Origin of the sequence: Photobacterium piscicola, from assembly GCF_046058925.1 — a bacterium.
In the GTDB taxonomy this organism is placed as follows: Bacteria; Pseudomonadota; Gammaproteobacteria; order Enterobacterales; family Vibrionaceae; genus Photobacterium; species Photobacterium piscicola.
In genome coordinates this window covers 2,768,229-2,998,914 of record NZ_CP175534.1, presented here as the reverse complement: position 1 = coordinate 2,998,914, position 230,686 = coordinate 2,768,229, and the positions used below count along the sequence as shown (strand labels likewise).

The window sequence follows — 230,686 nt, the reverse complement described above, 5'->3', positions numbered from 1 at the left end:
TACTTGCTCACTAACAACAGCACCATCCCAAACATTTTCAATTAATTCATCTCGTGTGAAGACAATACCTTGATGCTGGGCTAAAAAAGCTAATAGCTTAGTTATTCTAGGTTCGAGAATATAATTTTTTCCTGATTTATATAAACAATTTTCTGTTGTAATTAATAACCAGTTATTAATTTTATAATTTACCCAAGCCATTTGGTTTTAATTCTATTAATTATTATGATGAGATTAATTCTATATTATTTGCTTTTATATATAGATGGAATTTTTTATTCTAGCGTTAACTGTAATTTCATATTTCATTTATAACTGTAAATTTTAAATAATTATTCAAATTCCGATATTTTGTGAGGTTGATCACGTTTTTTATTCTGTGGTTATTTATTTTAAAGAAAGCCAGTAATTGAATTATAAATATGATTTTTTTAAATAAATATTCGATTACCTACATTTTTTTATAAAACGATTAATAGAAGAAGGTAATATCATGTTAGACACTGAAGTTGATGAAAACAGGCTGATTGCTGAACGTCGCGCAAAACTTGATCATATTCGTAAATCAAGCAAAGCTAATGGTCACCCTAATACTTTTCGTCGCTTGAAATTAGCCCGTGATTTGATCTGTGAGTATGAAAATAAATCAAAGGAAGATTTAATTAATACCACTTATACAACAGCGGTTGCTGGCCGTATTATGGCTAAACGAGGCCCATTCCTTGTATTACAAGATGTCTCTGGACGAATTCAAGTTTATGCTGATAAGCAAGTCCAAGAACAATTAAAAGAACAATATCATGGACTAGATATTGGCGATATTATTGGCGTGAAAGGCCAGTTACACCGTTCAGATCGCGGTGAACTTTATGTCAATATGGATCAGTATGAATTACAGACTAAAGCATTACGTCCATTGCCTGAAAAATACCATGGCTTAACGGATCAAGAACAACGTTACCGTCAACGCTATGTTGATTTGATCATTAATGAAGAATCACGCAATACCATGATTATGCGTTCAAAAGTGGTTGCTGCGATTCGTCAATTCATGATTAAACAACAATTTATGGAAGTTGAAACACCCATGATGCACCCGATTGCTGGCGGTGCATCTGCTCGACCTTTTGTGACTCACCATAATGCGTTAGATATAGATATGTACCTTCGTATCGCGCCTGAGCTTTACTTGAAACGTTTAGTTGTTGGCGGTTTTGAACGTGTGTTTGAAATTAACCGTAATTTCCGTAATGAAGGCCTATCACCTCGTCATAATCCAGAATTTACCATGATGGAATTTTATATGGCGTATTCTGATTACAATGACTTAATTGATTTTACAGAAAGCTTATTAAGTACTATTGCAAAAGATCTTTGTGGCAATACTGCATTACCTTATGGTGAGCATGTTATTGAGTTTAATGGACCTTATACTCGAATGACGATGCTTGCTGCGATTCAACATTACACTCAAGATAATGCACGTATTCAAGCATTAACTTATGATGATGTTAAGAATCGTGAACTAATGGCAGATATCGCACGAGAAGTTGGTTTAACCGTTGAACCATTTTGGACTTGTGGTCAGTTATTAGAAGAAATCTTTGGTGAAACGGCTGAACCTCAGTTAATTCAACCGACTTTTATTACTGGCTACCCAGCTGACATTTCCCCATTAGCACGTCGCAGTAATGAAGATTCATTCCTAACTGATCGGTTTGAGTTTTTTGTTGGTGGTCGTGAAGTTGCGAATGGCTTCTCTGAACTTAATGATGCACAAGACCAAGATGCACGTTTTAAAGCCCAGATGGATGCTAAAGACGCTGGTGATGATGAAGCAATGCAGTATGACGAAGATTATATTCGAGCACTAGAATTTGGCTTACCGCCAACAGCAGGTGAAGGGATTGGTATTGATCGCTTAGTGATGTTATTTACTAACGCACATACGATTCGTGATGTGATTTTATTCCCATCAATGCGTCCTAATAACAATAATTAATGAATGAATAAAAGCAGTTACCACTGCTTTTATTTGATTATAAAAAAAGCCTCAAGATGAGGCTTTTTTCTTATGCTATTTTTCTATTAGTGACCATCGTGGCTATTGATACGGTGTTTGGTAACAAAACCAACCAATACACACATAACAAATACAGCAGCATAAAGCGCATTCGCGGTAACTAAAGCCGCATGTGTGCCATAGTTTTTAACGATAGGGCTTGTTACAACGAAAGTTAGCATTGTACCAACCGTGCCGCATAGCAGAATAAAGTTAACCAATTTTGGTGAGGATACTTTAGTTTGCTGTGAGCCTAAGGTAATAATAGTGGTGTAAATCGCACTACTGATAAAGCCAAGCGCTGAAATAATGTAGATAAGATTATGTGGATCTGTATCTTTATTAAATAGGTACATGAGTACTGTCGCTAAACCTGATAAAACGACAACAAAATAATGAAGGTCGAACTTTTTCAGTAATACACTGAAAATCCACATACCAATCATGTAAGCACCCCAGAAGTAACTTACCAATTGGCTTGCGCTACTAATAGATAGGCCTAGCTTTTGAGTTGCGTATTCAGGAATCCAAGAAATAAAGCCGAGTTGGCCTAAGATGTAACATAAAGCGGCAATCGCTAGAAATATTACAGCCACACCCCATTTTTCTTTAGGTTCATTTGTTGCAGCTTCTTGAGGTGCATCTTTACCTAGTACTGGGAATGTAGACATCAATGTTAGGATAAAAATAGCAAGGTAGATAATACCGATTGCAGCATATACCCAGTACCATTGCATGTGGTGTGCGAGTACGGCTGCTGAAATTACAGGGAAAATCATACCAGCCATACTGAAAAATGAATCAGTAAACAGTAAGCGAGAACCGCGTTCTTTGCCGTCGTAAATATGAGTGATTAAGTAAGTACCAATAGACATGGTAATACCACTGACAACACCTAATACGAACATACAGCCAGAGAAGATAGCAAGATTATGGCCAAAAATAAGACCAAGAATTGCTAACAGCATGAGAATGAAACCAAAAATGAGCTGGCGTTTAAGCGGCACAATTTCCATTAACCATACGTTAAGGAAGATAGAGATTAAAATACCGGTATTAAGAAAAGTGAACGTGTTGCTCATGCTCGATATTGGTAAATCAAAATATTTGGCAATATCTCCCATAACGATACCGGTGACGATAATCAGAGATCCAGTAAGGGCATAGGATAAGAAGCTTATCCACGTCAGAAGGATGCGATTCTGGTTTGTCATAGAAAATCCTGTATAACTTTCAATTATAATTAAAGAGGCAAACGGAATGCCAATTAATGAAAGGGCTGAATCCTAACATAAGGACTAGCTTTGTTTGTGACACATGTCACCATTATATGACATAAGGGGATTTATCATACCTATAAGATATGAATAATCAGTATTTATAAGTCGAGTTTTTATTACTGATTGTTTTTATTGTTGTTCTTGTTGTGTGAATTTAAGTTTTTTTAACAATTTATTGCTGTTATTTATGTCTTGTTATTCTTAGTTGGTAAATATTTTGACATTTTTGTTCTGTTTATACTATATGGCTATCTTTTAGTATAAATAGGTAATCTTTTACCGCTCTACTAGCTGCATAAAAAAGCCTGTTAATGATGGCTTTTAGACCGTATTTGGAAAATTTGATTATAGTATGTACGAGGTCGCATTTTTTTTTATTTTTTTGAAAATTAACGCTTGCCAATGTGATCGAAGTCTCTATAATGCGACCTCACTGACACGGAGTAAGCCATTGGCTAGCAACGAAATCAGTGTTGTTCTTTAACAATTTGACCATGCAATCTGTGTGGGCACTCGTTGAATAGTTAAGTCGAAAGATTTATCAATGAACTGAGTGACCAATACAAATAACCCAATCTATTTATAGAGAAGATTATTTGGCACAGTCAATTCATTATCGTTCTGTTGGAACGATAATAGCTTTAAAATTACTAAGGTAGTTTTGAAGTCAGTATTCATTGAGCCGTCTCGAAAGAGGCAACAAAACTTTAATTGAAGAGTTTGATCATGGCTCAGATTGAACGCTGGCGGCAGGCCTAACACATGCAAGTCGAGCGGTAACAGAAAGAAAGCTTGCTTTCTTTGCTGACGAGCGGCGGACGGGTGAGTAATGCCTGGGAATATACCCTGATGTGGGGGATAACTATTGGAAACGATAGCTAATACCGCATAATCTCTTATCTTTTACGAGATGGGAGCAAAGAGGGGGACCTTCGGGCCTCTCGCGTCAGGATTAGCCCAGGTGGGATTAGCTAGTTGGTGGGGTAATGGCTCACCAAGGCGACGATCCCTAGCTGGTCTGAGAGGATGATCAGCCACACTGGAACTGAGACACGGTCCAGACTCCTACGGGAGGCAGCAGTGGGGAATATTGCACAATGGGGGAAACCCTGATGCAGCCATGCCGCGTGTATGAAGAAGGCCTTCGGGTTGTAAAGTACTTTCAGTTGTGAGGAAGGCAGTTAAGTTAATAGCTTAGCTGTTTGACGTTAGCAACAGAAGAAGCACCGGCTAACTCCGTGCCAGCAGCCGCGGTAATACGGAGGGTGCGAGCGTTAATCGGAATTACTGGGCGTAAAGCGCATGCAGGCGGTCTGTTAAGCAAGATGTGAAAGCCCGGGGCTCAACCTCGGAACAGCATTTTGAACTGGCAGACTAGAGTCTTGTAGAGGGGGGTAGAATTTCAGGTGTAGCGGTGAAATGCGTAGAGATCTGAAGGAATACCGGTGGCGAAGGCGGCCCCCTGGACAAAGACTGACGCTCAGATGCGAAAGCGTGGGGAGCAAACAGGATTAGATACCCTGGTAGTCCACGCCGTAAACGATGTCTACTTGAAGGTTGTGGCCTTGAGCCGTGGCTTTCGGAGCTAACGCGTTAAGTAGACCGCCTGGGGAGTACGGTCGCAAGATTAAAACTCAAATGAATTGACGGGGGCCCGCACAAGCGGTGGAGCATGTGGTTTAATTCGATGCAACGCGAAGAACCTTACCTACTCTTGACATCCAGAGAATTCGCTAGAGATAGCTTAGTGCCTTCGGGAACTCTGAGACAGGTGCTGCATGGCTGTCGTCAGCTCGTGTTGTGAAATGTTGGGTTAAGTCCCGCAACGAGCGCAACCCTTATCCTTGTTTGCCAGCACATAATGGTGGGAACTCCAGGGAGACTGCCGGTGATAAACCGGAGGAAGGTGGGGACGACGTCAAGTCATCATGGCCCTTACGAGTAGGGCTACACACGTGCTACAATGGCGTATACAGAGGGCTGCAAGCTAGCGATAGTGAGCGAATCCCACAAAGTACGTCGTAGTCCGGATTGGAGTCTGCAACTCGACTCCATGAAGTCGGAATCGCTAGTAATCGTGAATCAGAATGTCACGGTGAATACGTTCCCGGGCCTTGTACACACCGCCCGTCACACCATGGGAGTGGGCTGCACCAGAAGTAGATAGCTTAACCTTCGGGAGGGCGTTTACCACGGTGTGGTTCATGACTGGGGTGAAGTCGTAACAAGGTAGCCCTAGGGGAACCTGGGGCTGGATCACCTCCTTACCTAAAGACTTATACTGTTTTATGCAGTGTCCACACAGATTGCTTGGTCGAAATGTAAAAGAGCCGACGTAAGTTGCCCAACAACTTACGTTATGAACATTGTCCCGTTCGTCTAGAGGCCTAGGACACCGCCCTTTCACGGCGGTAACAGGGGTTCGACTCCCCTACGGGACGCCACTTCTCTTTGAAGTGCAAATTGGGTCGTTAGCTCAGTTGGTAGAGCAGTTGACTTTTAATCAATTGGTCGCAGGTTCGAATCCTGCACGACCCACCATCTTCTCCTCGAAGATGTAAAAAATCGGAGGGCGATTAGCTCAGTTGGGAGAGCACCTCCCTTACAAGGAGGGGGTCACTGGTTCGAGCCCGGTATCGCCCACCACTTCTCTTTTAGAGAACTTCTCCTAAAGAAGTAAAACTTTAAGGGGCTATAGCTCAGCTGGGAGAGCGCTTCGCTGGCAGCGAAGAGGTCTGCGGTTCGATCCCGCATAGCTCCACCACTTTATAAATGCATTCGTAAGAGTGTGATTACAAAGTGGTTATCTAATGATAATTGCATGCTCTTTAACAATCTGGAAAGCTGACTAGTAAATTTAATCGAAAGATTAATTTTAAAATGTTTTTATTCTCTGAATAAAAACGAGTTCTCAAAACAACACACATTCAAGTGTCTTGATTTTGTTTTTGCTTTTTAAAGTGAAGACAAATAAATGAGTCCGGCGAAAAACCAATGTTTAATATTTTCTTGATCGGATTATTAAACACAAACCTTGGTTGTTTGAACATACAAGACCTCTTGGGGTTGTATGGTTAAGTGACTAAGCGTACACGGTGGATGCCTTGGCAGTCAGAGGCGATGAAGGACGTATTAACTTGCGATAAGCCCAGATTAGGCAGTAAAAGCCTCTTGAGTCTGGGATTTCCGAATGGGGAAACCCACTTGCATAAGCAAGTATCATTAACTGAATACATAGGTTAATGAGGCAAACCGGGGGAACTGAAACATCTAAGTACCCCGAGGAAGAGAAATCAACCGAGATTCCGGTAGTAGCGGCGAGCGAAACCGGATTAGCCCTTAAGCTAGTTCTGCGTTAGGTGAAGGTTCTGGAAAGTTCCGCGATACAGGGTGATAGCCCCGTAACCAAAAATGCAGTCTTAGTGAAATCGAGTAGGACGGGACACGTGATATCCTGTTTGAACATGGGGGGACCATCCTCCAAGGCTAAATACTCCTGACTGACCGATAGTGAACCAGTACCGTGAGGGAAAGGCGAAAAGAACCCCTGTGAGGGGAGTGAAATAGAACCTGAAACCGTGTACGTACAAGCAGTAGGAGCATACTTGTTATGTGACTGCGTACCTTTTGTATAATGGGTCAGCGACTTAATTTTAGTAGCAAGGTTAACCGTTTAGGGGAGCCGTAGGGAAACCGAGTCTTAACTGGGCGTCATAGTTGCTAGGATTAGACCCGAAACCGAGTGATCTAGCCATGGGCAGGTTGAAGGTGAGGTAACACTTACTGGAGGACCGAACCGACTAATGTTGAAAAATTAGCGGATGACTTGTGGCTAGGGGTGAAAGGCCAATCAAACTCGGAGATAGCTGGTTCTCCCCGAAAGCTATTTAGGTAGCGCCTCGGACGAATACTACTGGGGGTAGAGCACTGTTAAGGCTAGGGGGGCATCCCGACTTACCAACCCTTTGCAAACTCCGAATACCAGTAAGTACTATCCGGGAGACACACGGCGGGTGCTAACGTCCGTCGTGAAGAGGGAAACAACCCAGACCGCCAGCTAAGGTCCCAAAGTTATAGCTAAGTGGGAAACGATGTGGGAAGGCTCAGACAGCCAGGATGTTGGCTTAGAAGCAGCCATCATTTAAAGAAAGCGTAATAGCTCACTGGTCGAGTCGGCCTGCGCGGAAGATTTAACGGGGCTAAGCTATACACCGAAGCTGCGGCAATATGAACTTGTTCATATTGGGTAGGGGAGCGTTCTGTAAGCCGTTGAAGGTGCATTGTAAAGTGTGCTGGAGGTATCAGAAGTGCGAATGCTGACATGAGTAACGATAAAGGGAGTGAAAAACTCCCTCGCCGGAAGATCAAGGGTTCCTGTCCAACGTTAATCGGGGCAGGGTAAGTCGACCCCTAAGGCGAGGCCGAAAGGCGTAGTCGATGGGAAACGGGTTAATATTCTCGTACTTCTTATAATTGCGATGGAGGGACGGAGAAGGCTAGGTGAGCCTGGCGACGGTTGTCCAGGTCCAAGTATGTAGGCTGATGAATTAGGCAAATCCGGTTCATCTTAAGGCTGAGATACGATGTCGAGCTACTACGGTAGTGAAGTCATTGATGCCATGCTTCCGGGAAAAGCTTCTAAGCTTCAGATTATAAGAAATCGTACCCCAAACCGACACAGGTGATCAGGTAGAGAATACCAAGGCGCTTGAGAGAACTCGGGTGAAGGAACTAGGCAAAATGGTACCGTAACTTCGGGAGAAGGTACGCTCCTAGCGGTGATGAGACTTGCTCTCTAAGCTGCCGGGAGTCGCAGATACCAGGTGGCTGCAACTGTTTATTAAAAACACAGCACTGTGCAAAATCGAAAGATGACGTATACGGTGTGACGCCTGCCCGGTGCCGGAAGGTTAATTGATGGGGTTAGGTGCTCTTTTTATTAAGAGCGTCGAAGCTCTTGATCGAAGCCCCGGTAAACGGCGGCCGTAACTATAACGGTCCTAAGGTAGCGAAATTCCTTGTCGGGTAAGTTCCGACCTGCACGAATGGCGTAATGATGGCCACGCTGTCTCCACCCGAGACTCAGTGAAATTGAAATCGCAGTGAAGATGCTGTGTACCCGCGGCTAGACGGAAAGACCCCGTGAACCTTTACTATAGCTTGGCACTGAACATTGACCCTACATGTGTAGGATAGGTGGGAGACGTTGAAGCAACCGCGCCAGTGGTTGTGGAGTCAATCTTGAAATACCACCCTTGTATGCTTGATGTTCTAACGTCGACCCCTTATCGGGGTTACGGACAGTGCCTGGTGGGTAGTTTGACTGGGGCGGTCTCCTCCCAAAGAGTAACGGAGGAGCACGAAGGTGGGCTAATCACGGTCGGACATCGTGAGGTTAGTGCAATGGCATAAGCCCGCTTGACTGCGAGAATGACAATTCGAGCAGGTGCGAAAGCAGGTCATAGTGATCCGGTGGTTCTGAATGGAAGGGCCATCGCTCAACGGATAAAAGGTACTCCGGGGATAACAGGCTGATACCGCCCAAGAGTTCATATCGACGGCGGTGTTTGGCACCTCGATGTCGGCTCATCACATCCTGGGGCTGAAGTCGGTCCCAAGGGTATGGCTGTTCGCCATTTAAAGTGGTACGCGAGCTGGGTTTAGAACGTCGTGAGACAGTTCGGTCCCTATCTGCCGTGGGCGTTGGATGATTGAGAGGGGCTGCTCCTAGTACGAGAGGACCGGAGTGGACGAACCGCTGGTGTTCGGGTTGTATCGCCAGATGCATTGCCCGGTAGCTAAGTTCGGAATCGATAACCGCTGAAAGCATCTAAGCGGGAAGCGAGCCTCAAGATGAGTCATCCCTAGACCTTTAAGGTCTCTAAAGGGTTGTTGAAGACTACAACGTTGATAGGTCAGGTGTGTAAGTGCTGCGAGGCATTGAGCTAACTGATACTAATTGCCCGTGAGGCTTAACCATACAACACCCAAGGGGTTTTTCTTCTCTAAAGAGAAGAGACGGACTCTACAAACGCTTGAATGCGTGTTGAGAACAACTAGTCAGATTTTTCCCAGATTGCTATTTATTGCCATAAGGCGATAAATAAACTAGAATTTGCTTGGCGACCATAGCGTTATGGACCCACCTGATCCCATGCCGAACTCAGTAGTGAAACGTAATAGCGCCGATGGTAGTGTGGGGTCTCCCCATGTGAGAGTAGGACATCGCCAGGCTCAAATTTATATTATTGTTATTAATTTAACAGTAATAGACACAGAATTTACTTAGCAACCATAGCGCAGCGGTACCACCTGATCCCATGCCGAACTCAGAAGTGAAACGTTGTAGCGCCGATGGTAGTGTGGGGTCTCCCCATGTGAGAGTAGGACATTGCTAAGTTTCAAATTGCTTAAATGCTGAATAGACACTGCGGAGTGGTAGTTCAGTTGGTTAGAATACCGGCCTGTCACGCCGGGGGTCGCGGGTTCGAGTCCCGTCCACTCCGCCATTATTGAAGAAACCTGAATCGAAAGATTCAGGTTTTTTTTCGCCTGTATAAAAGTAAGATGATGCTGAATAGACACTGCGGAGTGGTAGTTCAGTTGGTTAGGCTCTTTATTAGGAAGCTTAGCGGCCAGTCATGTCGGGGGTGCGCTGATTTTCGGAATGGCAAGTCCCGTCCACTTCACATTATTGAAGAAACCTGAATCGAAAGATTCAGGTTTTTTTTCGCCTGTATAAAAGTAAGATGATGCTGAATAGACACTGCGGAGTGGTAGTTCAGTTGGTTAGGCTCTTTATTAGGAAGCTTAGCGGCCAGTCATGTCGGGGGTGCGCTGATTTTCGGAATGGCAAGTCCCGTCCACTTCACATTATTGAAGAAACCTGAATCGAAAGATTCAGGTTTTTTTTCGCCTGTATAAAAGTAAGATGATGCTGAATAGACACTGCGGAGTGGTAGTTCAGTTGGTTAGGCTCTTTATTAGGAAGCTTAGCGGCCAGTCATGTCGGGGGTGCGCTGATTTTCGGAATGGCAAGTCCCGTCCACTTCACATTATTGAAGAAACCTGAATCGAAAGATTCAGGTTTTTTTTCGCCTGTATAAAAGTAAGATGATGCTGAATAGACACTGCGGAGTGGTAGTTCAGTTGGTTAGGCTCTTTATTAGGAAGCTTAGCGGCCAGTCATGTCGGGGGTGCGCTGATTTTCGGAATGGCAAGTCCCGTCCACTTCACATTATTGAAGAAACCTGAATCGAAAGATTCAGGTTTTTTTTCGCCTGTATAAAAGTAAGATGATGCTGAATAGACACTGCGGAGTGGTAGTTCAGTTGGTTAGGCTCTTTATTAGGAAGCTTAGCGGCCAGTCATGTCGGGGGTGCGCTGATTTTCGGAATGGCAAGTCCCGTCCACTTCACATTATTGAAGAAACCTGAATCGAAAGATTCAGGTTTTTTTTCGCCTGTATAAAAGTAAGATGATGCTGAATAGACACTGCGGAGTGGTAGTTCAGTTGGTTAGGCTCTTTATTGGGAAGCTTAGCGGCCAGTCATGTCGGGGGCGCGCTGATTTTCGGAATGGCAAGTCCCGTCCACTTCACATTATTGAAGAAACCTGAATCGAAAGATTCAGGTTTTTTTTCGTCTGTAGAAAACTACTTCAATTCATAGAGGCCAGTGTGAAAGATTTCATGTTGCTGTTGGTCACTAATATCTCGGCGACGTGCACGATAACGTGAAACAAAATAAGTAATAACGACAGAGAAAAGGGCATAAGCGATAAGGAATGTTAGTGGTGAATGGATTATTTTGGCAGAAAAGACCCAAATAACACCTGTAACTGTAATAGCGAGTTTCGTCAATGCGGCAACAACTAAAAAACTCATCGCATATTGTGGTCGACGAATAGCTTGGTAAGCAATTAAATAGCTACAACTGACAGCAACAATCGCCAGTGTAAACCCAACTGAGAATGAATGAAAATGTTCGCTAAATAACATGGCGAGCGCGATCATAGTGACAGCAATGATGGCCTTTTTCATAACAACTCCTTACCTTACGCAGAAAGTTTTATTTGTTGAGATAAGCATGGACCTTAATTAGCTAATTGTATGTGATGTGATGCGTTTTTTGATTAATTGATAATATCAATAGTGTGGTTTGTGACCAATGATTGATTATTGTTAATTGGAGGCTTTCAACGTTGTAACAAAGAAAAGGGTAGTCAAAAGACTACCCTGTGGCAAAGATCATAACAACTGATCTGCACAATGTAACAGCTATAAGGCGTGTTACTAGGACTTAGCAATGAAAATAACTAACTGTTATACCGCAAGAAATTGTTTAAATTGCAGTAAAACTGCTTCTGCTTGAGTTTGATCTTCCATTTCTACAAATAAACGCAGTAAAGGCTCTGTGCCAGAGAAACGCGCTATCGCCCAGCCACCATTTTTAAAGTAAACCTTGGCACCATCGGCGTAACTGACTTTTTCGATTTCGTAATCAAATTCAGGCAGTGATTTTTCAATATAAATTTTATTATAAAGACGTTCACGCTCTGCGGCTTTAAAAGTACAGTCACCCTCGGCAGTATAGGCATAACCAAAACGGCCATAAATTTCATCTAATAGCTCAGATAATTTTTTACCGGTTGAGCTGATCATTTCAACTAATAGGCTCGATGCGAAAATGCCATCTTTACCCTTGATATGGCCACGAATAGTGAGACCACCAGAGCTTTCACCGCCAAGTAATGAGTCATCGGCTTCCATTTGAGAACTGATATGCTTAAAGCCAACCGGTACTTCAAAGGATTTTTCGCCATAAGCCGCAGCGACTTTATCAAGAAGGTGAGTGGTTGCGATATTACGTACTACAGAGCCTTTCCAGCCTTTGTATTCAAGTAGGTAGTAATACAGCAGTAATAGCACTTCATTAGGATGAATAAAGTTACCTTTTTCATCAATGATACCTAAACGGTCGGCATCGCCATCAGTACCGATACCAATATCATAACCTTCTTGAGCCACTAAATGTTTAAGGCGGTAAAGCGTTGCCGCACTTGGTGATGGCATTAGGCCGCCAAAGCCTGGATTTTCACCATCGTTGATAACATCAACATCACAACGACCGGTGATCAATACGGTTTGTAAGGCATTTTTTGCCACACCAAACATAGGGTCAATAAGAACGCGTAGGTTAGCTTTTTTAATTGCGTCTAAATCAAGTAAAGAAATGACCGAGTCAACGAACTCGTTCATTGGATTGATGATTTCAATTAATTGATCACGTTGAGCTTGTTCGAAATCGACATGTTTAATATCGGCTACGGTTAATACTGAAATTTGTTGTTCAATTTTTTGAGTAATAATTTCATCAGCATCTCGACCGCCTTCGATAAAGACTTTAATGCCGTTATAGTCCGCAGGGTTATGCGAGGCAGTAATACAAGCAGAGTAAGTTGCACCTGTTTGTTTGGCTTTAAACATAACAATGGGTGTTGGTACAAAGCGGTTGATAAAGCTACATTTGATATTGTTTCCTGCTAATACTTCAGCAAACCATGTCGCGGCTTTATCTGATAAAAAGCGACGGTCATAGCCGATAATAAAACCATTTTCTGTTACTGATTCTGTGATCATGATGTTAGCAATAGCTTGTGCTACTAAACGTACATTAGCTTGAGTGAACTCTTCGCCAATAAAGGCACGCCAACCACCGGTTCCAAATTGAATCATGGAGGAACTCCTATTTCTCTCGCAAAATAAAATAGGGGAGTAAATCCACTCCCCGAAAAGTGATTAGCCCATTACGACCGTAACAGTATTCACAGAACCTTCAGCTTGGGGCGCTATTGCACCTTCGACTGACTGACCGTTAAGCGTGATAGATTTAATCCCCTTGCTTACATGATCTGGGTTAGTAACATTAATTGTGTATGTTGCCCCTCGCCACTCACGCGTTACTTCAAATCCTGGCCATTCAGTTGGAATACATGGATTAATAGTTAAACCATCAAAGCCTGTTTGAATACCTAGAATAAAGTTAGTCACGGCAAAGTAAGCCCAACCAGACGTACCTGTTAACCATGGATGGTTGGCACGACCATGATCTTGGTGATCGCGGCCCATGATAAATTGCACGTAAGAATAAGGTTCAGCTAGGCGTGTTTCAATCATGTCGTTTTGGTTGTATGGGTTAAGTGCATCATAGAACTTCATTGCACGGTCGCCACGGCCTAGTTTTGCTTCTGCTACCCATGCCCAAGGGTTTGGATGTGAGAAGATAGCGCCATTTTCTTTAACGCCTTGGTATACACGGGTTACAAAACCAATGTCGTCGTTAGGGGTTGAGAATGAGGGTGCATTGAGGTGTAAGCCAAACTCTGAGTAAAGGTTTTCATCAACCGCGTCCATTGCTTGCTCACCACGATCTTGTGATGCCATACCTGATAGAACAGCAAGAGTATTTGACTCAAGGTGAATACGACCTTCAGTTTGTTGCGCGGTGCCTATCTTGTCACCATTTTTGGTTAAACCACGAATGTACCAACCACCTTCGTCATCCCATAAATGGGTTTCACAGGCTTCACGAACATTGGCAGCCATTTCAGTGTATTTTTCAATATCGGCTGTTTTACCTTGGTACTTAGCCAGTTGAATAAATTCTTGTAGTGCCCAGAAGTGAAGGAACGAGACCATTGCTGATTCACCGCCACCTAAGTTTAGGCAGTCATTCCAATCGGCGCGTAGACCTTTACAGATACCGGTTTGGCCAACATATTCAGCAGAGAAATTAAGCGCCGCTTTCATGTGATCATAAACAGTTGCATTACCACCATCAGCGTATGGGATCACTTCATCAAGGAAGCTTTCTTCGCCAGTTTCTGTCACGTACTTACAGATAGTAGGGACTAACCATAGGTGGTCATCTGAACACGTATCATCAATACCGTGGATCTTATCGGCATCACTTGGGGTTGGAACAACTGTTGGCGATTTTGATGGCTTAACATCGGCCATTTCTGGATCGAACCAATCAGGATCAAACAGGTGTAACCCGTAACCCGCTTTAACTTGACCACGAAGCAGATCAACTAAGCGCTTACGTGTCATTGCTGGGTTTGAATGTGGTACTGAGATCGCATCTTGAGCTGTATCACGGTAACCAAGACCTGTACGCCCGCCCACTTCGATAAACGAAGCAAAACGTGACCATACAACACACGTTTCTGCTTGGTATAGCGTCCAAGTGTTGATCATGGTGTCTAAGCCTTCGTTTGGCGACGTGACTTTAAATTTATTACAACGGCTTTCCCAATGGTGTTTGATTTCTGCAAATGCAGCATCAACGGCAGCGCTATCTTGGTATTTTTGACGTAGACGTTGGCCTTCGTTTTTACCAATACCTAGAATGTAGTTAAAGCGCACTTCTTCACCCGGTTGAAGGGTGAATTGTTTGTGTAGAGAACCACAATGGTTGTAACAGGTTTGCACGTGATTAGAACAACGGCCTTTTTCAACCGCAATTGGGTTTGATTCATCACGGTATGCACCGATAAAAGTATCACGCTGACCATCATAGCTATCAGGGGCAAAGCTTGATGCTAGGTAGTAGTAACCTTCTTTTTCTTTGGTGTTGTAATATAAGTCGTACTCAATCACGCCATCTTCATAAGATGTACCTGCAGAGTAAAGACTCATCTGATGGTTTTGGTTGTCAGATTGAATGTGGCTAAATGAAAATTCAACAAAAGAGAATGCGCTAATTGTACGCACTTCATCCGTGGTGTTTTTTAGTACTACATCCCAAATTTCAGCATCTTCACCAATCGGCACAAATAATGTCTTTTGTGCAGCAATACCGTTGTACTCACATGCAAATTTTGAGTATGACAAGCCGTGACGCACTTCATATTTCGCTTCATCAAGACTTTTTGCTACTGGCTGCCATGAAATAGACCAGTAATCACCTGTTGCATCATCACGTAGGTAAACATAGTGTCCTGGGCGATCAAATGTCGCGTTAGGATGGAACTTGGTCACACGATTGTATTCTGGTGACTTATAGAAAGAGTAACCACCCGCATTTTGTGAAATCACTGTGCAGAACTTTTCAGTACCAAGATAGTTGGTCCATGGTGCTGGGACATCAGGTCGAGTGATAACGTACTCTCTGTTGTCGTTGTCAAAATAACCGTATTTCATTATTTCTAATCCTTAAAATATTCACTTTACTGTGTGCGTGGTTATTCACAGTGGCGGTAATTAATGCCCGCCTTGTCTAGATAGTTAAGTTGACCTTTTAAGCGAGCTTTAAAGTCATCCCAGTTACGATGTTGTGGTGTGCTCCAGCAGATCTCCGATACCGCTAGTAAGCGCGGATAAATCATATATTCAAATCGGCTTTGGTTATTTATTAATTCTGACCAAAGTGCCGTTTGAATGCCTAAAATGTGCTGTCGCTCAGAATTTTCCGAAGCGATCATGCTAAGTGGGTGATAATTGTAAACTTTATCTAAGGTTAACTTGCCAGCCCAATCGACACCTGCTTCATCTGCAGAGTAACCTTGAGCAAGGTCGAGGTAGGTAGATTGCGCAGGTTGCATTACTACATCAAACCCATTTTTGACGCATTCAAGCCCTGCTTCTTCGCTAAGCCAAGAAAAAATCACGGTGTTTTTACTGACTTTATTGCCATGGGTGGCTTCTTCCCAACCCATCATTCGTTTGCCCTTATCACGTAATACTTGCTCAGCAAAACGTAATATATGGCCTTGAAGTTCCATTGGATCGTGGTAGTTGTTGTCTGCCATTAATTGTTGGCAAGCCACACTGTCAGACCACACACCTTTTGGTACTTCATCTGCGCCAATATGTACAAATGGAGCAGGGAATAGAGCACAAATTTCATCCAATACTGTTTGAATAAAGGTGTAAGTTCCGGCTAATGCTGGTGATAAAACATTGTCAGGGTAGTTTTGAATGCTGCGATATACCGAATGATCATCGGGATCTTTTAATAGTTCAGGCAAGGATAAAATGGCGGCGCGGCAGTGACCTGGCATATCAATTTCAGGAATAATAGTGATACCGCGATCGCTGGCGTAAGCAATAACATCACGAATGTCTTGCTTGGTATAGAAACCACCATAACGTTGATCAATATGACTAAATTGTGGCACGATAACTTCATTTGGACCACGCCAGGCACCAATTTCAGTTAATTGAGGGTAGGCATCAATTTCAATGCGCCAACCTTCATCATCGGTTAGATGCCAATGGAAAGTATTAAATTTATAGCGTGCTAGATGATCTAATAGATGTTTAATACGATCGACGGGGTGAAAATGACGTCCACAGTCAAGCATCATGCCGCGGTAGCCATAATGTGGTTGATCGGTAATTTCTACCATTGGTACGCAATAAGTCGCATTAGCCGCATGACTAGGACTATTAGGTAATAATTGTAATAACGTTGAGGTCGCATGCACAAACCCTGTTGCAGAGCTGGCTTGAATCCAAATATTATCGCTTTCAATCAATAACTGATAACCGTGTTCGATAATGTCATTGCTAACGTGATAATGAATATTCCCCTGAGGGTGAATTGGCATTGTTTCATTAAAATGTTTTTTACATTCAGCACTTAACCAATTGATAGCCCCTTGCGCTAAAGCTGGTGGCGTTTCAATTGCAGTTGTTTGATTAAAAACAAATTCACCGTGAAGACGAGTTAACTGGTTCGGTTGTGGAATTAATGCAATATCACAACCGACGTTAGGTAATGGGGTACAGTAACGCTCGATCGACTCTTGATCTAAATTAATTGCGGTGGTGTAAACTTTTAATGGCGCAATCTGATGTTGGTCATTACCCAAAGCAATAAAGGCTTCACGAATACCATCATCATGAAGATTAAATGGCATGGTTCTCATGGTAAATTCAGTGTAAAAGTGCCCATTAGCCTCTAACGGCGGTAATTGTGATAGGCAACTGTAGCTACCCATTTGGCTAATCGTTCCCACCGAGACTGAAGCGGGATCAATGCAGCGGCTTATAAAAAAATACAGTGACCATCCGTGCAATGCCTGATCGGTTAAGTTATGTAAACTTAACGCATAGCGGCAATAGCCTTTGGCTTTTTCTATTACTGTAAAATCAAGACGATAAGTCATTTATGTTTCCTTAACGTACAAATAGGTTGTGATTGCCGCGCGCCATTGCAATAGCACCATCCATGGCATCACCCTGAGGTGTTGCTAGACGATGTTGCATTGGTGGTGTTAGCCATGCTTGAATACGTTCACCAATCCCCCCCATTAGGCAAATGTTGTGTGCACCACGTAATATCAATGCTTGCATCCACATTTCAATATCAGCGGCTGTCTGTTGCAGTAATGAGATAGCAAGTGGATCGTTGCGTTCGGCAAATGTAAAAATAGCCGGTGAGAATTGACCATAATCACAAGGCCGAGCGGTTTTTGACCAACTAACAATGGCATCAATATCATGATCGAAATGGGTTAATACATGATGAGCCAGTTCTGTTTTCGGCACGATACCATCGACACTGAGTAGCACTTGCTGAATTAAGTGCAGCCCCATCACTGCGCCACTGCCTTGGTCTGAAATAGGAAATTCACGTCCGCCGACAACATGTTGCTTACCGTTAAGTAGTAAAATGCCGCAAGAGCCTGTTCCTGAAATTAAAATCGCACCATCTTTACCGCCCCAAGCACCTAAACAAGCACCATAAGCATCAGTATTTAATGTGATTGCACCATAAGGGTGAGGTTGTTGCATAAAAGCATGCCATGCTTGTTGTTGTTCTGCGCCAGCAAGTGCTAATCCAACCGTCATTGCAGAATAGTCAGCTGAGGTTAATTGTGCTTGTTGGGCCGCAAGAGTAATGGCTTGTTGAATTGATGCCATGGCAATGTCACTACCAAGCAAAATATTAGCGCTACCCGTTTGGGCTTCACCTAAAATAGTGCCATCTAAATCACAAATACGAGCGCGACAAGACGTGCCACCACCATCAATACCCACGAGATAACGATAAGGGAAATTAGCCATGGTGACGTTCCTTAAATTGCAGCGCAGTGGCTAATAAATACCAACCACCATGAGGGATCCATTGCTCTCCCCAACGCCAGTTTTGCAACATGTCATCTTTTTGTGCTGCTGGATTAAAGGCAATATCTTGTTCATTTTCAAAGCCGGATGTGATGCCATTACACACTCCGCCTTTAGCATTGCTAAAACCAAGTTGTGGAAGGTAATCAGGGTTATTGTGACCATGGCCGTCTAACATGCACATATCAAAAGGATTTAAGCCTAAAATCCAATTCATTAACTGTTGGCCATAGTCCATTAGATGCTGTTTTAATTTAGGATCGGTGAGGTGATCTTGTGCCATATAAGCCATGCTCGCGAGTGAGGCAATGCGGGCATTTTCACCTTGCCACCAATAACCTGATTCATTGTTATGAGCGACAAAGAATGCTGTTTGCTTATTACCATTAACAGCTTTGGTATATTGGCGTGGATAACCAAATGGATTATTAACTTCAGTCGTTAACGTTAATTCAAAATTAAGCGTATTCACCAGAACTGGATGTAACTGTTGCTGCTGTTTTGTTTCTGGCTCTGCGGCTAAATATTGCATTAAGGCAATCGCGGGTAAGCCTGCTTCTGCCGCATGGAAATAAGGGCGGCTACCATCTGCGGTTGCTGACCAATAATCGTTAATATTGGCATCAGACATTTGACGATTGCTTAAGCGCTGCGCCCAATCACGCATTTCCGTTAAGTAACGGCTTTGTAATGTCGTACGATAAAGTTCAACCGCGGCTAATAATGCGCAGTATTCATCAATGATATTTTCAGTACCATCGTTGAGGTAGTTAATATTGTGTTGTTTTAAGTGCCAATAGCCACGTTCTGCTGCTTGCAGATATGACTCACTCTGCACGTTGTCGTTATGAGGAATACGACTGCAAGATGGTAAGGTTGTTATACGAGCAGCGGCAGCTAAAGCGGCAATAGCAATACCACCACCTTGACGAAAACCTGCTTGATAGTCATCAGTTTTGATGCCATCTTGGGTTGCATAGGCGCAGATATCACGTTGTGCTGGCGACTTGCTCCATTTATCAAACACCGTCATGTAAAAGAAGCCGTCATCGCTTTGCATACGTATTAAAAAGTCTGCGCCAAATAACGCTTCTTCTAATAAACGTACCCGAGTGAAATCAGCAATATCAGCTTGATCTTCTGCAATTTCATAAGCTTTGAGCATGTTCCAAACAATCATCGGTGTCTGCTGAGGATTGAGATAATTAGCGTAAGAAAGGTGACTTAAATATTTACTGACATCACCTGACGCATCATACCAACCACCACGAACATCAACGAGAGTCTCGCTATTGAGTAATTGCGCTTGGCTGTCGGCATGATCATAAATGCCGCTACAACGTTGTGATTTGAAATAGTGTAGAACATCACTGAAAGTACGTTGCATTAATAGGCCTTCAGCAATGCTGAAAACAGGTGTTTCAATATTGGCGTAACGAATACGGTAATCACCTGCTTTTTGGCAAGCAGAAAAATCAATTTGGTAAATATTGCCCGTATGCCATTGTGCGGTGGTGCCACATGCAGTTAATGGCAGCTGCATAATAGTTTGGTTAGTATGATTGCACACTAATTCGGCTTGGCCTGACAGTGTTTGTGATGTTGTTTGTAGTAATGCTTGCTTTGTATTAAAGCACTCATAACCAAGGTGATTAATTAACAGCTGCATAGGGCCTCCAATGTCGCTAATAAGTGATGGCTCCTTATGGGAACCATCACTGAACGGCTGGTGCGACAAATAACATGGATATAAAAATAAAAGTGTTATTAGTGCTTAGTTTTGTGACGTTGCTTAGTTTTCGTATAGATAACAACGAACAAAGTGGTTATCAGATAATTGAGTAACTTCTGGTAATTTCTCACGACATTTATCTGTCGCTTGCATACAACGACCCGCAAATGGACAACCAAAGCTTTCAGGTGTCCATAGTGGAATTTCACCTTTGTTACCTTTCAACTTGGTATGAATCGATTTACTTGGATCGGGTACTGCTGAAACTAATAATTGGGTATATGGGTGTTGTGGATTATGGATAATTTGTTCAGTATCGCCCCACTCAACCATGTGACCAACGTACATAACCGCAAGATCTTCAGCGATATAACGTGCTGTTGCGATATCGTGCGTGATGTAAAGTAGTGCCATTTCACGCTCAAATTTCATCTCTTCCATCAGGTTAAGAACACCAGCACGGATTGAAACATCAAGCATTGAAGTTGGTTCATCGGCTAGTACCACCTCAGCGCCAACGGCAATGTTGCGGGCTAAGTTGACACGTTGACGTTGGCCGCCTGAAAGCTGGTGCGGGAATTTTGCCGCGGTGGCTTTTGGTGGAATAAGACCCACTTGCTCAAGAAGGTTGTATACCGTTTCTTCAAGTTCTTTTTTATTACCCGATGGCACTTTGTTATGGATCAGTAATGGACGTGCTATATGGTGAAAAATAGTATGAGTAGGGTTTAATGATCCAAACGGATCTTGCCATACCATTTGTACCCCTTGACGGTATTTCATTACATCATCACGGCTGGTGATGGTTTGAATATCACGCCCGTAATATTCAATGTGGCCGCCACTTGGGGCATACATTTTAGCGATCATTTTAGCGGTAGTTGATTTACCTGAGCCAGATTCGCCAACCACGGCTAAGCCACGGCTTTTGTACATTTTGAAAGATACGTCGTTAATTGCACGCATCTTTGATTTTTTAAGTGAGTTACTGTTTACCGAAAAATCTTTAATTAGATTTTTACCTTCGACAATCGGTGTTCCAACAGGCTTGCTCATAGTGTCTCCTAAATACTGCCTATAAATGCGATGTGTTGCTGCTAGTTACCTGTATTGGTAAATAGGTGGCAGTTTGATAAACGTCCTGGTTCAATCTGGCTTAACTGAGTTGGCGTACTGAAACACGCTGGGTGGGTTTTTCCACAGCGAGCTTGAAAGCGACAACCTTGTGGTATTTCAAGTAAATTCAATGGATTACCTGGAATGCCTGTTAAACGTGTTTTAGGGCCTGTTAATGGCGGGAATGAACTTCCCAAGCCTTCGGTGTATGGGTGGTACGGTGTTTCAAGAATTTGTTTTGATGGTGCAACTTCAATTAATTCCCCTGAGTACATGATGCCGATACGATCAGAGAACTCGACCATCAGTGATAAATCATGAGTAATAAATAAAATTGAAAAGCCAAATTCTTCTTTTAATGCATAAATTTTTTGTAGAATTTCACGTTGAACCACTACATCAAGTGCGGTTGTTGGCTCATCCATGATGATCATTTTTGGATTTAGCGCCAGTGCAATTGCGATAACTAAACGTTGACGCATACCGCCTGAAAACTGGTGTGGATAATCACGTAAACGACTTGGGTGAATATCAACAATCTCTAATAATCCTTCAGCACGGCGAATCGCTTGCTTACGGTTCATGGTGGTGTGACGCATGATCACATCACAAAATTGCTCTTCCATGGTTAATACAGGGTTCAAGGCATTCATCGCACTTTGGAATACCATTGACATTTCGCTCCAACGGAAGGCTGACATTGCCATATCCGTTTTCTTTAAAATATCACCATGACCGTCAAAGATTACCTCACCACCGGTAATGAATGCTGGTGGCTTATGTAGACGCATAAGTGAAAATGCAACGGTTGATTTACCACAGCCTGACTCACCGGCTAGACCAAAAACTTCACCCTTACCAATATCAAAGCTAACATTATTAACTGCACGGACATCGCCAGCATCAGTAATATAATCAACACATAAATTACGAATTGAGATTTGTGGATCGGTCATTATTTAGTCCCGCCTTCTAGTGCTGGTTGAGGGATAGCTTCAACCGGTTGTGCTTGTTTTGCTGTTTCTTTTGCCAGGTTTTTCCAACGACGCATGCCTTTATGTGAACGTAACTGTGGGTTCGCAATTTCATCGACTGCGAAGTTCAACATAGCAAGGCCAATCGCGATAAATATCAGTGCGATACAAGGTGCTAATACTTCCCACCAAGCGCCGACTAACATTGAAGATGATGTTTGAACGTTGTACAACATTACGCCCCAACTAATGCCATTTGGATCGCCTAGGCCTAAGAATGAGAGAGTTGCTTCTACGTTAATCGCATACATCACCGAACCGATAAAGCTCGCACCAACGATAGATATAAGGTTAGGAAGAATCTCAACGAAAATGATACGCGGAGACGATTCACCTAATACTTCAGCGGCTTTTACAAATTCTTTTTCTCTAATTGATAGGGTTTGTGCGCGTACGACACGTGCGCCCCATGCCCAAGAGGTGACCGCAATTACAATGGCAATGGTTAATGGTCCTGCTTGGCCAACAAACGCGGCGATAACAAATAAAATCGGCAGTTGTGGCATTACCAACATGATATTCATACATGCGGTGAGGAATTCATCGACTCGCCCACCAAAGTAACCTGCTGAAATACCGATAATTGTTGCTAGGAAGCACACTAATAGACCAGCACCAAAGCCAACAGCTAATGATGTACGTGCGCCATAAACAAGTTGAGACCAGATGTCACGACCCATACGAGAAGTACCGAGTACGTGATCAGCATCTTTTGACATTAATAACGTACGTTTGTTGGTTGCCAAGTTTTTAGCGATCCAACCTTCTGGATTATCTTGCGCAGCTTTGACAACAAAAGCAGGGTATTCATGAGGATTACCGGTTCTTTTGTCTGGTGAATATTGGGTAATAAAAGGTGCAAATAGCGCTGTTAGAATGAAAATGATAATAATGCCAAGACCAAACATTGCTTTCGGGTTGCTAGAGAGTAATTTAAATAAGCCTTTCATGATTACTTGCCTCCTTTACGTAGACGAGGGTCTAGCGCAACGATTAGGATGTCGGCCATAAAGTTAAAGAACAACATAAACATAGTCATAATAAGTAGCTGACCTTGCAGTACTTGGTAATCACGCGCATGGATTGCGTTTAGCATCACCGTACCCAGACCTGGATAGTTGAAAATCATTTCGATAATTAACTGACCACCGATAGCCATACCTAACGCCATTGATAGCGCGGTAACACTTGGTAGCATTGCATTTCGTGCTGCGTAGTTGAATACCACACGGTTTTCACTCAGGCCTTTTCCTTTTGCCATGGTGATGTAGTCTTCATTTAGCAAGTTAATCATGTTGTTTCGCATGCCAATTAGGAAACCGCCAATTTGAATAATAGTGGCACAGAAAAGAGGTAGGGCGGCATGGTAGAGCACATCTTTATAGAATGCGAAGCTGCTCCAATCCGGGGTTAAACCTGCGGTATATGCGTTACCTGTAGGGAACCACTGTAAGCCGATTGCAAAGGTAAACATCACCAGCATCGCGATGACAACGGGTGGAACGGCTTGCACAACTAACATGCCTGGAGAGATGAAAGTATCGTAGCTGCTGCCACGTTTCCATGCTGCAAAAATACCAAATACAGAACCAACACAGAATGAAATAATTACTGCAGAACCGGCTAGAAATAGTGACCAACCAATTGCACCACCGAGTAAGTCATTTACTGATAATGGGTAAAATTTAATTGAAGTGCCAAGGTTCCAAGTAAATACGTTCGCTAAATACGAAAAGTATTGTTCATAAAGAGGACCATCAACAAAGCCTAGTAGCTTCTTCATGGCTTCAATTCGCTCAGGGGTTACCTGTGCAGTTGCGTTTGCGAACATCATGGTAACTGGGTCACCTGGCATCGCACGCGGAAGAATAAAGTTTAGCGTTGCCGCGAAAATTAACGCGATAAAATAAAACGATAAACGACGTAAAAAGAATCCCATAACTCACACCTTACACATCCAGCTTGCCTTCCTGAGCTGAATTCAGGACGTAAAACCCCCTGACGAAAACGCCATACCTTTGATTGCAAAAAGGATTAGAGGGAAGAGGCGGTGCACAAGGCGTGCACCGCAAATTTAAGCAGATATTACGCTTTTGGTTTTAGGTCTAGAACTTGAAGTAGACGCTCTTGAACACCAGCCCATACCATTGGACGACCTTTAGGGTTCTTCTCATTCCACCAACCAGTGAAGCGAGCTTCATTGTATTGGAAGTTGTTAGCACCAGAGATTACTGGGATTGTTACTTGGTTCTCAGCAATGATTTTCTGAATGCTATGAGCAATCTTGATTTGCTCACCCTTATCAGCCGTTTTGTAGAAGCTGTCTAGTAGCGAATCTAACTGTGCATTCTTGAAGTAATGCATAGCGAAACGTGGCATACCGTCACCTTTCTGTAGACGTGAGTTGTACGCACTGTCCCAGTATAGGTGTGGATCTGCACCGTGGAAGTAGTTAGTAAATGCTACATCGTAAGTGCCTTTCAGCATTGATTCATTGTAAACCGCGAAGTCAGGAGTACGTGCTTTCGCATTGATACCCGCTTCTTGAAGCTGTTCAACACCTAGTTGTACAGTGTTGTTGAAGTCAGTCCAGCCGTTTGGTGATTGAACTTCAAGCTCAATTTTCTCACCTTTTGGTGACTCAACAAATCCATCACCATCAAGGTCTTTAAAGCCAGCTTTAGCTAGAAGATCTTTAGCGCCTTTGATGTTGTATGTGTTGAAAGCTTTGTACTCATTATGTACAGCTTCGTCAGACCATGATTTGAAGCTATCACCTAGACCTGAAGCGTAATCGTTTGGTGTACCAGCACCGTAGAACGCGATGTCGATGATAGTTTGACGGTCAATTGCCATAGAGAACGCACGACGGAAGTCAACATTGTTGATTGCTTCGTTGTTACCTGCTTTTGGCGATTTGTAGTTCAACATGAATGACATTGTGCCAGCAGCAGGGTACCAGTATTTGTGGTTTGGATTTGCTGCAGCATAAGTGCTGTCGATATCAGGAATGAATGATGACGTCCAATCTAGCTCAGAGTTGATGATCTTAGTTAGTAGTTGGTCGTTGTTTGCAATTTGAGGAACACGTAAACAATCAACTTCTAGGTTCGCGTTATCCCAGTAGTTAGGGTTACGACATTGAACATAAAGCTGAGGAGTAAATGTGTCGATCTCAGTAAATGGGCCAGTACCTACAGGGTTTTCGTTAGTGAACGTTGTAGGGTTCTTAACTTTGCTCCAGATGTGCTTAGGAACAACAGGTACTTTTGAAATTTCAAATGGAACGTTTGAGTTTGCAGCAGTTAGTTCAAAGATAACTTTGTTACCGTCTTGCTTAACTGATTTAACCCACTTGTTGATACCGATTTGATCTAGCTCTGGCTTGTTTTTTACTAAGTCAAAAGAGTAAACAACATCACCAGCAGTGAATGCTTTACCATCAGACCATTTTACGCCATCACGAATTTCAAATGTTACCTTCATTAGGTCGTCAGACATGTAGTAGTCTTTCGCCAAACGCATAACAGGCTCGTTACCTTGCATTTGGTTAAAGATTACCAATGGCTCATAAACGAACTCAGTTGTTGTGCGAAGGTTTGTTGCTAAAAACGGGTTAAAGTTACGCACCATTGTAGGGTAGAAATCAGGTACGATTGTTAGCTGGCTTTTTTCTGATGCAGTAGCAACGGGTGCTGTAAAAGCGGTTGCTGCAGCAACAACTGCAAGTGCTAACTTAGTTTTGTTTATATTGGCAAGCATAGCTGTTCCTTACTCTTAGCTCTGTTTCACTAATGGAAATAAAAATTAGCTCCGTCATTGGAGCGCTGTAAACCTACTTCATTGGAACCTGAGTAACGCTGAACCATTGAATGGCCTTGTAGGCTCTCAGTGGCTTCAATATTGGCTGTATTGGTTAAATCGTCAATGTGGTCGCCCGTCAAAAACGTCAAAAAAACAATTGTTGCCGTCAAAAGTGTTAATTTCATTGTTTTACGTGATTGAGCAGTTAGTAAATAGCGTGCTTAGTATCACATATGAAAGTCGTTGTTACATTTGTAGTGTTAGTGCTCACTACTTTATTTATTCTTTTAAAATAGGGAGATTTAATTTTTATTTTACGTGATGTGATGTAACGCATATGGTTTTTTTTGCTTATTTTTATACGGAAATTTTTGGCTGTTAGTTTGTTGTGATTCGGTTCTCATAAACTAAAAGAATTTATTTTTAGCGCCGAAGAATGGCGTTTTTTGATGAATATGATTTAATTTTGACCATTAATGATAGTGTGACCTTGATCATTTATAGGCATTCAAACGGGATTATTTCAAAGATTAAAAAAGTGATAGTGGCACACCAAAGACATGAATAGTGGTGTCAACAAAGGGGGGAGTTTGAATCATATCATCGTGCTATTGAGCCGTCTGAGAATGGTCGTTGATATAATATAGATAATAAAAAAGGCTCTGAGAGAGCCTTTTTGGACGCTATTATGACGGTAATTAGGGTTAGTTATGACTAATGATATGATGTAACTTATCCCGCATAATGACGAGTTCTTGGCGATAGGTATTAGATTGTGGACAACGTTCTAATACAAAATCAATGGTATTAATGACAGTTCGCCAACGGGGTGTTTTTGGTAACGTTTCAAGTTGAAGATATTTATCTAAGGTACGCGTTTGAAGCGTACTATGGTCTAAATAAACACGCCATAAACCACTTTCTTCAGCTAATTCAAATTTACTTTTACGTGATTCTTGTTCCCAAAACACCAAGGTTGCTTTCATGGCATCGACTAATAATTGACGAATTATTTCAGCTTTATTATGATCACCATCCCCTAATTTGTCGGCTAAACGGGTAAATTCTCCTCCTAACTCTCGCAGTTGTTGAAGGTTATTTTTATCGCCATTAAAGGCAAATTCAGACAACACATCAATAGCATTTTCAAGTAGGTTGATACGATGATCAGCCGATGGTCCTTGGCTATCAAAGACAAACATTTGTTTAAGCCCTGACTCAATCGGTAAATTGATAACATCGGTCATTAATTGTTGTTTGTGGTCACCAATGTAATAGCTAAGTTGACCATTAAAATGATGATTATCCGTGACAGCTGCTGGCAATGGGGTCGCTAGAATATCGTCAATGGTATAGCGCTCTAATAGCTCTGGCGTGCGTTTAAATAGTTTGCCCGCAGCACTGTTGGCATAACGGATTCGACCTTCGTGCTGAACACAAATGATCGCCTCATTGGTTGAATCTAGTAGCCCAAGTAAACGACTTTGGGTTTCTATCAGTCCAATTTCGACTTGTTCACGACGATGAATTTCCTGTTCTAGTGCTTGGTTTTTCTGGCGCTCAATTTCGGTTTTTCCTGCTTGTAAATAAGCCCTAATTCTCGCTATAAGTTCTTCTTTATTAAATGGTTTGGTTAAATAATCATTGGCTCCACATTCAAAGCCTTTGAGGCGATCTTGTACTTGCCCCAGGGCTGACAACATAATGATGGGCAGCGCTAACATGGAATGTGTTTTACGTAATTTATTACACACTTCATAGCCACTCATTTCAGGCATCATAATATCAAGTAGCACTAAATCGGGCTGCTGTTCAGTGATCAATGCTAACGCTTGAGGGCCACTTTCCGCCGTTTGAACTCGATAACCAGCAAGACGTAAGAAATTGGTTAGTATTTGTAAATTAACCGGTTCATCATCGACAACTAGCAACAATTCGCCATCTGGATTTTCTGGTAAATCAGACGCATCATAATTTGCCATATTGAGTAATGGCGCTTTGAAATGATTTTTATTGGGATTCGCCGCCATTGCTGCAATTTGATTGGCATTGGCTAAATTGAGAGTGAAACTGAACGTTGTTCCTACCATTGGTTGGCTACTGACATACAAGCGTCCACCCATTAGTTCGATCAATTGGCGACTGATCGATAGCCCAAGCCCAGCCCCTTGACGGTAATTAGCTGATCCGGTATTGGCTTGTATAAGCGGTTCAAAAATATGCTCGAGTTGTTCGCTGGGAATACCTTGTCCAGTATCAACTACTTGAATCCGTAATTGATGTTCTAATATTGTAGCCGATAAAATAATTTTACCTTCAGAGGTGTATTTAATCGCATTGCCCACTAAGTTATATAGCACTTGTTCTAAACGTTGTTCGTCCGCATCAACCAGAGGTAGATCCGTTGGAATTTGATTAATAATTCGAATCGGTTTATTGCCTAATAAATGGCTCGATAATTCCAGTACTAATCGAATAGCTACAGACATATCAACCGCTTGGTGGTTAATATCAAGATCGCCATAACGCATCTTATGGTAATCAAGCAGATCATCAACCAGTGTGGTTAAACGTTGACCGCTATTAATGATCATTTCTAATTGGCGGCGTTGTGATTGATGTAATGCGCCATTGGCTCCCGCTAATAACGATTCAGCAATCCCCACCATGCCATGCAGTGGTGTGCGTAATTCATGCGAGGTGGTTGCAAGGAATTCGTCTTTCATTTTATCCGCAGTTTGGAGTTCATTATTTTGTTGACGAATAATGGTTAGGTTATGTTCTAACTCTTTATTTTGCTGGCGAATAAGCCCAATTTTCTCGCGAATAGAGCGTTGCATACGGGCAAAGCTGATCGCTAATCGTCCAATTTCATCATGACGTTCAGTACCATCAATTTTTTGCTCTAAATCACCACCAGAGGCTTTTTCTGCCGCCCACGTTAAGCGTAATAATGGTGCGGTAATCGAGTTTGACAGCCAATGTGAGGAAATGATGACTAAAATAATGGCGGTAACCATGGCTGCGACAAAGATTTTTTCTAATTCAAAGATTCGCGCAAAGGCTTCTTTTTCAGGAAGCTCAACCACTAGTGCCCAATGGTGATCTAATATATTTAGCGGCGAAAATGCGCCTAATACAGGAATATTATCGTAATTAATAAAGCTACCAATACCTGATTTACCAGCAAGTGCTTGATCGATGCTTTGGCTTTGTAATTGTATTGGTAATTTCGGCTGAGTTTCAAAGCGTAATTTATGATCAGTGCCGACTAATAGGGTTTGAATATGCTTAGTATTGTCTTTAATCAGTTCAGTTATCTTTTGGTTACTTAGCTCCATAAAGACATAACTATGTAGGTAGCCTTGTTGGATAATTGGTGCTGCAAACCAAGCCGTTGTTTCATTACTGTGGCTATTAGCACTAAAGTCGGTAAAGACTACCGGGACTTGCTCTGGGTTATTAGGGCTTTGCTGGGTTTTTTCTTTAATGGCTTTAAAGGTTTGCTGTAAGGCGCTATGAGAGGTTTTTTTTGCTAATAGATTAACCCCAAAAAGGTTGTGGTTTTTAACTGAATAAACGACATCACCAGAGATATCAACCAGCATAATATCTTTAAAATCTGAACGTTTAAGATACTCATTATAAACGGCATTATAGCGTTTAAACATTAAACGATAGCGTTCATGTCCAAGGTAGCCACTATTGGCGGTTTGATCACTTTTAGTGGTAAGGGTTGAATTGAAATAATGAGCGCGACCTTGTGCATCAAGTTGTGAATCAATATTGCCAAGTTGATGGAATGCACCCACTAAACCGTAAAATCGTCCACCACTATTATTTGATAATTCAGAGCGAGCAAAGCTTTTTACTTCAGACTCTTTAGCGGCAAAGAAACTCTGTAATTGTTTTTGTTTATTATCACGCAACGAAGCCAGATGGCTGATGCTTTGCTCGGCTAAATCTTTAGTGTGAGAATTTAGAAAGTAAAGAGCTGACAATATCAATGGGGTGATACTGAGCACTAAAAATGCCAGCATAAGTGTGTGCTGAAGACGTTTGAAGCGTTTAGTATTCTGCATTCCGGTGCCTGAATAAGATGGTGGAATTTACGGTTTTAACGACAAAAATAGTCACGTTAAAATGAACATCAAGATTTTAACGATTGTCCTTTATCGTTTTAACTCAACGTGATGAATTGTCGTGTTTATACTATGTTTTTATTATGGATCAAGTAACTAGAAATAGAATCGTGTCAAAAAGCACAAAATTAACGAAATTAACGTCATAAAAAAGGGCAGTATTGACTGCCCTTTATAAAATTCAAAAATGAAGTGTAAAGTTGTGATATGTTATTTTTTTGCCGTATAGACATTGAATTTATTAGTGTGAGAGCTGATCTCACACTGGCCAAGAGTGGCTTCAATCAAAGGTGGATATTGCAGAAAACAGTTCGCCACAATCACTAATTCCCCGCCATTATTTAGGTAACTCGGCGCTTGATTAATGAAGGTTTCGGTTGCGGTATAAAATGTTTTTAAACCAGCATGGAACGGCGGGTTACTGATTAAATATTGGTAAGGACCAGTAATGTTTTTATAAACATCAGTGGCTATAAAATTAGCGGTTAGTTGATTAACCTTGAAAGTTTCTTTCGCTGACTCAATGGCTAAAGCACTAATATCACACAGATCTAGGTTAATTTGAGGATACTTGGCTTTCATTACTGCACCAATAACACCCGCACCACAACCAAAATCAAGTACTTTACCGTTAAGCGCGGGTAAGTTATTGAGTAGAAGTTCTGAACCTTTATCAAATTCACCATGGCTAAAGACGCCAGGTAAAGAGCGCACGGTAAGGCTAACACCAGCAATATTAATTGGGTAACTACGGAACCATTTATTGATGTCAAAAGCTGGGGCTGGGTTATCACAGCGTCCCCAGTAGAAGCTACAACGGCGGGCTGAATCATATTTAGTTAATGGGCCATATTGCGCAAACATTTTTTCTGCACTTCTGACACCACAACGGTTTTCACCGACGATACAAATTTCAATGCCTGCTGCAAACTTACTCAGTAGCATTGATAATAAATAATCCGCTTCTGCTTTTGCTTTGGGCCAATAAAGCAGAATCATATCAATATCGAGTTCAGCGTTAAGTTCTGCACCAAAATGACAATTAATCGCTTGATGGTGTTCAATGTCACCTAGGTAACCATAATTGGTGGTAAAGACTGTTACCGATTGAGCTGTTGTAAGCAATTCTGAGGCAAAAGTATCATTTAATTCACCAGCAATAAGGACTTTGCGGTTTTCAAAAAATTCAGATTGACGAGCAACCACTTGGCTCGCGGCGGAATAAGACATTTAACTGGCCTCAAAATAGACATCATGGTTCAGGAGCGCGGATTGTTCCATAAATAGTGGCAGATGGAAAGTCACTGCTAGAGAGAATAAGTATAATCATAGGCTGCCGTTATTATTGTTAATAATACCGACAGCCTATGAGGGATTATTGATGGTTAATTATCATCTTGTTGTTGAAGGAATGACTGGAATTCAACTTCATACATTTTAAACAACACTAAAGTTACGCCAAAAATAATTGGACCGTAGATCATACCAATTAAGCCAAATAATTGAATACCGCCAATGATTGAAAAGAAAATCAATAAGGTGTTCATACTTGAGCTGCCTTGCATTAATAACGGACGCACGATGTTATCGATAGAGCCGACAACAATGACGCCCCAAGCTGCAAGGAACAATGACCATTCCCAATCACCGATTAACAGTAAATACAGTGATGCTGGAATCCAGATTAAAGCGGTACCAACCACGGGAATTAATGAGGCAAAGGCCATCATAGAACCCCAGAATAAGCCTTGGAAGCCACATAGCCACATTGCAAAACCACCGGCAACACCTTGTGCTAACGCGGTTAAAAATGATCCGAGTACGGCAGATTTGGCCACTTGTTCAACTTCTTCCATGATAGTGTCTTCTTGGCTGCGAGACAGTGGAATCACGTGACGGATTGCGGCAATCATCTTGTCGTTATCACGTAGAAGGAAGAAAAGTACAAACAGCATCATCATAAAATTCACTAAGATACTGGTCGCATCGCCGAGAATACGCGCACTGATATTCAGCGCTTGAGAACCGACTTGAGATGCAGTAGTCGCGATTTTCTGAATGATGACTTGGGGGTCAAAATCATGGAATGGTGAGTATTTATCAATTAAAGCCAGTGTTTTTTGGGCCATAGGATGAGCAAAGAGTTCTTTTGGCCCTCCGGTTGTTAGCCAAGTGTAGCTTTCTTTTGACACAGTGGTGCCTTGATGCACGATCGATGAAAACACCACTAATAGAGGAATAACGATAATGACCGTCATAATAAAACATGACAGCATTGCCGCTGTATTTTCACGCGTCGGCATTTTGGCAAGTAAACGCTTATGCATAGGTGTGAATAATAAAGAGATGATAAACGCTAATACAATCGGACCAAGGTAGGGCTCGATTAATTTATAACTTGCGTAAGAAGCGACAAAGAGTGCCACTATTAGCATCCAGTGACGAGGTTCTACCTTTAATGGGTGAGGCACGATATGTATCCTTTTAAAATCGACCGATAAAAGCTATTTTCACTGTAATTGATAAAGATTATCATTATAATCATCACCATTATTTGATGATTATAGCTCTTATCAAGGAGATAGCTTATGGGATGTTGTAATTGTGGTTGTGATGACAAAAAAAAGCGTAAGCCACCATTAGTGCTAATTATTTTAGTACTTGTTGCTGGGCTTGCCGTTTATTTTTGGCAATAGATAGTTACTGATATTCATCATAAAAAAAGGCCACCATTCGTGACCTTTCTTTTCATAATAGCACTAATAAAATAATGTTTTTAATAACATTAGCTCATTTATTTTAAAACAATGCTATTTTGCTTCAGCAGCCAGAGTGGCAAACGCAAAATCTGCCGCTTCTAATGTTGCATCAATTTCTTTGGTATTGTGTGCGAGTGAGGTAAAACATGCTTCATAGGCTGAAGGTGCAAGGTACACGCCTTTATCAAGCATTAAATTAAAGAAGCGCTTGAAGCGTTCAATATCACACTTGGTCACATCGTCATAGCAAGTCACAGTATCTTGATCGATAAAGAAGAAACCAAACATTGCACCCACTTGGTTTACCGCCAGTGGAATACCGTGTTTATCAGCTAAAGCTTTAAAGCCTGTTGCTAAACGCTGAGTGGTTTTCGCTAAGCGTTTTTCATTACCATCTTCTGTTAGTACCGTTAAACAAGCATGACCTGCCGCCATGGCTACAGGGTTACCTGATAATGTTCCTGCTTGATATACAGGGCCAGTTGGCGCGACAAATTCCATTACATCACGACGCCCACCAAAGGCACCCACAGGCATACCACCTCCAATAATTTTACCCAGTGTTGTGATATCAGGTTTGATGTTGTAATACCCTTGCGCACCACCTTGTGAAACACGGAAACCCGTCATGACTTCATCAAGGATCAGTAGCGCGCCAAATTCATCACAAATTTCACGAAGGCCTTCAAGGAAGCCTGGTACGGGCGGAATGCAATTCATGTTGCCAGCAACGGGCTCAACAATAATACAAGCGATCTGATCTGGTTGAGCCATGAATGCTTCACGAACTGAATTCAAATCGTTGTAAGTTGCAGTTAACGTATGTTTAGCAAAGTCAGCGGGAACACCAGGAGAGCTTGGTTGCCCAAGAGTTAATGCACCTGAGCCTGCTTTTACTAATAGGCAATCAGCATGGCCGTGGTAACAGCCTTCAAATTTCAGAATTTTGTCACGACCAGTAAAACCACGAGCAAGACGAATTGCACTCATGGTCGCCTCAGTGCCTGAACTTACCATACGTACCATTTCCATTGACGGTACGAGTTCTGATACTAACTCAGCCATGGTGATTTCCATTGCTGTTGGTGCGCCAAAGCTTAAGCCTTGTTGCGCTGCGTTAATTACAGCATCACGAATAGCGGCATGGTTATGTCCTAAAATCATTGGACCCCATGAACCAACATAATCGATATAAGCATTACCATCGGCATCAAAAATATACGCGCCATCGGCACGCTCAATAAATAGTGGTGTGCCACCAACACCAGCAAAAGCACGGACTGGTGAGTTGACACCCCCAGGGATTTTTTGTTGTGCTTTAGCAAATAAATCAGCTGACTTGTTCGTTTTGCTCATGTGAAATCCTATAAAAAAGTAAGGCGGTGATTCAATCCACAGAATTATCTGTCCTAATCAACCATAGGCAAGAGAAGTGTGGGGAGTGAAACTGCCTTATTGTACCTAAAGTGTTGCTGAATATAGAGTCATTTTACTGTTTTAAATGAAGCCAAATTTAAAATAAAACCCGTTGATTCTGAGAAACAAGTCACAGTTGCAAAGCTATTTTTCAACATTAGCAGTGTAAATCATAACCACATTCGATTAGGCTATAGTATTAATTCTATCTTCATCCTCTCGCTGTAATGGCGTTATCTTTATATAATACGGCTCTCTAATGACTGAAAAATCGCGCGGTCTTCATATGCCCTTCCACCTGCAACCGAGTGGTTTGGTTAGGCGTTTTTTGACCCAAGATAAAACACCTATTTCTGTTCTATTCCTTTCGGCTTTAGTCGGAACGCTTGCTGGCTTAGCCGGTACACTATTTGAAATTGGTGTGCGATGGGTGAGTGAACAACGAACAGTTTGGCTGCGTGATGAAATTACCAGTGTGCTGCCATTGTGGTTAGCGGCATTTCTTGTCAGCGGTATTTTAGCCTTTATTGGTTATTTCCTTGTATGTCGTTTTGCCCCTGAAGCTGGCGGTTCTGGTATTCCAGAAATTGAAGGCGCGATGGATGAAATGCGTCCTGTACGCTGGTGGCGAGTTATTCCGGTTAAGTTCTTTGGTGGTTTAGGTGCATTAGGCTCAGGTATGGTGCTAGGACGTGAAGGTCCGACTGTACAAATGGGCGGTAATATCGGTCGTATGATTTCAGATATTTTCCGTTTAAAAGATAAAGAAGGCCGTCACTCATTACTTGCTGCTGGTGCTGCTGGTGGTTTAGCTGCGGCATTTAATGCGCCTATGGCGGGCATTATGTTTGTTATTGAGGAGATGCGACCTCAATTTCGTTACAGTTTAATTTCAGTTAAATGTGTAATGATTTCAGCGATGATGTCGACGATCGTATTTCGCTTTATTTCAGGCCAAAGCGCGGTTATTACTATGCCGCAATATGATGCACCCGCGCTGACTTCATTATGGTTATTCTTAGTTCTAGGGCTACTCTTTGGTGGCTTTGGTGTCGTTTTTAACCGTTTAATTATTTTTACATTAGATTGGTTTGTCACTATTCACCATAATAATCGTACCCGTTATTTAATTACGGGAGGCTTATTAGGTGGTTGTTTCGGCTTATTGTTACTTTACTTCCCTGAGCTAACTGGCGGTGGTGTTTTCCTTATTCCTCCTGCGACTAATGGCGACTATAGTTTAAATATGCTATTGCTGTTGTTCTTTGCTCGTGTTGTAACAACACTGTTATGTTTTGGATCCGGTGCTCCTGGTGGTATTTTTGCACCAATGCTGGCATTGGGGACTTTATTTGGTACGTTTTTTGGCACCGTAGCCCTCGACCTTTATCCTCATTTAGGCATTGCACCGGGTTTATTTGCTATCGCAGGTATGGGGGCGTTATTTGCAGCAACTGTGCGCGCGCCTATTACTGGTATTTTATTGGTGATTGAAATGACCAATAACTACCACCTTATTTTACCCTTAGTGGTAACTACACTGGGTGCAACTATGATGGCTCAAATGTTAGGTGGTCAGCCGATTTACTCCCAATTGTTGCATCGTACGATTAAAAAAGAAAAATTAGGCCACGATTCACCACATGATGCTCCAGTTGAGACGGCTAATACTTGAACACAATAGTCAGGTATTAGATAATCACCTTTAATTAATGGAAGTGTTTGAGAGGTTTTGTAATGAGCGATGTTAATTTGCCGCTGACTTTTTCTGATGTGGCTGCGAATAAAGTAAAAACGCTTATCGCTGAAGAAGAAAATCCAGAATTAAAACTACGTGTATATATTACAGGTGGTGGTTGTAGTGGGTTTCAATATGGCTTTACATTTGATGAAAAAGTCAATGATGGTGATATGACTATTGAAAACAATGGTGTAACATTAGTTGTTGATCCAATGAGCTTACAGTATTTAGTGGGTGGTGTTGTTGATTACACTGAAGGCTTAGAAGGTTCGCGCTTCTTTGTGAATAACCCTAATGCCACCACAACATGTGGCTGTGGTGCGTCATTTAGCGTGTAATACTGTGATCTGTTTGTATTATAAAGAAAGCCGTCTATCTGACGGCTTTTTTTTTGAATATGGATAGCTATTACAGCCATTAATTAGCTTTGTGGTAATAAAATACCGTTGTTTGCTAATAAGTGACTGTAGCTTTTTACCTGTTCTAGTTTGTCACCTGCTTGCTGCTTAAACACGGTTTGTGTTGAGCCTGAAAGTGAATGCGCTTGGGGCAAATCAACAGTGCGTGGATTTTGATGCTGACCGTTAACTAAGAATTCATAATGCAAATGCGGGCCCGTCACTCGTCCTGTTCCGCCTAAGGTACCAATAGTTTGTCCTTGTTTAATGCGCTGGCCATTTTTCACCATGCGTTTCGTCATGTGCAAATATTTGGTGACATAGTTGCCATTATGACGAATAAAGACATAGTTACCATTAAATTGGTTATAACTTGATTCGATAACAACACCATCACCCGCTGCCCAAATAGGGGTGCCAATCGGAGCTATATAGTCGGTGCCACGGTGGGCTTTTACTTGTTTGGTTACCGGATGTAGCCGACGCGGATTAAAGTTAGAGCTGACGTAACGGAAGTTGATCGGTGAGCGAAGAAAAGCCTTTCGCATCGCCTGACCATCTTTATCATAATATTTACCGTTATCATGGCGGACTGCCGTAAATGTTTGTCCCATATTGGTAAATGTGGCAGCTAAAATATTGCCGTGATCTATCGGGTTGCCATCAAGGTAATGTTGTTCAAACAACACCTCAAATTTATCCCCCGCACGAATATCAAGTGCAAAGTCGATATCCCAACCGAACAGCGCTGCTATTTCCATGATTTGATTGGCTGTTAATCCTGCTTTATCTGCGGCACTCCAGAAACTAGAGTCAATGGTTGCTTGCGCGTAATTGGTTTGAGTTTCTATCTGTTGTTTCGTTATTGTGGCAGTAAAGTCATTGTTATCACGATTACGTTTGATGATTAAGGTTTCAAGGTTGGTTAATGGTTGGTGTAATTCCATTAATTTACCCGCATCATCAAAACCAAAATTCAATTTATCCCCAGGGCGCAGTGACGTCAGTTTTTTGGTTTTACTGTTGGTTGTAACAATTTGATGTAATAGAGCGCTGTCTAAACCAACACTATCAAATGCGATAGCTAAACTTTCACCATTTTCGACGATATGGTTTTTCCATACTAACGCTGAGTGTGGTAGGTGTTTAGCCGTAGTCGTTGATGATGGCGATAAAGCGAGCGGATAGTGCTGACCTAATTGATATTTAAATTCAGTTTTAGCGGGTGGCTCTGCATAAATTTCAGGAGCCACAATAAGCGCAATAACCGCACTACTGATTATCCCTATCAGTATTTTATTTATTCTTGGCATACGAGGTAATGAGCTTCCATTCATGATGGTACTAGATAAAAAATAAATAATATTAAGTGTAACGGCTTTCAATATCAGGTGCTATTGAAGACCAAATATTCAATATTGTTTTTATAAAATTTGTCGAAGTAACCCAAAATGGTTACTTTTACAACAAGCTACAATGAACCTTTATCTTGCTGCAAAACATATTCTTATCTACTGAGAGTTAATTTTTCTAAATTAGTTCATTTTTGTAAGCTTAATTTTTAGCTTTGATCGTTAGAGTCTCTGTTAAATTCGGTCTATCATCACAAATTCAAATTCTTTTTTCTGACATAGACTGGCCATGGAATCGATTCAACATATTATTACTGAACTCACGCCATTGCTGCAGCAATATGGCTATTATATTTTAGCGCTGGCAATTGCGGTTGAAGGGATGGGGATTCCCGCACCAGGACAGTCATTATTGGTTGTGGCAAGTTTATTAGCGGCATCAGGAAAAATGTCATTACCCGCGGTATTGATGGTTGGCTGGAGCGCCAGCTTTATTGGTAATAGCATTGGTTATTTTATTGGGCGTCAATTTGGACACGTTGTCACTCGAAAACAATGGATTAAGCCTAAAACATTAACCAAATTACATGGTTTTATCGATCGCTATGGTATGTTAGGGCTGATCATTAGCCGTTTTGTGGAAGGTATTAAGCAATTTATGTGTATTGGCTGTGGTATTGCAGCAATGCCCGCTAAATTGTTCTTTACGGGTAACTTTCTTGCTGTGACCGTGTGGTTACTTGTGTTTGGTGTTGCGCCTACTTATTTACGTGACGAAGTCGCACCTATTTTGGCGTTTTATCATAAATATCAAACTCAATGTTGGATTGTTGCTGCGGTTATCGTTATTGCTATTGTCTGGCTGGTTTACCGTCGTTTTCAACGTAGTCGAGTTGTTATTGAAGAATAGTTGTTATCTCAATATCATGACTATTAAGCAATAACGCTATGTTTAATAAATGATAAACAAAAGATATAAAAAAACCGCCATGTTACATAGTGGCGGTTTTTTATTATCAGTGGTGTCATTACGTTAGGTTAATTACGCAGAGCAAAAGTGGGTAAAGAAAGATTCCAACGAATAGCGGCTAAGCGAATCGAAAGGGTGGTAATAATACCCATAATGGCAGCCATCGACGGTAGGACTCCCAGTGATAAACTAAGGGTATGAATGGTACCGCCAATAATACAAGCAGTAGCATAAACTTCCGTTCTGAAAATCATCGGCACTTCACGACCTAAAACATCTCGAATAACGCCACCGCCACATCCAGTGATCACACCCATAATAACCGCGACTAGTGGTGATGCACCATAACGTAATGACTTTTCAACACCAATAGCAACGAATACCGCAAGGCCGATAGCATCGGCAACAGGTAGAAAATACCATGGCATTCGACGTGGGCGTTGAGATGCGATCATGGTGATGATACAGGTGATAAAAATCACCCATAAATAGTTGGTGTCATGAATCCAAAAAACAGGGGTTGCCCCTAATGCCATATCTCGAATAGTGCCACCACCAATGGCTGTTACACTTGCAAGTACCACGACGCCAAAAGGATCCATACGTAGTCGTCCTGCCATAAGTACACCTGATGCAGCAAAAATGGCAGTGCCAAACATATCGAGAAAATAAATGAGCATCTCTGTACCTACAAGAATAATGAAGTTGAGTTAAGCGGCAGAGATTGTACGAATAAATTCGTCAGTAACAACCATAATGAAATGCTTTGTGAGATTATTCACAGGGTTTATCGCAATAGTGTGATTAGTGATCGCCTCGTACTTGATCGAATAAGGTACAGACTTGTTTTATGGCAAGTAACGTTCGTGGTGTGGGTCTATTTAGCCAGTTAGTGTTTAGTTGATAAATGTGTTGTTGCTTAAATGCAACCAGTTGATGTTGCCATTGTGCCCATAATTGTTGAGTGTCAGCGATTGGTTGAGCACTAAATATCACTTGAGGCTGACGAACAATCACTTGCTCTTGGTTAACTTGCGGGTAGGCCACACTGCTATTTGCAAAAATATTGTCGCCACCACAAAATTGAAAAATTTGACTTGGCCAGCCACTATCGGCAACGGTCATTAATGGCGTTGAACCTAATTGATAAAAATAGCGTACTTTAGGTTTATTGTGATTGGTTAGTTGCAGTTGTTGTAATTGATGTCTAAATTCAGCGGCAGCTTGCTGTGCAATCTGTGGTGAATCGGCATATTGCCCCAGTCGTTCTAATGTCTTGGGAATATCGGCCAATGTTTTTGGGTTTGAATAGAGTATTTTAATCCCAAGTTGTTCTAAACGTGCTAATTCTCGGCTTGGATTTCCTCCTTGCCAAGCTAAAATTAAATCAGGTTTTAGCGCTAAAATACGCTCCATTTTAAGACCGCGATAATTTGCTACACGTTCTAATTTTTCTGCTGCGGGAGGGTAGTCACTGTAAGCACTGACTGCTATAAGCTTGTTTCCTAATCCAGCCGCATAAGCCATTTCAGTGGTATGCGGTGATAAGCTAATAATCCGTTGGGTTTGTTGCGCTAACGTGGCTGCAATACTTGGCGTAATGGTGCTGATAATCAACATAAATAGACATAAGATGCGCACTATAAAATTCCACCAAAAAAGTATAATAATAAGCTTTCAAGTACGACCCATACATAAAGTCGCTGAGTGATGAGTTGTTGTATTTGTGCAATGTGTAGCGCGGCGGGTGTAATTCTACCACCAAGGCGAGGTCGTTCCATTTTGACATTATTGTAAATTGCTGGACCGCCGAGAGATAAGGCGAGCTTATAACCGATAACCACTAATAACCAACCGGGACCGGGTAAGTGCCAGTTTTCACCTTGCTGCCGTAATCCTTTTATTGCCACACGGCCATTACGCCCCGTACTTAATAATAAAGCAAATAAGCGCAGCGGTAGAATATCAAGTATTGCTGCAATACGTATTGCTGGATATCCAAATACCGCATACTGAGTACGTGTCGGTGACCATGCTCGTGCAAGACCAATGGCTAATCGATATAAAATAGCAGCAATGCCACCACCGATCGCATACCAAAACAAAACTCCAACCACATGCCTGCCATAGCTTAAAATGATGGTTTCAGCGCCAGCTTTGCCTAAACCAAGCAGGGATAATACAGTGGTATTTCGATTAAGATAAGGGGCGAGCAATTGACGACATTGAGCTTTATCGTTGTGACCATAAGCATAATTAAATTGATGGCTAAGTTGGCTGGTATGCTGCCAATCAAGGGCAAGCCATAATAATGTTAATTGAAATAAAGTGGGATACCACACTAATTGGCTGGTCGCGAATAATAACACCACTACAGTAAGCCACATTAATGCCCAAGCTAAATAACCCGCTAATAATCGCTGAGCGTAATTATCATGAGGATGGTTGACCCGTGCTGCTATTAATAGGGCTAAACGGTGCCAGATACGCAATGGGTGCATAGGATAGGGGATGGGTAATAACCAATGTAATACTAATGCTCCCCACAAAGCGAGCAGGGAGCTATTGGTTGTCAATGAGGCGATAAATGCCGAAGTTGTCATCAGTAGTTATCATCTCATTGATGTTATTAGTTTAACAATTCAACCATTTTAGCAACCATTACGGAAGAACTCTGTGCTGCAAGTGGCAGGAACTCATCAAAGCTCATTGGTGATTCTTTGTCGGCAACATCAGAAATTGCGCGTACAACCACAAACGGCACCTTAAATTGGTGACAAGCTTGCGCAATGGCAGCGGCTTCCATTTCAACTGCAACTACAGTTGGGAAATGAGTACGAATAAAGTTTTGCTTGTCAGCTGAACATACAAAAGCATCGCCAGTACAAATTAAACCACGAACCGCGTGTGGTGGTTGTGGCAAAGCTGCTAGTGCTTGTTCTGCAACAGACATTAATTTTTCATCAGATAGGAAAGCGGCAGGTTGTTGTGCCATTTGACCAATTTCGTAACCAAATGCAGTTACATCAGCATCGTGGTAACGTACTTCTGTTGAAATAACTACGTCACCCACGTTCAAGCTTGATTCGAAACCGCCAGCAGAACCAGTATTAATCACTACATCAGGCTTAAAGGTGTCAAGTAAAACAGCCGTACCTATTGCTGCAGATACTTTACCAATACCTGATTGCAGTAACGCCACATCTGCACCGTTAAGTTTGCCTGTGTAGATAGTACAACCTGCTGTATTATGGATTTCACAGTCAGTAAGTTGATCTTTAAGGATGGCAACTTCTTGTTCCATCGCGCCAATAATGCCGATTTTCATGAATGGTATCTCTTTTTGATGGGGTGCACTTGCCGTGCTGATATGGCTAAGATTGTAGCATGAGCCATAATCATTATTCCAAAACTCTCGCCAAAACTCGGCTAATCACAGAAAGACCCCACCGTTGTAAATACAACTGTGGGGTTAATTACGCGTATTTATGGGGCGATCGGTTATAGATTTAAATAATCGAGAATACCATCAGCGGCTTTTCGGCCTTCATCAATGGCGGTGACCACCAAATCAGAACCACGTACAGCGTCACCGCCAGCAAAGATTTTAGGATTGGTAGTTTGGAAAGCAAACTCAGTGTTAGCGGCTTTAATTCGACCCCATTGATCGAGCTCGACATCATAAGGCGAGAGCCAAGGCATGGCGTGTGGTTGAAAACCAAATGCCATAATCACCGCATCAGCCGCTAAGACATGTTCACTGTCGGCAACGGGTTCAGGGTGTCGACGACCCGCAGCATCAGCGTCACCTAAGGCGGTTTTTACGACTTTAACGCCAACCACGTTACCTGAACTATCGACCTCAATGCCTAATGGTTGCAGGTTAAACATAAAATTAACCCCTTCTTCGCGTGCATTTTTCACTTCACGTTTAGAACCGGGCATATTGGCTTCATCACGACGGTAGGCACAGATAACATTGTTAGCCCCTTGGCGAATTGAAGTTCGAACACAATCCATTGCGGTATCACCACCACCAAGGACGACAACTCGCTTGCCTTGCATATCAATAAAAGGCTGTGATTGGTTAAGTTCCATTACTTTGTAAGTATTAGAGACTAAGAATGGCAGTGCGTCGTAAACACCATTAGCATCTTCATTTTCAAGCCCAGCACGCATATTTTTATAGGTGCCGACCCCTAAGAAAACCGCATCATAATCAGCGAGTAGGGTGTCAATGCTGATATCTTTACCGACTTCAGTATTAAGTTGGAAATCAACCCCCATTTCAGTAAAGACACGACGGCGATTGACCATAATATCTTTTTCTAATTTGAACGAAGGAATACCAAACGTCAGTAAGCCGCCAATTTCAGGGTAGCGATCAAATACCACTGGTTTTACGCCGTTACGTACTAGAACATCAGCACATGATAATCCTGCAGGACCTGCACCAATGATGGCGACTTTTTTATCTGTTAGTTCAACGCCTGACATATCGGGTTTCCACCCCATTTCAAACGCTTTATCAGTAATGTATTTTTCAACATTACCAATTGTGACTGCACCAAAATCGTCATTAAGGGTACATGCCCCTTCACATAAGCGATCTTGAGGACAAACGCGACCGCAGACTTCTGGCAGGGTATTGGTTTGATGTGATAACTCTACCGCTTCAATAATTCGGCCTTCATTAGCAAGCTTTAACCATTGTGGAATGTAGTTATGTACGGGACATTTCCACTCACAATAAGGGTTACCACAATCGAGGCAACGGTCTGCTTGTGCTCCCGCTTGCTGCTCGGTAAAGGGCTCATAAATTTCGACAAACTCGATTTTTCGAATTTGAATCGCTTTTTTAGGTGGGTCGATACGCTCGACATCAATAAATTGGTAAACATTCTGGCTCATTTGGTTTCCCTCCCTTATTGTGCCTGAAGACGTAGTTCAGATTCTGAACGACTTTGATGACCTAACAGCGTATTGATATCCGCTGACTTTGGCTTTGCAAGGTAGAATTTTGGAATCCATTGGTCAAAGTTAGCCAAAATTTCATGCGCACGAGTTGAGCCTGTTTCTTGCAGGTGACGATCAATTAATCCGCGTAAATGTTCTTGATGGATTTTGAGTTGCTCAAGTGCGACTGCTTCAATTAACTCAGGGTTTACGCGTCCTGCAAAATCACCATCTTCATCTAAGATATACGCAAAGCCACCCGTCATTCCGGCGCCGAAATTGACGCCAGTCTTACCTAAAATAGCGATAATTCCGCCAGTCATATATTCACAAGCGTTATCACCAGCCCCTTCTACTACCGCTATCGTCCCTGAGTTACGGACCGCAAAACGTTCTCCTGCTTTACCTGCTGCAAATAATTTGCCACCTGTAGCGCCATATAGGCAAGTGTTGCCAATAATGGTGGCATCATTGGATTTAAATGACGAGCCAAGTGGCGGACGAATAGCTATTTTGCCTCCGGCCATACCTTTACCAACGTAGTCGTTAGCGTCACCGGTTAAATTAAGGTTTACACCGCCAGCATTCCAAACGCCAAAAGATTGCCCTGCAGTACCGACAAAATTGAGTGTAATCGGTGCTGATGCCATGCCTTGATTACCATAGCGATGAGCTATTTCACCGGATAAGCGCGCGCCAATTGATCGATCTGTATTACAAATTGGGAAGTGATAATTACCGCCGCTGCGCGTTTCTATTGCACTTAGCGTATGATCCAATAATTGTTGGCTTAACTGCGCATCATCAAATGGGGTATTGGCTTCACTACAATATAAGGTTTTACCTGCTTGTGGTGTCGGTGCGACCAATAGTGGACTTAAATCCAGTTTTGATTGTTTAGCGGTAAAACCATCCAGTTGTTGCAATAAATCAGTGCGACCGATTAAATCGGTTAATTGTTTGATTCCAAGTTGGGCTAATAATTGTCGAACTTCTTCGCCAACACCAATAAAGTAATTCATTACCTGTTCTGGTAAGCCTTTAAAGAAATCACGACGCAGTTTTTCATCTTGTGTCGCCACACCTGTTGCGCAGTTGTTTAGATGACAAATACGCAGGTATTTACACCCAAGCGCGACCATTGGCGCGGTACCAAAACCAAAGCTTTCTGCGCCTAAAATCGTTGCTTTAACCACATCGAGCCCTGTTTTTAAGCCGCCATCCACTTGCAGACGGATCTTATGTCGTAAACCGTTAGTGACTAATGCTTGTTGGGTTTCAGCCAGACCCAGCTCCCACGGGCTACCTGCATATTTGACTGACGTCAGTGGACTTGCGCCCGTACCACCGTCATAACCTGAGATCGTGATTAAATCGGCATAAGCTTTGGCAACACCTGTCGCGATAGTGCCAACGCCGGGTTCTGATACCAGTTTGACAGACACCAACGCTTTGGGATTGACCTGCTTGAGATCGAAAATTAGTTGCGCCAGATCTTCAATCGAATAAATATCGTGATGTGGAGGTGGGGAAATTAAGGTCACGCCAGGTACGGCAAAGCGTAACTTGGCAATTTCAGTGGTAACTTTATGCCCCGGAAGTTGACCGCCTTCACCGGGTTTTGCCCCTTGCGCGACTTTAATTTGGATCACATCGGCATTGACTAAATAATGCGGAGTGACGCCAAAGCGACCAGACGCCACTTGCTTAATACGTGAGTTACGCTCAGTACCAAAACGACGTGGATCTTCACCACCTTCACCTGAGTTAGAACAACCGCCTAACCTGTTCATTGCAATTGCTAATGCTTCGTGTGCCTCTGGGCTTAGGGCGCCAATCGACATCGCTGCTGAGTCAAAGCGCTTATACAATTCCGTTGCGGCTTCTACGTTCTCAATCGCAATTGGATTATGGTTATCCGTTAAGGCCAATAAGTCACGAATAGCGGCTACAGGGCGATGATTTACTTGCTCTGCAAAAGCGAGATAATCTTGATAATCGCCAGATTTAACCGCTTTTTGTAAAGTTGAAACGACATCCGGGTTATAAGCGTGGAACTCGCCACCGTGAACATATTTAAGTAAGCCGCCGTGATCAATCGGTTTGCGTTTTAGCCATGCTGTACGCGCAAGGTTGTGCAGATCTTGTTGAATATCACTAAAATCAGCGCCAGCAATACGGCTTGAAACCCCTTTGAAACACAACTCAATAATGTCATCACCTAAGCCAATAGCTTCAAATAACATTGAACAACGGTAAGAGGAAATGGTTGAGATACCCATTTTGGACATGATCTTAAACAGGCCTTTATCGATACCATTACGGTAGTTGATCATCACCTCGCGATAAGGCTTGTTAATGACATTGCTATCGACCATTTTTGCCAATGATTCATAGGCAAGGTAGGGGTAAACCGCCGTAGCACCAAAACCAAACAACACCGCAAATTGATGCGGATCGCGTGCGGTAGCGGTTTCAACCACAATATTGGTATCACAACGTAAATTGTTATCGACTAATCGGCGTTGAACGGCACCTACCGCCATTGCGGCTGGAATCGGCAGAGTCTCTTTGCTGATGCTGCGATCGGATAACACAATCAGTACCGCCCCTTGTTCAACTAACTGCTGCGCTTTATCACATAAGCTAATAATCGCTTGCTCAAGATCGGTTTGTTGTGGATCAAAATTAATATCGAGCTGATTGCTGGCGTAGTATTGCTGATCAAGTTCTAGTAATTGTTTTAAATCAGAATACAGCAACACTGGTGACTTAAATGCCACTCGTTGAGCATGACTGTCGGTTTCACAGAACACATTAATTTCACGACCAATACAGCTCGCAAGCGACATTACATGCTTTTCACGTAAAGGATCGATCGGTGGGTTAGTGACTTGCGCAAACATTTGACGGAAATAGTCGGTGATAGGACGCTGCTGTGACGACAATACTGCCATTGGTGCATCATCTCCCATTGAGCCTGTGGCTTCTTGACCATTTTCACCAATAACTCGCAGTACTTGATCGAGCTCTTCTCGGCTGACATTAAATTGTTTGTGGTGAGTATTAAGCTGATTATCATCCAAACTACGTTGGCTTATATGGCTATCATCTAACTGCTCAATGGGCACTAAATGTTGAACATGAGTATCCATCCATTGCTTATACGGATGGCGGCTCATCAGTTCGTTATCAATATCTTGTGAATGCCAGATTTTGGCAAATTTAGTATCGATAACCAATAGTTCACCGGGGCCAACGCGGCCTTTTTCTGCCACTTCATCTGGGGTGTAATCCCAAATGCCGACTTCAGAAGCGATGGTGATCAGTTTATCTTTGGTGATCACATAACGCGCAGGGCGAAGGCCATTACGATCAAGGTTACACGCCGCGTAACGTCCGTCTGACATTACAATTCCAGCGGGACCATCCCATGGTTCCATATGCTTGGAGTTAAAATCATAAAAAGCACGTAATGCGGGATCCATATCTGGGTGGTTTTGCCATGCTGGTGGCACGAGCATTCGCATCGCACGGAAGAGATCCATCCCGCCGGCTAAAAACAGCTCCAGCATATTATCAAGGCTGGATGAATCAGATCCGGTTTCATTAACAAATGGCGCCGCTGTTTTTAAATCGGGCAGCAGTGGCGAGCTAAATTTATAAGCGCGTGCACGTGCCCATTGGCGGTTACCGGTAATGGTATTAATTTCACCATTATGGGCTAAGTAACGGAATGGTTGTGCTAATGGCCATCGCGGTTGAGTATTGGTTGAGAAACGCTGGTGGAATAAGCAGATCGAGGACTCTAATCGAATATCGCCTAAATCTTGATAAAATTTAGGCAGATCAGCGGGCATAAATAACCCTTTGTAGACCGTGACTTGGGTTGAGAGGCTACAAATATAGAACTCTTTATCATCGGTAATACGTTTTTCAATTCGACGCCGAGCAATATAAAGCCGACGTTCAATGTCCCGTGGTTTCCATCCCGCAGGGGCATTGATAAACACTTGTTCAATGGTTGGCAATGATTGTTGTGCTATTGGCCCGAGGACAGTTGAGTTAATCGGTACTTCACGCCAACCCGCAATGGATAAGGTTTCGGTGATTAACTCTTCGTTGATAATTTCACGTGCATGTTGAGCAAGGATAGGATCTTGACTGAGGAATATCATTCCTACCGCAAATTCACGCGATAGATTCCACTGCTTTTCTGCGGCAATAATACGATAAAAATTATCAGGCTTTTTAATTAATAAGCCACAGCCATCGCCAGTTTTTCCATCCGCGGCAATTCCTCCTCGGTGAGTCATACGATCGAGGGCAGATATTGCGGTACGAACAAGTTTATGGCTAGTTTCGCCTTCAATGTGGGCGATAAGACCGAAGCCACAGTTATCTTTTTCTAGTGATGGGTTATACAGTGACATTGCAATTCTCCCTTGCTCCTGTTTGCTGTAAACAGTTTTACTGCAAAATGAAAATCAATCTTGATTACTCATTTTGCCTCCTACGATATTTCAAACTAACGATAATTTACAAAAAGGTCAAATATTGCTAACAAATGACATTTATAACTATTAACTGGTTTTTATTAATCTTAACTATCTGAAATAAAGTTATATTCATTACAGCTGTAAGTTTTTTTGAGTAATAATTAAGGGTTAATAATTGTATTTTTAGATTAAAAAAGCATTAATCTTGGTGGGTGGTGTGATGATATGTTATAAAATTGTATAAGGAGATAATCTTCTGAGCTGTAACCAATAAAAAGCCAGCGTTAATGCGCTGGCTTTAAATTTTTTAGTTGAATCAAACAATAATAAGTTTACGAAAGCATCAATGAATTCGCTTTCGCTTCAAGATGGGAGTTACCCATTAAGTAGCTATCAATCACACGAGCTGATTCTCGACCTTCATTGATGCATCGCACTACTAATGATTGTCCGGTTCGCATATCACCTGCGGCAAATACGCCAGTTTGACTGGTAGCGAAATTCTGAGTGGCAACATTACCGTGATCATCAAGTTTAATATCCAACTGTGCTAATACGCCTGTTGGCTCTGGGTGTAAAAACCCCATCGCTAAAAATGCCATATCACAGGCTATGATGCGTTCGGTTCCGGCTATCTCTTCAAAGTTCGGTCTTTCACCAGGCTTGGCGTCTTGCCATGCAATATCAGCGATCCGTAGCCCTTTGACATTACCGTTACCATCATCAATAAATTCTTTGGTCAGAATATTCCAATAGCGATCACAGCCTTCTTCATGTGAGGTCGAGGTTTTCATGATCATTGGGTATGACGGCCACGGTTGATTGGCTGGGCGTTGCTCTGGTGGTAATGGCATGATTTCGACTTGAGTGATACTTGCCGCGCCATGGCGGTTGGAAGTACCGACACAATCTGAACCAGTATCGCCACCACCAATGACAACGACATGCTTGTTTTGTGCATGTACTTCAGCTGTCTTGAGATCCATATCGTTTGCACGGCGGTTATTTTGGGCTAAAAAGTCCATCGCAAAATGGACGCCATTAAGCTCACGCCCCGGAATAGGTAAATTACGCGGGACAGTTGAACCACCAGTTAGCAAAATAACATCAAATTCTTGGCGTAACTGTTGGGCGTTAATATCGACCCCAATATGAGCATTGACTTCAAATTTCACACCAGCTTGCGCCATCAGGTCAATTTTACGATCAATAATATCCATCCCAAGTTTAAAGTCAGGAATCCCAAATCGCAGTAAGCCTCCCACTTTTTCATCGCGCTCAAACACGGTCACAGTATGACCTGCACTGTTAAGTTGTTCTGCGGCGGATAACCCCGCAGGACCCGAACCGATAATAGCAATGGTTTTTCCTGTACGTGAACGTGGCGTTTTAGGTTTGGCATAACCGTTACGATAAGCAGTTTCAACAATGGTTTTTTCAATATTACAGATGGTGATTGGATCTTGATTTATGCCAAGCACACAACCACTTTCACAAGGGGCTGGGCAGACGCGTCCCGTAAATTCAGGGAAGTTGTTGGTTGAACTTAAAATGTTCCATGCTTCTTCCCAGCTATCACGATAAACCGCATCATTAAATTCAGGAATAATATTACCAATCGGGCATGCGTTATGGCAAAAAGGTACGCCACAATCCATACAACGTGATGATTGTTCTTGAATTTTGTCACCAAATTCATCGTTAAGGACAAATTCTTTATTATTCTGAATACGAACACTTGGATCTAACTTATTTGGCAGTTCACGGCCAAATTCTAAAAATCCCGTAGGCTTACCCATTGATGGCCTCCAACGTTTCCTTGTTGTGAGCGGCAGCTTGACGCTGTTGTAATACGACTTTGTAATCCCTTGGCATGACTTTTATCATCTGCTTGAGGTTAGCCTCAAGATTAGATAAGAACAGTTCTGCAACCGTACTACCGGTGAATTCAATATGTTTAGCTAACATCTCAAGTAAAACAGCTTTATCGTCAGCTTCGATTGGATCAATATCAACCAGTTCAGCATTGAGTTTGGTTTCAAAATCACCAAATTGATCCCATACATAAGCGACACCGCCACTCATGCCCGCAGCAAAGTTACGGCCTGTTTGACCTAAAATAACGGCAACACCACCGGTCATGTATTCACAGCCATGATCGCCAATGCCTTCGACGACCACTTTCGCGCCTGAGTTTCGAACACAGAAACGTTCACCTGCAAGGCCACGAATGTAAGATTCGCCAGAGGTTGCACCGTAGAAACACACGTTACCAACCACAATATTATCTTCAGCAATAATATCGGATTGACGATCAGGGTAGAGAACGAGTGTACCGCCAGAAAGGCCTTTCCCCCAATAATCATTGGCATCGCCTTCGACGGTAAAGTGGACCCCTTTAGCAAGGAAAGCCCCAAAACTTTGCCCCGCAGAGCCGTTAAATTTGACCGTCATCGGCAGTGGTAAACCGTGGTCTTTATAGACTTTTGATATTTCATTAGACAGCATAGTGCCAACACTACGATCGGTATTGATGATCGGCAGTTGTGCGGTAACCGCTTCACCTGTAGTCAGTGCCGGTTGTGCTAATCGAATCAAGGTTCTATCAAGTACGTTTTCTAAACCATGATCTTGCTGGCGTTGGTTATAAATACCATCTTCAGCTCGTGGCGGTTGAATGTGCAGTACCGGACTAAGATCGAGGTTTTTGTATTTCCAGTGGCCGATATCATCACGCAATTTAAGCTTCTGCGCTTGGCCAACCATTTCATCAATGGTGCGGAAACCGAGTTCAGCCATTACTTCACGTAAGCCTTGAGCCATGTATTGGAAGAAGGTTACTACATCTTCGACGCGGCCATCAAAACGCTCACGTAAGGTTTTATTTTGAGTCGCAATCCCCACTGGGCAGGTGTTTTTATGACACTTACGCATCATGATACAACCTTCAACCACCAGTGCTGCGGTTGCTACGCCCCATTCTTCAGCACCGAGTAAAGTCGCAATTGCAAGGTCACGTGGAGTTTTCATTTGCCCATCAGACTGCACCACTATTCGGTTACGTAAACCATTTTTAAGCAGTGTTTGATGGGTTTCAGCTAAGCCAAGTTCCCATGGTAAACCCGTGTGACGAATCGATGAAATAGGGGATGCACCGGTACCACCGTCAAAGCCTGCAATTAACACTACATCAGCTTTGGCTTTGGCTACGCCTGAAGCAATGGTTCCAACACCAGCTTCTGAAACCAACTTGACGTTAACACGACCGTCACGGTTAGCATTTTTCAAATCATAGATTAGCTGAGCTAAATCTTCGATTGAGTAAATATCGTGGTGAGGTGGTGGTGAAATAAGGCCGACCCCAGGGGTTGAGTGACGGGTTGCACCAATCCAATCATCGACTTTATCGCCCGGCAGTTGTCCGCCTTCACCCGGTTTTGCACCCTGTGCCATTTTAATTTGCAGTTCAGCGGCATTGGTGAGGTAGTATGAGGTCACTCCAAAACGACCAGACGCTACTTGCTTAATCGCTGAACGCTCCCAATCACCATTGTCTTTTTTATCAAATCGAATCGGATCTTCACCGCCTTCGCCTGAGTTAGATTTTGCGCCAATGCGGTTCATTGCGACCGCTAAGGTTGAGTGCGCTTCATAAGATATCGAACCAAAGCTCATGGCTCCCGTTGCAAAGCGTTTAAGAATATTATCAAGTGACTCAACCTCATCCAGTGCAATTGAAGCGGCTGGATTGTTGACAAAATCTAGCTGGCTACGCAATGTCGCAGCATTGTCACCTTGTTCATCAACAGCTTTGGCATACAACTTAAATTGGTCATAATCTTTGTTGCGGGTTGATTGTTGCAATAATGAAATCGTTTCAGGATTAAACAGGTGTTTTTCACCGCGTTGTTTCCACTGATAGACACCGCCTACATCAAGGATTTGTACTGGAATTTCACGGGTTGGATAACCAACACGGTGACGTACTAATACCTCTTGGGCAATATCATCAATTGTTAATCCTTGAATACGGGTAACAGTACCGGTGAAGTATTTATCAACCACTGATTTGCTAATACCCAGGGCTTCAAAAATTTGCGCGCCATGGTAAGACTGCAGCGTTGAAATTCCCATTTTAGAGAAGATTTTTAGCAGTCCACCGTTAACCCCTTTACGGTAGTTATCAAATAACGTATCAGTTGGCAGTTCTGGGTCAAGTTTTCGTTTATGTTGTAAATCGACCAGTGTTTCCGTGACCAAATAAGGGTTAATGGCATTAGCACCATAACCAATAAGGGTCGCAAAATGGTGGGTTTCACGGGCATCACCCGTTTCAACTACAATGTCACATTTAGCACGTAAGCCTTTGCGGATTAGGTGATGGTGAACCGCACCCACAGCTAACATCGCGGGGATGGCTGCATGGTTAGAGTTAACTGCGCGGTCGGTTAAAATAATAATTGAGTAACCATCAACCACCGCATCTTCAGAGTATTGACAGATACGTTTTAATGCACGATCAAGTTTGCCTTGTTCGCCGCTGGCTCTGAACACGATATCCAAGGTTTTAGATTGCAGGTGTTCATTATCGATGGCGCGAATTTTTTCTAATTCAGCATTAGATAATACCGGTGATTCGAGCTCAACTTTATGACAATGCTCAGAGGTTTCCGTCAGTAAATTTTGATCTTTACCAAGATAGGTATTGAGTGACATCACCATTCGTTCACGAATAGGATCAATCGGTGGATTGGTTACTTGCGCAAATAACTGCTTAAAGTAATTAGATAAATGTTGTGATTGGTGGGATAGCACCGCTAGTGGCCAATCAGCACCCATCGCGCCTAGTGGTTCATAACCAGCATTAGCGAGTGGCACAATAATATCGTTAACTTCTTCAGAGCTAACACCAAAGGCTTGTTGATGATGCAGTAACCGCTCAGGGGTTGGCTGGTGGTACATGTTGTCAGCATCAGGTAGTGTTTTTAGTGTTAGTAAATTATCTTTGATCCATTGCTCATATGGCTGTGAGGTCGCGATGCTATCTTTAACTTCTTCATCTGAAATAATACGACCTTGTTCAAGATCGGCAACGAAGATACGCCCAGGTTGTAAGCGGCCACGGAACTGCACATTTTCGGGGGCAATTTTTACTACCCCTGATTCTGATGCCATGATCAGAAAATCATCTTTAGTGACGGTATAGCGTGATGGTCGTAACCCGTTGCGATCTAATGTAGCACCGACTTGTACACCGTCAGTAAAACAGACAGATGCAGGGCCATCCCACGGCTCCATAATATTGGCGTGATACTGATAAAAAGCGCGCCGCTTAGGATCCATGCTGGTGTTTTCTTGCCATGCTTCAGGGATTAACATCATCAGAGCATGCGGTAAACTTCGCCCTGAAAGCACTAATAACTCAAGCGCCATATCAAAATTGGATGAATCTGAACTACCTTCCTGACAAATTGGCAGTAGCATACTAATTTCTTGGTGGCTGAATAAATCAGATTCAAGAATGGCTTCACGGGCCTTCATCCAGTTAAGATTGCCGCGCACGGTATTGATTTCACCGTTGTGGGCAATATAACGGAAAGGTTGCGCTAATCGCCAGCGAGGAAAAGTGTTAGTTGAAAAACGGGAATGCACTAACGCTAAGGCGGTGACCATTGCTGGATTGTGTAAATCAAGGAAGTATTGCGGTACTTGGGCTGTCGTTAACTGGCCTTTATAGACTAAGGTTTTATATGACAGTGAGTTGATGTAGAAGTCATCACCAATATTGGACACGCTTTCTAAACATACACGTACAGTGTAATTACGTAATACGTAAAGCTTACGTTCTAATACGGCGGGATCTAAATTAGCACCACCGGTAATAAAAACATGTTCAAATTGAGGTTCCGTGCTGAGTGGATCCTCACCGATCATTGAATTATCGACCGGAAGTACTCGATAACCAATAATTTCCAGATCGAGACGTTTAGCATTGCGCTCAAGAATATCACGACATTGTTGACGTTTATGTTCGTCTTTGGGAAATAACGCTACGCCTACACCATATTGTGCAAAAGCAGGTAATTTAATTCCCAGCTTAACCGTTTCTTCTAATAAAAATTCATGGGGTTTTTGCAATAAGATGCCAGCACCATCGCCACTGCTAGGATCGCAGCCTTGACCACCACGGTGCTCCATACGCGCGAGCATATCGAGAGCTTGAGTGACGATCTGGTGAGATTTACGGTTTTTAAGGTGGGCAACAAAGCCGATACCACAGGCATCGTGCTCTAATTCAGGCACATAAAGTCCCTGACTGTTAAGCTCTTGAGCTGTCATAGATACATCCTTTCAGTTACATCAAGCCATATTCCTAAGGCTTGGTTATCCCTAATTTATTTACACAATCAATTTGCATTGAGATGGACTCCTGTCCTGCATCCTTGATGTGTGTTTGTAGTGATGACACCGCATCATTCACAAACTTAATTCTGTTGTATTACGATTATGAATAACAAAACGCGTTATTCTTGCCAAAATAGCCATATAAACCACACTAAAACAGCATGATTTTAGTGTTTTTTTTGTTTATAAATTGCACACAAGTGTAACCATCCTACAATTTTGATACATTAATTACCAATAAAAATTAACATAATTAACGCATAAATTAAGCATTTAAACTGCCTATTATGTGGCGTAAATAAGTCGGTCAAAAGTAACAAAGAACCGACATAGAGCGGTGCTTTTTTGTTTTAGCACAATTTACATCATGGTGATTGATGATATGTTGCGGCTCTTTTGTTTCTTGGTCTGCGTTGACGTAGATTATTCATTGTTTTAAACGCTAGGTAATACCATGCAATTGCATCAACTCGTCAATACTTTCGGGCAAGACCTTCAACATCGTTATGGTGAAAAAGTTCATAAACTGACGTTACACGGTGGTTTTAGTTGCCCTAACCGTGACGGTACTATTGGCCGCGGTGGCTGCACATTTTGTAATGTTGCGTCATTTGCTGACGAAAAAAATCAGTTCGTACCTATTCAACAACAACTTACGGCACGTGCTGGTGAGGTGCATCGTGCGAAGCGTTATTTTGCGTACTTTCAGGCTTATACCAGTACCTATGCTGAAGTTCAAAGTTTGAAAAAGATGTATGAACAGGCATTAATATCGGCTGATATTGTAGGTTTATGTGTGGGTACTCGTCCTGATTGTGTGCCTGATACGGTGTTAGAGTTACTGGCTGGCTATGTAGAACAAGGCTATGAGATTTGGCTTGAGTTGGGTTTACAAACCGCAAATGATAAAACCCTTAAGCGTATTAACCGTGGTCATGATTTTGCTTGTTATGCAGCGATTACTCAACGTGCTCGTGCGCTTGGTATTAAAGTGTGCACCCATTTAATTGTTGGGCTACCCGGAGATACTAAGGCCGATAATTTGATGACCCTAAACAAAGTCGTGGCGGTTGGTGTTGATGGGATTAAATTACATCCGTTGCACATCGTGGAAGGCAGTAAGATGGGACAAGCTTTTAAAGCGGGTCGATTGCAGCCGATTAGTCTTGAACATTATACTGATATTGCTAGCGAGATGATTCGTCTAACGCCTGCAAAAGTGGTTTATCATCGCGTTGCTGCAAGTGCTCGTCGACCAACATTACTGGCACCGATGTGGTGTGAGAATCGCTGGCTAGCCATGACTGATATTGGACGTATTCTTGATAAACAAGGTGCTCAAGGGAGCGCTATCGATGATCCTTTTGTTTATCAATTACCAGCATTACATAATAATGTTTAAATGGAGCCTACGTTAAGTAGGCTTTTTTGTGCGCCACAATAAAACTTTACAGCTTTCGTTTAGGTGCTAGTGGCGAGAGCGATTATTATAAATAGTAGTATTCGCCATGGTGGCGAGGTTGTTTTTCTATTGGTATTCATTGATGAAACAAGTCAAAATTTTAGCCCAGTTTTATGTTGATCTTCTCGTTAAGCTTGGCATTTTCCGTTTTAGTTTATTATTAGCTGCAGCGTTAGTGGCATTAGCATTAGTGGTACAATTTAGTGTGACGCTATTGCTGCAAGGCACTATGCGTGAAGTCGAAATTATACGTTCCGTTACCTTTGGTTTATTTATTACCCCTTGGGCGGTGTATTTTTTATCGGTGGTGGTTGATCAATTAGAAGATTCTCGTCAACGATTATCGCAATTAGTCACCAAGTTAGAGCAAATGCGCGCACGTGACATGGAGTTAAACCAACAATTACAGGCGAATATCTCACAGTTAAACTCTGAAATTGAAGAGCGTGAAAAAGCAGAAGAAGCGCGTGAAGAGGCAATGCAAGACTTAGAAAATGAAGTCTATCAACGTGAAAATGCCCAATTAGCAGTGGCTGAAAAAAGTGCATTATTGAAATCGTTTTTAGATGCATCGCCCGATTTAATTTACTACCGCAATGAGCAAAATCAGTTCTCAGGCTGTAATCGTGCTATGGCTGAATTGGTCGGCAAAAGTGAAAAAGAATTAGTGGGATTAACACCATGGGATGTTTACCCTGCTGAAGTTGCTAAACGTATTCTTAAAACTGACCAAGAATTGTTTGATGATAATACTGCCATGACTGACGAGCAGTGGTTGGATTATCCGAATGGTAGAAAAGCGTTATTTGAATTACGCAAAGTGCCTCTTTATGATCGTAATGGAAAACGTTTAGGCTTGATGGGGTTTGGGCGTGATATTACTGAACGTAAAAAATATGAGAATGCTCAAGAAAAAGCCAGCAGTGATAAAACCGCATTTATTTCGACTATCAGCCATGAATTACGCACCCCACTTAATGGCATTGTCGGATTAAGCCGAATGTTATTAGAAACTAAACTTACAGATGAACAACGTGGTTATTTAAGAACGGTACATGTTAGTGCGATCACTCTGGGTAATATTTTTAATGACATTATCGATTTAGATAAATCAGATCGTCGACGTCTAGAGCTACTACCACAACCATTAGACTTTTATGAGTTTATTGATGAGATTGGTAACATCTCACAATTAATGGCAGAACAAAAAGGACTACGATTTGATTTAGAGTGCCTTACTCAATTACCTAAAAATATAAAAGTAGACAGTACACGCTTGCGGCAAGTGCTGTGGAATTTAATTGGTAACGCCACTAAATTTACTAAACAAGGTGGAGTGGTGTTGTCTGTAAGTAGTGAAATTCATGAGCACGACGCCAATATTATTTTTGAAGTTGAAGACAGTGGCATTGGTATTCCAAAAGCCGAAATAGATAATATTTTTGCGATGTATTATCAAGTTCAACAAGGGGATGATAATTTACATGCGGTTGGAACAGGTATTGGGTTAGCTGTGTCACGGCAATTAATTCAATTAATGGGCGGGGATATTTACGTTGATTCTGAACTGGGTGCGGGTAGTACTTTTACCGTTAAGATTAAAGTGCCATTAATTGAAACCGTAGTAGAAGAGCATGTGGTTAATGAAGTACGCCCTGAAATGACAGGGTTAAGTATTTTCATGGTAGAAGATATTGAGCTGAATATTGTGGTAGCGAAATCATTACTTGAACGGCTAGGGCATGAAGTGACGGTAGCAATGCGTGGTGATCAAGCATTAGCAATGTTTAAGCCTGAAGATTATGATTTAGTGCTATTGGATATTCAACTACCTGATATGACAGGATTTGATATTGCACAGAAGTTACGTCAACAATATCAATATTTGCCTGCGTTAGTCGCATTAACGGCTAACGTTGTTAATGATAAAACTGAGTATCTAGCAAAAGGTATGGATGAGGTACTTAATAAACCGTTAAGTGTTAAAGCGATTACTCATGTTATTGAAAATCTTGTTTTAAGTTGTAGCCATGAAATAGAAGAGAATGACGATAGCCTTGATAGTAGTAATAGTGCTCAAACTAATATGATAGACACGTTATTAGATTTAGAGATGCTAACCTCATACGTTGAAATTGTCGGTACCGAGCCGGTATATACCAGTATTGCGATGTTTGAAAAAATGATGCCTGACTATTTGGCTATCTTAGATTCAAATATGATCGCAAAAGATCAAGATGGTATTAAATTTGAAGCACACAAGATCAAAGGTGCTGCGGGCTCTATAGGTCTTAAACATATTCAGCAAGTGGCGCAGATGGCGCAATCACCTGAGTTACCTGCGTGGTGGGAAAATATTAATGACTGGGTGGATGAAATTAAATACAGCTATCAAGATGATATAAATGTATTGAAAACATGGCTAAAGCAGCAGTAATTAAGAATAAAAAAGGCACCTTCTAGGTGCCTTTTTATTTGATTACTGGTTTAGAAAAGAGATTACTCTTCGCCTAGATCACCACAAAAACGGTAACCTTCACCGTGAATAGTTGCGATGATCTCTGGTGTATCTGCAACTGATTCAAAGTGCTTACGAATGCGACGAATCGTTACATCAACAGTACGATCATGTGGCTTAAGTTCGCGACCAGTCATTTTCTTTAATAAATCAGCACGTGTTTGAATCTTACCTGGGTTCTCACAGAAGTGCAGTAGAGCACGGAACTCAGAACGTGGTAATTTAAATTGCTCGCCACTTGGGCTTACTAAAGAACGGCTGTTAATTTCCAATGACCAACCATTAAACTCGTAACGCTCAACCAATTTTTTATCTTCAGTTGGAAGACCTTGGTTCATCGCACGAGTTAATAGGTTACGAGCACGAATAGTTAATTCACGTGGGTTGAAAGGTTTTGTGATGTAATCATCAGCACCAATTTCAAGGCCTAAAATTTTATCAACTTCGTTATCACGACCGGTTAAGAACATCAGTGCCATATCACCTTGTTCGCGAAGTTCACGAGCAAGTAGAAGGCCGTTCTTTCCTGGAAGATTAATATCCATGATAACTAGATGCACAGGGTTTTCAGAAAGCATCTGGTGCATTTCTGCGCCGTCATTTGCTTCGAATACAGTATAACCCTCTGCTTCAAAAATACTTTTCAGGGTGTTACGTGTTACGTGCTCGTCTTCTACAATCAGAATGTGAGGGGTTTGCATTTTGGCGGTACCTAATATCAGAAACTAAATCTGGTTAATCACAGAATAGTTAAATTCTATAAAAAAAATTCACATATAGGCAAAATGTTTAAATAAACACTTTATTGTTACAACCTATGTGGTACACCATCCTTTCATTCAACATGCATTAGATGTTGAAATCCCCCATAAAGCTTGGGGTGCTGGCTACAATCTCCCTGATAATGCGACAATTGTATTCACTTAACAGCTCGCTAACAATGTGGAGAGCTTATTTGATGTCGATTATTTATATGTTTGTTGATTTATATCAATCAGCGAGAAGAACATTTGTTATATTTCGAGTTTAGTTAACTTTTATATCGGGGTAGATAAAAAGTGTCATGATAGTAATCATAATATACAAAACCCAATACCATTGACTAATATTTAATCTTAATGATAATAAAAAATACAACATATAGTTCATCTTTCTCTAAATATTGTAACAGTATCAGTTAGGGTTGGCACTCATTAAGGTTGATGGATTTTAGTAAAAAAGATCTCATAAATTAATATTGTGGTCATTGTTACGAAATACGGTCAATTTTGCCTGTTTTGTTTATTTAATAGTGATAGGAAAAGGCTAATGAAGGATTTATTACCAGATTTATGTGATTGCTATGCGCAAGATATTCGTTTTTTGCCGTTAATGTTACGTGATTATGGCTGTCATACCCCGTTTTGGGGGCAAATAGTGACCCTACGCTGTTTTGAGGATAACAGTTTAGTGCGTAATTTATTATCAACCGATGGCCGAGGTAAGGTGCTATTTATTGATGGCCATGGCAGTTGTCGACGTGCATTGCTGGGAGATCAGCTGGCGTTATTAGCGATAGAAAATAATTGGCAAGGGATTATTGTTCATGGTGCGATTCGAGATGTTGCAACCTTGGCACAATTGTCATTAGGTGTGAAAGCGTTAGCGGCATGCCCTATTAAAACGGATAAACGGCAGATGGGAGAACATAATGTCGTGCTCAGTATTGCGGATACGCTAATTTATCCTAATGATTATATTTATGCAGATTTAAATGGCATTATTTTGAGTAGTACTGCGTTAGATGTGAGTGCATTAAAAACTGAATCCTAAGCCGAGCTCAATTATTTTTTCAAGCTCAGCATAATCAACCGTAGCCCGTACATTTACTTTTTGTGAGACGTCGTATTGGCTACTCAGCTCTAATCCTAATGAGGTTTGGTTATTAATGGTGTCTGATGTAATGGCACTATTAATACTTATTCGTGGTGATACAGAATATTTAACACCAGAGGTTAATCCACTTGTTGCGGGTTGACGATCGGTACTGGTGGTTAGATGGGTGCTAACATAAAGCTGAGTGTTATCCGTTACTGAATAAGCGTAGCCACTGTCTATCTGCCATATATCAAAACGTTGCTGACGTGATTGTGACGATAAAAACCATCCTGATGTGAGTTTTTTACCCCCATTATAAGTTAGGTTGGTGTCTATCGATGTTGCCGCTTGTGCTGTGACGGGCATGGCTAAAAAAATAAGTACTCCCACAATACTTATATAATATTTGATCATGCTCACTCCTATCACACCGACATTATTTTAAATAGTAGGCCATATTACGAAGAGAGTAAGTGTTATAAGTGATAAATACTCATCAAGTGGCGTATTCATGATCATCGCCACAACTTAGTCGTAATCTCTCCGTTATTACACTCACTGACGACGGTTATTTTTTGGATATTTGAATATGTAGCCGATGACGGGCATGATAAGGAAAAACATCAGGATATAGTTCTTGATTAATATTGTTCTGCAAGTGCTGCCAATAACTGGCTTCAAACAGATCTTGATGTAATTCATTAAACAAATTTTTTACTTTAGGATTGATCAGTAAAAAGGTTCGAAACTCTTCTGGAAAAACATCATTAATCCCAACGCTATACCAAGGTTCGGCGGCCATTTCATCTTCGGGGTAACGCGCTGCCGGAATCTTTCTAAAATTCATTTCACTCATATAAGTAATTTCATCATAGTCATAAAACACCACTCGCTTATGACGCGTTACGCCAAAATTTTTAAATAACATATCTCCAGGGAAAATATTAGCGGCGGCGAGTTGTTTAATCGCATTTCCATATTCATTAACGGCGTGGCGTAAGTCAGCATCATTTGCTGTTTCAATATAAATATTAAATGGAATCATTCGCCGTTCCATATACAGGTGTTCAATTATGATCTCATCATCGGTGAGGGTCACGATAGAAGGGGCGATAGTGAGTAGCTCTTGAATGAGTTCATCGCTGAATCGGTGACGTGGAAAGCTAAAATGACGATATTCTTGTGTATCGGCCATTCTACCGACACGATCATGTTCTTTGACTAATTGATATTTTTGTTTAACAACGTGAGGGCTAATGTCTTTTTGTGGAGCGAATTTATCTTTAATTATTTTAAAAACAAAATCATAAGACGGTAATGTAAACACAGACATTACCATGCCTTTTATTCCAGGAGCGATAATAAATTGGTCGTCAGAGTGTGCTAAATGATCTAAGAATTGGCGATAAAATTCTGTTTTCCCATGTTTTTGGCACCCAATGGCAGTATAAAGCTCAGCCAAATTTTTATTGGGTAACAGTTGAGCTAAAAAGCGCACTAAGGCTGCGGGGGCTGGGCTATAAACCATGAAATAAGAACGAGCAAAACCAAAGATAACGCTAACATCATTGACGTTACAGATACCCGCATCTAATAACAATTGACCATTATGATTGAGTATTGGCAGTACTAAAGGCCGTGATTCACCATTTGAAAAAGTCAGTTTACCGACCAGATAAGCGGCTTTATTACGGTAAAAAGGCTCACGAATTTGTTCTAAGGTTAGGTGTTGATCAAGCCGCTCACCTAACTCAGCTTCTAAGTGGGTCACCAGCAATTGAATATCACGTTGTTTATCATTCCAATCAAGCGTAAAAGGCTGATCATCAAGCATTCTTTCGATCATTACCGCAACGGTTGTTTGAACTCGATAATGACGGGTTAATGAGCTGGGATAGGTAGGTATACGGTGTTGTTGTGAGCTATGAACAAAGATATTATCGCGGTTGATATTACGATGCTTGAAAATACGGCAATACACCGAATTAAAAAAACTTTCGGCAATATCATAACGTGGATAATCAACCAATAAATTCTGATAAGCCTGTTTCACGGCAGTCAGACATATTTGATTTGCGTATTGTCCTCCAAGCATGATCTGAATCTGATTGGTAACTAATTCCACATGATGATCATAAAAACTAATACGGGTTTTTAATGCTTGGTGCACTAGCGTCCATTGCTGGTGTTCAAATCGTTGTTGCGCCTCGGCAGTGACGTCAAGAAAGCGGCCAAACATGGCATCTGAGCCTTGTAAAATAGTATGTGCGATCAGTGACTCCATGGCTGCACTCATCAGTTTATCCTTAATGATGACAATTTTATTCTTTGCTATTTACTATGCAATGCTCTGTAGCTGACTGCAAATATTATTGTTGTTTTTTTGAGCGGTGAAGTGCGTCGTATTGCAGATGTGTACGACGTATGTATTCTGTAATAATTGTAAAAACTTTATTGACTCTATATTACATTCCATGTAATCGTAAGGTAACAGCGTGTAAACAGAAATGACAATTATGACAAATGTACCCCGTATCGTTATCACCACCACCATGATTATTACCATTAACACTACTGGTGTTGATGCGGGCTGATATGCGCAAAATTACAATAAGCCCGCAACTCATTAAGAGCTGCGGGCTTTTTTTTTAAATTTAAATTCATCAGTGTTGAGTAATATTTATCGAGAGATAAATAGTTCAGGATAGTCACTCGGGAGTAGGGAATGCGAGTATTTAAATTTGGCGGATCGTCACTAGCAGATGCAGAACGATTTTTAAGAGCGGCAGATATTATTGCCAGCAATGCCAAGCAAGGCGAAGTTGCGGTGGTGTTATCAGCGCCAGGTAAGGTTACCAACAATTTAGTTGCGGTGATTGAGAGTGCGGTAACAACCGGTGCTGCAGCTCAGCAAATAGCAACATTAGAAACGGTATTTAATGATCTTTTTCATGGTTTAAAAGCACGTGAACCAAAGTTAGATCATCAGACATTAGAGAGCAAATTAGCCACCACGATTGAACAACTACAACAGTATGTTCACGGTATTCGGTTATTAGGATTATGCCCAGATAATGTGTATGCCAAAGTGATCAGTAAAGGTGAGCGGCTATCAATTGTAACCATGAAGTTGCTATTGGAAGCCAAAGGTCAGGCGGCAAGTTTGATTGATCCCGTGCAGTATCTCCATGCCGAAGGTGACTATCTTGAAGCTCATGTTGATATCGAGGTATCAACACAGCACTTCCAAAATAATCCATTACCCGCAGACCACGTTTGTATCATGCCAGGTTTTACTGCCGGTAACGCTCAAGGTGAATTAGTCACTTTAGGCCGTAATGGTTCTGATTATTCAGCCGCCGTTTTAGCTGCTTGTTTGCGCGCGGATTGTTGTGAAATTTGGACAGATGTTGATGGGGTTTATAGTTGTGATCCACGTTTAGTACCAGATGCTCGCCTGCTTAAATCATTAAGTTATCAAGAAGCGATGGAGTTATCTTATTTTGGGGCATCAGTATTGCATCCCAAAACCATTGCTCCGATTGCGCAATTTCAAATCCCATGTTTAATTAAAAACAGTTTTAATCCACAAGGGGCTGGCACGCTTATTGGTCAAGATACGGGTGAAGATAAGCTTGATATTAAAGGTATTACAACCTTAAAAGATTTGACCATGGTTAACGTTTCCGGTCCGGGAATGAAAGGCATGGTTGGTATGGCTGCGCGTGTCTTTGGTGCGATATCAACCGCCGGCGTCTCGGTGGTGTTGATCACGCAATCTTCATCTGAATACAGCATTAGTTTTTGTATTGAAACTCAGGATAAGACGGTAGCTAGAAAAGCATTAATTGCTAGCTTTGAGCTTGAATTAAAAGAAGGTTTATTAGAGCCAGTTGAGTTTAGTGATGATTTATCAATTGTGACGTTGGTTGGTGACGGTATGCGAACCTCACATGGTGTTGCATCGCGTTTCTTTACGGCGTTAGCAGAAGTCGATGTCAACATTGTAGCGATTGCACAAGGGTCATCTGAACGTGCTATCTCTGCGGTTATTCCTCAAAATAAAGTATCAGAAGCGGTTAAAGCGTGTCATGAGAATTTATTTAATAGCCAACATACGTTAGATGTGTTTGTTGTTGGTGTTGGTGGCGTTGGTGGTGAATTAATTGATCAAATTCACCGTCAGCAACAAAAATTAGCGCAAAAAGGGATTGTGATCCGTGTCTGTGGCATGGCGAACAGTAAAGGGTTACTGCTTAACAGTAATGGCTTTATGCTAGATAGCTGGCGTGATCTGATGGGGGCGGTTAATGAACCATTGCAATTACAACGTATGGTTGAGTTAGTCCGTCATAACCATATTATCAACCCCGTGATTGTTGATTGTACGTCAGATCAAACTATTGCCGAGCAATATACCGATTATCTTGCGGCAGGTTTCCACGTTATTACCCCTAATAAGAAAGCCAATACTGCTAGCATGGCGTATTACCAACAATTGCGCCAAGCTGCGCGAGTTGGTCATCGTAAATTCATGTATGACACTACTGTTGGTGCTGGCTTACCTGTGATTGAAAATTTACAAAACTTGCTGGCTGCAGGTGATGAATTAGTACGTTTCTCGGGTATCTTATCTGGCTCTTTATCTTACATCTTCGGTAAGTTAGATGATGGCATGAGTTTCAGTGAAGCGACCACAGTTGCACGTAATAATGGCTTTACTGAGCCTGATGCTCGTGATGATCTCTCTGGTATGGATGTTGCGCGTAAGTTACTGATTTTGGCTCGTGAAGCTGGGTTAGAATTAGAACTTGAAGATGTGGTGGTAGAACAAGCATTACCGCCAGGTTTTGATGCTTCGGGTTCTGTTGATGACTTTATGGCTCGTTTGCCTCAAGCCGATGTCTATTTCTCTGAGCTGGCTGCGACCGCAGCAAAAGAAGACAAAGTATTACGTTATGTGGGTGAGATTGATCATGGTAAGTGTAACGTTAAGATTGTTGCCGTAAACCCTGATGATCCGATGTTTAAAATCAAAGACGGTGAAAATGCATTGGCGTTTTATAGCCGTTACTACCAACCGATTCCTCTCGTCTTACGTGGTTATGGTGCCGGTACGGAAGTGACTGCGGCAGGTGTCTTTGCCGATCTAATGCGTACCTTAGGTTGGAAGCGAGGTATATAACATGAGTGTCGTTGTTTATGCGCCAGCCTCGATTGGCAATGTCAGTGTCGGTTTTGATGTGTTAGGTGCTGCGGTTTCTCCTATTGATGGTTCTTTATTAGGAGATCGAGTTGAAGTCGCGGCAGGAACATCGGCATTTAGTCTGCAATGTGTCGGCGCTTTTGTGGATAAGTTACCGCCGCAAGCACAAGACAATATTGTGTATCGTTGTTGGCAAGTGTTTGCACGTGAATTGGATCATAAAGGTATTCCATTATTGCCTGTGGCTGTCACATTAGAAAAGAATATGCCAATTGGTTCTGGTTTAGGTTCAAGTGCGTGTTCTATTGTGGCCGCGCTTGAGGCGCTAAACCAATTCCATCAGCAACCATTAACCAGTAATGAATTATTGACGTTAATGGGGGAAATGGAAGGGGAGGTTTCAGGGAGTACCCATTACGATAATGTTGCGCCTTGCTTCTTAGGTGGATTGCAATTTATGGTCCAAGAAATGGGGATTATTAGTCAAGCGGTGCCTTGTTTTGATGATTGGTATTGGGTTATGGCATATCCTGGTATTAAAGTGCCAACAGCTGAAGCGCGTGCCATTTTACCCGCTCAATATCGACGTCAGGATGTGATTGCTCATGGACGTTATTTGGGCGGGTTTATTCATGCTTGCCACTCACGACAACCTTTGTTAGCCGCTAAAATGATCCATGATGTTGTGGCTGAGCCTTATCGTGAAAAATTATTACCACGTTTTCATCAAGCTCGACAATATGCGTTAGAAGCGGGGGCGATTGCGAGTGGTATTTCAGGTTCTGGACCAACGATGTTTAGTATCTGTACCAAGCTTGAGGTTGCACAGCGGTTAGCTAATTGGCTAGCCGATAATTATGTTCAAAATGATCAAGGATTTGTGCATGTTTGTCAGCTGGATAAACAAGGTGCAAAAGTTACAGGGAGTGAGTTATAACCATGAAGTTGTATAATCTTAAAGATCACCAACAACAAGTGTCATTTGGTCAGGCAGTGCGCCAAGGTTTAGGTCGTCAACAAGGCTTATTTTTTCCAGCACAATTACCACAACTGGGTGATATTGATGCTTTGCTCGCAATGGACTTTGTGAGTCGTAGTAGTAAGATTTTATCAGCATTTATTGGTGATGAGCTGAGTCGTGAGATTGTGACTCAAATGGTTGATAGTGCTTTTCAGTTTCCAGCACCTATCAATAAAGTAAAAGACGGCGTGTATGCATTAGAGCTGTTTCATGGTCCGACATTAGCATTTAAAGACTTTGGTGGCCGTTTTATGGCGCAATCTTTAGCTGCGGTAACTGATAGTGACGGTAACATTACCATTTTAACGGCAACATCAGGAGATACAGGTGCCGCGGTTGCTCATGCTTTTTATGGTATGGATAATATTCAAGTGGTGATTTTGTACCCCAAAGGCAAAATTAGCCCACTACAAGAAAAATTGTTTTGTACCTTAGGTGAAAACATTACTACTGTTGCGGTTAATGGCACCTTTGATGATTGTCAGGCATTAGTTAAACAAGCTTTTGATGACGCAGAGTTACGGGCTGATATTGGTCTAAACTCAGCAAACTCGATTAATATCAGTCGCCTAATGGCGCAAATTTGTTATTACTTTGAGGCTGTATCACAATTATCAAAAGCAGAGCGTGAACAACTCGTAATTTCAGTTCCAAGTGGTAATTTTGGTAATTTAACCGCAGGTCTATTAGCGAAATCGCTAGGTTTACCGGTTAAACGCTTTATTGCTGCCACGAATGTAAATGATACGGTTCCACGTTATTTACAAACGGGGGAGTGGACGCCAAAGACGACCATTGCCACGATTTCAAATGCGATGGATGTTAGCCAACCTAATAATTGGCCGCGTATTGAAGAGTTATGTCAGCTTAAAGGGTGGGGATTAAATGAGCTTGGGTATGGCGTCGTTGATGACCAACAAACCGCGGTGACATTAAAACAAATGTATGCCGATGGCTATTTATGTGAGCCACACGGTGCAATTGCTTATCATGTTTTAGATCAACAATTAGCCGAGGGTGAAACAGGCATATTCTTGTGTACTGCGCATCCAGCTAAATTTAAAGATGTGGTTGATAACATTCTTAGTACTGATTTACCATTACCTGCACCGCTCGCAAAACATAATGCATTGCCGTTATTATCATTAGAAGCCGCTAATGATTTTGCTACAATTAAGACAATTTTATACTCGGTTCAACCCGTTTTATAATGTGATATCAAAACATCATGATACAAAAAAGGAGCCAGTGGCTCCTTTTTTTATTACAGCATCTTGCTCAAATCAAGACACTCACACTAGGCTATAAATTATAGGCTGCTAGTGAAAGTACGAGCGATAACGTCTTGCTGTTGTTCAGTTGTTAGTGAGTTGAAACGTACAGCGTAACCTGATACACGGATAGTTAGCTGTGGGTATTTTTCTGGGTGTGCAGCAGCATCTAGTAGTGTTTCACGCTTAAGAACGTTAACGTTTAGGTGTTGACCACCTTCGATTTTAGCTGGCGCTTCGATAGCTAGTTCACGGTACTCAATGTCACCAAGATCTGCTTGTGCGATAATTTGGTCAGCATCGTAGCTACCAGGTGCACAAACACAACGCGCTTCATTAGACTCGCTATCTAGGATCCAGATTGAGTTTAGTAGATCATCGTTTGCTGCTTTAGTAATTTGAATACCAGTAATCATAACTTTTCTCCAAGAAAATTGTTGTTAATTTATTCGTTTTTGTATTGAGCTACCTATTATATAACCTTCAACGCACATTTGTGTATTGATGTAGATCAAATTACAACGAAAAACCTTAAATATAATAAGGCTGTTTTATTGAGCTAGGTCAATCTAACTGCATTTTACTGGCGAATCAACTAAAAATATCAAATTTAAAAAATAAGTTGAATGTTATTTTGTTGTAAAATAACGACATTTTATGATGTTACTATATGCTTATGGTGAATAGATTGTCATATCTTGTGGGTTTTTATGTTAAATATCACGACCGCTATTAGTGTTGTTAATATGTTGTTTGGCGGTTATTTGTAGGAGTTATTATGAAACTGATTGGGGCTCATGTGTCGGCAGCTGGTGGTGTGTACAATGCCCCTTCAAATGCTGCGGCTATTGGTGCAAATGCTTTCGCATTGTTTACTAAGAATCAACGTCAATGGTTGTCTAAGCCGTTAGAGGCTGATGCTATTCTGGCGTTTAAGACAAAATGTCAGCAGTTAAATTTTGATGCGACTGCTATTTTACCGCACGATTCTTACTTGATTAATTTAGGTTCACCGGATACTGAGAAGTTACAAAAATCACGGTTAGCTTTCATTGATGAGATGCAACGTTGTCAGCAATTAGGATTACATTTATTGAATTTTCACCCAGGCAGTCATCTTAAAAAAATATCAGAATCAGCCTGTTTAGCCCTCATTGCTGAATCGATTAATTTAGCTCATCAGCAAGTTGATGATGTAGTTGCGGTGATCGAAAATACGGCAGGACAAGGCTCGAACTTAGGTTGGCGTTTTGAACATTTGGCTGAGATTATTGCTCAAGTGGAGGATAAATCTCGTGTAGGAGTTTGTATTGATACTTGCCATACCTTTGCGGCTGGATATGATTTACGGACGATGGAAGCGACAGCAGCGACGTTTGCTGAATTTGATCAAGTGGTTGGGATGCAATATTTGCGAGCAATGCATTTAAATGATTCTAAAGGAGATTTAGGGAGTCATTTGGATCGTCATCATAGCCTAGGTGAAGGGATGATTGGATGGGATTGCTTTCGATTCTTAATGCAAGATAACCGCTTTAATAATATACCTTTGATATTAGAAACCATTAATCCTGATATCTGGCACCATGAAATTACGACTTTACGCAGTTTTGAATAAGAGAGTTAACCTATGACGGCAAGCTGGCAAACATTTATCGAGCAGCAACAACAATTACCGTATTTTAATGATATCGAACAAGCAGTTGCTACGGCTCGTGCTGAGGGTAAGACTGTTTTTCCTCCTCAAGATGATGTGTTTAATGCTTTTTTCAGTACGCCATTAATGGCAACGAAAGTCGTGATTTTAGGTCAAGATCCTTATCATGGTCCTGAACAAGCACATGGGTTGAGTTTTTCGGTATTACCTGGAGTAAAAACGCCACCATCATTGGTTAATATGTACAAGGAATTAGCGACGGATATCAATGGATTTACTATTCCTGAGCATGGTTATTTACAACCATGGGCTGAGCAGGGGGTACTGTTACTTAATACCGTCTTAACCGTTGAACAAGGTAATGCGCACTCTCACGCTAAAATTGGTTGGGAAACGTTTACTGATCGCGCTATTGAATACATTAATGATAATACCGAAGGGGTGATTTTTTTATTGTGGGGCGCACATGCTCAGAAAAAAGGTAAAAAAATTGATCTTGAACGACATCACGTTTTAACGTCAGCACATCCTTCACCATTATCTGCTTATCGTGGTTTTTTCGGCTGTAAGCATTTTTCAGAGGCTAATAATTTATTGTCGATGATGAGCAAATCACCGATTAATTGGCAATTATAAGTCGCGGCACAAGGTATCGCTTTTAGGAATAAAAAAGGCCAGCGTTTATGCTGGCCGTTTTAATAATATTTTTAGAAATCAAAATCATCACTATTGAAACTACCACACATATCCATGTCTTGTAGTTCTCTGCGTAGTCTTTGACGGTCTTTCAATGCTTCAATTTCACGCCACTTTCGTTTTTCTGGTTTAGCACGAGAGCGACGAGAAACAGTATCGATTGTCATCATGTCATCAAATGCAAAGCTATCCATAAAGCACCTATCCCTACTTTTCGCTTGGTGTAAGCGATTTGAGTATTTATTACCATAGAATGGCTAATAATAAAATTGAACTGTTTCTCATTTGTTATTAAAATATGAAACTTTTGTGTGTCAAGTATCACAATTGTTGAGTGAGTGATTAAAAAAGAGACCATTATTGGTGTTAAATAGGATTTTTATAGTTTTAATTATTAGTCTGTAGTTAAACCGACTAATTATCTAAATCAAATCCATTTTTAGAGGGTAATAATCAGTAAATGTTTTTAGTTGTAAGTTTTATAACTCACTGTAAAAATGCTGATAATTAAATAATTATTATTTTAATAATGGTTTTGCACCTTATCTCTGATTTTATGCTTTAAAGTTGGCAGGGTTAAAAAGAATACCTGTAACGTATTATTGCCATGTTGGCGCTGTTTTTTATTGGGTTAATAACGGTAGTGAAAAGGACGTTGTATCATTAGTTATCGATTTTTAAGGCGTGAAATGTGACTAGTCAAATTAACTTTATCAACGATTTGCTATGGGGATCGGTGTTGATATATTTGCTGATTGGTATTGGCATTTATTTTACTTATCGCCTCAACTTTATTCAATTTCGTCACTTTAAACATATGTTTTCTGTAATGAAAAATAGTCGAAAGTCAGACTCGTCGGGTATTTCATCTTTTCAAGCTTTGTGTACCAGTTTGGCGGCAAGAGTTGGCTCTGGCAATATGGCTGGGGTTGCTGTTGCCTTGACCTTAGGTGGCCCCGGTGCCATTTTTTGGATGTGGCTAATTGCGATGTTAGGTATGGCGACTGCTTTTGCAGAAAGTGCATTAGCGCAATTGTACAAAACCCGTGATGATGATGGTAATTATCGTGGTGGCCCTGCCTATTATATGGAACGTGGTTTAGGTATGCGGTGGATGGGGGTTATCTTTTCTATCTGTTTGATCATTGCCTTTGGCTTAGTTTTTAATGCGGTGCAAGCCAATTCAATCAGTCAAGCCACGCATGTCGCTTTTGGGTGGCAACCACAATATGTTGGCCTTGGCCTTGTGGTATTAACTGGCATTATTATTTTTGGTGGTCTGCGTACAATTGCACGTACAGCTGAAATTTTAGTACCGACGATGGCATTGTGTTACCTCGTATTGGCATTATTTATTATGCTGAGTAATATCGAACAGTTACCGCATATTTTGATGTTGATTTTTCGCAGCGCGTTTGGTTTTGAAGAAGCAGCCTCTGGTGCGTTAGGTTACACCATTGCACAAGGAATGATTAATGGCTTAAAACGTGGATTATTTTCAAATGAAGCAGGTATGGGCTCAGCCCCAAACGCTGCTGCATCAGCAACACCTTATCCTCCGCACCCTGCATCACAAGGTTATGTACAGATGTTAGGGGTGTTTATGGACACCATTGTTATCTGCTCTGCCACGGTGGCGATTATTTTAATGTCAGGTGAATATGAGCCACATAGCAGTATTACAGGCATTGAATTAACCCAAAAAGCCATCAGTTCCCAAGTGGGGGATTGGGGCGGGATTTTTATTGCGGTGGCTATATTCTTCTTTTCTTTTACATCACTGGTTGCCAATTATTCCTATGCTGAAACGAATTTGATATTTCTAGAGCATAATCACAAGGTGGGCTTAAATGTCTTTCGAGTGGTCGTGTTATGTATGGTGATGTTTGGAGCAATGGCTGACTTACCTACCGTTTGGGCGATGGCTGATATCTCTATGGGCATGATGGCAATGATTAACTTAGCCGCGATAGTGTTACTGTCGGGGACGGTGATTAAGTTAGCTCAAGATTATAACAAGCAGTTGTCGCTAGGAAAAATACCCACATTTAATCGTCAAGATTACCCCGAATTACATGCTCAACTTGAAGCGGGAATTTGGGATGAATCGGCACCCGTTGTCGTAAAATCAACGCGACATTAATGTTGTATACCTATTAATGAAATAGTAATAATCACGGCAGTTATACGTGGTTTTTACTATTGATGGTGGTAGTCTAAATACGTCAGACTTTAAAGGAAAAAGCCTTATGTTAATCGTGGTATCACCCGCAAAAACGTTAGATTACACCTCGCCATTAGCAACAACAACTTATACGTTACCTGAATTAACCGTTGATTCAGCTGAATTGATTGATGTTTGCCGAGAGCTGACACCGATGGATATTGCTAGCTTGATGAAAGTCAGTGATAAAATTGCCGGACTAAATGCAGCTCGTTTTGCTGAGTGGCAGCCAACGTTTACCGTGGATAATGCTCGCCAAGCGATTTTGGCATTTAAAGGTGATGTCTACACGGGCTTAGCCGCTGAAACTATGACTGAAGCACAGTTTGCCTATACACAGCAGCATTTACGAATGTTATCTGGGCTTTATGGTGTGTTGCGACCACTTGATTTAATGCAGCCATACCGTTTAGAAATGGGCACCCGTCTAGTGAACCAACGTGGCACTAATTTGTATCAATTCTGGGGCGATATTATTACCGATAAGCTTAATGTAGCTGTTGCTGAACAAGGCGATAATATTGTGGTTAATCTAGCATCTAATGAATACTTTAAAGCGGTTAAGCCTAAAAAACTCAATGCTCAATTAATTACCCCTATTTTTAAAGACTGTAAAAATGGCACCTATAAAGTCATTAGTTTCTATGCCAAAAGAGCCCGTGGAATGATGGCTCGCTATATTTTAGATAATCAATTAACGTCTATTGCTCAGTTACAACAGTTTGATAGTGCAGGCTATTATTTTGTTGCAGCGGAATCAACATCCACTGAATTAGTGTTTAAGCGTGAACAGCAATAATTAATGTAGCGGTAATTATTTTATGCTAAAAAAAGGCCAACGCATTAGCGTTGGCCTTTTTATTTGTCTGTTTTGTAAAAGAGAAAATTATGACTTAGCTTGGCTTTTTTTAGCTGCTTGTTTGATTTTCTTTTTCGCTTTCGCTTCTTTTACTTTCTTATCAACTTTTTTCTTTTTCTTGGCGGTATTAGGTTTCTTCGTTTGTGGACGTAGACCATGAATAAAGCGCTCTTGCACTTCTTCTTTCATGTAACGGCTAATACGTTCGATCATGCCTTGGTCATGTGCTTCAACCAATGCAATAGCAGTACCTTTTTTGCCTGCACGAGCAGTACGACCAATACGGTGTACGTAGACTTCAGCAGTACGTGGTAGGTCAAAGTTAATAACATGGCTTACATCGGGTAAATCAATACCGCGCGCAGCAACGTCGGTAGCAATGAGTACGTTCACTACACCATCACGAAAACGAGTGATCATGTTAGTACGTGCAGCTTGTGCCATTTCACCTTGAATCCAGTTACAAGGAATGCCCATTGCGTCTAATTGACTACGAAGGATACCTAAGCGCTCACGTGTTTTTACAAAGATGATGGTACGTTCAGCTTGATCTTTAATGATGTTTTCTAACAGAGCAAGTTTGTGCTCCATACTATCGCAACGAAGATACATCTGTTGAATCTTTTTACGTTCGCGACGAGATGGATCAGCGTTAACTTCAAGTGGTTCATTTAGAATAGTTTCTGAGAACTCACGTACGCCTTTACCTTCTAAGGTTGCTGAGAATAATAAACTCTGACGACGCCAGCGACATTCATGGTTGATGCGCTCAACAATTTTGCCAAAGCCCATGTCTAACATACGGTCAGCTTCATCAAGAATCAGACATTCAATTGCGCGGCAATCAAATTTCTCAGACTCAATGTATTCCATTAAACGGCCAGGTGTTGCTACGACGATATCTTGCGTTTTACCAAGTAGCTCAGCATGCTCATCGTAAGAAATACCACCGGTAATAGTGAATACTTTTAAGTTAGTGTACTTAGACAGTGCTTTTGCATGTTCAGCAACTTGAATCGCTAACTCACGCGTTGGCGTTAAGATTAATACACGAGCAGGCCCCGGCTTTTTGCGTGGAAAATCCTGCAAGTGCTGAATCATTGGAAGCAGAAACGCAGCTGTTTTTCCGGTCCCTGTTGGTGCAGAAGCCATGACATCTTTACCGTCAAGGGCATGAGGGATAGCCTGCGCTTGAACTACGGTTGGGCGGCTATAGCCGATCTCGTCAATCGCTCGTAATAGCTCGCTATCTAACTCTAATTCGGAAAAGTCTTTCACCAGTTATCTCTCCCAAGACAAATGCTAAATATGCTCTCGTCACTGTGCTTATGCCGTGTAACCAGAACATGGGTATTTATATTAAGGGGCGGCATTATAGCCACTCTTGGCGTAAGTAACACCGATTAAAACATAAAAACTTCAGTTAATGATCAATATTCGTTATTGCTTGATTATATTTTATACGTTAACCGATTACATTTTTAAGTAAAAATCTTTAGTAAGTTTAATAAAATCAGTGGAATAGGTGTTATCGGTATGAATGCAAAGTTGTTGTTGCTCAGTAATGACGCAATTTTTAGTTAATTCGATTAATGTGCGCATTATTGGTTTATGCATGGTTGTGCGAACATCGCAACGACGCTGGCAGTATAACCCATAAGCGGATGCTTGGTTGATCAGTTGTTGACCTTCATAGGCGGGTAGAATAATGCTAGCACTACCATCTGTTGTTAATAAATAGCGAAGGGTTTCTAGTAATTGTTGATGACTAAAGCTGTCGGTATGACGTGCTGTGGCGCGATGTTGCTGGTGTGCTTGTTGACCTGCATTAAAATAGGGTGGGTTACAAATAATACTATCAATAGATGCAGGGGCAATATGCTGACACCAATGGGTAATGTTATTTTCAATACATTGTAAGCGTGATGACCATGGCGACGCGGAAAAATTTGCCGTTGCTGCCATTGCCGCGCTGGAATCTAATTCAATGGCAGTGATTGTTGTTGCTTGGGTGCGCTGTGCCGCCATTAGTGCTAATAAGCCACTACCTGTACCGATATCAACAATATGCCCTTGCTGCGGTAAACCTGCCCATGCACCTAATAAAACGCCATCAGTACTAATAGGCATGCCGCAACCATGATCATTGATGGTGAATTGTTTGAAGTTAAAGCTGCGACTCATTGTTTATTCCCTTGGTTTTTGGATAGTTACCATGTTGATAAAACACACAAAAGCATATAAAGCGAAGGTTATATAATCAAACTATAATTAATGACGTTGATTTTGTTAAAATTCTGTTTTTATATCGATATTTAAGTGTTATGTGTTTTTTATAAGTATGGTTGTTTTACTCTGTACTGGTTTTTTGTTTTGTTTTGATTTTAAAAACCAGTGTTTAGTTCTGGTTTTTTGGCGATTAAGCTGAATTATATGGTGTTTTTCGCTACTCTATTGCTAAGGTTAACCTTTTTGGTCATTATGCTGCAAGGCACGTAATTAATAGCAACATATAACTCGTGCTACTTATTATAAAAAATGCAGACACAATATATAACCCATTAGAGAGTGGAAGGTGCAGTTTGAAAAAAACACTCAAAATAACAGATATCATTGCGCTAGGCTTTATGACCTTTGCGTTCTTCCTTGGTGCAGGTAACATTATTTTTCCACCGTTAGCCGGACAGCTTGCGGGTGAGAATATGTTATCAGCAATGTCAGGGTTCTTAGTAACAGCCGTAGGCTTACCGTTAATTGGAATTATCGCGGTAGCAATAGCGGGTGGTGGTTGGACGGGACTGACTCGTGATTTACCATCAAAGGTCGCAACGTTAATGGCGGTATTGATTTTTATCATTATTGGCCCTGCGTTTGCCGCTCCTCGTACCGGTCTTGTTGCTTATGAAATGGCAGTAAAACCTTTTCTTACTGATGCAAGCCAAACCAGTTTAACCCTCTTTTCTATTATCTTCTTTTCGGTAGCACTGTTCTTTGCTTGGTCTCGCGGTAAATTAATCGACATGATTGGCAAATTTTTAACTCCCGCTTTATTTGTGGTGTTAACGGTGTTGGCGATTGCGGTCTTTATTAATCCACAAGGAACCATCATTGCAGCACAAGGTGAATATATCTCTCAACCGTTTACTACTGGTTTCCTTGAGGGTTATAACACCATGGATACCTTTGCTGCACTGATGTTCGGTATGCTGATTGTTGATGTTATTCGTAGCAAAGGCGTGACGGATGATAAGACAACTTGTACTTACCTTATTTATGCAGGCTTGATTGCAGCTGCCGGTTTAGCCTTTGTTTATGTGTCATTATTTTATCTTGGTGCAACCAGTGCGGGCATTGCTGCTGGCGTTGGTAATGGTGGTGCAATTTTAACGACTTATGTGATGGCGCTGTTTGGTTCAACCGGACAAATTATTTTATCAACGATTGTATTACTTGCATGTTTAACAACAGCAATTGGTTTAATCAGTGCGTGTGCTGATTACTTTAGTACCCTAACGCCAATGTCTTATAAAAAGTGGGCTGTGTTGTTAGCCATAATCTGTGCGGTAGTCGCAAATGTTGGCTTAAATATGCTGATTTCTCTGTCGATACCAGTGTTGTTTGCATTGTACCCTGTTGCTATCTCATTAGTGGCATTGACCTTGATTCGCAAGTGGTTGCCTAATCCACGCTTAGCATACCGAGTGGTGTTATTGGTATCACTGATTTTCAGTATGATTGATGTGGCTAAATACCTGAAGTTTGATATGTCGTTGTTTAGTTCATTGCCAATGTTTAATTATGGTATGGCATGGGTATTACCAACGGTTATTGCTTTAGTGATAACGCGTTTCATCGGTGGTAAACAATCTAAAGATGAAAATAAGCACACCGTTGTTATATAAAACAGTGCAATAACAATGTAGCTGTTGAAATATAAAAAAGGGATGCATGAGCATCCCTTTTTTTATGAATATGATCCAAGTTTAGATAAGTTGAGCGTATTCGAGCATGATTTGCTCACACCATTGATGAATACGATCATCACTTAATTCGTATTGGCTATCTTCATCTAAAGCGAGACCCACAAACAATGATTCATCGGCTGTTAATGCTTTTGATGCCTGAAATTGATAGCTATCATCATTAGGCCAATAACCGATAAATTGTACTCCAGTTGAGCTGAGTTGGTCATGCAACATACCCATTGCATCTAAAAACCACTCGGTATAGCCTTCTTGATCACCGAGCCCAAATAAGGCCACGGTTTTTTGTTGTAATTGTAAGCCATCTAATTGTTGCCATACCGCTTCCCAGTCTTCTTGGATTTCACCAAAATCCCAAGTTGAAATGCCTAAAATTAGCATGTCATACTGGTTCATTTCCGTTAATGGCGTGTGTTTAATATTGTGTAATTCAACCAGATCAGCCCCTAGGCATTCACGAATTTTTTCTGCCGCCATTTCGGTATAACAGGTCGTTGAGCCATAAAACAAACCAATTTTCATGCTGTGTATCCTCTGTTTTTATTTTTAACCAAAGTGTACTCGCTATTGATCGTTGAGCTCAAAGTTAGCGTGGTCTTGAACGGTATAATATTCCGTTGAATTAATAGATAACGAGGTTACTTTTTAGTGCAAATATCCTATCATGCGCTGAGTACTGTGTTTTTATCCATGTATTTAAACCGTCTTATGACACAGCTTATGATGAGGTAAAAATGGTAACCGACGATGTTATTATTGAACGCTTTCTTGATGCGATGTGGATGGAACGAGGGTTATCCGACAATACTCTTGCCTCTTATCGTAATGATTTAAAAAAATTACAACAATGGATGCAGCAACAAGCGATTACTGTTTCTCACGCCTCGGTTGATGATTTACAACGTTATCAATTATGGCTGTTTGATCAAAACTATAAGCAAACATCACGCGCACGTATGGTGTCGGCGATTCGACGTTTATTTCAATATTTATACCGTGAGAAAGTACGGATTGATGATCCGAGTGCCATGTTAGTAACGCCTAAGTTACCTAAACGGTTGCCAAAAGATCTCAGTGAAGCACAAGTCGATGCGTTATTAGAAGCCCCCGATGTTAATGATCCACTTGAACTTCGTGATAAAGCGATGCTGGAATTGTTATATGCCACTGGGCTTCGTGTGACCGAATTAGTTACATTAACCATGGATAAAGTCAGCTTGCGCCAAGGTGTGGTGAGAGTGACCGGTAAAGGTGATAAAGAACGCTTAGTGCCGATGGGGGAGAATGCTGTTGATTGGATTGAACAGTTTATTGAAAGTGGGCGCCCCGTATTATTAGGCGAGAAAAGCTCAGATGTGCTATTTCCGAGTCGCCGAGCACGTCAAATGACGCGTCAAACATTCTGGCATCGAATTAAATATTATGCGGTATTAGCCGGGATTGATGCCGATACATTATCACCCCATGTCATGCGCCATGCTTTTGCTACCCATTTACTTAATTACGGCGCTGATTTGCGTGTGGTACAAATGTTGCTTGGCCATAGTGATCTCTCTACAACCCAAATTTATACTCATGTTGCCACTGAAAGATTGAAACAATTACACCAAAGTCACCATCCTCGTGCATAATTATGAGATGTTGTTAGCTAAAATTAGCGATAATATTTGTATTTAGGGATACTTCATTTATGCTGCGCGGATAAAAATAATAGCGCAATTGAAACTATTTAGTCGAAATCTCGGTCTGTTTTATATCGAGATTGTCATCATTTGAAAAGGGATAACAAGATGCATTTTATTCGTCGCACCGTGCTAGCCACTACTATTGCACTCACTGCTTTTTCTGCGGTAGCAAAGCCTGACGTAACGGCTATCACCAAGCAACTATCAACCATTGGTTTAACGCCAAGCTCAATTACGGCTTCGCCAATGGCGGGTGTAAATGAAGTTGTGACTGAACGTGGTGTTGTTTATACCTCTGATGACGGACAATATTTTCTAGCGGGTCATTTATACCAAAACACGGGGGCTGAACCTGTGAATTTAACTGAGCAAAAAATGGCACAGTTAAACAAAGCTAAATTAGCGGGAATGGATAAAGACATGATTGTTTATCCAGCTAAAAATGAAAAATATGTGGTAACCGTGTTTACTGATACTAGCTGTGGTTATTGCCGTAAATTGCATAATGAAATGCAAGGTTATAATGATGCTGGCATTACGGTACGTTACCTTGCTTTCCCTCGCGGTGGTGAGCGTTCAAGTAACTTCAATCAAATGAGTGCTATTTGGGGAGCGAAAGATCGTGTTAAAGCTATGCATGATGCAAAGAACGGTACTTTTGATGAATCAAAAATCACCCCTCGTCCTGATTTAGTGATGGAACAATACCAATTAGGTGTTGCGATGGGCGTGAATGGTACCCCTGCAATCGTGCTTGAAGATGGCACTATGATTCCAGGTTACCAACCGCCAGCAGCATTACTGCAATTATTGGATAGCAAAGCGAAAAGCTAATTACGACCATTAATTAACATTGGTCATCGTGGATAAAAGCCTGATAGTGATATCAGGCTTTTTTGTTGGCGGTGATTTGGTTAAGATGAAAAGATAATCATTCCACTAAAGAAGCCGTTATTATGATAGAAATCAAACGTCGTCCTGTTGTCGATCCTCAAGGCTTCTCGAATGAGATCCCCGCTATTTTACAACGCATTTATGCGAGCCGTGGCATTACAAATGATGCAGAACTTGAACGCGGCGCGAAAGGATTACTTAATTATAATCAGCTTTATGGTATGGCTGATGCAGTAACATTATTAGTTACCGCACTTACCAATAATACTCGCATTATAATTGTGGGTGACTTTGATGCCGATGGTGCCACCAGTTCTGCATTATCAGTGTTGGCGTTGAAAATGTTGGGGTGTCGCAATGTTGATTACCTAGTGCCAAATCGTTTTGATGATGGTTATGGTCTTAGTCCTGAAGTGGCGCAGCAAGCGATTGATCGTGGTGCAGAACTTATCATGACGGTGGATAATGGCGTCTCTTCGATTGCTGGTGTGGCAGCAGCAAAGGCACAAGGGGTACAAGTGCTGGTTACTGATCATCACCTACCAGGGGACTGTTTACCTGCTGCTGATGCGATGGTGAATCCTAACCTTGATCAATGCGGTTTTCCCTCAAAAGCATTATGTGGGGTTGGGGTCGCGTTTTATTTGATGCTGGCTTTACGAGCAGAACTGCGTAATAACGGTTGGTTTGAACAACAAGCGCTGGCCGTGCCTAATTTAGCTGAACTGCTTGATTTAGTGGCACTGGGTACGGTTGCTGATGTGGTGGCTTTAGATGGTAATAACCGCATTCTCGTCCATCAAGGTTTACAACGTATTCGTGCTGGTAAATGCCGCCCTGGTATTCAAGCATTAATCGAAGTGGCTAATCGTGATCCTGCTCGATTAGTGGCGAGTGATCTTGGCTTTGCACTTGGGCCGCGAATTAATGCTGCAGGACGATTAGACGATATGTCATTCGGAGTGGAGTTACTGCTGTGTGACAATATTCAAGCAGCACGACGTATGGCGTCAGAGCTTGATGCGCTTAATCAAACTCGTAAAGAAATAGAACAAGGGATGAAAGAAGAAGGTCTCGCGATTTGTGAACGGTTACAGTTTAATCAGCAAGATATGCCTTATGGTTTAGTGCTGTTTCAACGTGATTGGCATCAAGGGGTGATCGGTATTTTAGCCTCGCGGATCAAAGATAAATATCATCGCCCAGTGATTGCTTTTGCTGATGCAGGCAACGGTGAAATTAAAGGATCTTGTCGCTCTATTGTCGGATTACATATGCGCGATGTGTTAGATGTGGTTGATACACAACATCCTGGTATGATTTTAAAATTTGGTGGTCACGCGATGGCGGCTGGATTGACCATCCCTGAGTCTCAATTGGACGCCTTCAGTCTCGCTTTTGATGCCGCAGTACGTAAAGTGTTAGATGAAGATGCATTGCAAGGTGTATTACTCAGTGATGGTGAACTACAACCCCATGAACTAACGCTTGAGACTGCTGAAATATTACGCGCAGGTGGGCCATGGGGACAACAATTTCCTGAACCGACGTTTGATGGTTCGTTTCGATTATTACACCAAAAGCTGGTGGCAGGAAAACATCTAAAAATGATGGTTGAGCCGTTAGCGGGGGGAAGTGTGATCGATGCGATAGCATTTAATGTTGATCTTAAACGGTGGCCAGATGCTTCAGTACAGCAAATTGAATTGGTGTATCGCCTCGATGTTAATGAGTTTCGCGGCAATCGTAGCGTGCAATTGATGGTTGAACATTTAGCTGCAAAATAATGCCAGCATGAGAACTTAGCCGAAAGTGGTGAGGATCTTGGCGTCGACAGCCTAGATTGTCACCATATTTCGATTAATTTTCTGATAACCTTTCACTCCCCCTGTATATTCTATCTACAATTCGATAGAATCTTGCGGTTATGTCCATTTCGGTAATGAAGCGTGGCGATGTTCGAAATTAATCCTATTAAAAACCGACTTGAGGATGTGTCAGCACGTACTGACATCCTTAGGGGGTACCTTTGACTATGATGCTAAAAAAGAGCGTCTAGAAGAGGTCAATGCAGAGTTAGAGCAACCAGATGTATGGAGTGAACCTGAACGCGCTCAAGCGTTAGGTAAAGAACGTGCAGCACTGGAAGCGGTAGTTGAAACGATTGACTTATTAGACCAAGGCGTTGAAGACGTTGCGGGTCTACTTGAGTTAGCGGTTGAAGAAGACGATCAAGAAACCTTTGATGAGATTGAACCTGAGTTAGCTGAGCTTGAAGCTAAGTTAGCTAAGTTAGAATTTCGTCGAATGTTTGCTGGTGATCATGATAGTTCTGATTGCTATCTTGACCTTCAAGCAGGTTCTGGTGGTACTGAAGCACAAGATTGGACATCAATGATGCTCCGCATGTATTTGCGTTGGGCTGATGCCAAAGGCTTTAAGAGCGAGATCATTGAAATTTCTGATGGCGATGTTGCCGGTCTGAAATCTGTCACAGTACGTATTAGCGGTGAGTATGCTTATGGTTGGTTACGTACCGAAACAGGTGTTCACCGTTTAGTGCGTAAATCACCATTTGACTCAGGCGGCCGTCGTCATACTTCGTTCGCATCAGCATTTGTGTATCCAGAAATTGATGACAATATCGTTATTGATATCAATCCTTCTGATTTACGTATTGACGTATACCGCGCATCAGGTGCGGGTGGTCAGCACGTAAACACCACTGAATCTGCGGTACGTATTACACACTTACCAACAAACCTTGTTGTACAGTGTCAGAACGATCGCTCTCAGCATAAGAACAAAGATCAAGCAATGAAGCAATTAAAAGCGAAATTGTTTGAATATGAAATGCAGAAGCAAAATGCTGAAAAGCAAGCCAGTGAAGATACCAAATCAGACATTGGCTGGGGCAGTCAAATCCGTTCTTATGTATTGGATGACTCCCGCATAAAAGATTTACGTACTGGGGTGGAAAATCGAAACACCCAAGCAGTATTGGACGGTGATTTAGACCGTTTTATTGAAGCTAGCTTGAAATCAGGTCTTTAACCGAATTTCAGTAAAATTTTAAGGGATACCCCATGACTGACCAAGTACAAGATGAGAATAAACTGATTGCTGAACGTCGTGCTAAATTAGACATGATCCGCAAAGGTTGTAAAGCAAATGGCCACCCAAATGATTTCCGTCGTGATAGCTTAGCGGCAGATCTAGAAGCAAAATACGGTGAGATGACTAAGGAAGAGCTTGAACAAGCCGGTCATGTGTTTGCAATCGCTGGCCGTGTAATGGCTAAGCGTGGTCCTTTCCTTGCAATTCAAGATGTATCTGGCCGTATTCAGGCTTATGCATCTAAAGATGTTCAGAAAGAGCTAAAAGAAAAATATTCTGGTCTAGATATCGGTGACATCATCGGTGTTAAAGGGGCGCTACATAAATCTGGTAAAGGTGATCTTTACATCGAAATGGATAGCTACGAGTTGCTAACAAAAGCACTGCGTCCATTACCAGAGAAATTCCATGGTTTAACTGACCAAGAAATGCGTTACCGTCAACGTTATGTTGATCTGATTGTAAATGACGATTCTCGTCGTGCATTTATCATTCGTTCAAAAGTGGTTTCAGCGATCCGTAATTTCATGGTAACAAAAAACTTCATGGAAGTTGAAACGCCAATGATGCACGTGATCCCTGGTGGTGCAACAGCACGTCCATTTGTGACTCACCATAATGCATTAGACATCGACATGTACCTACGTGTTGCGCCTGAGCTTTACCTTAAGCGTCTAGTGGTTGGTGGTTTTGAGCGTGTATTTGAAATTAACCGTAACTTCCGTAATGAAGGTCTATCTCCACGTCATAACCCTGAATTCACTATGATGGAATTCTACATGGCGTACGCTGATTACCATGATCTAATGGATCTTACTGAAGAAATGCTAAGCAGCGTTGCGATTGACGTTCTAGGTTCTTCAAAAATGCCTTATGGTGAGTTTGAAGTTGAATTTGCTGGCCCTTACGCGCGTATCAGCATGCTAGATGCGATCAAGCAATACAACCCAGATCATGCAGAAATCCAAGCATTAACTTACGAAGGCGTTGCTGATCGTGAGCTAATGGTTAAGATTGCTAAGTCTGTGCATGTTGATGTTGAAAGCTTCTGGACGTGTGGTCAGTTATTAGAAGAGATCTTTGGCGAAACCGCTGAACCTCAACTAATGCAACCAACATTCATTACTGAATACCCAGCAGATATCTCACCACTTGCTCGTCGTAACGATGAAAACCCATTCATTACTGATCGTTTTGAATTCTTCATCGGTGGTCGTGAAGTAGCGAATGGTTTCTCTGAGCTTAACGATGCTCAAGACCAAGACCAACGCTTTAAAGCACAAGTTAATGCTAAAGATGCGGGTGATGATGAAGCTATGTACTATGATGCAGACTACATTACTGCGCTAGAGCATGGTTTACCGCCAACAGCAGGTCAAGGTATCGGTATTGACCGTTTAGTAATGCTATTTACTAACACACATACAATTCGTGACGTTATTTTGTTCCCGGCAATGCGCCCACAACTAAATAATTAATCGTGTCGTAATATAAAAAAACCATCGCCTAATGCGGTGGTTTTTTTTTGTCTCGAAAAAAGAGTCAAAAAAGCGACAAATAGCGATTTGTTTTATAAAAATTCGAGTTACATCAACAGATTATATTACCAAAACCACATTATACTAAACAAGTTGCACTTGTTCGTATATTATTAATAAAGCAGTTGTTAAATACCACTAAAGAGATAATTGCGTTATTAATGGAGGGAAGAATGACTATCGGGATGGTAAAAAAAGCTAAGGCTGTTATTCCTAATACCTTAGTTATTTTTGGCGGTAATAATCAGCAGTGGTTACCAGCAATGGAAAGTGCTGGTTGGTTATGTCATCGTTGTTATGATTTACGAACAGCAGAAACATTACTGTTAGAAATCGGCCCTTGCATTGGTGTTGTTGACCTTAGCCATGATGATTTTAGTATTCATAGCTTTTCTGCAATGGTAAATCGTAATAAACAAGTACGCTGGATTGCGATAGTGCGTGATGAGCAACTTGCCAATGAAGCGATAGGCCAATTTATCGTTAATTTCTGTCTTGATTATTTTTCAGTCCCCGTTCCGCCAGAGCGATTATTACAAACGATCGGCCATCAGATTGGTATGCTTAATTTAGAGCGTAAGGTATGGCCACAATTAGGTAATTTTGGCCAGCAAGGGCTACAAGGCTCTACGGCAGTGATGAAAAAATTGCGCGATCAAGTAAAGCGGATTGCATTAAGTGATGTCTCTGCTGTGATTAGTGGTGAAATTGGAACCGGAAAAATATTAGTTGCTGATGCTATTTTTAAAGCTTCAGCGCGTGCAAAACAGCAGGTAATACGGGTTAACTGTGAAACCATGACCGCTGATTGGATAATAGAGACAGAACATGGTCCCCAATCTGTTTTTGAAGCGGCCAATAATGGGGTGTTAGTGCTTGAAGAGTTTACCCTATTAACAGACGCTTGCCAGCAATCTCTGTATCAAGTGTTAGCTGAAGGGAGTTACTACGACCCTGATGGTAATGCGATTGCCGTTGATATGCGGGTTATCTCAGTAACACATCACTCGCTTGATAATCTGGTGACATTAGCGACGTTACGACGTGAGTTATATTTCCGCTTAAATGTCGTTTCTATTACTGTGCCGCCGCTACGTGAGCGCAGTGATGATATTATTTTCTTGGCTGAGTTTTTATTATTAAAATATGCACGTCAATATAACAGCGTCGCTAAATACTTATCTGAACAGGCGCAAGCGATGTTATTACAATATCCATGGCCGGGTAATGTGCAGGAGCTTATTTGCCAAATAAAGCGGGCAGTATTGCTTGCGGAAAATAAATGCATTGAAGCGGATCAGTTAGATATTCCTCGCGTAATTGACGATAAATTAAGTTTAAAAAAAGTGCGTGAAGAATCTGAGCGAAATGCATTATTAACCGTATTAGAAAATAATAAAGGGCAGATATCAGCAGCGGCACGTGAACTTGGTGTCTCACGTGCGACGATGTATCGTTTATTAAATAAGCATCAATTAATTCCACCACCGCGGTGTTTTCGTCAAAGTCACGCCTGATTAATCTATTGGAATCAATATGACTAAATAAAATGCCGTTGCAGCAATTGCGCGGTAAATTGTTTTTTTAAGTAGAAGCCACGCGGTAAGGTTTTAATCGGTTGACCATTTGCGCCATAAGCTTCGGTGAGGACTTTACTGTTGGCGGCTTTTGGGCGTAATTGCAGTACTTCACCATGACGGGCGGTGATGGTTTCTACTTGCCCTAACACGATCATATCCATTAACTCTTCCCAATCTTGCTGTAGTTGTGCTTCTTCTTCGGCACTCGGACTCCACAGTAATGCTGAACCAACATGGCGATCTTCAAGTGGAATATCCCGCTCTCCTTCGACGGGGACCCACAATACCCGTGCCAGTTTTTGTCTGATATGACTGCTGTGCCATTGTAAGCCTTGCACTCCAATCAAAGGGGCAACACAAACAAACGTTGTCTCAAGTGGCTTCCCCTGATAACTGATCGGTATGGTTTTTAGTTCTATGCCGAGCTCAATAAAATCGGGAACCGGTTTACTGCCCGCCGTTGCACCGAGGTGCCATTCTAATAATTGACCAACCCAACCTTTATCACGTTTAAGATCCGGAGGGGGAATGATGCCCGCGATTGCGGCTAATTCACCAAGAGTCATGCCAGCCAATTGTTGGGCTCGATTGAGTAATTCAGCTTCTGTTTTTGGCGTTGAACGGATGATTTTTATATTCATAAAGTGTCGTGATAGTCAGTTATATTCAATTTTTTATCGCAATTAATACTATCATATTCGTATGGGTTGGTGGATGAGGATCGGTGTTGATCATTGGTAGTGAATGTTGATTGTGGTTGATCATTGCTGCTGAATAGGCGTTGTAGCAGGGGTTGAGGCTTTTATCTTTGATGACAGGTCGATGTTATTTAATACGAAGTTTAAAATAAAAAGATATCCACAGCTTTTTTTTTGAAAATATTTCATAATAGTATAACTGAGTATTTATACAGTAATAAGTTGTAAAAATAACCATTATGATGCGGTGTTGTTCACAGTGAGGAGGCGGTAATTGTGGGTAACGTCATTATTGGTTGATATTTAACCGATCGTTTTTTGGTGATGTGAAAGTTGTCTTTATTTTATTTTATTATAGAGGTGAATTGGTTTTATATTGATGTTTTTAATGATAAAAATAAAAATTAATTCAATTATAGTGATGCGTGACTAAGGTGTCGTTTGTTACTAAAATCGGCTTTTTTTAGGTTTCTGCACAAATCTATCCACAGAAAGAGTGAATAAATGTGGGACATGTCTCATTTGGCTGTCTGTAAAGTAATCAGTGTGCAAAGTTATCCAGAATCTGGTTTTTATTGTGTAAAACTCGGCGATATTGATGAATGTTTGTTTACCGATCACGTCTACTATGAAAAAATCACTATTAATAGATATTTATACTTGAGGTCGTCCAGTGATTGATGGCGATGGATACCGCCCTAATGTAGGGATCGTTATCTGCAATGGCCATGGCCAGGTATTTTGGGCTCGACGATATGGACAACATTCTTGGCAATTTCCGCAAGGTGGCATTGATGAAGGTGAAACCCCTGAGCAAGCTATGTACCGTGAATTGTATGAAGAAGTAGGATTAACCAAAAAAGATGTCAGGATAATTGCGTCAAGCCGACACTGGTTACGTTATAAATTACCGAAGCGTCTTGTGCGGTGGGATTCAAAACCTGTTTGTATCGGTCAAAAGCAAAAGTGGTTTTTGCTGAGTTTGGAATGCGATGAGTCCAAGGTCAATATGCAGCGTGGTGTAACACCTGAGTTTGATGGTTGGCGCTGGGTAAGTTATTGGTACCCAGTAAGGCAAGTTGTCTCTTTTAAGCGTGACGTATATCGTCGAGCATTAAAGGAGTTTGCAGCTGTTGCAATGCCATTTAAAGAATGGAAAGAACGTAAATTTAAGCGCATTAAAAAACGTAATTAGCAAGTCGAGGTTATTGGCTCACAGGGAACAATTAAAGGCTCGTTATGCTGACACAGCTAAGAGAAATTGTTGACAAGGTTGTCAGCGCCCACACATTGATTGATGCATTGGATCAATTAGTTTCCAATACTACTTTGGTAATGAAAACCGATTGTTGTTCGGTGTACATTGCCGATCATCAGCGTCAGGTTTATACCCTGATGGCGACACAGGGATTGAATAAATCTCGACGACGCATTAGCTTACGCTTTGATCAAGGATTAGTAGGATTAGTGGGTCAACGAGCTGAGCCATTAAATGTTGCAGATGCTCGAGTACATCCCCGCTTTAAACATTTACCAGGGATCGGAGAGGAATCTTTTCGATCTTTTTTTGGTACTCCCATTATTCATCAACGCCAAGTTCTCGGCGTTATTGTTGTCCAGCAGCGCGAGCAACGTGAATTTACCGAAAGTGAAGAGTCTTTTTTAGTTACGCTAGCAGCTCAGTTGGCGGGTATTTTAGCGCATGCGAAAGCACAAGGGATGTGGTTTGAAAAAGGCCACCGATTGCACCTCACGGGATCAGCTGCATCAACTGGGGTCGCGATTGCCAAAGCATGGTGGGATGACACACAGCCATTATTAGAGCATGTGGCGCCAGCATCATGTTTAGACTGCCATGCTGAACAAGAACGCTTAACCATTGCGATAGATTCTGCGGGTAAAGAATTTCGACGGTTGCGAAAGCGGTTTGATAGCGACTTACAAAAAGAAACTCTCGCCATTTTTGACTTATTTAGTCACCTGCTTAATGATCCTTTGTTACGTAAGGATCTTAAACATCATATAGCTGGAGGGGATCAAGCCGAATGGGCTGTACGGCAAGTGGTTGAAACATATTCAAACCGTTTTGCTAACATGAAAGATCTTTACCTTAAAGAGCGCGCGCGTGATATTCGTGAGTTAGGACAAAGGCTATTATATTTTTTATGTGATGATAAGCCTAATGAACAACAATGGGATGAACCGATTGTCTTGTTGACTCGTGAATTAACGGCGGCAATGTTAGCCACTGTACCTGCTGGAAAACTAGCAGCAGTGGTTGCTCAAGAAGGCGCGGCTAACTCTCATGCCGCCATTTTATCGCGAGCATTAGGTATTCCGACCATCATGGGAGTCGATTTTACACCTCAAACTGTACACAACAATTTGGTGGTGGTTGATGGTTATCGTGGCGATTTACTGGTTAACCCTAATCGGCATGTGTTGGCTGAGTATCGTCGTTTATTGCGTGAAGATGATGAGCTTGAAAAGATCGTTGAATGCGATCAACAGCAACATGCAGTAACCAAAGATCAGCAGCGGATCATGGTACATATTAATGCCGGATTAAGTGCTGATTCACATTTAGCATTAAACAAAGGCATTGATGGGGTGGGTTTATACCGCACTGAAGTGCCGTTTTTGCTACAACGCAGTTTTCCTTCCGAAGAAGAACAAATTAACCAGTATCGTGCAATTTTGCACACTTACCCCGATCAACCCGTGGTGATGCGAACATTAGATATTGGTGGCGATAAACCATTACCTTATTTATCCATTGAAGAAGATAACCCGTTTCTTGGTTGGCGTGGCATTCGGTTTACGCTTGATCATCCTGAAATATTTATGATTCAAGTACGTGCCATGCTGCGAGCTAGTATTGGGCTGACTAATTTAGATATTTTATTGCCGATGATTTCGGGGATAAATGAACTCGATGATGCTAAAGCCATAATTGAACGAGCATATACCGATGTCGCTCAAACGGCATTAGCGGCAGGACAACAGCTGCATAAGCCTCGAATTGGGATCATGATTGAAGTGCCGTCGATGTTATATCAATTGCATGCTTTAGTTGGACGGGTCGATTTTATATCAGTGGGGAGTAATGATTTAACCCAATATTTATTGGCTGTTGATCGTAATAATGCGCGGGTAGCGAATGTCTATGATGCGCTTCATCCTGCAGTTTTACATGCCTTAAAACATATTGTCGATAGTGCTAAACGGTATCAATTACCTGTGTGTGTCTGTGGTGAGTTGGCGGGCGATCCTGTTGGAGCGGTGTTGTTAGTCGGTATGGGATATCGTTCGTTGAGTATGAATGCGCGTAATGTCGCGAAAATTAAATATATTTTACGGCATATTAATGGTTCAGATATGACATCATTAGCAACTCAGGCGCTACAAGTTGATGTTGCTGATGATGTTCGTCAATTAACGACAGCATTTATTGAACAATATCAGCTGGGTGGTTTTATTCGTGCAGGTAATAAATAACGGTGGTGTAGTGTGAAAAAATGTGTGGGTGATTATGATGCATGAAAGCGTGATGTGGCTGTTTTTGATGTGTTTAATCTTAGGCTCCGTTGTCGGTTTATTAGCTGGATTATTGGGCATTGGCGGTGGTTTGCTGGTGGTACCAGCATTGGTATGGTTGTTACCGCAAATAGGTATTGAGCCAGCAATGTTAATGCATATTGCACTTGCAACTTCACTCGCAAGTATCGTAATGACATCAATGGCTTCTGCCCGCAATCACTTTAGATTGGGAAATGTTGATTTTTCAGTAGTTAAAGTGTTGGCGCCTGGCATTATTATTGGTGGCCTTGGCGGCAGTGTGGTGGCGGAATTAGTGCCTGCGCAGTATTTGCCAAAAGTGTTTGCAGTGATCGTATTGCTGCTTGCTCTACAAATGATGTTATCGTTGCGAGTTACCCATTCTCGACCACTTCCGAGTCCGCTGGCATCAGCGATTGGCGGCGGTGTAATTGGCTTATTATCTAGTTTAGCGGGTATTGGTGGCGGGTCATTAACTGTGCCGTATTTAAGCTATTTTGGCATTGAAATGCGACGAGCTATTGGTTCGGCTTCACTGGTTGGGTTCTTGATTGCCATTTCGGGCATGATTGGTTTTATTTTTGCTGGTGTCGGTAGTGCCGATTTACCGGCATATAGCCTGGGCTATGTATATTTACCTGCATTAGTAGGGATTGCCGCCACTTCAATGATGACCACGCGCTATGGTGCGGCATTGGTGACGCGTTTACCAACAGCAACGCTTAAAAAGCTGTTTGCGATACTGCTGCTTATTATCAGTATTAAAATGTTCTTGAGTTGATATCGGCTAGATTTAATTTTGTTATCTTCTGATAGAATTAAGAGTAACGACTTTTCGACGCCTAGCTTTTGCTGGGCGTCATTAATTTAACGGGTAGGATAAATGAAACAGTACTTGGCGTTGTGTCAGCGGATCGTTGATGACGGTGTGTGGATTGAAAATGAACGAACTGGCAAACGTTGCCTGACAGTGATTAATGCTGATTTAACCTATGATGTTGCTAATAATCAGTTTCCACTAATTACTACCCGTAAAAGTTTTTGGAAAGCCGCGATTGCTGAATTGCTAGGTTACTTACGCGGTTATGATAACGCGGCACAATTTCGTGCTATTGGTTGTAATACGTGGAATGCCAATGCCAATGATAACCAAGCATGGCTCGATAATCCGCACCGTAAAGGCGCAGATGATATGGGGCGCGTTTATGGCGTTCAAGGTCGTCGCTGGCAAAAAGCCGATGGTACAGTCATTGATCAATTGAAAAAGATTGTTGATGATTTAACCAAAGGCATTGATGATCGTGGTGAAATTCTGACGTTTTATAATCCAGGTGAGTTTGATATGGGTTGTTTGCGTCCATGTATGCATACCCACACGTTTTCATTGTTAGGGGATACGTTGTATCTCACCAGTGCTCAACGTTCTTGCGATGTGCCGTTAGGGCTTAATTTTAACCAAGTCCAAGTATTTACTTTGTTGGCGTTAATGGCGCAAATTACGGGTAAAAAACCAGGTCAGGCTTACCATAAAATTATTAATGCTCATATTTATGAAGATCAATTACCATTAATGCGCGATGAGCAACTAACCCGTACACCATTTGCATCACCACAATTAATTATTAACCCTAAGATCACTTCGTTAGAAGATTTAGAAACATGGGTAACCTTAGATGATTTTGAGGTGGTGGGTTATGAGCATCATGCGCCAATTCAATACCCATTTTCAGTATAACAATACGATTATCTAGCTCGATGATCATAATTTATTGATGGTGAATTAGAGATAACAAAAAGCCCCGCACAATTACTTGTGCGGGGCTTTTTATTTTGTGCTATTTAACTTAGCGTAACGATTAAGCAGTAAACGCTAGGATTGAACCTGGGATTGCAATGAACACTAGGCCAAGGTAACCCGCAACAGCGGCTTTATTCTTCGTTGCTAAATCGCTAAGGAAGAACGCGCACTTAAGTGGAATTTCACGTAAGAACGGTACGCCGTAAATCAATACTGTCGCTAACACGTTAAAGCATAAGTGCACCAGTGCAATCTGTAGTGCAAACACTGAATGTTCGCCTGATACTGCCGTTGCTGCTAGTAGAGCTGTGATACACGTACCGATATTTGCACCAAGGGTAAACGGGTAAACTTCACGTACTGTTAATACACCTGTACCAACAAGAGGTACCATCAAACTTGTTGTTGTTGATGATGACTGCACAAGTACGGTTACCGCAGTACCAGAAGCAATACCATGTAATGGACCACGACCGATTGCGCTCTTTAGAATATCACGTGCACGACCTACCATTAGGCCTCGCATTAGGCGACCCATTAACGTGATAGAGACAAAAATTAACGCAATACCTAGAACGATCAGACCAAAACCACCGTTATGACCAAATACTTCTAGTGGACCTTTTACTAAATCAACGGCTGGTTGCGTTAACGGCTTCATGAAATCCATGCCGTTCATGCTCATGTCACCCGCTTTTAAGAACGGTGACACTAACCAACCTGATAACTTATCAAGAATACCAAACATCATTTCCAATGGTAGGAAAATGGCAACCGCTAATAAGTTAAAGAAATCGTGTACCGTCGCACTTGCAAATGCGCGGCGGAATTCTTCTTTACAACGAGCGTGACCTAAACTAACTAATGTATTTGTTAATGTGGTGCCAATGTTAGCACCCATTACCATTGGAATAGCCGTTTCGACAGGTAAACCACCCGCCACAAGACCAACGATAATTGAGGTTACTGTACTTGATGATTGAATAAGTGCGGTAGCAATCAGACCAATCATTAAGCCTGCAACAGGGTGAGAGGCAAACTCAAATAATGTTTTTGCTTGTTCGCCTACAGACCATTTAAAGCCGCCGCTGACCATAGATACAGCAACGAGTAACAAATATAGCATGAACGCTAGGTTGGCCCAGCGGACCCAACGCATAGAGCTGAACTTAGATGCAGCAGTAGTGGCTTGGGTAGTCATAATCATTTCTCCATGACAGGAATATGTCGTTTTGGTGTCATTTTGTTGAAATCTGCGTGAATAGTAGTTTGGTTATATTTCAGAAATATTACACTGAGTGTCATAAATGGATATTTGTTTGGGGTTTGTCAGGGAAATGAGAGGGCAACCGATTAAATTATACAATGTCAGGTTGCATTAATATGCCCTAGTAGATTGTTTCTAATTGGTTTTTAATAGTTTTCAATATTTTTTGTTTTTAGCGTTAAAAATTACAAAAATATACTTATTAAAAGTAAAATTTTGCGATTTATTTTGTTTTTAGTATAAAGATAATGAAAAACGACAACTTAACAGTACGGATATAGTAGCGCTATAACCACAACCTTTCGGTTTTACCGAGTATTTATATCTATACAAACGATTTTTCAGTTAGTAAGACTGCCGTTTACACTAAATTTAATTGAGATGACCAAGTATTTAGCTAACCTATAAGTTAGGGTTGCTTGGATCGCGTGAACAATATAGTTAAAGGAGTAACGGTTGATGACCGATGCTATTCGTAAGTTTCTTAAATTAGAATCAGCTGGCGGTATTATTCTTATTATCGCCGCATTAATTGCAATGGTTATTGCTAACTCACCATTGGCATCGTTATATACCGATACGCTACATAGCTATATTGCAGGATTATCAGTAGCACATTGGATCAATGATGGTCTGATGGCGATTTTCTTTTTCTTGATTGGATTAGAAGTGAAGCGTGAGCTGATTGAAGGTGCGCTAAATACTAAAGAAAAGGCTATTTTTCCTGCTATTGCTGCGGTGGGCGGTATGATTGCCCCTGCGTTAATCTATACCGCATTTAATTACGGCGATCCAATGGCAGTTAAAGGCTGGGCGATTCCAGCGGCAACCGATATTGCTTTTGCATTGGGTGTGATGGCATTACTGGGTAACCGTGTTCCGGTAAGTCTAAAAGTGTTCTTATTAGCATTAGCCATCATTGATGACTTAGGCGTGATTGTTATTATCGCTTTATTCTATAGTTCTGATTTATCAACTATTGCGCTCACCGTGGCCTTTGCTGCAACAGCGACACTGGTTATTATGAACCTGAAGAATATCACCAGCATTCCACTGTACTTAATTGTCGGTGCTATTTTATGGTTCAGCGTGCTGCAATCAGGTGTTCACGCCACATTAGCAGGTGTTGTGTTAGGTTTTGCAGTGCCATTAGCGGGCAAAGATGGCCGTACAGATACCCATTCACCGCTTAAAACAATTGAGCATGCATTACACCCTTATGTTGCTTTCTTAATCTTGCCATTATTTGCATTTGCAAATGCGGGAATTTCATTAACAGGGGTATCACTGGCAAGCCTATCGTCAATGTTACCTGTGGGTATTGCAGCTGGATTATTTATTGGTAAACCTGTCGGCATATTTACTGCATGTGTTATTGCAGTGAAAACAGGATTAGCTAAATTACCAGATGGAATTAACTTTAAGCATATTTTTGCAGTGTCAGTACTGTGTGGCATCGGTTTTACCATGTCGATCTTTATTTCATCACTGGCATTTGTTGGTGCAGACGAGAGTTTTGCAACTTATTCACGACTTGGAATCTTATTAGGTTCAACAGTTGCCGCTGTCGTTGGTTACATAATGTTGAGTAAAACACTACCTAAATCAGAGGTGTAATATGAAAACGTTGCTAGTTATTATCACGTGTTTATTTTCACTACCCAGTGTTGCTGCAGATTATCAGCAGTGTATTAATGGCGATCGTTCTGAGTTATGCCAAGCGTACTTACAAGGAATTAACGACGCTAAAGCGACAGTCGTTAAAACAACGACAGTTGATAATGAAAGTACATTTCGTCAACGAGCATTAGAACAGCGTGGCGGCGAACGAGTACGTAACTTAGAACGACAGCAACGTTAATTACAATTTAAATACGATCTTGGTTTGATTTTATTGTAATTTATGCCGTCAAAGATTGAACAGCCCAGAGGCACAGCGTAAGCTTTGCCGCTGGGTTTTTTTATTTAAAATAGCGGCAATGTCTCACTTAAATTATAACCATCTTTATTATTTTTGGATGGTCTGCAAGCAAGGTTCAGTAACGAAAGCTGCTGATGCATTATTTCTAACCCCACAGACGGTGACGGGTCAGATTCGATCATTAGAAGATCGCCTCAAAGGTAAGCTAACTAAACGCGTTGGACGTAATATTGAACCAACAGAGCTTGGTCAATTAGTGTTTAAATATGCTGATAAGATGTTTGATTTAAGCTATCAAATGCTCGATCGTATTAATTACACTCAACGTGATAACCAATTATTTGAAGTGGGCGTGGCTGATGCGTTGTCAAAACGGTTAGTGAGTCAAGTGTTGTTAGAAGGCATTCCTAACGATCAACGCATTCAATTAAGTTGCTTTGAATCAACCCACGAAATGTTGCTAGAGCAGTTATCTCAACATAAATTGGACATGATTTTATCGGATTGTCCGGTGAGCTCGACCCAAAATCCAGGTTTATACAGTAAAAAATTGGGTGAATCAGCGATGAGTTTTTTTTGTACCGACGATTTATCTGATGCAGATTTTCCGGCGTGTATTGAAGATTATAAGTTGTTGGTACCTAGTCGCCGTTCCGCAATGGGACGCAAATTGCATCAATGGTTTGATCAACAAGGTATTACGCCAAATATTTTAGGTGAGTTTGATGATGCTGCGCTAATGAAGGCGTTTGCCTGTTATCATAAATCGATGTTTATCGCGCCGTCTATTTATGCCGATGAATTGACTAGCAATAGTCGCCTTTATGAAGTAAAGCGAGTGACAGATATTTGCGATGAATATTTTGTTATTTTTGCTGAGCGAATGATCATGCACCCAGCAGTAAAACGCATTTGTGCCGCTGATTTTAGTACATTATTTTAATGTATTGATGATCTATTAACGCCTTATACATTTCAATTAGAAACAATAATAGTAAGGCGTTAATCGTTGCTACTATAACGGTGCTTTTGTCGTGGTAGCGTCGGTAGTGGTTTTTTCTTTCTCTTTCTCTTCTTTATCTTTGGCTGAAATTGAAATGCCGGCCGTTAAGTTATAACGCATTGCATCTTCAAACGACCAATCAACGAGCGTTAAGTCCTCACGTTTCACCAGCGTTGTAATCCCCGCGATTTGATAGCTAAGTGGAAACAATACCGGTACCCAATTTCCATCAGGTAATGCGTTTGTAAGCGGTTCTGGCGTGTCGTTAGACATAATGAACCCTACTACGTAGGTATTATTAGCTTGATGCACTAGCACGGTTTGCTGGCTCTTATTTTTATTGTCACTGCTCATCAGTGAGGCAATATCATTAATACTGCTATAAACCGTTTTAAAAAATGGAAATCGCATCAATTGGCGAATCACAAAATCATATAGCCATGCGATAGGGCTGACAGAAAAAAGTAATCCAGCAACGAACAATAAGATCAAAATGAGTAAAAAACCCGCACCTTTGAAGAGTTCGGTAATGTGAACTAGACCAAATAAAAAATTGCCTACTTCATCTAATGACTCAAAAAGTGACCAGAATAACCAAATACTTAATACTAGCGGCAGAACGTTGAACAAGCCGCGTAACAGCGTTTTTTTCATTTTATGCTCGAAGATGTGAAATAAATTCAGCTATAAAATTAACAAGATTTTGTCTCTAAATGCTAGTTTTATAGGCAATGGTTAATAAATAGACATAAAAAAACCGACCCTAAGGTCGGTTTTTTTTAATCTAGACTCATTAATTAAAATTAAAGAGCTTTGATTTTCGCTGTTAGACGAGCTTTGTGACGTGCAGCTTTGTTCTTATGGATCAGGCCTTTAGTAGCCATGCGATCCATAACAGGTTGCATTTCAGCGAAAGCTTGTGTTGCAGCTTCTTTATTACCAGCTTCAATAGCGATAATTACTTTCTTGAAGAAAGTGCGCATCATAGAACGACGGCTAGCGTTATGCTGACGACGTTTTTCTGAAGTTAGTGCACGTTTCTTAGCAGATTTGATATTTGCCAAGGGTGTAACTCCCAAATCTTGGTATGGTGACAATTTAAGGCCGAGGACTATGCCCTTAATCTTAATCATTGTCAAATGATTCGTGCAAATAACCGCCATACCAATCTAGTTGGCACTTGCGGATTAACACGGTTAATATGGCGACAGATTTTACCAGTATTTCGATTCAGAAGTCACCTTTCTGAACATCTTTTATGAGGTTTTTTTGTGAGTAAGCGTCTTTTACGCTCTGGAATGATAGTTAGCGCCATGACTTTAGTGTCTCGCGTGCTCGGTTTGGTCCGAGATGTGGTAGTGGCTAACCTCATGGGAGCAGGGGCTGCGGCCGATGTTTTTTTCTTTGCCAACAAAATTCCTAACTTTTTACGCCGTCTTTTTGCTGAAGGGGCTTTTTCGCAAGCCTTCGTACCAGTATTAACTGAATACCATGCAGCTGGCGATGTTGATCGAACCCGATTATTAATTGCACGTGCTGCAGGTACACTGGGTGGTATTGTTACCATAGTGACCTTGCTCGGGGTATTAGGATCTGGTGCCGTTACGGCATTATTTGGTTTTGGTTGGTTTTGGGATTGGATGCAAGGGACGTCTCCCGGAGCTGAAAAATTTGAGTTAGCCAGTTTATTGCTGAAAATTACTTTTCCCTATCTGTGGTTTGTGACTTTTGTAGCATTATCAGGTGCTATTTTAAACACATTGGGTAAATTTGCGATTTCATCGTTTACGCCGGTGTTTCTTAATATCGCCATTATTGGCTGTGCGGTATTTATTGCGCCTCATCTAGCCAAGCCGGAAATTGGTTTAGCACTTGGTGTTTTTATCGGTGGTTTAGTGCAGTTTTGTTTTCAATTGCCATTTTTATATCGAGAAGGGTATTTAGTTCGACCACAATGGGGCTGGAATGACCCTGGGGTGACGAAAATACGTAAATTAATGCTACCGGCACTGTTTGGTGTTTCGGTTACGCAAATCAATTTATTGCTCGATACGTTAATTGCCAGTTTTCTAATGACCGGTTCAATCAGTTGGTTATATTACTCTGATCGTTTATTAGAATTCCCGTTAGGTTTATTTGGTATTGCGATTGCCACCGTGATCTTACCTGCCTTGTCGCGTAAACATGTTGATAAATCACCTCAACAATTTGCAGATACGATGGATTGGGGAGTGCGAATGGTGTTGATCTTGGGTATTCCTGCGATGCTCGGTATGATCACCTTAGCCAAACCGATGTTGATGGTGATGTTCATGCGCGGTGAATTTGATCTTTATGATGTCAATCAAACCGCAATGTCACTGTGGGTGGTATCAGCTGGTTTACTTAACTACATGTTGATTAAAATTTTTGCCCCTGGTTATTACGCTCGTCAAGATACCAAAACGCCAGTGAAAATTGGTATTATTGCCATGGTTAGCAATATGGTCTTTAACGGTATCTTTGCACCATTTTATGGTTATGTCGGCCTTTCCATTGCGAGTGTGTTATCAGCATTGCTAAATGCAGGGTTGTTATACCGAGGTTTACATAAAGAAAATATTTACCGAGTGAGTCGCCAGACATTATTGTTTGTACTGCGATTAGTCATTGCAGGTGCAGTCATGGTCAGTGGATTATTATGGTTCAGTCCTTCTACCGAGCAATGGCTAGCGTTCCATTTATTTGAGCGTGTTGTATGGCTCTTTGGCTTGATTTTAGGCGGTAGTAGTATTTATCTGTTGTGTGCCATTGTTTTGGGTGTTCGCCCGCGTCATCTGCGTGCAGAGAGCTGATTGAAACCGCCGAGTAGTATATAATTCACCAGCGTTACGCTAAAAAGTGGTTTTTAACCGTAATGGTGGTGGATTAGTTACCGCAGTTATTAATTTTTTTGGCTGTTATTGGTCATCATATAAACAAGTGATCTTATTGTAGGATGAGCAAATAGCCTTATGAGTACTGACATAGTTAAATTACCTATGGAATTAATTCGAGGTATACCCAATATTCAGCCACGTCATCATGGTTGTGTGCTGACCATTGGCAATTTTGACGGTGTCCATCTTGGCCATCAAACGTTGCTTAAACAAGTCATAGCCAAAGCGCACTCAATGGGGTTAGCCGCCACGGTAATGACGTTTGAACCGCAACCACAAGAGCTTTTTGCGGGTAATAAAGCCCCAGCAAGGTTGACCCGTTTTCGCGAGAAATATGTAGAATTGAAAAAAGTCGGTATTGATCGATTATTGTGTGTTAATTTTAATCATCATTTTGCATCAATGACTGCTGAATATTTCGTCGAATGCTTGTTGGTAAAGCAATTGGGTGTTAAATTTCTGGTTATTGGTGATGACTTTCGTTTTGGTCAAGAGCGACGTGGTGATTTTGCGATGCTGGTGGCCGCTGGTAAGAAATACGGATTTGAAGTAATTAGTACAACAAGTTTTTGTGTTTCTGAGCAGCGAGTAAGCAGTACTGCAATTCGTCACGCTTTAGCGAATAATGAATTAGATCAAGTAGAACAAATGCTTGGTCGACCATACAGTATTCGTGGCCGTGTCTCACACGGAAGAAAATTAGGCCGTACTATCGGCTTTCCAACAGCGAATATTCCACTTAAACGTCGCGTAACACCTGTCGCAGGGGTTTATGCGGTTGAAGTATTGGGTATTACCGCCGCGCCTATTGCTGGTGTGGCTAATGTTGGCCACCGACCAACGGTAAAAGGTGTACGACAGCAACTTGAAGTACACCTATTTGATTATCAAGCGGATCTTTATGGTCGTCAGCTTGAAGTCGTGTTGCGCCATAAGTTGCGTGACGAAAAAAAATTTGAATCATTCGATGCGCTGAAATTACAAATCGAACGAGATGCTCAAGCAGCACGGGTGTGGCTGTCTGAGCGTAATAATGTCCAACTTCGCCCAAGTAACGGAATCTAGAATCCATGAGTGACTATAAAGATACCCTGAACCTGCCTGAAACAGGGTTTCCGATGCGAGGCAACCTAGCTCAACGTGAGCCTGCAATGCTTAAGCGTTGGTATGATGAAGATCTTTACGGTGAAATTCGTAAAGCTAAGAAAGGTAAAAAATCTTTCGTATTACACGATGGCCCTCCTTACGCTAACGGTGATATTCACATCGGTCACGCGTTAAACAAGATTCTTAAAGATATTATTATTAAATCAAAGACGCTTTCTGGCTTTGATTCACCGTATATCCCAGGTTGGGACTGTCACGGTCTACCAATTGAATTAATGGTAGAAAAGAAATTTGGTAAGCCGGGTCAAAAATTAACGGCAGCTGAATTCCGCGAGAAATGTCGTGCTTACGCGGCAGGCCAAGTTGAAGGTCAAAAAGAAAGTTTCATGCGTCTAGGTGTTCTAGGTGAGTGGGACAAGCCATACCGTACAATGGATTTCGGCACTGAAGCGAACATCATTCGTGCACTAGGTAAAATCGCAGATAAAGATCACCTACTTAAAGGTTTTAAACCTGTTCATTGGTGTACTGATTGTGGTTCTGCATTGGCTGAAGCTGAAGTTGAATACCAAGATAAAGTATCGCTATCTATCGACGTTAAATTTAAAGCGGTAGACGAAGCTGCGGTATTAGCGAAGTTTGGCTGTGTTGCTGACCAAGGTGAAGGCGACGTGTCGATTGTTATTTGGACAACGACACCATGGACAATGCCTGCTAACCGCGGTGTTGCTGTGAGTGCTGATCTTGAATACGCATTGGTACAAACACCTGTTACAGATGTACACACTCAACCACAACGTTTAATCGTAGCGGCAGAGCTTGTAAAAGAAGTAATGGCACGTGTTGGCTTTGAAGAGTCAGAAATCCTAGGTTTCTGTAAAGGTGAAGAATTAGAGCTAATGCGCTTTAATCACCCATTCTACAGCTTTGATGTACCAGTTGTGCTTGCTGATCACGTTACCACTGAATCTGGTACAGGTTGTGTACATACTGCACCTGGCCACGGTCAAGAAGACTTCGTGGTAGGTCAAAAATACAATCTTGAAATTGCTAACCCTGTAGGTAGTAACGGTGTTTACTTACCTGATACTGAGATCTTTGCTGGTCAACACGTATTTAAAGCAAACGAAGTGGTTGTAGATGTATTACGTGAACATGGTTCATTATTACATTTCTCTAAGATCACTCACAGCTACCCACATTGCTGGCGCCATAAAACGCCAATTATCTTCCGTGCAACGCCACAGTGGTTTATCTCAATGGAGAAAGCTGGTCTGCGTGCAAAAGCATTAGGAGAAATCAAGAGCGTACAATGGATGCCTGAGTGGGGCCAAAGCCGCATCGAAGGTATGATCGAAGGTCGCCCTGAGTGGTGTATCTCTCGTCAACGTACTTGGGGTGTGCCAATTGCCTTATTTATCCATAAAGAAACGCAAGAGCTTCACCCACAAACATCTGAGCTAATTGAAAAAGTAGCACAGCTTGTTGAGCAAAAGGGTATTCAAGCTTGGTGGGATCTAGAACTGACTGACGTAATGAGCGCAGAAGATGCAGCGATTTACGAGAAAGTACTTGATACTCTTGATGTATGGTTTGACTCAGGTGTTACCCATTTCTCTGTGGTTGATAGCCGTCCTGAATTTCATGGTCATTCAGCAGATCTTTACCTAGAAGGTTCAGATCAACACCGTGGTTGGTTCCAGTCATCATTGATTTCATCTGTAGCGATGAAAGACAAAGCCCCGTACAAGCAAGTGTTAACACACGGCTTCGTGGTTGATGGTCAAGGCCGTAAGATGTCGAAATCAGTGGGCAACGTGGTTGCACCGAAAGATGTCACTAACAAGCTTGGCGCTGATATTCTTCGTCTATGGGTTGCATCAACTGACTACACGGGTGAAGTGGCTGTTTCTGACGAAATTCTTAAGCGTTCAGCAGATGCTTACCGTCGTATTCGTAACACTGCACGTTTCTTCCTTGCTAACTTAAATGGCTTCAATCCTGAAACTGATTGTGTGCCTGTTGAAGAAATGGTTGCACTGGATCGCTGGGCTGTAGGTCGTGCAATGGCGGCTCAAGAAGAGATCGTTAAAGCATACGAAGACTACAATCTACACACAGTAACTCAGCGTTTAATGCAGTTCTGTTCAGTGGAAATGGGTTCTTTCTACTTAGACGTGATTAAAGACCGTCAGTACACAGCAAAACGTGGTGGTCATGCACAACGTAGTTGTCAAACTGCGCTTTACTATATCGTAGAAGCACTTGTTCGTTGGATGGCACCTATCATGTCATTCACAGCTGATGAAATCTGGAACGAAATGCCAGGTAAGCGTGATCAATTCGTGTTTACTGGTGAGTGGTTCGACGGTTTATTCGGTCTTGCTGAAAATGAAGAGCTAAACAACGATTTCTGGGCTGAGATTCAACAAGTTCGTGGTGCTGTGAACAAGTTACTTGAAACTGCACGTAGCGAAAAAGTTATCGGTGGTTCACTACAAGCAGAAGTAACGCTAGCTGCAAATGCAGAGCTTGCCGCTAAACTGAATAAGCTAGAAGACGAATTACGTTTTGTATTGCTAACATCAAAAGCACACGTTGTGGTTGCTGATAGCAAGCCTGAAGGCGCACAAGAAACAGATATCGAAGGATTATTTGTGACAGTGAATGCTTCTGAAGCGGCGAAGTGTGAGCGTTGTTGGCACCATGTTGCTGATGTAGGCACTATTGCTGGACACGAAGAAGTGTGTGGTCGTTGTGTAACTAACATCGATGGCGACGGCGAAGAGCGTAAATTTGCCTAATGACTAATTCAGCACCTCAGCAAGCGTTGACGCTTAAACAATCGGGTATTCGCTGGCTATGGTTAGCGATTCTGGTATTTATTATCGACAATGGCACTAAGCTATTGGTGATGGACACGATGGGCTATGGCTGGCCAAACCGGATTGAGATCACGCCGTTTTTTAATTTACTGTATGTGCACAATACTGGTGCCGCATTTAGTTTTTTAAGTAGTGCGGGTGGTTGGCAACGATGGTTGTTTGCAGCGATTGCGTTTGGTGTTTGTGGCTTATTAACATTGTGGATGCGTCGTACGCCAGTAACCAATAAAATGGCTAATATTGCGTATGCGTTGATCATTGGTGGCGCGTTAGGTAACTTATTTGATCGCCTTTACCATGGTTTTGTGGTCGATTTTCTTGATTTCTATTACGGTAGTTATCATTGGCCTGCATTTAATATTGCCGATTCAGCCATTTGTTTGGGTGCTGTATTGTTAATTCTTGATGGCTTTAAAGCTGATAAAGCAGTTAAAGCTCACTAAGTTTTAATTCGTTATTAAAATAAAACGCTACCTGTTTTGACTGGTGGCGTTTTTTTTTGATTAATATTCTGATGGTTTATGTTTGGAAATAACACATTGCAGGTAGTAACGCTGCCAGGTTGTCGCGGCGCTCCTATGGCATCATTAAGGAGTATCAAATGTCTAACGTAAAGTTACACTCAAAATTTGATCAACGCTCAGGCCTTCGCTGGCTATGGTTGGCCATAATTATTTTTATGATTGATTACCTGAGTAAGGTTTTTATTATTGGCACAATGACGGTTAATGGCTCAACGCCGATTACGGTATTGCCATTTATGAATCTGTATTATGTTCATAATATGGGGGCCGCGTTTAGCTTTCTTAGTACTGAAGGCGGTTGGCAACGATGGTTGTTAGCCCTGATTGCTGTCGTTGCTTGTGGTTTTTTAAGTTATAAAATGCGACAGGCTTCAATTACTCAAACGGCACATAATATTGGTTGTGCTTTTATTATTGGCGGCGCACTGGGTAATCTTTTTGATCGTATACAGTATGGATTTGTGATTGATTTTCTAGATTTTCATTATAAAAACCATCACTTTGCTATTTTCAATTTAGCCGATGTGGCTATTTTTTGTGGCGTAATATTATATCTATTAAGCAGCTTGAAAAAGACGAGTTGAGGTTTGAAAGCGGATTGTTATTCGTGAGTAGCGATAAAACCCTAGTGTCCATACGTTGATACCCGCGGCACTTTGTTGTTAAATAGTAGTAACTAAGAGTAGGGAATAATATATGTCAGTGATCAAGGATAATAGTGAAGTGTTGATGCACTTCTCAATCAAATTAGCTGATGGGACGGTGGCTGAATCGACGTTCGCTAATGCTAAACCAGTCATTTTTCGTATCGGTGATGGTAGTTTAACTGAGAACTTTGAAAAATGTTTATTAGGTTTAGCAGCGGGACAAAAAAAACAGTTTGATTTAGCGCCTGAAGATGCTTTTGGCCCTTCAAATCCCAATAATATTCACCATGTCGAATTGAGTAAGTTTAGTGCTGATACTCCCGCTGAAGTGGGGCGTATTATCGCTTTTACTGGCCCTGATGGACATGATATTCCTGGAATAATTACACAAGTAGTGGGTGATTCTGTCACCGTTGATTTTAATCATCCATTAGCAGGCAAAACAGTTACCTTTGAGGTCGAAGTTGTCTCCATTGAACGTTAAGAGCCATTATTGATGAAAATCTTACTCGCAAATCCCCGTGGTTTTTGTGCTGGTGTTGATCGTGCGATTAGCATTGTTGAACGTGCATTAGAAATGTATCAGCCACCTATTTACGTGCGTCATGAAGTGGTTCATAACCGTTTCGTTGTTGAAGGGCTAAAGCAGCGCGGTGCTATTTTTGTCGAGAATCTAACCGAAGTGCCTGACGACAATATTGTTATCTTCTCAGCTCATGGGGTATCACAAGCGGTTAGGAATGAAGCGAAAGCACGTCAATTAACGGTCTTTGATGCAACCTGTCCGTTAGTGACTAAAGTTCATATGGAAGTTGCACGTGCAAGCCGTAAAGCGATGGAAGTGGTATTAATTGGTCATGCGGGTCATCCTGAAGTGGAAGGCACCATGGGACAATATGCTAATCATGACGGTGGTATGTATTTGGTTGAAAAACCAGAAGATGTCGATATGCTCGTCGTAAAAGATCCGTCAAACTTGCATTTTGTTAGTCAAACAACGTTATCGGTTGATGAAACTGCTGATGTTATTGATCGTCTACGCCAGGTGTTTCCAGAGATTCAAGGCCCGCGTAAAGATGACATCTGTTATGCAACCCAAAATCGTCAAGATGCGGTGCGTGAAATGGCTGCAACTGTTGATGCTATGATTGTTGTCGGTTCTAAAAATTCATCAAATTCAAATCGATTACGTGAACTTGCAGTGAAATTAGGTACACCTGCTTATTTAACTGATAGTGCTGAAGATATTGATCCACAATGGCTTGAAGGTCTGAATGTCGTGGGTGTTACTGCGGGGGCCTCAGCGCCTGAAGAGTTAGTGAACCAAATCATTACACGAATTAAACAGCTCACTAATGCCGCTGATGTTGAAGAATTATCCGGTCGAGAAGAAAACATGTTCTTTGAAGTACCACGAGAATTACAAGTGAAAAATATCTAAGACAGTGTTTGTTAGTTAACGATGAGCCTCAGTGAAAACTGGGGCTTTTTTTATCATAGTCAACAAGCTACAGTGGAACATATTATTATGAATAGTGTAGGAGATGCACGTTAATGGTCAGAATTGCGATAGCCGGTGCAGCCGGACGAATGGGGCGTCAACTAATTAAAGCCACTGCATTATCAAATGCAACGACATTAACGGTTGCAACTGAGCGTGCTGGTTCAAGCTTGGTAGGGGCCGATGCTGGAGAATTAGCGGGTATTGGTTTAGCGAATGTAGTGATTATTGACGATTTACGTCAAGCAATTGATGACTTTGATGTGTTAATTGATTTCACGGCACCCGTTGTGACGCTAGCGAACCTTGAATTATGCCTACAACATCATAAAAAAATTGTTATTGGCACAACCGGTTTCACTGAGTCACAACGTCAATTGATTGATGCTGCCGCGGAGCAGATAGCTGTTGTTATGGCGCCTAATTACAGTGTCGGTGTTAACCTGGTGTTTAAATTGCTAGAGAAAGCTGCCAAAGTGATGGGTGACTATTGTGATGTTGAGATCATTGAAGCACATCATCGCCATAAAGTTGATGCACCATCAGGAACAGCCATTGGTATGGGTGAAGCAATTGCGGGAGCGATGGGGAACAAGCTCAGTGATGTTGCTGTGTATTCACGTGAAGGCATTACAGGTGAACGCAGTCGTGATGAGATTGGTTTTGCAACTATTCGAGCTGGCGATATTGTGGGCGAACATACCGCAATGTTTGCTGATATTGGTGAGCGAGTTGAAATTACCCACAAAGCGACTGATAGAATGACATTTGCCAATGGTGCAGTACGTGCAGCGGCATGGTTAAACCAAAAACAAATGGGTTTTTATACTATGACTGATGTACTTGATTTAGATCGATTATAAAAAGCACATCAATAACTGTCGATAACCTGCCTAATGGCAGGTTTTTTTATATCTAAATTAATAAGAACACCATTGTTGTTTATGTAAATTAACAGGATAGTTATGCATAAATTGTCACTGTGGAGGTAAGGTTGTTGTTTGAAATGTCAACTAGAGTAAAAGGCTGAAATAACGCTGGCTTTTGTTGTAATAATTAGCGTTTGGTGCTTGTTTTGATTATTTTTGATTGTTTGTGTTACTTAAGTTTGGTTATTTTATCGTTTGCGTGTGATTTTAATTTAGATTAACGTATTTGCAACCTAGGCAATCGATTACATTTTAACTAATGTTATTCGATAGTCCTAAACCTGCAATGAAAGTTGTTATTTACAGTGTTTGAGCCAGAAAGTGGTGATTGTGTGTGATTTTTTAAATTTAATTACGGTTAAATGTTGACAGATTGCTAACTGATCCATAGAATTTGCGCAATTTGTCAAAAATCAGTAGTTAAGGGTTTTTGGCGTTAAATGGAATGGGTAGTTGCAAATTTATCTGTTTTAATTGCATTTTTATTTTTTGGAGGTTGTCTTGAGCAAATCTGCGCTGTTAGTCCTTGAAGATGGGACAGTGTTCCGCGGCGTGTCCATTGGGGCAGATGGTTCGGCTGTTGGTGAAGTTGTTTTTAATACCTCGATGACGGGGTATCAGGAAATTCTCACTGACCCCTCTTACTCGCAACAGATCGTTACTCTTACCTATCCCCATATTGGCAACACCGGCACTAATACTGAAGACGAAGAATCAACGGCAATTCATGCTCAAGGTTTGGTAATTCGTGATCTTCCTCTTATCGCTTCTAATTTCCGCAGTGAACAATCCCTTTCTGACTATCTTAAATCGCAAAATATTGTCGGTATCGCTGATATTGATACTCGCAAATTAACGCGAATTCTACGTGAAAAAGGCGCTCAAAACGGTTGTATCGTTGCAGGTAACCATCTTGATGAAGCTGCGGCACTCGCTCAAGCTCAAGCATTTCCAGGTCTTAAAGGCATGGATTTAGCGAAAGAGGTGACTACAACTGAAACATATAGTTGGAAGCAAGGTTCATGGACATTAACGGGCGGTTTACCCGCAGCGAAAGATGACAGTGAGCTACCGTACCATGTTGTTGCCTATGACTTTGGTGCTAAACGCAATATTTTACGTATGCTGGTTGATCGTGGCTGCCGTCTAACGGTTGTTCCTGCGCAAACAACAGCGGAAGAAGTGTTAGCATTAAATCCAAATGGTGTTTTCTTATCAAATGGTCCTGGCGATCCTGCGCCATGTACTTATGCGATTGAAGCGACCAAAGTATTTCTAGATAAGAACTTACCTATTTTTGGTATCTGTCTTGGGCACCAGATTTTAGCTTTGGCGAGTGGTGCTCAAACGGTGAAAATGAAATTTGGTCACCATGGTGCAAACCATCCAGTAAAAGATCTTGAACGTGATGTGGTAATGATCACTAGCCAGAACCACGGTTTTGCCGCTGATGAAGCAACATTGCCTGATAATTTACGTGCAACACATAAATCCCTGTTTGATGGCTCTCTACAAGGTATCCATCGTACCGACAAGCCTGCATTTAGTTTCCAAGGCCACCCTGAAGCAAGCCCTGGTCCTCATGATGCAGCACCACTATTTGATCACTTTATCGAATTAATTAAGAAACACAGCGCTTAAACCGGGAGTAGTAAAAAATGCCAAAACGTACTGACATTAAAAGTGTATTAATCTTAGGTGCTGGTCCGATTGTTATCGGTCAAGCGTGTGAATTCGACTACTCTGGTGCACAAGCATGTAAAGCGCTGCGTGAAGAGGGTTACCGCGTTATTCTGGTTAACTCTAACCCTGCAACGATCATGACCGACCCTGATATGGCGGATGCTACATATATAGAGCCTATTCACTGGGAAGTAGTACGCAAGATCATCGAAAAAGAACGTCCTGATGCAGTATTGCCAACGATGGGTGGCCAAACTGCGCTTAACTGTGCCTTAGATCTTGAAAAGTATGGCGTATTAAAAGAATTTAATGTCGAAATGATTGGTGCAACAGCTGACGCAATTGATAAAGCTGAAAACCGCTCTCGTTTTGATAAAGCAATGAAAGCGATTGGCCTTGAGTGTCCTCGCGCAGATACTGCAACTACTATGGAAGAAGCCTATAAAGTGCTCGATATGGTAGGTTTCCCTTGTATTATTCGTCCGTCATTTACGATGGGGGGGACCGGTGGTGGTATTGCATACAATAAAGAAGAATTTGAAGAAATCTGTTCTCGCGGTCTAGATTTATCACCAACAAGTGAATTGTTGATTGATGAATCACTGATTGGCTGGAAAGAATACGAGATGGAAGTGGTTCGTGATAAGAACGATAACTGTATCATCGTATGTGCAATTGAAAACTTTGACCCGATGGGGATTCACACGGGTGACTCAATCACGGTTGCGCCAGCGCAAACACTAACGGACAAAGAATACCAGCTAATGCGTAATGCATCGCTAGCGGTATTACGTGAAATTGGTGTTGAAACGGGTGGTTCCAACGTACAGTTTGGTATTAATCCTGAAGATGGCCGTATGGTTATTATCGAGATGAATCCACGCGTATCACGTTCATCAGCATTGGCGTCTAAAGCGACGGGTTTCCCGATTGCTAAAATTGCGGCAAAACTGGCGATTGGTTTTACTCTTGATGAACTGATGAATGATATTACAGGTGGAGCAACCCCTGCATCATTTGAACCAACCATCGATTATGTAGTAACGAAAATTCCACGTTTTAACTTTGAAAAGTTTGCCGGTGCGAACGACCGTCTGACAACTCAGATGAAGTCGGTGGGCGAAGTAATGGCTATTGGTCGTAACCAACAAGAGTCATTGCACAAAGCATTACGTGGATTAGAAGTGGGTGCTAACGGTTTTGACGAGATGGTTGATCTTGAAGAACCGGATGCAATGAGTAAAATTCGTTATGAATTAAAAGCCGCGGGTGCTGAGCGTATTTGGTATATCGGCGATGCGTTCCGTGCGGGGATGTCTGTTGATGGTATCTTTAATCTAACCGGTATTGACCGCTGGTTCTTGGTTCAAATCGAAGACATCATTAAAGATGAAGTACGCGTTAAAGCGGCAGGTTTTGCGGGCTTAAATGAGCAAGCACTGCGTAGCCTGAAACGTAAAGGTTTTGCAGATGCACGTTTAGCGAAACTACTTGGTGTTGCTGAAGCTGAAATTCGTAAACTGCGTGACCAATTTAATATTCACCCAGTGTACAAGCGTGTTGATACTTGTGCTGCTGAGTTTTCATCAGACACGGCTTACATGTACTCATCATACGATGAGGAATGTGAAGCAAATCCAACCACTAAAGAAAAGATCATGATTCTTGGTGGTGGCCCTAACCGTATCGGTCAAGGTATTGAATTTGATTACTGTTGTGTTCATGCATCACTAGCATTACGTGAAGATGGTTATGAAACTATCATGGTTAACTGTAACCCTGAGACGGTATCAACTGACTACGATACTTCTGACCGTTTATACTTTGAACCCGTCACTCTGGAAGATGTATTAGCGATTGCACGTGTTGAAAAACCTAAAGGTGTGATTGTTCAATACGGTGGTCAAACACCACTTAAACTTGCTCGCGCATTAGAAGCGGCTGGTGTGCCAATTATCGGTACTAGCCCTGATGCCATTGACCGCGCTGAAGATCGTGAACGTTTCCAGCAAGCTGTTGACCGTTTAGGTTTATTACAACCAGAAAACGCAACAGTTACGACGATGGAACAGGCGATTGAGAAATCAAAAATCATCGGTTTCCCGTTAGTTGTGCGCCCATCGTATGTACTTGGCGGTCGCGCAATGGAAATTGTATACGATGAGCAAGATTTACGTCGTTACTTTAATGAAGCTGTTAGCGTTTCAAACGAATCTCCTGTATTGCTTGACCGTTTCCTTGACGATGCCATTGAAGTTGACGTTGATGCAATTTGTGATGGGGAACAAGTTGTTATTGCTGGCATCATGGAGCACATTGAGCAAGCGGGTGTTCACTCTGGTGACTCAGCCTGTTCATTGCCAGCTTATACGCTGAGCAAAGAAATCCAAGACGTGATGCGTGAACAAGTGAAGAACTTGGCGTTTGAACTTGGGGTTCGCGGGTTAATGAATACTCAGTTCGCCGTTAAAGATAACCAAGTTTACTTAATCGAAGTTAACCCTCGTGCTGCGCGTACAGTCCCCTTTGTTTCAAAAGCAACTGGCGTACCTGTTGCAAAAATTGCCGCACGTGTAATGGCTGGCCAATCTCTTGATTCACAAGGTTTTACGAAAGAAGTTATTCCACCGTATTACTCTGTAAAAGAAGTGGTGTTACCGTTTAATAAATTCCCAGGTGTTGACCCATTGTTAGGCCCAGAAATGCGCTCAACAGGTGAAGTAATGGGTATTGGTAATACGTTTGCAGAAGCGTTTGCTAAAGCTGAACTAGGTTGTGGAAAAGAGTACCCTGAAGGTGGTCGTGCACTACTATCGGTACGTGAAGGGGATAAGAAACGAGTGGTTGATTTAGCGTCTAAATTAATCAAACTTGGCTATCAACTTGATGCGACTCACGGTACCGCGGTTATCTTAGGTGAAGCGGGTATTAATCCTCGTTTAGTTAACAAAGTACATGAAGGTCGTCCTCATATTCTTGACCGTATTAAGAATAATGAATACACCTACATTGTTAATACAGCGGAAGGTCGTCAAGCAATTGAAGATTCAAAAGTACTACGTCGTAGTGCTCTCGCTGAGAAGGTAAATTACACCACAACCTTGAATGCTGGTTTTGCTGCTTGTTTGGCGCATACTGCCGATGATCGTAATACGGTAACCTCTATTCAAGAGCTACATGCAATGATCAAATAACCACATAGCAGAATTGTTATCGGTTATAAAATAGCACTGATGGTGTCATTGTTAAGAAGTCGATCATGAAAATGATCGGCTTTTTATTTTTTATGGCATTATTTTAAATTACACGATACCTGAAAGAGTTAACTATTAATGTTATTGCTTTTTGTGTTTTAGAAAAGGCCAGATTTAGTTGCAGCAATGTACTAATAGCGTACAATGCAGTCGTCGCAGTAGGCGATATATTTTTGGAGATGTAAGTGAACGATACCGACCAGCCCCCGAGTATGATGGTGGAAAATCAAGCCTAGTAACGGTATTCGTAACAGTTCCGTGCTGCCAGGCTCGGAATACTATGTCCTTCTTTTTGTGCGATAGCCTATCCACGACATTCTTCCTCGATTTTCCCGTTTATATTTCAGTGCAATTTAATTATTGAATACCCTCACCATCAGTCAATTAATGGCTGTTATTCGCGGTAGGCCTAATGGCATGCCTGAAATTGTGTGGTTCAAGTTTTAAATTGCGACGGTCGCTACTTATTACTCTTGTTTGAGTATCAGTTAACCGGATAAAACGCCATGACAGTAATGAATTTTGCAGCCTATGCTGCCGCAACAGGTGCCCACTTAGATCAACGTGATGCACTGGCTGTGCGTAATGCTTTTCTAAAATATGATTTAGATGAGCAAGCACAATTATTAGCTAAAATGCCCTTGTCTGAAGCCTTAGTTATGCTTCATGAATGTCCTTTACGCCATGTTCAATTATTACTTGATCGGCTTGATGAACGTAAAGAAGATGTCAAAGTGCGCCAACTCGCTAACGGGCTAGGTTTGATCTGCTCTGAAGTTGAACCTGTGGGACATTATTTACAAAATAGTGTCTTTAACCATGTGCGCGAACGTATAGGTTGGATTGTTGGCCTAGCGCTGATGGGGATTGTATCTGGGCTGATTATTTCTCATTATCAAGATACATTGAGCCAGTTAGTCTTGTTGGCTATTTACATGCCCGTGATTGCAGCTGCGGGAGGAAATACCGGATCACAAGCGGCAACGTTAGTGGTACGCGCATTAGCGATGGATGAAATACGATCCCGTGACTGGATAGCGGTATTATGGAAAGAATTTCGAGTGTCGCTAGTGATTGCTATTGGGTTAGCTGCTGTGATCGTTGGGCGGGTGGTCTTTTTTAGTGGGCATGTGCTATTACCCACAGGGATCAGTCTTTATATGGTTGCGCTAGCCATTGGTATTGCTATTTCTATTCAAGTCGTGGTATCGACCAGTGCTGGTGGGTTATTACCGCTAATTGCGCGTGCATTTAATTTAGATCCAGCGGTACTTGTAAGTCCGGTGCTAGCATCAATGGTGGATATTACGGGAATGGTTATTTATTTTAGTACTATTAATTGGATTTTAGGTTTAGGCCATTAATTGTGGTACTTGATGCTGAATATGTGATTAATGGTCATAACTGCTGTTATTAAAGATAAAAAAAAGCCCCATTTATTGATAACTACTTTTTAAGGTATCGTCAATAAATGGGGCTTTTTAGTTGTTACGATTAGCTTAATAACAGCGACAGTGAATCAGTAATTATTATACAGAGATGTATAGTATTGCTTTTCAAATTGATTGATTGGTGGCAGTGGACTGTTTTTTACTTCAGCCGCGGTTGGGTAATAGTTGGTGACCAACTGTACAAACAATAATGGTTGACCTGATTTGGTTTTAATAATACCTGCAAGGTTATAAGTACCAAATAACGATCCTGTTTTAGCAATAATATGATCTTTTAATGGTGCGTTACGGACGCTTTTACGATATTGAAGGGTGCCACTTTTGCCTGCAACGGGTAAATCGGTCATTAATCCTAGTTTAGGGTGATGATAAATGTAAGTAAGCACTTCCATTAAATCATGCGTATTTAAACGGTTATTGCGTGATAAACCTGAGCCATCAACCATGATGGTGTTTGATAAATCAATATTGGCTTTTTGTTTTAGAATTGCCTTAATAGCAGCTACACCATTGGTATAACTACCTGCTTGATTAAAGTATTTAGCGCCCATGGTTTTCGCAAGGTTATCGGCAAATAAATTATCTGAGCGTTTAAGCATAATATACAGCAGAGTGGTTAACGGTGCTGATTGATGAGTGGCAACAACCTTTCCTGTAATGGTGTCATTACGTAAAATTTTACCGTCTAAATGTATACCTGCACGTTTTAATTGCTGCTTAATAATTGCTGTTGAATACAACGTGGTATTTTGAACTGCAAATCGAAGTGGTAGTGGATCTTTCTTTGGTTGAATACAACCCGTGATATGGTAGTGATTGCTATCATTTGCTTGTAATGATAATTCACATAATTGTTCTTTTTGCTGAGCTTTCGTTACTACAATCGCATCATTTGTTGCCGTTACTGGTTGATGGCTTGGAATATTTAAACGTGTTTTAGCACCAAAGGCCATATTTGAATATAACGCCCCCTCAAAACAGTTATGTTCTAACGTAATACTGCTTGATGGCGCACTGTAGCATTGTGTCAACATATCCCATGGTGAGCCAACGGCATGTTCAAAGCCTGTAAAATGGCCACCATTAAGGTAAAGATTGCCTTTGATGGTGTTTGTACCTTGCTGTTTGAGTTGGCGCAGCAGATTAGCAATATCAGTGCTTTTTAATGTTGGATCACCATTAAAGTCTAAAATAACATTATTACCTTGAGTCTCAAGGTTAGTGCTAAAACGGAAGTCATTACCTAAATACAATTTAGCTGCAAGTGCAGTTAATAGCTTTTGTGTACTCGCTGGGGCTTGTAAATGGCTTGCTTGGTGCTGGTAGATGACTTTATTGGTCGTTGGGTTAACAACTAATAGTGAGGCGTCACTACCTGTCGGTAATTGCTTGAGGGCTTGCTGAGGCGAAAATGCAGCAAATGAAGGCATGCTTGTTAATAGCAAGGCTGAGCAAATAAGTCGTTTTAGCATATCAGAATACAATTGTATAAATAGAGTTAATTGTAATGATAGCTTTTTTAATGTCTTTAGTAAAAATGTACCGTCTAAGTGTTCAGTTACGATTAAATAACAAAAAGCGCCGACCGAAGTCGACGCTTTTGGGGTACGCTTTTAATTATTAAAATTAGAAGTCGTAACGAGCACCTAGAGCGAATTGATCGTCGTATAGGTATGCCGCTGGTGTTGCTGTACCTGAAATCTTCTCTGCGTTAGCTTTGTCTAGTAGGTTAATAGTGTAACCTGCATAAGCGCGGAAGTTAGAAGTAAAGAAGTAGGTTGCATCAAAGTCTAGCGCATTTGCCATCTTGTTGTTTGAATCTGTGTTTTCCATAAAGTTATATGTAGAACGTAGAACAACTTTATTGATTGTGTAAGCAGAAGCTAGAGAGAAACCTTGGTAATCAGTATTTGTTGTATCTGCTGTTGAGTACAAGTAGCCCACGTTACGAGCATATTGGTATAGACCAGCAACGTATAGATCACCCATAGTGTAAGATACTGATGCAAAAGTTTGGTTTGCATTTAAATTAGTTGCTTCATTAGCACCTTGGTTTTTCTGTTGACCGTAACCAACACCCATTGCTAGGCCATTGTTGAAGTCATATTTTGCAGCGGTAGAGAAACCAGTTGTATTTTTCTGACTTTCGTCTGCTTTACCATTAGCAACGTAGTTAGCTTTAACAGTTAAACCACCAAAAGTGCCAGTGTAAGCTAGGTTGTTTGTTGTACGGTCTGCAGCTGCAATTTTATTACCAGCTTCGTTACCATAGTATTCCATGATATCGGTAAAGTCAGTTAGCATGCCTAGAGCGCCGTCAGCTTTACCATAAACGATTTGGCCGTAAGTATTGCTCTTAACACCTACATATAGGTAACGGTTGTAATCATTTTCGCCATCAGCTGAGTTATAGTCGTTATTTTCACTACCATCTTCAGCACTACCTGGGTATTGAGATGTTTTGAATTCATGCTCAAAATAACCAAGAGCTGTTAGGTCATCGTTAATTTTAGTTTGAGCATCGATATTAAGACGAACACGAGATGTGTCTTGAATATCACCATTTAAACCTTGAGCACGAGCTTCTACACGGCCGCCGATAGCTAGGCTAGAAGTGTCGTCTGAATAAACTGTTGCTGCTGATGCTGCGCCAGAGAAAGTCGCTGCTGCTACTGCTAGAGCAATTAGGTTCTTGTTCATTGCCGAATCCTTTATATATAGTTTTTTTATAAGTTGCATTTCGATGCTGAATGCTATGGCGTTCTTTTTACTTGTGTCATTGATAATATGTTAGTAAAAAAAACTGAAAAATAGTTTACATATAGCATTTTTAGGTTTTTTTTGTTACTTATTGTTTTATTAATCAGTGTGTTATTATAATAAGTAAAAGTTCTAATTATTTTTTATATTTTAGCTCTATTTAGAAATTAATATATTTTTTATGCTTAAAAAAAATATTTTTATTTCAAATAGTGTGATTTGACGCGCTTTTTAATGTTGATTAAGCAAGGTGTCTTTTTTTGTATTTAGAGATAAAGCCAGAAGGGATAGTAAGCGCTAACAACAAATAAATACTGATTATTATTATCGTCAATATTCAGCTTTGGTGTTTTAATCGCGGTATAACAAAATAATTCGTCGATAAATAACAGTTAAATGCGGATTATCATTTATCAATGATGATCTCTGGGTCATCTTTGTTTAAAATAAACCAAATCATTTTTATTCTGTCAGGCTAGCTTAATGTTAGGTTGACTATTTTTACCTGAAATTGGCGAGCGCTATCAGGTTACAGAGGCTATTTATTTATGGAAAAAGTACCAATGACTGTTCGCGGTGAACAGAAGCTACTAAAAGAACTTGAGGTGTTATTGAAGCGTCGTCCGCTGATTTCTCAAGCAATTGCTGAAGCTCGCGAACTTGGTGACTTAAAGGAAAACGCTGAGTACCATGCTGCACGTGAAGAACAGGGTATTTGTGAAGCGCAAATTCGTGATATTGAATACAAACTATCTGTTGCTCAAGTGATTGATGTAACAACATTAGCGAATACGGGCAAAGTTATTTTTGGTACGACTATCAAACTATTAGATTTAGATAGTGATAAAGAAATGACATATTGTATCGTGGGTGATGATGAGGCCGATATTAAGCAAAACTTGATATCAGTAAACTCACCGATTGCACGCGGTTTAATTGGTAAATTAGTCGGTGATGAAGTTCAAATTACAACCCCAGGTGGTTTAAAAGAATTTGAAATCATGGATGTACAATACGTTTAATAATTAATTGCTGTTTGTCGTAACTAAAAATATAGACTATGTTTGACAAATAAGCGTTAACTTATTAATAACGGTAGAGTTTGTCGTTAGCAAAAAGAAATTATTGCCAACGACAGCAATAAAAAAGGCCGCTAGGCGGCCTTTTTTATTTGCGAGGAAGTTCGATTTTACGATCTTCGCTTGGGCGGTAAATCACTAAAGTTTTACCAATCACTTGTACTTTTTCCGCTTTAGTTTCGCGAATAATAGCATCAACGATTAAAAGTTTAGTTTCACGATCTTCAGACGCTACTTTTACTTTAATCAGTTCGTGGTGGTTTAGAGCAAGGTCGATTTCGGCTAATACTGCTTCAGTAAGACCATTCGCACCCATAAGAACAACAGGTTTTAGGTTGTGAGCTAGACCTTTTAAGAATTGCTTTTGTTTTGTGCTTAGATTCATGATGACTCTATTTTTTTAGTTACAAGGGTTGAAAACGCGACATTCTACCGCCATCTAGTCTAGAAGACTAATTTGTTTAATAGATGAGAGTCGGAAAATTTACAGTGATTATGTTGCACTGCACATTTTTAGGGCGCAATCTAGTGAATTAGGTGCGATAAAGTCTTTAGCCGACGTATACTTACTAAGTATGGCAACGCATTAGGTTTAGCATGAGTAGAAAAAAACAATCCGCTAGCTCCGGCCGGTGGTTAAAAGAACATTTTGACGATAAATATGTACAAGAAGCGCAGAAACGAGGTTATCGTTCTCGTGCTTTCTTTAAAATTGAAGAAATTCAAAATAAAGATAAATTATTAAAACCTGGCATGACTGTAGTTGACCTTGGTGCTGCACCTGGTGGTTGGTCACAGTATGCGGCAGAAATTGTAGGTGATGATGGACAGGTCATCGCTTGTGATATTTTACCAATGGATTCACTACCTGGAGTTAGTTTCCTTCAAGGTGATTTCCGTGAAGAAGCAGTATTAGATGCTTTATTGGCACGCATTAAACCAGAAATGGTCGATGTGGTAATGTCTGATATGGCACCTAATATGAGTGGTAATCTTGCATCCGACCAACCTCGAGCTATGTACCTTGTTGAACTTGCATTAGATATGTGTCGACAAGTACTTGCACCGAATGGCAGTTTTACGGTAAAAGTTTTCCAAGGCGAAGGCTTTGACCAATATCTCGCTGATATTCGTAGCATGTTTAAAGTGGTCAAAATTCGTAAACCAGATTCCTCGCGAGATCGTTCGCGTGAAGTCTATATTGTGGCTACAGGTTACAAACTGTAGTAATCTACATTCATCTTTTAGTTATCGCGAGGTTAACACCTTGAGTGACATGGCAAAAAACTTGATTTTATGGCTGGTCATTGCTGTTGTTCTTATGTCTGTATTCCAGAGTTTCGGAACCAATAGTAATAGTACCAAAGGCCAAGTCGATTATACGACATTTGTCCGTCAAATCGGTCAGGATCAGATAAAGGAAGTACGATTCAATGATCGTGAAATCACTGTAACCAAACGTGATAATGCGAGCTATGTAACATACTTACCTGTCGCAAATGATCCTAAACTGTTAGACGATTTAATTAACGCAAATGTAGCTGTTGCGGGTACACCTCCTGAAGAACCAAGCCTTTTAGCTTCAATCTTCATTTCGTGGTTCCCAATGTTGTTACTAATTGGTGTTTGGATCTTCTTTATGCGTCAGATGCAGGGCGGTGGTGGCAAAGGTGCCATGTCGTTCGGTAAATCTAAAGCACGTATGATGGGTGAAGACCAAATCAAAACAACCTTTGCTGATGTAGCGGGTTGTGATGAAGCTAAAGAAGACGTTAAAGAATTGGTTGATTACTTACGTGATCCAAGCCGTTTCCAAAAGCTAGGTGGTAAAATCCCAACAGGTGTGTTGATGGTTGGTCCTCCTGGTACGGGTAAAACTTTATTAGCAAAAGCGATTGCTGGTGAAGCTAAAGTACCGTTCTTTACTATCTCTGGTTCTGACTTTGTTGAAATGTTTGTCGGTGTGGGTGCATCCCGTGTCCGTGATATGTTTGAACAAGCGAAGAAAGCAGCGCCTTGTATTATCTTTATCGATGAAATCGATGCTGTAGGTCGTCAACGTGGTGCTGGTGTTGGTGGTGGTCATGATGAACGTGAACAAACACTAAACCAAATGCTGGTTGAAATGGATGGCTTTGAAGGTAATGAAGGTATTATCGTTATTGCCGCAACTAACCGTCCCGATGTACTTGACCCAGCTTTACTTCGTCCTGGCCGTTTCGACCGCCAAGTTGTTGTTGGTCTTCCAGATGTACGTGGTCGTGAGCAGATTCTTAAAGTTCACATGCGTAAAGTACCGCTAGACGGTGATGTGAATCCATCATTGATTGCACGTGGTACACCAGGTTTCTCTGGTGCCGATCTTGCAAACCTTGTTAACGAAGCTGCGTTGTTTGCTGCTCGTGGTGATAAGCGCACTGTTTCAATGGTTGAATTTGAACTAGCAAAAGACAAAATCATGATGGGCGCAGAGCGTAAGTCAATGGTGATGTCTGAAGATCAGAAAGCATCAACGGCATACCATGAAGCCGGTCACGCAATTATTGGTCGCTTAGTACCGGATCACGATCCTGTGTACAAAGTATCCATTATTCCACGTGGTCGTGCGTTAGGTGTGACAATGTACTTACCTGAACAAGATCGTGTAAGTCATTCTCGTGAATTCTTAGAATCTATGATTTCAAGTCTTTACGGTGGTCGTCTGGCTGAAGAACTTATCTATGGTCGTGAGAAAGTATCAACAGGTGCATCAAACGACATTGAACGCGCTACTGATATTGCACGTAAGATGGTGACTCAGTGGGGCTTCTCTGACAAGTTAGGTCCATTATTGTACGCAGAAGACGAAGGTGAAGTATTCCTTGGTCGTTCAGTAACACAAAGTAAGCATATGTCTGATGACACAGCGAAGCTGATTGATACTGAAGTTCGTATTCTGATTGATCGTAACTACCAACGCGCACGTCAGATTTTGGTTGATAATATGGATATCATGCATGCAATGAAAGATGCATTGATGAAATATGAAACCATTGACGCAGGTCAGATTGATGACTTAATGGAACGTAAAGCTGAAATTCGAGCACCAAAAGGCTGGAGTGATGATGGCGATACGTTGCGAAATGCACCTGAAACTGAACTTGCTCCTGATGAGCCAGTTGGTGACGGTATCGATGCGCTATCTGAGAAAGATGATACAGATAGTACGCCTCGAGCATAATTGCTAAGTAAATAGAAAACCCTGACTTAGGTCGGGGTTTTTTTTTGTTGAAATTTGCGGAGTCATAATATGCAACTAATCAGTAAAAGTAAGATTCTTGATCTTACAACGCCTCAAGTGATGGGGATTGTTAATATTACGCCAGATTCTTTTTCTGATGGCGGTAAATATCACCAGTTAGATCACGCATTACGTCATGTTGAAGCTATGATTGAGGCTGGCACGGCGATCATTGATATTGGTGGTGAATCGACGCGACCAGGGGCGGCTGATGTTAATGTTGAGACGGAACTGGCTCGTGTTATTCCAGTAATAGAGGCAATTCGACAACGGTTTGATTGTTGGATTTCAATTGATACTAGTAAAGCGCAAGTGATGACTGAAGCGGTTAATGCGGGGGCTGATTTAATTAATGATGTTCGCGCATTACAAGATTTAGGTGCATTAGACGCTGCGGCACAAGCAAATGTTCCTATATGCTTGATGCATATGCAAGGCCAACCGCGTACAATGCAGTCCGATCCAAACTATGACGATTTGATTGTAGACGTTAATCAATTTTTGATTGAACGGATTCAAGCTTGTGAACAGCATGGGATTACTTGTCAACAGCTTATATTAGATCCTGGTTTTGGATTTGGTAAAACAGTGGCGCATAATTATCAACTATTAGCACAACTTGAACAGTTTCATCAGTTTGGCTTGCCGCTATTAGCGGGAATGTCTCGTAAGTCAATGATTTCGAAATTATTAAATAAGCCTCCCGTTGAGTGTGTTGCTGGCAGTCTAGCGTGTGCGACGATTGCAGCAATGAAAGGTGCGCAAATAATTCGAGTTCATGACGTACAAGAGACAATTGATGTTATTAAAGTCTGTAATATGGTGATGAATTATTCCAAATAATGCAGATATAACCTTATTACAGTGAATGATTGTAACAAAAAGCACTAAGCTAATTACAATCAATATACTTATAAAAAAGAAAGCTAGGAGTGTAAAATGGCTGAACGTAAGTTCTTTGGTACTGATGGTATTCGTGGTTTTGTTGGTGAAGGTCCGATTACACCTGAGTTTGTAATGAAATTGGGTTGGGCGGCTGGTCGTGTATTATCACAAACGGGTACTAAAAAAGTATTAATCGGTAAAGATACTCGAATTTCAGGTTACATGTTGGAGTCTGCATTAGAAGCAGGCCTTGCAGCTGCAGGTCTAAAAGCGGCTTTTACTGGTCCAATGCCAACACCCGCTGTTGCTTATTTAACTCGCACGTTCCGCGCTGAAGCGGGTATTGTGATTTCTGCATCACATAACCCTTATCACGATAACGGCATCAAATTCTTCTCTGCGCAAGGTACAAAGTTACCCGATGACGTTGAAGCTGCAATTGAAGCTGAAATGGAAAAACCATTAACGTGTGTTGAGTCTGCATTATTAGGTAAAGCTTACCGTATTGATGATGCGGCAGGTCGTTATATTGAGTTCTGTAAAGGCACATTCCCTAATCATTTAAGCCTTGAAGGTTTTAAGATTGTTGTCGATTGTGCCCATGGTGCAACTTACCATATTGCGCCTAAAGTATTTAGTGAACTAGGTGCTGAAATTATTACTATTGGTTGCGAGCCTAACGGTGTCAATATTAATGATAAAGTAGGTGCAACAGATGTTGCTGCATTACAAGCTAAAGTATTAGCAGAAAAAGCTGACTTTGGTATTGCACTTGATGGTGATGGTGACCGTGTGATCATGGTTGACGAGCTAGGTAATAAAGTTGATGGTGATCAGATCGCTTACATCATTGCTCGTGATGCATTACGTTGTGGTGAGCTAAAAGGTGGTGTGGTTGGTACATTAATGACCAATATGGGCATGGAAGTTGCACTTAAAAATCTAGGCATTCCTTTTGTACGTGCAAAAGTGGGTGACCGTTATGTAATGGAAGAGCTAATCAAAAATAACTGGCTAATTGGTGCTGAAAACTCTGGCCACGTTATTTTACTTGATAAAGTAACAACCGGTGACGGTATTGTAGCGGGTCTACAAGTTATGGCTTCTATTGTATCTAGCAAAATGAGCTTAAAAGAGCTGAGTGATGGCATGACAATGTTCCCACAAGTGCTAGAAAATGTTCGCTTTAAAGGTGAAAGCGATCCGCTACAATCAGCTGCTGTTATTGCTGCAACTCAAGCCGTTGAGAAAAAATTAGGTGATAATGGTCGCGTATTATTACGTAAGTCAGGCACAGAGCCATTGATTCGTGTTATGGTTGAAGGCCAAAATGCAGCTGATGTTAAGCAATATGCATTAGATATTGCAACAGCAGTAAAAGAAAACTGCTAAATGCAATTGTTGATAACTACTTAATTTTTTAAGTGTTATTCAATGATGGTGAAGGCTGGCTAATAAAATATAGTCAGCCTTTTTATTTTGATTACTTTGTTTTTGGCTAAATGTTGTGCAAGCGGTTCGGAATATTCACTTTTTGAGTAAATATTACTTGTCTCTACCACAGGGTTTCGCTAGTATTCATTCGCTCTCTAGATAAGAGGAATGCGCTGGCACTGCTAAAGCAAAGTCGGTATAGCAATTTTACCATAGGTGGAACCCATGTACGAAATTCTACTTGTGATTTATCTTGTCGCTGCGCTTGGTGTAATTGGCCTAGTAATGATTCAACAAGGTAAAGGCGCAGATATGGGAGCTTCATTCGGGGCTGGTGCATCAGGAACTTTGTTCGGCTCTAGCGGCTCAGGAAATTTTCTAACTCGAATGACAACACTTTGTGCAATCATTTTCTTTGCGATTAGTCTTGTGCTTGGCAATATCAGTACTAAGAAATCAGCAGAGACAAGTGGTTGGGACGACCTTTCGGCTCCAGTTACAACACAAACTGTTGAACAACCAAAGACTGCAATTTCTACTGATAAAGTAGTTGCAGCAGAAAAAACGACTGAGAACACTGCTGAAACAACACCAGCAACAAGTGAAAAATCTCAGTAAGTAAAGATTTAGCCGAGATGGTGAAATTGGTAGACACGCTAGCATGAGGTGCTAGTGCCGCAAGGTGTAGGGGTTCAAGTCCCCTTCTCGGCACCATTATACTGGTTACTTGTAATAGTAACATCTGAACGGTATACTCTGTTCAGAATCGGACGCGGGGTGGAGCAGCTTGGTAGCTCGTCGGGCTCATAACCCGAAGGTCGTTGGTTCAAATCCGGCCCCCGCAACCACTTTCCTGAAAATAGACTATTCTTATTTTTGAATGTTTGTTTTCTTACTGAGACTCTTGCTTGCATGATCTTAGTAATCAGGGTCCAGTAATAAAAAACCCCGTATTCGGGGTTTTTTATTATCTGAAACATGACCATTCAGGTATTTACTGGGCTTTATGCCCTTTTTTTGTTTCCGGGGGGTTGTCTTGACAGCTTTAGAGACACAATTAACCGACTTACTTGAGCCTTCTGTTCAAGCTATTGGCTTTGAACTTGTTGGTTTAGAGTTTATCCGTGCTGGTGCACACTCCACACTTCGCGTGTTTATTGACCATGAAAATGGTATTAATGTAGACGGTTGTGCTGAAGTGAGCCGCCAGATTAGTGCAGTAATGGATGTTGAAGATCCTATTACTGTTGCTTACCACTTAGAAGTGTCTTCCCCTGGATTGGAAAGACCACTCTTCAAAGCTGCACATTACCAACAATTTATTGGTCATGAAGTTAGCTTAGTATTAAAAATGGCGATGGGTAACCGTCGTAAGTGGAAAGGTGACATTGTCGCTGTTGAAGGCGAACTGATCACACTTAACGTAGATGGCAATGACGAGTCCTTTGCACTTAGCAATATCTCCAAGGCCAACCTAGTTCCAAAATTCTAACCGCTAAATTGGGGCATTAGAAATGAACAAAGAAATTTTGGCTGTCGTAGAAGCGGTATCCAACGAAAAAGCTGTTCCTCGCGAGCGTATTTTTGAAGCGCTTGAAATTGCATTAGCGACAGCAACTAAAAAGAAACACGAAGCAGAAATTGAAGTTCGTGTTGTTATCGATCGTAAAACAGGTGAATTCGAAACTTTCCGTCGTTGGAAAGCAGTAGAAGAGGTAACTCAACCAACACTTGAAATTACGTTAGAAGCGGCACAGTATGAAGATCCAACAATCTCCGTTGGCGATTATGTTGAAGATGATATTCAATCTGTAACGTTTGACCGTATTACTACACAAACAGCTAAGCAAGTGATCGTACAAAAAGTACGTGAAGCTGAGCGTGAGCAAATTGTGGCACAGTTTATTGACAACGAAGGTGAGCTAATCACTGGTATTGTTAAGAAAGTAAATCGTGACGCAGTAATCATTGATTTAGGTAGCAACGCAGAAGCAGTCATCCAACGTGATGATCAACTTCCTCGTGAAAACTTCCGTCCAGGCGACCGCGTTCGTGGTCTATTGTACAAAGTTGCACCTGAAGCTCGTGGTTTCCAGTTATTCATGACGCGTTCTAAGCCAGAGATGCTATCTGAGCTGTTCCGTATTGAAGTGCCAGAAATGGGCGAAGAACTGATTGAACTTATGGGCGCAGCTCGCGATCCTGGTTCTCGTGCGAAAATCGCAGTAAAAACTAACGATAAGCGTATTGACCCAGTGGGTGCGTGTGTTGGTATGCGTGGCGCACGTGTTCAAGCTGTTTCTAGTGAGCTTGGCGGTGAGCGTATTGATATCGTATTGTGGGATGAAAATGCTGCACAATATGTGATCAATGCAATGGCTCCAGCGGAAGTTGATTCAATCATTGTTGATGAAGACAACCACACAATGGATATTGCTGTACAGAAAGATAATCTGGCACAAGCAATTGGTCGTAACGGTCAAAACGTACGTCTAGCATCACAGCTTACTGGCTGGGAACTAAACGTAATGACAGTTGAAGACTTACAGAAAAAACACCAAGCAGAAGCACAAGCATCAATTGAAGTGTTTACTAAGCACCTTGATATTGATGAAGACTTCGCAACTGTATTGGTGGAAGAAGGCTTTACTACACTAGAAGAAATTGCTTACGTTCCATTAAGTGAATTAATGGATGTTGACGGTCTTGATGAAGAGACTATCGAGCAATTACGTAGCCGTGCAAAAGCCGCATTGACTACATTAGCGCTTGCTAAAGAAGAAACGCTTGACGGTGTAGAACCGGCAGAAGATTTATTAAGTCTGGAAGGTCTTGAGCGCGAGTTAGCGTTTAAGTTTGCAGCAAAAGGTATTTGTACGCTTGAAGATCTTGCTGATCAAGGAACTGATGACTTGACCGACATTGAAGGCGTGGACGATGCAAAAGCGGGTGAGCTAATTATGGCTGCGCGTAATATTTGCTGGTTCAGCGACGAAGCGTAATCAAAAAATAAAGCAAGGGAGGAGCATTATGTCAGAGGTTACAGTTAAAACATTGGCGGAAGAAATTGGTACGCCAATTGACCGTTTACTTCAACAGCTTTCAGATGCTGGGATTGCTAAGAATGTTGATGAAAATGTAAGCCAAACCGAAAAACAGGCGTTACTTAACCATCTCCAAAAGGAGCATGGTAGTGACGGCAATACTGACGGCGCTCCAACTCGTCTGACTCTGCAGCGCAAGACACGTAGTACATTAAGTGTCTCTGGCAACGGTGGTAAGAGCAAAAATGTTCAAGTAGAAGTGCGCAAAAAGCGCACCTACGTGAAACGTTCAGCACTTGAGGATGAACAACGTGCAGCAGAAGATGCTGTTAAGCGCGAAGCAGAAGCTGAAGCGCAACGTGAAGCTGATACGATTGCTCACCAAGCCGCAGAAGAAGCAGCGAAACGTAAGGCAGAGGAAGCTGCATTACGTCAAGCTGAAGAGCAGCGTAAGGCAACAGAAACTGCTGAGCGTGAAGCAGAACAGAAATTGAAGCGTGACGCTGAGGATAAAGCGAATCGTACCGAACAGGATAAGCGTAAAGCTGACGAAAAAGCTAAGCGCATCGTCGCTGACAAACAGGCTAAGTTAGATGCTGAAGTACTACAGCGTCGTCTGGAAGAGGAAGCCAAGCGAAAAGCCGAAGAAGAAAGTCAGCGTCAGCTAGAAGAGGCTCGCAAAATGGCAGAACAGAACGAGAAAAACGGGATAAAACCTGAGCAAGCAGTAAGTATGGAAAAATCTGATTACCATACAACGACATCAACATATGCTCGTGCTGCAGAAGACGAACAAGACCGCAAAGAAGAAACTTCTCGCCGTCGTAAAAAGAAAAAGCCAGCGGCTAAGCAAGACGAACGTGGTGGCCGTGGCGGTCGTAACCAACGTGGTCGCGGTAAGCCTCAAATGAACAAACCAGCTTCAATGCAGCATGGTTTTGATAAAACAGCACAAGTTGCTAAGCAAGATGTTGTTATCGGTGAAACGATTACTGTTGCTGAGCTAGCGAACAAAATGTCTGTTAAAGGCGTTGAAGTTATCAAGGTAATGATGAAGATGGGCGCTATGGCGACTATCAACCAAATCATTGACCAAGAAACTGCATCACTAGTTGCTGAAGAAATGGGTCACAAAGTTATTCTACGTAAAGAAAACGAGCTTGAAGAAGCAGTGCTTTCTGACCGTAATGCAGACGACCTACTGAAAGTTTCTCGTGCACCTGTTGTTACTATCATGGGTCACGTTGACCACGGTAAAACATCAACACTTGACTACATTCGTAAAGCACACGTTGCTTCAGGCGAAGCTGGTGGTATTACACAGCACATCGGTGCTTACCATGTTGAAACTGAAAACGGCATGATCACGTTCCTTGATACTCCTGGACACGCAGCGTTTACTGCTATGCGTGCTCGTGGTGCTCAAGCGACAGATATCGTTGTACTTGTAGTTGCAGCAGACGATGGCGTAATGCCACAAACAATCGAAGCAATTCAGCACGCAAAAGCGGCTGGTGTACCTTTGATCGTTGCGGTAAACAAGATCGATAAAGAAGATGCAAACCCAGACAACGTGAAGAATGAGTTAGCTCAATACGACGTTATGCCTGAAGAGTGGGGCGGTGAGAACATGTTTGTTCACATCTCTGCGAAACAAGGTACTAACATCGATGGTCTACTAGAAGCAATTCTACTTCAGTCAGAAATTCTTGAGCTAACAGCAGTTGAAGAAGGCATGGCATCTGGCGTAGTTATCGAATCACGTCTTGATAAAGGCCGTGGTCCTGTAGCAACTGTACTTGTTCAAGAAGGTACATTGCGTAAAGGCGATATCGTTCTTTGTGGTCTAATGCATGGTCGTATTCGTGCAATGCGCAACGAACAAGGTCAAGAAATTGAATCAGCAGGTCCATCTATTCCTGTTGAGATCCTTGGTCTTTCTGGTGTTCCATCATCAGGTGACGAAGCGACTGTTGTACGTGATGAGCGTAAAGCACGTGAAGTTGCACTTTACCGTCAAGGTAAATTCCGTGATGTTAAACTAGCACGTCAACAAAAATCTAAACTAGAAAACATGTTTGCTAACATGGAAGCTGGTGAAGTTGCTGAGCTAAACGTTGTGCTTAAAGCTGACGTTCAAGGTTCTGTTGAAGCAATTGCTGACTCACTACGTAAACTTTCAACTGATGAAGTTAAAGTTAACATTGTAGGTTCAGGTGTTGGTGCAATCACTGAAACTGATGCAGTACTTGCAGCAGCTTCTAACGCTATCGTACTTGGTTTCAACGTTCGTGCTGATGCGTCTGCGCGTCAAACAATCGAAAATGAAAACCTAGACTTACGTTACTACTCAATCATCTACCAACTAATCGACGAAGTTAAAGCGGCGATGGGCGGTATGTTGGCTCCTGAGTTCAAGCAAGAGATCATTGGTCTTGCTGAAGTACGTGACGTATTTAAGTCACCTAAGATCGGCGCAATCGCTGGTTGTATGGTTACTGAAGGTACTATCAAGCGTAACAACCCTATTCGTGTTCTACGTGAAAACGTAGTTATCTACGAAGGTGAGCTTGAGTCACTACGTCGCTTTAAAGATGACGTGCCTGAAGTTAAGAACGGTTACGAGTGTGGTATCGGCGTTAAGAACTACAACGACGTTCGCGTTGGTGACCAGATCGAAGTATTCGAAATTATTGAAATCCAACGTACACTTGATTAATAATCAGTGTAGATAGTTGTTTTTCAACATGATAATGATAATGGGGAGCTTCGGCTCCCCATTCTTTCAAGAGCATTATTCTTAGAGAGAGCAAGAAAATGGCAAAAGAATTTAGCCGTACCCAACGTGTAGCGCAACAGCTACAAAAAGAATTGGCTGTAATTTTACAGCGTGAGATCAAAGATCCTGCGATTGCAATGACTACTATTTCAAGTGTTGATGTATCGCGTGATATGAACTACGCCAAAATTTATGTAACGTTTTTCCCAATTGGTGAGCAAACTGCTGAAGGTAGTTTAGAAGCATTACGTGAAATGGCACCTTACATCCGTTCACTACTAGGTAAAGAGATTCGCCTACGTGTGACACCTGAACTTAACTTCATTTTCGATCAGTCGTTAACTGAAGGTATGCGTATTTCAAACCTAGTATCTAAAGCGGTACGTGACGATGAAGATCGTCGTGGTGATGAAGACGAAGCAGAAAAAGGCGAGGAGTAAACATGGCACGTCGTCGTAAAGGTCGTCCAATTAACGGTGTGATCTTGGTTGATAAACCAACAGGCATTAGTTCTAACGATACCCTGCAAAAAGTGAAACGTATCTTTTTTGCACAAAAAGCGGGCCATACTGGTGCGCTTGATCCTTTAGCGACGGGCATGTTACCGCTTTGTTTTGGTGAAGCGACCAAGTTTTCACAATTTTTATTAGATTCAGATAAGCGTTATCGTGTGGTTGCTAAATTAGGCGAGCGTACTGATACCTCTGATTCTGATGGTGAAGTGGTTGAAACCCGCGCTGTAAATGTTGAACGCGATCAACTTGAAGCTTGTATTGATAGCTTTCGTGGCACGACTGATCAAATTCCATCGATGTACTCAGCATTAAAGTATCAAGGCCGTAAATTATATGAATACGCGCGTGAAGGAATTTCTATTCCTCGTGAATCGCGTAAGATTACTGTGTATTCAGTTGAGTTACTGCGCTTTGATAACAACGAAGTTGAAATGGAACTGCATGTGTCAAAAGGCACATACATTCGTACTATTGTTGATGATCTTGGTGAAATGCTAGGTTGTGGCGCTCATGTGACTTACTTACGTCGTACTGGCGTATCTAACTTTCCTTATGAGCGTATGGTAACGATTGAGCAGCTACAGGCGATGCTTGACCAAGCTATAGCGGATGAAATTGAACCCGGTACAGTATTAGATGCATTATTATTGCCAACTGATACTGCGGTACAAGATTTACCAGCAGTAAATATTACAGCAGAAGCGGCTGTGCATGTACTACATGGTAATCCTGTTGCTGCCGAGGTTGTTCCCGCTGAAGGCACTTTAGTGCGTATTACCGTTGGGGATACTGCTGAGTTTATTGGTGTTGGTACCATTGATGCAAAAGGCATGTTGGCACCAAAACGAGTAATGGCAAACGAACAAGAACAATAATGATACCAGCCGATCGCTCGTTATTATGCACACGAAATCATCATGATTATTGTGTATGAGTTGCTTGAGATTAAAAATAAAACTGGTTAATTATTCGCTTGTAGTTAGTTCCGCTGATCAGTATAATCCGCGGCTTGGGTGTCGGCTGAATCAGAGATTGGCGGCACAAATTAAAACATCTTGTATTAGGAATGAGTTATGTCTCTGAATGCAGAAACTAAAGCAGCAATCGTTGCAGATTACGCACAATGTGAAAATGATACTGGTTCTCCTGAAGTTCAGGTTGCACTTTTAACAGCGCAAATCAACCACCTTCAAGGTCACTTTGCTAACCACAAGCATGACCACCACAGCCGTCGCGGTTTACTACGCATGGTTTCTCGTCGTCGTAAGCTTCTAGATTACCTTAAAGGTAAAAACCTAGATCGTTACCAAGACTTGATCAAGCGTCTAGGCCTACGTCGCTAAGATTGCTTTAAGAAAGGAGCCCTAGGCTCCTTTCTTTTTATCTGCTCTTTTTATTATAGATACCGCTATTATTTATACGTCCCCCTGTCATCTTTCATAATTTCGTCTACTATCTGTACCGGAGTTAAGCTCAAGTTTGTTGTATGAATGCTTTCGCAGAGATATGATGGGTGCCGAGTAAATAACTGCCTATTTCCACTTGTTATGACTTTGCGAGTCGTTTTCCTCGACCTTCAGGTCGCGGCTAATAAAAGTTTTTCTTGATTATGAGAACTTTCATTAGTCGCGATACGTAAATCATTACAAAAGTGGACATCATTACATGACGCTTATGTTTGTGTTGGTTATAATTGACCTGCAAATAGAAAGCGGAATATATTTAAGGAAATTCACGTGAATCCTATCGTAAAGACTTTCCAGTACGGTAACCACACGGTTACTCTAGAGACTGGTGTTATAGCACGTCAAGCGACTGCTGCAGTAATGGTTAGCATGGACGACACTTCAGTGTTCGTTTCTGTTGTTGGTAAGAAAACAGCAGTAGAAGGCCAAGACTTCTTCCCGCTAACAGTAAACTACCAAGAGCGTACTTACGCTGCAGGTAAAATCCCTGGTGGTTTCTTCAAGCGTGAAGGCCGTCCTTCTGAAGGCGAAACACTGACTGCACGTCTAATCGACCGTCCAATCCGTCCGCTATTCCCTGACGATTTCAAAAACGAAGTACAAGTTATTGCAACAGTAGTTTCTGTAAACCCTGCTGTTAACCCTGATATGGTTACAATGATTGGTACTTCTGCAGCACTTGCTATTTCTGGTATTCCATTCAATGGTCCTATCGGTGCGGCACGTGTTGGTTACATTAACGATCAATTCGTTCTTAACCCAAGCAATGAAGAGCTAGAAGCAAGCCGTCTAGATCTTGTTGTTGCTGGTACTAAAGACGCAGTGCTAATGGTTGAATCAGAAGCTGATCGTCTATCTGAAGAGCAAATGCTACAAGCAGTTGTTTTCGGTCACGATCAACAACAAGTTGTTATCAATGCAATCAATGAGTTTGCTGCTGAAGTTGCAACTCCTGCTTGGGATTGGGCTGCACCTGCTGAGAACACAGCGCTTAAAACTAAGATCGCTGAGTTAGCTGAAGCTAAGCTGGTTGAAGCTTACCAAATCACTGAAAAAATGGCGCGTTACGATCGCATCCACGAGATTGCTGCTGAAGTAAACGACGCGATTCTTGCTGAAGATGTTGATGCAAACGCAAAAGAAATCCACACTATCTTCCACGATCTAGAGAAGACAGTTGTACGTGGCCGCATCATTGCTGGTCTTCCACGTATCGATGGTCGTGAAAAAGACATGGTTCGTGCGCTAGACGTACGTACTGGTGTACTTCCACGTACGCACGGTTCTTCACTATTTACTCGTGGTGAAACACAAGCACTTGTTACGGCAACGCTTGGTACACAACGTGATGCACAAATCATTGATAGCATCATGGGTGAGAAGAAAGATCACTTCCTTCTTCACTACAACTTCCCTCCATACTGTGTAGGTGAAACTGGTTTCGTTGGTTCGCCTAAGCGTCGTGAAATTGGTCACGGTAAGTTGGCGAAGCGTGGTATTGCTGCAGTAATGCCATCTGTTGACGAATTCCCATACACAGTACGTGTAGTATCAGAAATCACTGAATCTAACGGTTCATCTTCAATGGCTTCTGTATGTGGTACTTCACTAGCACTTATGGATGCTGGTGTGCCAATCAAATCATCTGTTGCGGGTATCGCAATGGGTCTTGTGAAAGAAGGCGATGATTTCGTTGTTCTTTCTGACATCCTTGGTGACGAAGATCACCTAGGTGACATGGACTTTAAAGTTGCGGGTACTGACGACGGTATCACAGCACTTCAGATGGATATCAAGATCGAAGGTATCACTAAAGAGATCATGGAAATTGCACTTAACCAAGCTAAAGGCGCGCGTAAGCACATCCTTAGCGTAATGGATAATGCAATCAATGCTCCTCGTGAAGATATCTCTCAGTTTGCTCCTCGCATTCACATGATGAAGATCAACCCTGAGAAGATCAAAGATGTTATCGGTAAAGGTGGTGCAGTTATTCGTGCACTTACTGAAGAAACTGGTACTACTATCGAAATCGAAGATGATGGTACAGTGAAGATTGCGGCGACTGAAGGTACTGCTGCACAAGAAGCAATCCGTCGTATCGAAGAAATCACAGCTGATGTTGAAGTTGGCCGTGTTTACACTGGTAAAGTAATGCGTATCGTTGATTTCGGTGCGTTTGTATCAGTTATCGGTACTAAAGAAGGTCTAGTTCACATCTCTCAAATCTCACAAGATCGTGTAGAGAAAGTGTCTGATTACCTACAGATGGGTCAAGAAGTTCAAGTTAAAGTACTTGAAATCGACCGTCAAGGCCGTATCCGTCTAAGCATGAAAGAAGCAGTAGAAGCGCCAGCCGCAGCTCCTGCACAAGACGAACAGCCACAAGGCTAAGCGTTTTGCTAATATCATGATATAAAGGGGCTTAATAGCCCCTTTTTTTGATCTAAATATTGTCATAGACGCTGGATCGTCATTAATGTCACAGGGAGAACTGAGTTGATAATACGTCATATTCGATATGCTGTAATTGCTACTGCACTGGTTATCAGTGGATGTTCAACAGCACCAACCCAATGGACTCAGCCTCCGATGGCTGTCCCTTATCAAGCTAATTTTCAACAACAGATTCAGTTGGTACGGATTGAACAAATATTACAACAACCCAATATTCCGCCAACAACACTAGCCACTATTTATTATGATCGTGGTTTGTTGCATGACAGTTTAGGTCTACGTGATTTGGCGCGACTTGATTTTAATAAGTCACTCACGATTAATCCAAACCAGCCGGATTTATTTAATGTAGCTGGGGTGATTTTTACTCAAATGGGCATGTTTGATTCTGCTTATGAATCGTTTGATTCAACGTTAGATTTAGCCCCTGAGCATCCTTACGCTCACCGAAATCGTGGTATAGCGCTTTATTATGGCGAACGTTATACACTTGCAAATGAAGATTTATTGCCTCATTACCTGCTTAATATAAATGATCCTTACCGTGTTATTTGGTTATACATTAATGATTTGAAATATACGCCAGAGCAAGCTAGAACCTTACTTCAACAACGTTATGCGGTCAGTGATAAAAAAGATTGGGGTTGGCAGATCGTTAGAATGTATCTTGGTGAGATCACTGAAGAGCAGTTCTTAACCGAGATTGCCGAGCAGAGTAAAGATAATCAACAATTAGCACTGCGACTGACGGAAGGGTATTTTTATTTAGCACAGACCTATCAAAATAAACAAGATTATCCAACGGCGGTGATGTTATATAAGCTTGCTTTAGCGGGAAATGTGTATGAATTTGTTGAACATCGATTCTCTATATTAGAACTAAATCGTATTTTTACAGCAGAAGAAAATGCAGCCGCGGCGTCTTCTTCGCCAAGTGTATCAGTGAAATAATGTCGATAAAAATAGCCGCTATCATCAGCGGCTATTTTTTATTCTTTTCGAACCTCGAACCTCGAACCTCGAACCTCGAACCTCGAACCTCGAACCTCGAACCTCGAACCTTTAGCTAATATCCAATCCGGCTAGATTATGCCAATAGCCATTACATTGATGCCCATCCGCAAGTGGGTGACGAATCGTGCCTTGTTCATTAGCACGGAAGTCATCAATCAATGTCAGCGTGTCTAACCCCATTGGGCTTAATCGCACCACATCGACCATGTCTTTCATACCTTTCAAATCATTAATCAAGTTATAACAGTAACCCGATTGAGTTTGAATACCATTAAGCGTAAAGATTTTTTGATCTTCTTGGCTATTAACTGTGATCCCTTGCGGGTATTTAATACAGCAAGTTTCGCAATCATCTTTGGCTTTATTTTCAGCACGAGCAGTAAAGCAGCGGGCAGAATAAGCTAATGGTAGATAGCCATAACTAAAGACCTCAGTTTCAAATTGTTGGCGGATCCCCAGTTTTTCACATTCGGTTAGCGTATTACTTAACCAATCACGAGACAGTTCTACCGGCATACACCAGCGAGTCATGCCTTGTTTAACAAACAGTTGTAGCGTTTGGGCGTTATAGCAATTAACGGCGGGTCCAACCACAAACGGAACTTTGTTTTGTGAAGCTAACTGAATAGCAGATACATCGTTAGCTTCTACAATAAAGTCGCCATTATCGATATATTTTTTCATGATGTTAACTTCGCTAGGGGCTTCTAGCAATGCCATGGTTGATAGCACGACTTGCTTACCATTGGTGGCAAGATCTTTTGCAATATCAATCCATTGTGCCGCTTTAAGTGCGCGACGCTTAGAGCATACTGTTTCCCCTAAATAAATAATATCAACGTTGCTATGCTTAGCTTGTTGATAGAAGGTTTCAACATCATGCTGAGGCCAAAAATAGAGTAATGGCCCAAGTGAATATTTCATAATGATCCCTTATTGCCATTTACGGTGGTATGCACCTAATGTTGTTTGTTTGCCTTCTGACAGATTACCTAAACATGCATTCCATGCTGGATTAACACTGTAGCCTTCAGGATTAGCTAAATAGTGATCAATCGCCGCGCGCCAAGTACGTGTCACTTGTTCAACATATGCAGGGCTACGTTGACGACCTTCAATTTTGACTGAGGCGATATTGGCTTTAAATAACTCAGGCAAAATATCAAGTGTGTTAAGGCTGGTTGGCTCTTCAAGCGCATGATAACGCTTTTGTTCACCATCGATATTAATATCAAAACGGCCTTTGCATAGGGTTGGATAGCCTGCGTTTTCGCCTTGGGCATAGCGATCAATTAAGATTTCATTTAAGCGCGATTCTAACCCTTGAGGCGTTTCTTGCCAGCGTACATACTTTGCGGGTGAACAAGCCCCAACAGTATTTGGCGATTCACCTGTCATGTATGAAGATAAATAACAGCGACCTTCTGACATAATACATAAGCTACCAAATGCAAATACCTCTAACTGCATATCAGTATTACGGGCTAATTGCTTTACCTGATGCATGGACAACACTCGCGGCAGTACCACGCGTTTAATATTGAAATTCTGTTTATAGTAATCAATCGCGGCAGTGTTAGTCGCTGATGCTTGAACAGAGAGGTGTAATTCTAAATCAGGGTAAGTTGTTGCGGCATATTCAAGTACGCCAATGTCAGCCACAATCAGCGCATCAACACCCATTGCCGCCGCATTATCAACCGCTTTTGCCCAACGATTAAAGCCATCAGGATGAGCAAAGGTATTTAAAGCAACATGCAATTTACGATCATGATCTTTAACATACTGCACTGCTTTTTCTAGTTTGCGCTCAGTGAAGTTTAAACCAGCAAAGTGGCGGGCGTTAGTATCGTCTTTAAAACCGATATAAACCGCATCCGCACCATTATCAATGGCGGTTTTTAATGCTGGAAGATTACCAGCAGGGCAAAGAAGCTCCATGTTATTTAATTATCCAATCTTTGCGTAAAAACGATAGCTTCATAGTAGAAGTGTTTAGGCCTATAGATCTTGATGCGAGGCAGGTTTTGTTGATATTAAACAATAAAATTGTTACTAAATAATAGTGTTTTTAGACTTATATCAACCGTTGAGATAAATTTTTTCTTTTAATAATAAGCTTTCTAATTCTTGCTTTGGCATTGGGCGATGAAAATGAAACCCTTGAATATAATCACAATTTAGGTTTGAAAGTAAGGTGGCTTGTTGATGGGTTTCAATGCCTTCAGCGACAACACTCATATTAAGTGATTTACCAATATTAATGATATTTTCAATTAGGATTATTTGTTTAGGGATGGTGTCGATATCTTTAATAAACGCGCGATCAATTTTAAGTTCATCAAGGGGAAAGCGCGCTAAATAAGACAATGATGAATAGCCAGTACCAAAATCATCAATAGATAACGCAAACCCTTGTTGCTTAATTGCATTTAGCATTTGGATGGTATGCTCGCCATCACTCATTACCGTACTTTCGGTGAGTTCAAAGGTAAAATCATCAGCATTGATCCCAGTTGATTGGCGTAATTTATCAACAAAACTAATGAGATTCGGATTCTCAAACTGTTGTGATGACAGGTTTATCGCGACGCGACCTTTTAGTAACTGTTGTTTTTTCCAGTGATTAACTGTGGTAAATACTTCTCGCATAACAACACGACCAAGTTGTTCGATCAATCCTGCCCGTTCTGCAATGGGAATAAATTGTGCCGGGCTAATATAACCTTCAACGGGGTGTTTCCAGCGTACTAATGCTTCCGCACCGTCAATCTCAAAGTTTTTGGCATTGACTTTAGGTTGATACCACACTTCTAAGCCATTATTTTGCAATGCTTTTTGAAGTTCTATTTCAAGCCATAAGCGCATTCTTGCTTCTTTGCTCATCGCCTCACTAAAAATGACGAGTCGATTACGACCACGATTTTTTGCTTCATACATGGCGGTGTCGGCATTTTGCAGCATCATTCGAGCATCATGGCCATTACCAGGTGATTTGACCATGCCGATTGAGCACGAAAGGTGCTTACTGAAATAACGTAGATCAAACGGTAAATTAACCAGTGCAATAATCTGCTCTGCGATCATTTCACCACTGTTTTCATGTTCTGGGTTAGTCAATATAACCGCAAACTCATCACCACTTAGATGACCAATAATGGCATCTTCAGGTAACAGTTGCTGCAGTCGTTGAGCTATTTCTTGTAATACTTTGTCACCGATATGGTGGCCTAATGAATCATTAATATTTTTAAAGTTATCAATGTCTATATAGAGCATGAACAGCGGTGTATTAGCTTTCATTAATTGCTCTAGCTGGCGACTAAAACCATAGCGATTATAGAGCCCTGTTAATGGATCAAGTTGAGTAAGTTGTTCTATTTTATGTTGTTGATCATTGGTACAGAATACAGGTGTTAGTTTGATCAATAACGCTGACTCACCGAGGATGGTTATTGGTATCGTTGTGATGGTTAATGGCGCACGCTCAATATTATTAATGGCATAATAATGCTGATTAGTATCCTGGAATGCTGAGATAAATTTTTTACTGTGGCAAGGTTGGTGGTTATTATCTAACAATAAGTGCTCAAGTTGTTGTCCAACTAAAGCAGGCTTAGATGTCATACCTAATAGATCGACAGCATGTTGATTGGCATTTTTGATGATATTTTTTTCTACAATGCAGATTCCATCGGTCATTAGGTTTTGAAGTTGGATTAATTGATGCTCAGATTCTTGTAATGAATGAATTAAAATATGACGTTCTGAGGTATCAATTGAATGCGAAATAATATGACTGATTTTACCTGAGGTATTTGTCAAAGGCGCCAGACTGATATGTAAACAGGTGTGATGTGGCGTGTCATTGATGGTCACTTCCGCTTCAATAACTTCACCATTAAATGCTCGCTCATAATACGGTTTTAAACATTGGTAATAATAGTGACCAAGGGTATCTGTGTCGTTACTGCCAATTAATTGATGCTGTGATTTACCACTAATATCACTATAACGATTATTCACTCGATGGTAACAGTGTTGATCGTCAATAATCGCAAACAGGAAAGGACTATTATTTGTTAAAAGAGGAAACCAATAGTCAAGTTGCTCTATCTGCATCAATGTTTAATCCTTGGCTCTATGAGTTGAATGTTAATAATAAGGTGCGATTAATTGATAACTAGTGTAAATGTTAGTAGGCGTAAATATAACGCTTATTAACAAAATAATGACTTGTTTTAGTGAGGCAATTGCTTTTTTTTGACTTAAGGCATAAAACAAATGGTTAAGATTGCCATACAATTCATTTTTAGCGTTCGACTTTAAACGGGAATACAAATAGTGATTGCTCAACTTAGAAAACAATTGGTTCAACATGGTCCGGCATTATTACGTGTCCCTGCAAAATTGACACCTTTCTCTATTCAAAAAAAGATCATGTTAGATAGCCTTGCGATGGTTTTCAAAGAAGCATTGGCCGATGGCGATTTTGAATTTCTGGAGGATCGCTGGTTAAAAGTTGAAGTGCGTGATTTAGGATTACAGTGGTTCATTAGTTATCAAGATGAAGCATTGGTAGTAACGGAACACTGTGAACACCATGATGTGAGCTTTAGTGGCGAGTGTAATGACTTAGTGTTAATTGCAGCACGTAAAGAAGATCCTGATACACTGTTTTTCCAACGTCGCCTTCGTATTGAAGGTGATACTGAATTGGGTTTGGAAGTGAAGAACTTGATGGACAGTATTGATCTTGATTCTTTGCCTTCTGCCGTGAAATTTGTGTTACAGCAATCAGCTGATTTTATTCATCAGGGAATGCAGGCTAACGTGATTGATAAAGAGGTTACACATGCTCATTAGATCTGAAGCACCCGCTGATATTTTATTGATCGATGCATTATTAAAATCAGTGTTTGATACTGATGCCGAAGCGAACTTAGTGATGCGCTTGCGTGAAAATGGTTGCCGAACCTTATCATTAGTCGCTTGTACTGACGAAGGTGAAGTGATTGGGCATGCTTTTTTTAGCCCAGTAACGGTGGCAGGACAAGAAACAAATTGGCAAGGGCTTGCACCTTTATCTATTCATCAAGACCATCGTAATCAAGGGGTTGGCTTAGCATTATTAGCAGAAGCGCAAGCAACATTAGCTGATTTTGATTATCCTGCGGTGGTGGTATTAGGTGATCCTAATTATTACCATCGTGCTGGCTATGAAGCAGCTTTACCACATGGTTTAACTTGCCGTTGGCCAGGAACAGAAGCTGCCTTTATGGTATTAGAAATTGCGCCGGGTAGTGTACAGCAACATCAAGGATTGGTTGAATACTGCGAAGAGTTTAATGCTTTAGCATAATAAATGAAGTACTGACTTTTCGGCAGTAACTAATAAGCCACGCTCTTCCTTTTAATACGATAGTTTTATTACTATCTGCGAGGAGGAGCGTGGTTTTTTTATATCCATTAATAACCTATTAATATTGCACTGCAATAAGGTTAATATTGAGAAGTAAGAACTCTTTATTTGTCATTTAGCTTAATATTTGGTGGTGGTATTTTATTGCTAATAATAAATCATTAAGGAATGACATTCATGATCCCTCGTAGTATTACCTCACCAAAAAAATTCATTATTGGTCAAAACCTATTGCCACAACTTGGCGGTTTTATTAAAGATTTTGGTAATAATGCTGTATTGATTTGTGATGAATTTATTCTTAATAAAGTTAAAGAAGAAGCACTACCAGCGTTACAACAAGCGGACATTACTGCTCATGCAGAACAATTTCAATATGAATGTACTGATACTGAAATTGGTCGTATCCATGAGATCGTAAAACACCTTGGCGCAAATGTAGTTGTGGGTATTGGTGGTGGTAAAACCATGGATGTGGCTAAAGCGGTTGCGCATTTTGCTCACATTCCCGTTATTATTTTCCCAACTATTGCGTCAACAGATGCACCTTGTACTGCGTTATCTGTGGTATATAAAGATGACGGTGAATTTGACCGTTACTTATTCCTACCTCAAAACCCAGATGCTGTTATTGCTGATACCGGTATTATTGCAGCAGCGCCAACTAAGTTCTTTGCCGCAGGTATTGGTGATGCGCTAGCAACCTTCTTTGAAGCTCGTGCATGTTGTTATGCTGACGGTTTAAACCTAGTACAAAAACGCGTATCACGTACCGGTCTTGGCATGGCGCTTATGTGCTATGAGTTGATTGTTGAAAACGTAGAAATGGCAATGGATGCCGCGCGTCGCCATGTGGTGACTCCAGCATTAGAAGAAATGGTTGAAGCAACGATTTACCTCAGTGGTATCGGTGCTGAATCTGGTGGTTTAGCGGCTGCGCACGCTGTTAGTAACGGTATGTCTTCATTACCACAATTACACCATATTCAGCATGGTGAGAAAGTAGCGTTTGGTTTGCTAACTCAATTAGTGCTTGAAAAAGCCGATGCTGAAGAAATTGAAAACGTTATTTATGTAATGAAAACAGCTGGTTTACCATTAACTTTAGCTGATTTCGGTATTGAAGAAATGGTGGAATCTGAATGGCGTCAAGTGGCTGAGATTGCCTGCGCTGAAGGTGACACTATGTGTAATATGGCGGTTAAGGTCAATGCTGACCGCGTCTACCAAGCAATGGTTGCTGCTGATGCATTAGCACAACGTTACCATGACTAAAATGTCATGCTGATAATGGCTGAATAATAATAATCAATGCCGACATTATGTCGGCATTGTTGTTTTTAAACCATTAGAGACAGAAGATGATAGTTTATGAGTACAAAGCAGTGCGGATTTGCTAGGATCAGCCTCCATTTATATTCCATAGCAGGTAGGGTATGAAGCAACGCGATATTCAGGTGTTACAGGAAATGGGGATCACTTATTGGCAAGTGCGAAAGCCTGAGCTTTTTCCTAACCAAGTGCTACCTGTGATCAATCTGCCCGCTGAGTGTAAGCTGCTTTTTATTTCGGCTGAGGAATTGAATGAGCATGATGCTTGGTTGTTTGGACGTATTTTATCAAGTATGAAATTGACGCCAGAGCAAGCATTATCCTTGCCGCTATCGGCACTTGATCAAATCGCAGCGCATCATTTAACGTGGTGTTGGTTTGCGGGTTGCCAAGGGACATACCCGACGGGTTGTCAGGTTCTGAATTCGGCCTCATTAAAACTTATGCATAATGATCCTTCATCTAAGAAAGCATTATGGCAACAGATTTGTAGTTATGACTCATAAAATTATTCCATTAGAAGCACACCATACCGATGATGTTTGGCGTATAGAACAAGCAGCGAATACCTTTCCGTGGGCAGAATCAATGATTCGCAAAGAGCCTAACCGAATTGCGGCCAACTATGTATTAGTGGTTGATGAGCAAGTGGTTGGGTATTGCTTTGGCCAAGTTGTCGCAGGTGAAGGTACTTTATTGAATATTGCCATTGATCCAGCTCAGCAACGTAAAGGCTACGGTAAGTTATTACTTAATGGTTTTATTGATGCGTTAGAAGCAAAACAAGCGGAAGAAATTTGGCTTGAAGTACGTGAGAGTAACATTGGTGCGTATAAGCTTTATGAAGCAACCGGATTTAATGAAACCAATCGTCGTGTTGGTTATTATCCTGCGGTTGATGGTCGTGAAGATGCGTTGATCATGGCGTATATGTTTATGCCTTTTGGCTGATTTACTTATAAAGTACCTATAAATAAAGACCAATAAAAAGGCCGTATCCAGATGAATACGGCCTTTTTGGTATTAGTAACCTGTGAGGGGATTAGTGTTCGCGAGTGGCGCGGAAATCACCTTCAGGGAAACGTTCTTTAGCAAGGTTTAGGTTAACCATGGTTGGTGCGATGTAAGATAAGTTATCACCGCCATCGAGTGCTAGGTGAGATTGGTTCTTACGCTTGAATTCTTCAAGTTTCTTCGCGTCATCACATTCAACCCAACGTGCAGTTGCTACGTTAACGCCTTCATAAATCGCTTCAACGTTGTATTCAGCTTTAAGACGTGCCACAACCACATCAAACTGAAGTACACCAACCGCACCAACGATAAGATCGTTGTTTTGTAGCGGACGGAATACCTGCACCGCACCTTCTTCTGAAAGTTGTACTAAGCCTTTTAGCAATTGCTTTTGCTTTAGTGGATCTTTTAGACGAATACGACGGAAAAGTTCAGGGGCAAAGTTTGGAATACCAGCAAACTTCAAATCTTCACCTTGAGTAAAGGTATCACCGATTTGAATCGTACCGTGGTTGTGTAAACCAATAATGTCACCCGCATAAGCGACTTCAGCACGTGAACGGTCACCCGCCATAAAGGTTACGGCATCAGAAATGCTGACGTTTTTACCAGTACGAACATGGTTCATCTTCATACCTTGGTCGTAAGTACCTGACACAATACGCATAAATGCAATACGGTCACGGTGTTTAGGATCCATATTTGCTTGGATTTTAAACACAAAGCCTGAGAATTTCTCTTCCGTTGCTTCAACTTCACGGGTATTGGCTTGGCGAGGTAATGGTGCTGGAGCCCATTCAGTTAAGCCGTCAAGCATATGGTCAACACCAAAGTTACCCAGTGCAGTACCAAAGAATACGGGTGTTAGTTCACCGGCTAAAAAGAGTTCACGATCAAATTCATTTGATGCGCCAATAACTAACTCTAGTTCTTCACGTAAGTTAGCCGCAAGGTCGCTACCAATTTCAACGTCTAGCTCAGGATTCTCTAACCCTTTGATGATACGTTGTTCTTGAATAGTGTGGCCTTGACCTGTGCTATAAAGAATCGTTTCATCACGGTGAATATGGTAAACACCTTTGAATTCTTTACCACAACCAATCGGCCATGAAATTGGCGCACATGCCATACCTAATTCAACTTCAACCTCATCAAGCAATTCCATTGGATCACGTGTTTCACGGTCCAATTTGTTCATGAAGGTAACAATAGGAGTGTCACGTAGACGGGTTACTTCCATTAACTTACGAGTACGATCTTCGACACCTTTCGCGGCATCGATAACCATTAGACAAGAGTCAACCGCAGTTAGGGTACGGTAAGTATCTTCTGAGAAGTCTTCGTGTCCAGGAGTATCAAGTAAGTTAACTAAACAAGCATTGTAAGGAAACTGCATCACTGATGTAGTTACCGAGATACCACGTTCTTTTTCCATCTCCATCCAGTCAGATTTTGCATGCTGGTTAGAGCCACGACCTTTTACGGTGCCCGCTTTTTGGATCGCGTTTCCGAACAACAATACTTTTTCAGTAATGGTGGTTTTACCCGCATCGGGGTGGGAGATAATAGCGAAAGTACGACGTTTCGATACTTCGCCTTGAAACAGTGTTTGCGACATTAGCATGTTCTTTTTGAATGGAGTGCGTTATTCACTATTGTCGCTGATTTTATCCTTATACTCAATCTAGCCGCAGCGAGAATTACTCACAAAGGTAAATAATGACCCGTTTGATGGTTAATTCACGGCATAATATGCATCACCTTCTTAATATAGAGACTCAAATTATGGCAGTAACCACCAAACAACCGGTTGTGATAGATAGCCATTGTCATTTTGACTTTGCACCATTTGCAGCCGATCCCGCTCAAGCATGGACACAAGCACAGCAAGCGGGAGTGAAAGCGTTGGTTATTCCAACGGTCGGTAGCAGTAATTGGCACACGGTTGCAACCCTATGTCAGCAATTTTCAGGCTTATATTATGGATTAGGTATTCACCCTTTTTTTAGTCATCAACATACAGCAAATGTGGTGGCTGAATTAGCGTGTCTGCTCACTAGCGCCAAGAATGATGAGCAGTGTGTGGCAGTGGGAGAGTGTGGGTTAGATTTTGCTGTGGCGAACGTTAATCGAGACCAACAATTACAATGGTTACAAGCGCAACTTCAATTAGCCAATGAGCATGATTTACCTGTGATACTACATTGCCGTAAAGCCTTTGCTGAATTGGTTACATTATTGCGTCAGCAGCCACCTAAAATGGGCGGTGTTTATCACGGATTTAGTGGCAGTTACCAACAGGCAACGCAGCTTGTTGATCTCGGTATCAAAATTGGGGTTGGTGGTACTATTACTTATAGTCGCGCTCAAAAAACCCGCGCTACTATAGCGAAATTACCATTATCAGCACTGTTATTAGAGACAGATGCCCCTGATATGCCAGTGTCAGGCTATCAAGGTCAGCCAAATCGACCTGAGCGTTTAGTCGATATTGTTACAACATTGGCGGATATAAGAGGTGACACCTATGCACAAATAGCACAAGCAACAACCTTAACATGTACTGAATTATTTCAAATAAAGGTGTGATTTTGCTGCCAAAGCCAAACGTTTGCGTTGATCGCAAGGCTCTTTAAATAAGGGTTATGTGATACGAGTCACAATAGCTGATTATGGTACATCAAATTTCCTCATAAACTGTGATCTTTGCATTACATCATCAGGAACTCCATGAGTATAATGCGCCGACTCTATAAAAGAGCCTAACTGTCAATACGCCAAAACTTAACTATAGGATTCCATAAATCATGAGCCTGCTAATGAGCCTAGTTGGGATGGTGGTACTGCTATTACTTGCCGTACTTCTATCTGATAACCGTAAAGCGATCAACTTACGTACTGTTGGTGGTGCATTTGCTATCCAATTTCTTTTAGGTGCCTTTGTTCTTTATGTGCCTGTAGGCCGTGATGTGCTGTATGGCATGTCGCAAGCAGTAGCTAACGTTATTGGTTATGGTAATGACGGTATTAACTTCTTATTTGGTGGCTTAACATCAAACAAGATGTTTGAATTATTTGGCGGTGGTGGTTTTGTCTTCGCATTACGCGTACTGCCTGTTATCGTCTTCTTCTCTGCACTTATCAGTGTGTTGTACTACATCGGCGTTATGCAAATTGTTATCAATGTACTAGGTGGCGGTTTACGTAAAGTTCTTGGCACTTCTCATGCAGAATCAATGTCTGCAACAGCTAATATTTTTGTAGGTCAAACGGAAGCACCATTGGTTATTCGTCCGTTCGTACCTAAGATGACTCAGTCTGAGCTGTTTGCGGTAATGTGTGGTGGTTTGGCGTCAGTAGCTGGTGGTGTACTTGCAGGTTACGCACAAATGGGTGTGCCTCTAGAATACTTGATTGCCGCTTCATTTATGGCAGCCCCTGGTGGTTTACTGTTTGCTAAAATCATTAAGCCTGAAACTGAGCAGCCTATTGAGCAGATTGCGGGTAACGATGAAGATGAAAGTGAAGAAAAACCCGCTAACATTATTGATGCAGCAGCAGCAGGTGCATCATCTGGTATGCAACTAGCGCTAAACGTAGGCGCAATGTTACTTGCATTCATCGGTCTAATTGCACTAATTAACGGTATGCTTGGTGGTATCGGTGGTTGGTTCGGTATGCCTGAACTAACACTAGAACTGATTCTAGGTTACGTATTCTCACCACTTGCATTCCTTATTGGTGTGCCATGGGGTGAAGCACAAGTTGCTGGTTCATTCATCGGTCAGAAGATTGTTGTTAACGAATTCGTTGCTTACCTAAACTTTGCCCCTTACCTAAAAGATGTAGCTGATGGCGGCATGTTAGTAGCACAAACTGGTGCTGAAATGTCTGATAAGACTAAAGCTATCATCTCATTTGCATTGTGTGGTTTCGCAAACCTATCTTCAGTAGCAATTCTACTGGGTGGTTTAGGTGGTCTAGCTCCAACGCGTCGTGCTGAAATCGCTCGCTTTGGTATGAAGGCTGTTGCGGCAGGTACATTATCTAACCTAATGTCAGCAACAATTGCAGGTTTATTTATTACACTAGCATCATAGTTATAAATAAAGACTAACCTCAGATAAGAAACGCCATGGCTGATGCTGTGGCGTTTTTTTTATTCGTCAAAAGTCATGAAATTTAAGTTTGGTTTAATGTAATAAAATCGATTGCGTTCCCCTTTCTTAATTTTCACTCTGTTATTATTCTCTTATAGAAACAGTATCGCGGTTGTAATTGATAACGTTATTGCTGTTATTTGCATCACCAATAACTGTTATGCAAAAAACGGCTTTTTTTATGTTTAAGTTGCATGAGTTGCGAAAACACTTTTTATTTCAGTAAACATATTATCCACCACAGGAAACACGAGATTAATGGTCGAGTCGTGGTTGAGTTGATATTATAAGTGAAGTAAAACCTTAACTGGTTAAGGCGACTTAATCTTGTCTGGGGTAAGTTTACGCGGTGAAAAGGATAGCAACTAGAAGGGGTTTATTCTCTTCTGGGTCTTCAAGGAATAACGTCCGCTCATAGATGACAATGGCAATGAATGCTGTTGCACCGCAGTGAAGTAAATGAGGTCACTGCTGAATTCATATCGAGTATTCAGGTAGTAATATTAATACTACCGCGATCAAACATTACGACTGGAGAAAGTCATGAGCGATTTAAAAGCTGCAGCACTACGTGCATTAAAATTAATGGACCTTACAACATTAAATGAAGACGACACTGACGAAAAAGTGATCGCGCTATGTAAGAATGCAAAAACAGTTGTTGGTAACACTGCTGCAGTATGTATTTACCCTCGTTTTATTCCAGTCGCTAAGAAGCAACTACGTGAGCAAGGTACACCAGATGTACGTGTTGCAACAGTCACTAACTTCCCACATGGTAATGATGATATTGAGATCGCTGTGGCTGAAACAAAAGCGGCTGTTGCTTACGGCGCAGACGAAGTAGACGTTGTATTCCCATACCGCGCGCTAATGGCTGGCAATGCTGAAGTAGGCTTTGAGCTTGTGAAGCAATGTAAAGCAGCGTGTGGTGATAATGTATTGCTTAAAGTTATCATCGAAACAGGTGAGCTAAAAACAGAAGCACTTATTAAGCAAGCATCTGAAATTTGTATTAATGCAGGTGCTAACTTTATTAAAACATCTACAGGTAAAGTGCCTGTAAACGCAACACCTGAATACGCTGAAATCATGTTGAATGTAATTAAAGATATGGGCGTAGCAAAAACAGTTGGTTTTAAACCTGCTGGTGGCGTGCGTACCGCTGAAGATGCACAACAATATTTAGCAATGGCAAACACTATTCTTGGTGATGAGTGGGCAGATAGCCGTCATTACCGTTTTGGTGCATCAAGCCTACTTGCCAACTTACTTCACACATTAGGTGAAGGCGAGCAAGCGGCACAAGGCGGTTACTAAGCTTTAGTTAAATAAGGTGGTGTCATGCCACCTTATTATTTTCAACGCTTATTATTGATGCTAATCGTTATATATTAGCCATAATTATTTATTTTATTTAGTGTGCTTTTCAATGATGTTTTGCCATCACTGACAGGTTTTGTGCACGTAAAATTTAACGTAATAATAGTTTGGTTTTATAAATAAATAATTAATTTTCCCTATTAAAATCCATATCAGTAAGAGGATCGTCATGTACTTACCTCAAGAAATTATTCGTAAAAAACGCGACAATATTGTTTTAACTGCCGATGAAATTAATTTTTTCATTCAAGGTGTTGCTAAAAATACTGTTTCTGAAGGTCAAATCGCAGCCTTTGCAATGGCGATTTATTTTAATGATATGACCATGGATGAGCGTGTTGCTTTAACATGTGCAATGCGTGACTCAGGCATGGTGATCGATTGGAGCCACATGAATTTTGATGGCCCAATTGTTGATAAACACTCAACTGGTGGTGTGGGTGATGTGACCTCTTTAATGCTGGGCGCTATGGTAGCGGCATGTGGTGGCTATGTACCAATGATCTCCGGTCGTGGTCTTGGTCATACGGGTGGTACGCTAGATAAACTGGAATCAATTCCAGGTTACAACATTACGCCAAGCAATGAAGTGTTCGGTAAAGTAACCAAAGAAGCGGGTGTGGCTATTATTGGTCAAACGGGCGATTTAGCTCCTGCTGATAAACGTGTTTATGCGACCCGTGATGTCACGGCGACAGTGGATAATATTTCATTAATTACTGCATCTATTTTGTCGAAGAAGTTAGCGGCAGGTCTAGATTACTTGGTGATGGATGTAAAAGTAGGTTCAGGCGCATTTATGCCAACTTACGCAGCATCAGAAGAATTAGCCAAATCTATTGTTGCGGTTGCTAATGGTGCGGGCACTTGTACCTCTGCATTGTTGACTGATATGAATCAAGTGTTAGCATCAACCGCGGGTAATGCACTTGAAGTGCGTGAAGCGGTACAGTTTTTAACGGGCGAATACCGTAACCCTCGTTTATATGAAGTTACCATGGCATTGTGTGCTGAAATGTTAGTTATCAGTAAACTAGCATCAGATTTACCGCAAGCACGTGCGAAACTTCAAACAGTGTTAGATAATGGTCAAGCAGCAGAACGTTTTGGCAAAATGGTGGCAGGCCTTGGTGGTCCAACTGATTTTATCGATAATTATGATAACTATCTTGATAAAGCAGAGATCATTAAACCTGTATTTGCTGAAACAACCGGTTTTGCAACTGCGATGGATACCCGTGGTTTAGGTATGGCTGTTGTTGGCATGGGTGGTGGTCGTCGTGTTGCTAGCGATAGCATTGATTATGCTGTTGGTTTATCAAATATGATTCGCCTTGGTGATGAAGTATATGCAGATACTCCATTAGCAATGGTACACGCACGTACTGAAGCGCAATGGCAAGAAGCAGCTAAAGCGGTTCGTGCCAATATCAGTATTGCTGATACACAGTCAGAGCCAACCCCTGAAGTATACCGTCGTATTGGCGAACAAGACGTATAACGGAGCAAACATGAAACGTTCAATTATTTTAGTTTTAGATTCTTTTGGTATCGGCGCGACGGAAGATGCGGTTGATTTTGGTGACGTGGGTGCAAACACCCTTGGTCATATTGCCCAAGCATGTGCACGTGGTGAAGCTAATAATGGTGATCGTAGTGGTGCCCTTTATCTGCCTAACCTAACTAAATTAGGTTTAGCAAAAGCATGTGAAGAGTCATGTGGTCATTTTCCTGAAGGTATGGACACTGATGTTGAAATCGTAGGTGCGTTTGGCCATGCGAAAGAAATTTCATCAGGAAAAGATACACCTTCTGGTCACTGGGAAATTGCGGGCGTACCAGTATTGTTTGATTGGGGTTATTTCAGCGATAAGACTAATAGCTTTCCAAAAGAGCTAACTGATCGCATCCTTGAGCGTGCAGGTTTAGACGGTTACTTAGGTAACTGCCATGCATCGGGTACACAAGTACTGGATGATTTGGGCGAAGAGCACATGCAAACAGGTAAACCAATTTTCTATACATCTGCTGACTCTGTATTCCAAATTGCATGTCACGAAGAGACTTACGGTCTTGATAAGTTGATGGAACTTTGTCATATCGTGCGTGAAGAGCTAGAAGATTATAATATTGGCCGTGTTATTGCGCGTCCATTTATTGGTGCTGGTAAAGGCCAATTTGAGCGTACGGGTAACCGTCGTGATTTATCACTTGAGCCACCTGCAACAACTATTCTGCAAAAGTTAGTTGAAGAGAAGCAAGGCGAAGTGATTTCTATCGGTAAGATTTCTGATATCTATGCGGGCTGTGGTATTTCTCGCAAAGTAAAAGCAACCGGTATTCCTGCTTTATTTGATGCAACGTTAGCACAAATTGATGTTGCGGGTGATAACAGCATCGTGTTTACTAACTTTGTTGACTTTGACTCAGCTTACGGCCACCGTCGTAATGTTGCAGGTTATGCTGCGGCACTTGAGTATTTTGACCGTCGTTTACCTGAAATTTTAGCCTTGCTAAAAGAAGACGATGTGCTAATTATTACCGCTGACCATGGTTGTGATCCAACATGGCCTGGTACTGATCATACACGTGAGCACATTCCAGTGATCGTAACTGGACCAAAAGTTCAAGCGGGCTCATTAGGTCGTCGTGAAACATTTGCTGACATCGGTCAAAGCTTAGCAACACATTTTGGTACTTCTGATATGGATTACGGTAAATCGTTCTTATAAAACGTAATACTGTGACTTTATCTTGAACATCAAGGCGACTAATCATGAGGTTAATCGCCTTGCGTAGTAAAAAATGGACATATTTGTACGATAACGATCGTTATTAGATCGATATTAAACGATGATCAGCAAGAGACAGCCGATAAGCATAAACATAGCTTGTCATCATTGAGTGCTGATTCAATTAACAGAAAGGATATAACTATGGCTACTCCACATATTAATGCTGAAATGGGCGATTTTGCAGACGTAGTACTAATGCCGGGTGATCCGCTACGTGCTAAGTTCATCGCTGAAACATTTTTAGAGAATGTGACAGAAGTATGTAACGTTCGTGGCATGCTTGGTTTCACTGGTACTTACAAAGGTCGTAAGATCTCTGTTATGGGCCACGGTATGGGTATCCCTTCTTGTTCTATTTATGCGACAGAGTTAATTAAAGACTTTGGCGTGAAGAAAATTATCCGTGTTGGTAGTTGTGGTGCGGTACGTGATGACGTTAAATTACGCGATGTTGTTATCGGTATGGGCGCATCAACAGATTCTAAAGTAAACCGTATCCGTTTTGGCGGCCATGATTTCGCAGCAATTGCAGATTTCGGCATGGTACAAAATGCAGTAGATGCAGCAAAAGCAAAAGGTATTCCGGTTAAAGTAGGTAATATCTTCTCAGCTGATTTGTTCTACAACCCAAATTTCGATTTCTTTAAAACAATGGACAAATACGGCATTGTTGGTGTTGAAATGGAAGCGGCGGGTATCTACGGTGTTGCGGCAGAGTTTGGTGCTAAGGCACTGACTATCTGTACTGTTTCTGACCATATCCTACGTGGTGAAGCAACTACATCTGAAGAACGTCAATTAACGTTCAACGAGATGATTGAAATTGCACTAGAATCAGTATTACTTGGCGATGCTGAGTAATAAAATGCTTGATTGACACTGTATATCAGTCGTCATAAGTATTAAAAAAAGCGGTAACAGTTCAGGCTGTTGCCGCTTTTTTATGGGGGTAAAATACTATTACTATTACTGATGCTGATTATGCAGAAAAGGAAAACTGCCTTGATAACGTTGACGACTAAAGACGACGGTCAGTAAGATTCCAATAAGCAGTGCCGCAATAATCAGCCCGCGAATAATCGCTGTCATGGTCGACATTTGATCAATGGCATGCGTGAGTAATTTATCGCGTTCCAGCGTGATGCGCATAAATCCAATAATATGGTTATTCATCAACACTGGCTCTGCAATTTGTTGGCGACCAATACTAGCCATGGCTAATGGTGTCGATAATCCTGTCAGTTGCTCTAATGGCAAGGCCGTTTTTGTTTTTGCAAGTGCTACCCCTTCAAGATTATAGATAGTCGCATCTAAGATAAGAGGTTCAGCCGCTAAATTATTGACTAATAATTGCAGTTGGCGCTGATCTTTATTTTTAATATCAGCGGCGGCATTTTTAGCGGCTTGACGAACAATAACTTGCGATAAGGTTTGAGTTTGCTCACTGAGCATTTGATAATTTTGTTGGCTAAGGATCGCGCCATATTGCAGTATGCCAATAGATATTAATAGGCATACAAACAAGATCATGGCTTTTTGTAGCCGTTGACGTTGCCACCGCTTAGTGTTCCATTGGATCATTCATATCACCCGATTACTCTGATTAAGGTTATTCTACACTAAAAAAATAACGGATGATTATTTCCCCCCGCTAAGGATTTGTTACTGTTTATTAACACACTTCCCCGTAAAATGGATAATAAATAAAATAAGATATAAGATTATGATTTAAAATAAGTTAATTGACGTTTATTAGTTATTGATATAACAATAAGTTTACAATTGAACTTGCTCTTCATGTGCACAATCGTTAGGTTTATAGTAATTAAATTGTTAAGGATGACGCAATGGATGTTGCTAACGTACTCAAAATCAATAAACACCCGACCTTATATAAACGCTTTCCAGAAATATTATCTGTCACCAATACCAGTAAACGCCAAGCAAATTGGTTGGTATATGGTTCCCATATCACACTCGATAATATTGACGCTATTAATGCTGTTGCCATCACTAATATTGAGATTGTCGCAGCTTGGAAAGTGGGATCGTATGATGTGATTTTGATTGCCAGCGAGCTAACACCGGCCCAACAACAGATCGTGATTGATCTGCAATTAGATGTCGCTTATGTCAGTGATATTCCTGATTTATCAATGCCAGGGATTGTGGTGTTAGATATGGACTCGACCGCGATTGAAATTGAATGTATTGATGAAATCGCCACCTTAGCAGGGGTCGGTGAAGAGGTTGCCGCAGTGACTGAACGGGCGATGTTAGGCGAGTTAGATTTTGAACAAAGCTTACGTCAACGGGTCGCAACGTTAGCTGGAGCTGATGCAGCGATTCTAACGCAAGTACGGGATACGTTGCCGTTAATGCCAGAATTACCACAACTTATTGCCACTTTGTACCATTATGGCTGGCAAGTTGCGATTGCATCGGGTGGGTTTACCTATTTTTCTGATCACCTTAAACAACAGTTTAACTTGGTGTCAGCGACATCAAATACCCTTGAAATTATTGATGGTAAGCTCACAGGTAAGGTGACGGGGAAAGTCATTGACGCGAAATCAAAAGCGGAAATTTTACTGGCTCTGGCTGAAGAATTTGATATTGAGCCCCATAATACGGTGGCGGTTGGTGACGGTGCTAATGATTTGTTGATGATGGATATTGCTGGATTGGGCATTGCTTATCATGCGAAACCCAATGTTGAGCAGCAAGCTGATGTAGCGATTCGACATGCCAATTTAGGCGCGATTATTTGTATTTTATCGGCATCGTTAGCCGAACAACGCTTAGCATGGTAACCGTTAAGCTAGTGATTTTGTTATTACGTTAAATTATGCAAAATACTCCGCACTTGAGTGAGTGCGGAGTATTATTAGACTTAATGTATTTCAAGCCGAATTAAGACTTCATCGGTAATATCAAAAATCTCACCACAGCCAATTAATGACGTAAATTCCATTTCTAATGCACGTGCACGGTGTAATGTTAAGCGGGCTAATTTACTGAGTTTTTCACCAATCAATGCCGTCAGTGGATTTAATAATGGTAGCGCTGTAATGCGCACTGCAAATAGATCGCCGTGTTGCCGAGCGTACTGAATATAATCCCGTTGTGCGGCCAGATCATCGAAATCACTGCGCAGTTTAGTCTCAATGCTATGTACCTGCTTATCACGATATTCAACCGCTAAATATAACTCATGAATAAACGGCTGTTGTTGCTGTTGTTTATCCCGTGGTCGCATAGGATCGGCGAGCATTTGTTTAACCCGTTGCTTAAAAATCACATCAAGATCTAAACGTTCATTGTCACTTAGCTGATGCAACATGGTTGCTAGGGGTGATAATGGGAAATTGGATCCGATGGCTTTAACTTTTATTTTATGATCTATCTTTTCTGCAAAATATGGCAAGCTATGCAACCGTGTCAGTAGCATTTGATGCATGGTTAGCAACAGTGCTGCCGATGGTTGCGGCTCCTTGCACAGGGCTAATTTTTCAAGGTTTGACTCAATTAAAGAACGAAGAAATTGGCCACCTAATAATCCCTCTTCATTTTCAATGGTTATCAACTGAATATTTTTACCACTAGGACTCGTGCGAATAACCTGATAAGGCATTTTTTTTAGAATATCGTTTTTAGTGCTGCGGGCTAATTGTGTAAATTCAATTTGGACCGTGTCACCTTGTTTGCATCGTAAAGGCTGATGTAAATTGATATTCAGTCCTCGACTAGAAAAATCAATGGAAGTACCACTGATGGTCTTATGATCTTGCTGTAATGTAATTGCTGTTTTATAACTAAATCGGTCTTCGCTACGTAGCGGTTTGGGATCAAAATGAATCGCTTCAGCTTGGCTGATAGGGTTTCGCTGATGACGGAATTGATTCAACGCTTGTGGGGTTAAGGTTGATGTCACACCACACAGGTAATCAGACTGAACCTCTTGATGGGTTAAATCTTCTAACGTCCCTATATGTGATAAATCCTGACAGTAAGGCATCATTTCAGGGGGGAGTTGTGCCAATTCTTGCATGTCATTTTGGGCTAATGGGTACATGGTTAACCGCATAACGCGCCAACTATCACGCTTAGCGCCTATCTGCCAAAATAACAGCCGTTGTTGGCGTGTCATTTCAGGAAGGGCTGCCGAATAAAAGTAGCGTTGGCCTTGGTGCTCATGAAAGAAGCTATAAATTAAGGTACTGGTATGAGAAATACCACTTAGTTCAAGGTTATTGATTCGCGTTGCAGACAACAGATGATTGATCACGGGTTGATTGCGTTCATCATGCCAGTATTGCCATTGATGTTGATTATGGTCAGTCAATAAACTGTATTTTAAATGCTCACCTGCAAAAAATAACGGCATCGTAAGGGTATGTTTAAGATAGCAATGCTCATAACCTTGGGTGCGCAATTGAATGATTTTGTCATCGTGGTTGTTACGGCTTAACGATTGGTGTTGATCATGCTTAATGATCGCTTGCAAGGCAGTATTGTCTGTTAATGCCAATAAACGTAACCATTTTATATTGTCGTTATCTTGAATATCATCAATGCCTAAAATACGGTAATGGTGGCTTTGATTGAGGCGAGCATCTTGGTATTGTTGTGCCAGTTGAGGAAATGATGCCGTAATGGTTTGACCTAATTGATAGTCAAATGCGGCGGGTACCTTACACTTCGCGCCCGAAAAAGACAGATCAACCGTGGTGGCTAACACCTGTTGCTCATTACTCAAGGTTAATGCGATTGGCGTGGCAATACTGAGTCGCTTTTCTTCGCGGCTAAGGTAGTATCCAAATCGAATTAGCTGGGCTTGAAATAAGCTACATGGATTATCTTCTGGTGTAGTGTAGATCGGTGGCATTTTTTGTTGCTGGTGAAGAATACGAAAATTATTGTGAGTATTAATTAATTCTTCATACAAGCCATAGCAATATTGTCCAGCAAACACCGCTTTACGGTGATGATAAATGTTAATAGCCACATCATCTAACCAATGGCTATGACCACTAAAGATATATTCTCGACATTGACCTTTAACCCGTCCTCGTAGATCAATGATTTTATTGCAAGGGGTCATTAAGCGATTGATTTCCATTTTTATTTGGAGTCGCACTGGACCTGTTTCGTGGTCAGTTAATGATTTGAACGCGACCTCAAAATCGGGATGGTTATAAATTGGCAATAATTGCTCAATCAATGTTTTATAATTGTCGAGATGCATGATTTGGATCTATTGATGAATGGCTAGTTGTATCATCGACCAACAGCGTAAAAAATTTAGGGGTAACTGACATATATTTGTCGTTATTCGATAGTTTATTGACGCTAAAATGGTTTGTGATTGTGAATAATAAACTGATGTAGGATATAGAATGGCAAAAGCAGCAAAACGAGCATACGTATGTAGTGATTGCGGAATGGATTTTGCGCGTTGGCAAGGCCAATGTTCAGGGTGTAAATCATGGAACACTATCACTGAATTTACTATTCCAAATACCAAAAGTGGCGTCGCAACCTCAGCTCGTTCAAGTCTGTCTGGATACGCAGGTATTGCGGGCGGCGGTTCTAAAAAATTACATGAAGTTGAAGCGGTTGATGCCCAAAAAATGCTAACAGGCATCGGTGAGCTTGATCGCGTGTTGTGCGGTGGATTAACCACTGGCTCAGTCAATATTATTTCAGGTGATCCAGGAGCGGGTAAAACTACCTTGTTATCTGATTTAGTGGCAAGAATGTCGAAATTAATGCCATCGTTGTACTGTACTGCGGAAGAATCATTATCACAGTTTAAAAACCGTGTTAATCGTCTCAAACTAAGCTGCAATGAAGATAACTTATATCTAATGGCAGAAACCAGTGTTGAAGCGATTATCGCTGAATTAGATGCGAAACAGATTAAGTTTGCGGTTATTGACTCCATTCAAGCGGTATCAACCGAATTGGCCAATGGTAGCCCAGGTTCACCGTCACAAGTAAAAACTGCGGCGCAATCATTGACGCAATATTGCAAACAAAACAACGTTACTATGTTTTTGATTGCCCACGTTAATAAAAATAACGAAATAGCAGGTCCACAGACATTGGTTCACATTGTCGATGCGTTATTGCATATCGATACTAATGATGGTCAAGTCCGGACATTACGCGCCAATAAAAACCGTTTTGGTGATGTTGATACGGTCGGTATTTTCCGTATGACTGAGCGCGGAATGCTCAGTGTTGATAACCCTAGTGAAATTTTCTTATCGGGGTCAACCACTGAATCATCAGGCTCTGCAATTACCTGTATTCGTAAAGGTAACCGGAATATTTTACTTGAGATCCAATGTTTAACCACTGAAACTGAAGGGGAGTTTCCTCAGCGGGTTTGTGTTGGTTTAAACATGAATCGTATTAAAATGCTAACGGGTATTTTACGCAAGCATGCGAAAACCAAAATCTTCCATGATACTTTTTTCAATATTGTCGGTGGGTTAAAAATTGATGAGTCAGAAACCTGCATTGATTTGGCGTTAGTGGCGGCATTACTCAGTAGCCTAAATGAGTTTGTGGTGCCACGCACAACCTGCATTATGGGCGAGCTAAGTCTAAATGGTGATGTGCGCCCAATAGACAGTGGTGTACCGCGAGTAAAAGAAGCGGCGCAACATGGATTTACGGAAATCTTTATTCCTTATCGTAATTACCATAAATCAATGGAAGGGTTGGGTGCAAAAATTGTGGCGGTCAAAACTATCCATGAATTGATTGAACTGATTAATTAATATTAATAGCGTCAATTAAGGTCAACAAAAAGGCCAATCACGATAATGTGGTTGGCCTTTTTATTATTCGTTGTCGGTGAAATTGTTCTTGCTTATAGGTTGCCTTGGTTTGGTGATGGTTCAGTATGACTTGCGGTGGTAATACCAAGGTCGTGATTTTCATCTCCAGTCAATTGCACCTGCATTGCGACCATACTATTGATGGTATTTAACAGTGATGCCCATTGGACATTTTTTTCTTGTTTAAATAAAGCATCAAAATTTTCAATATCCCATTTCACGAATGGTCGTGGATTTAATGGTTTGCCTAAAAAGCGAATTTCATAATGTAAATGGGGGCCTGTTGATAATCCTGAATTGCCAGTCCACCCAATAAGTTGGCCTTTTTTAACAAACTCGCCTTGTTTCACTTTAAATTTACTTAGGTGTGAGTAAGTCGAAATAAACCCCATCGTATGATTAAGGGTTAATTGATTACCATAACCATAATTACTGCTACGGGCTCGTTCAATAACTGCATCGGCAGGGGCATAAACTGGAGTGCCAATTTTAGCCGCAAAATCAAGGCCATCATGACGTTTGCGTTTTTTAGTGATCGGATGAACACGTGTTCCAAAACCAGATGTTAATTGAACATTAGGGGTTGGAGCACCATTGGGAATCAATTGAAACAAGGTCGCTCTAACGGCCGAGTTAATGGCTGCGGTATCGACCCGTTGGGTGATGGTTTGGTTATCAGCTGGTGGTTCAATACCCAATACAGTTTCCATATCATCAATCCGCTGATTCAGTGCAATTAATGATTTTTTCTTGGCGGCTAATGCTTGATTGAGATCTTGATTCATTGCCGTTTCTTCTGACAGTGATGCACTCAATGCTAATGCTTGTGCACTGAGTTTTTGGGCTTTGATCTGTGAAATTTTAGCGTTTTGGTAAAGGTGGAACATTGAATAGCCACCATAACTAAGTAGACCGCATACCGCAAGGATGATCACTGCACGGTAATAGTGCTGTCGCGGACGTGAAGGTTTAGTGCTGGATGGTGATACTGATGGTTCTAAATGAGGCATAATAGACAGTTATTATTGATAAATAAGAGAAAGTTGGTCAAACAGCAGGCTAAAATACCATTGTAGAGGGGGATTTGTACCAACGAGAGATAAATAATAAGCTACTGAGTCTATGTCTTTGGTGAAATGATTGCTAGTTATCACGTCACAAAAATGAGGCGATACAGTCTCTATTTATGCAACAATAATAAAAGCCATTGATTTAACAGTTGATTTTTTGTGATAAAAAAAGAGCTGTTGAAACAGCTCTTTGGTTAGATGAAATAGATTATTTAGCGATACGCTTGTACTTAATACGGTGAGGATCAGCGGCATCAGCCCCTAATGTTTTCTTCAACCAATCAGTGTATTCAGTAAAGTTACCTTCAAAGAAACTCACTTTACCTTCGTCGCGATAATCAAGAATATGCGTAGCTACACGGTCTAGGAACCAACGGTCGTGTGAGATAACCATGGCACAACCAGGGAACTCAAGTAAGGCCTCTTCCAATGCACGTAAGGTTTCTACGTCAAGGTCGTTGGTTGGTTCATCGAGCAGTAATACGTTACCGCCTGATTTTAGTAGTTTCGCTAAGTGAACACGGTTACGTTCACCACCTGATAAGTCGCCAATGCGTTTTTGATGATCACTGCCTTTAAAGTTAAAGCGTGATACATACGCGCGTGCTGGAATCTCAAAATTGTTGATTTTAAGAATATCAGCGCCTTCAGAGATTTCTTGGTAAACCGTGTTGTTGTCGTTCATGCTATCGCGGAACTGATCCACTGACGCCAATTTCACCGTTTCACCTAGCTCAATAGTGCCAGAATCCGGTTGTTCGTCACCACTTAGCATCTTAAATAGGGTTGATTTACCCGCGCCGTTAGCACCGATAATACCGACGATTGCGCCTTTAGGCATACTGAATGACAAATCATCAATCAATACACGATCACCAAACGATTTGGTTAGATTTTTAACATCAATGACTTTATCGCCTAAACGCTCACCTGGCGGAATGAAAAGCTCATTGGTTTCATTACGTTTTTGGTGATCGCTAGTATTAAGCTCTTCAAAACGCGCCATACGTGCTTTTGATTTAGCTTGACGACCTTTAGGGTTTTGACGCACCCATTCTAGTTCTTTTTCAATGGTTTTTTGCAAAGCACGTTCTTGAGATGATTCTTGTTTTAGACGTGCATCTTTTTGCTCAAGCCATGAGGTGTAGTTACCTTGCCATGGAATGCCTTCACCACGGTCAAGTTCTAGGATCCAGCCCGCTGCGTTATCAAGGAAGTAACGGTCGTGGGTAATAGCCACAACTGTACCACTGTAATCAACCAAGAAGTGCTCTAGCCACGCCACTGATTCAGCATCCAAGTGGTTAGTAGGTTCATCAAGTAGCAGCATGTCGGGCTTATCAAGTAATAAACGACAAATAGCGACACGACGACGCTCACCACCAGAAAGATTTTTAACCACAGCATCCCAATCGGGTAGACGCAGTGCATCGGCAGCACGCTCAAGTTGCATGCCAAGGTTGTGGCCATCTTTGGTTTCAATTAACGATTCTAAATCGCCTTGTTCTTTTGCGAGTGCATCAAAATCAGCATCAGGTTCAGCGTAGGCTGAATAGACTTCATCGAGACGAATGAGCGCCTCTTTAACATCTGAAACAGATTCTTCAACAATTTCACGTACTGTTTTGGTTTCATCCAATACCGGCTCTTGAGGTAGGTAACCGACTTTAAGACCTGCTTGAGGACGTGCTTCACCTTCAATATCAGTATCGATGCCTGCCATGATGCGCAGTAAGGTTGATTTACCTGAGCCGTTAAGACCAAGGACACCAATTTTTGCACCAGGGAAAAAACTCAGTGAAATATCTTTTAAGATTTGACGCTTAGGTGGGACAATTTTGCCCACTCGCGACATGGTATAGACGTAATCAGCCATATCCGTGTGTGATCTCTACTCTGAAATGAAGCTTACTATAGTACCTATAATCTTTAAAAGTTCACTTGAATTGTTATTAATTTCGCGGCTAAGTAAGGTATTTTAGCGTTAGAAAGAGATTGTTTATTATCATGGTTACTATCACAATCAGATTCCATCGTAATCATAGTTCCGTGAATGCATAGAGTGTCTATGCAATAACTTGATTTTACATTGATGTGGTTTTTTTTTTGCTATTATTGAGCAAGGATTGTACACGCTTTCTAGCGTTTTTTGATATGGAGTTAATCGTGGCACGTCTATTTAGTTATTCTCGCGTTTTTTCATTTGCTTTGTTGACGGTCGGATTAACAAGCACTGTAACAGCCCAAGCGGCTTCTTTAGATCAACAACGCACATGGTATGAACAAGCACAAAATGCGTTTTCAGCTAATGATATGGCCGTGTTTCATCAAAAAAAGACTCAATTAGGGGGATATCCGCTTTATCCTTATTTGGAGTACCGTGAATTTAATGCTCAGCTAGCAACACAAAAGCCAAGTCAAGTGCAGGTTTTTGTGGATAAATATAAGATGCTACCGTTTAGTCAGACGATTAAAAATCGCTATTTGAATCAATTGGTGAAGACTGGGCAGTGGCGTGCTTTTTTAATGCTGCAATCAGCAGTACCACGTAATACCGATCTTCAGTGTGCATTTTATTATGCCAAAGAAAAAACAGGCCATGCTCAATTAGCGTGGCAAGGTGCTGATAAATTGTGGCAAACAGGCCGTTCGTTGCCAGCTGGATGTGATGATTTATTAGATAGCTGGAGTGCTGCGGGGAAACGAACCAACACCATGGTATTAGATCGCATGGTATTGGCTTATGCAAAAGGCAATAAAAGCTTATTAAATTACCTTGATAAGCTCTTAACCGGTGATGCCCAAGTAACTGGTGAGGCTGTGTTAGCGTTATATGATCAACCGCAAAACGTGGGGGTATTTGCGAAGAAAAGTAAAGTAACGCCGTTTAATCAAGCGTTGACTCAAAATGCTTTTTTACTGCTTGCTCGTACGGATACTAAACAGGCGGTTGCTGAGTATGACCAAGTAGTACGTGGGCAACATTTTGACAAAGCTACCAAGCAAACATTGGCCGATGCGGTCGCTTCTCGATTAATGTCGACATCAGACACGGCATTAGCAAAATGGCGTGACAGCAAATTAGCACAGAGTGACAATGCCAGCCTGTTAGAGCGTCGTGTGCGTAATGCAATTCGTGAGGCGAACTGGAAACAGACCCAGTTGTGGATTGATCGCTTACCAAAAGAAGCGCAACAGACGCCGCGTTGGACATTTTGGAAAGCGAAGTTGTTAGCGCAAAATGGTAAGAAAAAACAAGCGGATAAAATTTACACGTCACTATTAGGTGAGCGTGATTTTTACAGTGCAGCAGCGGCAACAATATTACATAAGCCGCTTGTGTACCCACTAACCAATGCACCGACATCAACCGCGTTATTAAAGCCTTATAAAAAGAGTTTAGCGCGAGTTAAAGAATTGATTGCACTTAATAAAGTTACCGCGGCTAATCGTGAATGGGGATATTTATTATCAAAAATCACCAATGTTCAAACTAAGCGTCAATTAGCGGTTTATGCTGATAAACATCAATGGCATTACCTTGCTGTTCAAGCTACGATTTCGGGTAAGTTATGGGATCATATGACATTGCGTTTTCCATTGGCACATAAGTGGCTATTTGATTTCTTTAGTGAACAGCGGAACATTCCAGCATCGACAATGATGGCGTTGGCGCGTCAAGAAAGTGCGTTAAATATTCATGCTCGATCGCATGTTGGTGCGAGTGGCTTAATGCAACTTATGCCCGCGACAGCAGCAGAAACAGCTAAAAAACTTGATTATAAATATTTAGGCAAACAAAGCTTATTTGATCCTAGCGTTAATATTCGTTTAGGTAGTGCCTATTTGAAAATGATGTTAGAGCGTAACGATAATAACCGTGTCTATGCTTTTGCATCTTATAATGCAGGCCCTGGCCGCGTGTCACAATGGAAAAAAGTGACTGATGGTAAACTTGATGTATATGCTTTTATTGAACAAATACCATTTAATGAAACTCGTGGTTATGTTCAAAATGTATTGATGTTTGATATTTATTATAATGAATTGATGGGGCGTAAAGGGGTATTATTTAGTCCACAAGAACTAACTGCTCGTTATTAACAATTTAAATAATAATTAGATATAATGTATTTAAGAAACTTATTAAATATATAAATTAATAAGAAAAGAAGCCGCTACTGTTATGCAGAGATGTGATAGTAGCGGCTATATAAATAAGAGCAAAAATAATTTTATTTGATAATATGAAAACGTATGATTATTTCTTTTGAGAAAAGGTTGGATAATCTAATATCCAGCGTTCACCAAATTTATGGTTCCATTCATCAGGGAACATAGAGAAGCCAGCCGCTGGGTACATGGTTAGTTCGCTGAATGTGACTTGATTATTGTGGAAATAAAGGTCAACACGAACCATGTCATAATATTTACCAATGCGTTCTGCTATTTCAATCATTTGATCAATGAACGGTGGTTTTTCAGGTACTGGCAGTAAGCGTGGTTTTTTGTTTAAGACAAAACCAAGTTCATTCCAATCTCGATCAAACATATTTCGATAATGCTGTTCAAAACGTCCTTGATCTAATTGGATAAATTCTACTTTTCCATCAATTACATGCAGTTTGTAATCATCAGGAACCGTGCCATTAAAGTCTAGAAACTCTTCAACAAAAACACGTGGTGGAATATTTTTATATCCCCATTCGCCTAGCGATCCTGATTGATCTTTCTTAAACCAACGAGATGCGAAATTTTTCATCTCTTGTTTAGATAAGTGATTATTATCACGAACAAATTCAATGGTTTGACTTGTATGGTTTGCCTTTAATACATAATTACTTGGCATTTCTGAAAATGGGAATGTATCAAAATCAGCAACGTACTTAGCAACCCATAATGTTTCTGGAATGTATAGTTCTGGTGCGATTTCTTTAACAAACTTTTTAGCTGCTAATTTATCGGCACCAAGAGTTAGATATTCACTGCGGTCATGAATTTTTTTTAATTGTACTTTTTCATTAAATGTCTGTGGATTCGAATAATTAATGAATTTTTTAAATTTTCTAAAATATAGTAGTTGTAATCTTAATTTTATTGGTAGTTTGGATACTATTCCTGAAAATAATCGATATTGTAAACTTTCCATTTTAGGTTCTCTGCCTGTTATTTATCTAACTTATAAATGTTATTTGTATATTTTATAATTAACATTAATATATTTATTCGTGTTTTTATATATCAACCGATTAAACAGTGTCATTTACGAATACCTAAGTATAACTAACTTAATGATTTTGATCTGTTATCTCTATGTCAAGTTTTTATTTGCAATCAACATATTAAACGGGTGAATCATAAATATTTCATATTAGATATTGTCTGTTTGATAAAATATTTACTGCTTTTGCTATATATTATGTGTGTTTCCTTTTTTTAACACTAAAAAAAAGAAATATTTTTATAGGTGGCCTGTTTTATCAAAAATCATATGCTATAAAAAGAAATAATTATGCTGTATATGGCTATTTTTATTCTTTCTGATTTCATCATCATTATTAATTTGGTAAATAATAATGATGATTTTTGGCATAGGATCGGGGAATGATAGTGATGATTTACTTATCTGTTTATGCGCTATAAATAGCACCGTTACTTGGTCTGATGTAGGAATCGCGGTACACTGCACCGCGTATATAATGCCTTACGGGATAAACGAAAATGGCTGTAGACTCACCAAAGTATACTGATTGGCAACAGATTCTAGATTTACTCCAGCAAGCTTCTGCGGAACAACGTGATCAGTTACTGTTTAAAGTATTACTAACTCATGATGAAAGAGAAGCATTAATCGCACGAGTGAACATAGTACATGAGCTACTAAATGGTGAACGTAGCCAACGTAAAATTAGTGAGTTACTTGGTGTCGGCGTTGCTACTATTACACGTGGCTCAAATGAACTAAAACATCAAGACGATGCAACCAAAGCATGGTTAGCTGATTTTCTCGCAAAAAATGTCCCTTCTGCCTTTGAATAATTATCATGAGCTTCATGAACATATCGCGCATTAGTTATTACTACTAAATTGTATTTATTAATATAATTCAGGATGTAAAAAAGGAATTAATGCGAGAATTAAAGCTTGTTGATAAACACTGCTACGGCTCAATAAATGGTGGGTTAGCATCGCAATAGCCCCCCCTTTTTGTTTAATGTTTTGTTGAGCAAACATCTCATCCATCACATCTCCTAGCTCCATTCCTTGGGCTATTTTTTCTAATGCCAATGGCGGCAACGGTAACGAAGCCGAACGGGCGGTAGATTTTCGTCCTTGATGTTCTATCACCATCCACGCAAATGTAAAATTGTCATCGAGCCCAGCTTCTAAGCCAACGATGTAATCGGCATTGGGATAACGTTCGCGACAAGAAATAACACGATTATTTGCTCCTAGTAATGTTTCATCACAGGTTAATGGCTGATCGCGTACACCACTGTCAGTGCTGACACCCGTGGTGGTAAATATCTGTAGAGGAAAGGCAGCTGTAAAGGCATCGGTAACAGCAGTGATTTTTGCAGGGTTGGTTGAGGCGACAATAATGGTGGGCATAATGATAAATTCGGTTAAATAGAGTATTGAATAACTTAAAAATAACCGCTTTATGTTGAAAACAAAAGTAATAAAAAGCCCATCAATCGATGAGCTTTCTAAACCCTAATTGAGCAGTGGTCGTGATTAACGATCGTAAGCCCAGTCTGATTGGATAATGTAACCGTGAATTTGAAATTCACCGTTATTTACAAACAGGTTTGGAAAATCAGGTTGTGAGGTTGAGAATACAACGCCATCAGCCAATTGTGTCATGTGGTAAAAATCAGGCTCACTACCGCGTACAGAAGCAAAGACAGGTTGCTTTGGACGGTAAGCTGCTTCTTTGGTTGCTAATGCATAGCTACCCACTGGTGCACAATGTGAGATATTTTCATTATCAATGAATAAACCTAGGCAAGCATCACGCTCTAAATGCTGGGGGATCGCACGTTTACTGATCACCTCAACTGAATCACCTAAATTGTAAGCTGAAAAATCTTTACGGTGGATCACTGGAATATAGGTGCACGTTGCAGAGCTATCGTGTTCAGTGCTGATAGTTGTCGTTGCTTGCGTACCAGTATCAATTTGGCCTGTTAGGATATAACCAATTGATGTATTAAGTGTTTCAGCGATTTTTTCTAATTCGCGAACTTCAATACCGTATTTACCTGAAAGCTTACGGCTCATTGTGCCTTGTTGAAGGTTTAATGCTTCACCAAGTTGCTTTTGGCTGATGCCTTGAACTTTAGCTAAACGCTTAATTCGCTCTAAATATTCCATGTAACTAGCTTCCTGCTTCAAATAGGGGGGATGAATAAAATATGAATTCTCAATAGTTATAAAAGATATTACTTAAAAGTGTAGAAAAGGAATCATTGTTACTTAAAAAGTGCGATTGATTTGGTTAAAGAAATATACCCCACAGGAAAGATGGGTAAAAAAGGGAACAAAATACGCAGAAAGAAATAAGTTTTGATTCTAAAATGGTGTCGCTTGATTCTGCAATTATGGATGAAGGTGGAGATCAGAATAGACAAAAGAAAAACGGCGTATTGTTATAAAGGTTTGATTTTAAATGTTTTAAAAGTAAACTCTAAAGTGTTAAAAAATATGATAGCATATGTTTTTTTATTTTTGTAAATTGGGATTTAATTTGTAAAATAACCAATGTAATTGATAGTTAAGTCAATAATAAAATGAAGTAGTTTTTATGGGTATTAATTTTATTATTGATGCATTACAGAATAATACGAGTTTGAGGAATGTTAAATATAGTATTATATGCGCAATAGGCATGTAAGCGGTGAGTTTGAATATAATATAAGATTATGAATCTTGTTGTTCTATATAAAGGATAATAAGACGAATTATCGATAAACTATTTATAATAAAAATCATTCCTCGTTCTTTTTTATAAATAAGGCTTATATCTTGTTTCATTAGTGAGGATTATTACTGTGTTTAGAGAGATAAAAAGCAAAAAGGCCTATTCTTTAAGAACAGGCCTTTACTATTATTTTCTTATTGTATAAATAAAAGAATTATTTAGCAGTTGGTGCTGGAGTACGAATTAAGTAATCAAATGCACCTAAACTTGCTTTTGCACCTTCACCCATCGCAATGATGATTTGCTTGAAAGGCACAGTTGTCACGTCACCCGCAGCAAAGATGCCATTAACGTTAGTATTACCGTGAGCACCAATTTCGATTTCACCACGTGGTGTTAAGGCAACGGCTGACTCTTTTAGCCATTCAGTGTTTGGCACTAAACCAATCTGAACAAAGATACCTGCAAGTTCAATGTGTTTGATTTCATCAGTGTTACGATCTTTGTAGCTAATACCCGTTACGCGAGTACCATCGCCAACCACTTCTGTGGTTTGTGCCATTTTAATAATGTCGATATTCGGCATGCTTTCTGCTTTGTTGATCAACACTTGGTCAGCACGTAGGGTGTCAGCAAATTCAAGCACCGTAACATGCTCAACAATACCTGCAAGGTCAATTGCCGCTTCAATACCTGAGTTACCACCACCGATAACCGCAGTACGTTTACCTTTGAATAATGGACCATCACAGTGAGGGCAGTAAGCCACACCTTTGTTACGGTATTCTTGCTCACCAGGGACGTTCATTTCACGCCAGCGAGCACCTGTACTGATGATCACGCTGCGAGATTTTAAAATTGCGCCACTTTCTAAATAAATGTGGGCATAACCATCATCAGTATCTGTTGCAGCAACGATATTCTTAACACGTTGTTCGCTCATGATATCAACGTTATATTGTTTTACATGCTCTTCTAAGCTTGCCGCTAAATGAGGGCCCGTTGTTTCTTTAACAGAAATGAAGTTCTCGATAGACATGGTATCCATTACTTGGCCACCAAAGCGCTCGGCAACAACACCAGTACGAATACCTTTACGTGCAGCATAGATAGCAGCTGATGCGCCAGCAGGACCACCACCAACGACTAATACGTCAAATGGGGCTTTATCATTAAGGCTTGCTGCTGCTTTTTTAGCGGCGCCTGTGTCTAGCTTATTTAAAATTTCAGTTAGCGACATGCGGCCTTGACCAAAGACTTCACCGTTTACATAAACAGTCGGTACCGCCATGATATTACGTTCAGTGACTTCAGCTTGGAAAGCTGCGCCATCAATCATGCTTGCTTTAATACGTGGGTTAATCGCTGCCATCATGTTGAATGCTTGCACAACGTCAGGACAGTTTTGGCAAGAAAGTGAAATGAAGGTTTCAACAACGATGTCTTGATCTAATGCTGCAATTTGATCGATAACTGGTTGTTCTAGTTTCATTGGGTGACCACCGCTGTGCAGTAGTGCTAATACCAATGAAGTAAATTCGTGTCCCATTGGCAGACCAGCAAAGCTCATTGAGGTCTGTTTGGTTGGGTTAACCACTTGCATTACAGGTTTGCGTACGCTGGCATTACTGTCTTCAATAACACTCACTTTATCGTTTAGTTCTGCAATTTCGTAAGCTAATTCATGCAGTTTTTGTGCAGTGTCACTATCATCTAAACTTAATACCAGTTGTACATCTGTTTTTAAATTTTCTAAATACGCTTGTAGCTGCTGCTTCATATTTTGTTCTAACATAATCTTGCCTTTTTAATTTGTTCACGGCTTAACAGTAGATAATCAATGCGGGTCTACTGTAATACGACATATTGCCTATATAAAAAGGCGTAAATATGTTTGAAGGTCTTCTAATTAATAAGGCACCAAACATGCGATATATGTTTGATGCCTTATTACTTTTAAATAAATGATTTACTTAAAAGCAGGATGAACAATATTTATTTCAGATTCGGCGTCAAAAATGAATATTGTCATCAAAGGTTAAATAGGATTAGATCTTACCAACTAGGTCTAGAGAAGGTGTTAGTGTTGCTTCGCCTTCTTTCCATTTTGCAGGACAAACTTCACCTGGGTGTGCTGCAACATATTGTGCTGCTTTCACTTTACGCATTAGGTCTTCAGCTTCACGGCCAATACCTTCTGCAGTGATTTCCATTGCTTGGATAACACCTTGTGGGTCGATTAGGAAAGTAGCGCGGTCTGCAAGACCTTGACCTTCACGCATAACGTTGAAGTTATTAGTGATGTTACCGGTTTGGTCGCCTACCATGAAGTAGTTGATTTTACCGATTGTGTCAGAGCTGTCGTGCCATGCTTTGTGAGTGAAGTGAGTATCAGTTGATACAGAGAATACTTCAACACCGCGAGATTGTAGATCTGCGTAATGGTCAGCTAGGTCGCCAAGCTCAGTTGGACATACGAAAGTAAAGTCAGCTGGGTAGAAGAAGAATACTGCCCACTTACCTAAAACATCTTTTTCAGTGATGTCTACGAATTTGCCTTCTTTGTATGCTGTAGCGCTAAATGGCTTGATTTCAGTGTTAATCATAATATGGAATCCTTTTGAAAATAATTTTAATTTTTTATGCTGTAGTGCAAATCAAATCTCTGAGGCCATTATTGTCAAAACAGGGATATTAAGGAAATCGTTAAAGCCGATACATTCAATAGCCAAAACCTATTATTGATAAAGGTGTGTTTTAAAGGGGAGGTGATGATTAGTAACAGCGGTAGTTAGGTATGAATAATAAATGAAGTGATTCGGTTAATGAAAAGGTCCTATTTGACCATCAAATAAGACCTTTAATAGAGGTAATACGCTTACCATCAAGACAAACTTAAAAAATCATGGTGAGTCGCTAATTTTATGAGAAGCGCATTTTTAGATAAAAAACTAAAATAATGGTGAGAGTTAGCCATCACCACTAAATCAACCTCTAAATTTGTCGCTAATCGTTCAATAGCCATACCCACAGGTCCATTAACAATATAAACATGATCTCTATTTAAGGTCGTGTCTGTAATTAACGCCTGTATTTTTGTTTCTAGCTCGGCTTTTTCTGTATTAACAATACCATCCCCAACTTTATTTCCTAAATAGGCATCATCAGAAAATAGTTGTTCATCAAGGTTGGTTGCATAACCGACAAACAGTTCTGCATTAAGTTGATCAGCTAAAGCCATCGCTTTGAGAAGATAGGGCTTAGAATCGATATCTAGCGCATACAATACTTTTTTATACATCTTTGCCTTCTTTAGGTTTATTAACCCATGCATATTCTAGACGAGAGACTAACGCATGGTACAACAGTGCAATGAGAACAATGATGCAGCTACCTGCAAAAATGGGATAAAACGCAAACAGAATGCTGGTATGGGCACCTAACATGATCAATAACGGGTTTCCGCCTGCGGGTGGGTGGGTAACATTGAGCATGATCATCATGAAAATCCCCACACCTACAGCCAGCCCAAGAGACCAAAACGTTACCGGTAAAAGATTGGCAAAGATAATGCCGATGATCGCTGTTGTTAAGTGACCGAATACGACATTTTTAGGATGGGCTAAAGGACTTTGTGGTAAACCAAAGACCAACACCATGGTGGCGCCAAACGGTGCGACTAATAAATAGTCACCCTTAGCAACGCCATCGACAAAGGCAAGAATACCAATACATAATGCAGATCCTGCTGCGGCAACTAACGCAATCATCCATAGTTTATGAGCTGGGTGGGTGATCTTATAATGGATCCCCTTTTGCATATTATCCATTCGTAATACTTACTTATTAGTTCAATTTATTAATATTATATGCCAATTATAGTTAAATGAGCGGGTTATTAATGCCTCATAAGTATTATCTAAGAATGCGGTGATGATAGTTATTTGCTTCTCAGCAAGAGTTTTTATCTTCAATGGCTATTGAGATAGTATTTTTTGAGAAAAACCTCATAATCGTGTAATACAAAACTTAAAGAAGAAATGACTCATGACTAGCTTTCAATATTACTTTCATAAACTGCCTTGTTATAAATGCAACAAAAATACAGTAAACGCAGATCTTGGTTGGTTAACACCAGCAATGAAAGAAGAGGTTGTCGCACAAGTAACAGCGATGATCGCACAAGGCAATGTTGATCCAGAATTGTTGGTGAACGTGACTTGTACTAAAGATGAAGCGCGTGATTACTTATTATTAAACTTCTATGGTTACTCAGAAGAAGCACTAGCAAATCAAGTGAAAGCAGAAGATGAGCAAGAAGTAGCAGAAGAAATCGCAGAGCTACTAGCTGATGATAGCAAGACCGCTGTGTTTGAACACGAAATCGTATTACAAAGTTGTACTGATTGCGGCATTGATGAGTAGTCACTCAATGTAATCATTAAACCACCATGTGCGCTATACGTAACATGATGGTTTATTTAAGGCGCTAGCAATGTAGATTTGCTGGCGTTTTTTTTATTTTAATAGTTAAACCTTTGACTTTAATTCGCTCAATTCTCTTAATAATACAACTTTAACGTTGTATTTGTTATTCAATATTCTTTTATATCAATCAAAGATTTTATGGCAAATGAGGTCGCACACTATTTTCGTATGACCTTTTTAGGTTTGTGGTAAGTGATTGCTTTTGTACCATGACTCATGGCGGATTGTTTTAGTATTAAACTGTTTGCTAAATGCAAAAAAGCCAGACGATAAGTCATAAAGACAAATGGTCTGGCTTTACCCACCCCTATCCCATATTACTAAGGATTATTTCGGCTACTTGGCTCACCGTTTTCACCTAGCCAGTGGCAAATCACTTAGTACCGGAAATGCTTTAACACGACCTAACACCATTTAGGCAATTAGGTGGTGTGGCTTATTGCCTTCGCATTTATTGTAAAGTTGTGTGTCCAACTTCATGTAGGAGATCAGCTCTCCTCGGGCTATTTGGGTTCGGTTATTATCAGCATATCTACTTAAAGATCAACTATATCATTGATAGTGTATCCATTTTTAAGTAACAATTGTCTGATTATGTACTTAAGATAAAGTGCATCATTACGTATATTTCTGGCTAACTTATTTTCTGAATGACAGAATGTATTCACAATATAATCTATGGTATCCACAAGTTCTTGCGGTGATAAATTTTTATGTGTTTTTACTAAATACCAGTTGGCTTGTTCATTATTGCTTATTTTCTTATTTTTTAATAACTTATCAATATTTGAACCATCATCATCTAAGCCTACTTTTTTTTGTTCTAATAGATGAAAAACACTACCTAAATTAAGTATGACAAACTTACAAACTCCAACTTTTCCTATTGGTTTCGATCTGCTATTTCTGTAGTTTAAGGTGTGAGTTAAGAGTATTTCACCCTCTATTTTATAATAAATAAATTCATATGGGTTTTCTGTTTGGTTATAAAAAAGATGTTCCATCTTTCGCTTCAATAGGTGTCCAAATTCATTGATGAAAAACTGTACTTGGCGCTCAGTTGCCAGTGCTTTTCCATTACGCCAACGTGATACTACAGCGATTGATTTTGAGCTCAAACCTGATTTTACTGCAATCTCTTGATTTGTATAACCATTTTCGATAGCTAGTTTGATTAACTGTTTTGTATAGCGATACGTTTTTTTTGTGTTTTCTTTTTGTTCTGTCATTGTCTTACTAACCATTGAAAATGGCTGGTAGATTGATTTTATATCCACCAGCGAAGTACTTAATTATCTAGATAATCATCATTATTTGGATTATGTGCATCAGCCCAATCATCCATATCAGCATCATTATTAGGGTTGTTGATATCAGACCAAATATCTAGTTCATCTTGAGTCATATCGGATGAGTCTGGCATAGCTTACTCCTTATCTTTTAATTGGCGGCTACGGTTATCTAAAACTTTTTGATAAGTTTTATTCGTGCCTGTTGTTCCTTTGTTTTTATTTGCTTGATCTGCTTTGTGATTGTTATTGCTCATAATGTGTTATCTCATTCGTTTCGTTGAGGTAACTATATGACTATAAAGAATAAACATTAAGTGATGAGATGGTGATAGATCAGTGATATTTAGTGATTATCAGTGATACACAATCAACTGACTAAAAAACAAGCAATAAAAAGACTATAGGTAAGTGCCTATAGCCTTAAATATTATGATGTCAGGGTTTATTACTGTCCCTTCAACATATCAAACACTACCCGAGCAAAGCCTTTCGCCAGTTCTGGGTTGGATAGGTATTACATCATCACTTCTTGATGTGACTCATTACTATCCATTACCGCATCATCAATCGCTTTAAACAATACACTGAATACCTCCGTTTATTGATACCAATTTGGAGGGGGTTTAACGAAGATGCGTACTTTTGCTTATTGTCGAGTATCAACAACAGAACAAACAACACAAAACCAAATTATTGCCATTCGTCAAAAAGGTTATGACGTTTCTGATTCACGGGTAGTAAGTGAAACGGTTTCAGGCTCAGTGGAAGCAATGAAGCGAGAGCAATTTAAATGCTGATTAATCACCAAATGGAAACGGGTGATATGTTAGTTGTTTTAAAATTAGACCGTTTGGGGCGTGATAATATTGATGTACAAAATACGATTAATTTATTAACCCCAAAAGGGGTTAAGGTCGTTTGTTTAGATTTGCCTGTAGCTGATTTATCAAGTGCAGAAGGAAAGCTTATGCTACAAATGTTTGCAGCCTTTGCTGAGTTTGAACGTAATCGAATAAGGGAACGTACTAAAGAAGGAATTGAACGGGCAAAAGTTCAAGGAAAGGAACTTGGTAGACCAGAAGCCCGTAATACGACCATAGCAGTACAAGCTAAAAAAGCTGGTGGATTATCACAAAGTAAAACTGCACAAGAACTTGGATTAGGGATAGCAACAGTAAAAAGACATTGGAATAAGGTGTAGTCCTAATGATGTTATTTTTATATAAAGTACTTATCTTCCACTATGCGACAGTGACTTCATTTTCCTCATTGTTGAATGAGTCCCCTCCCTGTAAAATCCTGTTCAATCTTAGGGCGCTGTGTCTTCCTTGTGCCACCAGCCATTAAAAAGAAGTGCTATGACAAATCATTTATCTCTCCAACAGCTTGAATCGTTCCTGTGGGAAGCGGCTGATATCCTGCGCGGCAACATGGATGCCTCTGAATTTAAAGATTACATCTTCGGTATGATGTTCTTAAAGCGCCTGTCTGATGCGTTTGAAGAAGAACAAGAAAAGGTTATTCAGCATTACCTTGATAGCGGTAAAACCCAAGCTCAAGCAGAAGAACTTGCGCAAGATGAAGATGAGTATGATGATACTTTCTTCATGCCAGTCAACGCACGTTGGGGCGTTCTGAAAGATTTAAAGCATGATATTGGCGCTACATTAAACAAAGCCACAGAAGAGATTGAAGAGTGTAATCCAAGCCTTGAAGGGGTACTGGTCACTATCGACTTCAACATCAAAAATAAACTGTCTGATAAGAAACTACGTGATTTGTTATCGCACTTTAGCCAACACCGCCTGCGCAATAGCGATTTTGAACGCCCAGATTTATTAGGTACGGCTTACGAATATCTGATCAAGATGTTTGCCGATAGTGCAGGTAAAAAAGGTGGTGAATTCTATACCCCATCTGAAGTGGTACAACTGCTGGTGGCATTGTTAAAGCCTCATGCGGGAATGCGTATTTATGATCCAACAACAGGCTCAGGCGGTATGTTGATTCAAATGCGTAACTACCTTGCAAAACAGGGTGAGAATGCATCGAACTTGTCGCTATACGGACAAGAGATGAACCTAAACACATGGGCTATTTGTAAGATGAATATGTTCTTACATGGCGTACTCAATGCTGACATTCGTAAAGGTGATACCTTACGTGAGCCTCAGCATACCCAAGCGGGTGAGTTAATGTGTTTTGACCGTGTTATTGCGAACCCACCATTCTCTTTGAAAAAGTGGGGTAAAGAGGAATGTGATAACGATGGCTTTGGTCGTTTCCCTTACGGCACACCACCGAAAGATGCGGGTGATTTAGCGTTCGTACAACACATGATTGCCAGTACTAATGCCGAGGGCATGGTAGGCGTTGTTATGCCGCATGGTGTGTTATTCCGTGGTGCGAGTGAAAAAGCCGTTCGTCAGGGCATACTAGAAGATGACTTACTGGAAGCGGTGATCGGTTTACCATCAGGCTTATTCTACGGTACGGGTATTCCAGCGTGTATGTTGATCATTAATAAGAACAAACCAAGTGATCGTAAAGGTAAAGTACTGTTCATTAATGGTGAGTTAGAGTTTCAAGAAGGTAAAAATCAGAACAAACTGCGTGAACAAGACATTACTAAGATTGTTACTACCTTCAATAACTTTGAAGACATCAAGCGTTACTCAAAAGTGGTGCCTTACTCTGAAATTGCCGACAACGACTTTAACTTAAATATTCGTCGTTACGCTGACACCTCGCCACCAGCAGAAATCTTTGATGTTCGTGCGCTACTTCATGGTGGTGTACCTGTACGTGAAGTGCAAGATGCTTACATTGCAGAAGAAATTCTAAACGGTTTTGATGTATCAACAGTGTTTGATCGTAAAGATGATGCTTACTTTGTATTTAAAGCTGAGATCGAGCGTAAAGAGCAGATCCGTACTGTGGTTGAAGCGGTTAGCGATGAAGTTGATACCAAGGTAATAAGCCAATTAGAACGCTGGTGGGATAAATACCAAGTTTCGCTTCATGAGTTGGATATAGAAGTCACAGAAGCTGAACAAGTGATGCATTGTTACTTGAAGGAGTTGGGGTATGAGTAACCTACTGCCTAATGATTGGGAAATCACGACATTAGAAAAAAATTCGCAGCTAATTACTGATGGTTCTCATTTTTCGCCCATAACATCGGAGTGTGGTTTTCCAATAGCTACAGTTCAGAATATGGCAGATCGTGAGATAAATGTTAGTTCATGCAGAAAAATTTCGAAAATGGACTTTGATAATTTAGTAAAAGGAAATTGCTCGCCTGAATATGATGACGTTCTTTTTTCTAAAGATGGAACTATTGGTAAAACCTTTGTTTATAAACAGAAACAAAAGATAGTTCTTTTATCTTCTATTGCTATTATAAGATTGAAAAAAAATCAAATAAACCCAGATTACTGTACGCAATACTTACAATCTTCTTTATTTTATTCTCAATTAGAGAATGCAAAATCAGGTTCAGCTATTCGACGTGTTGTTTTAAAGGATATTAAGCAACTTGAATTGCCAATGCCACCACTACATGAGCAACAAAAAATTGCAGCGATTCTGACGTCTGTTGATGATGTGATTGAAAAAACACAGGTACAAATCAATAAACTGAAAGACTTAAAAACAGGCATGATGCAAGAGCTGTTAACCCGTGGTGTCGGTATTGATGGAAAGCCGCATACTGAGTTTAAGGATTCACCTGTAGGGCGTATTCCTAAGGGGTGGAATGTTTGGACATTAGACGACATGTCTGAAAAACGTAAGCCAGTATTAAAAACAGGCCCTTTTGGTTCTTCTTTAAAATCTAGTGACTTTAAAGAGAAAGGAGTTCCTGTAATTAATATTCAGAATCTTGGCGTAGGTAAATTAGAAACAAAAAATATTTATTTTGTTACTAATGAAAAAGCTAGAGAATTGAGTGGCTACAGTGTTTCCGAAGGAGACTTGGTTTTTTCGCGAGTGGCAGATGTAGGCCGTTCAGTTGTAATTCCTAAAGAAGCCATTGGTTGGATTATGTCCTCTAATCTAATGAGAATATCAACAGATAAAAGTAAGGTTGATTCTAAGTATCTAATGTATCAACTTGTTAATGGGCCATCTGTTACCTTGCAATTAAGTCAAATGGTATCTGATGGTGGGCGCCAAGTTGTAACCGGACCTACAATTAAACAATTACAATTTCCAATATCAAGTATCACTGAACAAAAGATGATTGTGAATAAGATAGATTCTATTGATTATTATTTAAATGAGAAAGTAAAGAAAGTAGCCCAGTTAAACGCTATTAAAAAAGCCCTAATGCAAGATCTACTAACAGGCAAAGTCCGTGTTGAAGTAGAGTAATAATGTCCATTTATTATCGTTCGGCATGCATTGCATGTCGAATTTTATCGCTTAATCCAACTGACTATGATGTTTTATTTCCGTTAAGATAAATAAAATTAAATTAAATGTAATATATTGAGAATCATATGAGACTAAATCAACTATCAGTGACTAATTTTCGCTGTTACAGCCAAGAGACATTTAACTTTCATCCTCAATTCAATTTAATTGTAGGTCAAAATGCGTCAGGTAAAACAGCAGTGCTTGATGCTGCATCTGTAGCGATAGCCAGTTGGCTAATTGGTTTTAAAAAAACGAAAGATAAAAAAAACCTAGAAAAGACGGATGCAACTCTTACCTATGTTGAGCGTGAAGGTGAGGCACAGTTTATTGAAGCATGGCCTGTTGCAATATCAGCGGCAGGAAGCGTTAATAACAATGATATTTCTTGGGAGCGTTCAAAAGAATCACCAACAGGTAATACTCGCTATGGTAATGCAGGGGAACTGACGGCTTTAGCTAGGCAATGTGATCAGCAATTATCTGAAGAAATCCCCCTACCACTGATTAGCTATTACGGCACGATGCGTTTATGGCAAGATCCAAGAGCAGCAAAATCAAGTCGCAATAAAAAAACGCCTATATTTTCAGACAATGTTAAACCATCGCGATTAGATGCTTATAATCACAGCGTAGACCCTCGTATAGCATCAAAAGAGCTTGTTTCATGGTTTGCGAAGCAAGAGTGGCAAGCATTCCAGTTAGGGCAAGAACCAATGATGCTAACTGTCGTTCGTAATGCTGTACTTAACTGTATTGAAAATGCGAGTTATTTACGTTTTGACCCGAAAAGAGGAGAGTTACTCTTAACATTTAAAGATGGTAAGCGACAACCCTTTAATATGTTAAGTGATGGTCAACGTTGCGTGTTAGCTTTAGTCGCTGATATTGCACAAAAAGCAGCAATTCTAAATCCACATTTTGGTGAGCAAGTCTTAGAGCTTACTGAAGGTGTTGTACTTATTGATGAATTGGATCTTCATTTACATCCTCGTTGGCAACGACATATTATCGAAGATTTACGGATTATATTTCCAAAGATTCAGTTTATCTGTACAACGCATTCACCATTTCTAATTCAATCACTACGCTCTAATGAAGAATTGATTATGCTTGATGGCTTAGCACCTGCTCAATTAGCTAATAAGACTTTGTCAGATATAGCCGTGGGAGTGATGGATGTTAACTCTCCAGATACTAGTAGTCGTTATGCTGAAATGAAAGGTGTAGCAACTGAGTACTTGAAGACACTTGATGAAGCTAAATCTGCGCCAGAGGATAAGCTTCAACAATTCAAAGATAGATTGGCTGAATCTATAGCTCCTTATGATGATAACCCCGCATTTCAAGCATTCTTAGAGATGCAACGTGTTGTTCAGTTAGGGGAGTAAAGCTATGCGGCCAATTAGACGAGCAGCCTCTCCAATAGATTCTGACTATGATGACTATACTAAGGCAAAACCAGCATTAATAGGTCGATTGGGGAGTTATTGCTCATACTGTGAACGACCAATAAAAACTAATTTAGCAGTTGAACATATTCAACCTAAAGCTGGTGATGATGGACACCCTGAATTAATTGGTAGATGGACGAACTTTCTTTTGGCTTGTGTTAATTGTAATTCGACTAAGAAAGATAAAAAGGTCGATTTAGATAAACTATTAATACCAGATAGAGATAATACTTTTAGGGCTTTTCAATATACTGAAGATGGAAAAATTTCGGTTTCTACTAGATTAACTTCTCCAGAAAGTAGTTATGCTCAAGCATCTTTAGAACTGGTTGGTCTTGATAAGAAAATGCTCAGAGCCCTTGATGCAAATGGAGTACAAGTTGAGATTGACCGTGTTTCTCAAAGGATGCAAGCATGGGTAAAAGCTCAAACTGCTGAAACAATGATTCAACAGCAACCTCAAAACAATTTGCTAAAAGATATGGCTATTGGCTGGGCAATTTCGGAAGGTTTTTTTAGTATCTGGCTTACAGTATTTGCTAATTGTCCTAATATGAAACTTAGACTGATACGTGCATTTAAAGGAACCGAAGAAAGTGGTTGTTTTGATATGGAAACGGGCTCTCCAATTACTCCTGCTCCGAACCCTGATGATTTATCATTAGGGGGCAAGGTCTAGCTTTATTTTAATACCTTATTATTGTTAAACACCTTCACATGATGAAGGTGTTTTTGTTTCTGTACCCGCAAATATTTCAAGGTTATGTTGTGACAATGGACAATACACAATCAGATGAGCAACTGCTCGAAGAGAAGATAAAACAAGAAGCCCAACGCATTACTAAAGATAATAAATTTAAAATTGAAGAAGGGCATAAAAATCACTTTCTACCACCAGTCAAAGAAATCTATGCCTTTTTAAATATCAAACATGATGCCAAAACATTGCATCAGCTAATGCGCCAGCAAGATGCATCTATACCCAAAATATCACCTAGCTCGTTAGATAACATACATCGACATGGTGTAGGTAAAAGTATATTTTTAAGGTTTACCGAAGTGATGAAGATGTCATCTAAAGTACTTATTAATTTCATGCTTCCTAATAAGTACCCGTTGCTAGATAGAGCTTTAGCCGTTAACTCGAATGCATCTGGTTGGTTGGGGTTATTATTGATGTATCAAGAGATGCAAAATAATCCTAACGTTAATCAACAAGAATTATTGCACTATAAAAAGTTGGTGGATTTTGTTAGTCAACGTTGCGAGCAAGAAATTGTATTTTATGAAGCGTGTAAAAAGAAACATTATGCTGGCGAGATTAATTTAACGGATCAACAAGCATACTGGGAAACAGAATTACATCCATTTTATCAGCAGTACACTCAATTAAATGAAGCTGTTTTTATTTCTTTTAATAAAATATTGCAGGGCGTAGATGTACAGGCTTTGACGAAGAGCCAAAAGCTAGAATGGATTGAAAATGCATATAAACTTGAATTTGATTTTCTGCTGAATTGCATTGCTTGTTATGACATTGGCTATGTAGATGCTGATAATAAACCTGTTCATAGTGCCATTTGCAGAATCATTGAACGTTATACTCAACCAGATAATACTGAAACGTGTTTTCATTCTTGTTGGGAAGTCATTCGGTGTATTTTAGATGAAAACGATATTGTCGTGAGTAACCGACAATTGGCCTCGTTTATTCCAATTAATCAAAAAGAAGACACAGTAGAAACATTAAAAGATGCTCAATACAATGTGCTGAAGAAATGGTTTAAGCAACAAGATCTCCCTTCAGCAGAGAAGCTACGCTCTTTTATTGATGCTTTTTCTGAATCCATTAATTTTGATTGGAGCAACCATCTTTTATTACTGTCAAAAATGGCACTTGGCATTGATGCATTGTTAATAGAAAAAACCAAAAAAGTAGAGTGTGATTTTGGTACAGATATTGATGTTACTGCAATTTGGAAGCGGGTTTTTAGCCAATATACTCAATATTATCAGTATCATTGCCACCAGCACTTTTTATTAAAAGAATAATCAGGTTGTACGCTTCATAAGCGTACAACCTCATGTATGTTTATTGGTTCACATCCGCTAAATAGTTTTCAAATTTATCGATGCTGTTGCTGTAAAGTTCAATGAGCTTTGCTAATGACTTATTTTTTAGTGGCTTTAATTTTTTATCGTCATCAATGCAAGGAATAAACACGGTACAGCTTTTTTTCATTGTCTCTATATTAAGGTTTAATTCTTGATATTTTGCTTGATAGTAGGCGAGGTTATTGTGGTTGTTCTCATTGTAAAGTTCATTGTCAGACACACCATTTAAGCGCAGCTCTTTTCCCATAGTATTACGATAATAAATAGCCGTGCGGTAAGCGATATAGTCTTTTACTTGTTGTTTGTCTTTTAAGATTAGAGGCTTGCCATCAAATGCGCCGTATATTGTGTGCTCTGATTCTAAACTGTGTTGTATGCCTTCTTTGGTAAAGAGAAAGCTGAGTGTTGATGCTAATGTTGTTACTATTTTTAATATACGGTCATCGTAGTAGTTATCATGTGTATTTAAAATAAAAGAAACTTCATCTGATGCAATGAATACTGCGAGAAATATTTGTTGAGCATTCGTTGGGCTTTTACGGTGTAGACGGTAATAAGTTTGCTGTACTGCTTTTGTCAGTATCATTTTGAATTTTTTATTTACAATATCGTTTTTCAAATAAATTCGACTAAGGTTAATGCCATCTAAACGTACAACTAAATACTGATTTTTAGGTGTTGTTGCTACTATGGTTGATTCATTCTCAATGTCTTTAAAGCGCTTATGTTGGGCACAAAGATCGTTGATCAAATTAATATCTTTCATTGGTGTTCCATTCTTATTTTTTTATGTAGCGATACAGCGATGTATCGCTACATATTAATCTTAGATTTATTCGCCATCTTCTAATTGAGCTTGCCAGTCATCAGGGCGCTCATCTTCCCCACGACTTTGCCAATAAGCATCATGCTCTGGGTCTAGTTGGCATGAGCGATTATCTAAGTCATGTTGGTCCATTATCTTATTCCTCTTGTTTGTAATATCAATGCGCCATTAGTTGGCGGTGGTGATAATGCCAAATTACAAAGGAGCCCAGGAGGGGGGGAAATTATCTAAAAATCAAAATATGCAGATAGATGATTATTAATCACTGTTTTTAAAACAGATTATCGGTAAAATCAGCCACAATTATTCGATGGTTAAGACGTAGACGATGAATCAAGACGAATTTAATAAAGTAGAAGCCCCTGCAATTGCTCAGTTAATCAGCATGGGGTGGGTATATGTTCATGGCAAAAAGTTATCACCTGACTATATTGTGGATGGTGAGCCTGAGCGTACTTTTTTAAAAGATGTAGTATTGGTGCAACGTCTATCGGCTGCGATTAAACGCATTAACCCTTGGATCAGTGAAGAGAACCTGCGCAAAGTTGTACGTGATATCACCCATCCTCACTTTGCTGCGTTAATGGAATATAACCACGCTATCTATCACATGCTGGTGGATTATATTTCGGTGGAACAAGATTTAGGCAAAGGCCGTAAAGGTCAAACGGTTAAGCTGATTGATTTTGATCATCCAGAGAACAATGAATTTCTGTGTACAAATCAGTTTAAAGTGGAAGGTGTTAATCAAAACATCATCCCTGATATTGTTTGTTTTGTTAATGGCATTCCGTTAGCGGTAATTGAGTGTAAGTCTCCGTATATTAGTAGTCCGATGTCAGCAGGGATCGATCAGTTAAGACGTTATGCTAATTTGCGCCACCCAGAAGACAATGAAGGTGCTGAAAGACTGTTTTGGTATAACCAGTTTATGGTATCGAGCTGTCGTGATTTAGCTAAAATAGGCACTATCAGTTCTAATGCTCAGCATTATGGTGATTGGAAAGATGCCTATCCATTTACTGATGCACAACTAGAAACACAAGCCCTTCAATTACGTATTAAGCAAGGTAAATGGGACTTAGAACGTTTTGTTTCTGAGCATCATCAGTTTGAACCGTCAGCCCTTGATATTGAATTGCCTAGCTCTTCAGGTATAACAGCCCAACAACGACTGCTAGCAGGTGTATTTAACCCTGTTAGCTTCCTCGATATTTTGCAGAACTTTGTTATCTATGAAACTGATGATGGGCGCATGATCAAAAAGGTGGCTCGTTATCAGCAATATCGTGCAGTGAATAAAGTTATCGAACGGATTAAATCAGGCAAGACCCGTCAAGATAAATCAGGTGTGGTATGGCATACCCAAGGTAGTGGTAAGTCACTGACGATGGTGATGTTAGCCGTAAAAATGCGTCGTGATGAAGAGCTCAAACAGTATAAATTGGTGTTTATTACCGACCGCACTCAGCTTGATGAGCAGTTATCAAATACCTTTCGTGATGCACAGGGTGAAACCGTTTATAACGCGGATTCCGTTAAAACATTAAAAGAGCTATTAAAGAAAGACAGTTCTGATCTTGTGACAGCGATGGTGCAAAAGTTCGTTGATTTGGAAAAAGAGCTAACGGAAGGGGGGAAATCAAGTTTTAGTGGTTTGAACCCTAGCGATAAAATCATTGTATTAGCCGACGAAGCACACCGTACCCAATTTGGTGGCTTAGCCATGACCATCAATGCGGCATTACCCAACGCGCCTAAGATTGGCTTTACTGGAACCCCGTTACTTAAAACCCAAAAGATGTCACAAGCATTTGGTGGTTATATTGATCAGTACAAGATTAATGAGGCTGTCGATGATGGGGCAACGGTGCGTTTGTTGTATGAAGGTCGAGAAGTTAAAACTGAAGTTGCGGGTGAATCATTAGATAAGCTGTTTGAAGAATACTTTGGCAGTTACACCAAAGAACAACAACGAGAAATCAAGAAAAAGTATGGTGTTGAACGTGCTGTTCGTGAAGCGCCTGCACGTATTCGCTGGGTGTGTTTAGATTTAATTAAGCATTATCGTGAACATATTCGCCCTGACGGTTTTAAAGCGATGATTGTGGTTGGTAGTCGTCATGCTGCGGCTATCTATAAACAAACGTTGGATGAATTAGGTGCGCCACTCTCTGAAGTGATTATTTCGGGCGATCATAATGATAAGCCATACATTGCCAAGTACACCGATAAAGTGCATCAAAAGAAAGCGATAGCCAATTTTAAAAAGCCATTTGGTGTTGATAAAGTAGGAACGGAAGAAAAAAATAAGAAGTTCGATAATACTGCCTTTTTAATTGTTAAAGATATGCTGTTAACAGGCTTTGATGCGCCTATTGCTCAAGTTATGTATATCGACCGTAAGCTACAAGATCATACCTTAATGCAGGCTATTGCCCGTGTGAACCGTACTTATAAAGGTAAGAGTTGTGGCTACATTGTCGATTATTATGGTTTATCTGGGTATCTTACTGAAGCGCTACAATTATTTAGTAGTGATGATGTTGAAGGAACGTACCAAAGCTTAAAAGATGAAATCCCTAAGTTAAAGGCGACCCATACGAGATCGATGTCCTTTTTCAAAAATGTGAAAGGGGATGACATTGAAGATTATGTACTGGCAATTAAAGATGAAGTGGTGCGAGCGCAATTTGAAATGGCGTTCAAGGCTTTTGGTAAGCAGATGAACATTGTCTTACCTGATGCGGCAGCGGCTCCTTTTATTGCTGATTTAAAGCTATTGGGTAAGGTACATAATCACGCTCGAAATATTTATCATGATACGGGGATGGATTTATCGGGTGTGGGTGAGAAAGTAAGAGCGCTGGTGGATAACCATATTTTCAGTACAGGTGTTGATCCTAAAATTCCACCTGTAGATTTATTAGCTGCCAACTTTAAACAAAGCGTAGAAGCCAATAAATCAGATGAAGCCAAAGCATCGGAAATGGAAAGTGCAATTAAGCATCATATCACCATTAACCTTGATGAAGATCCTGAGTACTATCGTTCACTAAGTTTGCGCTTACGTGACATTATTGAAAAAACGGCAGGCAAGTGGGATCAGCAACTTGAGTTGTTATCATATATGGTTGATAACATCGCCAGTGAACGTAAACAGGCCGCACAAGATATAGGCTTATCTGAAACAGAATATGCCTTTTATAATATATTGATGGCGGAAGTGGTTAAAGTAAGCAGTGGTGGTGTGGTTGAAGAAGCAGTATTTGAAGAAGTTAAGGCCACCAGCCAAGTGCTTGTTGAACGCATCAATGAAGCGACAATGATTGTTGATTTCTTCAATAAACCAGATGAAATTAAACGCATGAAGAAAGAGATTAAACGAGATGTGCTGATGCGCTCATTTGGCGATAAAGCATTGGTCAGTATCTTACAAGAGCGATTTATGGAATTGGCAAAAACAAAGTTTGGTAAGTAATGGCAACAGATAAAGCGGTATTAGAACAGATAACGGCTAATGGTTATGTAGTTAACATAATTCGTACTAAGCGCACCAAAACAGTCACCATTAATGTGATTGAAGGTGTGGTGTCTATTACCGTCCCTAAAGCATTAGATCTTTCACGTATTGTACAAGTTGTTGAAAGCAAACATACGTGGATTATTGAAAAGCTGGCTATCCATAAACAAGCTGCGCCTAAACGCGATAAAGAGTTTGTTTCTGGTGAGGCGTTCTCGTATTTAGGGCGTAATTATCGCTTGAAAGTGAATCATGGCGATTATCAATCTATACGGCTTATTCAAGGTCGTTTAGCAATTACACTTCCCGATGATATCAACCACAGTATTTATGCGCGCAAAGGGCTGATAGCGTGGTATAAGCGCCAAGCTGAGAAGAAGATCAGAGAAAAAGTTGAACGCTATGCTGGCATTGTTGGCGTAGAAACGGGCGTGATCAGAATTAAGTCATTTAAAAGCCGTTGGGGTAGCTGTACACCTTATGGTGATGTCGAGTTTAACTGGGTAATTATGATGGCACCTAATCGTGTAGTGGACTACGTAGTTATTCATGAGTTGTGCCATTTAATCCAGATGGATCACTCCCCACAATTTTGGCGTGAAGTAGAACGAGTAATGCCTGATTACCTTGAACATAAAGAATGGTTGAAAACTAACGGGTATAAGCTGGTAATTTGAAGTGATATTCCAAAATATTTAAGTTAGTTACTTTTAAGGCATAGTGTTGAGCCACTATTAATTGAATAGTGGCTCAATTATATTTTTTGTTAAACCACTTTTAATAGATTTCTTCCTGTAACCGATAGACTACCTTATGCCGCACGTTCTATGTGCTCACTCCACCAGCCCATCATAGGAAACAAAGGACAGCCATAATTTTGTACATCAACTATGAGCTAAAGTAAGCCTATTGAAGGGAATATAAGGAATTAAAACAAAGTAATATGATGATTTCATTGAGTTTTAGGCATTAAAAAAGGCCACTTCCAAAGAAGTGGCCCTTTCCAAACGTTTGGTGGAGCTGGCGGGATTTGAACCCGCGTCCAAAATCAGTCTAACAGATGGCGCTACATGCTTAGTCAATCTTTATTCTCGTATCCACACTGCGAATTGACACGCTATGCTAATACATACCAGAATTCTATTTCGCGGTTCATCTCTCTAGTCAAAGAATCCCTCGCTATCTCGTTTGGGTTTGAACCCCTGTTATTCCCCGTCTTACAAGCGGAAGCTAGGGCAGGAGCGCTCTTAGCAGGGTATTAAGCTGCTAGTGCGAAGTTTTCGTCGTTTGCGACTATTTTTTTGCGGTTGTTTAACGAGGCAAACCGCACCTCGACATGCTCCACAAGCCTTCGTGATCCTGTCGAATCCTGAATCAGCCCCAGATGCGTTTGATGTTAGCAGAATATTTAACTAGGTCAATAGCTTTATTATTATTCACTGACCAAGTGATTGATTACTATTCAAATGCTAACATCATGTTGCATAGGTGTCTTAACGGTTATTGCCTTTCATGATACGGGCTTTATCACGTTGCCAATCTTTGGCTTTGCTGTCAGCGCGTTTATCATGCAGTTTCTTACCGCGTGCAGTACCGATCTTCACTTTTACGAAAGAAGTGCTCCAGTACATCACCAATGCCACGATAGTATCGCCTTCGCGGTTCACTGAATCTTCTAGTTTTCTCAGTTCACGACGGTTAAGCAATAGCTTACGTACACGGGTTGGATCAGCCACAACGTGGGTTGATGCCGCGTTTAATGGCGCAATGGTTAAGCCTGAAATGAATGCTTCACCGTTACGTAAGAAAACATAGCTTTCAGTCATGTTTACTTTACCGTCACGGATAGCTTTTACTTCCCAACCCTGTAATACCATACCTGCTTCGTATTCGTCGCCGATGGCAAATTCAAAACGAGCGCTTTTATTTTTGGCAATAGTATTGCTACTTTGCTTTGGTTTTTTAGCCATGTTGACCTCGTAGAGTCATTGTTGCAGTCCCAGAACAAAATCTAATATCAGTGATTTTTCTGGTCGAATAAGCTATTGACGTTACCATAATACCGCTTGATGGTAACTGTTATTTTGGTCGATAGCCCAGTAATGGTATCATTGACTAAACGCAGCGAATAGATTTTATCTTCAGAGTGAGGATGCGTTCGATGAAGGAGAAGCTATGCCACAAATTAGTCGTTCGGCACTGGTGCCTTTTAGTGCCCAACAAATGTTTAACTTGGTGAATGATGTTGAGTCTTACCCGATGTTTTTACCCGGTTGTGCGGGCAGTAAGATCATTGAGAGTTCTGCCAGTCATATGATGGCGTCGGTTGATGTTGCCAAAGCCGGTATACGCAAAACATTTGTGACGCATAATAAATTGGTCGATTTTAACCAGATTCAAATGCAGCTGGTGGATGGCCCTTTTCGAAAATTAGTCGGCGGATGGACATTTACTGAGCTTGATGCCACTGCTTGTAAGATTGAATTAAACTTAGAGTTTGAATTTACCAGTGGGCTAATTGATGTTGCTTTTGGTAAAGTTTTTCGCGATCTGACCAGTAATATGGTGCAGGCGTTCACACAGCGAGCAAGAGAAGTGTATGCATTCTGATCAACCCTTAATTCATGTTGAGGTTGTTTTTGCACTGCCCAACGTGCAGCGGGTGTTAAAGCTGGCGGTTGTTGCTGAAACCCCGATTCAAGCGATCATCGAACAATCAGGGATATTAACCATGTACCCTGAGATTGATCTAAACATCAATAAAGTCGGTATCTATAGTCGTAATGTGAAATTAGACGCGACCGCACGCGATGGCGATCGGATTGAAATTTATCGTCCATTAGTGGCTGATCCGCGTGAGATCCGCCGCAAGCGTGCAGAACAAGCTAAAAAAGACGCTGAAAAGTAATACTTATTTTATTGCAGACAACAAAAAGCTCGCCATTAGCGTAATGCTGATCAGTTAAGCCCAAAATGATCAGTTGAACGATCCTGTAGATGTGTAAAAATCCAAGTGTATTTAATGCACTTGGATTTTTTTATGTTTTTAAGACAAGCACTTGAACAGATACATGCCTTCTCAGCTGATAAATTAAACGGCTTATCAGACTTACTTTGTCCAACACTTATTGACCAATGCCTTCTAGATACAGGTGTTACAACTATTCGAAAACGAAGATTACCAATGGAGTTAATGGTTTGGAGTGTCGTTGGTATGTCACTTTATCGACATTTGTCGATGAGCAAAGTGGTGTCTCAATTAGACATCCTATTACCAGGAAAAAAGCCATTTGTTGCCCCAAGTGCTGTGATTCATGCTCGTAAGAAATTAGGGCATGAACCAGTAGAAGCTGTCTTTAATAAAACACAACAGTTGTGGCATGAGAAAACACCTCATCCGGATTGGCATGGTCTCACATTGCATGCTGTCGATGGTGTTGTCTGGCGTACGCCAGACACAAAAGAAAATGACCAAGCATTTTCAAGAACAGGCAATAAAACAACAACATCCGATTATCCTCAAGTGCGTATGGTTTGCCATATGGAACTAACTAGCCACCTTTTAAATAGCGCTGCATTTGATTCTGTTTCTGTCAGTGAGGTTGATTTAACAGCCCAACTCATTGAAAAAGCGCCAGATCATAGTCTAACGCTGTTTGATCGTGGTTTTTACGCCTTAGGCTTACTGCATAAATGGCAAAGTACGGGGCAAGAAAGGCATTGGCTTATCCCATTACGTAAAGGCGCCCAATACAAAACGTTAAGAAAGCTAGGTAAAGGCCAATAACTCATAGAGTTAACCTTGTCGCCACAAGCTCGAAAAAAGTGGATTGATGCGCCCGTGACAATGGAAGCACGCTTAGTGACAACCACGATCAAAGGTCGCGAAGTGAAATTATTAACGTCAATGACCGATCCCAAACGTTATATAGGCGCTGATATTGCAGAGCTTTATAGCCACCGTTGGGAGATTGAGCTGGGTTACCGAGAAATGAAACAATATATGTTACAAGGAACGATAACGTTAAGAAGCAAAACGCCAGCGCTAGTGACTCAAGAATTATGGGGAATGTTATTAGCTTATAACTTGTTACGGTTCATGATGTGCCAAATGGCATACTCATTAAAAAGTGTCATGCCGTATCAAATAGGCTTTAAGCAAGCCTCGATATTCTTAACAAGCCAACTTCAACTATTACCAGCGGTTGCAGCTGGTCGGTATCCTGAAATATTGAGATATATACTTGATATGGCAGAAAGCTTTGTACTACCAGAAAGGCAGGAAAGAAGTTATCCAAGGGCAGTAAAGAAAAGGCCTAGTCGCTATGCGACTAGGCCTTCAAGGAAGCGTAAATTATCTTAATTCACATGCATTACGCCATTAGCGAGCTTTTTTTATTACTTTGAAAACAACCATTTTCTATGAATAGAATTAATTCATAGGATCCATGAAGTTAGGGCCTTGTTTGTAATCACCTTTCATACTAACAAGCTGTGCCTGTTGGTTGAAAGTTAAGAACAAGTTCTTTTGAACCGGCTTATCATGACCATTTTGTTCGTAGAAAATGTAGTTCCATGTGTTGGGGTAACTTGGGTCAACTAACATAGGTGTACCCAGCACATATTGAACTTGCGTTTTCGTCATGCCAACACGCAAGGTATTAACACTTTTTTGTTCTACATAGTTGCCTTGGTCAATATCAATACGATAAACCAAACGTTCAGCGACCGAACAGCCGCTAAGTAAGCCCAACACTAAGGTTAGGGCTGCAATGTTTTTCCAACTCATAGCATCCTGGCTTTTTAGCTTTAACTGCTGCGATGATAAACAAGGTCTTGGCAGAAGTAAAAAGCGGTAAAGAAAAAAAGTAATATATTTTGATATTCGACTACTGCTGGCCGCAATAGTTGCATCAAGGTTTTAGTTTATTTCATATTCGCGCAAGATGCGAAATTAAATCATGCCGCAACCAGCAGTTCTTTCGCATTTGCGAGAGTGCGCTCAGTAATCTCACTGCCGCCTAATAGACGTGCTAGTTCAGCAATACGATCATCAGTGCTTAATGGACGCATCTGTGTTTCAGTTTGACCATCGGTGGTTTTCTTGGCGACAAACATTTGCTGATGACCACAACCTGCAACTTGTGGTAAGTGAGTCACACACATAACTTGGGTTGATTTACCTAGTTTGCGTAGCATTTTACCGACGATAGCGGCTGTTGGCCCACTGATACCCACATCGACTTCATCGAAAATCAAACTTGGCGTTTCAACTTTTTGAGCGGTGATCACTTGAATCGCAAGTGAAATACGGGAAAGCTCACCACCTGAGGCCACTTTGCCTAATGGCTGTAATGGTTGACCTGGGTTAGTTGAAACTAAGAAATTAATGCTGTCGTAACCTAATGGGCTTAACATACGCTCAGGATCGCTGGTGAGTGCAATTTCAAATTCACCGTGTTCCATACTTAACATATGCATACTTTCAGTGATTTTTTGGTCAAGCTCTTTGGCGTAACGTTGGCGGCTTTTACTTAGCTTTTCAGCCGCTTCAATGCATTGTTGACGTAGATTTTCAACGTTAGCCGCCATGTCTTCTAGGCGTTCATCGCTACAATCAAGGTTATCAAGTTCTTTCAGTAAATCATGGTGCTTTTGATAAAGCTCGGCTGGCATTACATAGTGTTTACGTGCCATCGACATGATTTTAGCTAAACGCTCTTCAAGGTAAATTAAGCGGTGCGGATCCATGTCTAAATTATCAAGATAGCTGCGTAGCTCTTGGCTTGCTTCTTGAACTTGAATAATGGCTTCTTCCAGCATTTGCGGAATCGCACTTAAACTGCTGTCATATTCACCAAGGTTGTTCACTTGCTGACAAGCCATTTGTAACAGTTGCAGCGCGTTACCATCATCGTTGTCATAAAGCATCGATAAGGCGGTTTGACTTGAAATAGCCAGTTCACCTGAATTTGATAGGCGTTTATGTTCTTCTTCGATCTCAATGAATTCTTCTTCGCCAAGGGCTAATTCATCAAGCTCTTTAACTTGGTATTGTAAGAGTTGTTTTTGTGCTTCGTTTTCATCACGGCTTTGGGTTAAGCGTTTTAGCTCGTTATGTGCTTGACGCCAGCGTTGATAAGCACTGCGAGTACGATCAATTAATAGATGATGACCTGCATATTGATCAAGCATGTGTTGTTGATATTCAGGGCGCATTAGCTGTTGGTGTGCGTGTTGACCATGAATATTAATCAGTAGTTGCCCTAACGCTTTTTGCTGCGATGCGGGAACAGGGCTGCCATTAATAAAACCACGTGAGCGGCCTTCTTTGGTGATCACACGGCGCAAAATACACTCTTCACCATCAATGAGCTCATTATCTTCGAGCCAACGTCGAGCTGCTTGGTTATTTGCCAATAAAAATGCGGCTGAAATTTCAGCTTTATCTTCATTTGGTCGCACCATAGAGGCTTCAGCGCGATCACCTAAACATAAACCTAAGGCATCAATTGCAATAGATTTACCTGCACCGGTTTCACCTGTAATGGTGGTCATGCCGGGTTTTAGTTCAAATTGAAGAGTTTTGACAATAGCAAAATTAGAGATCGTCATATGCGCGAGCATTGTGTTCACCTGTTTAAATCAACACCTGTTTTTTCATACAGTATATACTGTATCTATAACCAGTAAAGTACTGGGGCGATAATTATTCAGATAAAATGTGACTTAGATTAACTTTTTGAGTAGTTACAAAAAACCAGCCGCTAAAATGTGCTGGTTTTGAGGGAGAAAAGTGGTGTTTATTTTAAAATAGTCGACTCGACCAGCCTAATTTGCCACGTAGGACATTGTAGTAGCTGTAATTCTTAGGGTGGATCAGTTGCAGGCGATCTTCACTTTGATAAATATGAATTTCATCACCAGGACTTACGGGAAGCGATACTTGACCATCACAACTGACTTCTAGGGTGCTGCCATTATTGGGGGACACCAGCAGTTTAATACAACGATCGCCATCAACGACTAATGGGCGAGAAGACAGGGTGTGAGGGAACATTGGCACCAGTGCAATGGCATTTAAACTGGTTGATAAAATTGGGCCGCCACCTGATAGTGAATAGGCTGTTGAACCTGTTGGGGTCGCAATAATTAAGCCATCAGAACGTTGCGAGAAAGCAAAGCAATCATCAATATAAACTTCAAATTCTATCATATGGGCAATTTTATCTGGATGTAACACCGCTTCGTTTAATGCGGCATTACGGCTTTTTATTTGCCCGTGACGATGCACTTCAGCTTCAAGTAAAAACCGATCTTCTTTGATAAATTCGCCAGCTAATACTAGAGCAAGCTGTTGCTCAAAATCTTCAGGATCAAGATCAGTCAGGAAACCAAGATTGCCACGGTTAACGCCAATCACTGAAATATCAAACCGTGATAAAACGCGAGCAGCACCGAGCATATTGCCGTCACCACCAACAACAACTGCGAGATCTGCTTTATCACCAATGGTGAGCAAATCACAAAAACAATGCTCAGGTACGTCAATATCGTTGGCTAATCGATGATCGACTAACACGTTATAGCCTTGCGCGGTTAACCACTCATATAGGCTTGAGTGAGTTTGTAATGCCTCAGGATTACGTGGTTTGCCAATTAACGCGATAGTATCAAAAATACGCTTCATGTCCCTGTTCCGACAAATGATGGTGGGTCAGTATAGCCTTAGAAAAAACAACTTGTCGTGGTTTGTTGTCAATATTGGCTTGAATCATTGAACTTCATCCCCATAATATGCTCAAGACTATTTTAAAAGTGGCACTTATCTAATAAGGCTACTGAGTGAATAAAACCCTTTTATCTTGGCGGAGAACCAACGCATGACTAACAAAAAACACGATGTACAGGATGAGCAGCTAAACGATACAGTTGAAGCTGTTGAAGTCGAAGCTGTCGAGGGTGAGTTTGTTGAATCTGAGCAAGAGTTATACGTAGCTCGTATTGCAGAACTTGAAGCTGCTTTATTAGCAAAAGATGCAGAAGTTAATGAAGTAAAAGATGCGGCATTGCGCGCACGTGCTGAAGGCGAGAATGTTCGTCGTCGTTCTGAGCAAGAAATTGATAAAGCACGTAAATACGCATTAAACAAATTTGCTGAAGAATTATTGCCAGTTATTGATAACCTTGAGCGCGCTATTGAAATGGCCGACAAGAATAACGACGCAACTAAAGCAATGATGGAAGGTGTTGAATTGACATTGATGACAATGACAACAACCGTTGGTAAATTTGGCCTAAAAGTGATTGATCCACAAGGTGAAGCTTTTAATCCTGAATTCCATCAAGCAATGGCGATGCAAGAAAGTGCTGATTTTGCACCTAATACAGTCATGGCTGTAATGCAAAAAGGTTACGAGCTAAATGGCCGTGTGATCCGTCCAGCAATGGTAATGGTATCAAAAGCCGCTGCGGGTAACGTGAATACTCAAGCGTAATTTACAGCGAATGATTCAAGACTTACTTGATAATGACGCAAAATAAGACCCACTTTGGTGGGTTTTTTTATTTTTTTGCATTTTTTTTGGGATCGCCCCTTGAAAAGTAATCTGGCGACCTTATCTAGTAGTCATAAGACATTAAATGTATTTGTCACGGGTTTATCCCGAACCGCTAACCCATTTGATATATGGGTATAGTTAAGAACATATAACGAATTTCGGAGATTGTCTGATGGGTAAGATCATTGGTATTGACTTAGGTACAACTAACTCTTGTGTAGCAGTACTTGACGGCGACAAGCCACGTGTAATTGAGAACGCAGAAGGCGAGCGTACAACAGCATCAGTTGTTGCATACACGCAAGATGGTGAAACACTAGTTGGTCAACCTGCAAAACGTCAGGCGGTAACTAACCCTGAAAACACATTATTCGCTATCAAGCGTCTAATTGGTCGTCGTTTTGAAGACGAAGAAGTTCAGCGTGATATCGAAATCATGCCTTACAAAATTGTTAAGGCTGACAACGGTGATGCATGGGTAGAAGCGAAAGGCCAAAAAATGGCTGCTCCTCAAGTATCTGCTGAAATCCTAAAGAAAATGAAGAAAACTGCAGAAGACTTCCTGGGCGAACCAGTAACTGGCGCAGTTATCACAGTACCTGCATACTTTAACGATGCACAGCGTCAAGCAACAAAAGATGCTGGCCGTATCGCAGGTCTGGATGTTAAACGTATCATCAACGAACCAACTGCAGCTGCTCTAGCTTACGGTCTTGATAAGACTGGCGGCGACCGCACTATCGCTGTTTACGACCTTGGTGGCGGTACTTTTGATATCTCAATCATCGAAATCGATGAAGTTGAAGGCGAGAAAACATTTGAAGTTCTAGCAACTAATGGTGATACACACCTTGGTGGTGAAGACTTCGATACACGTCTAATCAACTACTTAGCAGACGAGTTCAAAAAAGAGCAAGGTATCGATCTTAAGCACGATCCTCTTGCAATGCAGCGTCTAAAAGAAGCAGCAGAGAAAGCGAAAATCGAACTATCTTCTGCACAGCAAACTGATGTTAACCTACCTTACATCACAGCTGACGCGACTGGTCCTAAGCACATGAACATCAAAGTGACTCGTGCGAAACTAGAATCTCTAGTAGAAGATCTAGTACAACGTACTCTTGAGCCACTAAAAGTAGCTATCTCAGATGCTGGTCTATCTGTTAGCGACATTAACGACATCATCCTTGTTGGTGGTCAAACTCGTATGCCAATGGTTCAGGCTAAAGTAACTGAATTCTTCGGCAAAGAGCCACGTAAAGACGTTAACCCTGATGAAGCTGTTGCTGTAGGCGCTGCTGTTCAAGGTGGTGTACTTGCTGGTGACGTTAAAGACGTGCTACTTCTAGACGTTACTCCACTATCTCTTGGTATTGAAACCATGGGTGGCGTAATGACTAAGCTTATCGAGAAGAATACAACTATCCCAACAAAAGCGAACCAAGTGTTCTCTACTGCTGAAGATAACCAAAACGCGGTAACTATCCACGTTATTCAAGGTGAGCGTAAGCAAGCAAGCTTCAACAAATCTCTAGGTCAATTTAACCTAGAAGGTATTCAAGCTGCGCCACGTGGTATGCCTCAAATCGAAGTAACGTTTGACCTAGATGCCGATGGTATCCTAAACGTTTCAGCGAAAGACAAGACTACAGGTAAAGAGCAGAAGATCACTATCCAAGCGTCTGGTGGCCTAAGCGATGCTGACATCGAGAAGATGGTTCAAGAAGCTGAAGCTAACAAAGAAGCGGATAAGAAGTTTGAAGAGCTAGTAACTGCTCGTAACCAAGCTGACCAACTTGTTCACGGTACTCGTAAGCAAATTGAAGAAGCTGGTGAAGCACTTCCTGCTGATGAGAAAGCAAAAATCGAAGCTGCTGTTGCTGAACTAGAAGAAGCACGCAAAGGCGAAGATAAAGAAACAATCGATGCGAAAGTACAAGCGGTTGTTGCAGCATCTCAAAAGCTAATGGAAATCGCTCAACAAAAAGCGCAAGCACAACAAGCTGATGGCGCAACTGGCGAGCAACAAGCTAAGCAAGACGACGACGTTGTTGATGCTGAGTTTGAAGAAGTTAAAGACAACAAATAAGACGTTATTAATATCTATTAATTAACATCTTGTTTAAATTACGGGCGTTTGAGGTTACTCTAACGCCCGTAACTATATCTAGCTAGGTGACAATCAAGTTATGTCGAAACGTGATTTATACGAAGTGTTAAGTGTGGCTCGTGACGCAAGTGAGCGTGACATTAAAAAAGCTTATAAGCGCTTAGCAATGAAGTTCCACCCCGACCGTAACCAGGGTGATGCGGAATCTGCTGAGAAATTCAAAGAAGTGAAGTACGCTTATGAAATTCTAACAGACGACCAAAAGCGCGCTGCTTACGATCAATACGGCCATGCAGCCTTTGAACAAGGTGGTATGGGCGGTGGCGGCGGCGGCTTCGGCGGCGGTGCAGACTTCAGTGACATCTTTGGTGATGTGTTTGGTGATATCTTTGGTGGTGGCGGTGGCCGTCGTCAACAACGCGCACAGCGTGGTTCAGATCTTCGCTACAACATGGAACTAACGTTGGAAGAAGCTGTTCGCGGTTGTTCGAAAGAAATCCGTGTACCAACATTAGTTGGTTGTGATTGCTGTGACGGTTCAGGCGCTAAAAAAGGTTCATCTGCAACAACATGTGGTACCTGTCATGGTGCTGGACAAGTGCAGATGCGTCAGGGCTTCTTTGCGGTTCAGCAAACATGTCCACACTGTCATGGTCGTGGCCAAATTATCAAAGATCCATGTGATAAGTGTCATGGCGAAGGCCGTGTAGAAGAAACTAAAACGCTTTCAGTTAAGATCCCTGCGGGTGTCGATACTGGCGATCGTATTCGCTTAACGGGCGAAGGCGAAGCTGGAGAATTAGGCGCACCAGCGGGTGACTTGTACGTTCAAGTACATGTTAAAGATCACCACATTTTCCAGCGTGAAGGTAATAATCTACATTGTGAAGTACCTGTAAGTTTCACTATGGCAGCATTAGGTGGTGAAGTTGAAGTACCAACCCTTGATGGCCGTGTAAGCTTAAAAGTACCGGCTGAGATGCAAACGGGCCGTATGTTCCGTATGCGTGGTAAAGGTGTTGATTCGGTTCGTGGTGGTTTACGCGGTGATCTTATCTGTAAATTGGTGGTTGAAACACCAGTACATTTAAGCAAGCGTCAAAAAGAACTACTGCAAGAACTGGAAGAAACATTTGGTGGTAAAGATGCGAGTAAGCACAAGCCAAAATCAGAAGGTTTCTTCAACGGTGTAAAGAAGTTTTTCGACGATTTAACCAACTAATCAGTCGTAAAAAAGAATAAATAAAAACCGCTATTAGTGAATGCTAGTAGCGGTTTTTTTATACCAAGAATATCCGTCATTCCTTACAGTGAATACCCGCGAGGGCGATAGGGTATCGAGCTTTTTAAAAAATATGACCACTTAATTAGTGGAATAAGTAGAACTAAGCCCCTCACCATAAAGGAAATAATCCGTCATCTCGGAAGAGAGGCACGAGCTATCCGTGATCTACTTATCACGCGTTTGAGCATAAAAGAAGCCAGTGAAAATATTACCAGCACTCAGACGGTGATCCTTTACTGGTTTGATTTAGCTTTAGTTCAGAGCACTCATCTGAATCTTGTATTGTGTTTGGTGTTGCTGTAATGGTGTATGTTGTGTCAGACGCGCTAATTTTATAGCTATAGCGCTCTTCATTTACGCAACTACCGCAAAGATCAGTTTCAATTTCAGAATTCGTATGACCATCAAAATCTGAATAAGCCTTTCCCCCTGTACGTTTATCTTCCATAGCCAGCTGGATCATAATCAGATCCCCCATCGCCTGAGTACGATGCCCCTTCAATACATGCGATTGATATGAAGGGTAAGCAATGGCGGTTAATACTCCAATGACTGCCACTACAATCAACATTTCGATCAGCGTCACGCCTTTTTGTTTAATCATCTTCCGTAATCTCTTAAATATTCGAGTTGTCTCGATAACTGGTTGATATCCTTATTCTGCTATTTTGCGGTGGTGATAAACTCTGAATCAAGTTGTTCTTAGGGATCAGAATGACGTTAATAGGGATTTGGGGAATGGCTCGCGAAATTACCACGCATTTTCATCACATACATCACAATGGTGACCGTCAGCGGGGATTTACTCTGTTGGAATTGGTGTTCACGGTGGTGATCATCGGCATTGTTGCAGCAATGGCAGCCCCAAGTTTCAGTGGCCTCATTGAATCGAATAAAGTTAAACGCTTGGCGACAGAAATAGAATGGTTATTGGTACAAGCCAAATCAGAAGCGGTGATGCGTGGAGGGGAGGTGTATGTGTATAGTTCCATGCCTATTTCGAGGATACACAGTAATTGGTGTATTTTTACTTCAAAAGATTTAATAGATGTAAGTAAAGAAAGTTGTGACTATATTGATACGGGTGGTCTTTCATCTATTGACAGTGCTAACTTTTCTGGAATAAATTTTGGAAATAGCCGCACATTGAATCAATTTTCTTTTGATCCTCTTCATGGAAAACCTAATGCTAATGGTAGTTATCGTTATAGCATTGGTGACTATAAATTAAAAACAACGGTTTATACCATTACTGGGCGTATTTATACCTGCTTAGAAGCTGGTTCTGAAAAGTTGGGTACTTATGAAGAGTGCTAATCAAGGCTTTAGCTTAATTGAATTACTCATAGCCTCATCGGTGGGTTTAATTGCCATTGGTGTTGTGGGATCTGTTTTTTTATCTGGTTATCAAGCCGCGAATAAGCGTTCATTAGAGTTGTTACTAGAGCAAGATGTGAATGATGCTTTTCGATTAATTAAAGAAGATGTACTACGAGCAGGGTATGTGTCGAGTGGGGCTTCAAGTCTGAAGTTATCAGGTGCGAGTAATGTCGTTTATGTAAATCCTGAGAATAACTGTTTAGCTTACGCTTATGATTCTCCTGATGGGCGTCGATATAATGAATTGATGTATAACGAACAAGATAAAAAATTAGTTTATCGCGTATCTTCGGCAATAAAAACGATATCTACAGCTTGTAATCCAACAGATGCTTATTCATTAATTTATGATAAGCAGATCTATGTAAATCAATTTGATATTGAGAATAAACCTATTAGCTCTGCGAGTGCGACCAGTCAATTAATTAAAATAACGCTTGCTGCGCATTTAAAAAATGATGATGCAGTAAGTACTGCGAAGTCGATTCAGATTAAAGCAAGGAATTGGCATAATGAATAAGCATCAACAGTCAGGGATGACGACATTATTAATTACCAGCATGTTATTAATAGTGGCGCTGTTATTTTCATTGGCTTCATATAAGAATTTATTTTATCAGATTAAACGTACTCAAAATGAAGTATTAGCGAGGCAAGCGCACTGGGCGGCCGAAGGTGGGCTGGAGTGTGGGTTTTCTCAAATTCAAAAGGCTGGAAATATATCAGATGCAAAATCAACATTTATTGATTGTAAAAGTACATTAAATTTAGCTGATGTAAATGTATCTATAGATGATGAAAATTACATTAATAGTGAGTATGTAGGTATATCGAATAAAATAATCAAGAAAAAAATAAATTTATCCTCACGTTTAGCTGGAGCTATACAAGCAAGATCAGATTTAAAATTAATTGGTGATTATGATATTTATCCTGATGTTGAAGATGTTGATTCAAATGGTAAATATAAATGTGTTTCTATTAGATATAGTAATAATTTTTATTATGAAAATAGTGGTAAGGAGTTAGAGGTTTTTAATCCTAAAAAAGATGGACCTTATAATAATTTTCCTGAAAATGCAGAATGTATTGTTAAAACGCACTTAAAAGAAAATTCTTCGACTGAAGATAATATAACAAAGTTAAATATAAAAGGCGATTTTGTTTTTGATGATACATTTGATCCGTTTGAGAATGCCTTTGGTGCATCTAGAAATGAATTGGCTAATATAAAGAAAGAATTTATTGAAATTGATGGTTCAATTACTGAGTGTGATAAAAAAATAAGCGATGCTTTCTTAATAAATAATAAAGTTTGGGTTAATGGTCATTGTGATTTAAAGGATGGAAGACTGGTTGGTGGTTTAAATAAAACAGCTCGTTTGTTAGTTATTGAAAATGGAATATTTGCTACTTATGGTGCTGTTGAATTTTATGGGATGATATACCATTTATACACAGATCTTATTGATGATATAAGTGTTGAATGGAATGGTATAAGTAGTGGTGACACTCTAGGTGCAAACGATAAAAAGAAAGCGGTCTATTATCAGGCTGGATCATTTGTTCCTGTAGGAGGACTTGTTTTAGATTCCCCTGGTAGATTATCTGTCTTTAATAGTTCTATGAGTTTTAATTTTAAAGGTGATGCTAGCCCTAACGATAATTCAAAAATTTCATGGATACAAGGATCTTGGCATGACTTCGAATATCAAAAAAATAATAGGCTTTAGCTTATTAGAAGTAGTGATTGCTCTTGGTGTACTTTCTGTTGGTGTATTGGGTTTAGTGAAGATGCAAGCTTATATGGAAGTAAAAGCAGAAAACGCATTAAAGACTCTAGATGCACTTCATATAGCAGAAGCGCAGATGGAGTATTACCAAACCCGCGCCAGTAGTATCAGTGGCGCGACTGGATTGATTGCTTTTGAAAGTATGGCAGCACCAACTAATTGTCTGCAATCGATGGTGAGTGGTACTGATTATACACTTACTTGTGATGCCAACACTTTATCGTTATCAGATGCACTGCGAACTATTAATGTTAGTGTCAGTTGGGCTGATCGCCGTGGCGTATCTCAAGCGGTATCTCTAAAAACCGCTATCTCTAAATACAGTGAATTTGATTAAACAACGGCTATCATCGCTAAAAAGACACAATTTAATCCAAAGTAAACCGTTTTGAACAAAAAATGTTCAAACGGTTTTTTTTTGTTAAAAAACGATTGTCAGCCAATAAAATCTCCCTATAATGCGACTTCACTGACACGGACAACGGCGCAAGCGGTTACCGATATTCAGTGTGTTCTTTAACAATTTGACCATGCAATCTGTGTGGGCACTCGTTGAATAGTTAAGTCGAAAGATTTATCAATGAACTGAGTGACCAATACAAATAACCTAATCTATTTATAGAGAAGATTATTTAGCACAGTCAATTCATTACCATTCTGTTCCTATTTGTAGAAACGGAAGCGGTAATAGCTTTAAAATTACTAAGGTAGTTTTGAAGTCAGTATTCATTGAGCCGTCTCGAAAGAGACAACAAAACTTTAATTGAAGAGTTTGATCATGGCTCAGATTGAACGCTGGCGGCAGGCCTAACACATGCAAGTCGAGCGGTAACAGAAAAGAAGCTTGCTTCTTTTGCTGACGAGCGGCGGACGGGTGAGTAATGCCTGGGAATATACCTCAGTGTGGGGGATAACTATTGGAAACGATAGCTAATACCGCATAATCTCCGATCTTTTACGAGATGGGAGCAAAGCGGGGGACCTTCGGGCCTCGCGCGCTGAGATTAGCCCAGGTGGGATTAGCTAGTTGGTGGGGTAATGGCTCACCAAGGCGACGATCCCTAGCTGGTCTGAGAGGATGATCAGCCACACTGGAACTGAGACACGGTCCAGACTCCTACGGGAGGCAGCAGTGGGGAATATTGCACAATGGGGGAAACCCTGATGCAGCCATGCCGCGTGTATGAAGAAGGCCTTCGGGTTGTAAAGTACTTTCAGTTGTGAGGAAGGCAGTTAAGTTAATAGCTTGGCTGTTTGACGTTAGCAACAGAAGAAGCACCGGCTAACTCCGTGCCAGCAGCCGCGGTAATACGGAGGGTGCGAGCGTTAATCGGAATTACTGGGCGTAAAGCGCATGCAGGCGGTCTGTTAAGCAAGATGTGAAAGCCCGGGGCTCAACCTCGGAACAGCATTTTGAACTGGCAGACTAGAGTCTTGTAGAGGGGGGTAGAATTTCAGGTGTAGCGGTGAAATGCGTAGAGATCTGAAGGAATACCGGTGGCGAAGGCGGCCCCCTGGACAAAGACTGACGCTCAGATGCGAAAGCGTGGGGAGCAAACAGGATTAGATACCCTGGTAGTCCACGCCGTAAACGATGTCTACTTGAAGGTTGTGGCCTTGAGCCGTGGCTTTCGGAGCTAACGCGTTAAGTAGACCGCCTGGGGAGTACGGTCGCAAGATTAAAACTCAAATGAATTGACGGGGGCCCGCACAAGCGGTGGAGCATGTGGTTTAATTCGATGCAACGCGAAGAACCTTACCTACTCTTGACATCCAGAGAATTCGCTAGAGATAGCTTAGTGCCTTCGGGAACTCTGAGACAGGTGCTGCATGGCTGTCGTCAGCTCGTGTTGTGAAATGTTGGGTTAAGTCCCGCAACGAGCGCAACCCTTATCCTTGTTTGCCAGCACATAATGGTGGGAACTCCAGGGAGACTGCCGGTGATAAACCGGAGGAAGGTGGGGACGACGTCAAGTCATCATGGCCCTTACGAGTAGGGCTACACACGTGCTACAATGGCGTATACAGAGGGCTGCAAGCTAGCGATAGTGAGCGAATCCCACAAAGTACGTCGTAGTCCGGATTGGAGTCTGCAACTCGACTCCATGAAGTCGGAATCGCTAGTAATCGTGAATCAGAATGTCACGGTGAATACGTTCCCGGGCCTTGTACACACCGCCCGTCACACCATGGGAGTGGGCTGCACCAGAAGTAGATAGCTTAACCTTCGGGAGGGCGTTTACCACGGTGTGGTTCATGACTGGGGTGAAGTCGTAACAAGGTAGCCCTAGGGGAACCTGGGGCTGGATCACCTCCTTACCTAAAGACTTATGCTGTTTTATGCAGTGTCCACACAGATTGCCTGGTTAAAATGTAAAAGAACATCTAAGTTACCCATAACTTAGAGAAAACTTAGTCCCGTTCGTCTAGAGGCCTAGGACACCGCCCTTTCACGGCGGTAACAGGGGTTCGACTCCCCTACGGGACGCCACTTCTTTTCATCGGAAGTAAAACGATGGGCGATTAGCTCAGTTGGGAGAGCACCTCCCTTACAAGGAGGGGGTCACTGGTTCGAGCCCGGTATCGCCCACCACTTTCTGTTGAATAGAACTTCTCCTAAGAAGTAAAACTTGATGGGGTTATAGCTCAGCTGGGAGAGCGCCTGCCTTGCACGCAGGAGGTCTGCGGTTCGATCCCGCATAGCTCCACCACTTTCTAAATGCATTCGCAAGAGTGTGATTAGAAAGTGGATTAGTCATCTTTAAAAATGACAAAAACACATGTTCTTTAACAATCTGGAAAGCTGACTAGTAAATTTAATCGAAAGATTAATTTTAAAAATGTTTTTATTGCTTCTTGTAAAAGAAGGATAAAAACGAGTTCTCAAACAACACACATTCAAGTGTCTTGATTTTGGTTTCACTTTTTAAAGTGAAGACAAATAAATGAGTCCGGCGAAAAACCAATGTTTAATATTTTCTTGATCGGAGTATTAAACGCAAACCTTGGTTGTTTGAACATACGAAACCTCTTGGGGTTGTATGGTTAAGTGACTAAGCGTACACGGTGGATGCCTTGGCAGTCAGAGGCGATGAAGGACGTATTAACTTGCGATAAGCCCAGATTAGGCAGTAAAAGCCTCTTGAGTCTGGGATTTCCGAATGGGGAAACCCACTTGCATAAGCAAGTATCATTAACTGAATACATAGGTTAATGAGGCAAACCGGGGGAACTGAAACATCTAAGTACCCCGAGGAAGAGAAATCAACCGAGATTCCGGTAGTAGCGGCGAGCGAAACCGGATTAGCCCTTAAGCTAGTTCTGCGTTAGGTGAAGGTTCTGGAAAGTGCCGCGATACAGGGTGATAGCCCCGTAACCAAAAATGCATTATTAGTGAAATCGAGTAGGACGGGACACGTGATATCCTGTTTGAACATGGGGGGACCATCCTCCAAGGCTAAATACTCCTGACTGACCGATAGTGAACCAGTACCGTGAGGGAAAGGCGAAAAGAACCCCTGTGAGGGGAGTGAAATAGAACCTGAAACCGTGTACGTACAAGCAGTAGGAGCCCACTTGTTGGGTGACTGCGTACCTTTTGTATAATGGGTCAGCGACTTAATTTTAGTAGCAAGGTTAACCGTTTAGGGGAGCCGTAGGGAAACCGAGTCTTAACTGGGCGTCATAGTTGCTAGGATTAGACCCGAAACCGAGTGATCTAGCCATGGGCAGGTTGAAGGTGAGGTAACACTTACTGGAGGACCGAACCGACTAATGTTGAAAAATTAGCGGATGACTTGTGGCTAGGGGTGAAAGGCCAATCAAACTCGGAGATAGCTGGTTCTCCCCGAAAGCTATTTAGGTAGCGCCTCGGACGAATACTACTGGGGGTAGAGCACTGTTAAGGCTAGGGGGTCATCCCGACTTACCAACCCTTTGCAAACTCCGAATACCAGTAAGTACTATCCGGGAGACACACGGCGGGTGCTAACGTCCGTCGTGAAGAGGGAAACAACCCAGACCGCCAGCTAAGGTCCCAAAGTTATAGCTAAGTGGGAAACGATGTGGGAAGGCTCAGACAGCCAGGATGTTGGCTTAGAAGCAGCCATCATTTAAAGAAAGCGTAATAGCTCACTGGTCGAGTCGGCCTGCGCGGAAGATTTAACGGGGCTAAGCTATACACCGAAGCTGCGGCAATATGAACTTGTTCATATTGGGTAGGGGAGCGTTCTGTAAGCCGTTGAAGGTGCATTGTAAAGTGTGCTGGAGGTATCAGAAGTGCGAATGCTGACATGAGTAACGATAAAGGGAGTGAAAAACTCCCTCGCCGGAAGATCAAGGGTTCCTGTCCAACGTTAATCGGGGCAGGGTAAGTCGACCCCTAAGGCGAGGCCGAAAGGCGTAGTCGATGGGAAACGGGTTAATATTCCCGTACTTCTTATAATTGCGATGGAGGGACGGAGAAGGCTAGGTGAGCCTGGCGACGGTTGTCCAGGTCCAAGTATGTAGGCTGATGAATTAGGCAAATCCGGTTCATCTTAAGGCTGAGATACGATGTCGAGCTACTACGGTAGTGAAGTCATTGATGCCATGCTTCCGGGAAAAGCTTCTAAGCTTCAGATTATAAGAAATCGTACCCCAAACCGACACAGGTGATCAGGTAGAGAATACCAAGGCGCTTGAGAGAACTCGGGTGAAGGAACTAGGCAAAATGGTACCGTAACTTCGGGAGAAGGTACGCTCCTAGCGGTGATGAGACTTGCTCTCTAAGCTGCCGGGAGTCGCAGATACCAGGTGGCTGCAACTGTTTATTAAAAACACAGCACTGTGCAAAATCGAAAGATGACGTATACGGTGTGACGCCTGCCCGGTGCCGGAAGGTTAATTGATGGGGTTAGGTGCTCTTTTTATTAAGAGCGTCGAAGCTCTTGATCGAAGCCCCGGTAAACGGCGGCCGTAACTATAACGGTCCTAAGGTAGCGAAATTCCTTGTCGGGTAAGTTCCGACCTGCACGAATGGCGTAATGATGGCCACGCTGTCTCCACCCGAGACTCAGTGAAATTGAAATCGCAGTGAAGATGCTGTGTACCCGCGGCTAGACGGAAAGACCCCGTGAACCTTTACTATAGCTTGGCACTGAACATTGACCCTACATGTGTAGGATAGGTGGGAGACGTTGAAGCAACCGCGCCAGTGGTTGTGGAGTCAATCTTGAAATACCACCCTTGTATGCTTGATGTTCTAACGTTGACCCCTTATCGGGGTTACGGACAGTGCCTGGTGGGTAGTTTGACTGGGGCGGTCTCCTCCCAAAGAGTAACGGAGGAGCACGAAGGTGGGCTAATCACGGTCGGACATCGTGAGGTTAGTGCAATGGCATAAGCCCGCTTGACTGCGAGAATGACAATTCGAGCAGGTGCGAAAGCAGGTCATAGTGATCCGGTGGTTCTGAATGGAAGGGCTATCGCTCAACGGATAAAAGGTACTCCGGGGATAACAGGCTGATACCGCCCAAGAGTTCATATCGACGGCGGTGTTTGGCACCTCGATGTCGGCTCATCACATCCTGGGGCTGAAGTCGGTCCCAAGGGTATGGCTGTTCGCCATTTAAAGTGGTACGCGAGCTGGGTTTAGAACGTCGTGAGACAGTTCGGTCCCTATCTGCCGTGGGCGTTGGATGATTGAGAGGGGCTGCTCCTAGTACGAGAGGACCGGAGTGGACGAACCGCTGGTGTTCGGGTTGTATCGCCAGATGCATTGCCCGGTAGCTAAGTTCGGAATCGATAACCGCTGAAAGCATCTAAGCGGGAAGCGAGCCTCAAGATGAGTCATCCCTAGACCTTTAAGGTCTCTAAAGGGTTGTTGAAGACTACAACGTTGATAGGTCAGGTGTGTAAGTGCTGCGAGGCATTGAGCTAACTGATACTAATTGCCCGTGAGGCTTAACCATACAACACCCAAGGGGTTTTCCTTCTCATAAGAGAAGAGACGGACTCTACAAACGCTTGAATGCGTGTTGAGAACAACTAGTTAGATTTTCCCAGATTGCTATTTATTGTCATAAGACAATAAATAAACCAGAATTTGCTTGGCGACCATAGCGTTATGGACCCACCTGATCCCATGCCGAACTCAGTAGTGAAACGTAATAGCGCCGATGGTAGTGTGGGGTCTCCCCATGTGAGAGTAGGACATCGCCAGGCTTCGCTTTCTTGTTTTAAGATTTTAAGAAAATCTTAAGGCAAAACAAGTTGCATTTATGCTGAATAGACACTGCGGAGTGGTAGTTCAGTTGGTTAGAATACCGGCCTGTCACGCCGGGGGTCGCGGGTTCGAGTCCCGTCCACTCCGCCATTATTAAAGAAACCTGAATCGAAAGATTCAGGTTTTTTTTCGTCTATAGAAAATGGTGATAATAGCAGCGGGGGCTATTATCCGTCATCTCGGAAGAGAGGTACGAGCTATCCGCGATCTACTCATCACGTGTTTGAGCATTAAAGATACCGATAAAAAATTAGCTAAAATAGCATTGAAAACAATAACTCTACAACGTGCTGATAATAGATTCCCTATCTCGTTCGTAACCTCACTGTAGGGAATGACGGCAGAGGATTAAGTCATAAATCAACTTCGATTAGGAAGCTTAGCGGCCAGTCACGCCATTATTTTATCGAGATAAGTGGTGCGCTGATGCTCTGGTTGTAATGTTAGCTATGGCAAGTCCCGCCCACTTCACATTATTGAAGAAACCTGAATTGAAAGATTCAGGTTTTTTTTCGTCTATAGAAAATGGTGATAATAGCGGGGGCTATTATCCGTCATCTCGGAAGAGAGGTACGAGCTATCCGCGATCTACTCATCACGTGTTTGAGCATTAAAGATATCGATAAAAAATTAGCTAAAATAGCATTGAAAACAATAACTCTACAACGTGCTGATAATAGATTCCCTATCTCGTTCGTAACCTCACTGTAGGGAATGACGTCAGAGGATTAAGTCATAAATCAGCTTCGATTAGGAAGCTTAGCGGCCAGTCACGCCATTATTTTATAGAGATAAGTGGCGCGCTGATGCTCTGGTTGTAATGTTAGCTATGGCAAGTCCCGTCCACTTCACATTATTAAAGAAACCTGAATCGAAAGATTCGGGTTTTTTTCGTCTATAGAAAATGGTGATAATAGCGGGGGCTATTATCCGTCATCTTGAAAGGGAGGCACGCGCTATTGGTGAGTTATTTTAAGTATCAAAAAGACCAATAAAAAAACAGCTAAAATAATAACTCTATAACGTGTTGATAATAGATTCCCTATCTCGTTAGTAACCTCACTGTAGGGAATGACGTGGGGTTAGTTTGAGTATCAAAGACGCCAACGGAAAGTGTAACTCTATAATATGCGGATAGTAGACACCTTATCACCCTCGCAGGTATTCATTGTAGGGAATGTTAAGTCATTAAGTTAGTTTTGATTAGTGATGATAATAAAGGGCTGGGGTGATGCTCGGTTACAATATTAAAGATGCAAAGTAGTAGGTAAGTTATTTGACTATTGAAAAATGAAGTTGTTATTAACTGATAGGGGATTATTATCAATAATAAAAAGGAATCAATATTGATCCCTTTTTATTTTGATATGTTAGTTATGATCTTCTTTTATTGTCTAGAACTTTCCCATGGTGCTTTAAATAAAAATGATAAATTAAACTTTTTAGTGAGTTCAATAAAAACTAATGATAAGCCAATTGCAGCGATACAACCTACAATTATTTGAATAGAGGCTGACTCAATATGAAATGCTTTTTGTAAAATAATTCGTATACCACTTCCTATTAAAACATGAAGTAAATAAATATAAAGAGATGATTCACCAATATAAGCTAAGAAACGAAGGTTTAATTTAACCAATTGCATTGATAGCGCGACAATAAAAGTAATTGCAATAATTGCAATAATAAAAGAATATAATCCTCTATCTAAACGGCTAAATCCTTCAATGATAACAAACCAATATTGGCTGATAACAAAAAGAAGAGATATTAGAAGAAAAGATTTTAAATTATTGATTTTATTGATCCAATCTAATTGGATAACAAGTACGCCAATAAAGAAAAATACCATATGTACATAACATAAAGTAAAAACATATATAGATGGTAGATGGCTCTGGAAAATATAAATCAGAGAAAAAAAGCATACTATTGAGATCATTAAATTAGTGTTTCTATTTTTTATAAATACAATGCTAGCAATGATAAAGGTGAAAAATAGAACATAAAGGAACCAAAACTGTGCTCTTGGTGCCCATAAAAGACTAAATACTTCAGTGTAAGTTACATGACCATTGGTATATTTAGATAATGTTGCTTCAATAATACCTTGAAGAATTGACCAAATAATATAAGGATAAAATATAGTGTCAAATTTATTTATTATATTATTTTTAAAGCCTCTTTTTGTTAAAGATGAAGTAAAAAATAAACCAGATAAAAAGAAAAAGAGAGGCATATGAAAGCTATAAATCATAGTATCTATAGTTGTATATAAGCTTTTATCCATTGTCATACCAGCATTGAATACACCTTCACTTATATGTCCGTAAACGACTAATATAATACCAAGCCCTTTTGCATAATCTACCCAATTTAAATGTTTGCTCACAAAATTATACTCCCAATATTGTTGATTTTTTTTTTGTGATAAGTCACGATAAATCTAGTGGTATTTATTATATATCACTTTGGTTTATGAACATGATGAGTGTACATTAAAAAAACTAATTGCATATGACGTATTAACGGAATGTTAATTTTTGGTTATAAATATTGATTTTTTTGGGTAAGTATTTGATTAAAGTGAATAAAAATATTTTTTGATAGGTATGCTGTTGTTTGTTATTTAGTGAGTAATTACGAAATTTATACGGTGGTGTTAGAATAGCGTTTTATAGTTAATTATCAGTACCTAAAGGGCATAGTGATGAGCAGTTTGAATAACGATAATAATCATGCTGAGAGTGATCAGCTGACTGAAATTGCCATTGCTTACTATCAAGAAGGCGCCACGCAAGAAGAGATATCACAACGTTTTGGCATGTCTCGCGCTAAAATTGGCCGTTTACTCCGTCGCGCACGAGAAGAAGGTGTGGTTGAAATTACGGTTAAATATCACCCTGTCTTTAGTGAAAAGCTTGAACAACAGTTGATTGAACGGTTTAAGCTGAAGCGAGCGTTGATTGCACTTGATCAACCTGATGATGAAACTCAACGCCAACAGGTCGCGAGCTTGGTTTCTGGCTATCTGGCAGCAACATTATCTGATGATATGGTGGTGGCGGTTGGGCAAGGCCGTAACATTGCTTCAATTGCGAATCATGTTGGGGTGGTGCCACATCGTAATTGTCGTTTTGTGTGTGGAATTGGTGGTACGCATCGTTCTGGTAATGCGATTAATGCCGATCATATTTGCCGTCAGCTGGCAAAAAAATATGATGGTATCAGCGAAACTCTTTATGCTCCCGCTTATGTGGAAGACATTATTGTTAAAGAAGCCTTCATGAAAAATGGTACGGTCAAAGAAACCTTAGATCGTGCCCGTCGCGCTGATGTGGCGTTAGTTGGCGTGGGTGATATGAATGAAAATAGCCACATGGTTAAATTAGGTTGGTTCACGCCTCAAGAAATAGTCGAAGCACGCATTCGAAAAGGGGTTGTGGGCGATATTGCAGGCTATGATTTTTTTGATAGCCAAGGTCAGCAAGCTGATACCATGATGAGCGATCGAGTGATTGGTTTAACGATGGATGAATTGCGTCATATTCCAACGGTGGTGGTGACTGCGGCTGAAAACAGTAAGGCATTGGCTTTATTGGGGGCGTTGCGTTCGGGAGTAGTTGATGTACTTGCAACTAGTGTGAGTAATGCATTGACGATTCTTAATCTTGATCAGCAGATGAAATAGATGTTTATTTAATCATATGATCTATAAAAGAAACCGCTATCATCATTGAATGTAGATAGCGGTTGCGAATTATACCTTTAAGCAATAAAATACAATCTCAAAATGAAGGAAGAACGTCGTATCCGGTGATGCGTCCGGATTTCAAATCCGGGTAGGGCTGCCAGCAGTCCTGGGTAGGTTCGACTCCTATGTTCTTCCGCCACTTTCTTCGCTGTATTCCTATTCTTGTAATAAATCCTGATCTTTTAATTCGCGATAATTAAATTTACGCTTAGTAAATCCAATCTTATCAAAATACTCTAATAATTGAATTGCAACCTTACGCCCTAACTGACTAATGTCTCTAAATTCAGCCGTTTCTAACTTCTGATGTTGAGTCGTATGTTGGCGCACTGCGGTTGCCATTTGTACTAGGTATTGATGACTGACATAGCGATCTTTCACTATCGCAGCAACATAACTTAATTGCGCCAGTTTATAACTGAGTTTGCGCAAACTGTCTTCATTTTCATCCATTTCTGAGGCGAGATCGCGTATCCACCAAGGCTGAGGATGGGTTGCCATTAATTGTTCTATTTGATGCCAGCATTGTAGTTCAGACGGTGTTAATTGTAATTGATGCGCCGCTAAATGCAGCCAGCCACGGGTATTTGCTAACAGCTGTTGGTTTAGCAATTGGTTGATAATTGCATTAAAAATTACTTGAGGTTGATTAAGTGCAGTCATACGGTATAGCCGATCTTTACCTATACCAAGGGTGTCTTGTGCTTGCTGATGATATTGCTCTAGTGTGGCGATAATATGCTGTTGTAATGCTTGTTGATAGCTGTCAAAGCACAGGTAATCACCGTATTGTTTTATGCTGCTATCAGCGGTCACGAGTTGGTTAAGAACACTGATTTGGCACTGATGTTGTTCAAGCAATTGTTGCTGTGACTGTGGTGCATGTTGAAGCTTAAATGCAATGATGTCAGGGAGTGAATGTAAGGCTGCTCGTTGATTGAGGTATTCAAGTCGTTGCGGAGCACGTTTGCCTCTATTTGGCGGTAATAGATCGATAACTACCGCACTGCCGAGGTTTATTTTTTGGGCGGGATCACGGAGTAATAAGCGATCTTGCTCGGTTAAACACAATGGCGTATCAAAGGTTATTTCAGCAACCGCGCTATCATTTGGTGCTAATTGCTTATCTTCTAATAATGCAATATGGCCTGTGGTATGGGTGGCAGCATGGAAAATTTGACTATTTTGCCAATGCTTAATTAGATGGTTAGCGGTTAATTTTACCGTGATCCGTTTAATTATTTGCTTGGGTGCTATCTGTAATAACCAGTCGCCACGGTTTAAGTTTGCTTTATCAATGTCACCACTAATATTGAGCGCAACCCGTTGGTTTGCCGTCGCAGATTCCGTTGCCTGCCCCTGTGCATGAATAGATTTGATTCGTACAATTTGCGGTTGGCTATGGCCTTTTTTAAGCTGATTATGGCTCACTAAACACAAGTTATCACCAACATTGATATGACCATTTAATGCGGTGCCAGTAACAACTAATCCTGAACCTTTAACGTGAAAGGCGCGATCGATAGCAAGCTTAAAATTGAGGGTGTTGTCATATTGCTGTTCATTATCCGCAAGATCAATCAGGTGTTGTTTGAGTTCATCAATACCGTCATTTGTATGCGCTGAACAATGAAAAATAGTCGATTGAGTAAAGCCATATTGAAGTAATAATTGGTGTAATGTTGCTTCGAGTTGCAGTTGTTGCTCAAGGCTGGTGAGATCAGATTTAGTGATCACCACCGTTAAACTATCCATCGCGAGTAAGCGTAAAATAGTGAGATGCTCGTAGCTTTGCGGCATCATGCCTTCATCACCCGCAACAATCAGCATTGCGTGATGGGCGGTGCCTACGCCAGCTAGCATATTGGAGAGAAATTTTTCATGGCCTGGCACATCAATAAAACCTAACCGTTGTTGGTGGTTAGATTTTGTTGAGTGATACGGCATAAATGCGTAGCCTAAATCAATCGTGAGTCCCCGTTGTTGCTCTTCTGGCAGTCGATCGGCATTGATCCCAGTCAGGGCATGTAACAGTTTGGTTTTACCATGATCGACATGGCCAGCTGTAGCAATAATCATAACGTTACTCGACGATAGTTATTGAGCAAGAGGCAATAAAAAAGGGTTGAAGCCGCTGCGATATAATTCCATTTGGCTTAATTTTTGATCAAGTACCAGTGTGGCGAGATCATCAGCAATGGGATCTAACTGAGGGTTCTTTTCAAGCACCAACATCTTTAAGTAACTTTGGCAATGACTACAAGTTTCAGCACGAACACTGTCTTCTAGTGATTCACTTTGCAGTTGAATATTCTCGCCGTCACCACATTGAGTGCATTCAGCACGTAGTCGATGCCACTCTGTTTCACATTGACTGCAATGTAAGTAACGATGACCACTGCCTTGAATTAAACTTGCCGCAGGAGCGCCACCGCAAAGAGGGCAATGTGATTGTTTGGCATTGGCTTCTGGTTGCCACTCTAATTGGGTATTAGTGACAATTAAGCTCATTAGCGTATTGATACAACCCCAAAGAATAATCGCAATATCAGCAGGAACACGTTCCGGTTGGTTTTGTTGCAGGGCATGAAAGTAATGCTGTAATGTTTGTTGATCTATTTGGTTAATGCTATCGATAACTTTAACGATATCATCACTTGCAATCGAACGTAATGCAGAGGTTAACTGGGTTAGCATTGGGTCTAAAATTGCTTGCCAAGTGCTGTCTATTTCAATCGGCCATGTTAGCGTTTCTGTTTGTAATTGTTGTTGTACGGCGCTATTAAACGTTTCAACTAAATGCACTTGTTGCTGCACTATTTGACCCGCTAGTAATAGATAATCTGCCATAAAAGAATCTTGTGCCAACTGACGTAAACGTGCGGCGCGGGCATGAAAAATGGTTGCAGGGTTACCAATGATTAACGGATTAAAGCCATCACTTTTTTGCTTAACGATGGTGTTTTTATCTAAAATTTTAACGCTCATGCAAGTATCCAATTATAAGAATACCAACCTCGGTAAACCTCGGTTGGTATAGAAATAAAGAGCGGATAAACATCAAGGATTATCCGTTCTAGAGCTTGTTGTTAGTGTTGGTTTTTGTTGCTAGTTAGCGAACGGAACCAACGTGGGTGATGTTTCTTTGCCCAAGCGGGAGAAACTTTACCTTCTAACATGCCATCGATTGAGCCTTTTACCCAATACGCCATGTAAACATGGACAATTAAGCTTAAAGCAAATACAAGGGCAGCGAGTGAGTGAACAATTAAGGCAATACGTACAACATCAATGCTGAAGTAAGCTGAAAAGTAAGCACGCCATGCAATGAGACCCGTTACTAGCAACAATACGGCACAGGCAATAAATTGACGTAGGAGCATTTTCTGCCCTGCGTTGTATTGACCCGCTTCTGGTACGTTTTCTTCGTTCTCAGTTAAAACATCTTTAACTTTTAACATCCATTGGAGATCACCTTTTTCAAAGTGGTTATGACTCCAATAACGACAGACTAAGAAGCATAAGCCTACAGTCATCACAATCGCACCAAACGGATGCAAAATACGCGCAAGCTGTGGCGAACCATAGACATAGCTAAGGAAGTGCAGTGGCGCAAACATAAAAGATAAGCCAGACAATAAAGTCCAGATACCTGTTAATGCGACTGTCCAGTGCACAACACGATCTAAAGGTTTATGACGTAAAATTGTTTTATTCAAACTCATTTCTCATCTCCTTCATCTTCAGCCACACGACTACGACCCACTGTTACACGGTGAATAGCAGCAAGAGCCAAAGTACCGACTAAACCAGCAGCGGCAAGTGGCTTAAGATCATCTTTCCATAACTTCACTGTTTCGCTGATTTTAGGATCTTTTGGCAGATCATAACGCTCAGGATCAGTGATATCGTGTAGAACATAAATTACATGCGTACCGCCCACGCCTTGTGGGTTGTAGATGCCGGCTTTTTTATGGCCTTTAGCTTGCAGTGCAGCAACACGTTGATTGGCATACTCAAGAATTTCTTCACGAGGACCAAAACGTAATGCACCTGTTGGACAGGTTTTTGCACATGATGGCACTTGACCTGCCTGAAGGCGATCAAGGCATAACGTACATTTGTAAACGCGGTTATCAACGGGGTTCATTCGCGGAATATCAAATGGGCAGCCAGCGATACAGTAACCGCAACCAACACATTTTTCCGAGTTGAAATCGACAACACCGTTTTCATATTGCACGATAGCACCGGGTTCTGGACATGCTTTTAAGCAGCCAGGATCAGAACAGTGCATGCAACTGTGTTTACTAAATAACCACTTAAACTTGTTATCTTCTTCAATTTCTTTGAAGTGAATAGTGGTCCACGTTTCAGCTGTGGTATTGGGCGGATTTTGGTAAGAACCTTCAAAGGTGCCTACTTTACCGCGTAAATTATTCCACTCGCTACACGCATCCATACAGCCTTTACAGCCCGTACAGCAAGTAACATCAATTAATTTAGTTACTTGAATTTGACGTTCACGCGCATCAGGTGATGGAGTAAGCGACGATGTAGCAGAACTACGAATGATATTCTGTGATTCCATACCCATGGCTTACTTCACCTTCTCTACGTTAACCAAAAATGCTTTGTATTCCGGTGTTTGTGAGTTAGCGTCACCCACACATGGCGATAACGTATTCGCAAGGTAACCCGGCTTAGTATCGCCTTCGTAGCCCCAGTGAATAGGAATACCGACTGTGTGAACTGCTTGGCCGTTAACATGCAGTGGTGTAATACGCTTAGATACATAAGCTTTAGCGACAATAGCGCCACGCTTAGAAGTTACACGCACCATATCAGCATTGTTAATACCACGCTCTTTCGCTAAACCTTCACCAATTTCAACAAATTGTTCTGGTTGTAATACCGCGTTGAAATGAGAGTGACTGGTCCAAGTATGGAAGTGTTCAGTCAGGCGGTAAGTGGTACCCACAAATGGATAATCCGCTTTAGTACCTAATTGCGCTGCATCATCTTTGAATAAACGTGCCGCTGGGTTTGAAACCACATTTTTATGTAATGGGTTCGTGCCAATCGGTGTTTCAAATGGTTCGTAATGCTCAGGGAACGGACCTTCAGCCATTTTATCAAGTGCAAACAAACGGCCTACGCCTTCAGGTTGCATGATAAATGGACCCGCATTACTTGATGGTGGCAATTTAGCGTTAAAGTCAGGTACATCTGGGCCAACCCATTTGTTACCGTTCCATTCCACTAACATACGCGCTTTATTCCATGGCGTACCGTCAGGACGTGTTGATGCACGGTTGTACAATACACGACGGTTAGCCGGCCAAGACCATGCCCAGTTTGGTGCAATGCCTAAACCAGAAGGATCGCTGTTATCACGACGTGCAGTTTGGTTGCCCGCTTCAGTCCAACTACCGGTGTATAACCAACAAGCCGCATTGGTTGAACCATCCGCTTTTAGTTTACTAAAACTTGATAGTTGCTTACCGTTAGCATCTTTACCGTTAAGTTCTTGTGCTAGCTCTTTGGTATTTGGTGCCGCAGGGATCGCATAATTCCAATCAAGAGATAAGATAGGATCAGGGTATGTACCGCCTTCTTGTTGATACATATCGCGCATCTTCAAGAAGATACCCGCTAGAATCTCAGCATCACCTTTTGCTTCTCCTGGCATATCAGCAGCTTTCCAGTGCCACTGTAACCAGCGCGCTGAACTTACGATAGTGCCATCTTCTTCAGCGAAACATGCACAAGGTAAGCGGAACACTTCAGTGTCAATGCTTGCAGTATCAACTTCATTAACGTTAGGTTTATTTTGCCAGAACGTAGAGGTTTCAGTTGCAAGCGGATCAACAACCACTAAGTATTTCAACTTAGATAAAGCATCCAATGTTTTTTGCTTGTTAGACATTGATGCAACAGGGTTGAAACCTTGACAGATATAGCCATTCATTTCGCCTTTGTTCATCATTTCGAACACGCGCAACATGTCGTAGCCTTGATCCCACTTCGGCATCATATCGTAGCCAAAGTTATTCTCAGCTGTTGCACTTTTGCCGTAGAAAGACTTCAGTAATGACACGAAGAATGCTGGGTAATGCTGCCAGTAGTTGGTTTGATCTGCTTCAAGTGCCACTGGGGTGTGGTGCTTAAGGTGAGCAGCTAAATCAACATCTTTGTCTGAAGGTAGTTTTAAGTAACCCGGTAGGCTTTGTGCTAATAAACCAAGGTCAGTAATACCTTGAATATTAGAGTGACCACGTAAAGCATTAACACCGCCGCCAGCCATGCCCATATTACCTAATAGTAATTGGATCATTGCCATACAACGGATGTTTTCAGCGCCTTTAGAGTGCTGAGTCCAGCCTGTCGCATACAAGATAGTGGCAACGCGGTTATCCGCCGCAGTACTACCCAGTGCTTTACAGACGTGATCAAACATATCAATCGGTGTGCCGGTGATATTAGCAACAACATCAGGCGTGTAGCGAGATACGTGATCTTTAAGTAAGTTCCATACACAACGAGGATGTTGTAGTGATTCATCCTTTAATGCATAGCCTTGATCGTCAAGTTGGTAGAACCAGCTGCTACGATCATACTGACGTTTCTCAGCATCATAACCAGAGAATAGACCATCGTGGAATGCATAGTCATCACGCACAATAAAGCTAGCGTTGGTGTATGCTTTAACATACTCATGATTCACTTGACTGCTTGCCATTAGGTAACGAATAGCACCTAAAAGGAAAGCAATATCAGCACCCGAACGAATCGGTGCATAGTGATCAGCCACTGCTGCTGTACGCGTGAAGCGTGGATCAACCACGATAATTTCAGCGTTATTGGTCTTTTGAGCTTCAATCGCCCAGCGGAAGCCTACAGGGTGTGCTTCTGCTGCGTTACCGCCCATAACAAGAATAAGGTCGGCATTTTTAATATCAACCCAGTTGTTGGTCATCGCGCCGCGGCCAAATGTTGGAGCAAGACTTGCTACCGTTGGACCGTGTCAAATACGCGCTTGAGTGTCTACAGGAACCATACCCAAACCACGGGCAAATTTCTGTGTTAACCAACCATTTTCATTACTTTCCGCTGAGGCACAAAGCATGCCTGTTGTTAGCCAGCGGTTAACCGTAGTGCCTTGTTCATTTTTCTGAATAAGGTTTTCATCACGGTCTTGTTTCATAAGTTTAGCGATACGGCTAAAGGCTTCGTCCCATGTTAGACGTTGCCATTTATCAGAGCCTGGAGCGCGGTATTCTGGGAATTTCAAACGTTGTTCGCTGTTAACAAAACCAGCTAGGCCCGCACCTTTAGGACATAATGCACCACGGCTTACTGGATGATCGGGATCACCTTCAACGTGGAACACTTTTTGTTTAATATTACCGCCTGTAGCACCTGTGCTATACAGTAATGTGCCACAACCTACTGAACAATAAGAACACGTATTACGCGTTTCTTTGGCTGCGGTTAATTTGAATTCACGGGCCTGTGCCCATGCTTTTTGCGGAATTGTGGCAAGCGAAGCAATTGTTGTGGTTGCTACAGCCCCCGCGCACAATTTAAATAATTGACGTCTACTTATATTCAATCTAAAAAGACCTTATGAGAAATAAAGAAGAGGGTGAAATCTAAGGTGTTATTATATGGGTCAATATAAAGTCGTCAAATTTTGCTATTAAAGGCAAGGTTATAAAAAACAAAATAATAAATTACATAATATAAATAACTATTTAAATATCATTAATAACTCATGAAAGGTAATGATGTGAGGAGAGTGATTTAAATCAAAATTATTGCTGCTTATGATGTAGTAATAATCATTGTCATTTGCAACTGTGACTGCATTATTATATTTAGTCATGTTCCATTTTTAATGGTAAATATATTTATATAATGTGTGACAAATAAGTAACGCATTTTTTAAGTAAAATTCAGTAAAGATAATATATATTTTGGAGGTTGTTACCTTTTTACTTTTCGCGATATTGAGGTAATAGTGATGTTTCATTATTACGATTATTTTAATTACAAATCAATTTGTTATGTTTTATTTACTAATGGTAGTTTAGTTATCCCGCACTCTTAAATAACACTGATGCGATGAATAATGATAATAAAAAAGCAGATATAAGTTACTAAACACATCTAATTAAATGCAATCTTAAGTGTCATTAATGGAAAAATAAAGGGTTACTAAATAAACAATGTTAAGATTGTTTATTTAGTAATATAGTTTTATTTTATAAAAAATACGGTTTATCGCTGAAATAATGGATATTTTTTTATTTAAAAAAGCCATTAGTATTGGTTTGTTATTTTTGATTTGAAAAAATAATAAGATAATTGTGCTATTACTATTTGAATAACTATTATTTATCAAAACATTTTAAAACTAAACAACGAACTACTGTTTAGTAGATGAATTTTGCATCGTCTGAGGGTTGCGTTATCATTAAGGAAATTGAGGTTAAAAAGGAAGAATAATGTGTTAAGGATGATAATTTCTGGGTTGATGCTGGTTTGTATAAGTCAGAGCGTAATGGCAACACCATGGGAAAAAGTAAAAAAACCAAGTCAAGGTGATTCTAGTTCGATAGGCTCATATGCTAATGGATGTCTTGCTGGTGGTGAGCGTTTACCGTTGCAAGGTGATGGCTATCAGGTGATACGTTCTGAGCGTGGACGTTATTATGGTAATAGCGAAATGATTGTTTTTTTGCAGCAATTGATGAAGCAATCACGGCAATTAAAAATTGGAAATGTCTTGGTGGGTGATATTGCGATGCCACGTGGCGGTCGATTCTCTTCCGGTCATGCCAGCCATCAAACTGGGCTTGATGCTGATATTTGGTTGCGTATACCTGAACAACCATTATCACCACAGGCATTAAAAACAATTTCAGCACTGCCGATGGTTGATGTGAAAAATTACAAGATCATTGATAAGAATTGGAGTTCAAAGCAAGCACAATTAATTCAACTTGCTGCCAGTGATGATCGCGTTGCACGTATTTTTGTCCATCCAGTGATCAAACAACAACTCTGTAAAGCAAAGTGGAAAGACCGTAATTGGCTGAGTAAAGTACGTCCTTGGTTTGGTCATTATTACCATTTCCATGTGCGCTTAAATTGCCCAGCAGGAAGTACGACTTGTGAAACACAAGCACCACCGCCAGCAGGTGATGGTTGTGGTACTGAACTTGCCTCGTGGTCACCTAATTATAAAGCACCGGTGACGAGTGAATCAGTTAAGGCTGTTAAACCTAAGCCCAAACCTGTGAAAGTATTACCACCTATGTGTGCGATAGTATTAAAAAGTTAGGTTTTTGCTAGAACTAGTAAATGATATGACATAAAAAAGCGCCGCCCAGTTAACTGAGCGGCGCTTTTTTGATACGGTTTATTAGTGATGACTAAGCAAGACCTTGCAAGGTGACAAACTTTTCAAGTAGTTCGTCATCTGATTCGATATGTTCAGGATCAGTAATAATGCAATTGGTGATCGGACAAACTGACTGGCAGGTTGGCTTATCATAGTGCCCTTTACATTCAGTGCAGCGATCAGGATTAATTTCGTAAAATTCATCCCCCATGGTAATGGCCTCATTTGGACATTCAGGATCACACATATCACAGTTAATGCATTTAGTTGTAATGAGCAGTGCCATAATGCTTATTTACCGTCTTTAGGTGCGTGTGGGTTACGGGTATCTTCACCGTTACTTAAATTACGCATTAATAGACCAAAACTTAGGTCCATATCTGATGGCATTGGAATAAACACAAAGTGACCATTACCTTTGGCATCATCAATTACTTCTGATTTACGGTTTTCCATGGTTTCAAGTTTGAAGACAACGTTACCTTGCGGTGTCATTACTTCAAGGCTGTCACCAACAATGAACTTGTTCTTTACTTCAACTTCAGCAAGGTCGCCACGGCGTTTACCTGTAAACTCACCAACAAATTGTTGAGTTTCTGAAATTGAGTAACCGTAATCATAATTTTGGTAAGCATCATGAGTGTGGCGACGAAGGAAACCTTCAGTGTAACCACGGTGCGCTAGGCTTTCTAATGTACCCAGTAATGAGTCATCAAATGGTTTGCCAGCAACAGCATCATCGATCGCTTTACGGTAAACTTGCGCAGTACGAGCACAGTAGTAGAACGATTTAGTACGGCCTTCAATTTTTAGTGAGTGCACACCCATTTTAGTTAGGCGCTCAACATGTTGTACCGCACGCAGATCTTTAGAGTTCATGATGTAAGTACCATGCTCATCTTCAAATGCCGCCATTTTTTCTTCAGGACGGTGAGATTCACTTAGTAGCACAACATCATCAATTGGCTTACCTAGACCTAATGTATTGTTTGGACGCTCTTCAACTTCTTGAATCTGAATTGCATCTTGAACTTCAACAATTTGACCTGAATCATTCTCAACGGCTTTTTCTACTTTGTATTCCCAACGGCATGAGTTAGTGCATGTACCTTGGTTTGGATCGCGTTTGTTGATGTAGCCAGATAATAAACAACGACCAGAATACGCCATGCAAAGTGCGCCATGAACAAAGATTTCTAGTTCAGTATCAGGGCAATGCTCACGAATTTCTTCAATTTCTTCTAATGATAGTTCACGTGAAAGAATAACACGCTCAACGCCTTGGCTTGCCCAGAATTTTACGGTTGCCCAGTTAACAGCATTTGCTTGTACTGACAGGTGAATAACAACCTCAGGAAACGCTTCACGTACCATCATGATTAGACCTGGATCTGACATGATAAGCGCATCAGGACCCATATCGACAATTGGCTTTAAATCACGAATAAAGGTTTTAAGCTTAGAGTTATGCGGTTGAATATTACAAACCACATACAGCTTTTTACCTTGTGCGTGTGCTTCATCGATACCAATTTTAAGGTTATCGTGGTTGAATTCATTATTACGAACGCGAAGGCTGTAACGTGGTTGACCTGCATAGACAGCATCTGCACCATAGGCAAAGGCATAACGCATGTTTTTAAGGCTACCGGCTGGAGATAATAATTCTGGTTTAAACATTGCTCAATTCTCTTAGATGTCTGATTCCAAATCAGCCTATAACACCTAGTGCTATAGGGAGGAGGCGAGATTCTACTTTTTTCATTCCCACATTGCCAATTTTCTTGAAAATAATGATTCTCTACGGCAATTGATCGCACCATTAACGGAAATTTAGCACTATTCTCAATAGCAATTATTGAAGTTTAATCTGTTCGTTAATGCACTAAAATACAAACTTAGTATGCATTAAATACATTAGATATATTTTAGGGCAACATGTGAGGATTATTTGCACAATGTTGCTACTAGTTTAATCGCAGTATATTAAGAAGGTATATATGATCGGGCAAGATATTGGTGGATTGGTTATCCACTTGTTTTCTACATTTGGGAATATGGTTTGGCAAATTTTTTGGCCATTAGCATTTGGTTTAATGTTGTCGTCATGGATACGTAATTTATTACCCGTTTCAAGTGTGGTTAAGCACTTAGGTAAAACGACCGTAGTTAGTCTTGGCTTTACTACCTTTTTAGGCATGGTGTCATCATCATGTTCATATGCTGCGGCGTCACTGTCTCATACTTTACTGACGAAAAAAGCGACTGTTGCTAACGCAATGGCATTTTTGGTTTCAAGTACCAACTTGATCATAGAAATGTTCATTGTCTTAGTTGCTTTGATGGGCTGGACATTTTTTTGGGGTGAGGTAATCGGTGGCTTGATTTTAATTGTAACCGCTGGGTTTTTATTTAGCCGTTTTTATCCTAAAGATGTTGAACAAGAATTACGCCAGCATTTAGATGATGCACAACCGCAAAAAGCAAGTTGTGGTATGGATATGTCTGAAATGAGCGGTGATCATAGTGATTGCGGCATGGATATGTCAAAGATGAAGTCTAGCGACAGTGACTGTGGCATGGATATGTCAAAGATGAAGGCTAGCGACAGTGACTGCGGCATGGATATGTCAAAGATGAAGGCTAGCGACAGTGACTGCGGCATGGACATGTCGAAGATGAAGGCTGACGACAGTGATTGCGGTATGGACATGTCGAAGATGAAGGCTGACGACAGTGACTGCGGCATGGACATGTCAAACATGAAGGCTGACGACAGTGACTGCGGCATGGACATGTCTAAGATGAAGTCTGACGACAGTGACTGCGGCATGGATATGTCAAACATGAAGGCTGACGACAGTGACTGCGGCATGGACATGTCTAAGATGAAGTCTGACGACAGTGACTGTGGCATGGACATGTCTAAGATGAAGTCTGACGACAGTGACTGTGGCATGGATATGTCAAGCATGAAGTCTGGCGATCATTCTGCAATGAAGATGGCTGCTGAGCCTCAATCTGCCACCATGGAAAAAATTACCAAGTCTGCGGGTTTCTTCCAAATGGATATTGCCATGATTGGTAAAGAAATCCTGATCGGGGTAGTGGTATCTTCCATTTTAATTGCATTAATGCCTCAAGATGGTTGGCGCGATCTGTTTATTAGTAATGATGCTGGTTTACCTGTGTGGTTACATTCTTTCTTAGATGTGATTATTGGTATTTTTGTGGCAATGATTGCTTATGTTTGTTCTGTAGGTAATCTGATTTTAGCGGCAGCATTGTGGCATGGTGGTATTTCATTTGGTGGCGTGATTGGTTTCATTCTATCGGATGTGTTAACCATTCCAATGATCCGTGTTTACCAAAAATACTACGGTAAACGTCCAACGAAATGGATGGTTGGATTGTTATTCGTTTCTATCTTGTTTACAGGTTTGTGTGTTGATGCGATCTTTAATGGCTTTGGTTGGGTTACAACTGACCAAACAGTACGTGCATTAAATCAATCAGGCTTTGGTTTGAACTTCACCACCGTGATGAACCTTATCTTTATTCCTGTTTCTATTTGGTATTACCGTTTAGGTAAAAAAGCCAATGCAAGCATGGGAATGAGTATGTAGCGCGGATAAACGTTTATAACGAACAGTTTATCAGTAAATAGCAAAAGAGCCGTCATGTGCTAACACGTGATGGCTCTTTTTGTTATTCAAGCAATGCCTATATAGCTGAAAGCTCAATTTTAAAAACGCAGGGATTAGCCTTTGTTTTCTAAGCCGCCGATAACATCAAATAGGTTGGGCAAAAATGCAGAGAACTCGCCGCCCATTAATGACAGGTCAGCATCAATGCGCTGTGCCATATCTTCACGGTCGATATCTTCGTTTTGATCTTTTAATTCATCAGAGAATTTAAGACGTTTAACGGTTAAGTCATCCGCTAGAATAAAATCAATGCGGTCTTGCCAGTTTAGTGCCAGTTTAGTGACTACTTTATTCGCTTCAATGTGCGCAAGAATTTCATCACAATTTAAATCTTGTTGCTTACAACGGATCACACCACCGTCTTCTTCAACCGCTTTAAATTCAGCTTCTTCACCAATGGTAAAACCTTGTGGTGATTGGTTGCTGCGAACCCATTCTGTCAGGGTTAATGCTAATGGTTTTTCAGGTACAACCGGAACAACCGGTAAGCTACCGATTGATTTACGTAATAATGCTAAAACATCTTCAGCTTTTTTGTAGCTACCCGCATCAACCACAATGTAGCCTAGTTTAGGCATGATTAACGCGTAAGTTTGATGTTGACGACTGAATGCGCGTGGTAATAAATCCATCACGATTTCGTCTTTGAGGGTATCTTTCTCAGTCTTTTTCAATTTACGACCAAGATCTTTTTCCTGCATTTCAATTTTGTTGTTCAATGATTCTTTGATCACTGACGCTGGCAGCATTTTTTCTTCTGTGCGAGCACAAATTAAAATGTTGTCACCAGAAACATGGGTAAACATATCGCCATGTTTACCTAATGCGTGTGCCCAGCCAAATTTTTGAATGTCTTGGCTACCACAAGGTGTAAAGCGGAATTCTTCCAGCTGTTTTTCTATTTGGTCTGCATTTAAGTCAATCTCACGCGTAAAACGGTAAGTCAGTATATTTTTAAACCACATCATGCTAGTCACACTTCCTAGGGTAAACAGTTGGGGGCTTATCTTAACTCAACCGCTGTAAATTACTAAGTAGCGTTTGTGATTGTTGCAAGGATTGGCGATCACCAATCCTTTAACTCAAAAATATTATTCATACTTTGTAGAGTAAGTCTCTTCATAAGTATGTGAGTACAGCTCAAATAAGTTACCAAAAGGGTCTTCTAAATAAACCATTTGGGAGGTGTTGCTGTCATCCTCTGGGTGGTAACGCATGATATCCATACGTACTTTACCGCCATATTGTTCGCATTCCACAAGTCAGATATTTTATTCACATCCACTTCAGTCCAATGACTCCAGGTATAAATACCAGAGCAATGAAAATGAGCGATCTATATCGCCTAAGATTTCAGATACCCTGGCAGCAAGCGCTTGGCTTTACTTGACCACTTCAACCATCGTTTAACGAGCAATACACATGAGTCTTTTCAATCGTTTTACCTATTTTAGTTGTGTGGCTACAGAGCAAGATGGAATTTAGATTTCCATTCATAAACATGATTGATAAAGGCATCCACTCGCATTGGCCTCTTATCTCTATCTCGGTACATGATATAAACTTCTCTTTCATGTCCTTGCCAATTAGGTAAAACGGGCTCCAGATTGTGGTTATCTTGATCGTGATTATTGAAATAATAAGGTGGTATCCATGTTATACCTAGCCCTTTAGTCGCTGCGTCTCTAGCTAACAGCACATCATTAGAAGAAAAATTAAACGGCCCATGATATGAAAAAACTTCACCACTCCTTTGATTGATTAATTCCCAGTCACTATCGTTGTTAACTGTAATTAAGCGATGCTTTACTAGATCAGATGGGTGTGTAATCGGGGGATGCTGCTCTAAATAAGATGTAGAGGCACATAAAGCGAAGGGAAGATGCCATAGTTTTCTCGCAACCCAATTCATTTCGATCAAGTCACCAATACGAAATGTGATATCGACCTGCTTGGATATTAAGTCAATTTTTTCGTTTTGAACGTCCAAATCAATACATATATCTGGGTGCTTTTCAGCAAACTCATAAATGCAATACTTTAACCATACTTGAGTCATATTAATAGGAGCAGATATTTTAATTTTACCAGAGAGTGCTTTTCTATCTTGTGCGATACGTTCAGTAACATTATTTAGCCCTTGTACCAAAGGCTCACACAGTTTTTGGTATCTCTCACCATCAGATGTCAATGAAAAGTGATGAGCACTTCGGTTTATTAATCTACAACCAAGTTGCTCCTCAAGTCGTTTTATTCTCCGACTTAATGTCGCTAACGGAACATCTAAGTACTCAGATGCCTCTGTGAGGTTTCTATATTTTGATGCAAAAACAAATAGTTGCAAATCATCTAAAGAGTGATGTTTCATTTTTGAAATAAACCGTCCTATTTCTGTCTATTAAATTCCATTATTAAAATATATATATTTATATTCTCAAGTCAAAGCATTAGAAAATAAATGAGAATTAATATGAAAAAATTATGTGGAAAAACAATTTTAATAACAGGGTCAGGCCGTGGAATTGGAGAGAGTGTCGCGAGAAGTTTAGCTGCCGATGGAGCCCAAGTCATTCTACATGGCCGAAAACTCAATGGACTGGAAGAGCTTGCGGATAACTTCGAATTTTTTGGTTACTTGAGACCAATAGTGACGTGTTTAGATTTATCTTCAACAACAAAAAAAAGTTGTGATGATCTTGCTGAATTTATCAAATTGAAAGCTCAAAAATTGGATGGCATTGTATTTAATGCTGCTATTTTCTTTGGACTGCGTTCATTCGAAACCATGTCGGTTTCTGAATTAGACATAGCATATAATATTAACATCCGTTCAAACGTTTTATTATTGCAATCTCTACTACCAATGATTAAGGCTTCTGAGGCAGGTAGATTGCTCTTCACTAGCTCGATTGTAGGTCACCAAGCTTGGGAAGGTTGGGCTGATTACTGCATAACTAAATTTGCTACTGAGGGGTTAGGTAGACTTGTTGCGACCGAGTATCAGGGCACAAATATAAGGACCAATATCATTGACCCAGGGAAGTTACGAACTGAAATGCGTGCCGCAGCCATGCCTGACGAAGATCCGATGACATTGCCTGAACCAAAAGAAATCATGCCAATTTATAATTTTTTAATGAGTGATGATTGCCATGATGTTAATGGCCGAGTGATCAATGCTCGTGGTTTTTTAAATGATGGAGAGTATCGACACTATATTGTTTAAGCTGTTCTAGCGAGAGCCTTTTTGCAAATAGGGTTAGCAGGCCTAAGTTGCCACTTTAATCTAAAGTCTGAAGTCTATAATCAAATAAAATCAATACAAATGTTATTCTCATAAAATGAACTGCATTCGTATTTCATGAGCTATAAAGTTTATCGTTCTCTCTAAAAATAAAAAAGGATTGGTATATCTACCAATCCTCTTTAGGGGGGGATGTTTTTCTACCTTATGACAGGTAATTGGTGTCTATTACTCGTAATCAGTCGCGTAAGTCTCTTCATAAGTATGTGAGTACAGCTCAAACAAGTTACCAAAAGGGTCTTCTAAATAAACCATTTGGGAGGTGTTGCTGTCATCCTCTGGGTGGTAACGCATGATATCCATACGTACTTTACCGCCGTATTGTTCAGTTCGAGCAATAACGCCATGAAAGTCATCGGTTTGAAGACAGAAATGGAAAATACCAATGCGAGAGAAATCAACCTCATGACGTTGTTGGCGGTCTTTCATTTCAAACAGTTCAAAGCCGATGCCATCTTTAGTTAATAAATGGGCAATATTAAAGCCTTTAAAACCTTCACCAAAAACAGCAATACACATACGACCAATGGCTGTTTCACGCTCTTCTGTTACTTTGGTATTACCCATCACAATATCAAGACCCAATGCTTTGGTATAAAACTCAACCGCGGTATCCATATCGCCAACCATGATGCCAACGTGATTCATTTTCATAATTTACCTCAAATATTGATGATTAATTGGTCATTTTCTGTTGCTGGTAATACTAGGCTAAGTCTTGAATAATATAAAATTATCAATTTTTATTAAAATGATAATGTTTAGTTATGGTGACTATTAGTGAGTAATCAAAATCCTGTGTAGTTGATGGCTCACACGGTACAATCTGATGATTATTTCTGGCTGGTAGTGTTATCCCATTATGAAAATTATCCATACCTCTGATTGGCATCTCGGCCATCAATTACATGGCTATAGCCGCGCAACCGAACATCAAGCATTTTTAGATTGGCTTGCTGATACCCTTGAGCAACAACAAGCGGATGCCTTATTAGTGGCAGGGGATATTTTTGATACTGCTAACCCTGCCGCCAGTGCGTGGGAAATGTTATATCGATTCTTAGCGCGATTAGCTAAAACATTGCCCAAATTAGATGTGGTAATGATCGGTGGCAACCATGATTCACCCAGTAAACTCGATGCACCACAAGCGTTATTAAAGGCCTTTGATCTGCATTTAGTCGGTGGTATTCACCGATTAGATAATGGCGAATTAGATTGTGAGCGGATGTTAGTGCCATTAACTAATGCTGACGGTGAACAAGCTGCATGGGTGTTAGCGGTGCCATTTTTACGTAGTGCGGATTTACGCACTGAAAATTTAGCTGAAACAGATGATCGACTGATTAAAGGGGTTGAAGTGTTGTATGCCGAAATGACGGCTGCTGCTCGTGAGCGTAAACAACCTCAGCAAGCGTTAATCGGTATGGGTCATGCGTATATGGCGTCAGGCAAAATATCTGAAATGTCAGAGCGACGGGTATTAGGGGGTAATCAACATGCGTTGCCAGCGACTATTTTTGCCGATGATGTTAGTTATGTTGCCCTTGGTCATTTGCACTTGGCTCAGAAAGTCGCTAAGCAAGAACATGTGCGTTATTGCGGCTCACCAATACCATTATCAATGGCTGAGCGTAATTATAGTCACCAAATTGTGATGGTTGAATTAGACGGCACTGACGTTACTAATATTGAGCCAATTACCATTCCTCGTCGTGTTGATATGCTAAAAGTACCAACTAAACCTGCGCCCTTAGATGAAGTATTAGTGGCACTTAAAGCGCTATCTGATGATGAGCTTCCTCGTGAGCAACAACCGTTTTTAGAAGTGCATGTGTTACTTGATAAGCCCCAAGCTTTATTACGTGAAAAAGTGTTACAAGCGTTGGAAGGTAAATCGGTTCGATTGGCTAAAATTACCCCGCATTATCAACAAATTGAACAGCAACAAGGTTTGCAGCATCAACGTTTATCCGAAGTGTCACCACAACAAGTATTTTCGCTGAGCTGGAATAAAAAATACGATGGTGAACCTGATGCTGCGATGACAGCCGCTTTTGAAAGTTTATTAGTGCAAGTTGAAGAACAACAATAAGAGAGAATAATAAAATGAAAATACTTGCACTGCGTGGTGAAAATTTAGCAAGTTTACAAACCAAGTTTGAGATTGATTTTGCTGGTGGACGCTTAGGCGAAGCGGGCTTATTTGCTATCACGGGTAAAACAGGCGCGGGTAAATCAACCTTGCTCGATGCGATTTGTTTAGCGTTATACGATCGTATTCCTCGCCTGCAATCTAATAAAAAAAATGATGCTGAAATCGGGCGTGATGATGACGATAACCGCATTAAAGCCAACGATGTGCGCAGTATTTTATCGCGCGGTAAAGCCGAGGGTTTTGCCGAGGTAGATTTTATTGCTAACGATGGTTCGCATTGGCGTACCCATTGGCAAGTGCGTCGTGCTCGTGGTCGTGCTGAAGGTAAAATGCAAGCCGCTGAACAATGGTTAGAGAACATTGAAACTGGGCAACGTTTTGCGGGTAAAAAACAAGAATTACAAACTGAAATAGAACGTTTAATTGGGTTGAGTTTTGATCAGTTCCGTCGTGCTGTGATGTTACCTCAAGGTGAGTTTGCGGCATTTTTAAAAGCGGGTGCTGATGAACGAGCCACCTTACTTGAACGAATGACGGGCGGTGAAATTTACGGTCGGTTGTCGATGGCGGCTTATAAGCGTTCAGCTGAGGAAAAACAAAAGCTGGTTCAGTTACAAGATAAGCTTGGCGATGTGGCCTTATTAACGGATGAGCAAAAATTGGCATTAAATAGCCAGTTAGAGGTTGTACGTCAGCAAGTTAATACTCAGCAACAACAGCTTGAGCAATTAAAACAGCATCAGGATGTCATGCTAACCGCGGTAAAGTTACAGTTACGGATTACTGACAGTGAGCAACAGTTACAGCAAGCTGAGTACATTCAACAACAAGCAGCACCACGTTATATTGAGTTACAACAATACGAACAAGCTTTGCCTGCCCGTGGTGACTTTACGTTATTAGCACAAGCTAAACAGCAAGTCAGTAAGTGGACGGTAACAGAGCAACAAAGCAGCGCTACTTTAAAAGATAACCACCAACAGCAAGTGCAATTGCAAGCAAGTACTGAGCAATGCCAACAGTTACTGACTCAAAAACAACAGGTGTTTAATGCGCTAGAACCAAAATTAAAGCAAGCAGCCACCATTGAACAACAACATCATGGCTTACAGTTGCAACGTGATGAGTTACAACTGCAAGTTTCACAGTTAACTAACGCGTTAGCACTTAACCGTGAGCAATTATTAAAGCAGCAACAGCAACAACAGGCCTCGCAGCAACAGTACCAACAGCTGGTGGTTGAGTTAGAGACAACGCAAGCGGTGAAAGCGTTAGCCGAACAGCATAACGCGATCAAAGATAACGTTAACCAATTTCAGCAAGCACAAACCGATATTGCTCACCTGCAAGCGAATATTAAACAACGTCAAATAACATTAACCACAATCACTCAACAACAAGCTGACTTAGAACAACAGCTATCAGGTTTCGCGGCACAACAGCAACAGTTAACGGTACAAGTTGCAGCGCATGATCTTGCTCAATTAGAACAAATACAAGATCAACAACGTCAGGATTATAGTGCTTATCAGCAGTGTAATAGCCAATTAAAAGACAGTTTATATGGCTTAGATAAGTGGCATGGACAGCTACAGCAACGTGATAAATTGCAGTTACAACAGCAAGCATTAGCGGTAACGATCACCAATAATCAACACCGTTTAACCGTATTAGCCCCTGAATTATTACAATTAGACGCGCAACATAAAGAAGTTGATCATCAACTGACTCAAAGTCGTGCGGTGATGAACTTAACTGATTATCGTGATCAATTGATTGAGGGCGAAGCATGTCCGTTATGTGGTGCGCTTGAACATCCATATCAGCAACATAATCCGCAAGTTGCCACCATTATTAGTCAGCAACAGCAGCGATTGCAGCAGCTAGCCCAACAATTGCAAGATGTTCATGCCGAGCAGCGTCAACTGACCCAAACCATCACGCAAGATCAACACACCCAAACCGAATTAGCGCAAGAGATTGATGGACTTAATGCGAATATTCAAACATTAGTCAGTCAGCAACAATGTCATTGGTCTGATTTAATGGCGCTTGATCTTGATGCGATAACGTTGGCTGAAATTAGCTTATCCGCCGTCAGTGATGTGGCTCAATTGGCACATTATCAAGCCAATTGGTCACAAGCGCAGGATGATGCGATAGCACAAATGCAGACCATTAAAATCCAAGGCGAGCAGCGTAAAAAACTGATCACCGAGGTTAAACAGCAACAGCAACAGTTGCTGCAATTAGGTCATCAACAAGCTGAGCTCAAAGAAACCTACCATCAGTTGTCGCAACAACAAACGCAAGCGCAAGAACAGCAAAAAGCGTTAGTGTCACAATGTGAAAGCCAACAAAAAGTCTACGAACAAAGACAACAGGCATTAAATACAATTTATGGTGATGATAGGTGGTTAACTGCATTATCTCAGCAAGGTAAAAATAGTTTTATTGCTGAACTTGAGCAACAAATAGCGCAATATCAAACCAATGTTAGCCAACAACAGCAATTAGAAAAACAGTTAGCTGAACGTGCTCCTGTATTGGCTCAGTTAATCAGTGGCGTTGAGCATAACGAGCAGCAGTTACAGAAGATGACCAATAAAGATCATCAGTTAACGCAACAACAAACGCTATATTGGCAACAACGGCTTGAGCTCATTGG

At 41.1% G+C, this 230,686-nt stretch carries 169 protein-coding genes, 12 tRNA genes, 7 rRNA genes, 1 other RNA gene, 3 pseudogenes and 1 other annotated feature (2 of these 193 only partly in view); of the genes and pseudogenes, 112 read left to right on the top strand and 80 right to left on the bottom strand.

Annotated features, from left to right (window positions below; genetic code table 11):
* Nucleotides 1–201, bottom strand: partial view of a winged helix-turn-helix domain-containing protein gene (locus tag ACJZU6_RS14070; protein ID WP_408900461.1) — the start only. 1,266 nt of this gene lie to the left of the window's left edge; 201 of the gene's 1,467 nt are visible here — the first part of the coding sequence; it begins with the start codon at nucleotides 199–201; its stop codon lies beyond the left edge, outside the window.
* 292 nt (nucleotides 202–493) lie between these two features.
* Here ACJZU6_RS14070 and lysS (ACJZU6_RS14065) point away from each other — a divergent pair, with 292 nt between their 5' ends.
* Complete coding sequence (lysS, locus tag ACJZU6_RS14065) at nucleotides 494–2,002, top strand: lysine--tRNA ligase (protein WP_080158536.1); 1,509 nt, start codon at nucleotides 494–496, stop codon at nucleotides 2,000–2,002.
* 86 nt (nucleotides 2,003–2,088) lie between these two features.
* Here the strand turns inward: lysS (ACJZU6_RS14065) and tsgA are convergent, their stop codons facing one another.
* A complete protein-coding gene (gene tsgA, locus ACJZU6_RS14060) occupies nucleotides 2,089–3,276 on the bottom strand; it encodes an MFS transporter TsgA (protein WP_080158535.1) in 1,188 nt (395 codons plus the stop codon).
* A gap of 774 nt (nucleotides 3,277–4,050) precedes the next feature.
* Between tsgA and ACJZU6_RS14055 the strand changes: the two genes are divergently transcribed.
* The 9 genes from ACJZU6_RS14055 to ACJZU6_RS14015 all read left to right on the top strand — a co-directional run bounded on the left by ACJZU6_RS14055 (nucleotide 4,051) and on the right by ACJZU6_RS14015 (nucleotide 9,851).
* A 16S ribosomal RNA gene (locus tag ACJZU6_RS14055) occupies nucleotides 4,051–5,609 on the top strand.
* 101 nt (nucleotides 5,610–5,710) lie between these two features.
* Nucleotides 5,711–5,786: transfer RNA gene (locus ACJZU6_RS14050), tRNA-Glu, on the top strand.
* 21 nt (nucleotides 5,787–5,807) lie between these two features.
* Nucleotides 5,808–5,883 (top strand) — tRNA-Lys (locus ACJZU6_RS14045).
* A 29-nt stretch (nucleotides 5,884–5,912) separates the two neighbouring features.
* Nucleotides 5,913–5,988: transfer RNA gene (locus ACJZU6_RS14040), tRNA-Val, on the top strand.
* Nucleotides 5,989–6,030: 42 nt separating this feature from the next.
* Nucleotides 6,031–6,106 (top strand) — tRNA-Ala (locus ACJZU6_RS14035).
* A 308-nt stretch (nucleotides 6,107–6,414) separates the two neighbouring features.
* Nucleotides 6,415–9,322 (top strand): 23S ribosomal RNA (locus ACJZU6_RS14030).
* Between the two features lie 138 nt (nucleotides 9,323–9,460).
* Nucleotides 9,461–9,576: ribosomal RNA gene (rrf, locus tag ACJZU6_RS14025) — 5S ribosomal RNA — on the top strand.
* A gap of 50 nt (nucleotides 9,577–9,626) precedes the next feature.
* A 5S ribosomal RNA gene (gene rrf, locus ACJZU6_RS14020) occupies nucleotides 9,627–9,742 on the top strand.
* Together the 16S, 23S and 5S rRNA genes with 5 tRNA genes alongside form the textbook arrangement of a ribosomal RNA operon.
* Nucleotides 9,743–9,774: 32 nt before the next feature.
* A tRNA-Asp gene (locus ACJZU6_RS14015) sits at nucleotides 9,775–9,851 on the top strand.
* A 1,145-nt stretch (nucleotides 9,852–10,996) separates the two neighbouring features.
* Here ACJZU6_RS14015 and ACJZU6_RS14010 read toward each other — a convergent pair.
* The 16 genes from ACJZU6_RS14010 to hemL form a co-directional block, all read right to left on the bottom strand.
* On the bottom strand, nucleotides 10,997–11,383 hold the full coding sequence (locus tag ACJZU6_RS14010; RefSeq protein WP_080158525.1) for a hypothetical protein: 387 nt from the start codon (nucleotides 11,381–11,383) through the stop codon (nucleotides 10,997–10,999).
* A gap of 282 nt (nucleotides 11,384–11,665) precedes the next feature.
* Nucleotides 11,666–13,078, bottom strand: a complete 1,413-nt coding sequence (locus ACJZU6_RS14005) for a phosphoglucomutase/phosphomannomutase family protein (RefSeq protein WP_408900460.1) — start codon at nucleotides 13,076–13,078, stop codon at nucleotides 11,666–11,668.
* 63 nt (nucleotides 13,079–13,141) lie between these two features.
* Entirely contained in the window at nucleotides 13,142–15,547 is a 2,406-nt protein-coding gene (locus ACJZU6_RS14000; protein WP_408900459.1) for a GH36-type glycosyl hydrolase domain-containing protein, read from the bottom strand.
* A gap of 41 nt (nucleotides 15,548–15,588) precedes the next feature.
* On the bottom strand, nucleotides 15,589–17,517 hold the full coding sequence (locus ACJZU6_RS13995; RefSeq protein ID WP_080158522.1) for a beta-N-acetylhexosaminidase: 1,929 nt from the start codon (nucleotides 17,515–17,517) through the stop codon (nucleotides 15,589–15,591).
* 10 nt (nucleotides 17,518–17,527) lie between these two features.
* Nucleotides 17,528–18,418 carry a BadF/BadG/BcrA/BcrD ATPase family protein gene (locus ACJZU6_RS13990; protein ID WP_408900458.1) on the bottom strand — a complete coding sequence of 297 codons (891 nt, stop codon included), beginning with the start codon at nucleotides 18,416–18,418 and terminating at the stop codon, nucleotides 17,528–17,530.
* Nucleotides 18,411–20,147 (bottom strand): glycoside hydrolase family 9 protein, encoded by a 1,737-nt coding sequence (locus ACJZU6_RS13985; RefSeq protein ID WP_408900457.1) that lies wholly within the window; start codon nucleotides 20,145–20,147, stop codon nucleotides 18,411–18,413. Before ACJZU6_RS13985 ends, ACJZU6_RS13990 begins: the two co-directional genes overlap by 8 nt.
* Before the next feature lie 123 nt (nucleotides 20,148–20,270).
* A complete protein-coding gene (locus tag ACJZU6_RS13980) occupies nucleotides 20,271–21,266 on the bottom strand; it encodes an ABC transporter ATP-binding protein (protein ID WP_080158519.1) in 996 nt (331 codons plus the stop codon).
* A 41-nt stretch (nucleotides 21,267–21,307) separates the two neighbouring features.
* Complete coding sequence (locus ACJZU6_RS13975) at nucleotides 21,308–22,282, bottom strand: ABC transporter ATP-binding protein (RefSeq protein WP_080158518.1); 975 nt, start codon at nucleotides 22,280–22,282, stop codon at nucleotides 21,308–21,310.
* Entirely contained in the window at nucleotides 22,282–23,310 is a 1,029-nt protein-coding gene (locus ACJZU6_RS13970; RefSeq protein ID WP_080158517.1) for an ABC transporter permease, read from the bottom strand. Before ACJZU6_RS13970 ends, ACJZU6_RS13975 begins: the two co-directional genes overlap by 1 nt.
* A 2-nt stretch (nucleotides 23,311–23,312) precedes the next feature.
* Complete coding sequence (locus ACJZU6_RS13965; RefSeq protein ID WP_107276894.1) at nucleotides 23,313–24,299, bottom strand: ABC transporter permease; 987 nt, start codon at nucleotides 24,297–24,299, stop codon at nucleotides 23,313–23,315.
* Nucleotides 24,300–24,445: 146 nt separating this feature from the next.
* Nucleotides 24,446–26,122, bottom strand: coding sequence for an ABC transporter substrate-binding protein (locus ACJZU6_RS13960; protein WP_080158515.1), 1,677 nt, complete (start codon nucleotides 26,120–26,122; stop codon nucleotides 24,446–24,448).
* Between the two features lie 29 nt (nucleotides 26,123–26,151).
* A complete protein-coding gene (locus ACJZU6_RS13955) occupies nucleotides 26,152–26,349 on the bottom strand; it encodes a hypothetical protein (RefSeq protein ID WP_080158514.1) in 198 nt (65 codons plus the stop codon).
* Between the two features lie 519 nt (nucleotides 26,350–26,868).
* Nucleotides 26,869–30,246 carry a response regulator gene (locus ACJZU6_RS13950; protein ID WP_408900456.1) on the bottom strand — a complete coding sequence of 1,126 codons (3,378 nt, stop codon included), beginning with the start codon at nucleotides 30,244–30,246 and terminating at the stop codon, nucleotides 26,869–26,871.
* 270 nt (nucleotides 30,247–30,516) lie between these two features.
* The gene (rsmC, locus tag ACJZU6_RS13945) at nucleotides 30,517–31,536 is read right to left on the bottom strand and encodes a 16S rRNA (guanine(1207)-N(2))-methyltransferase RsmC (protein ID WP_408900455.1); all 1,020 of its coding nucleotides are present in this window, start codon (nucleotides 31,534–31,536) and stop codon (nucleotides 30,517–30,519) included.
* 155 nt (nucleotides 31,537–31,691) lie between these two features.
* A complete protein-coding gene (locus ACJZU6_RS13940; RefSeq protein WP_080158512.1) occupies nucleotides 31,692–32,777 on the bottom strand; it encodes an AI-2E family transporter in 1,086 nt (361 codons plus the stop codon).
* Between the two features lie 339 nt (nucleotides 32,778–33,116).
* Complete coding sequence (hemL, locus tag ACJZU6_RS13935) at nucleotides 33,117–34,421, bottom strand: glutamate-1-semialdehyde 2,1-aminomutase (protein ID WP_080158511.1); 1,305 nt, start codon at nucleotides 34,419–34,421, stop codon at nucleotides 33,117–33,119.
* 346 nt (nucleotides 34,422–34,767) lie between these two features.
* On the opposite strand from hemL, the gene clcA reads away from it, so the two are divergent.
* Complete coding sequence (gene clcA, locus ACJZU6_RS13930) at nucleotides 34,768–36,156, top strand: H(+)/Cl(-) exchange transporter ClcA (RefSeq protein ID WP_369926012.1); 1,389 nt, start codon at nucleotides 34,768–34,770, stop codon at nucleotides 36,154–36,156.
* A 62-nt stretch (nucleotides 36,157–36,218) separates the two neighbouring features.
* Nucleotides 36,219–36,560, top strand: a complete 342-nt coding sequence (erpA, locus tag ACJZU6_RS13925; RefSeq protein WP_045036017.1) for an iron-sulfur cluster insertion protein ErpA — start codon at nucleotides 36,219–36,221, stop codon at nucleotides 36,558–36,560.
* 83 nt (nucleotides 36,561–36,643) lie between these two features.
* Here erpA and ACJZU6_RS13920 read toward each other — a convergent pair whose 3' ends face one another.
* Nucleotides 36,644–37,957, bottom strand: coding sequence for a peptidoglycan DD-metalloendopeptidase family protein (locus ACJZU6_RS13920; protein ID WP_408900454.1), 1,314 nt, complete (start codon nucleotides 37,955–37,957; stop codon nucleotides 36,644–36,646).
* Between the two features lie 304 nt (nucleotides 37,958–38,261).
* Here ACJZU6_RS13920 and ACJZU6_RS13915 point away from each other — a divergent pair, with 304 nt between their 5' ends.
* Nucleotides 38,262–38,882, top strand: coding sequence for a DedA family protein (locus tag ACJZU6_RS13915; RefSeq protein WP_408900453.1), 621 nt, complete (start codon nucleotides 38,262–38,264; stop codon nucleotides 38,880–38,882).
* A 128-nt stretch (nucleotides 38,883–39,010) separates the two neighbouring features.
* Here the strand turns inward: ACJZU6_RS13915 and ACJZU6_RS13910 are convergent, their stop codons facing one another.
* The 8 genes from ACJZU6_RS13910 to gltB (ACJZU6_RS13875) form a co-directional block, all read right to left on the bottom strand.
* Nucleotides 39,011–39,622 (bottom strand): trimeric intracellular cation channel family protein, encoded by a 612-nt coding sequence (locus ACJZU6_RS13910; RefSeq protein ID WP_080158508.1) that lies wholly within the window; start codon nucleotides 39,620–39,622, stop codon nucleotides 39,011–39,013.
* 124 nt (nucleotides 39,623–39,746) lie between these two features.
* Nucleotides 39,747–40,583 (bottom strand): vitamin B12 ABC transporter substrate-binding protein BtuF, encoded by an 837-nt coding sequence (gene btuF / locus ACJZU6_RS13905; RefSeq protein ID WP_408900452.1) that lies wholly within the window; start codon nucleotides 40,581–40,583, stop codon nucleotides 39,747–39,749.
* A complete protein-coding gene (locus tag ACJZU6_RS13900; RefSeq protein WP_408900451.1) occupies nucleotides 40,583–41,545 on the bottom strand; it encodes a cobalamin biosynthesis family protein in 963 nt (320 codons plus the stop codon). Before ACJZU6_RS13900 ends, btuF begins: the two co-directional genes overlap by 1 nt.
* Nucleotides 41,546–41,571: 26 nt before the next feature.
* Nucleotides 41,572–42,270, bottom strand: coding sequence for a 5'-methylthioadenosine/S-adenosylhomocysteine nucleosidase (mtnN, locus tag ACJZU6_RS13895; protein WP_080158505.1), 699 nt, complete (start codon nucleotides 42,268–42,270; stop codon nucleotides 41,572–41,574).
* Nucleotides 42,271–42,443: 173 nt separating this feature from the next.
* Entirely contained in the window at nucleotides 42,444–43,853 is a 1,410-nt protein-coding gene (locus ACJZU6_RS13890; protein ID WP_408900450.1) for an FAD-dependent oxidoreductase, read from the bottom strand.
* Between the two features lie 14 nt (nucleotides 43,854–43,867).
* A complete protein-coding gene (gltB, locus tag ACJZU6_RS13885; RefSeq protein WP_408900449.1) occupies nucleotides 43,868–48,331 on the bottom strand; it encodes a glutamate synthase large subunit in 4,464 nt (1,487 codons plus the stop codon).
* Between the two features lie 398 nt (nucleotides 48,332–48,729).
* On the bottom strand, nucleotides 48,730–50,196 hold the full coding sequence (locus ACJZU6_RS13880) for a glutamate synthase subunit beta (protein WP_408900448.1): 1,467 nt from the start codon (nucleotides 50,194–50,196) through the stop codon (nucleotides 48,730–48,732).
* The gene (gene gltB, locus ACJZU6_RS13875) at nucleotides 50,189–54,736 is read right to left on the bottom strand and encodes a glutamate synthase large subunit (protein WP_408900447.1); all 4,548 of its coding nucleotides are present in this window, start codon (nucleotides 54,734–54,736) and stop codon (nucleotides 50,189–50,191) included. Before gltB (ACJZU6_RS13875) ends, ACJZU6_RS13880 begins: the two co-directional genes overlap by 8 nt.
* 520 nt (nucleotides 54,737–55,256) lie before the next feature.
* Between gltB (ACJZU6_RS13875) and ACJZU6_RS13870 the strand changes: the two genes are divergently transcribed.
* Both ACJZU6_RS13870 and arcB read left to right on the top strand, forming a co-directional pair.
* On the top strand, nucleotides 55,257–56,204 hold the full coding sequence (locus ACJZU6_RS13870) for a TIGR01212 family radical SAM protein (RefSeq protein WP_107276900.1): 948 nt from the start codon (nucleotides 55,257–55,259) through the stop codon (nucleotides 56,202–56,204).
* A gap of 142 nt (nucleotides 56,205–56,346) precedes the next feature.
* A complete protein-coding gene (gene arcB, locus ACJZU6_RS13865; RefSeq protein WP_408900446.1) occupies nucleotides 56,347–58,701 on the top strand; it encodes an aerobic respiration two-component sensor histidine kinase ArcB in 2,355 nt (784 codons plus the stop codon).
* A gap of 62 nt (nucleotides 58,702–58,763) precedes the next feature.
* On the opposite strand, the gene arcA is transcribed toward arcB, so the two are convergent.
* Nucleotides 58,764–59,483, bottom strand: a complete 720-nt coding sequence (gene arcA / locus ACJZU6_RS13860) for a two-component system response regulator ArcA (RefSeq protein WP_036796042.1) — start codon at nucleotides 59,481–59,483, stop codon at nucleotides 58,764–58,766.
* Between the two features lie 607 nt (nucleotides 59,484–60,090).
* Between arcA and ACJZU6_RS13855 the strand changes: the two genes are divergently transcribed.
* Nucleotides 60,091–60,594 (top strand): putative 4-hydroxy-4-methyl-2-oxoglutarate aldolase, encoded by a 504-nt coding sequence (locus tag ACJZU6_RS13855; protein WP_080158498.1) that lies wholly within the window; start codon nucleotides 60,091–60,093, stop codon nucleotides 60,592–60,594.
* Here the strand turns inward: ACJZU6_RS13855 and ACJZU6_RS13850 are convergent.
* Both ACJZU6_RS13850 and aceK read right to left on the bottom strand, forming a co-directional pair.
* The gene (locus tag ACJZU6_RS13850; RefSeq protein WP_080158497.1) at nucleotides 60,577–61,053 is read right to left on the bottom strand and encodes a hypothetical protein; all 477 of its coding nucleotides are present in this window, start codon (nucleotides 61,051–61,053) and stop codon (nucleotides 60,577–60,579) included. The two genes, ACJZU6_RS13855 and ACJZU6_RS13850, sit on opposite strands and share 18 nt — an antisense overlap.
* Before the next feature lie 154 nt (nucleotides 61,054–61,207).
* A complete protein-coding gene (gene aceK / locus ACJZU6_RS13845) occupies nucleotides 61,208–62,935 on the bottom strand; it encodes a bifunctional isocitrate dehydrogenase kinase/phosphatase (protein ID WP_080158496.1) in 1,728 nt (575 codons plus the stop codon).
* A gap of 236 nt (nucleotides 62,936–63,171) precedes the next feature.
* Nucleotides 63,172–63,289 (top strand) — a sequence feature (Thr leader region).
* 75 nt (nucleotides 63,290–63,364) lie between these two features.
* Here aceK and thrA point away from each other — a divergent pair.
* The 3 genes from thrA to thrC are packed head-to-tail and all read left to right on the top strand — an operon-like array spanning nucleotide 63,365 to nucleotide 68,077.
* Entirely contained in the window at nucleotides 63,365–65,824 is a 2,460-nt protein-coding gene (gene thrA, locus ACJZU6_RS13840) for a bifunctional aspartate kinase/homoserine dehydrogenase I (protein WP_408900445.1), read from the top strand.
* A 1-nt stretch (nucleotide 65,825) separates the two neighbouring features.
* Nucleotides 65,826–66,782: a homoserine kinase gene (gene thrB, locus ACJZU6_RS13835; RefSeq protein WP_080158494.1), complete on the top strand. Its 957-nt coding sequence runs from the start codon at nucleotides 65,826–65,828 to the stop codon at nucleotides 66,780–66,782.
* Between the two features lie 2 nt (nucleotides 66,783–66,784).
* Nucleotides 66,785–68,077 (top strand): threonine synthase, encoded by a 1,293-nt coding sequence (gene thrC, locus ACJZU6_RS13830; protein WP_408900444.1) that lies wholly within the window; start codon nucleotides 66,785–66,787, stop codon nucleotides 68,075–68,077.
* A gap of 98 nt (nucleotides 68,078–68,175) precedes the next feature.
* Here thrC and grcA read toward each other — a convergent pair whose 3' ends face one another.
* Entirely contained in the window at nucleotides 68,176–68,553 is a 378-nt protein-coding gene (gene grcA / locus ACJZU6_RS13825) for an autonomous glycyl radical cofactor GrcA (RefSeq protein WP_036796032.1), read from the bottom strand.
* A 362-nt stretch (nucleotides 68,554–68,915) separates the two neighbouring features.
* Between grcA and nfo the strand changes: the two genes are divergently transcribed.
* Nucleotides 68,916–69,755, top strand: coding sequence for a deoxyribonuclease IV (nfo, locus tag ACJZU6_RS13820; protein ID WP_080158492.1), 840 nt, complete (start codon nucleotides 68,916–68,918; stop codon nucleotides 69,753–69,755).
* 12 nt (nucleotides 69,756–69,767) lie between these two features.
* Nucleotides 69,768–70,430 carry a uracil-DNA glycosylase gene (gene ung, locus ACJZU6_RS13815; RefSeq protein WP_408900443.1) on the top strand — a complete coding sequence of 221 codons (663 nt, stop codon included), beginning with the start codon at nucleotides 69,768–69,770 and terminating at the stop codon, nucleotides 70,428–70,430.
* Nucleotides 70,431–70,501: 71 nt separating this feature from the next.
* Here ung and ACJZU6_RS13810 read toward each other — a convergent pair whose 3' ends face one another.
* Nucleotides 70,502–70,684 carry a DUF3545 family protein gene (locus ACJZU6_RS13810; RefSeq protein WP_080158490.1) on the bottom strand — a complete coding sequence of 61 codons (183 nt, stop codon included), beginning with the start codon at nucleotides 70,682–70,684 and terminating at the stop codon, nucleotides 70,502–70,504.
* Between the two features lie 497 nt (nucleotides 70,685–71,181).
* Here ACJZU6_RS13810 and ACJZU6_RS13805 point away from each other — a divergent pair, with 497 nt between their 5' ends.
* The gene (locus tag ACJZU6_RS13805; RefSeq protein ID WP_080158489.1) at nucleotides 71,182–72,633 is read left to right on the top strand and encodes a sodium:alanine symporter family protein; all 1,452 of its coding nucleotides are present in this window, start codon (nucleotides 71,182–71,184) and stop codon (nucleotides 72,631–72,633) included.
* 106 nt (nucleotides 72,634–72,739) lie between these two features.
* On the top strand, nucleotides 72,740–73,513 hold the full coding sequence (gene yaaA, locus ACJZU6_RS13800; RefSeq protein ID WP_327779818.1) for a peroxide stress protein YaaA: 774 nt from the start codon (nucleotides 72,740–72,742) through the stop codon (nucleotides 73,511–73,513).
* 87 nt (nucleotides 73,514–73,600) lie between these two features.
* On the opposite strand, the gene srmB is transcribed toward yaaA, so the two are convergent.
* Both srmB and ACJZU6_RS13790 read right to left on the bottom strand, forming a co-directional pair.
* Complete coding sequence (gene srmB / locus ACJZU6_RS13795) at nucleotides 73,601–74,851, bottom strand: ATP-dependent RNA helicase SrmB (RefSeq protein ID WP_080158487.1); 1,251 nt, start codon at nucleotides 74,849–74,851, stop codon at nucleotides 73,601–73,603.
* A 195-nt stretch (nucleotides 74,852–75,046) separates the two neighbouring features.
* Nucleotides 75,047–75,757 (bottom strand): methyltransferase, encoded by a 711-nt coding sequence (locus ACJZU6_RS13790; protein ID WP_327769841.1) that lies wholly within the window; start codon nucleotides 75,755–75,757, stop codon nucleotides 75,047–75,049.
* Nucleotides 75,758–76,155: 398 nt separating this feature from the next.
* Between ACJZU6_RS13790 and brnQ the strand changes: the two genes are divergently transcribed.
* Nucleotides 76,156–77,475 carry a branched-chain amino acid transport system II carrier protein gene (brnQ, locus tag ACJZU6_RS13785; RefSeq protein ID WP_408900442.1) on the top strand — a complete coding sequence of 440 codons (1,320 nt, stop codon included), beginning with the start codon at nucleotides 76,156–76,158 and terminating at the stop codon, nucleotides 77,473–77,475.
* 81 nt (nucleotides 77,476–77,556) lie between these two features.
* Here brnQ and fldB read toward each other — a convergent pair whose 3' ends face one another.
* The gene (gene fldB / locus ACJZU6_RS13780; protein ID WP_080158484.1) at nucleotides 77,557–78,078 is read right to left on the bottom strand and encodes a flavodoxin FldB; all 522 of its coding nucleotides are present in this window, start codon (nucleotides 78,076–78,078) and stop codon (nucleotides 77,557–77,559) included.
* Nucleotides 78,079–78,290: 212 nt separating this feature from the next.
* Here fldB and xerD point away from each other — a divergent pair, with 212 nt between their 5' ends.
* From xerD to ACJZU6_RS13750, 6 genes are all read left to right on the top strand, one after another.
* Nucleotides 78,291–79,187: a site-specific tyrosine recombinase XerD gene (gene xerD / locus ACJZU6_RS13775; RefSeq protein ID WP_080158483.1), complete on the top strand. Its 897-nt coding sequence runs from the start codon at nucleotides 78,291–78,293 to the stop codon at nucleotides 79,185–79,187.
* A 159-nt stretch (nucleotides 79,188–79,346) separates the two neighbouring features.
* Nucleotides 79,347–80,075 carry a bifunctional protein-disulfide isomerase/oxidoreductase DsbC gene (gene dsbC / locus ACJZU6_RS13770; protein WP_107276909.1) on the top strand — a complete coding sequence of 243 codons (729 nt, stop codon included), beginning with the start codon at nucleotides 79,347–79,349 and terminating at the stop codon, nucleotides 80,073–80,075.
* Nucleotides 80,076–80,197: 122 nt separating this feature from the next.
* Nucleotides 80,198–81,922, top strand: coding sequence for a single-stranded-DNA-specific exonuclease RecJ (gene recJ / locus ACJZU6_RS13765; protein WP_408900441.1), 1,725 nt, complete (start codon nucleotides 80,198–80,200; stop codon nucleotides 81,920–81,922).
* 168 nt (nucleotides 81,923–82,090) lie between these two features.
* Nucleotides 82,091–83,189 (top strand): peptide chain release factor 2 gene (gene prfB, locus ACJZU6_RS13760; RefSeq protein WP_107276911.1). Its coding sequence is split into 2 segments (ribosomal slippage): nucleotides 82,091–82,165 and nucleotides 82,167–83,189, totalling 1,098 coding nucleotides; the frame shifts between segments, so codons are not numbered across the junction.
* A 32-nt stretch (nucleotides 83,190–83,221) separates the two neighbouring features.
* Complete coding sequence (lysS, locus tag ACJZU6_RS13755) at nucleotides 83,222–84,730, top strand: lysine--tRNA ligase (protein WP_080158480.1); 1,509 nt, start codon at nucleotides 83,222–83,224, stop codon at nucleotides 84,728–84,730.
* 233 nt (nucleotides 84,731–84,963) lie between these two features.
* Entirely contained in the window at nucleotides 84,964–86,307 is a 1,344-nt protein-coding gene (locus tag ACJZU6_RS13750) for a sigma-54-dependent transcriptional regulator (protein ID WP_408900440.1), read from the top strand.
* Between the two features lie 23 nt (nucleotides 86,308–86,330).
* Here ACJZU6_RS13750 and mutH read toward each other — a convergent pair whose 3' ends face one another.
* Nucleotides 86,331–87,011: a DNA mismatch repair endonuclease MutH gene (gene mutH, locus ACJZU6_RS13745; protein ID WP_199190797.1), complete on the bottom strand. Its 681-nt coding sequence runs from the start codon at nucleotides 87,009–87,011 to the stop codon at nucleotides 86,331–86,333.
* A 730-nt stretch (nucleotides 87,012–87,741) separates the two neighbouring features.
* Between mutH and rppH the strand changes: the two genes are divergently transcribed.
* From rppH to ACJZU6_RS13725, 4 genes are all read left to right on the top strand, one after another.
* The gene (gene rppH / locus ACJZU6_RS13740; protein ID WP_080158479.1) at nucleotides 87,742–88,263 is read left to right on the top strand and encodes an RNA pyrophosphohydrolase; all 522 of its coding nucleotides are present in this window, start codon (nucleotides 87,742–87,744) and stop codon (nucleotides 88,261–88,263) included.
* A 44-nt stretch (nucleotides 88,264–88,307) separates the two neighbouring features.
* On the top strand, nucleotides 88,308–90,566 hold the full coding sequence (gene ptsP, locus ACJZU6_RS13735) for a phosphoenolpyruvate--protein phosphotransferase (protein ID WP_327767227.1): 2,259 nt from the start codon (nucleotides 88,308–88,310) through the stop codon (nucleotides 90,564–90,566).
* 37 nt (nucleotides 90,567–90,603) lie between these two features.
* A complete protein-coding gene (locus ACJZU6_RS13730) occupies nucleotides 90,604–91,407 on the top strand; it encodes a sulfite exporter TauE/SafE family protein (protein ID WP_080158477.1) in 804 nt (267 codons plus the stop codon).
* A 102-nt stretch (nucleotides 91,408–91,509) separates the two neighbouring features.
* Nucleotides 91,510–92,361 (top strand): thymidylate synthase, encoded by an 852-nt coding sequence (locus tag ACJZU6_RS13725; protein WP_408900439.1) that lies wholly within the window; start codon nucleotides 91,510–91,512, stop codon nucleotides 92,359–92,361.
* 121 nt (nucleotides 92,362–92,482) lie between these two features.
* Here ACJZU6_RS13725 and ACJZU6_RS13720 read toward each other — a convergent pair whose 3' ends face one another.
* Entirely contained in the window at nucleotides 92,483–93,625 is a 1,143-nt protein-coding gene (locus tag ACJZU6_RS13720; RefSeq protein WP_080158475.1) for a Na/Pi symporter, read from the bottom strand.
* A gap of 525 nt (nucleotides 93,626–94,150) precedes the next feature.
* On the opposite strand from ACJZU6_RS13720, the gene nhaA reads away from it, so the two are divergent.
* From nhaA to nhaR, 3 genes are all read left to right on the top strand, one after another.
* Complete coding sequence (nhaA, locus tag ACJZU6_RS13715; protein ID WP_080158474.1) at nucleotides 94,151–95,308, top strand: Na+/H+ antiporter NhaA; 1,158 nt, start codon at nucleotides 94,151–94,153, stop codon at nucleotides 95,306–95,308.
* Nucleotide 95,309: 1 nt separating this feature from the next.
* Complete coding sequence (locus ACJZU6_RS13710) at nucleotides 95,310–95,552, top strand: hypothetical protein (RefSeq protein ID WP_080158473.1); 243 nt, start codon at nucleotides 95,310–95,312, stop codon at nucleotides 95,550–95,552.
* Nucleotides 95,553–95,670: 118 nt separating this feature from the next.
* Nucleotides 95,671–96,555 (top strand): transcriptional activator NhaR, encoded by an 885-nt coding sequence (nhaR, locus tag ACJZU6_RS13705; protein ID WP_080158530.1) that lies wholly within the window; start codon nucleotides 95,671–95,673, stop codon nucleotides 96,553–96,555.
* 72 nt (nucleotides 96,556–96,627) lie between these two features.
* Here the strand turns inward: nhaR and ACJZU6_RS13700 are convergent, their stop codons facing one another.
* Nucleotides 96,628–97,269, bottom strand: coding sequence for a DUF502 domain-containing protein (locus ACJZU6_RS13700; RefSeq protein WP_408900438.1), 642 nt, complete (start codon nucleotides 97,267–97,269; stop codon nucleotides 96,628–96,630).
* Between the two features lie 149 nt (nucleotides 97,270–97,418).
* Nucleotides 97,419–97,679, bottom strand: coding sequence for a 30S ribosomal protein S20 (gene rpsT / locus ACJZU6_RS13695; protein WP_036796485.1), 261 nt, complete (start codon nucleotides 97,677–97,679; stop codon nucleotides 97,419–97,421).
* 207 nt (nucleotides 97,680–97,886) lie between these two features.
* Between rpsT and murJ the strand changes: the two genes are divergently transcribed.
* The 11 genes from murJ (at nucleotide 97,887) to ACJZU6_RS13640 (ending at nucleotide 113,427) form a co-directional block, all read left to right on the top strand.
* Nucleotides 97,887–99,449, top strand: a complete 1,563-nt coding sequence (murJ, locus tag ACJZU6_RS13690; protein WP_199190798.1) for a murein biosynthesis integral membrane protein MurJ — start codon at nucleotides 97,887–97,889, stop codon at nucleotides 99,447–99,449.
* Between the two features lie 186 nt (nucleotides 99,450–99,635).
* Complete coding sequence (gene ribF, locus ACJZU6_RS13685) at nucleotides 99,636–100,598, top strand: bifunctional riboflavin kinase/FAD synthetase (RefSeq protein WP_080158528.1); 963 nt, start codon at nucleotides 99,636–99,638, stop codon at nucleotides 100,596–100,598.
* A 5-nt stretch (nucleotides 100,599–100,603) separates the two neighbouring features.
* The gene (gene ileS / locus ACJZU6_RS13680; protein WP_080158471.1) at nucleotides 100,604–103,444 is read left to right on the top strand and encodes an isoleucine--tRNA ligase; all 2,841 of its coding nucleotides are present in this window, start codon (nucleotides 100,604–100,606) and stop codon (nucleotides 103,442–103,444) included.
* Entirely contained in the window at nucleotides 103,444–103,968 is a 525-nt protein-coding gene (gene lspA / locus ACJZU6_RS13675) for a signal peptidase II (RefSeq protein ID WP_080158470.1), read from the top strand. Before ileS ends, lspA (ACJZU6_RS13675) begins: the two co-directional genes overlap by 1 nt.
* A 158-nt stretch (nucleotides 103,969–104,126) precedes the next feature.
* Nucleotides 104,127–104,633, top strand: a complete 507-nt coding sequence (gene lspA, locus ACJZU6_RS13670) for a signal peptidase II (RefSeq protein WP_408900437.1) — start codon at nucleotides 104,127–104,129, stop codon at nucleotides 104,631–104,633.
* A gap of 112 nt (nucleotides 104,634–104,745) precedes the next feature.
* Nucleotides 104,746–105,180: an FKBP-type peptidyl-prolyl cis-trans isomerase gene (gene fkpB, locus ACJZU6_RS13665; RefSeq protein ID WP_080158468.1), complete on the top strand. Its 435-nt coding sequence runs from the start codon at nucleotides 104,746–104,748 to the stop codon at nucleotides 105,178–105,180.
* 12 nt (nucleotides 105,181–105,192) lie between these two features.
* Nucleotides 105,193–106,137, top strand: a complete 945-nt coding sequence (ispH, locus tag ACJZU6_RS13660) for a 4-hydroxy-3-methylbut-2-enyl diphosphate reductase (RefSeq protein WP_080158467.1) — start codon at nucleotides 105,193–105,195, stop codon at nucleotides 106,135–106,137.
* Between the two features lie 113 nt (nucleotides 106,138–106,250).
* Nucleotides 106,251–107,060: a 4-hydroxy-tetrahydrodipicolinate reductase gene (gene dapB / locus ACJZU6_RS13655; RefSeq protein WP_080158466.1), complete on the top strand. Its 810-nt coding sequence runs from the start codon at nucleotides 106,251–106,253 to the stop codon at nucleotides 107,058–107,060.
* A 567-nt stretch (nucleotides 107,061–107,627) separates the two neighbouring features.
* A complete protein-coding gene (gene carA, locus ACJZU6_RS13650; protein WP_297474661.1) occupies nucleotides 107,628–108,767 on the top strand; it encodes a glutamine-hydrolyzing carbamoyl-phosphate synthase small subunit in 1,140 nt (379 codons plus the stop codon).
* A 17-nt stretch (nucleotides 108,768–108,784) separates the two neighbouring features.
* Nucleotides 108,785–112,003 (top strand): carbamoyl-phosphate synthase large subunit, encoded by a 3,219-nt coding sequence (gene carB / locus ACJZU6_RS13645; RefSeq protein WP_327767232.1) that lies wholly within the window; start codon nucleotides 108,785–108,787, stop codon nucleotides 112,001–112,003.
* A 566-nt stretch (nucleotides 112,004–112,569) separates the two neighbouring features.
* Nucleotides 112,570–113,427: a magnesium transporter gene (locus tag ACJZU6_RS13640; RefSeq protein ID WP_080158463.1), complete on the top strand. Its 858-nt coding sequence runs from the start codon at nucleotides 112,570–112,572 to the stop codon at nucleotides 113,425–113,427.
* A gap of 155 nt (nucleotides 113,428–113,582) precedes the next feature.
* Here ACJZU6_RS13640 and dacB read toward each other — a convergent pair whose 3' ends face one another.
* Complete coding sequence (dacB, locus tag ACJZU6_RS13635; RefSeq protein WP_408900436.1) at nucleotides 113,583–114,986, bottom strand: serine-type D-Ala-D-Ala carboxypeptidase; 1,404 nt, start codon at nucleotides 114,984–114,986, stop codon at nucleotides 113,583–113,585.
* 154 nt (nucleotides 114,987–115,140) lie between these two features.
* Complete coding sequence (locus tag ACJZU6_RS13630) at nucleotides 115,141–116,214, bottom strand: porin (RefSeq protein WP_394166545.1); 1,074 nt, start codon at nucleotides 116,212–116,214, stop codon at nucleotides 115,141–115,143.
* A gap of 608 nt (nucleotides 116,215–116,822) precedes the next feature.
* Between ACJZU6_RS13630 and greA the strand changes: the two genes are divergently transcribed.
* Nucleotides 116,823–117,296, top strand: coding sequence for a transcription elongation factor GreA (gene greA, locus ACJZU6_RS13625; RefSeq protein WP_080158460.1), 474 nt, complete (start codon nucleotides 116,823–116,825; stop codon nucleotides 117,294–117,296).
* Between the two features lie 145 nt (nucleotides 117,297–117,441).
* Here the strand turns inward: greA and yhbY are convergent, their stop codons facing one another.
* Nucleotides 117,442–117,738, bottom strand: coding sequence for a ribosome assembly RNA-binding protein YhbY (gene yhbY, locus ACJZU6_RS13620; protein WP_080158459.1), 297 nt, complete (start codon nucleotides 117,736–117,738; stop codon nucleotides 117,442–117,444).
* A 212-nt stretch (nucleotides 117,739–117,950) separates the two neighbouring features.
* Here yhbY and rlmE point away from each other — a divergent pair, with 212 nt between their 5' ends.
* From rlmE to nlpI, 15 genes are all read left to right on the top strand, one after another.
* The gene (gene rlmE, locus ACJZU6_RS13615; RefSeq protein ID WP_080158458.1) at nucleotides 117,951–118,580 is read left to right on the top strand and encodes a 23S rRNA (uridine(2552)-2'-O)-methyltransferase RlmE; all 630 of its coding nucleotides are present in this window, start codon (nucleotides 117,951–117,953) and stop codon (nucleotides 118,578–118,580) included.
* A gap of 49 nt (nucleotides 118,581–118,629) precedes the next feature.
* Nucleotides 118,630–120,573, top strand: coding sequence for an ATP-dependent zinc metalloprotease FtsH (ftsH, locus tag ACJZU6_RS13610; protein ID WP_080158457.1), 1,944 nt, complete (start codon nucleotides 118,630–118,632; stop codon nucleotides 120,571–120,573).
* A 69-nt stretch (nucleotides 120,574–120,642) separates the two neighbouring features.
* Nucleotides 120,643–121,476: a dihydropteroate synthase gene (gene folP, locus ACJZU6_RS13605; protein ID WP_408900435.1), complete on the top strand. Its 834-nt coding sequence runs from the start codon at nucleotides 120,643–120,645 to the stop codon at nucleotides 121,474–121,476.
* 96 nt (nucleotides 121,477–121,572) lie between these two features.
* A complete protein-coding gene (glmM, locus tag ACJZU6_RS13600; RefSeq protein WP_408900434.1) occupies nucleotides 121,573–122,910 on the top strand; it encodes a phosphoglucosamine mutase in 1,338 nt (445 codons plus the stop codon).
* Nucleotides 122,911–123,177: 267 nt separating this feature from the next.
* Nucleotides 123,178–123,570, top strand: a complete 393-nt coding sequence (gene secG, locus ACJZU6_RS13595) for a preprotein translocase subunit SecG (RefSeq protein ID WP_080158454.1) — start codon at nucleotides 123,178–123,180, stop codon at nucleotides 123,568–123,570.
* Nucleotides 123,571–123,581: 11 nt separating this feature from the next.
* A tRNA-Leu gene (locus tag ACJZU6_RS13590) sits at nucleotides 123,582–123,666 on the top strand.
* Nucleotides 123,667–123,723: 57 nt separating this feature from the next.
* Nucleotides 123,724–123,800 (top strand) — tRNA-Met (locus tag ACJZU6_RS13585).
* 188 nt (nucleotides 123,801–123,988) lie between these two features.
* Complete coding sequence (gene rimP, locus ACJZU6_RS13580; RefSeq protein WP_080158453.1) at nucleotides 123,989–124,444, top strand: ribosome maturation factor RimP; 456 nt, start codon at nucleotides 123,989–123,991, stop codon at nucleotides 124,442–124,444.
* Nucleotides 124,445–124,466: 22 nt separating this feature from the next.
* Nucleotides 124,467–125,954 (top strand): transcription termination factor NusA, encoded by a 1,488-nt coding sequence (nusA, locus tag ACJZU6_RS13575; RefSeq protein WP_080158452.1) that lies wholly within the window; start codon nucleotides 124,467–124,469, stop codon nucleotides 125,952–125,954.
* Between the two features lie 28 nt (nucleotides 125,955–125,982).
* Nucleotides 125,983–128,715, top strand: a complete 2,733-nt coding sequence (infB, locus tag ACJZU6_RS13570) for a translation initiation factor IF-2 (RefSeq protein ID WP_408900433.1) — start codon at nucleotides 125,983–125,985, stop codon at nucleotides 128,713–128,715.
* Between the two features lie 98 nt (nucleotides 128,716–128,813).
* The gene (rbfA, locus tag ACJZU6_RS13565; RefSeq protein WP_080158450.1) at nucleotides 128,814–129,215 is read left to right on the top strand and encodes a 30S ribosome-binding factor RbfA; all 402 of its coding nucleotides are present in this window, start codon (nucleotides 128,814–128,816) and stop codon (nucleotides 129,213–129,215) included.
* Between the two features lie 2 nt (nucleotides 129,216–129,217).
* A complete protein-coding gene (truB, locus tag ACJZU6_RS13560; protein ID WP_080158449.1) occupies nucleotides 129,218–130,165 on the top strand; it encodes a tRNA pseudouridine(55) synthase TruB in 948 nt (315 codons plus the stop codon).
* Between the two features lie 198 nt (nucleotides 130,166–130,363).
* Nucleotides 130,364–130,633 (top strand): 30S ribosomal protein S15, encoded by a 270-nt coding sequence (gene rpsO, locus ACJZU6_RS13555; protein WP_006646210.1) that lies wholly within the window; start codon nucleotides 130,364–130,366, stop codon nucleotides 130,631–130,633.
* A gap of 393 nt (nucleotides 130,634–131,026) precedes the next feature.
* Nucleotides 131,027–133,150 carry a polyribonucleotide nucleotidyltransferase gene (pnp, locus tag ACJZU6_RS13550; protein WP_408900432.1) on the top strand — a complete coding sequence of 708 codons (2,124 nt, stop codon included), beginning with the start codon at nucleotides 131,027–131,029 and terminating at the stop codon, nucleotides 133,148–133,150.
* A 105-nt stretch (nucleotides 133,151–133,255) separates the two neighbouring features.
* A complete protein-coding gene (nlpI, locus tag ACJZU6_RS13545; protein WP_408900431.1) occupies nucleotides 133,256–134,164 on the top strand; it encodes a lipoprotein NlpI in 909 nt (302 codons plus the stop codon).
* A gap of 111 nt (nucleotides 134,165–134,275) precedes the next feature.
* On the opposite strand, the gene ACJZU6_RS13540 is transcribed toward nlpI, so the two are convergent.
* The 3 genes from ACJZU6_RS13540 to ACJZU6_RS13530 form a co-directional block, all read right to left on the bottom strand.
* Complete coding sequence (locus ACJZU6_RS13540; RefSeq protein WP_408900430.1) at nucleotides 134,276–135,151, bottom strand: U32 family peptidase; 876 nt, start codon at nucleotides 135,149–135,151, stop codon at nucleotides 134,276–134,278.
* A 9-nt stretch (nucleotides 135,152–135,160) separates the two neighbouring features.
* Nucleotides 135,161–136,168, bottom strand: coding sequence for a peptidase U32 family protein (locus tag ACJZU6_RS13535; RefSeq protein ID WP_080158446.1), 1,008 nt, complete (start codon nucleotides 136,166–136,168; stop codon nucleotides 135,161–135,163).
* A 141-nt stretch (nucleotides 136,169–136,309) separates the two neighbouring features.
* Nucleotides 136,310–138,349 (bottom strand): EAL domain-containing protein, encoded by a 2,040-nt coding sequence (locus ACJZU6_RS13530; RefSeq protein ID WP_080158445.1) that lies wholly within the window; start codon nucleotides 138,347–138,349, stop codon nucleotides 136,310–136,312.
* A 222-nt stretch (nucleotides 138,350–138,571) separates the two neighbouring features.
* On the opposite strand from ACJZU6_RS13530, the gene ACJZU6_RS13525 reads away from it, so the two are divergent.
* From ACJZU6_RS13525 to rimI, 5 genes are all read left to right on the top strand, one after another.
* On the top strand, nucleotides 138,572–139,093 hold the full coding sequence (locus ACJZU6_RS13525; protein ID WP_080158444.1) for an SCP2 domain-containing protein: 522 nt from the start codon (nucleotides 138,572–138,574) through the stop codon (nucleotides 139,091–139,093).
* The gene (locus tag ACJZU6_RS13520) at nucleotides 139,083–139,589 is read left to right on the top strand and encodes a GNAT family N-acetyltransferase (protein WP_080158443.1); all 507 of its coding nucleotides are present in this window, start codon (nucleotides 139,083–139,085) and stop codon (nucleotides 139,587–139,589) included. Before ACJZU6_RS13525 ends, ACJZU6_RS13520 begins: the two co-directional genes overlap by 11 nt.
* A gap of 237 nt (nucleotides 139,590–139,826) precedes the next feature.
* Nucleotides 139,827–140,924, top strand: a complete 1,098-nt coding sequence (locus tag ACJZU6_RS13515; RefSeq protein ID WP_080158442.1) for a glycerol dehydrogenase — start codon at nucleotides 139,827–139,829, stop codon at nucleotides 140,922–140,924.
* A 161-nt stretch (nucleotides 140,925–141,085) separates the two neighbouring features.
* Nucleotides 141,086–141,487 carry a DNA polymerase III subunit psi gene (locus ACJZU6_RS13510; RefSeq protein ID WP_107276696.1) on the top strand — a complete coding sequence of 134 codons (402 nt, stop codon included), beginning with the start codon at nucleotides 141,086–141,088 and terminating at the stop codon, nucleotides 141,485–141,487.
* Nucleotides 141,477–141,932, top strand: coding sequence for a ribosomal protein S18-alanine N-acetyltransferase (rimI, locus tag ACJZU6_RS13505; protein ID WP_080158440.1), 456 nt, complete (start codon nucleotides 141,477–141,479; stop codon nucleotides 141,930–141,932). Before ACJZU6_RS13510 ends, rimI begins: the two co-directional genes overlap by 11 nt.
* 91 nt (nucleotides 141,933–142,023) lie before the next feature.
* Here rimI and prfC read toward each other — a convergent pair whose 3' ends face one another.
* The gene (gene prfC, locus ACJZU6_RS13500) at nucleotides 142,024–143,613 is read right to left on the bottom strand and encodes a peptide chain release factor 3 (RefSeq protein ID WP_408900429.1); all 1,590 of its coding nucleotides are present in this window, start codon (nucleotides 143,611–143,613) and stop codon (nucleotides 142,024–142,026) included.
* A gap of 101 nt (nucleotides 143,614–143,714) precedes the next feature.
* Here prfC and ACJZU6_RS13495 point away from each other — a divergent pair, with 101 nt between their 5' ends.
* The 6 genes from ACJZU6_RS13495 (at nucleotide 143,715) to deoD (ending at nucleotide 151,194) form a co-directional block, all read left to right on the top strand.
* The gene (locus ACJZU6_RS13495) at nucleotides 143,715–144,584 is read left to right on the top strand and encodes a TatD family hydrolase (RefSeq protein ID WP_235865961.1); all 870 of its coding nucleotides are present in this window, start codon (nucleotides 143,715–143,717) and stop codon (nucleotides 144,582–144,584) included.
* Between the two features lie 218 nt (nucleotides 144,585–144,802).
* Nucleotides 144,803–146,095, top strand: coding sequence for a NupC/NupG family nucleoside CNT transporter (locus ACJZU6_RS13490; protein WP_080158438.1), 1,293 nt, complete (start codon nucleotides 144,803–144,805; stop codon nucleotides 146,093–146,095).
* Between the two features lie 603 nt (nucleotides 146,096–146,698).
* Nucleotides 146,699–147,475, top strand: a complete 777-nt coding sequence (gene deoC, locus ACJZU6_RS13485) for a deoxyribose-phosphate aldolase (protein ID WP_327767257.1) — start codon at nucleotides 146,699–146,701, stop codon at nucleotides 147,473–147,475.
* Nucleotides 147,476–147,707: 232 nt separating this feature from the next.
* A complete protein-coding gene (gene deoA / locus ACJZU6_RS13480) occupies nucleotides 147,708–149,039 on the top strand; it encodes a thymidine phosphorylase (protein ID WP_080158436.1) in 1,332 nt (443 codons plus the stop codon).
* Between the two features lie 10 nt (nucleotides 149,040–149,049).
* The gene (locus tag ACJZU6_RS13475; RefSeq protein ID WP_080158435.1) at nucleotides 149,050–150,270 is read left to right on the top strand and encodes a phosphopentomutase; all 1,221 of its coding nucleotides are present in this window, start codon (nucleotides 149,050–149,052) and stop codon (nucleotides 150,268–150,270) included.
* Between the two features lie 204 nt (nucleotides 150,271–150,474).
* Nucleotides 150,475–151,194 (top strand): purine-nucleoside phosphorylase, encoded by a 720-nt coding sequence (gene deoD, locus ACJZU6_RS13470; RefSeq protein WP_080158434.1) that lies wholly within the window; start codon nucleotides 150,475–150,477, stop codon nucleotides 151,192–151,194.
* A gap of 105 nt (nucleotides 151,195–151,299) precedes the next feature.
* Here the strand turns inward: deoD and ACJZU6_RS13465 are convergent, their stop codons facing one another.
* Nucleotides 151,300–151,914: a YtjB family periplasmic protein gene (locus tag ACJZU6_RS13465; RefSeq protein WP_080158433.1), complete on the bottom strand. Its 615-nt coding sequence runs from the start codon at nucleotides 151,912–151,914 to the stop codon at nucleotides 151,300–151,302.
* A gap of 266 nt (nucleotides 151,915–152,180) precedes the next feature.
* On the opposite strand from ACJZU6_RS13465, the gene serB reads away from it, so the two are divergent.
* Entirely contained in the window at nucleotides 152,181–153,146 is a 966-nt protein-coding gene (gene serB / locus ACJZU6_RS13460) for a phosphoserine phosphatase (protein WP_408900428.1), read from the top strand.
* A gap of 80 nt (nucleotides 153,147–153,226) precedes the next feature.
* Here serB and ACJZU6_RS13455 read toward each other — a convergent pair whose 3' ends face one another.
* A complete protein-coding gene (locus ACJZU6_RS13455; protein ID WP_408900427.1) occupies nucleotides 153,227–155,581 on the bottom strand; it encodes a PilZ domain-containing protein in 2,355 nt (784 codons plus the stop codon).
* Nucleotides 155,582–155,732: 151 nt separating this feature from the next.
* Between ACJZU6_RS13455 and radA the strand changes: the two genes are divergently transcribed.
* Nucleotides 155,733–157,124: a DNA repair protein RadA gene (gene radA / locus ACJZU6_RS13450; RefSeq protein ID WP_080158430.1), complete on the top strand. Its 1,392-nt coding sequence runs from the start codon at nucleotides 155,733–155,735 to the stop codon at nucleotides 157,122–157,124.
* A 92-nt stretch (nucleotides 157,125–157,216) separates the two neighbouring features.
* Here the strand turns inward: radA and ACJZU6_RS13445 are convergent, their stop codons facing one another.
* Both ACJZU6_RS13445 and ettA read right to left on the bottom strand, forming a co-directional pair.
* Complete coding sequence (locus tag ACJZU6_RS13445) at nucleotides 157,217–158,194, bottom strand: M23 family metallopeptidase (RefSeq protein ID WP_408900426.1); 978 nt, start codon at nucleotides 158,192–158,194, stop codon at nucleotides 157,217–157,219.
* Between the two features lie 268 nt (nucleotides 158,195–158,462).
* Nucleotides 158,463–160,130 carry an energy-dependent translational throttle protein EttA gene (gene ettA / locus ACJZU6_RS13440; RefSeq protein ID WP_080158428.1) on the bottom strand — a complete coding sequence of 556 codons (1,668 nt, stop codon included), beginning with the start codon at nucleotides 160,128–160,130 and terminating at the stop codon, nucleotides 158,463–158,465.
* A 290-nt stretch (nucleotides 160,131–160,420) separates the two neighbouring features.
* Between ettA and sltY the strand changes: the two genes are divergently transcribed.
* Nucleotides 160,421–162,358 (top strand): murein transglycosylase, encoded by a 1,938-nt coding sequence (gene sltY / locus ACJZU6_RS13435; protein WP_408900425.1) that lies wholly within the window; start codon nucleotides 160,421–160,423, stop codon nucleotides 162,356–162,358.
* 157 nt (nucleotides 162,359–162,515) lie between these two features.
* Here sltY and ACJZU6_RS13430 read toward each other — a convergent pair whose 3' ends face one another.
* On the bottom strand, nucleotides 162,516–163,403 hold the full coding sequence (locus tag ACJZU6_RS13430; RefSeq protein ID WP_080158426.1) for an ATP-grasp fold amidoligase family protein: 888 nt from the start codon (nucleotides 163,401–163,403) through the stop codon (nucleotides 162,516–162,518).
* Nucleotides 163,404–163,975: 572 nt separating this feature from the next.
* On the opposite strand from ACJZU6_RS13430, the gene trpR reads away from it, so the two are divergent.
* Nucleotides 163,976–164,293: a trp operon repressor gene (trpR, locus tag ACJZU6_RS13425; RefSeq protein WP_080158425.1), complete on the top strand. Its 318-nt coding sequence runs from the start codon at nucleotides 163,976–163,978 to the stop codon at nucleotides 164,291–164,293.
* Nucleotides 164,294–164,350: 57 nt separating this feature from the next.
* On the opposite strand, the gene yjjX is transcribed toward trpR, so the two are convergent.
* The 6 genes from yjjX to ACJZU6_RS13395 form a co-directional block, all read right to left on the bottom strand.
* Nucleotides 164,351–164,866, bottom strand: coding sequence for an inosine/xanthosine triphosphatase (gene yjjX, locus ACJZU6_RS13420; protein ID WP_327779832.1), 516 nt, complete (start codon nucleotides 164,864–164,866; stop codon nucleotides 164,351–164,353).
* Between the two features lie 126 nt (nucleotides 164,867–164,992).
* Nucleotides 164,993–165,631 (bottom strand): helix-turn-helix transcriptional regulator, encoded by a 639-nt coding sequence (locus ACJZU6_RS13415; RefSeq protein WP_080158423.1) that lies wholly within the window; start codon nucleotides 165,629–165,631, stop codon nucleotides 164,993–164,995.
* A gap of 761 nt (nucleotides 165,632–166,392) precedes the next feature.
* On the bottom strand, nucleotides 166,393–167,973 hold the full coding sequence (gene ahpF, locus ACJZU6_RS13410; RefSeq protein ID WP_408900424.1) for an alkyl hydroperoxide reductase subunit F: 1,581 nt from the start codon (nucleotides 167,971–167,973) through the stop codon (nucleotides 166,393–166,395).
* Nucleotides 167,974–168,226: 253 nt separating this feature from the next.
* The gene (gene ahpC, locus ACJZU6_RS13405; RefSeq protein WP_080158421.1) at nucleotides 168,227–168,784 is read right to left on the bottom strand and encodes an alkyl hydroperoxide reductase subunit C; all 558 of its coding nucleotides are present in this window, start codon (nucleotides 168,782–168,784) and stop codon (nucleotides 168,227–168,229) included.
* A gap of 278 nt (nucleotides 168,785–169,062) precedes the next feature.
* Nucleotides 169,063–169,479: a universal stress protein gene (locus tag ACJZU6_RS13400; protein ID WP_107276705.1), complete on the bottom strand. Its 417-nt coding sequence runs from the start codon at nucleotides 169,477–169,479 to the stop codon at nucleotides 169,063–169,065.
* Nucleotides 169,472–170,008, bottom strand: a complete 537-nt coding sequence (locus tag ACJZU6_RS13395; RefSeq protein WP_080158419.1) for an HPP family protein — start codon at nucleotides 170,006–170,008, stop codon at nucleotides 169,472–169,474. Before ACJZU6_RS13395 ends, ACJZU6_RS13400 begins: the two co-directional genes overlap by 8 nt.
* A gap of 217 nt (nucleotides 170,009–170,225) precedes the next feature.
* Between ACJZU6_RS13395 and ACJZU6_RS13390 the strand changes: the two genes are divergently transcribed.
* Nucleotides 170,226–170,603 (top strand): hypothetical protein, encoded by a 378-nt coding sequence (locus ACJZU6_RS13390; protein ID WP_408900423.1) that lies wholly within the window; start codon nucleotides 170,226–170,228, stop codon nucleotides 170,601–170,603.
* Between the two features lie 599 nt (nucleotides 170,604–171,202).
* Here ACJZU6_RS13390 and ACJZU6_RS13385 read toward each other — a convergent pair.
* From ACJZU6_RS13385 to ACJZU6_RS13375, 3 genes are read right to left on the bottom strand one after another with little or no spacing between them, the layout of a single operon-like run.
* Entirely contained in the window at nucleotides 171,203–171,895 is a 693-nt protein-coding gene (locus ACJZU6_RS13385) for a hypothetical protein (protein ID WP_408900422.1), read from the bottom strand.
* A gap of 59 nt (nucleotides 171,896–171,954) precedes the next feature.
* Nucleotides 171,955–172,089, bottom strand: a complete 135-nt coding sequence (locus tag ACJZU6_RS13380) for a hypothetical protein (RefSeq protein ID WP_258179316.1) — start codon at nucleotides 172,087–172,089, stop codon at nucleotides 171,955–171,957.
* A 3-nt stretch (nucleotides 172,090–172,092) separates the two neighbouring features.
* Nucleotides 172,093–172,212: a hypothetical protein gene (locus ACJZU6_RS13375; RefSeq protein WP_045032638.1), complete on the bottom strand. Its 120-nt coding sequence runs from the start codon at nucleotides 172,210–172,212 to the stop codon at nucleotides 172,093–172,095.
* A 378-nt stretch (nucleotides 172,213–172,590) separates the two neighbouring features.
* Here ACJZU6_RS13375 and ACJZU6_RS13370 point away from each other — a divergent pair.
* The 6 genes and pseudogenes from ACJZU6_RS13370 (at nucleotide 172,591) to ACJZU6_RS13345 (ending at nucleotide 179,880) form a co-directional block, all read left to right on the top strand.
* A pseudogene (locus ACJZU6_RS13370) lies at nucleotides 172,591–173,159 on the top strand (recombinase family protein).
* A 157-nt stretch (nucleotides 173,160–173,316) separates the two neighbouring features.
* Nucleotides 173,317–175,053 carry a type I restriction-modification system subunit M gene (locus tag ACJZU6_RS13365; RefSeq protein WP_408900421.1) on the top strand — a complete coding sequence of 579 codons (1,737 nt, stop codon included), beginning with the start codon at nucleotides 173,317–173,319 and terminating at the stop codon, nucleotides 175,051–175,053.
* On the top strand, nucleotides 175,046–176,332 hold the full coding sequence (locus ACJZU6_RS13360; RefSeq protein WP_408900420.1) for a restriction endonuclease subunit S: 1,287 nt from the start codon (nucleotides 175,046–175,048) through the stop codon (nucleotides 176,330–176,332). Before ACJZU6_RS13365 ends, ACJZU6_RS13360 begins: the two co-directional genes overlap by 8 nt.
* A gap of 128 nt (nucleotides 176,333–176,460) precedes the next feature.
* Nucleotides 176,461–177,765: an AAA family ATPase gene (locus tag ACJZU6_RS13355; protein WP_408900419.1), complete on the top strand. Its 1,305-nt coding sequence runs from the start codon at nucleotides 176,461–176,463 to the stop codon at nucleotides 177,763–177,765.
* A 4-nt stretch (nucleotides 177,766–177,769) separates the two neighbouring features.
* The gene (locus ACJZU6_RS13350) at nucleotides 177,770–178,507 is read left to right on the top strand and encodes an HNH endonuclease (protein WP_232570162.1); all 738 of its coding nucleotides are present in this window, start codon (nucleotides 177,770–177,772) and stop codon (nucleotides 178,505–178,507) included.
* A 95-nt stretch (nucleotides 178,508–178,602) separates the two neighbouring features.
* On the top strand, nucleotides 178,603–179,880 hold the full coding sequence (locus ACJZU6_RS13345) for a hypothetical protein (protein WP_408900418.1): 1,278 nt from the start codon (nucleotides 178,603–178,605) through the stop codon (nucleotides 179,878–179,880).
* A 40-nt stretch (nucleotides 179,881–179,920) separates the two neighbouring features.
* On the opposite strand, the gene ACJZU6_RS13340 is transcribed toward ACJZU6_RS13345, so the two are convergent.
* Together ACJZU6_RS13340 and ACJZU6_RS13335 are read right to left on the bottom strand one after the other, a co-directional pair.
* A complete protein-coding gene (locus ACJZU6_RS13340; protein WP_408900417.1) occupies nucleotides 179,921–180,709 on the bottom strand; it encodes a tRNA(His) guanylyltransferase Thg1 family protein in 789 nt (262 codons plus the stop codon).
* Between the two features lie 66 nt (nucleotides 180,710–180,775).
* The gene (locus tag ACJZU6_RS13335; RefSeq protein WP_408900416.1) at nucleotides 180,776–180,901 is read right to left on the bottom strand and encodes a hypothetical protein; all 126 of its coding nucleotides are present in this window, start codon (nucleotides 180,899–180,901) and stop codon (nucleotides 180,776–180,778) included.
* Nucleotides 180,902–181,097: 196 nt separating this feature from the next.
* Here ACJZU6_RS13335 and ACJZU6_RS13330 point away from each other — a divergent pair, with 196 nt between their 5' ends.
* Both ACJZU6_RS13330 and ACJZU6_RS13325 read left to right on the top strand, forming a co-directional pair.
* Nucleotides 181,098–184,250 carry a type I restriction endonuclease subunit R gene (locus tag ACJZU6_RS13330; protein ID WP_408900415.1) on the top strand — a complete coding sequence of 1,051 codons (3,153 nt, stop codon included), beginning with the start codon at nucleotides 181,098–181,100 and terminating at the stop codon, nucleotides 184,248–184,250.
* Complete coding sequence (locus ACJZU6_RS13325; RefSeq protein ID WP_408900414.1) at nucleotides 184,250–184,969, top strand: M48 family metallopeptidase; 720 nt, start codon at nucleotides 184,250–184,252, stop codon at nucleotides 184,967–184,969. Before ACJZU6_RS13330 ends, ACJZU6_RS13325 begins: the two co-directional genes overlap by 1 nt.
* Before the next feature lie 335 nt (nucleotides 184,970–185,304).
* On the opposite strand, the gene ssrA is transcribed toward ACJZU6_RS13325, so the two are convergent.
* Nucleotides 185,305–185,674: a transfer-messenger RNA gene (gene ssrA / locus ACJZU6_RS13320) on the bottom strand.
* A gap of 111 nt (nucleotides 185,675–185,785) precedes the next feature.
* The gene (gene smpB / locus ACJZU6_RS13315) at nucleotides 185,786–186,262 is read right to left on the bottom strand and encodes an SsrA-binding protein SmpB (protein WP_036795915.1); all 477 of its coding nucleotides are present in this window, start codon (nucleotides 186,260–186,262) and stop codon (nucleotides 185,786–185,788) included.
* Between the two features lie 205 nt (nucleotides 186,263–186,467).
* Between smpB and ACJZU6_RS13310 the strand changes: the two genes are divergently transcribed.
* From ACJZU6_RS13310 to ACJZU6_RS13300, 3 genes and pseudogenes are all read left to right on the top strand, one after another.
* Nucleotides 186,468–186,902: an SRPBCC family protein gene (locus ACJZU6_RS13310; protein ID WP_080158413.1), complete on the top strand. Its 435-nt coding sequence runs from the start codon at nucleotides 186,468–186,470 to the stop codon at nucleotides 186,900–186,902.
* On the top strand, nucleotides 186,892–187,200 hold the full coding sequence (locus ACJZU6_RS13305) for an RnfH family protein (protein ID WP_080158412.1): 309 nt from the start codon (nucleotides 186,892–186,894) through the stop codon (nucleotides 187,198–187,200). The genes ACJZU6_RS13310 and ACJZU6_RS13305 overlap by 11 nt, the downstream gene beginning before the upstream one ends.
* A 132-nt stretch (nucleotides 187,201–187,332) precedes the next feature.
* Nucleotides 187,333–188,655 (top strand): annotated as a pseudogene (locus tag ACJZU6_RS13300) (IS4 family transposase).
* Nucleotides 188,656–188,724: 69 nt separating this feature from the next.
* On the opposite strand, the gene bamE reads toward ACJZU6_RS13300, so the two are convergent.
* The 3 genes from bamE to nadK all read right to left on the bottom strand — a co-directional run bounded on the left by bamE (nucleotide 188,725) and on the right by nadK (nucleotide 191,982).
* Nucleotides 188,725–189,081: an outer membrane protein assembly factor BamE gene (gene bamE, locus ACJZU6_RS13295; RefSeq protein WP_036795911.1), complete on the bottom strand. Its 357-nt coding sequence runs from the start codon at nucleotides 189,079–189,081 to the stop codon at nucleotides 188,725–188,727.
* 170 nt (nucleotides 189,082–189,251) lie between these two features.
* Nucleotides 189,252–190,919, bottom strand: a complete 1,668-nt coding sequence (gene recN / locus ACJZU6_RS13290) for a DNA repair protein RecN (protein WP_297474819.1) — start codon at nucleotides 190,917–190,919, stop codon at nucleotides 189,252–189,254.
* 181 nt (nucleotides 190,920–191,100) lie between these two features.
* Complete coding sequence (gene nadK / locus ACJZU6_RS13285; protein ID WP_045032489.1) at nucleotides 191,101–191,982, bottom strand: NAD(+) kinase; 882 nt, start codon at nucleotides 191,980–191,982, stop codon at nucleotides 191,101–191,103.
* A gap of 193 nt (nucleotides 191,983–192,175) precedes the next feature.
* On the opposite strand from nadK, the gene grpE reads away from it, so the two are divergent.
* The 3 genes from grpE to dnaJ all read left to right on the top strand — a co-directional run bounded on the left by grpE (nucleotide 192,176) and on the right by dnaJ (nucleotide 196,185).
* A complete protein-coding gene (gene grpE, locus ACJZU6_RS13280; protein ID WP_080158410.1) occupies nucleotides 192,176–192,790 on the top strand; it encodes a nucleotide exchange factor GrpE in 615 nt (204 codons plus the stop codon).
* A 235-nt stretch (nucleotides 192,791–193,025) separates the two neighbouring features.
* A complete protein-coding gene (gene dnaK, locus ACJZU6_RS13275) occupies nucleotides 193,026–194,942 on the top strand; it encodes a molecular chaperone DnaK (RefSeq protein ID WP_080158409.1) in 1,917 nt (638 codons plus the stop codon).
* A 100-nt stretch (nucleotides 194,943–195,042) separates the two neighbouring features.
* On the top strand, nucleotides 195,043–196,185 hold the full coding sequence (gene dnaJ, locus ACJZU6_RS13270) for a molecular chaperone DnaJ (protein WP_408900413.1): 1,143 nt from the start codon (nucleotides 195,043–195,045) through the stop codon (nucleotides 196,183–196,185).
* Between the two features lie 271 nt (nucleotides 196,186–196,456).
* On the opposite strand, the gene ACJZU6_RS13265 is transcribed toward dnaJ, so the two are convergent.
* Nucleotides 196,457–196,852, bottom strand: coding sequence for a type IV pilin protein (locus ACJZU6_RS13265; RefSeq protein ID WP_408900412.1), 396 nt, complete (start codon nucleotides 196,850–196,852; stop codon nucleotides 196,457–196,459).
* Between the two features lie 134 nt (nucleotides 196,853–196,986).
* Here ACJZU6_RS13265 and ACJZU6_RS13260 point away from each other — a divergent pair, with 134 nt between their 5' ends.
* The 11 genes from ACJZU6_RS13260 to ACJZU6_RS13210 all read left to right on the top strand — a co-directional run bounded on the left by ACJZU6_RS13260 (nucleotide 196,987) and on the right by ACJZU6_RS13210 (nucleotide 205,776).
* Nucleotides 196,987–197,565, top strand: a complete 579-nt coding sequence (locus ACJZU6_RS13260) for a GspH/FimT family pseudopilin (protein WP_408900411.1) — start codon at nucleotides 196,987–196,989, stop codon at nucleotides 197,563–197,565.
* On the top strand, nucleotides 197,552–198,148 hold the full coding sequence (locus ACJZU6_RS13255) for a PilW family protein (protein ID WP_408900410.1): 597 nt from the start codon (nucleotides 197,552–197,554) through the stop codon (nucleotides 198,146–198,148). The genes ACJZU6_RS13260 and ACJZU6_RS13255 overlap by 14 nt, the downstream gene beginning before the upstream one ends.
* Complete coding sequence (locus tag ACJZU6_RS13250) at nucleotides 198,141–199,361, top strand: hypothetical protein (RefSeq protein WP_408900409.1); 1,221 nt, start codon at nucleotides 198,141–198,143, stop codon at nucleotides 199,359–199,361. The genes ACJZU6_RS13255 and ACJZU6_RS13250 overlap by 8 nt, the downstream gene beginning before the upstream one ends.
* A complete protein-coding gene (locus tag ACJZU6_RS13245) occupies nucleotides 199,327–199,758 on the top strand; it encodes a type IV pilin (RefSeq protein WP_408900408.1) in 432 nt (143 codons plus the stop codon). The genes ACJZU6_RS13250 and ACJZU6_RS13245 overlap by 35 nt, the downstream gene beginning before the upstream one ends.
* A gap of 423 nt (nucleotides 199,759–200,181) precedes the next feature.
* A 16S ribosomal RNA gene (locus tag ACJZU6_RS13240) occupies nucleotides 200,182–201,740 on the top strand.
* A gap of 96 nt (nucleotides 201,741–201,836) precedes the next feature.
* A tRNA-Glu gene (locus tag ACJZU6_RS13235) sits at nucleotides 201,837–201,912 on the top strand.
* A gap of 26 nt (nucleotides 201,913–201,938) precedes the next feature.
* Nucleotides 201,939–202,014 (top strand) — tRNA-Val (locus ACJZU6_RS13230).
* A gap of 42 nt (nucleotides 202,015–202,056) precedes the next feature.
* A tRNA-Ala gene (locus tag ACJZU6_RS13225) sits at nucleotides 202,057–202,132 on the top strand.
* Between the two features lie 332 nt (nucleotides 202,133–202,464).
* Nucleotides 202,465–205,372, top strand: a 23S ribosomal RNA gene (locus tag ACJZU6_RS13220).
* A 137-nt stretch (nucleotides 205,373–205,509) separates the two neighbouring features.
* Nucleotides 205,510–205,625 (top strand): 5S ribosomal RNA (gene rrf, locus ACJZU6_RS13215).
* Between the two features lie 74 nt (nucleotides 205,626–205,699).
* Nucleotides 205,700–205,776: transfer RNA gene (locus ACJZU6_RS13210), tRNA-Asp, on the top strand.
* A 1,297-nt stretch (nucleotides 205,777–207,073) separates the two neighbouring features.
* Here ACJZU6_RS13210 and ACJZU6_RS13205 read toward each other — a convergent pair.
* Nucleotides 207,074–208,078, bottom strand: a complete 1,005-nt coding sequence (locus tag ACJZU6_RS13205) for an acyltransferase family protein (protein WP_408900407.1) — start codon at nucleotides 208,076–208,078, stop codon at nucleotides 207,074–207,076.
* A 318-nt stretch (nucleotides 208,079–208,396) separates the two neighbouring features.
* Here ACJZU6_RS13205 and ACJZU6_RS13200 point away from each other — a divergent pair, with 318 nt between their 5' ends.
* The gene (locus ACJZU6_RS13200) at nucleotides 208,397–209,377 is read left to right on the top strand and encodes a sugar-binding transcriptional regulator (RefSeq protein ID WP_080158957.1); all 981 of its coding nucleotides are present in this window, start codon (nucleotides 208,397–208,399) and stop codon (nucleotides 209,375–209,377) included.
* A 107-nt stretch (nucleotides 209,378–209,484) separates the two neighbouring features.
* Nucleotides 209,485–209,579, top strand: a tRNA-Sec gene (locus tag ACJZU6_RS13195).
* A gap of 17 nt (nucleotides 209,580–209,596) precedes the next feature.
* Here the strand turns inward: ACJZU6_RS13195 and selB are convergent.
* The 5 genes from selB to fdnG form a co-directional block, all read right to left on the bottom strand.
* Entirely contained in the window at nucleotides 209,597–211,519 is a 1,923-nt protein-coding gene (gene selB, locus ACJZU6_RS13190; RefSeq protein ID WP_408900406.1) for a selenocysteine-specific translation elongation factor, read from the bottom strand.
* A gap of 18 nt (nucleotides 211,520–211,537) precedes the next feature.
* Nucleotides 211,538–212,428: a formate dehydrogenase accessory protein FdhE gene (fdhE, locus tag ACJZU6_RS13185; protein WP_408900405.1), complete on the bottom strand. Its 891-nt coding sequence runs from the start codon at nucleotides 212,426–212,428 to the stop codon at nucleotides 211,538–211,540.
* 101 nt (nucleotides 212,429–212,529) lie between these two features.
* Nucleotides 212,530–213,165, bottom strand: a complete 636-nt coding sequence (locus ACJZU6_RS13180; protein ID WP_080158954.1) for a formate dehydrogenase subunit gamma — start codon at nucleotides 213,163–213,165, stop codon at nucleotides 212,530–212,532.
* Entirely contained in the window at nucleotides 213,162–214,037 is an 876-nt protein-coding gene (fdxH, locus tag ACJZU6_RS13175; RefSeq protein WP_080158953.1) for a formate dehydrogenase subunit beta, read from the bottom strand. Before fdxH ends, ACJZU6_RS13180 begins: the two co-directional genes overlap by 4 nt.
* Before the next feature lie 3 nt (nucleotides 214,038–214,040).
* A complete protein-coding gene (gene fdnG, locus ACJZU6_RS13170) occupies nucleotides 214,041–217,055 on the bottom strand; it encodes a formate dehydrogenase-N subunit alpha (protein ID WP_144396207.1) in 3,015 nt (1,004 codons plus the stop codon).
* A 906-nt stretch (nucleotides 217,056–217,961) separates the two neighbouring features.
* Here fdnG and mepA point away from each other — a divergent pair.
* Nucleotides 217,962–218,789 carry a penicillin-insensitive murein endopeptidase gene (mepA, locus tag ACJZU6_RS13165; protein WP_408900953.1) on the top strand — a complete coding sequence of 276 codons (828 nt, stop codon included), beginning with the start codon at nucleotides 217,962–217,964 and terminating at the stop codon, nucleotides 218,787–218,789.
* 91 nt (nucleotides 218,790–218,880) lie between these two features.
* Here the strand turns inward: mepA and ACJZU6_RS13160 are convergent, their stop codons facing one another.
* Together ACJZU6_RS13160 and yegQ are read right to left on the bottom strand one after the other, a co-directional pair.
* The gene (locus ACJZU6_RS13160; protein ID WP_045043384.1) at nucleotides 218,881–219,135 is read right to left on the bottom strand and encodes a YfhL family 4Fe-4S dicluster ferredoxin; all 255 of its coding nucleotides are present in this window, start codon (nucleotides 219,133–219,135) and stop codon (nucleotides 218,881–218,883) included.
* 5 nt (nucleotides 219,136–219,140) lie between these two features.
* A complete protein-coding gene (gene yegQ / locus ACJZU6_RS13155; RefSeq protein WP_080158949.1) occupies nucleotides 219,141–220,529 on the bottom strand; it encodes a tRNA 5-hydroxyuridine modification protein YegQ in 1,389 nt (462 codons plus the stop codon).
* Nucleotides 220,530–220,849: 320 nt separating this feature from the next.
* Between yegQ and ACJZU6_RS13150 the strand changes: the two genes are divergently transcribed.
* Nucleotides 220,850–222,475 (top strand): permease, encoded by a 1,626-nt coding sequence (locus tag ACJZU6_RS13150; RefSeq protein ID WP_408900404.1) that lies wholly within the window; start codon nucleotides 220,850–220,852, stop codon nucleotides 222,473–222,475.
* Nucleotides 222,476–222,609: 134 nt separating this feature from the next.
* Here ACJZU6_RS13150 and rdgC read toward each other — a convergent pair whose 3' ends face one another.
* The 3 genes and pseudogenes from rdgC to ACJZU6_RS13135 form a co-directional block, all read right to left on the bottom strand.
* Nucleotides 222,610–223,521, bottom strand: a complete 912-nt coding sequence (gene rdgC, locus ACJZU6_RS13145) for a recombination-associated protein RdgC (RefSeq protein WP_408900952.1) — start codon at nucleotides 223,519–223,521, stop codon at nucleotides 222,610–222,612.
* 126 nt (nucleotides 223,522–223,647) lie between these two features.
* Nucleotides 223,648–223,806: pseudogene (locus ACJZU6_RS13140) on the bottom strand (glyoxalase); the annotation flags it as partial.
* Nucleotides 223,807–224,018: 212 nt separating this feature from the next.
* Nucleotides 224,019–224,924 (bottom strand): LysR family transcriptional regulator, encoded by a 906-nt coding sequence (locus tag ACJZU6_RS13135; RefSeq protein ID WP_408900403.1) that lies wholly within the window; start codon nucleotides 224,922–224,924, stop codon nucleotides 224,019–224,021.
* Nucleotides 224,925–225,026: 102 nt separating this feature from the next.
* Here ACJZU6_RS13135 and ACJZU6_RS13130 point away from each other — a divergent pair, with 102 nt between their 5' ends.
* Nucleotides 225,027–225,782: an SDR family NAD(P)-dependent oxidoreductase gene (locus tag ACJZU6_RS13130; RefSeq protein WP_408900402.1), complete on the top strand. Its 756-nt coding sequence runs from the start codon at nucleotides 225,027–225,029 to the stop codon at nucleotides 225,780–225,782.
* Nucleotides 225,783–226,028: 246 nt separating this feature from the next.
* Here ACJZU6_RS13130 and ACJZU6_RS13125 read toward each other — a convergent pair whose 3' ends face one another.
* A complete protein-coding gene (locus tag ACJZU6_RS13125; RefSeq protein ID WP_408900401.1) occupies nucleotides 226,029–226,514 on the bottom strand; it encodes a VOC family protein in 486 nt (161 codons plus the stop codon).
* A 208-nt stretch (nucleotides 226,515–226,722) separates the two neighbouring features.
* Between ACJZU6_RS13125 and ACJZU6_RS13120 the strand changes: the two genes are divergently transcribed.
* Together ACJZU6_RS13120 and ACJZU6_RS13115 are read left to right on the top strand one after the other, a co-directional pair.
* Entirely contained in the window at nucleotides 226,723–227,955 is a 1,233-nt protein-coding gene (locus tag ACJZU6_RS13120; protein WP_327768028.1) for an exonuclease SbcCD subunit D C-terminal domain-containing protein, read from the top strand.
* A gap of 14 nt (nucleotides 227,956–227,969) precedes the next feature.
* Nucleotides 227,970–230,686, top strand: partial view of an AAA family ATPase gene (locus ACJZU6_RS13115; RefSeq protein ID WP_408900400.1) — the 5' portion only. The gene runs 1,081 nt beyond the window's last position; only the first 2,717 of its 3,798 coding nucleotides appear in the window; it begins with the start codon at nucleotides 227,970–227,972; its stop codon lies off the right edge, out of view.

What these genes read in the sequence shown, in the direction of transcription:
- lysS (WP_080158536.1), top strand. Translation starts at nt 494, where the DNA reads ATGTTAGACACTGAAGTTGATGAAAACAGGCTGATTGCTGAACGTCGC.
- tsgA (WP_080158535.1), bottom strand. Translation starts at nt 3,276, where the DNA reads ATGACAAACCAGAATCGCATCCTTCTGACGTGGATAAGCTTCTTATCC.
- ACJZU6_RS14010 (WP_080158525.1), bottom strand. Translation starts at nt 11,383, where the DNA reads ATGAAAAAGGCCATCATTGCTGTCACTATGATCGCGCTCGCCATGTTA.
- ACJZU6_RS14005 (WP_408900460.1), bottom strand. Translation starts at nt 13,078, where the DNA reads ATGATTCAATTTGGAACCGGTGGTTGGCGTGCCTTTATTGGCGAAGAG.
- ACJZU6_RS14000 (WP_408900459.1), bottom strand. Translation starts at nt 15,547, where the DNA reads ATGAAATACGGTTATTTTGACAACGACAACAGAGAGTACGTTATCACT.
- ACJZU6_RS13995 (WP_080158522.1), bottom strand. Translation starts at nt 17,517, where the DNA reads ATGACTTATCGTCTTGATTTTACAGTAATAGAAAAAGCCAAAGGCTAT.
- ACJZU6_RS13990 (WP_408900458.1), bottom strand. Translation starts at nt 18,418, where the DNA reads ATGGCTAATTTCCCTTATCGTTATCTCGTGGGTATTGATGGTGGTGGC.
- ACJZU6_RS13985 (WP_408900457.1), bottom strand. Translation starts at nt 20,147, where the DNA reads ATGCAGCTGTTAATTAATCACCTTGGTTATGAGTGCTTTAATACAAAG.
- ACJZU6_RS13980 (WP_080158519.1), bottom strand. Translation starts at nt 21,266, where the DNA reads ATGAGCAAGCCTGTTGGAACACCGATTGTCGAAGGTAAAAATCTAATT.
- ACJZU6_RS13975 (WP_080158518.1), bottom strand. Translation starts at nt 22,282, where the DNA reads ATGACCGATCCACAAATCTCAATTCGTAATTTATGTGTTGATTATATT.
- ACJZU6_RS13970 (WP_080158517.1), bottom strand. Translation starts at nt 23,310, where the DNA reads ATGAAAGGCTTATTTAAATTACTCTCTAGCAACCCGAAAGCAATGTTT.
- ACJZU6_RS13965 (WP_107276894.1), bottom strand. Translation starts at nt 24,299, where the DNA reads ATGGGATTCTTTTTACGTCGTTTATCGTTTTATTTTATCGCGTTAATT.
- ACJZU6_RS13960 (WP_080158515.1), bottom strand. Translation starts at nt 26,122, where the DNA reads ATGCTTGCCAATATAAACAAAACTAAGTTAGCACTTGCAGTTGTTGCT.
- ACJZU6_RS13955 (WP_080158514.1), bottom strand. Translation starts at nt 26,349, where the DNA reads ATGAAATTAACACTTTTGACGGCAACAATTGTTTTTTTGACGTTTTTG.
- ACJZU6_RS13950 (WP_408900456.1), bottom strand. Translation starts at nt 30,246, where the DNA reads ATGCAGAATACTAAACGCTTCAAACGTCTTCAGCACACACTTATGCTG.
- rsmC (WP_408900455.1), bottom strand. Translation starts at nt 31,536, where the DNA reads ATGTCTTATTCCGCCGCGAGCCAAGTGGTTGCTCGTCAATCTGAATTT.
- hemL (WP_080158511.1), bottom strand. Translation starts at nt 34,421, where the DNA reads ATGAGCAAAACGAACAAGTCAGCTGATTTATTTGCTAAAGCACAACAA.
- clcA (WP_369926012.1), top strand. Translation starts at nt 34,768, where the DNA reads ATGCCCTTCCACCTGCAACCGAGTGGTTTGGTTAGGCGTTTTTTGACC.
- erpA (WP_045036017.1), top strand. Translation starts at nt 36,219, where the DNA reads ATGAGCGATGTTAATTTGCCGCTGACTTTTTCTGATGTGGCTGCGAAT.
- ACJZU6_RS13920 (WP_408900454.1), bottom strand. Translation starts at nt 37,957, where the DNA reads ATGAATGGAAGCTCATTACCTCGTATGCCAAGAATAAATAAAATACTG.
- ACJZU6_RS13915 (WP_408900453.1), top strand. Translation starts at nt 38,262, where the DNA reads ATGGAATCGATTCAACATATTATTACTGAACTCACGCCATTGCTGCAG.
- ACJZU6_RS13910 (WP_080158508.1), bottom strand. Translation starts at nt 39,622, where the DNA reads ATGCTCATTTATTTTCTCGATATGTTTGGCACTGCCATTTTTGCTGCA.
- ACJZU6_RS13900 (WP_408900451.1), bottom strand. Translation starts at nt 41,545, where the DNA reads ATGACAACTTCGGCATTTATCGCCTCATTGACAACCAATAGCTCCCTG.
- mtnN (WP_080158505.1), bottom strand. Translation starts at nt 42,270, where the DNA reads ATGAAAATCGGCATTATTGGCGCGATGGAACAAGAAGTTGCCATCCTT.
- ACJZU6_RS13890 (WP_408900450.1), bottom strand. Translation starts at nt 43,853, where the DNA reads ATGAGCCAGAATGTTTACCAATTTATTGATGTCGAGCGTATCGACCCA.
- gltB (WP_408900449.1), bottom strand. Translation starts at nt 48,331, where the DNA reads ATGTCACTGTATAACCCATCACTAGAAAAAGATAACTGTGGCTTCGGT.
- ACJZU6_RS13880 (WP_408900448.1), bottom strand. Translation starts at nt 50,196, where the DNA reads ATGGGTAAGCCTACGGGATTTTTAGAATTTGGCCGTGAACTGCCAAAT.
- gltB (WP_408900447.1), bottom strand. Translation starts at nt 54,736, where the DNA reads ATGACAGCTCAAGAGCTTAACAGTCAGGGACTTTATGTGCCTGAATTA.
- ACJZU6_RS13870 (WP_107276900.1), top strand. Translation starts at nt 55,257, where the DNA reads ATGCAATTGCATCAACTCGTCAATACTTTCGGGCAAGACCTTCAACAT.
- arcB (WP_408900446.1), top strand. Translation starts at nt 56,347, where the DNA reads ATGAAACAAGTCAAAATTTTAGCCCAGTTTTATGTTGATCTTCTCGTT.
- arcA (WP_036796042.1), bottom strand. Translation starts at nt 59,483, where the DNA reads ATGCAAACCCCTCACATTCTGATTGTAGAAGACGAGCACGTAACACGT.
- ACJZU6_RS13855 (WP_080158498.1), top strand. Translation starts at nt 60,091, where the DNA reads ATGAAGGATTTATTACCAGATTTATGTGATTGCTATGCGCAAGATATT.
- ACJZU6_RS13850 (WP_080158497.1), bottom strand. Translation starts at nt 61,053, where the DNA reads ATGATCAAATATTATATAAGTATTGTGGGAGTACTTATTTTTTTAGCC.
- aceK (WP_080158496.1), bottom strand. Translation starts at nt 62,935, where the DNA reads ATGAGTGCAGCCATGGAGTCACTGATCGCACATACTATTTTACAAGGC.
- thrA (WP_408900445.1), top strand. Translation starts at nt 63,365, where the DNA reads ATGCGAGTATTTAAATTTGGCGGATCGTCACTAGCAGATGCAGAACGA.
- thrB (WP_080158494.1), top strand. Translation starts at nt 65,826, where the DNA reads ATGAGTGTCGTTGTTTATGCGCCAGCCTCGATTGGCAATGTCAGTGTC.
- thrC (WP_408900444.1), top strand. Translation starts at nt 66,785, where the DNA reads ATGAAGTTGTATAATCTTAAAGATCACCAACAACAAGTGTCATTTGGT.
- grcA (WP_036796032.1), bottom strand. Translation starts at nt 68,553, where the DNA reads ATGATTACTGGTATTCAAATTACTAAAGCAGCAAACGATGATCTACTA.
- nfo (WP_080158492.1), top strand. Translation starts at nt 68,916, where the DNA reads ATGAAACTGATTGGGGCTCATGTGTCGGCAGCTGGTGGTGTGTACAAT.
- ung (WP_408900443.1), top strand. Translation starts at nt 69,768, where the DNA reads ATGACGGCAAGCTGGCAAACATTTATCGAGCAGCAACAACAATTACCG.
- ACJZU6_RS13810 (WP_080158490.1), bottom strand. Translation starts at nt 70,684, where the DNA reads ATGGATAGCTTTGCATTTGATGACATGATGACAATCGATACTGTTTCT.
- yaaA (WP_327779818.1), top strand. Translation starts at nt 72,740, where the DNA reads ATGTTAATCGTGGTATCACCCGCAAAAACGTTAGATTACACCTCGCCA.
- ACJZU6_RS13790 (WP_327769841.1), bottom strand. Translation starts at nt 75,757, where the DNA reads ATGAGTCGCAGCTTTAACTTCAAACAATTCACCATCAATGATCATGGT.
- fldB (WP_080158484.1), bottom strand. Translation starts at nt 78,078, where the DNA reads ATGAAAATTGGTTTGTTTTATGGCTCAACGACCTGTTATACCGAAATG.
- xerD (WP_080158483.1), top strand. Translation starts at nt 78,291, where the DNA reads ATGGTAACCGACGATGTTATTATTGAACGCTTTCTTGATGCGATGTGG.
- dsbC (WP_107276909.1), top strand. Translation starts at nt 79,347, where the DNA reads ATGCATTTTATTCGTCGCACCGTGCTAGCCACTACTATTGCACTCACT.
- recJ (WP_408900441.1), top strand. Translation starts at nt 80,198, where the DNA reads ATGATAGAAATCAAACGTCGTCCTGTTGTCGATCCTCAAGGCTTCTCG.
- lysS (WP_080158480.1), top strand. Translation starts at nt 83,222, where the DNA reads ATGACTGACCAAGTACAAGATGAGAATAAACTGATTGCTGAACGTCGT.
- ACJZU6_RS13750 (WP_408900440.1), top strand. Translation starts at nt 84,964, where the DNA reads ATGACTATCGGGATGGTAAAAAAAGCTAAGGCTGTTATTCCTAATACC.
- mutH (WP_199190797.1), bottom strand. Translation starts at nt 87,011, where the DNA reads ATGAATATAAAAATCATCCGTTCAACGCCAAAAACAGAAGCTGAATTA.
- ptsP (WP_327767227.1), top strand. Translation starts at nt 88,308, where the DNA reads ATGCTGACACAGCTAAGAGAAATTGTTGACAAGGTTGTCAGCGCCCAC.
- ACJZU6_RS13730 (WP_080158477.1), top strand. Translation starts at nt 90,604, where the DNA reads ATGCATGAAAGCGTGATGTGGCTGTTTTTGATGTGTTTAATCTTAGGC.
- ACJZU6_RS13725 (WP_408900439.1), top strand. Translation starts at nt 91,510, where the DNA reads ATGAAACAGTACTTGGCGTTGTGTCAGCGGATCGTTGATGACGGTGTG.
- ACJZU6_RS13720 (WP_080158475.1), bottom strand. Translation starts at nt 93,625, where the DNA reads ATGACTACCCAAGCCACTACTGCTGCATCTAAGTTCAGCTCTATGCGT.
- nhaA (WP_080158474.1), top strand. Translation starts at nt 94,151, where the DNA reads ATGACCGATGCTATTCGTAAGTTTCTTAAATTAGAATCAGCTGGCGGT.
- ACJZU6_RS13710 (WP_080158473.1), top strand. Translation starts at nt 95,310, where the DNA reads ATGAAAACGTTGCTAGTTATTATCACGTGTTTATTTTCACTACCCAGT.
- nhaR (WP_080158530.1), top strand. Translation starts at nt 95,671, where the DNA reads ATGTCTCACTTAAATTATAACCATCTTTATTATTTTTGGATGGTCTGC.
- ACJZU6_RS13700 (WP_408900438.1), bottom strand. Translation starts at nt 97,269, where the DNA reads ATGAAAAAAACGCTGTTACGCGGCTTGTTCAACGTTCTGCCGCTAGTA.
- ribF (WP_080158528.1), top strand. Translation starts at nt 99,636, where the DNA reads ATGGAATTAATTCGAGGTATACCCAATATTCAGCCACGTCATCATGGT.
- ileS (WP_080158471.1), top strand. Translation starts at nt 100,604, where the DNA reads ATGAGTGACTATAAAGATACCCTGAACCTGCCTGAAACAGGGTTTCCG.
- lspA (WP_080158470.1), top strand. Translation starts at nt 103,444, where the DNA reads ATGACTAATTCAGCACCTCAGCAAGCGTTGACGCTTAAACAATCGGGT.
- lspA (WP_408900437.1), top strand. Translation starts at nt 104,127, where the DNA reads ATGTCTAACGTAAAGTTACACTCAAAATTTGATCAACGCTCAGGCCTT.
- fkpB (WP_080158468.1), top strand. Translation starts at nt 104,746, where the DNA reads ATGTCAGTGATCAAGGATAATAGTGAAGTGTTGATGCACTTCTCAATC.
- ispH (WP_080158467.1), top strand. Translation starts at nt 105,193, where the DNA reads ATGAAAATCTTACTCGCAAATCCCCGTGGTTTTTGTGCTGGTGTTGAT.
- dapB (WP_080158466.1), top strand. Translation starts at nt 106,251, where the DNA reads ATGGTCAGAATTGCGATAGCCGGTGCAGCCGGACGAATGGGGCGTCAA.
- carB (WP_327767232.1), top strand. Translation starts at nt 108,785, where the DNA reads ATGCCAAAACGTACTGACATTAAAAGTGTATTAATCTTAGGTGCTGGT.
- ACJZU6_RS13640 (WP_080158463.1), top strand. Translation starts at nt 112,570, where the DNA reads ATGACAGTAATGAATTTTGCAGCCTATGCTGCCGCAACAGGTGCCCAC.
- dacB (WP_408900436.1), bottom strand. Translation starts at nt 114,986, where the DNA reads ATGCTAAAACGACTTATTTGCTCAGCCTTGCTATTAACAAGCATGCCT.
- ACJZU6_RS13630 (WP_394166545.1), bottom strand. Translation starts at nt 116,214, where the DNA reads ATGAACAAGAACCTAATTGCTCTAGCAGTAGCAGCAGCGACTTTCTCT.
- greA (WP_080158460.1), top strand. Translation starts at nt 116,823, where the DNA reads ATGGAAAAAGTACCAATGACTGTTCGCGGTGAACAGAAGCTACTAAAA.
- yhbY (WP_080158459.1), bottom strand. Translation starts at nt 117,738, where the DNA reads ATGAATCTAAGCACAAAACAAAAGCAATTCTTAAAAGGTCTAGCTCAC.
- rlmE (WP_080158458.1), top strand. Translation starts at nt 117,951, where the DNA reads ATGAGTAGAAAAAAACAATCCGCTAGCTCCGGCCGGTGGTTAAAAGAA.
- ftsH (WP_080158457.1), top strand. Translation starts at nt 118,630, where the DNA reads ATGGCAAAAAACTTGATTTTATGGCTGGTCATTGCTGTTGTTCTTATG.
- folP (WP_408900435.1), top strand. Translation starts at nt 120,643, where the DNA reads ATGCAACTAATCAGTAAAAGTAAGATTCTTGATCTTACAACGCCTCAA.
- glmM (WP_408900434.1), top strand. Translation starts at nt 121,573, where the DNA reads ATGGCTGAACGTAAGTTCTTTGGTACTGATGGTATTCGTGGTTTTGTT.
- secG (WP_080158454.1), top strand. Translation starts at nt 123,178, where the DNA reads ATGTACGAAATTCTACTTGTGATTTATCTTGTCGCTGCGCTTGGTGTA.
- nusA (WP_080158452.1), top strand. Translation starts at nt 124,467, where the DNA reads ATGAACAAAGAAATTTTGGCTGTCGTAGAAGCGGTATCCAACGAAAAA.
- infB (WP_408900433.1), top strand. Translation starts at nt 125,983, where the DNA reads ATGTCAGAGGTTACAGTTAAAACATTGGCGGAAGAAATTGGTACGCCA.
- rbfA (WP_080158450.1), top strand. Translation starts at nt 128,814, where the DNA reads ATGGCAAAAGAATTTAGCCGTACCCAACGTGTAGCGCAACAGCTACAA.
- truB (WP_080158449.1), top strand. Translation starts at nt 129,218, where the DNA reads ATGGCACGTCGTCGTAAAGGTCGTCCAATTAACGGTGTGATCTTGGTT.
- rpsO (WP_006646210.1), top strand. Translation starts at nt 130,364, where the DNA reads ATGTCTCTGAATGCAGAAACTAAAGCAGCAATCGTTGCAGATTACGCA.
- ACJZU6_RS13540 (WP_408900430.1), bottom strand. Translation starts at nt 135,151, where the DNA reads ATGAAATATTCACTTGGGCCATTACTCTATTTTTGGCCTCAGCATGAT.
- ACJZU6_RS13535 (WP_080158446.1), bottom strand. Translation starts at nt 136,168, where the DNA reads ATGGAGCTTCTTTGCCCTGCTGGTAATCTTCCAGCATTAAAAACCGCC.
- ACJZU6_RS13530 (WP_080158445.1), bottom strand. Translation starts at nt 138,349, where the DNA reads ATGCAGATAGAGCAACTTGACTATTGGTTTCCTCTTTTAACAAATAAT.
- ACJZU6_RS13520 (WP_080158443.1), top strand. Translation starts at nt 139,083, where the DNA reads ATGCTCATTAGATCTGAAGCACCCGCTGATATTTTATTGATCGATGCA.
- ACJZU6_RS13515 (WP_080158442.1), top strand. Translation starts at nt 139,827, where the DNA reads ATGATCCCTCGTAGTATTACCTCACCAAAAAAATTCATTATTGGTCAA.
- ACJZU6_RS13510 (WP_107276696.1), top strand. Translation starts at nt 141,086, where the DNA reads ATGAAGCAACGCGATATTCAGGTGTTACAGGAAATGGGGATCACTTAT.
- rimI (WP_080158440.1), top strand. Translation starts at nt 141,477, where the DNA reads ATGACTCATAAAATTATTCCATTAGAAGCACACCATACCGATGATGTT.
- prfC (WP_408900429.1), bottom strand. Translation starts at nt 143,613, where the DNA reads ATGTCGCAAACACTGTTTCAAGGCGAAGTATCGAAACGTCGTACTTTC.
- ACJZU6_RS13495 (WP_235865961.1), top strand. Translation starts at nt 143,715, where the DNA reads ATGACCCGTTTGATGGTTAATTCACGGCATAATATGCATCACCTTCTT.
- ACJZU6_RS13490 (WP_080158438.1), top strand. Translation starts at nt 144,803, where the DNA reads ATGAGCCTGCTAATGAGCCTAGTTGGGATGGTGGTACTGCTATTACTT.
- deoC (WP_327767257.1), top strand. Translation starts at nt 146,699, where the DNA reads ATGAGCGATTTAAAAGCTGCAGCACTACGTGCATTAAAATTAATGGAC.
- deoA (WP_080158436.1), top strand. Translation starts at nt 147,708, where the DNA reads ATGTACTTACCTCAAGAAATTATTCGTAAAAAACGCGACAATATTGTT.
- ACJZU6_RS13475 (WP_080158435.1), top strand. Translation starts at nt 149,050, where the DNA reads ATGAAACGTTCAATTATTTTAGTTTTAGATTCTTTTGGTATCGGCGCG.
- deoD (WP_080158434.1), top strand. Translation starts at nt 150,475, where the DNA reads ATGGCTACTCCACATATTAATGCTGAAATGGGCGATTTTGCAGACGTA.
- ACJZU6_RS13465 (WP_080158433.1), bottom strand. Translation starts at nt 151,914, where the DNA reads ATGATCCAATGGAACACTAAGCGGTGGCAACGTCAACGGCTACAAAAA.
- serB (WP_408900428.1), top strand. Translation starts at nt 152,181, where the DNA reads ATGGATGTTGCTAACGTACTCAAAATCAATAAACACCCGACCTTATAT.
- ACJZU6_RS13455 (WP_408900427.1), bottom strand. Translation starts at nt 155,581, where the DNA reads ATGCATCTCGACAATTATAAAACATTGATTGAGCAATTATTGCCAATT.
- radA (WP_080158430.1), top strand. Translation starts at nt 155,733, where the DNA reads ATGGCAAAAGCAGCAAAACGAGCATACGTATGTAGTGATTGCGGAATG.
- ACJZU6_RS13445 (WP_408900426.1), bottom strand. Translation starts at nt 158,194, where the DNA reads ATGCCTCATTTAGAACCATCAGTATCACCATCCAGCACTAAACCTTCA.
- ettA (WP_080158428.1), bottom strand. Translation starts at nt 160,130, where the DNA reads ATGGCTGATTACGTCTATACCATGTCGCGAGTGGGCAAAATTGTCCCA.
- ACJZU6_RS13430 (WP_080158426.1), bottom strand. Translation starts at nt 163,403, where the DNA reads ATGGAAAGTTTACAATATCGATTATTTTCAGGAATAGTATCCAAACTA.
- trpR (WP_080158425.1), top strand. Translation starts at nt 163,976, where the DNA reads ATGGCTGTAGACTCACCAAAGTATACTGATTGGCAACAGATTCTAGAT.
- yjjX (WP_327779832.1), bottom strand. Translation starts at nt 164,866, where the DNA reads ATGCCCACCATTATTGTCGCCTCAACCAACCCTGCAAAAATCACTGCT.
- ACJZU6_RS13415 (WP_080158423.1), bottom strand. Translation starts at nt 165,631, where the DNA reads ATGGAATATTTAGAGCGAATTAAGCGTTTAGCTAAAGTTCAAGGCATC.
- ahpF (WP_408900424.1), bottom strand. Translation starts at nt 167,973, where the DNA reads ATGTTAGAACAAAATATGAAGCAGCAGCTACAAGCGTATTTAGAAAAT.
- ahpC (WP_080158421.1), bottom strand. Translation starts at nt 168,784, where the DNA reads ATGATTAACACTGAAATCAAGCCATTTAGCGCTACAGCATACAAAGAA.
- ACJZU6_RS13400 (WP_107276705.1), bottom strand. Translation starts at nt 169,479, where the DNA reads ATGTATAAAAAAGTATTGTATGCGCTAGATATCGATTCTAAGCCCTAT.
- ACJZU6_RS13395 (WP_080158419.1), bottom strand. Translation starts at nt 170,008, where the DNA reads ATGGATAATATGCAAAAGGGGATCCATTATAAGATCACCCACCCAGCT.
- ACJZU6_RS13390 (WP_408900423.1), top strand. Translation starts at nt 170,226, where the DNA reads ATGACTAGCTTTCAATATTACTTTCATAAACTGCCTTGTTATAAATGC.
- ACJZU6_RS13385 (WP_408900422.1), bottom strand. Translation starts at nt 171,895, where the DNA reads ATGACAGAACAAAAAGAAAACACAAAAAAAACGTATCGCTATACAAAA.
- ACJZU6_RS13380 (WP_258179316.1), bottom strand. Translation starts at nt 172,089, where the DNA reads ATGCCAGACTCATCCGATATGACTCAAGATGAACTAGATATTTGGTCT.
- ACJZU6_RS13375 (WP_045032638.1), bottom strand. Translation starts at nt 172,212, where the DNA reads ATGAGCAATAACAATCACAAAGCAGATCAAGCAAATAAAAACAAAGGA.
- ACJZU6_RS13365 (WP_408900421.1), top strand. Translation starts at nt 173,317, where the DNA reads ATGACAAATCATTTATCTCTCCAACAGCTTGAATCGTTCCTGTGGGAA.
- ACJZU6_RS13360 (WP_408900420.1), top strand. Translation starts at nt 175,046, where the DNA reads ATGAGTAACCTACTGCCTAATGATTGGGAAATCACGACATTAGAAAAA.
- ACJZU6_RS13355 (WP_408900419.1), top strand. Translation starts at nt 176,461, where the DNA reads ATGAGACTAAATCAACTATCAGTGACTAATTTTCGCTGTTACAGCCAA.
- ACJZU6_RS13350 (WP_232570162.1), top strand. Translation starts at nt 177,770, where the DNA reads ATGCGGCCAATTAGACGAGCAGCCTCTCCAATAGATTCTGACTATGAT.
- ACJZU6_RS13345 (WP_408900418.1), top strand. Translation starts at nt 178,603, where the DNA reads ATGGACAATACACAATCAGATGAGCAACTGCTCGAAGAGAAGATAAAA.
- ACJZU6_RS13340 (WP_408900417.1), bottom strand. Translation starts at nt 180,709, where the DNA reads ATGAAAGATATTAATTTGATCAACGATCTTTGTGCCCAACATAAGCGC.
- ACJZU6_RS13335 (WP_408900416.1), bottom strand. Translation starts at nt 180,901, where the DNA reads ATGGACCAACATGACTTAGATAATCGCTCATGCCAACTAGACCCAGAG.
- ACJZU6_RS13330 (WP_408900415.1), top strand. Translation starts at nt 181,098, where the DNA reads ATGAATCAAGACGAATTTAATAAAGTAGAAGCCCCTGCAATTGCTCAG.
- ACJZU6_RS13325 (WP_408900414.1), top strand. Translation starts at nt 184,250, where the DNA reads ATGGCAACAGATAAAGCGGTATTAGAACAGATAACGGCTAATGGTTAT.
- smpB (WP_036795915.1), bottom strand. Translation starts at nt 186,262, where the DNA reads ATGGCTAAAAAACCAAAGCAAAGTAGCAATACTATTGCCAAAAATAAA.
- ACJZU6_RS13310 (WP_080158413.1), top strand. Translation starts at nt 186,468, where the DNA reads ATGCCACAAATTAGTCGTTCGGCACTGGTGCCTTTTAGTGCCCAACAA.
- ACJZU6_RS13305 (WP_080158412.1), top strand. Translation starts at nt 186,892, where the DNA reads ATGCATTCTGATCAACCCTTAATTCATGTTGAGGTTGTTTTTGCACTG.
- bamE (WP_036795911.1), bottom strand. Translation starts at nt 189,081, where the DNA reads ATGAGTTGGAAAAACATTGCAGCCCTAACCTTAGTGTTGGGCTTACTT.
- recN (WP_297474819.1), bottom strand. Translation starts at nt 190,919, where the DNA reads ATGCTCGCGCATATGACGATCTCTAATTTTGCTATTGTCAAAACTCTT.
- nadK (WP_045032489.1), bottom strand. Translation starts at nt 191,982, where the DNA reads ATGAAGCGTATTTTTGATACTATCGCGTTAATTGGCAAACCACGTAAT.
- grpE (WP_080158410.1), top strand. Translation starts at nt 192,176, where the DNA reads ATGACTAACAAAAAACACGATGTACAGGATGAGCAGCTAAACGATACA.
- dnaK (WP_080158409.1), top strand. Translation starts at nt 193,026, where the DNA reads ATGGGTAAGATCATTGGTATTGACTTAGGTACAACTAACTCTTGTGTA.
- dnaJ (WP_408900413.1), top strand. Translation starts at nt 195,043, where the DNA reads ATGTCGAAACGTGATTTATACGAAGTGTTAAGTGTGGCTCGTGACGCA.
- ACJZU6_RS13265 (WP_408900412.1), bottom strand. Translation starts at nt 196,852, where the DNA reads ATGATTAAACAAAAAGGCGTGACGCTGATCGAAATGTTGATTGTAGTG.
- ACJZU6_RS13260 (WP_408900411.1), top strand. Translation starts at nt 196,987, where the DNA reads ATGGCTCGCGAAATTACCACGCATTTTCATCACATACATCACAATGGT.
- ACJZU6_RS13255 (WP_408900410.1), top strand. Translation starts at nt 197,552, where the DNA reads ATGAAGAGTGCTAATCAAGGCTTTAGCTTAATTGAATTACTCATAGCC.
- ACJZU6_RS13250 (WP_408900409.1), top strand. Translation starts at nt 198,141, where the DNA reads ATGAATAAGCATCAACAGTCAGGGATGACGACATTATTAATTACCAGC.
- ACJZU6_RS13245 (WP_408900408.1), top strand. Translation starts at nt 199,327, where the DNA reads ATGACTTCGAATATCAAAAAAATAATAGGCTTTAGCTTATTAGAAGTA.
- ACJZU6_RS13200 (WP_080158957.1), top strand. Translation starts at nt 208,397, where the DNA reads ATGAGCAGTTTGAATAACGATAATAATCATGCTGAGAGTGATCAGCTG.
- selB (WP_408900406.1), bottom strand. Translation starts at nt 211,519, where the DNA reads ATGATTATTGCTACAGCTGGCCATGTCGATCATGGTAAAACCAAACTG.
- fdhE (WP_408900405.1), bottom strand. Translation starts at nt 212,428, where the DNA reads ATGAGCGTTAAAATTTTAGATAAAAACACCATCGTTAAGCAAAAAAGT.
- ACJZU6_RS13180 (WP_080158954.1), bottom strand. Translation starts at nt 213,165, where the DNA reads ATGAGTTTGAATAAAACAATTTTACGTCATAAACCTTTAGATCGTGTT.
- fdxH (WP_080158953.1), bottom strand. Translation starts at nt 214,037, where the DNA reads ATGGGTATGGAATCACAGAATATCATTCGTAGTTCTGCTACATCGTCG.
- mepA (WP_408900953.1), top strand. Translation starts at nt 217,962, where the DNA reads ATGATAATTTCTGGGTTGATGCTGGTTTGTATAAGTCAGAGCGTAATG.
- ACJZU6_RS13160 (WP_045043384.1), bottom strand. Translation starts at nt 219,135, where the DNA reads ATGGCACTGCTCATTACAACTAAATGCATTAACTGTGATATGTGTGAT.
- yegQ (WP_080158949.1), bottom strand. Translation starts at nt 220,529, where the DNA reads ATGTTTAAACCAGAATTATTATCTCCAGCCGGTAGCCTTAAAAACATG.
- ACJZU6_RS13150 (WP_408900404.1), top strand. Translation starts at nt 220,850, where the DNA reads ATGATCGGGCAAGATATTGGTGGATTGGTTATCCACTTGTTTTCTACA.
- rdgC (WP_408900952.1), bottom strand. Translation starts at nt 223,521, where the DNA reads ATGTGGTTTAAAAATATACTGACTTACCGTTTTACGCGTGAGATTGAC.
- ACJZU6_RS13135 (WP_408900403.1), bottom strand. Translation starts at nt 224,924, where the DNA reads ATGAAACATCACTCTTTAGATGATTTGCAACTATTTGTTTTTGCATCA.
- ACJZU6_RS13130 (WP_408900402.1), top strand. Translation starts at nt 225,027, where the DNA reads ATGAAAAAATTATGTGGAAAAACAATTTTAATAACAGGGTCAGGCCGT.
- ACJZU6_RS13125 (WP_408900401.1), bottom strand. Translation starts at nt 226,514, where the DNA reads ATGAAAATGAATCACGTTGGCATCATGGTTGGCGATATGGATACCGCG.
- ACJZU6_RS13120 (WP_327768028.1), top strand. Translation starts at nt 226,723, where the DNA reads ATGAAAATTATCCATACCTCTGATTGGCATCTCGGCCATCAATTACAT.